This window comes from Sphingobacterium sp. UDSM-2020, assembly GCF_016132525.1.
Classification (GTDB): Bacteria; Bacteroidota; Bacteroidia; order Sphingobacteriales; family Sphingobacteriaceae; genus Sphingobacterium; species Sphingobacterium anhuiense.
Window position 1 is genome coordinate 3,329,313 of record NZ_CP066166.1, and the last position, 230,686, is coordinate 3,559,998.

Annotated in this window: 183 protein-coding genes, 1 tRNA gene and 1 riboswitch; of the genes, 111 read left to right on the plus strand and 73 right to left on the minus strand. The window is 35.7% G+C overall.

What is annotated here, in order from left to right:
• Positions 1-16 precede the first annotated feature (16 nt).
• Positions 17-280 (minus strand): hypothetical protein, encoded by a 264-nt coding sequence (locus JAZ75_RS14000; protein WP_021189623.1) that lies wholly within the window; start codon positions 278-280, stop codon positions 17-19.
• A gap of 35 nt (positions 281-315) precedes the next feature.
• A riboswitch (SAM-I-IV-variant riboswitch) is annotated at positions 316-409 on the minus strand.
• 521 nt (positions 410-930) lie between these two features.
• Between JAZ75_RS14000 and JAZ75_RS14005 the strand changes: the two genes are divergently transcribed.
• Positions 931-1,560, plus strand: coding sequence for a DUF6266 family protein (locus JAZ75_RS14005; RefSeq protein WP_208696180.1), 630 nt, complete (start codon positions 931-933; stop codon positions 1,558-1,560).
• A 90-nt stretch (positions 1,561-1,650) separates the two neighbouring features.
• Here JAZ75_RS14005 and creD read toward each other — a convergent pair whose 3' ends face one another.
• From creD to JAZ75_RS14025, 4 genes are read right to left on the minus strand one after another with little or no spacing between them, the layout of a single operon-like run.
• The gene (gene creD, locus JAZ75_RS14010) at positions 1,651-3,093 is read right to left on the minus strand and encodes a cell envelope integrity protein CreD (RefSeq protein ID WP_208696182.1); all 1,443 of its coding nucleotides are present in this window, start codon (positions 3,091-3,093) and stop codon (positions 1,651-1,653) included.
• Between the two features lie 10 nt (positions 3,094-3,103).
• Positions 3,104-3,607: a Coq4 family protein gene (locus JAZ75_RS14015; RefSeq protein ID WP_132772124.1), complete on the minus strand. Its 504-nt coding sequence runs from the start codon at positions 3,605-3,607 to the stop codon at positions 3,104-3,106.
• 50 nt (positions 3,608-3,657) lie between these two features.
• On the minus strand, positions 3,658-3,960 hold the full coding sequence (locus tag JAZ75_RS14020) for a winged helix-turn-helix domain-containing protein (protein ID WP_021189616.1): 303 nt from the start codon (positions 3,958-3,960) through the stop codon (positions 3,658-3,660).
• A complete protein-coding gene (locus JAZ75_RS14025; protein WP_208696184.1) occupies positions 3,960-4,577 on the minus strand; it encodes a hypothetical protein in 618 nt (205 codons plus the stop codon). The genes JAZ75_RS14020 and JAZ75_RS14025 overlap by 1 nt, the downstream gene beginning before the upstream one ends.
• 158 nt (positions 4,578-4,735) lie before the next feature.
• On the opposite strand from JAZ75_RS14025, the gene JAZ75_RS14030 reads away from it, so the two are divergent.
• Positions 4,736-4,817 (plus strand) — tRNA-Leu (locus JAZ75_RS14030).
• Between the two features lie 77 nt (positions 4,818-4,894).
• Positions 4,895-6,220 (plus strand): trigger factor, encoded by a 1,326-nt coding sequence (locus JAZ75_RS14035; protein ID WP_183915837.1) that lies wholly within the window; start codon positions 4,895-4,897, stop codon positions 6,218-6,220.
• Between the two features lie 220 nt (positions 6,221-6,440).
• Here the strand turns inward: JAZ75_RS14035 and JAZ75_RS14040 are convergent, their stop codons facing one another.
• Positions 6,441-10,823, minus strand: a complete 4,383-nt coding sequence (locus JAZ75_RS14040) for a translocation/assembly module TamB domain-containing protein (protein WP_208696187.1) — start codon at positions 10,821-10,823, stop codon at positions 6,441-6,443.
• 20 nt (positions 10,824-10,843) lie between these two features.
• Between JAZ75_RS14040 and tsaD the strand changes: the two genes are divergently transcribed.
• Positions 10,844-11,845 (plus strand): tRNA (adenosine(37)-N6)-threonylcarbamoyltransferase complex transferase subunit TsaD, encoded by a 1,002-nt coding sequence (tsaD, locus tag JAZ75_RS14045; RefSeq protein ID WP_183915832.1) that lies wholly within the window; start codon positions 10,844-10,846, stop codon positions 11,843-11,845.
• A gap of 56 nt (positions 11,846-11,901) precedes the next feature.
• On the opposite strand, the gene JAZ75_RS14050 is transcribed toward tsaD, so the two are convergent.
• Positions 11,902-12,687, minus strand: coding sequence for a hypothetical protein (locus JAZ75_RS14050; RefSeq protein WP_208696189.1), 786 nt, complete (start codon positions 12,685-12,687; stop codon positions 11,902-11,904).
• 195 nt (positions 12,688-12,882) lie between these two features.
• On the opposite strand from JAZ75_RS14050, the gene JAZ75_RS14055 reads away from it, so the two are divergent.
• Positions 12,883-13,779, plus strand: a complete 897-nt coding sequence (locus JAZ75_RS14055; RefSeq protein WP_132844615.1) for an energy transducer TonB — start codon at positions 12,883-12,885, stop codon at positions 13,777-13,779.
• A gap of 147 nt (positions 13,780-13,926) precedes the next feature.
• Positions 13,927-14,436 carry a hypothetical protein gene (locus JAZ75_RS14060; protein ID WP_208696191.1) on the plus strand — a complete coding sequence of 170 codons (510 nt, stop codon included), beginning with the start codon at positions 13,927-13,929 and terminating at the stop codon, positions 14,434-14,436.
• A 69-nt stretch (positions 14,437-14,505) separates the two neighbouring features.
• Here JAZ75_RS14060 and JAZ75_RS14065 read toward each other — a convergent pair whose 3' ends face one another.
• The 3 genes from JAZ75_RS14065 to aspS all read right to left on the minus strand — a co-directional run bounded on the left by JAZ75_RS14065 (position 14,506) and on the right by aspS (position 18,959).
• Positions 14,506-15,642 carry an acyltransferase gene (locus JAZ75_RS14065; RefSeq protein WP_208696193.1) on the minus strand — a complete coding sequence of 379 codons (1,137 nt, stop codon included), beginning with the start codon at positions 15,640-15,642 and terminating at the stop codon, positions 14,506-14,508.
• Between the two features lie 80 nt (positions 15,643-15,722).
• Positions 15,723-17,111, minus strand: coding sequence for a LutB/LldF family L-lactate oxidation iron-sulfur protein (locus tag JAZ75_RS14070; RefSeq protein WP_132844610.1), 1,389 nt, complete (start codon positions 17,109-17,111; stop codon positions 15,723-15,725).
• A gap of 93 nt (positions 17,112-17,204) precedes the next feature.
• Entirely contained in the window at positions 17,205-18,959 is a 1,755-nt protein-coding gene (aspS, locus tag JAZ75_RS14075) for an aspartate--tRNA ligase (protein ID WP_208696195.1), read from the minus strand.
• A gap of 519 nt (positions 18,960-19,478) precedes the next feature.
• On the opposite strand from aspS, the gene mraZ reads away from it, so the two are divergent.
• The 14 genes from mraZ to JAZ75_RS14145 all read left to right on the plus strand — a co-directional run bounded on the left by mraZ (position 19,479) and on the right by JAZ75_RS14145 (position 36,604).
• Positions 19,479-19,952: a division/cell wall cluster transcriptional repressor MraZ gene (mraZ, locus tag JAZ75_RS14080; RefSeq protein WP_031288067.1), complete on the plus strand. Its 474-nt coding sequence runs from the start codon at positions 19,479-19,481 to the stop codon at positions 19,950-19,952.
• Positions 19,945-20,859 carry a 16S rRNA (cytosine(1402)-N(4))-methyltransferase RsmH gene (rsmH, locus tag JAZ75_RS14085; protein ID WP_132844606.1) on the plus strand — a complete coding sequence of 305 codons (915 nt, stop codon included), beginning with the start codon at positions 19,945-19,947 and terminating at the stop codon, positions 20,857-20,859. Before mraZ ends, rsmH begins: the two co-directional genes overlap by 8 nt.
• A gap of 20 nt (positions 20,860-20,879) precedes the next feature.
• Positions 20,880-21,290 carry an FtsL-like putative cell division protein gene (locus tag JAZ75_RS14090; protein WP_021189603.1) on the plus strand — a complete coding sequence of 137 codons (411 nt, stop codon included), beginning with the start codon at positions 20,880-20,882 and terminating at the stop codon, positions 21,288-21,290.
• Between the two features lie 9 nt (positions 21,291-21,299).
• Positions 21,300-23,423, plus strand: coding sequence for a penicillin-binding protein (locus tag JAZ75_RS14095; RefSeq protein ID WP_021189602.1), 2,124 nt, complete (start codon positions 21,300-21,302; stop codon positions 23,421-23,423).
• A 1-nt stretch (position 23,424) separates the two neighbouring features.
• Positions 23,425-24,882, plus strand: a complete 1,458-nt coding sequence (locus tag JAZ75_RS14100; protein ID WP_183915812.1) for a UDP-N-acetylmuramoyl-L-alanyl-D-glutamate--2,6-diaminopimelate ligase — start codon at positions 23,425-23,427, stop codon at positions 24,880-24,882.
• A 4-nt stretch (positions 24,883-24,886) separates the two neighbouring features.
• The gene (gene mraY, locus JAZ75_RS14105) at positions 24,887-26,131 is read left to right on the plus strand and encodes a phospho-N-acetylmuramoyl-pentapeptide-transferase (protein ID WP_021190263.1); all 1,245 of its coding nucleotides are present in this window, start codon (positions 24,887-24,889) and stop codon (positions 26,129-26,131) included.
• 4 nt (positions 26,132-26,135) lie between these two features.
• Entirely contained in the window at positions 26,136-27,509 is a 1,374-nt protein-coding gene (gene murD / locus JAZ75_RS14110) for a UDP-N-acetylmuramoyl-L-alanine--D-glutamate ligase (protein WP_208696197.1), read from the plus strand.
• A 35-nt stretch (positions 27,510-27,544) separates the two neighbouring features.
• The gene (locus JAZ75_RS14115) at positions 27,545-28,753 is read left to right on the plus strand and encodes an FtsW/RodA/SpoVE family cell cycle protein (RefSeq protein WP_021190261.1); all 1,209 of its coding nucleotides are present in this window, start codon (positions 27,545-27,547) and stop codon (positions 28,751-28,753) included.
• A 12-nt stretch (positions 28,754-28,765) separates the two neighbouring features.
• On the plus strand, positions 28,766-29,869 hold the full coding sequence (gene murG / locus JAZ75_RS14120; protein WP_208696199.1) for an undecaprenyldiphospho-muramoylpentapeptide beta-N-acetylglucosaminyltransferase: 1,104 nt from the start codon (positions 28,766-28,768) through the stop codon (positions 29,867-29,869).
• A 5-nt stretch (positions 29,870-29,874) separates the two neighbouring features.
• Complete coding sequence (gene murC, locus JAZ75_RS14125) at positions 29,875-31,230, plus strand: UDP-N-acetylmuramate--L-alanine ligase (RefSeq protein ID WP_208696201.1); 1,356 nt, start codon at positions 29,875-29,877, stop codon at positions 31,228-31,230.
• A complete protein-coding gene (locus JAZ75_RS14130) occupies positions 31,223-32,065 on the plus strand; it encodes a cell division protein FtsQ/DivIB (RefSeq protein ID WP_021190259.1) in 843 nt (280 codons plus the stop codon). Before murC ends, JAZ75_RS14130 begins: the two co-directional genes overlap by 8 nt.
• A gap of 24 nt (positions 32,066-32,089) precedes the next feature.
• Positions 32,090-33,454, plus strand: a complete 1,365-nt coding sequence (ftsA, locus tag JAZ75_RS14135) for a cell division protein FtsA (protein ID WP_208696203.1) — start codon at positions 32,090-32,092, stop codon at positions 33,452-33,454.
• Positions 33,455-33,594: 140 nt separating this feature from the next.
• Entirely contained in the window at positions 33,595-35,280 is a 1,686-nt protein-coding gene (ftsZ, locus tag JAZ75_RS14140) for a cell division protein FtsZ (protein ID WP_132772143.1), read from the plus strand.
• Positions 35,281-35,461: 181 nt separating this feature from the next.
• Positions 35,462-36,604, plus strand: a complete 1,143-nt coding sequence (locus JAZ75_RS14145; RefSeq protein WP_132844595.1) for a sugar phosphate isomerase/epimerase family protein — start codon at positions 35,462-35,464, stop codon at positions 36,602-36,604.
• 25 nt (positions 36,605-36,629) lie between these two features.
• Here JAZ75_RS14145 and JAZ75_RS14150 read toward each other — a convergent pair whose 3' ends face one another.
• Positions 36,630-37,271 (minus strand): response regulator transcription factor, encoded by a 642-nt coding sequence (locus JAZ75_RS14150; RefSeq protein ID WP_132772144.1) that lies wholly within the window; start codon positions 37,269-37,271, stop codon positions 36,630-36,632.
• A gap of 258 nt (positions 37,272-37,529) precedes the next feature.
• Between JAZ75_RS14150 and mscL the strand changes: the two genes are divergently transcribed.
• The 5 genes from mscL (at position 37,530) to tsaB (ending at position 39,719) form a co-directional block, all read left to right on the plus strand.
• Positions 37,530-37,937, plus strand: a complete 408-nt coding sequence (gene mscL / locus JAZ75_RS14155) for a large-conductance mechanosensitive channel protein MscL (RefSeq protein WP_021190117.1) — start codon at positions 37,530-37,532, stop codon at positions 37,935-37,937.
• A gap of 189 nt (positions 37,938-38,126) precedes the next feature.
• Positions 38,127-38,285 carry a 50S ribosomal protein L34 gene (gene rpmH / locus JAZ75_RS14160; RefSeq protein WP_045753170.1) on the plus strand — a complete coding sequence of 53 codons (159 nt, stop codon included), beginning with the start codon at positions 38,127-38,129 and terminating at the stop codon, positions 38,283-38,285.
• Between the two features lie 66 nt (positions 38,286-38,351).
• Positions 38,352-38,789: a ribonuclease P protein component gene (locus tag JAZ75_RS14165; protein WP_031288357.1), complete on the plus strand. Its 438-nt coding sequence runs from the start codon at positions 38,352-38,354 to the stop codon at positions 38,787-38,789.
• Positions 38,740-38,994 (plus strand): membrane protein insertion efficiency factor YidD, encoded by a 255-nt coding sequence (gene yidD / locus JAZ75_RS14170; RefSeq protein ID WP_132772145.1) that lies wholly within the window; start codon positions 38,740-38,742, stop codon positions 38,992-38,994. Before JAZ75_RS14165 ends, yidD begins: the two co-directional genes overlap by 50 nt.
• A gap of 17 nt (positions 38,995-39,011) precedes the next feature.
• A complete protein-coding gene (tsaB, locus tag JAZ75_RS14175) occupies positions 39,012-39,719 on the plus strand; it encodes a tRNA (adenosine(37)-N6)-threonylcarbamoyltransferase complex dimerization subunit type 1 TsaB (protein WP_208696205.1) in 708 nt (235 codons plus the stop codon).
• On the opposite strand, the gene JAZ75_RS14180 is transcribed toward tsaB, so the two are convergent.
• A complete protein-coding gene (locus JAZ75_RS14180) occupies positions 39,714-40,616 on the minus strand; it encodes a CorA family divalent cation transporter (protein ID WP_132772147.1) in 903 nt (300 codons plus the stop codon). The two genes, tsaB and JAZ75_RS14180, sit on opposite strands and share 6 nt — an antisense overlap.
• 111 nt (positions 40,617-40,727) lie before the next feature.
• Complete coding sequence (locus JAZ75_RS14185; protein WP_021190122.1) at positions 40,728-41,339, minus strand: OmpH family outer membrane protein; 612 nt, start codon at positions 41,337-41,339, stop codon at positions 40,728-40,730.
• Between the two features lie 190 nt (positions 41,340-41,529).
• Here JAZ75_RS14185 and gyrB point away from each other — a divergent pair, with 190 nt between their 5' ends.
• From gyrB to JAZ75_RS14205, 4 genes are all read left to right on the plus strand, one after another.
• Entirely contained in the window at positions 41,530-43,488 is a 1,959-nt protein-coding gene (gene gyrB / locus JAZ75_RS14190; RefSeq protein WP_183915796.1) for a DNA topoisomerase (ATP-hydrolyzing) subunit B, read from the plus strand.
• Positions 43,489-44,024: 536 nt separating this feature from the next.
• Positions 44,025-46,100 carry a helix-hairpin-helix domain-containing protein gene (locus JAZ75_RS14195; protein WP_208696207.1) on the plus strand — a complete coding sequence of 692 codons (2,076 nt, stop codon included), beginning with the start codon at positions 44,025-44,027 and terminating at the stop codon, positions 46,098-46,100.
• On the plus strand, positions 46,100-48,187 hold the full coding sequence (locus JAZ75_RS14200; protein ID WP_208696209.1) for a ComEC/Rec2 family competence protein: 2,088 nt from the start codon (positions 46,100-46,102) through the stop codon (positions 48,185-48,187). Before JAZ75_RS14195 ends, JAZ75_RS14200 begins: the two co-directional genes overlap by 1 nt.
• Positions 48,184-50,085 (plus strand): ATP-dependent DNA helicase RecQ, encoded by a 1,902-nt coding sequence (locus JAZ75_RS14205; protein WP_132844585.1) that lies wholly within the window; start codon positions 48,184-48,186, stop codon positions 50,083-50,085. The genes JAZ75_RS14200 and JAZ75_RS14205 overlap by 4 nt, the downstream gene beginning before the upstream one ends.
• A 1-nt stretch (position 50,086) precedes the next feature.
• Here the strand turns inward: JAZ75_RS14205 and JAZ75_RS14210 are convergent, their stop codons facing one another.
• The 8 genes from JAZ75_RS14210 to JAZ75_RS14245 all read right to left on the minus strand — a co-directional run bounded on the left by JAZ75_RS14210 (position 50,087) and on the right by JAZ75_RS14245 (position 57,717).
• On the minus strand, positions 50,087-50,548 hold the full coding sequence (locus tag JAZ75_RS14210) for a YciI family protein (RefSeq protein WP_208696211.1): 462 nt from the start codon (positions 50,546-50,548) through the stop codon (positions 50,087-50,089).
• On the minus strand, positions 50,549-51,112 hold the full coding sequence (locus JAZ75_RS14215; RefSeq protein ID WP_208696213.1) for a YdeI/OmpD-associated family protein: 564 nt from the start codon (positions 51,110-51,112) through the stop codon (positions 50,549-50,551).
• A 13-nt stretch (positions 51,113-51,125) separates the two neighbouring features.
• Positions 51,126-51,959 (minus strand): sulfurtransferase, encoded by an 834-nt coding sequence (locus tag JAZ75_RS14220; RefSeq protein WP_208696215.1) that lies wholly within the window; start codon positions 51,957-51,959, stop codon positions 51,126-51,128.
• A 105-nt stretch (positions 51,960-52,064) separates the two neighbouring features.
• Positions 52,065-53,999, minus strand: a complete 1,935-nt coding sequence (rpsA, locus tag JAZ75_RS14225; RefSeq protein ID WP_132844577.1) for a 30S ribosomal protein S1 — start codon at positions 53,997-53,999, stop codon at positions 52,065-52,067.
• A gap of 470 nt (positions 54,000-54,469) precedes the next feature.
• Complete coding sequence (locus JAZ75_RS14230) at positions 54,470-55,444, minus strand: YihY/virulence factor BrkB family protein (protein ID WP_208696217.1); 975 nt, start codon at positions 55,442-55,444, stop codon at positions 54,470-54,472.
• Between the two features lie 2 nt (positions 55,445-55,446).
• A complete protein-coding gene (locus JAZ75_RS14235) occupies positions 55,447-55,854 on the minus strand; it encodes an acyl-CoA thioesterase (protein ID WP_132772154.1) in 408 nt (135 codons plus the stop codon).
• A gap of 1 nt (position 55,855) precedes the next feature.
• Positions 55,856-56,896, minus strand: coding sequence for an endolytic transglycosylase MltG (mltG, locus tag JAZ75_RS14240; protein WP_208696218.1), 1,041 nt, complete (start codon positions 56,894-56,896; stop codon positions 55,856-55,858).
• Positions 56,897-56,898: 2 nt separating this feature from the next.
• Positions 56,899-57,717, minus strand: a complete 819-nt coding sequence (locus tag JAZ75_RS14245) for a PASTA domain-containing protein (RefSeq protein ID WP_132844570.1) — start codon at positions 57,715-57,717, stop codon at positions 56,899-56,901.
• Positions 57,718-57,872: 155 nt separating this feature from the next.
• Here JAZ75_RS14245 and JAZ75_RS14250 point away from each other — a divergent pair, with 155 nt between their 5' ends.
• Positions 57,873-58,877 (plus strand): D-alanine--D-alanine ligase, encoded by a 1,005-nt coding sequence (locus JAZ75_RS14250; protein WP_132844568.1) that lies wholly within the window; start codon positions 57,873-57,875, stop codon positions 58,875-58,877.
• Positions 58,878-58,931: 54 nt separating this feature from the next.
• On the opposite strand, the gene JAZ75_RS14255 is transcribed toward JAZ75_RS14250, so the two are convergent.
• The 3 genes from JAZ75_RS14255 to JAZ75_RS14265 form a co-directional block, all read right to left on the minus strand.
• Entirely contained in the window at positions 58,932-60,116 is a 1,185-nt protein-coding gene (locus JAZ75_RS14255; RefSeq protein WP_208696220.1) for a serine hydrolase, read from the minus strand.
• Between the two features lie 136 nt (positions 60,117-60,252).
• Positions 60,253-60,747, minus strand: a complete 495-nt coding sequence (locus JAZ75_RS14260) for a dihydrofolate reductase (RefSeq protein WP_208696222.1) — start codon at positions 60,745-60,747, stop codon at positions 60,253-60,255.
• Positions 60,748-60,784: 37 nt separating this feature from the next.
• Positions 60,785-61,606: a thymidylate synthase gene (locus JAZ75_RS14265; protein WP_021190139.1), complete on the minus strand. Its 822-nt coding sequence runs from the start codon at positions 61,604-61,606 to the stop codon at positions 60,785-60,787.
• A 335-nt stretch (positions 61,607-61,941) separates the two neighbouring features.
• Here JAZ75_RS14265 and mtaB point away from each other — a divergent pair, with 335 nt between their 5' ends.
• Positions 61,942-63,261, plus strand: coding sequence for a tRNA (N(6)-L-threonylcarbamoyladenosine(37)-C(2))-methylthiotransferase MtaB (gene mtaB / locus JAZ75_RS14270; RefSeq protein ID WP_208696224.1), 1,320 nt, complete (start codon positions 61,942-61,944; stop codon positions 63,259-63,261).
• 55 nt (positions 63,262-63,316) lie between these two features.
• On the opposite strand, the gene JAZ75_RS14275 is transcribed toward mtaB, so the two are convergent.
• The gene (locus JAZ75_RS14275) at positions 63,317-64,213 is read right to left on the minus strand and encodes an EamA family transporter (RefSeq protein WP_208696226.1); all 897 of its coding nucleotides are present in this window, start codon (positions 64,211-64,213) and stop codon (positions 63,317-63,319) included.
• Between the two features lie 190 nt (positions 64,214-64,403).
• On the opposite strand from JAZ75_RS14275, the gene JAZ75_RS14280 reads away from it, so the two are divergent.
• From JAZ75_RS14280 to JAZ75_RS14290, 3 genes are all read left to right on the plus strand, one after another.
• A complete protein-coding gene (locus JAZ75_RS14280) occupies positions 64,404-64,895 on the plus strand; it encodes a C40 family peptidase (RefSeq protein ID WP_232789199.1) in 492 nt (163 codons plus the stop codon).
• 93 nt (positions 64,896-64,988) lie between these two features.
• The gene (locus tag JAZ75_RS14285; RefSeq protein ID WP_232789200.1) at positions 64,989-65,501 is read left to right on the plus strand and encodes a hypothetical protein; all 513 of its coding nucleotides are present in this window, start codon (positions 64,989-64,991) and stop codon (positions 65,499-65,501) included.
• Positions 65,502-65,631: 130 nt separating this feature from the next.
• Positions 65,632-67,218, plus strand: a complete 1,587-nt coding sequence (locus JAZ75_RS14290; RefSeq protein WP_232789201.1) for a calcineurin-like phosphoesterase C-terminal domain-containing protein — start codon at positions 65,632-65,634, stop codon at positions 67,216-67,218.
• A gap of 232 nt (positions 67,219-67,450) precedes the next feature.
• Here the strand turns inward: JAZ75_RS14290 and JAZ75_RS14295 are convergent, their stop codons facing one another.
• From JAZ75_RS14295 to JAZ75_RS14315, 5 genes are all read right to left on the minus strand, one after another.
• Positions 67,451-68,776 carry a mechanosensitive ion channel family protein gene (locus tag JAZ75_RS14295; protein ID WP_208696230.1) on the minus strand — a complete coding sequence of 442 codons (1,326 nt, stop codon included), beginning with the start codon at positions 68,774-68,776 and terminating at the stop codon, positions 67,451-67,453.
• A gap of 43 nt (positions 68,777-68,819) precedes the next feature.
• On the minus strand, positions 68,820-70,193 hold the full coding sequence (locus tag JAZ75_RS14300; RefSeq protein ID WP_132844556.1) for a nucleoside permease: 1,374 nt from the start codon (positions 70,191-70,193) through the stop codon (positions 68,820-68,822).
• Positions 70,194-70,238: 45 nt separating this feature from the next.
• Positions 70,239-70,856, minus strand: coding sequence for a bifunctional nuclease family protein (locus JAZ75_RS14305; protein WP_132844555.1), 618 nt, complete (start codon positions 70,854-70,856; stop codon positions 70,239-70,241).
• Between the two features lie 240 nt (positions 70,857-71,096).
• The gene (locus JAZ75_RS14310) at positions 71,097-72,071 is read right to left on the minus strand and encodes an electron transfer flavoprotein subunit alpha/FixB family protein (protein ID WP_208696232.1); all 975 of its coding nucleotides are present in this window, start codon (positions 72,069-72,071) and stop codon (positions 71,097-71,099) included.
• Positions 72,072-72,092: 21 nt separating this feature from the next.
• Positions 72,093-72,830 (minus strand): electron transfer flavoprotein subunit beta/FixA family protein, encoded by a 738-nt coding sequence (locus tag JAZ75_RS14315; RefSeq protein WP_208696234.1) that lies wholly within the window; start codon positions 72,828-72,830, stop codon positions 72,093-72,095.
• A gap of 336 nt (positions 72,831-73,166) precedes the next feature.
• Between JAZ75_RS14315 and JAZ75_RS14320 the strand changes: the two genes are divergently transcribed.
• Positions 73,167-73,499 (plus strand): tetratricopeptide repeat protein, encoded by a 333-nt coding sequence (locus JAZ75_RS14320; protein ID WP_183915772.1) that lies wholly within the window; start codon positions 73,167-73,169, stop codon positions 73,497-73,499.
• A gap of 84 nt (positions 73,500-73,583) precedes the next feature.
• A complete protein-coding gene (locus tag JAZ75_RS14325) occupies positions 73,584-74,003 on the plus strand; it encodes a copper resistance protein NlpE (RefSeq protein ID WP_132844550.1) in 420 nt (139 codons plus the stop codon).
• Between the two features lie 66 nt (positions 74,004-74,069).
• On the opposite strand, the gene JAZ75_RS14330 is transcribed toward JAZ75_RS14325, so the two are convergent.
• The 5 genes from JAZ75_RS14330 to JAZ75_RS14350 all read right to left on the minus strand — a co-directional run bounded on the left by JAZ75_RS14330 (position 74,070) and on the right by JAZ75_RS14350 (position 79,422).
• Entirely contained in the window at positions 74,070-75,197 is a 1,128-nt protein-coding gene (locus tag JAZ75_RS14330; RefSeq protein ID WP_132844549.1) for a cysteine desulfurase family protein, read from the minus strand.
• 50 nt (positions 75,198-75,247) lie between these two features.
• Positions 75,248-76,876, minus strand: coding sequence for an apolipoprotein N-acyltransferase (gene lnt / locus JAZ75_RS14335; protein ID WP_208696236.1), 1,629 nt, complete (start codon positions 76,874-76,876; stop codon positions 75,248-75,250).
• A gap of 2 nt (positions 76,877-76,878) precedes the next feature.
• Positions 76,879-77,592: a PH domain-containing protein gene (locus JAZ75_RS14340; RefSeq protein ID WP_208696238.1), complete on the minus strand. Its 714-nt coding sequence runs from the start codon at positions 77,590-77,592 to the stop codon at positions 76,879-76,881.
• A 33-nt stretch (positions 77,593-77,625) separates the two neighbouring features.
• A complete protein-coding gene (gene rsmI, locus JAZ75_RS14345; protein WP_132772171.1) occupies positions 77,626-78,291 on the minus strand; it encodes a 16S rRNA (cytidine(1402)-2'-O)-methyltransferase in 666 nt (221 codons plus the stop codon).
• 138 nt (positions 78,292-78,429) lie between these two features.
• Positions 78,430-79,422: an aldo/keto reductase gene (locus tag JAZ75_RS14350; RefSeq protein ID WP_232789202.1), complete on the minus strand. Its 993-nt coding sequence runs from the start codon at positions 79,420-79,422 to the stop codon at positions 78,430-78,432.
• A gap of 299 nt (positions 79,423-79,721) precedes the next feature.
• Between JAZ75_RS14350 and serS the strand changes: the two genes are divergently transcribed.
• The 3 genes from serS to JAZ75_RS14365 all read left to right on the plus strand — a co-directional run bounded on the left by serS (position 79,722) and on the right by JAZ75_RS14365 (position 86,325).
• On the plus strand, positions 79,722-80,993 hold the full coding sequence (serS, locus tag JAZ75_RS14355) for a serine--tRNA ligase (RefSeq protein ID WP_168128384.1): 1,272 nt from the start codon (positions 79,722-79,724) through the stop codon (positions 80,991-80,993).
• A gap of 542 nt (positions 80,994-81,535) precedes the next feature.
• On the plus strand, positions 81,536-84,715 hold the full coding sequence (locus tag JAZ75_RS14360; protein ID WP_208696240.1) for a SusC/RagA family TonB-linked outer membrane protein: 3,180 nt from the start codon (positions 81,536-81,538) through the stop codon (positions 84,713-84,715).
• An 11-nt stretch (positions 84,716-84,726) separates the two neighbouring features.
• Positions 84,727-86,325: a SusD/RagB family nutrient-binding outer membrane lipoprotein gene (locus tag JAZ75_RS14365; RefSeq protein WP_208696241.1), complete on the plus strand. Its 1,599-nt coding sequence runs from the start codon at positions 84,727-84,729 to the stop codon at positions 86,323-86,325.
• Positions 86,326-86,456: 131 nt separating this feature from the next.
• Here JAZ75_RS14365 and JAZ75_RS14370 read toward each other — a convergent pair whose 3' ends face one another.
• Positions 86,457-87,035, minus strand: a complete 579-nt coding sequence (locus JAZ75_RS14370) for an RNA polymerase sigma-70 factor (protein ID WP_208696243.1) — start codon at positions 87,033-87,035, stop codon at positions 86,457-86,459.
• A gap of 65 nt (positions 87,036-87,100) precedes the next feature.
• Between JAZ75_RS14370 and JAZ75_RS14375 the strand changes: the two genes are divergently transcribed.
• From JAZ75_RS14375 to JAZ75_RS14390, 4 genes are read left to right on the plus strand one after another with little or no spacing between them, the layout of a single operon-like run.
• Positions 87,101-88,117, plus strand: coding sequence for a FecR family protein (locus tag JAZ75_RS14375; RefSeq protein WP_208696245.1), 1,017 nt, complete (start codon positions 87,101-87,103; stop codon positions 88,115-88,117).
• 47 nt (positions 88,118-88,164) lie between these two features.
• Positions 88,165-91,455, plus strand: coding sequence for a SusC/RagA family TonB-linked outer membrane protein (locus JAZ75_RS14380; RefSeq protein ID WP_208696247.1), 3,291 nt, complete (start codon positions 88,165-88,167; stop codon positions 91,453-91,455).
• Positions 91,456-91,465: 10 nt separating this feature from the next.
• A complete protein-coding gene (locus JAZ75_RS14385; RefSeq protein WP_208696249.1) occupies positions 91,466-92,998 on the plus strand; it encodes a SusD/RagB family nutrient-binding outer membrane lipoprotein in 1,533 nt (510 codons plus the stop codon).
• Positions 92,999-93,000: 2 nt separating this feature from the next.
• Positions 93,001-94,071: an endonuclease/exonuclease/phosphatase family protein gene (locus JAZ75_RS14390; RefSeq protein ID WP_208696251.1), complete on the plus strand. Its 1,071-nt coding sequence runs from the start codon at positions 93,001-93,003 to the stop codon at positions 94,069-94,071.
• Positions 94,072-94,100: 29 nt separating this feature from the next.
• Here the strand turns inward: JAZ75_RS14390 and JAZ75_RS14395 are convergent, their stop codons facing one another.
• The gene (locus tag JAZ75_RS14395) at positions 94,101-94,916 is read right to left on the minus strand and encodes a hypothetical protein (protein WP_208696253.1); all 816 of its coding nucleotides are present in this window, start codon (positions 94,914-94,916) and stop codon (positions 94,101-94,103) included.
• Between the two features lie 367 nt (positions 94,917-95,283).
• Entirely contained in the window at positions 95,284-95,451 is a 168-nt protein-coding gene (locus tag JAZ75_RS14400) for a helix-turn-helix domain-containing protein (protein ID WP_208702472.1), read from the minus strand.
• A gap of 894 nt (positions 95,452-96,345) precedes the next feature.
• Here JAZ75_RS14400 and JAZ75_RS14405 point away from each other — a divergent pair.
• From JAZ75_RS14405 to JAZ75_RS14490, 18 genes are all read left to right on the plus strand, one after another.
• Positions 96,346-97,113, plus strand: coding sequence for a hypothetical protein (locus JAZ75_RS14405; RefSeq protein WP_208696255.1), 768 nt, complete (start codon positions 96,346-96,348; stop codon positions 97,111-97,113).
• 8 nt (positions 97,114-97,121) lie between these two features.
• Complete coding sequence (locus JAZ75_RS14410; protein ID WP_208696257.1) at positions 97,122-97,556, plus strand: hypothetical protein; 435 nt, start codon at positions 97,122-97,124, stop codon at positions 97,554-97,556.
• Between the two features lie 1,008 nt (positions 97,557-98,564).
• Positions 98,565-101,702 (plus strand): SusC/RagA family TonB-linked outer membrane protein, encoded by a 3,138-nt coding sequence (locus JAZ75_RS14415; RefSeq protein ID WP_208696259.1) that lies wholly within the window; start codon positions 98,565-98,567, stop codon positions 101,700-101,702.
• Positions 101,703-101,720: 18 nt separating this feature from the next.
• A complete protein-coding gene (locus JAZ75_RS14420) occupies positions 101,721-103,223 on the plus strand; it encodes a SusD/RagB family nutrient-binding outer membrane lipoprotein (RefSeq protein WP_208696261.1) in 1,503 nt (500 codons plus the stop codon).
• Positions 103,224-103,427: 204 nt separating this feature from the next.
• Positions 103,428-104,042 (plus strand): hypothetical protein, encoded by a 615-nt coding sequence (locus JAZ75_RS14425; RefSeq protein ID WP_208696263.1) that lies wholly within the window; start codon positions 103,428-103,430, stop codon positions 104,040-104,042.
• Positions 104,043-104,206: 164 nt separating this feature from the next.
• Positions 104,207-104,470: a hypothetical protein gene (locus JAZ75_RS14430; RefSeq protein WP_232789204.1), complete on the plus strand. Its 264-nt coding sequence runs from the start codon at positions 104,207-104,209 to the stop codon at positions 104,468-104,470.
• Between the two features lie 340 nt (positions 104,471-104,810).
• Positions 104,811-105,974 carry a PDZ domain-containing protein gene (locus tag JAZ75_RS14435; RefSeq protein ID WP_208696265.1) on the plus strand — a complete coding sequence of 388 codons (1,164 nt, stop codon included), beginning with the start codon at positions 104,811-104,813 and terminating at the stop codon, positions 105,972-105,974.
• Positions 105,975-106,405: 431 nt separating this feature from the next.
• Positions 106,406-107,293 carry an alkaline phosphatase gene (locus JAZ75_RS14440; RefSeq protein WP_208696267.1) on the plus strand — a complete coding sequence of 296 codons (888 nt, stop codon included), beginning with the start codon at positions 106,406-106,408 and terminating at the stop codon, positions 107,291-107,293.
• A gap of 82 nt (positions 107,294-107,375) precedes the next feature.
• Positions 107,376-108,203 (plus strand): glycoside hydrolase family 16 protein, encoded by an 828-nt coding sequence (locus JAZ75_RS14445; protein ID WP_208696269.1) that lies wholly within the window; start codon positions 107,376-107,378, stop codon positions 108,201-108,203.
• A gap of 127 nt (positions 108,204-108,330) precedes the next feature.
• Complete coding sequence (locus tag JAZ75_RS14450) at positions 108,331-110,703, plus strand: PQQ-binding-like beta-propeller repeat protein (RefSeq protein ID WP_208696270.1); 2,373 nt, start codon at positions 108,331-108,333, stop codon at positions 110,701-110,703.
• 378 nt (positions 110,704-111,081) lie between these two features.
• Entirely contained in the window at positions 111,082-111,663 is a 582-nt protein-coding gene (locus JAZ75_RS14455) for a helix-turn-helix domain-containing protein (protein WP_132844511.1), read from the plus strand.
• 180 nt (positions 111,664-111,843) lie between these two features.
• Positions 111,844-113,181, plus strand: a complete 1,338-nt coding sequence (locus JAZ75_RS14460) for a DUF5690 family protein (RefSeq protein ID WP_208696272.1) — start codon at positions 111,844-111,846, stop codon at positions 113,179-113,181.
• 14 nt (positions 113,182-113,195) lie between these two features.
• Complete coding sequence (locus JAZ75_RS14465; RefSeq protein WP_208696274.1) at positions 113,196-114,353, plus strand: TIGR03364 family FAD-dependent oxidoreductase; 1,158 nt, start codon at positions 113,196-113,198, stop codon at positions 114,351-114,353.
• Positions 114,354-114,564: 211 nt separating this feature from the next.
• On the plus strand, positions 114,565-115,122 hold the full coding sequence (locus tag JAZ75_RS14470; RefSeq protein ID WP_132844508.1) for an RNA polymerase sigma factor: 558 nt from the start codon (positions 114,565-114,567) through the stop codon (positions 115,120-115,122).
• A gap of 115 nt (positions 115,123-115,237) precedes the next feature.
• A complete protein-coding gene (locus JAZ75_RS14475) occupies positions 115,238-116,326 on the plus strand; it encodes a FecR family protein (protein WP_208696276.1) in 1,089 nt (362 codons plus the stop codon).
• A gap of 113 nt (positions 116,327-116,439) precedes the next feature.
• Positions 116,440-119,778 (plus strand): SusC/RagA family TonB-linked outer membrane protein, encoded by a 3,339-nt coding sequence (locus JAZ75_RS14480; RefSeq protein ID WP_232789205.1) that lies wholly within the window; start codon positions 116,440-116,442, stop codon positions 119,776-119,778.
• Positions 119,779-119,789: 11 nt separating this feature from the next.
• Positions 119,790-121,394 (plus strand): SusD/RagB family nutrient-binding outer membrane lipoprotein, encoded by a 1,605-nt coding sequence (locus JAZ75_RS14485; protein ID WP_208696278.1) that lies wholly within the window; start codon positions 119,790-119,792, stop codon positions 121,392-121,394.
• 67 nt (positions 121,395-121,461) lie between these two features.
• The gene (locus JAZ75_RS14490; protein WP_208696280.1) at positions 121,462-121,935 is read left to right on the plus strand and encodes a hypothetical protein; all 474 of its coding nucleotides are present in this window, start codon (positions 121,462-121,464) and stop codon (positions 121,933-121,935) included.
• A gap of 109 nt (positions 121,936-122,044) precedes the next feature.
• On the opposite strand, the gene JAZ75_RS14495 is transcribed toward JAZ75_RS14490, so the two are convergent.
• The 3 genes from JAZ75_RS14495 to JAZ75_RS14505 form a co-directional block, all read right to left on the minus strand.
• Positions 122,045-122,746: a class I SAM-dependent methyltransferase gene (locus JAZ75_RS14495; protein WP_132844501.1), complete on the minus strand. Its 702-nt coding sequence runs from the start codon at positions 122,744-122,746 to the stop codon at positions 122,045-122,047.
• Entirely contained in the window at positions 122,739-123,911 is a 1,173-nt protein-coding gene (gene pncB / locus JAZ75_RS14500) for a nicotinate phosphoribosyltransferase (RefSeq protein ID WP_031287103.1), read from the minus strand. Before pncB ends, JAZ75_RS14495 begins: the two co-directional genes overlap by 8 nt.
• 148 nt (positions 123,912-124,059) lie before the next feature.
• Positions 124,060-125,547, minus strand: coding sequence for a DUF6600 domain-containing protein (locus JAZ75_RS14505; RefSeq protein WP_208696282.1), 1,488 nt, complete (start codon positions 125,545-125,547; stop codon positions 124,060-124,062).
• A gap of 258 nt (positions 125,548-125,805) precedes the next feature.
• Between JAZ75_RS14505 and JAZ75_RS14510 the strand changes: the two genes are divergently transcribed.
• The 6 genes from JAZ75_RS14510 (at position 125,806) to JAZ75_RS14535 (ending at position 129,934) form a co-directional block, all read left to right on the plus strand.
• Positions 125,806-126,564, plus strand: coding sequence for an MlaE family ABC transporter permease (locus JAZ75_RS14510; RefSeq protein ID WP_132772204.1), 759 nt, complete (start codon positions 125,806-125,808; stop codon positions 126,562-126,564).
• Between the two features lie 2 nt (positions 126,565-126,566).
• Complete coding sequence (locus tag JAZ75_RS14515; RefSeq protein WP_021188170.1) at positions 126,567-127,340, plus strand: ABC transporter ATP-binding protein; 774 nt, start codon at positions 126,567-126,569, stop codon at positions 127,338-127,340.
• Positions 127,341-127,344: 4 nt separating this feature from the next.
• Positions 127,345-128,349 (plus strand): MlaD family protein, encoded by a 1,005-nt coding sequence (locus JAZ75_RS14520; protein ID WP_208696284.1) that lies wholly within the window; start codon positions 127,345-127,347, stop codon positions 128,347-128,349.
• A 153-nt stretch (positions 128,350-128,502) separates the two neighbouring features.
• Positions 128,503-129,198 carry an RluA family pseudouridine synthase gene (locus JAZ75_RS14525; protein WP_132772208.1) on the plus strand — a complete coding sequence of 232 codons (696 nt, stop codon included), beginning with the start codon at positions 128,503-128,505 and terminating at the stop codon, positions 129,196-129,198.
• Positions 129,199-129,241: 43 nt separating this feature from the next.
• Entirely contained in the window at positions 129,242-129,511 is a 270-nt protein-coding gene (locus tag JAZ75_RS14530) for a hypothetical protein (protein WP_021188167.1), read from the plus strand.
• 12 nt (positions 129,512-129,523) lie between these two features.
• Positions 129,524-129,934 carry a DUF983 domain-containing protein gene (locus JAZ75_RS14535; protein ID WP_132844492.1) on the plus strand — a complete coding sequence of 137 codons (411 nt, stop codon included), beginning with the start codon at positions 129,524-129,526 and terminating at the stop codon, positions 129,932-129,934.
• 14 nt (positions 129,935-129,948) lie between these two features.
• Here JAZ75_RS14535 and JAZ75_RS14540 read toward each other — a convergent pair whose 3' ends face one another.
• Complete coding sequence (locus tag JAZ75_RS14540; protein ID WP_132844490.1) at positions 129,949-130,233, minus strand: DUF4286 family protein; 285 nt, start codon at positions 130,231-130,233, stop codon at positions 129,949-129,951.
• Positions 130,234-130,393: 160 nt separating this feature from the next.
• Here JAZ75_RS14540 and JAZ75_RS14545 point away from each other — a divergent pair, with 160 nt between their 5' ends.
• The 9 genes from JAZ75_RS14545 to JAZ75_RS14585 all read left to right on the plus strand — a co-directional run bounded on the left by JAZ75_RS14545 (position 130,394) and on the right by JAZ75_RS14585 (position 139,231).
• Positions 130,394-132,283, plus strand: a complete 1,890-nt coding sequence (locus tag JAZ75_RS14545; protein ID WP_208696286.1) for a prolyl oligopeptidase family serine peptidase — start codon at positions 130,394-130,396, stop codon at positions 132,281-132,283.
• Positions 132,284-132,290: 7 nt separating this feature from the next.
• Complete coding sequence (locus tag JAZ75_RS14550; RefSeq protein ID WP_208696287.1) at positions 132,291-133,949, plus strand: sensor histidine kinase; 1,659 nt, start codon at positions 132,291-132,293, stop codon at positions 133,947-133,949.
• 13 nt (positions 133,950-133,962) lie between these two features.
• A complete protein-coding gene (locus JAZ75_RS14555) occupies positions 133,963-134,661 on the plus strand; it encodes a response regulator transcription factor (protein WP_132772215.1) in 699 nt (232 codons plus the stop codon).
• Between the two features lie 142 nt (positions 134,662-134,803).
• Positions 134,804-135,277 carry a transcription elongation factor GreA gene (gene greA / locus JAZ75_RS14560; RefSeq protein WP_132772217.1) on the plus strand — a complete coding sequence of 158 codons (474 nt, stop codon included), beginning with the start codon at positions 134,804-134,806 and terminating at the stop codon, positions 135,275-135,277.
• Between the two features lie 118 nt (positions 135,278-135,395).
• Entirely contained in the window at positions 135,396-135,809 is a 414-nt protein-coding gene (locus JAZ75_RS14565) for an HIT family protein (RefSeq protein ID WP_132844486.1), read from the plus strand.
• A 176-nt stretch (positions 135,810-135,985) separates the two neighbouring features.
• Positions 135,986-136,636: a DedA family protein gene (locus JAZ75_RS14570; RefSeq protein WP_132772219.1), complete on the plus strand. Its 651-nt coding sequence runs from the start codon at positions 135,986-135,988 to the stop codon at positions 136,634-136,636.
• Positions 136,637-136,641: 5 nt separating this feature from the next.
• Positions 136,642-137,184: an inorganic diphosphatase gene (locus JAZ75_RS14575; protein ID WP_021188159.1), complete on the plus strand. Its 543-nt coding sequence runs from the start codon at positions 136,642-136,644 to the stop codon at positions 137,182-137,184.
• 8 nt (positions 137,185-137,192) lie between these two features.
• Positions 137,193-138,506 carry a hemolysin family protein gene (locus tag JAZ75_RS14580; RefSeq protein ID WP_183915732.1) on the plus strand — a complete coding sequence of 438 codons (1,314 nt, stop codon included), beginning with the start codon at positions 137,193-137,195 and terminating at the stop codon, positions 138,504-138,506.
• Between the two features lie 5 nt (positions 138,507-138,511).
• Positions 138,512-139,231 carry a 16S rRNA (uracil(1498)-N(3))-methyltransferase gene (locus JAZ75_RS14585; protein ID WP_208696289.1) on the plus strand — a complete coding sequence of 240 codons (720 nt, stop codon included), beginning with the start codon at positions 138,512-138,514 and terminating at the stop codon, positions 139,229-139,231.
• 21 nt (positions 139,232-139,252) lie between these two features.
• Here the strand turns inward: JAZ75_RS14585 and JAZ75_RS14590 are convergent, their stop codons facing one another.
• The 3 genes from JAZ75_RS14590 to JAZ75_RS14600 form a co-directional block, all read right to left on the minus strand.
• Entirely contained in the window at positions 139,253-139,729 is a 477-nt protein-coding gene (locus JAZ75_RS14590; RefSeq protein ID WP_132844481.1) for a hypothetical protein, read from the minus strand.
• A 176-nt stretch (positions 139,730-139,905) separates the two neighbouring features.
• On the minus strand, positions 139,906-141,249 hold the full coding sequence (locus tag JAZ75_RS14595) for an ABC transporter permease (protein ID WP_208696291.1): 1,344 nt from the start codon (positions 141,247-141,249) through the stop codon (positions 139,906-139,908).
• A 1-nt stretch (position 141,250) separates the two neighbouring features.
• Positions 141,251-141,919 carry an ABC transporter ATP-binding protein gene (locus JAZ75_RS14600; protein ID WP_208696293.1) on the minus strand — a complete coding sequence of 223 codons (669 nt, stop codon included), beginning with the start codon at positions 141,917-141,919 and terminating at the stop codon, positions 141,251-141,253.
• A gap of 276 nt (positions 141,920-142,195) precedes the next feature.
• On the opposite strand from JAZ75_RS14600, the gene JAZ75_RS14605 reads away from it, so the two are divergent.
• A complete protein-coding gene (locus tag JAZ75_RS14605) occupies positions 142,196-145,069 on the plus strand; it encodes a TonB-dependent receptor (protein ID WP_208696295.1) in 2,874 nt (957 codons plus the stop codon).
• A gap of 67 nt (positions 145,070-145,136) precedes the next feature.
• Positions 145,137-146,507 carry a hypothetical protein gene (locus JAZ75_RS14610; protein ID WP_208696297.1) on the plus strand — a complete coding sequence of 457 codons (1,371 nt, stop codon included), beginning with the start codon at positions 145,137-145,139 and terminating at the stop codon, positions 146,505-146,507.
• Positions 146,508-146,588: 81 nt separating this feature from the next.
• Here the strand turns inward: JAZ75_RS14610 and JAZ75_RS14615 are convergent, their stop codons facing one another.
• Both JAZ75_RS14615 and JAZ75_RS14620 read right to left on the minus strand, forming a co-directional pair.
• Entirely contained in the window at positions 146,589-147,734 is a 1,146-nt protein-coding gene (locus JAZ75_RS14615; protein WP_208696299.1) for a hypothetical protein, read from the minus strand.
• Between the two features lie 207 nt (positions 147,735-147,941).
• Positions 147,942-148,571, minus strand: a complete 630-nt coding sequence (locus JAZ75_RS14620; RefSeq protein ID WP_208696301.1) for a hypothetical protein — start codon at positions 148,569-148,571, stop codon at positions 147,942-147,944.
• Between the two features lie 879 nt (positions 148,572-149,450).
• On the opposite strand from JAZ75_RS14620, the gene JAZ75_RS14625 reads away from it, so the two are divergent.
• The 3 genes from JAZ75_RS14625 (at position 149,451) to rlmB (ending at position 153,018) form a co-directional block, all read left to right on the plus strand.
• Positions 149,451-150,170 carry an MIP family channel protein gene (locus JAZ75_RS14625; protein ID WP_208696303.1) on the plus strand — a complete coding sequence of 240 codons (720 nt, stop codon included), beginning with the start codon at positions 149,451-149,453 and terminating at the stop codon, positions 150,168-150,170.
• Positions 150,171-150,324: 154 nt separating this feature from the next.
• Positions 150,325-152,136, plus strand: a complete 1,812-nt coding sequence (locus JAZ75_RS14630; protein WP_208696305.1) for a DNA polymerase III subunit gamma/tau — start codon at positions 150,325-150,327, stop codon at positions 152,134-152,136.
• A gap of 108 nt (positions 152,137-152,244) precedes the next feature.
• Positions 152,245-153,018, plus strand: coding sequence for a 23S rRNA (guanosine(2251)-2'-O)-methyltransferase RlmB (rlmB, locus tag JAZ75_RS14635; RefSeq protein WP_132844467.1), 774 nt, complete (start codon positions 152,245-152,247; stop codon positions 153,016-153,018).
• A 162-nt stretch (positions 153,019-153,180) separates the two neighbouring features.
• Here rlmB and JAZ75_RS14640 read toward each other — a convergent pair whose 3' ends face one another.
• Positions 153,181-155,061, minus strand: a complete 1,881-nt coding sequence (locus tag JAZ75_RS14640; RefSeq protein WP_132844466.1) for a DEAD/DEAH box helicase — start codon at positions 155,059-155,061, stop codon at positions 153,181-153,183.
• Positions 155,062-155,320: 259 nt separating this feature from the next.
• Here JAZ75_RS14640 and JAZ75_RS14645 point away from each other — a divergent pair, with 259 nt between their 5' ends.
• From JAZ75_RS14645 to JAZ75_RS14670, 6 genes are all read left to right on the plus strand, one after another.
• A complete protein-coding gene (locus JAZ75_RS14645) occupies positions 155,321-155,935 on the plus strand; it encodes an RNA polymerase sigma factor (RefSeq protein WP_208696307.1) in 615 nt (204 codons plus the stop codon).
• A gap of 128 nt (positions 155,936-156,063) precedes the next feature.
• A complete protein-coding gene (locus JAZ75_RS14650; RefSeq protein ID WP_208696309.1) occupies positions 156,064-157,026 on the plus strand; it encodes a FecR family protein in 963 nt (320 codons plus the stop codon).
• Positions 157,027-157,147: 121 nt separating this feature from the next.
• Positions 157,148-160,552 (plus strand): TonB-dependent receptor, encoded by a 3,405-nt coding sequence (locus JAZ75_RS14655; RefSeq protein ID WP_208696311.1) that lies wholly within the window; start codon positions 157,148-157,150, stop codon positions 160,550-160,552.
• 218 nt (positions 160,553-160,770) lie between these two features.
• Positions 160,771-162,126, plus strand: a complete 1,356-nt coding sequence (locus tag JAZ75_RS14660) for a hypothetical protein (RefSeq protein WP_208696313.1) — start codon at positions 160,771-160,773, stop codon at positions 162,124-162,126.
• Between the two features lie 54 nt (positions 162,127-162,180).
• A complete protein-coding gene (locus JAZ75_RS14665) occupies positions 162,181-162,984 on the plus strand; it encodes a hypothetical protein (RefSeq protein WP_208696315.1) in 804 nt (267 codons plus the stop codon).
• A 72-nt stretch (positions 162,985-163,056) separates the two neighbouring features.
• Positions 163,057-163,371 (plus strand): hypothetical protein, encoded by a 315-nt coding sequence (locus JAZ75_RS14670; RefSeq protein ID WP_132844456.1) that lies wholly within the window; start codon positions 163,057-163,059, stop codon positions 163,369-163,371.
• 29 nt (positions 163,372-163,400) lie between these two features.
• On the opposite strand, the gene JAZ75_RS14675 is transcribed toward JAZ75_RS14670, so the two are convergent.
• The 4 genes from JAZ75_RS14675 to JAZ75_RS14690 all read right to left on the minus strand — a co-directional run bounded on the left by JAZ75_RS14675 (position 163,401) and on the right by JAZ75_RS14690 (position 168,183).
• Entirely contained in the window at positions 163,401-164,744 is a 1,344-nt protein-coding gene (locus JAZ75_RS14675; protein WP_208696317.1) for a S41 family peptidase, read from the minus strand.
• Positions 164,745-164,928: 184 nt separating this feature from the next.
• Positions 164,929-166,266: an OmpA family protein gene (locus tag JAZ75_RS14680; RefSeq protein ID WP_183915693.1), complete on the minus strand. Its 1,338-nt coding sequence runs from the start codon at positions 166,264-166,266 to the stop codon at positions 164,929-164,931.
• Between the two features lie 193 nt (positions 166,267-166,459).
• Positions 166,460-167,335, minus strand: coding sequence for a universal stress protein (locus JAZ75_RS14685; protein ID WP_208696319.1), 876 nt, complete (start codon positions 167,333-167,335; stop codon positions 166,460-166,462).
• Positions 167,336-167,340: 5 nt separating this feature from the next.
• Positions 167,341-168,183, minus strand: a complete 843-nt coding sequence (locus JAZ75_RS14690; RefSeq protein WP_021191118.1) for a universal stress protein — start codon at positions 168,181-168,183, stop codon at positions 167,341-167,343.
• Positions 168,184-168,566: 383 nt separating this feature from the next.
• Here JAZ75_RS14690 and alaS point away from each other — a divergent pair, with 383 nt between their 5' ends.
• From alaS to JAZ75_RS14725, 7 genes are all read left to right on the plus strand, one after another.
• A complete protein-coding gene (alaS, locus tag JAZ75_RS14695; RefSeq protein ID WP_208696321.1) occupies positions 168,567-171,182 on the plus strand; it encodes an alanine--tRNA ligase in 2,616 nt (871 codons plus the stop codon).
• Positions 171,183-171,189: 7 nt separating this feature from the next.
• A complete protein-coding gene (locus JAZ75_RS14700) occupies positions 171,190-172,290 on the plus strand; it encodes a TlpA family protein disulfide reductase (RefSeq protein ID WP_232789206.1) in 1,101 nt (366 codons plus the stop codon).
• A gap of 100 nt (positions 172,291-172,390) precedes the next feature.
• Entirely contained in the window at positions 172,391-173,083 is a 693-nt protein-coding gene (locus tag JAZ75_RS14705) for a response regulator transcription factor (RefSeq protein WP_132844447.1), read from the plus strand.
• A gap of 263 nt (positions 173,084-173,346) precedes the next feature.
• Positions 173,347-174,684, plus strand: a complete 1,338-nt coding sequence (locus tag JAZ75_RS14710) for a dihydroorotase (protein ID WP_021189426.1) — start codon at positions 173,347-173,349, stop codon at positions 174,682-174,684.
• 18 nt (positions 174,685-174,702) lie between these two features.
• The gene (locus JAZ75_RS14715; protein ID WP_208696329.1) at positions 174,703-175,755 is read left to right on the plus strand and encodes an LD-carboxypeptidase; all 1,053 of its coding nucleotides are present in this window, start codon (positions 174,703-174,705) and stop codon (positions 175,753-175,755) included.
• Positions 175,756-175,759: 4 nt separating this feature from the next.
• Positions 175,760-177,238: a M14 family zinc carboxypeptidase gene (locus tag JAZ75_RS14720; protein ID WP_232789207.1), complete on the plus strand. Its 1,479-nt coding sequence runs from the start codon at positions 175,760-175,762 to the stop codon at positions 177,236-177,238.
• 208 nt (positions 177,239-177,446) lie between these two features.
• A complete protein-coding gene (locus JAZ75_RS14725) occupies positions 177,447-177,935 on the plus strand; it encodes a GNAT family N-acetyltransferase (protein ID WP_208696331.1) in 489 nt (162 codons plus the stop codon).
• Positions 177,936-178,006: 71 nt separating this feature from the next.
• On the opposite strand, the gene JAZ75_RS14730 is transcribed toward JAZ75_RS14725, so the two are convergent.
• The 4 genes from JAZ75_RS14730 to JAZ75_RS14745 form a co-directional block, all read right to left on the minus strand.
• The gene (locus JAZ75_RS14730) at positions 178,007-179,476 is read right to left on the minus strand and encodes a RagB/SusD family nutrient uptake outer membrane protein (protein WP_168128429.1); all 1,470 of its coding nucleotides are present in this window, start codon (positions 179,474-179,476) and stop codon (positions 178,007-178,009) included.
• Positions 179,477-179,609: 133 nt separating this feature from the next.
• Positions 179,610-182,807: a SusC/RagA family TonB-linked outer membrane protein gene (locus JAZ75_RS14735; RefSeq protein ID WP_168128430.1), complete on the minus strand. Its 3,198-nt coding sequence runs from the start codon at positions 182,805-182,807 to the stop codon at positions 179,610-179,612.
• Between the two features lie 122 nt (positions 182,808-182,929).
• The gene (locus tag JAZ75_RS14740; protein ID WP_208696333.1) at positions 182,930-183,985 is read right to left on the minus strand and encodes a dipeptide epimerase; all 1,056 of its coding nucleotides are present in this window, start codon (positions 183,983-183,985) and stop codon (positions 182,930-182,932) included.
• Between the two features lie 15 nt (positions 183,986-184,000).
• Positions 184,001-185,227: a C40 family peptidase gene (locus tag JAZ75_RS14745; RefSeq protein ID WP_208696335.1), complete on the minus strand. Its 1,227-nt coding sequence runs from the start codon at positions 185,225-185,227 to the stop codon at positions 184,001-184,003.
• 182 nt (positions 185,228-185,409) lie between these two features.
• Here JAZ75_RS14745 and JAZ75_RS14750 point away from each other — a divergent pair, with 182 nt between their 5' ends.
• Both JAZ75_RS14750 and msrA read left to right on the plus strand, forming a co-directional pair.
• Positions 185,410-186,435 (plus strand): isoaspartyl peptidase/L-asparaginase family protein, encoded by a 1,026-nt coding sequence (locus JAZ75_RS14750; RefSeq protein WP_168128433.1) that lies wholly within the window; start codon positions 185,410-185,412, stop codon positions 186,433-186,435.
• Positions 186,436-186,513: 78 nt separating this feature from the next.
• Complete coding sequence (msrA, locus tag JAZ75_RS14755) at positions 186,514-187,029, plus strand: peptide-methionine (S)-S-oxide reductase MsrA (protein ID WP_132772269.1); 516 nt, start codon at positions 186,514-186,516, stop codon at positions 187,027-187,029.
• Positions 187,030-187,113: 84 nt separating this feature from the next.
• Here msrA and JAZ75_RS14760 read toward each other — a convergent pair whose 3' ends face one another.
• On the minus strand, positions 187,114-189,813 hold the full coding sequence (locus tag JAZ75_RS14760; protein ID WP_132845940.1) for a DNA gyrase/topoisomerase IV subunit A: 2,700 nt from the start codon (positions 189,811-189,813) through the stop codon (positions 187,114-187,116).
• A 175-nt stretch (positions 189,814-189,988) separates the two neighbouring features.
• On the minus strand, positions 189,989-190,528 hold the full coding sequence (locus JAZ75_RS14765; RefSeq protein ID WP_168128435.1) for a GNAT family N-acetyltransferase: 540 nt from the start codon (positions 190,526-190,528) through the stop codon (positions 189,989-189,991).
• 78 nt (positions 190,529-190,606) lie between these two features.
• On the opposite strand from JAZ75_RS14765, the gene JAZ75_RS14770 reads away from it, so the two are divergent.
• Positions 190,607-191,308, plus strand: coding sequence for a sterol desaturase family protein (locus tag JAZ75_RS14770; protein ID WP_208696336.1), 702 nt, complete (start codon positions 190,607-190,609; stop codon positions 191,306-191,308).
• 136 nt (positions 191,309-191,444) lie between these two features.
• On the opposite strand, the gene JAZ75_RS14775 is transcribed toward JAZ75_RS14770, so the two are convergent.
• The 3 genes from JAZ75_RS14775 to JAZ75_RS14785 all read right to left on the minus strand — a co-directional run bounded on the left by JAZ75_RS14775 (position 191,445) and on the right by JAZ75_RS14785 (position 194,679).
• Positions 191,445-192,641, minus strand: a complete 1,197-nt coding sequence (locus tag JAZ75_RS14775) for an AI-2E family transporter (protein WP_183915675.1) — start codon at positions 192,639-192,641, stop codon at positions 191,445-191,447.
• Between the two features lie 46 nt (positions 192,642-192,687).
• The gene (locus JAZ75_RS14780) at positions 192,688-193,866 is read right to left on the minus strand and encodes an MFS transporter (protein WP_183915673.1); all 1,179 of its coding nucleotides are present in this window, start codon (positions 193,864-193,866) and stop codon (positions 192,688-192,690) included.
• 63 nt (positions 193,867-193,929) lie between these two features.
• A complete protein-coding gene (locus JAZ75_RS14785) occupies positions 193,930-194,679 on the minus strand; it encodes a TrmH family RNA methyltransferase (RefSeq protein ID WP_208696338.1) in 750 nt (249 codons plus the stop codon).
• Positions 194,680-194,685: 6 nt separating this feature from the next.
• On the opposite strand from JAZ75_RS14785, the gene JAZ75_RS14790 reads away from it, so the two are divergent.
• Positions 194,686-197,031: a BamA/TamA family outer membrane protein gene (locus tag JAZ75_RS14790; RefSeq protein ID WP_208696340.1), complete on the plus strand. Its 2,346-nt coding sequence runs from the start codon at positions 194,686-194,688 to the stop codon at positions 197,029-197,031.
• On the opposite strand, the gene JAZ75_RS14795 is transcribed toward JAZ75_RS14790, so the two are convergent.
• Entirely contained in the window at positions 197,028-197,555 is a 528-nt protein-coding gene (locus tag JAZ75_RS14795; RefSeq protein ID WP_132772284.1) for a hypothetical protein, read from the minus strand. The two genes, JAZ75_RS14790 and JAZ75_RS14795, sit on opposite strands and share 4 nt — an antisense overlap.
• Before the next feature lie 309 nt (positions 197,556-197,864).
• Between JAZ75_RS14795 and JAZ75_RS14800 the strand changes: the two genes are divergently transcribed.
• Complete coding sequence (locus JAZ75_RS14800; protein ID WP_021187767.1) at positions 197,865-198,122, plus strand: hypothetical protein; 258 nt, start codon at positions 197,865-197,867, stop codon at positions 198,120-198,122.
• A gap of 255 nt (positions 198,123-198,377) precedes the next feature.
• Here JAZ75_RS14800 and JAZ75_RS14805 read toward each other — a convergent pair whose 3' ends face one another.
• The 4 genes from JAZ75_RS14805 to JAZ75_RS14820 form a co-directional block, all read right to left on the minus strand.
• On the minus strand, positions 198,378-198,791 hold the full coding sequence (locus tag JAZ75_RS14805) for a hypothetical protein (protein ID WP_021187768.1): 414 nt from the start codon (positions 198,789-198,791) through the stop codon (positions 198,378-198,380).
• Between the two features lie 45 nt (positions 198,792-198,836).
• A complete protein-coding gene (locus JAZ75_RS14810; RefSeq protein WP_208696342.1) occupies positions 198,837-200,486 on the minus strand; it encodes a M28 family metallopeptidase in 1,650 nt (549 codons plus the stop codon).
• Positions 200,470-201,108, minus strand: a complete 639-nt coding sequence (locus JAZ75_RS14815) for a SprT-like domain-containing protein (RefSeq protein ID WP_021187770.1) — start codon at positions 201,106-201,108, stop codon at positions 200,470-200,472. Before JAZ75_RS14815 ends, JAZ75_RS14810 begins: the two co-directional genes overlap by 17 nt.
• 101 nt (positions 201,109-201,209) lie before the next feature.
• Positions 201,210-202,820, minus strand: coding sequence for a DUF4139 domain-containing protein (locus JAZ75_RS14820; RefSeq protein ID WP_208696344.1), 1,611 nt, complete (start codon positions 202,818-202,820; stop codon positions 201,210-201,212).
• A gap of 359 nt (positions 202,821-203,179) precedes the next feature.
• Between JAZ75_RS14820 and JAZ75_RS14825 the strand changes: the two genes are divergently transcribed.
• Positions 203,180-204,073, plus strand: coding sequence for an alkaline phosphatase family protein (locus JAZ75_RS14825; protein ID WP_208696346.1), 894 nt, complete (start codon positions 203,180-203,182; stop codon positions 204,071-204,073).
• Between the two features lie 496 nt (positions 204,074-204,569).
• Positions 204,570-206,237: a DNA repair protein RecN gene (gene recN / locus JAZ75_RS14830; RefSeq protein ID WP_132845923.1), complete on the plus strand. Its 1,668-nt coding sequence runs from the start codon at positions 204,570-204,572 to the stop codon at positions 206,235-206,237.
• A gap of 202 nt (positions 206,238-206,439) precedes the next feature.
• Here the strand turns inward: recN and JAZ75_RS14835 are convergent, their stop codons facing one another.
• Positions 206,440-206,916 carry a helix-turn-helix domain-containing protein gene (locus tag JAZ75_RS14835; protein ID WP_021187772.1) on the minus strand — a complete coding sequence of 159 codons (477 nt, stop codon included), beginning with the start codon at positions 206,914-206,916 and terminating at the stop codon, positions 206,440-206,442.
• 2,230 nt (positions 206,917-209,146) lie between these two features.
• Here JAZ75_RS14835 and JAZ75_RS14840 point away from each other — a divergent pair.
• The 3 genes from JAZ75_RS14840 (at position 209,147) to JAZ75_RS14850 (ending at position 211,787) form a co-directional block, all read left to right on the plus strand.
• Entirely contained in the window at positions 209,147-209,368 is a 222-nt protein-coding gene (locus JAZ75_RS14840; protein WP_183915658.1) for a hypothetical protein, read from the plus strand.
• A 497-nt stretch (positions 209,369-209,865) separates the two neighbouring features.
• Complete coding sequence (locus tag JAZ75_RS14845; protein WP_208696348.1) at positions 209,866-210,678, plus strand: RNA polymerase sigma factor; 813 nt, start codon at positions 209,866-209,868, stop codon at positions 210,676-210,678.
• 14 nt (positions 210,679-210,692) lie between these two features.
• The gene (locus JAZ75_RS14850; protein ID WP_208696350.1) at positions 210,693-211,787 is read left to right on the plus strand and encodes a hypothetical protein; all 1,095 of its coding nucleotides are present in this window, start codon (positions 210,693-210,695) and stop codon (positions 211,785-211,787) included.
• A gap of 845 nt (positions 211,788-212,632) precedes the next feature.
• On the opposite strand, the gene JAZ75_RS14855 is transcribed toward JAZ75_RS14850, so the two are convergent.
• Both JAZ75_RS14855 and JAZ75_RS14860 read right to left on the minus strand, forming a co-directional pair.
• Positions 212,633-213,046 (minus strand): hypothetical protein, encoded by a 414-nt coding sequence (locus JAZ75_RS14855; protein WP_208696352.1) that lies wholly within the window; start codon positions 213,044-213,046, stop codon positions 212,633-212,635.
• Between the two features lie 127 nt (positions 213,047-213,173).
• Positions 213,174-215,708 carry an ATP-dependent Clp protease ATP-binding subunit gene (locus tag JAZ75_RS14860; protein ID WP_208696354.1) on the minus strand — a complete coding sequence of 845 codons (2,535 nt, stop codon included), beginning with the start codon at positions 215,706-215,708 and terminating at the stop codon, positions 213,174-213,176.
• Between the two features lie 182 nt (positions 215,709-215,890).
• Between JAZ75_RS14860 and ettA the strand changes: the two genes are divergently transcribed.
• The 7 genes from ettA (at position 215,891) to ccoS (ending at position 224,424) form a co-directional block, all read left to right on the plus strand.
• The gene (gene ettA, locus JAZ75_RS14865) at positions 215,891-217,573 is read left to right on the plus strand and encodes an energy-dependent translational throttle protein EttA (protein ID WP_132772298.1); all 1,683 of its coding nucleotides are present in this window, start codon (positions 215,891-215,893) and stop codon (positions 217,571-217,573) included.
• 3 nt (positions 217,574-217,576) lie between these two features.
• Complete coding sequence (locus tag JAZ75_RS14870) at positions 217,577-218,767, plus strand: PAS domain-containing sensor histidine kinase (RefSeq protein WP_208696356.1); 1,191 nt, start codon at positions 217,577-217,579, stop codon at positions 218,765-218,767.
• Positions 218,768-218,772: 5 nt separating this feature from the next.
• Positions 218,773-219,834, plus strand: coding sequence for a response regulator (locus JAZ75_RS14875; protein WP_132772302.1), 1,062 nt, complete (start codon positions 218,773-218,775; stop codon positions 219,832-219,834).
• A 195-nt stretch (positions 219,835-220,029) separates the two neighbouring features.
• The gene (locus tag JAZ75_RS14880) at positions 220,030-220,443 is read left to right on the plus strand and encodes a hypothetical protein (protein ID WP_021190230.1); all 414 of its coding nucleotides are present in this window, start codon (positions 220,030-220,032) and stop codon (positions 220,441-220,443) included.
• A 4-nt stretch (positions 220,444-220,447) separates the two neighbouring features.
• A complete protein-coding gene (gene hemN, locus JAZ75_RS14885; protein WP_208696358.1) occupies positions 220,448-221,821 on the plus strand; it encodes an oxygen-independent coproporphyrinogen III oxidase in 1,374 nt (457 codons plus the stop codon).
• 10 nt (positions 221,822-221,831) lie between these two features.
• Positions 221,832-224,219: a heavy metal translocating P-type ATPase gene (locus JAZ75_RS14890; RefSeq protein ID WP_168128451.1), complete on the plus strand. Its 2,388-nt coding sequence runs from the start codon at positions 221,832-221,834 to the stop codon at positions 224,217-224,219.
• Positions 224,220-224,244: 25 nt separating this feature from the next.
• The gene (gene ccoS / locus JAZ75_RS14895; RefSeq protein ID WP_031288414.1) at positions 224,245-224,424 is read left to right on the plus strand and encodes a cbb3-type cytochrome oxidase assembly protein CcoS; all 180 of its coding nucleotides are present in this window, start codon (positions 224,245-224,247) and stop codon (positions 224,422-224,424) included.
• Positions 224,425-224,426: 2 nt separating this feature from the next.
• Here the strand turns inward: ccoS and JAZ75_RS14900 are convergent, their stop codons facing one another.
• The 4 genes from JAZ75_RS14900 to JAZ75_RS14915 form a co-directional block, all read right to left on the minus strand.
• Positions 224,427-225,389, minus strand: coding sequence for an FAD:protein FMN transferase (locus JAZ75_RS14900; RefSeq protein ID WP_046792063.1), 963 nt, complete (start codon positions 225,387-225,389; stop codon positions 224,427-224,429).
• Between the two features lie 23 nt (positions 225,390-225,412).
• Positions 225,413-227,596, minus strand: coding sequence for a PepSY domain-containing protein (locus tag JAZ75_RS14905; RefSeq protein ID WP_208696360.1), 2,184 nt, complete (start codon positions 227,594-227,596; stop codon positions 225,413-225,415).
• A gap of 5 nt (positions 227,597-227,601) precedes the next feature.
• Positions 227,602-227,997, minus strand: coding sequence for a DUF2271 domain-containing protein (locus tag JAZ75_RS14910; protein ID WP_021190236.1), 396 nt, complete (start codon positions 227,995-227,997; stop codon positions 227,602-227,604).
• 94 nt (positions 227,998-228,091) lie between these two features.
• Positions 228,092-229,597, minus strand: a complete 1,506-nt coding sequence (locus JAZ75_RS14915) for an ankyrin repeat domain-containing protein (RefSeq protein WP_208696362.1) — start codon at positions 229,595-229,597, stop codon at positions 228,092-228,094.
• Positions 229,598-230,686: the final 1,089 nt, after the last annotated feature.

The following is a 230,686-nucleotide window of genomic DNA, read 5'->3' on the forward strand; positions in this document are numbered from 1 at the left end:
AAAGCTGTCTTTGCTCTTATTGGAGAATCGGGATAAGCGTATTTTCCTCTAATCTTACTGCGACATACTTTACGGAAGTAAAACCATCTTCTCTAGAAATGATGTTGGAAAGATCTAGCCCTCTTTTAGAAAAAGTACTTATGAGCGCAGTGCGGAATGTAGATTTGGAAGAACCCCAACCTTTTTCCGATACCGTATCATTGTTGAGCTGTATCAGTTCGTTGATTGAATAATAACTGAATTTTTCCAGTAAATGTTGATAAAGATTTGGTGTTGACATACAATTTAAAAATTTAAAGGATTAAACCATAAACTGTATCCAGATATTTTTGGTCGAAACCCATATTAATTTACCACCGCGGTTATGTAACTCGGTTGGTATTGCAACGTGCAATTCTGAATACTCTACAAAGTTAGTAGATTTTATTTTGTTTCAAAATTTATTTTAAAATAATTAATTCATGATGAGAATTTTATGAAGGAGATTGACGTTTTTTTTCCATTATTTAAATAATTATACACGCTATGTTTCCACAAATAGCGTGTATAATTGATAATCAATAGTAGCATTAATTGCGTATTTCCCTCCTATCCCTTCAAAAGGAGGGATCTTGACCGATCATTATGTATGTGCTGTCTCGTTATACAAACTGATGTGATATGAGTGTTACACTCTTAGATATTGTAATACTCTTACTAGTAAAATACGGTTACATAACTATATATCTCATTACTATATTTAGAGATATATTAGAGTCATTATAGAGGGTTTCTAGAGGGTTTATAGAGGTAAAGCACTATAAAACCTCTATTTAACCTCTTTATAACTTCTATATTATCACTTTAATTATTATATTAGAACAGCATGATATATAGATGTAATCTTAGTAGGTCATGCATCTTAACCAATTTCCAATATAACCTAGTAATATGGCAATATTAAAAGCAGGAATAAATGGACCCTTTTCGGGTAAAGTCGGAAACGTAGTAGGGTATCAGTTAAATGGACAATCCGTTATCCGCTCTCTACCATTTGTTATAAAAAGAGCTCCAAGTAAGTTAACGATCATTAATCGCATGCGGATGAAGGTCGTATCCCAATTTTTGACATATGTTAAAAAACCGATTGCGTTTGGTTATAAAAATATAGCCCCTAAAGGTAGCCGTGTTGGGGCTTTTCAATCAGCTCAATCCTATTTATTCAATAATGCGATCGATTATGATGCAGACAACATGCCCTATATTAATCCTGAAAAAGTATTAGTTTTCCGAGGAGATATGACACCACCGCTGCTTATTAAGGTAGAGCGGAAGGATAATAAACTTCATGTCGAATGGAATAAGGATGCATGTAAAGGTTATTCAGCTGCGGTGGTTGTCCTGGCATATGTTATAGAAAAGTACGCTGCTTTGAACGAGGGTGCGGCGATCTCAAACGAAGGCAAAATGGTATGGGAACATCAGCTGTTCAATAGCGATGAACAAGTACATATCTATGTCGGTTTCTACGATATGCTTAATGATGAGTTTTCAGATTCTGTATATGGGGGGTGTGTATAAATTTAATAAGATATACCATATCTTATTATTTTCTTTTAAGGAGTATCAAGATATATGTTAAATATATCTTGATACCTTCTGTTGCCAATCTCATCGTTTATCGTATTGATACCAATTGATCTTTGTGGATATGCGCATTAAAATTGCCAATATGATAAATATACCTATTGTACCCACTATGAGTGAATAATCACGTAATTGCATTAAGATAAATATGAAACTATAGAAAATGGAAAGTATTCCAGAAAAGATAAGTGCAGACCTGCTATCATTGGTAATAGATTTAATGAATGAAGCGATAAGAATAATAGTAGCTAATGCGGCTAGTAGGTAAGCGAGGTTGAAACCCAGATGCTCACTAATGGAAAGAAGCAGTGAGTAAAAGAGTACCATAGCAAAACCAATCAGCATATACTGTATAAGATGTATGCGTTGTTTTTTTATAATTTCTGTGAAAAACAGTGCTGCAAATGTTAGAATAATAATCAAAATTCCATATTTGGCTACACGGGTAGTTTTTTGATAATTATTGACTTCCTCTAAGAAGTTGATTTGAATCATATCTTTTTCTGTCGCTATACTGCTCTCAGTGGTAGTGATAGGTTCGACAGTACTGCTATATCCTTCACTGACGGCATTACTGATTTCATAATTGTTTTTAATTTCATACAGTTTCTCTGCTTCACCAACCCATTGTTGCGAAAATTTACGGTTGAAACTTGGAATATTCCAGGTTGCCTCAAAATTGTTCCCTGTTATATTTCGGTCATCGGCTAAAACGGCACCGTTAAAACTTGGATTAGCCCAATTTCCCTGGGTATGGATCTTAGTCTGTTTTGCCAATGGAAGGAAGTTAATGGATTGCGAACCTCTTACATTAAATTTAATTTGAAAATTACCTAAGGTTGTTTTTGTTTGAGAAAGATCGATGGCTGCAATCATGTTATTCTCAAAAGGATTTAGAGCAGACATATTAGGTTCGAAGTCAATTTTCGTTTGATTGAAAACCAAACTTGGAGATGCTCCAAGCCCTTTAAGATCACTTAAACCAATCAGTATTTTGGCATTTTTCCATTCTAGTTCCTGACCGCTCAAGTCTATTTTGTTAAAATCGATCGCATCAAAGGAACCTTTTAAATCAAGTTGGGCATTGTAGACGACGCTTTTATAAATACCTCTTTTAAGCGATTCTGGTGAAATCACACTATTAATGTCCAATGATTTTGGCATTAGGTAAACGTATTGTGTTATGTAGGTATTCTTAGTGGAGATGATGTTCTTATCCGTAGTTACAATTTCTTTTACAACCTGATAGGGGATGGCAATAATAGGGCCTGATATCACCTGTTGACCAGCCCATTTAAATGCAATTTCACTGCTTACTTCTGACTGTCTATTTTTTCTTTCTTCAATAAGATCCTTCACCCAGAATAATGGGATTAGCAGTAATAGAACCAGTACAACAATGGTACTCAGTTTGGCGAAAATAGATGAACCAATACGTTCTAAGAGGGGTGTTTTATTTGTTTCCATGATTTTAAATTTATAATGCTGTTAAATTATGATGGTTAAGGTGTGTTTTTAAATTAAAAGATAAGCTGTTTTTGATTTCAGCTAAAGGAATTTTCAATAATGCCTTAAAATCCAGATCATAGAATTTTTGCATAGAATTTCCTTTTGCTAATGCTCTGAAGTACGTTTTTAGATATTCGGGATATATACAGGTCCCTATTCCAATCATGGCAAATTGGTATAAACTTATCTTTCCATTGCCAAGTAATAGATACTGCATAGCAACTTCGTCCTGTATTTCTGTGCCGCACTCTGTGATGACATGAAACACATCGTGATTCTCTAGTTTTGGGATAACATCAAAACCTTTCTCTTGATAGAATATACCTATATGATATCCCAAAGAGTCTTTCGGGAATTTTAGGAAATCTTCTTTACTGATTTTCCAAGCTGATTTATTTTGCTTAAATAACTCTGTGTAAATCTTTTGACTGGAGTTGTACAAAGCGAGCATTATGGTTAATCGTATTTTCATGTTTTTTATTTTAAAAGTACTTTGAAATTCAAAGTAAATGGATAAAAAAATTATTTGTATTGTTGTTTGATCAATTTTTCAAGAGCCTTTAAATGTTCTTCGAAAGCCCTTTCACCTTCGGTTGTTCTTCTATATCGTGTATTTGGTTTTCTGTCGACAAAGGTTTTAAAAACTTCGATGTATTTTTCCTTTTCCAATGTTTTCAAATTAGAAGCCAGATTTCCATCAGTGACATCCAGTATGGATTTTAATGAATTAAAATCATATTCGTCATTAGCCATCAATACGCTCATGATCTGTAAGCGGACTTTATTTTCAAATACTTTATTATACTGTGTTAAGTCTAAATTCACTATTCGTATTTTTTATGAACGATTACTCCATATATGATATGTAGAACTCCAAATCCCAATGCCCAAAAAATAATTCCATTGCCTGGAAAAAGCAAAGCTAATAGTCCTAAGACAATTTCTAAAATTCCAAGACCTTTTATTTCACTAAATGTATAATGACTACCGGCTGTAAGTGCCAGACCGTAAAAAATCAATAGGATAGAGGATACCACCGCATAGTTTTCTTTAAAGATAGCTATGATGGCAAATAGGCCTCCAGTACAAAGCGGAACTGCCATTGCAAACAATAAAGCCCGGCTTGTGGTATTCCATATATTTTGGCGGTTAGCTTTAGCTTTTTTTATGGCCATGTAGACTCCTGTAAAGATAGAGGCTATTAAAACGAGTATAGCTGTTGTTAGAAGTTTCATGATAATCAATGGTTCATTGACATAATGATCCCGATAACCCATTTGACTATCAAAGCCATAAACTTCATAGTAGGCATATGCTGCTCCTAGTAGTGCATATGTACCAATAAGAACACTTGAAATCCCGCTAATGGAAATAAATTTGCTAGATTTTTCCATTAAATTCCGAATACTTGCTATTTCTTTTACTAAATCTTCTTGTTTCATAAAAGTACTTTGTTTTTCAAAGTAAATGAATAAGAATGAATTATGCAAATTTATTTTTTACCATAAAATATAAATTAGAAAATAATGAAAATTTATTGAGAAAAGACTTGCATCATATACGTTTCGTTTCTATCTTTGTGCCAACAAGAAATCCTAATGCGGAAGTGGCGTAATTGGTAGCCGCACCAGACTTAGGATCTGGCGTCGCAAGACGTGGGGGTTCGAGTCCCTTCTTCCGCACTTGAATGTCCTCCCGAAATTAAATCATCGGGAGGATTTTTTTTTATCAAAATAATGCGTAACGGTTTAGAAAGAGTATGAACATTTCACACGAAAAAGTTGACGCGATCAACGCAGTAATTAAAGTTGATTTAGCGCCAGAAGATTATAACCCACAAGTAGACAAAGAAATCAAGGATCAAGCTAAAAAAGCTAAATTACCTGGATTCCGCCCTGGTTTAGTGCCTGCAGCACATATTAGACGTACTTATGGTAAATCAATTTTGTTGGATACAGTAAACAAAATTGTTAATGATAAAATTACAGCGTACATCGGCGAGAATAAATTAGAAGTTTTAGGTCAACCTCTTCCTATTGAAGAAACGGCTACATATAACTGGGACTATAAAGATAACTTCCAATTTAAGTATGAAATTGGTTTAGCTCCAGAATTTGTAAATCCTTTCACTAAAGAAGCTGAATTTACAGAATATGACATTAAGGCTGATGATGAAACTTTAGAATCACGTATTAAAAATTTACGTCGTAGCTATGGTAAAATGACTAACCCTGAAGTTTCTGAAGAAGGTGATGTCTTATACGCTACGTTGAAACAAGATAAAGAAGACGGTATTGAGAAAACAACTTCGGTACGTACTGATATTATCGAAGATGCAAAAATTAAAAAATCTTTAGTAGGTCTTAAACAAGATGATACGGTTAAGATTGATATTAAAAAAGCATTCAATGCTGAAGATATCTCCCGTATTTTAGGAATCACTCCTGAGGAGGTTGAAGCTTTGGACGTTACTAAATTTGAGTTAACGGTAAAAAATATCAACCGTTTAGAAGAGTCTGATTTAAATCAGGAGTTCTTCAATAAATTGTTTGCTGAAGGCGAAGTTACTGAAGAAGCTGAATTCAGAACAAAAGTAAAAGAAGAAGTTGAAAACTTATTCAAACAAAATTCTGACCAACGTTTACGTAATGATATGTATACTTTCGGTATGGAAAAAGTTGATGTAGCTTTTCCAGAAGAGTTTTTGAAAAGATGGTTAAAAGCAACGAACCCAAGTATCTCTGAAGAAGAGTTGAACGAAGGTTTTGCTGATTTCTTGAATAACTTGAAATGGACGATCATTGAGAACCGTGTTGTTACTGAAAATGGTCTTGAAGTTAAATATGATGAAGTAATCAATTTGGCAAAAGAGCGTATTTATGCGCAGATCAAAATGTACAACATCAATGAGGAGCCAAGTGATGAGCAATTATCGCAATATGCAATTCAAATGTTGCAAGATAGAGAGCAAGGAAACCGTTTGTTCGAAGAAGCAAAAGCACTTAAAGTGTTCGAATTCTTAAAAGAGCAAATTAAAATCAATAAAGAAGAGATCGAATATAGTGCATTCGAAAAATTAGCGTAAGCTATTTAACTTCTAATCATATAAAAGCCTTTCCATATTTTGGAAAGGCTTTTTTAGTTGCAATTAATGGTTTCTAAGCTTGATATATTATCAAGTGAGCCTTTGACAAGAAAGTTTTAGTATAACTACACGAGCTTTTATATAACCTTCATGTTGTTTGCACCAAAATGGTCTATTTGTTTTTAATTGAATAAATTATTAAGCTGTTGAAGGGCTATTGCTATTTCGCTTTTTTCTTTTTTCCAAATGGAAACATCCGCGATAGAAATTCTGAAAAGGAATTGAACTCCTGACGGTATACTAAACCCACGGCACTTACATACTCCTCACCATTAGGATTGATAAGGAAATTCCGTGTATTTAGACGGTTAGACCCTCTTAGAAGTAAACGACCATCTTTACGAAGATAAAACAGGGCTTCTGCATCCGTAGTTACACGGTCCGAGAATACATTTAAATCCGTGAGCTGGTTGCTCCTGTTATCTGTGATTCCACCCGTCAAGATTAAACGATCATTAAAAAGTCTCAGGGATGCTGAAGCATCATTTAAACTTTTAATATTGATGTCGAAAAAATTGATATTTAGAGATTCTGCAATGATATTATTTAATTGATTGAATGCAATTTCAGTTCCGGCAGATAATAAGGTATTGTTGACTTCTTTACCGAAGTCAGTCTGTGATCCTGGCGTAAAGCTTCTGCGAACGATTAAACTGAGGGCTTGCTGATTGATGTTGTTAACATCTGAAAGATAACCTTGAAGTTCATCTTTGACATATGGATCCTGAGGAAAGTTGAGATCAAAATTTATTTCGGGCTGACTCAATAAACCTTTTAGATTCATATCCGCCTGGGCAAGAATTCGTTGCGGATTGTCTGTTTGTCCTGCCGCATTATAAAGAGGGGACAGGGAAGTTCTTTGTTGGTAGATCGCAGTCAAATTAATGTTGGCTTCAGCGGGTTTACCAGCCCAGCGAATAGTTCCTCCTTCTTTAAGATCGAAGATCTTATTCAGATAATCCTGTGCTTTAAAATTGAATTTACCCGAACTGATGATGTAATCGCCGAACATTCCAAAGTCACCTAGAGAGCTGATATTCATTGTGATATTTCCTGTTCCACGTCCAGATACACCACCTAAAGTAGTATATAAATTCATTTCTGCATTTGGACTTAAAGAAAGATCCATATTCATCGTGATACCATTGAAACTTTTTCTTTTAATCTGTTCGGAGGTAATTGCGCTATCTGGAGAAACGAAATAGATAAAATCGTTATCACTGATTGTCATCGAACTATTGAAGGGAATGTTAATAACTGTATTGTCTTCCGACTTAGCTTTGATATCGATATTGATAGCTGAAGTTAGACCTTTGAAGTTGAAATCACCACTGGCATATGCTGTTCCATAATAAAGATTGTTGTCCTTAAGCGTAGTGTTGAGCGTTAAAAAATTATTCGCTCTTACCTTAATATCAATAGTCGGATCGGAAAGCTTATTTAGATCGACCATACCATTGACAAGGGCTTCACTGTTTTTAGTATCAAGAATTTTAAAATTATTAAGGAAAATACCATTTGATACTATAATGGCTTTATCAGTAAGATGGTAGGGAGTCCTTAAATAATTGATGATAAATGATGCATCGGTGAAATTAGCATTTCCACTTATTTTTGGCTTGTCGATATTTCCTTTGATATCAAGCTCACCATGGACTCTTCCTTGGAGATTTGAAACTAATGATTTCAAAAAAGGTTGGAAAAGGATAAGATCAGTATTCTTTAGGGAAGCCTTGAGATTTATTTTATCCTCCTCCTCTTTGATATTATAGGTGCCGGCAAGTGTAATGCTTTTGTTCCCATCATCGATTTTACTGTCTAAATGGACAATATTGGCATTTTGGTCGTAATTTGCCTTTAAGCTAAGCTGACCAATCGGAAGTTGGTTATAAAGGATCGGATTTGTCTGTAGGTTAGCAATAAAATATGGGGATTTAAAAAGGGAATTGATTTCAAGATTACCATTCATTGCTCCTGACATAGTAATGCCAAGTGGTTTTGTAATACCATTTAAAGAACTTAGATTAAAATCTTTGAATAAGATATTCAATTGGTCGCTTTCAGCATTAGACAATATCCCATTGAGCAGTACTTTTTGTTCGTCATGCTGTAACGTCAAATCTTGCAAGAACCATTTCCCTTTGGAAACTTTAAGTTCTGAACCCTGGGTAAGTGACCATTGGTTTTTATTAATAATAATAGTTGATGGATCAAAACTGATAAATGCAGGCTTCTGGTGAGCAAAACGAATAACACCATTAAGATCAAGGTTATTACTAGCATCTAGTTCGGATAATTTTATATTGAAACGTAAACTATCATTGGAAAGAATGTTAGCAATATTTACATTTTTAATATAGGTGCTATCCGTGAGATTTATACGGTCTGCTGAAGCTGATACAGACATGGATTCTGTATTGGAGATCTGATCTACAATAAGGTTAGAAATCTTTATGCCACTATATTTGAAAATGGGACTATATAAATTGAATTGTGCAGCGTTTTCCTCGCTTGAAAATTTAGCGTGCATAGTTGCTCCGCTATCGAGGCTGATTTCCTTTTTAAAGAAGGTCGCGATGGGTTCAAATGATTTGATTTGAAGGTCCAGTTCAAAGTTTTGATTATTGTACAGCTCTTTTTCAAAACCAATTGCAGGTGCATAGCGCATGGCAAGCATTTTAAAATAAGGAACAATTGTTTTTAGATCAATCTGTCCAATAAGCGACGCAACAACAACATCGGAAGATACCGTCAGTAATCGGTTGATTTCATCTCCGGACGCTTGGAATACAACTTCTTTGATATCAAATGTACCTTTTTTTGTACTGAAATTGATGTTGTTTGCTTTCAGATCGCCGACAAGATTATTGATGTTCGATCCTTTTAAATTAGTTTCTATCGTTGTGTTGTGAACAATTATACTATCTTGTTGTGAAAGATGAAGTGCATATAAATTGGTTTCATGAATACCTGCTACTAGATTGTATAGAACGGAGGTATCTGACCAGTCTACATCTGTTTGAAAGTCTATACTTGCATTTGGGTCTTTAATGGAACCAGATCCTTTAAATTTTTCTTCAGCTATAATTCCCGATATTGGAATCTGTTGATAGGTATAATTTCTGAAATTAAAATTTTCTAAATTACCATCTAGATCTATTGAAAGTGTTTTTGATGAACTTCCTTTACCTTTTAAATTGAAGTTAAACCCTGTTGTTTTTAAAAGACTATTGTTCAAAAATCTTCCTATATCAAAAGATTTCGATTCGTAAAGACCAGAAAATTGTGTTTCATTTTGAAAGTTTAAAGATGACTTGGTACTAAGCGCTCCTAACTCTGTTTTTAATTCTCCATCAATATGAAAATTATTATAAAGCCCATGTAAATCTCCCTGGTACGAAACTGTATTTAATATTTTTACGATTTCTGGAAGTTTAAAATTCTTGTTATTGCTCAGTTTTGGAAGAATAACCTGCAGGTCAGCGTAGGTTGATTGTAATGATAGGTCTGTTAGTTTAAAATCTGTCTGATCGATATCCGGTAGACCAATGATCTTAACGTTGCCCTTTAATTTAGTTGCTTTTTCTGTCTCAATTTGTATATTCTTTGCATCAATATGATTTACGCGACCTTGAGCTGTGGCCTGCTTTATTTTTAAATCAAACTTGACCCGGTGCATTGATGAAGAAAAGAAGGCTATATCTTCTGAATTTAAAATGGAATTTTTGATTCTTAGGCTTACATTAACCCGATTGTTAAAATCAGAAAAGTCATCAAAACTATTAAATTCTAATTTGACAAAGTCTTTTATCGTTGATTTATTCGTGATCAATAAAAGCTTATCCAATTGAATTCTCTTGTTGCTCACAAATGCTTTTGCAACTAATCCTTTAACCTCCAATCCTTTTTTTTCCCGAAGATTTAATTGCTTAATGTCAACTTGTATGGATTTGTCCGTAAGTTTTATATTTCGAAAGTCGGCATTTAATTGTTTAATGTCTAGGTCGCCAAAATCCACAACTTTCGCATAATGTTTCTTGGTATGATCAAGATAGCGAAACTGATTATTTATTAATTCCAGTTGTTTTAAATCAAAATTTAAATTTTTACTGACTTTCTTTTCCTTTTTCTTTGGTGGAGTAAAGTACTGCAATAAAAACTGAATGTTTGAGCTGTCTTTATAAGCCTGATAATAAGCTGTGGTATTTTCTAGTGTAAGTTTATTGATAACAATTTTTTTGTCATCCCAGTATTGATTTAAATCTACCGATGCATTTAGCTTTTCAGCAATCAAAATCGTATCACCATGTGGACTGTATAATTCAAACCCTTCTAGAACCAAAGAACGAAAGGGTTTAAAATATATTTTTTTAAGAGCGATTTTTGTATTTAATTCTTTGGAGAGATAAGAAACAGCTCGCTTGGCAATAAAATTCTGAACGGACTCTAATTGTAACGATAGTAGCAATACCCCTAACAAAACGAGTATGCTAGCCAGTGTAATCAGTGCTATTTTAATTATTTTTTTGATACTTTTGTACAATTATTAATTACCCCAAAGCTATGGCTGTTATTTTAGGTATTGAATCATCTTGCGATGAAACATCTGCTTCAATTTGTATCGACGGTGAAATATTTTCTAATGTTATTGCTACTCAGGCGATTCATGCTAAGTATGGGGGCGTTGTTCCCGAATTAGCATCGCGTGCGCATCAACAAAATATTATTCCTACAGTAGAAGAAGCCATTCGCACTGCAAAAATACATAAAAATCAAATAGATGCAGTAGCTTTTACACGTGGTCCTGGATTATTAGGCGCATTGTTGGTTGGAACTTCATTTGCAAAGTCTTTTGCTCTTGCTCGTAATATCCCCTTGATAGATGTCAATCACATGCAAGCTCATATATTAGCGCATTTTATTGAAGATCCTAAACCTACTTTCCCATTTTTATGCCTTACTGTATCGGGAGGACACACACAAATTGTGCTGGTGAAAGATTATTTCGAAATGGAGATTTTAGGGCAGACGTTAGATGATGCCGCCGGCGAGGCGTTTGACAAAACAGCAAAAATTCTAAATTTACCATACCCGGGTGGACCGCTAATCGATAAACATGCACAAAACGGTAACCCAGATGCCTATAAACTTCCTGAACCTCAAATACAGGGTTTAGATTTTAGTTTTTCGGGACTGAAGACAGCGATTCTTTATATGGTGCAAAAGGAGGAAAAAGCTGACCCCGATTTTCTGAAAAATCATATGGATGATGTGTGTGCTTCAGTTCAATCGCGTATTGTATCCATATTGCTTAATAAACTGAAAAAGGCAGCCAAAGAAACTGGAGTGAAAGATATTGCGATTGCTGGTGGCGTTTCGGCAAACTCTGGTTTAAGAAGAGAGTTGCTAGCAATGGGTGAACGGTATAAATGGAATGTGTTTATACCTAAGTTTGAGTACTGTACTGATAATGCAGCTATGATTGCAATAGCAGGATATCAAAAATATTTAATTAACGATTTTGTTGGACAAGATGTCGGCCCATTGGCGCGTATGCCTATGTAGCACACGGATCCCGATCATAAAAAAAGACTAGTTGTTTAACTAGTCTTTTTTTGTTTTTATAATGGGGCACTATAACCGTATGCTTCAGCAATGTTTTTAAAAACTCCATCTACTGATTCGTAAAAGTTGAGATTATAACCCTCTGCTCCCCAAAATACGGTTGCTATTTTGATGGATTTATCGGATTGAAAAATTGATAATAATTGTAGATTTTCAAAGTCAAATACGCCGCCATCATCTACGCGCCAAGTACTCATTTCATCATATTTTGCAGGAAAATCTAACGTGATTAACTGATCATTATGTAGATAAGTCAGTACAGCAAGTGCTGAATCATTTTTAACCTCAAATAATGTTATATTTATCTGAGCTTTATTATTGAGTTCTGCTAGGGTTGAACTTTGTGATATCTTTCGATTATAATGCTTCGCTATTTTTAACTTTATCTGTTCATTTGTCTCTTTGTTAATCTTCTTGAATGGTAGAATTTGATTTTGATCAATGAATTTTTGATTCACTATTAAAGCAAAATCACCCTCTTTTATTTGCTCCTTTAAACTGAAAAAAGTACCACCATTATTCGAGAAATTGTGGCTTGTTTGTCGACCATTAGAGGATTCACTTTCAGGTTTAGTAACTGAAAAATTAATGGGAGTGATTTTGTTTTCAATAATAGCATGTGTTGCCGCCTCAGGTTTAATTTTTTCGTCTTCAACAGCCAAACTAACTAAAGAATCTTTTTTTTCATTTAAAAAAGCAAAACCTACAATGGCTTCAACTTTGTCTGTTTTGAGATTGCTTTCTTTTTTTTCTTGTTTGATTTGTTTTGGTTCTTCATTCATGCAACTTGTTAATAATGAAGAAGCTATGATGATAGATGAGAATGTTATAAAGTTTTTAACCATTTTCTATTTTGAGGATTGATTTGTTCTCTATGGTTTAAAAATACGGTAAATTTTATAAATGAAAAATTTTCTTTTATGGAATTTTAATTACTGTGCATCATATGTTAAAATGTAAACTTAATTTTTAAAGCTATGCTAAACTCCAAATTGAATATTTACAAATCGGAATGGTTAGAGGTTGTTTTTGCAGGACGTAACCAATCTTATGGCGCTTTTGAATTGCGTAATTTATCGAATAAGGCAACGAACTGGTCGGTCGTAATTGTTTTAAGTGCAGTTGCTTTAATCGTGCTAAGTAGTAGCATATACAAAACATATTTCAAATCAGAAGCGCCAATTATAAAAGAACGAATAACAGTTGTCGATTTACCTCCCCAGGTTGAGCAGAAGGAAAAAAAGGAGGAAGACAAAATTGTAGAACCTATCCCTATTGAAAAAGAAGCACCACAACAAGTTGCTATAGATTTACCAAAGCAGGAAGTAATTCGTTTCGTTGAACCTAAAGTTGCTCCTCAAAGTATGGTAAAAGAAGATGTGGTGACGCAAGATGAACTAAACAAAACCAATAAATTGGCGGGACGCTTGAGTTTGAAGGCAAATCCTAATGGAACATCTATTGCAAGAGGTGAGTTTGGTACAGTAAAACGGGATGGTGGAATAACCGGCACTAACAAAGATGGTGCATTACATGGAGATCCAGATGCTATTGTTGGGTTTGAGCATATAGAAATTCAGCCAAGACCGCAGGGTGGGATGGAAGCTTTTATGAAATGGGTAGGCGAAAATTATCAGTATCCTGAAGCCGCTTTACAACAAGGTGTCAGTGGAATTGTTGAGGTTTCATTTGTAATTGAGAAAGACGGTACATTAACAGATATCCATGTAAAGCGTGATGTTTCCCATGGAACAGGGAAAGCTGCTGTTGAATTGCTTGTCAAAGCAAAAAAATGGAAACCAGGAGTTCAAAACGGTCGTCCGGTTCGGGTAGCCTATACATTGCCTATTCGGTTAAATACAGTCTCTCAATAAATATATTACTATTAGGGTTTAACTTTATTTAACAGTGGACGATTTAAACTTTAGGTAGTTTTCAACATCTTATTAACAAATGTCTGTAAACTCATCAATTAAAAATGGAGTAGACAAAGTTGTTAATAGTATTAAATAGAAAATATCATGAAAAAGTTAATGTTAAGTTTGTTGCTATCTGGAGCAATGTTTGCGGGTTTTGCACAAGAAAAAGCTAATATTAAAGAAAACGTAAACCATGATGGTCACCGTTCTGGAAAACGAGAATTTAAGTTAGATAAAAAATCAGCAGAAGAAATTGCGCAATTGCGTACGGATCGTATGGATCAGAAATTAAAATTTACGGATAAGCAGCGTAAGGAAATCTATTCATTGCAATTGGATCAAGCGAAAAAGGATAAAAAGAACTTTGCGGATCGTAAAGCTGCCATGGAACAGATGAAGAAGGATCGCATGGCTCAACGTGAAAAGTTGATGAAAAATCTAAATCCTGATCAACAAAAACTGTATAAAGAGTCATTTGCTGAAAATCATAAACAGCACCGCATGCGTAAATCTGGAGATCGTCCAATGCGTCGTGATCGTTTGGACAGAAATGATAAAGGTGAAAAAAATAGTATAGAGGTTAAAAAAGATATAACCGAAAAAAATAGTTAGTCTGTTTTAATGGTTTGGTTTTAATTGGTTTTTGGTAAAAAAGGTCCGTTCGTAAGAGCGGACCTTTTTTTATTTAACAAATCTTCTTGTTATGGAATTGGTGTCAAATAGCTTAGTCACTAGGTAACTTAAGACAAAACTAATAACGGCGATGAGAATTATTTTTAGACCAGCAGGTAGATATGGAATTTTGAAAAATAAGTCGGATATACCCTGTACAATTATAAAGTGCGAAAGGAATATCCCAAATGTTGCAAGAGACCAATCTTTTAATGCTTTTGATTCACGCACCTTCAATCTTTGAAATATAATAAATACTGAAAAAGTCATCATCGCGACGTTTATGGAGCAGAAATACCACACGATCTCTAAATTAGCATAGTTGGCAGGAAAATATTTTTGTGTAATTAGGAAACCTGAAAAAGTAATAACAAATCCGATCAAAAAGAGCGGAACAGCGATTGATAATGTTTTGTTCCAAGACCAATTTAAAGGGAATTTTACTAAATAATAGGCGAGAACGATGTAGCCGATAAAACCAGAAAAATAATAAAAAGTTCCAAACTCATTCCAGGTACAGACTCCCCAAATACCCGTATTGCCGTAGTTGCCGTTGTAACCTAATAGTGGAGCAGCCATTTTAATGTAGGGCAAAACTAAGGTTACAATCCAAAAGCCTAAAAAGATCTGTATGTCTTTTTTCGAAGCGCGATCTAACCATGAACCAAATATGGGTATGATTAAATAAATGCCAATGAGCATGTAAATGTACCAAAGGGGTGTTGTATCGTAATTGAAATTAAAAATTGAGGTAATTATTTTCGTCATAGTTCCTTCTACAGTGTATTTTTCAATTGAAATCAACCCATTTGGGCTTTTTTGAATAAAATAGGCGTATAATGCAAATGCTATTGGAAGTGCAATGGACCAAAATAATAATGGAATAATGATGCGCCCGATACGTTTTTTATAAAATGTAGCGAGGTCGGTCTTAATCGGAAATAATAAAATACCGGACATCATGGCAAATAAAGGAACGCATGGTCGCACAAGACTTCCTATGAACACTGCTGTATGAAAAGAAAAGCTATTATCAAAAGAAGCGACAAATGCATCGCAGCTATGGCAGAGTACGACTAAAAAGCAAGCGAAGATTCTTAAAAAATCAATCCAGGGAATGTAAGTTCTTTTTGTTTGTAAATCCATAAATAAATTAGGTTTTTATTGATGGAGCTAAGCTAGGAAAAAAAATAGCAATTGATTTCAAATCAATTGCTACAATCTTGTTAATCTTTATTTTTTTGTTGCTCTTTCCACTGTTTGGAAAATGATTTGTCTGCAATTTTTGGTAATTGTCGATTATTTCCCCATGTTTTTTTGAAAAATTTACTAATAAAGAAGTTCTTGATCTTTCCGCCGAATAAATCGATCAGCTTTCTCCTTTGTATTAGGTAAGTAAATCCTTTCCATGCTTTTTTCTCGATTGCTGGTGATAGATCCTCTGCTACGGAATCTCTACGGTTTAGCAACAGCATACGTTGAATATCGATACCAACCGGACATACTTCTGTACATTTACCGCAAAGCGATGAAGCATAGCTTAAGTGTTTAAACTCTTTCATGCCACTGAGGTGTGGAGATATGAGTGAACCGATTGGACCTTGATAAGTCGTTTCATAAGTGTGTCCACCAATATTTTGATAAATAGGGCATACATTCAGACATGCTCCGCATCGGATACAATAAAGGCCCTGACGTTGGTCTTTTTGCGCTAATAGATTGGTTCGTCCATTATCCAGTAAAACGACATACATCTCTTCTGGTCCATCAGATTCATAAGCTTGTCTTGGACCGCTCAGTAGTGTGTTATAAACTGTTAAATTTTGACCTGTTCCATGAGTGGCAAGCAAAGGCCAGAATAAATCAAGGTCATTGATCGATGGTAATATTTTTTCAATACCTACAATAGCAATGTGAATTTTTGGGAAAGCTGTTGTTAAGCGGGCATTTCCTTCATTTTCTGTAATGGCAATACTACCGGTGTCTGCTATTAAAAAGTTTGCTCCGGAAATACCGATATCAGCAGTTTTATATTTTTCACGTAAGAGTTCACGTGCTTTCATCGTCAATTCTTCAGCTGTTGCTTCGAGCGGAGTGCCAAATCTTTCGTTGAATAATTGCGCTATATCTGCAAGACTTAAATGCATCGCCGGTGTAACGATGTGGTAAGGTTTTTGATCCAATAATTGAATTATAAATTCACCGAGATCACTTTCTAATGCCTCTATTCCTTTATTTTCTAGAAAATGATTGAGTTCAATCTCTTCAGAAGCCATGGATTTGGATTTGATAACACTTTTTGCATTATTTCGTTCCATGATCTTCCAGATTTCCTGACGCGCTTCTTCTGCGTTATTGGCCCAGATTACTTTACCTCCTCGTGCTATAAATTTGCTTTCAAATTCGAGTAGATATTTATCTAAATTTTCAATAGCTCTCCATTTTGTTAGATTGGCTTCTAAACGGGAGTTCTCCAGATTTACAAATTTACTCTTCCCTTTTTCGAAAGCAATAGTATACTTGTCGATATTATAGTTAATAATATCGCGATGTTTACTGTCGAAAGATTTTGTCGCACTTTCTTTTAAAAATTTATCTGCAGAGCTTACTGACATCTAATTCTTTTAATTTTACAAAAAAAGTTGGTAATAAATTACCAACTTTTAAAGATAACGCTTATAAATTATTTATCGCATGATGCGATCAAATTATTTAACTTTTAAATTCAAATTTAAGCTCAATTCGTTCAATTGATCCTGATGGATAGTTGAAGGAGCATCGATCATCACATCTCTTCCTGAATTGTTTTTAGGGAAAGCAATGACGTCACGAATAGAGTCTATTCCAGCTAATAATGCAACTAAACGATCAAATCCAAATGCTAATCCACCATGCGGAGGAGCACCGTAAGTAAATGCTTCCATTAAGAAACCAAATTGTTTTTGTGCCTCTTCGGGTGTGAACCCTAAATGTTTGAACATCAAAGATTGCAATTCACGATCGTGTATACGAATCGAACCACCACCTACTTCAGTACCGTTGAGTACAAAATCGTACGCATTTGCTCTAACTTCACCAGGATTAGTATCCAATAATGCAATATCTTCCGGTTTTGGAGAAGTAAAAGGATGGTGCATCGCATGGTAACGTTCAGACTCTTCATCCCACTCTAATAGCGGAAAATCAAGTACCCAAAGTGGTGCAAATTTGTTTTTATCACGAAGACCCAATTGATTGGCCACTTCAAGACGAAGTTCATTTAATTGTTTACGTACTTTATCTTTTGGACCGGCCATGATTAGGAATAAGTCACCAGGTTTAGCATTAAATAATTTTGCAAATTCTAATAATTGCTCAGGTGTATAAAACTTATCAACGGAAGATTTTACCGTACCGTCTTCATTGTAGCGCGCATATACAAGACCTGTTGCACCGACTTGAGGACGTTTTACAAAATCGGTCAATGCATCGAGCTGTTTACGAGTATAGTATGCACAATTTTCTGCGTTAATACCAACTACTAATTCAGCTGCATCAAACACAGGGAAGCCTTTGTCTTTTGCAACTTCATTTAATTCTACGAATTGCATACCGAATCGGATATCTGGTTTATCAGAACCGTATAAACGCATCGCATCGGCGTACGTCATACGAGGTACTTCTCCCAAATCAATATTCTTGATTTTTTTGAAAATATGCTTTGCTAAACCTTCAAATATATTTAAAACATCTTCTTGCTCTACGAATGACATTTCGCAGTCAATCTGTGTAAATTCGGGTTGACGGTCTGCACGTAGATCCTCGTCACGGAAACATTTTACAATTTGAAAATACCGGTCGAAACCAGATACCATCAATAATTGCTTGAATGTTTGTGGCGATTGTGGTAAGGCATAGAATTCTCCTGCATTCATACGAGAGGGAACAACAAAATCACGAGCACCTTCCGGTGTTGATTTGATCAAGACAGGGGTTTCAACTTCTAAAAAGTTTTGCTCGTCAAGAAAACGACGAACTTCCTGAGCTGTTTTGTGACGTAAAATTAAGTTTTCACGAACTGGGTTACGACGTAAGTCTAAGTATCTGAATTTCATTCTGATGTCTTCCCCGCCGTCAGTTTCATCCTCGATGGTAAATGGTGGCGTTTTCGCCGAATTTAATATTTCTAAAGAAGAAACTTTGATTTCAATTTCTCCAGTTGGAATTTTTAGATTTTTACTCGAACGTTCGATAACTGTTCCAGTTACTTTAATCACATATTCACGGCCTAGTTTACGTGCGCTAGCGCGTAAAGAATCGTCGTCATCCGAATTAAAAGTTAATTGTGTAATGCCATAGCGATCTCTTACATCTATGAAAGTCATTCCGCCTAAATCGCGAGATTTTTGAACCCAACCGCTAAGTGTTACTGTTTTACCTAAGTCAGCTATTGTTAATTCTCCGCACGTGTTTGTTCTATGCATACGCTAAATTTTAATTTTACTACAAAATTATCTGTTTTTAGGGAGAATAACGAATGGCAATTTTGTTTTTTGAAAGAAACTCCATTACACTTTTGGAAGCTGCTATTATTTCCATGGTAAATTAAATTTTTCATTCTTAGAATTGGTTAATTTTGAAACTAGTTGGTGTATTTTAAGGATGAATTTTAATGTTTTTATTTATCTGTTTTTTTATCCCACATTCTCCCATTCTTGAGTCATTTTTTGTAAAAAATATGTTTTTTGACGTAGTTTCAGTCCAGTTTGACGAAAATAAAAGTGATTTTTGAGGTCTTTTTTTTCGTGTTATACCGTTTTTTAAAACGGTATAAAAACTGTATTTATGCACTGATATTTAGCTTTTTGCCTGCTTTTTCCTCAAGTAATTTTCAATTAAATGTAGCGGTCGGGCTATGTGGAAAACTTTTTTGTGGGTAAAAGTGGGTAAAAGTGGGTGAAAGTGTATACTTTTACATTGAATTTGAAACCAATGTGTACAAAATGAGTTTTTTAATTGGCGAATATGAATGCAAGTTGGACACCAAAGGAAGAATGGTGTTGCCCGCTGCGCTCAAAAGGCAATTGCCTGATGTTGAGCGTGAGGGACTTGTGATCAATCGTGGATTTGAAAAACATTTGGTGATCTATACGCGCGAGGAGTGGAATGCGATTACAGCTCGGTTAGCTCAGTTGAATCAGTACGTTGAAAAAAATAGGATGTTTATCCGAAATTTTACACGTGGTGCAACGGAGCTAAGTTTGGATGCTGCTGGTCGTGTTTTGTTGCCAAAGGGTTTGCTAGATTATTCAGGTATCACAGGTGAAGTTGTTTTGGCTTGCCAGGTTAATAAAATTGAAGTTTGGTCCAAAGACGGATATGAAGAGTTTATGAATGGAGATCTTGGAGAGGATTTTTCAGCTTTGGCCGAGCAGGTTATGGGAGGTTTTGATTTAGGAGGATTAGCGAATGGATAATGTTTATCACGTACCAGTAATGTTAAAAGAGTGCATGGATGCTTTGGCGATTAAGCCAAATGGTATTTATGTGGATGTTACTTTTGGTGGCGGAGGGCACTCAAGAGAAATTTTGAAACACTTGGGACCTGAGGGCAGGTTATTTGCTTTTGATCAGGATCCAGATGCATTAAATAATGTGATTGATGATGCTAGATTTACCTTGATCCATCAAAATTTCCGTTTCTTAAAAAACAATCTTCGTTTGAACGGGGTAAAGCAGGTGGATGGTATTTTAGCTGATTTGGGAGTTTCGTCTCATCAGTTTGATGCCGCTGACCGCGGCTTCTCTATTCGTTTTGATGCGGATCTGGATATGCGTATGGATCAGATTTCTGATGTTGACGCTCGTACAGTATTAGCGACTTACGCTGAGGAGGATCTTCATCGTATTTTCGGAATGTACGGGGAGATCGTTAATGCAAAAACATTGGCAAAGACAATTGTGACAGCTCGTTTGACTGCTCCTATTAATACGGTTGCGGAATTAAAGGAAGCGATCAAGAAGTTAGTGCCTAGAGGGAAAGAGCATAAATATCATGCCCAGGTTTTTCAGGCTTTGCGTATTGAAGTTAATAAAGAGTTAGAAGCTCTGCAGGAGTTTTTATTACAGACGGTCGATGTTTTAAAATCTGAAGGACGTCTTGTGGTCATGTCTTATCATTCTTTAGAAGATCGCTTGGTTAAGAATTTTATGGCTAAGGGCAAGTTTAGAGGTGATGTAGAGAAGGACTTTTTTGGGAATGAAATAAAACCATTTCATGTTATCAGTCGTAAAGCAATTACGGCTAATGATACAGAACTGGTTGAAAATAATAGATCGCGTAGTGCGAAACTGCGTATTGCTGAAAAGTTGGAGATAGCTTAATGCTTTAATAAAGTGTCGAGATGGGCAAGAATACAATAAAACAGCAGGGATTAAGCGAGGAGCTTCAAGAGGAACTACAGGAAGCAGTTGAGGAAAAAGCCGAGGAGACCCAGAAGTTTCTGCGGACGCTACTTACTGCTGGTAATTTGTCTATATATTCCATCGTCAATTATCTGCCATTTATTGGGTTTGTAACACTGCTCATGTTGCTTTATATTACAAATAGGCATTTTGCGGAGCGTACGATTCGTAATATCGATAAGCTTGGGAAGGAAGTTAAAGAGTTAAGCTGGGATCATAAATCACTTTCGGCAGAACTCATGAAAATGTCCACTCAAACTGAAATTGCGAAACGTGTGGATTCTTTAGGTTTGAAAGAGCGGGTAGAGCCACCGATCAAGATTGAAATTGTAAAAGAAAAAAAGAAGTAGGAGACGTTTATGAATATCAGAACTACCATTCTATTTCGTGTTTATATCGCATTCGGTTTAATCGTCCTTGTGGCGATTGCTGTGTTTACGAAGCTTTTTCATTTACAGTATATTGACGGTGATAAATGGCGGGAGTTGTCAGATAGTTTATCCATTCAGGAGCGTGAAGTAGAGGCAGCTCGTGGAAATATCTACTCTAATGATGGAAGCTTATTGGCGACATCTGTACCTGAATACGAATTGCGCTTTGATGCTATGGCTATTCCGGAAGAGGAAAACGATTATTTCAATCTGAAAGTTGATTCTTTGGCGATTAAACTGTCGGGATTTTTTAAAGATAAATCTTCTAGACAGTATTTGACATTATTAAAACAGGCAAGAAATAAAAAGCAACGTTATGTCTTGATTAAGCGAGCTGTTTCGCATCAGGACCTGAAAGTAATTAGGAATTTTCCGTTGCTTAAAGCTGTTCGTGTTGGTAAAGAACGATATCCTGGTGGTTTGATTACAGAGCGTCAGAATAAGCGTATTCTTCCGTTTGTTAATTTGGCTGCGCGGACAATAGGCTATAAAAATGTCAAAGAAAATATTCATGTTGGACTTGAAGGTGCCTATGGTGAATATATTGACGGAAAAAGTGGAAAGCGCCTGATGCAAAGAATTGCAGGGGGTGTATGGATTCCAGTTAACCGAGATATTGAAGTGGCTCCTGTAGATGGGGCGGATATTATCTCAACCATTGATATCAATATGCAGGATATGGCACAAAGGGCCTTGGAGAAGCAGATGATAGCAAGTAATGCTGATGAAGGTTGTGTTGTGATGATGGAGGTTAAAACGGGAGAAGTTCGTGCTGTTGCAAATTTTACGAAAGACAAAGATGGTGTCTACCGTGAAAAAATGAATATTGCGATTGCACAGAGTGCTGAACCAGGATCTACATTTAAACTAGCATCTTATCTGGCTGCTATTGATGATGGGTTGATCGATTCGAGTACTCATGTGAATGTTGGAAACGGAAACTGGCCAATCTACCGTCACACGATTAAAGATTCACATGCGCCTAAAAAATCAATAATGAGTGCGCAGGAAGCTTTTGAACAATCGTCAAACGTAGGTATTACGAAATTGATTTATGAGCATTATAAAGATAATCCAGGGAAATTTTCAGCTAAGCTGCATTCTTTTGGATTAGATCAGAAATTAAAATTACAAATAACGGGAGAAGGAGCTCCCTTGATAAAAACTCCAAAAAGTAAGAGTTGGAGTGGTCTGTCACTTGTACAAATGGCTTATGGCTACGAGCTAAAAGTGACACCATTACAGATGTTGACATTGTATAATGCCGTAGCGAATAATGGAAGAATGATTTCTCCGCTTTTTGTAAAAGAAATCAGACACCTAGGTAATACGGTTGAAAAATTTGAAGCAAGGGTTATTAATGAGAAGATTGCTTCTGATAAAGCCTTGGGACAAATTAGGGGAATGCTGGAAGGTACGATGAAAGATGGAACAGGGAAAACCTTGAGAAATCCATTGTATAGTTCCGGTGGTAAAACAGGAACGGCTCAAATGGCAGACGGTGCGATGGGATATCGTAATCGTAAATATCAATCTTCTTTTGCAGGATATTTTCCTGCTGAAGATCCAAAATATTCGATCATCGTGGTGATTCGAAATCCGAGAAACGGATATTATGGTGCGTCAACAGCGGGACCGGTTTTTAAAGAGCTAGCTGATATGGTGTATGCAAATGATTTGGATATGCACAGTGCTTTTAATAGAAAAAAACTAAATACGTCGGCCTTGAATACGAAGGCTTTAACATTAAAGGGATCGCGCGAAGCGACTCAGAAAGTGTACGAGCAGTTAGGTTTAAAAATTGTGAATTGGAATTCAATTGCACAGAATGATTCAACAAGTTCAACGCTTGGAGTTCCATTTGTGGAGTATCAAATAAAAGAGGGTGTAGTGCCAAATGTTATGGGAATGGGGTTGATTGATGCTTTGTTTGCTCTGGAGAATTCTGGATTTAAAACAAGCGTGATTGGAAAAGGAAAAGTGATTAAGCAATCTTTGATTGCAAGTCAGAAATTACCAATTGGTACAGGTGTAACAATAGAACTGAAGTAGAATGAAGAATTTAAAATCAATATTACATGCTATTCCTGTACAGGAGGTAGTCGGTCAACTAGATGTTGAGGTAGTATCGCTTTGCTTTGATTCGCGTCAGGTCGTGTTCGGAAGTTTGTTTATTGCCGTTAGAGGTGTACATACTGATGGGCATTTATTTATTGAAAAAGCAATTGCATTTGGAGCAAGAGCAGTAATTGTAGAAGAGTTGCCGACAGAGACGTTGGATTCTGTTGTTTATATTGTTGTAGCCGATTCAGCATTAGCTTTGGGTATTGTTGCATCTAACTTTTATGATAATCCGTCAAAGAAATTGAAATTGGTTGGCGTGACGGGAACGAATGGTAAAACAACTGTTGCAACGTTGTTGTTTCAGCTGTTTTCAGAATTGGGTTATCATGTTGGGCTTTTGTCAACTGTACAGAATCAGATCGGTGATCGTATTATACCTGCAACACATACAACTCCTGATCCTATTCAATTAAATCACCTATTGAGTGAAATGGTTGAAGAGGGATGTGATTACTGTTTTATGGAGGTAAGTTCGCATGCAGTAGTGCAACAACGGATTGCAGGTTTGAAATTTACAGGCGCTATTTTTACGAACATTACGCATGATCATCTGGATTTTCATAAAACTTTCAGTAGTTACATTAAGGCAAAGAAAAAGTTTTTTGATGATTTAGATACAGCAGCTTTTGCACTGACGAATGAAGATGATCGTAATGGACAGGTGATGTTGCAAAACACATTTGCTTATAAAAAGACATATGGCTTGCATTCTGGTGCTGATTTTAGTGCTAGAATTGTGGAAAGTCATTTCGATGGAATGTTGATGAACATCGATGGTCATGATGTTTGGGTGAAATTAGTTGGAGGCTTTAATGCTTATAATTTATTGGCAGTTTATGGAGCTGCTATTTTGCTGGAGCAAGAAACTGTTCGTGTATTGACTGCAATGAGTGTCTTGACTGGTGCAGAAGGACGTTTTGAAACCATGAAAGCACCGAATGGCGTTTTTGGAATAGTTGATTATGCACATACACCTGATGCTGTTGAGAATGTATTGCAGACCATTGAAAAATTACGTAATGAGAGTCAGCAGATTATTACGGTACTGGGATGTGGTGGTGATCGTGATAAAACAAAAAGACCCGAGATGTCACAGTCGGCATTACGTTATAGTGATCGTCTGATTATTACATCAGATAACCCGAGAACGGAAGATCCGCTTGTTATTATCAAAGAGATGGAAGCGGGTGTTGCTCCTGAGCAAAAGAGTAAAGTTTTGTCTATTGCCGATCGTAAAGAGGCTATCCGAGTAGCATATCAATTGGCTAAGCCAGGTGATATTATTGTGGTAGCTGGAAAAGGACATGAAAAGTATCAAGAAGTGAATGGTGTACGCCATCATTTTGATGATAAAGAAATTTTAGAATTAACATTTAACGAAGAATAAGAATATGTTGTACCATTTATTCACATGGTTAAACGAATACGTGCACATTCCAGGAGCTGGACTGTTTCAGTATATTTCTTTCAGAACATCGATGGCGGTGATTGCATCATTGATCATCACGACTGTCTTTGGAGGAAAACTGATTCAGGTACTTCAGAATAAGCAAGTGGGAGAGACCATCCGTGATTTAGGATTAGAGGGGGAGAAAAAGAAACAAGGTACACCAACTATGGGTGGTTTGATTATTATTGCAGGTATTCTAATTCCGACTTTATTGTTTGCGAAGCTGACGAATATTTATGTCATCATTATGATCGTTTCTACACTTTGGATGGGAGCTGTCGGATTTTTGGATGATTATATTAAAGTATTTCGTCATAATAAGGAAGGCCTGGCTGGCCGTTTTAAGGTAATCGGTCAAACTGGTTTAGGTATTTTCATTGCATGTACAATGTATTTTCATCCAGAAATTGTCGTACGTCAAAATGTTGCGTCACCTACTTCGACTAAACCTGTTGAGGTTGTGATCAATCAGAGTACCGGTGAGAAGACTTATGCAGAGAATGTGAAATCATCGAAAACAAATATTCCTTTTTATAAGAATAACGAATTTGACTATGCTAAAGTGTTTAAGGTATTTGGACTTAATAGTAATGTTTTAACGTTTATTGTATTCTTGGTCGTTGTTGTATTTATTGTGACAGCGGTATCTAATGGTGCAAATATAACAGATGGTATTGATGGTTTAGCAACGGGTACTTCTGCAATTATTGGTGTTACACTAGCCATTTTAGCTTATGTGTCCGGTAACGTTATTTTTTCAGACTACCTGAATATCATGTATATTCCTAATTCGGGAGAGCTTGTGATTTTTGCAGGTGCTTTTGTTGGGGCATGCGTTGGCTTTTTATGGTACAATACTTATCCTGCTCAGGTATTTATGGGAGATACGGGTAGTTTGGCTATTGGTGGTATTATTGCCGCTTTTGCGATTTTGATCCGTAAAGAACTGCTGATCCCGATATTGTGCGGTGTTTTCTTATTGGAACTGGTTTCTGTTATTTTGCAGGTTTCTTATTTTAAATACACAAAGAAAAAATATGGTGAGGGAAGACGTATTTTCTTAATGTCTCCTTTGCATCATCATTTTCAAAAGAAAGGTTATCATGAAGCTAAGATTGTAACCCGGTTTGTGATTGTTGGAATTATTTTGGCCATTTTGACCATCGTAACATTAAAAATTAGATAACAGTATGGCGAACATTTCATCAACATATTATCCACAGTCGGGAAAACTAATCGTTCTTGGAGCAGGTGAGAGTGGTGTAGGTACTGCTATACTGGCAAAACAGAAAGGTTTTGATGTTTTTGTTTCTGATATGGGAATGATTGCATCGCACTATAAAGTGCAGCTGGATGAAGAACAGATTGCTTATGAGGAGGGTACTCATACCGAGGAACGTATTTTATTGGCGGATCTTGTTGTGAAAAGTCCCGGTATTCCGGAACATGCTCCTTTAGTCATTGCGTTGAAAGCTAAACATATTCCTATTATTGCAGAAATAGAATTTGCTGCACAATATACCGACGCTAAATTGATCTGTATTACGGGATCAAATGGGAAATCGACCACTACCATGTTGACCTATGAGATGCTGAAGCATGCAGGTAAACATGTAGGATTAGCAGGAAATATCGGTAAAAGCTTTGCGTTGCAAGTAGCACGTGAGCAATTTGATGTTTATGTATTGGAAATTTCGAGCTTTATGCTGGATGATATGTACCAATTTAGAGCAGACATCGCTGTTATTTTGAATATTACCACTGATCATCTGGATCGTTATGATTATAAGGTGGAGAATTACGTGGATTCTAAGTTTCGAATGATTCAAAATCAGACAAAAGACGATTACTTCATTTATTGTTTGGATGATCCACAAACAGCAGCAGGTTTAAAAAGACATCATACTGCAGCAATGCATTTGCCTTTTACACAGGAACAAAAAGTAGAATTTGGAGCATATTTGACTTCAATTAAAGATATTATAATTAACATACCTAATAGCGATACATTTACTATGAGAACGGAAGAGTTGTCTTTGACAGGGAAACACAATGTGTACAACAATATGGCTTCTGGCCTTATTGCTAAGGTTCAAGAGTTGAGAAATCAAGCTATGAAGGAAAGTATGAGCTCATATGTTAATATTGCACATCGTTTGGAGCAAGTAGCTTGTATAGGTGGCGTTAATTATATTAATGATTCAAAAGCAACCAATGTTAACTCGGTTTGGTATGCTTTGGAAAGTGTATCCACACCTATCGTTTTGATGTTAGGTGGCGTGGATAAGGGCAATGATTATGAAATGTTGCGCGATTTAGTTAAAAATAAAGTACGTGCTATTGTTTGTATCGGCAAAGATAATACGGCTATTCACGCCGCATTTGAAGATGATACGGAATTGATCGTAAACAGTTCTTCTATGAAAGATGCGGTGCAATTAGCATCTCATTTGGCTCAAAAAGGAGATACGGTATTGTTGTCACCAGCGTGTGCAAGTTTTGACTGGTTTAAAAATTACGAAGATCGCGGTGATAAATTTAAAGCCGCAGTGATGGAGTTGTAGTGGATATAGGTTTTATAAATCTAAAGTAATTAAATATGGTAGAGCATCTACTTTCTAAATTAAAGGGCGACCGTTGGATATGGATTATTGTAATCCTGCTTTCGGGCTGGTCTTTGTTAGCGGTCTACAGTTCTGTAGGAACGTTGGCATATAAAGAAGGTAAGGGAACAGAATTATATCTGTTCAAGCACTTCTCTTTAATTGCTGTTGGTTTTGTGTTGATGTATTTATCGCATAAACTGGATTACCGTTATTATGCAGGTATTTCCAAATTGTTGATGGCGATAACGGTTCCATTGCTTTTATATACATTGATTTTTGGAAGTAAGGTGAATGATGCAAGTCGTTGGGTTACGATCCCTGTGATTAATCAGACGTTTCAAACTTCCGATTTGGCAAAGTTGGCATTGATTACGTTCTTAGCTCGTATGTTGTCTAGGAAGCAAGAGGAGATAAAAGATGTCAAGAAATCATTTATTCCGATCATGGGTGCTGTTTGTGGTGTCTTTGTTTTAATTGCTTGGGCGAATATGTCTACAGCAATTATGTTGTTTGGGGTATGTGTATTACTGCTCTTAATTGGGCGTATTAGTTTTAAGCAGATCGCTATTGTATCTGCCGGTGTGGTATTGCTCGGAATAATTGTTGTTTCGATCGGTCCAAGACGAGCAACTTATTACAGTCGTGTCAAGTCTTTTATCGGGGTTGAAAAAGATAAACAGGAAGGTATGCCTGTTTCATTTCAGGATGATAAAAACTATCAGGCTAATAATGCGAAGATTGCAATAGCGACGGGAGGTGTTTTTGGTAAAGGACCAGGTAATAGTATTCAGAGAAATGTATTGCCACACCCTTATTCGGATTTTATATTTGCCATCATCATTGAAGAATATGGAACAATAGGCGGTGTCGTCTTAATTTTTCTATATCTCGCTTTGATGTATAGATGTATTCGTATTGTGACATTAAGCCCTAAAGCATTTGGTGCTTTTTTGGCCGCAGGGCTAGGCTTTAGTTTGACTATTCAAGCATTTGCGAATATGGCAGTAGCAGTAGGTTTGGGTCCGGTGACCGGTGTTCCGCTTCCCTTAGTGAGTATGGGAGGAACATCGATTCTATTTACCAGTATTGCATTAGGAATTATCTTAAGTGTAAGTAGAAATATTGAAGAGTTAAAAGGTAAACAGGAATTGGATGAACGACCAAAGGAAAAAAGAGTGGTCGTTGGTACGATTCCGGTATAAAAGATATAAAGAATGGCTATACGTGTGATCATAAGTGGTGGTGGTACTGGCGGACATATTTTTCCGGCAGTAGCAATTGCTAATGCACTAAAAGCATTGGATCCGCAAAATGAAATTCTTTTTGTTGGAGCTAACGGCCGTATGGAAATGGAGAAAGTTCCAGCAGCAGGTTATAAAATTGTGGGATTAGATATTCAGGGGATCAATAGACAACAGTTTTGGAAAAATATATTTTTACCGTTCAAGCTGTTTAAAAGCATGAACAAAGCACGTAAAATTGTCCGTGAGTTTAAACCTGATGTAGCTGTTGGTGTTGGTGGTTTTGCTTCTGGCCCCTTATTGATGGTAGCAAATCGATTGCATATACCAACACTCGTACAAGAACAAAATTCTTATGCGGGAGTTACCAATAAGCGCTTAGGAAATAAGGCAGCTAAGATTTGTGTTGCTTATGAAGGTATGGAACAATTTTTTCCAGCAGAGAGATTATTGTTAACGGGTAATCCGATTCGCCGTGCTTCTATTGAGATTGAAGGTAAGCGTGAAGAAGCGTTGGCCTTTTTTGGATTAGATGCTGATAAAAAGACAATTTTAGTCACGGGTGGTAGTCTAGGAGCACGTACTTTGAATGAAAGTGTAATGGCTTCTCTCGGGAAGTTTGATGATGCAAATATACAAGTGATATGGCAGTGTGGAAGTTACTATTTCGATCAATTAAGTCAAGAATTGAAAGATAAACTTTCTGGTCGTGTTCATATGCTTGCTTTCTTGCAACGTATGGATTACGCTTATGCAGCGGCTGATATGATTATTGGCCGTGCAGGTGCTGGAACGATCTCAGAACTATGTGTGGTTGGTAAGCCAGTAATATTGGTTCCTTCGCCCAATGTCGCGGAAGATCATCAAACAAAAAATGCGATGGCTTTGGTGAATAAACATGCGGCGGTATTAGTTAAGGATAACGAGGCAAAAGCAACATTATTTGACACAGCTATTGCTTTGCTCGGTAATGAATCTGAATCGAAAGCTTTGGCTCAAAATATAAAGAAATTAGCGCTTCTTGATGCGGACGTAGTCATTGCAAAAGAAGTTTTAAAATTGGCAAATAAAAGGTAGAAATAATGAAAATTGACGCAATCAAACAAGTATATCTTATTGGGATAGGTGGAATTGGAATGAGTGGACTTGCTCGTTATTTTGCTCACTTAGGATGCGTAGTGAAGGGATATGATCGTACGGAAACGGAATTGACTAAAACATTAGTGTCCGAAGGAATTGAAATTTCGTATGTTGATGATGTTAATACGATAGATCCGATATTTAATATTTCTAATGAAGAAACATTAATCATTTTTACTCCTGCTATTCCTAAAGATTCTAAAATTAAACATCATCTGGAAGAAGTAGGGCATACGCTACATAAGAGATCTGAAGTTTTAGGCATCATTAGTGAAAGTCGTTTTACAATTGGTGTGGCAGGTACACATGGTAAAACGACAACTTCTACCATGGTGGCCCACATATTAAAGGATAGTGGCTTTGACTGCTCTGCTTTTCTAGGCGGTATCAGTTCCAATTACGATACAAATGTTTTGTATGGTAATAATGATGTGGTCGTCGTAGAAGCGGATGAATATGATCGCTCATTCTTAACCTTACATCCTAATATAGCTATTGTGACTTCAGCTGATGCTGATCATTTGGATATTTATGGTGATGCAAGCCAACTTTTGACGACTTTTCAAATGTATTTGGATCGAGTTGTTGAAGGTGGTACGCGTATTGTTAAGAAGGGTTTACCTTTTGAAAGTCAAATCTCGTATTCTGGACATGATGTTGCAGATGTTTATGCTTCTAATGTACATGTTAAAGATGGAGAATTTTATTTTGATTACATTTCAGGAGATGCAAAGATTGAAGATATTCATTTGGGAATACCGGGCACGCATAATGTTGAAAATGCTGTAGCGGCAATAACTGTTGCCCGTATTTTGGGTATTGCAGATGATAAAATAAAAGTTGCACTAACGAATTTTAGAGGTGTTAAAAGACGTTTTGAATATATCGTAAGAAGTCAGTCTGCTATTTATGTAGATGATTATGCACATCATCCGGAAGAGTTGCGTGCATTTTTGAGCTCGATGCGTAAGCTATATCCGAATAAGAAGTTGACAGTTGTATTTCAGCCACATCTCTTTACGAGAACCCGTGATTTTATAGAAGGATTTGCAGAAGTGCTTTCTATGGCAGATCGTGTATTACTTATGGAAGTCTATCCTGCTCGTGAATTACCTATCGAAGGTGTAAATTCATCTTGGTTGTTGAGTAAAATCACGGCACCGGAAAAAGCTGTTGTTACAGCCGAGGAAGTATTGGCAATTGCTCAGCGTGAAAAACTGGAATTGTTGGTGACAGTTGGAGCTGGTGATATTGATAAATTAGTAAAACCATTGAAGGAAATTTTAGCACATGCTTAAATATTTACACAACATACGATGGAATCGCGTATTATATTTATCACTCTTTTTTTTAGGTGTGATAGCTGTAATCATTGTGATGTCCTTGGTCAATCGCAAAGATGACCTTCAAGTATGTCGTGAGGTAAATATTTTTATTGAAGGAAAAGAAGCTTTTATTGATCAAGGAGATATCTCTGCGCTTATCAGTAAAAGTTATGGCAATATAATTGGTAAGCCATTACTTGATATTCCTTTAGAAAAGATCGAAAAAACGTTGAAAAAGTTGCCTTACGTATCTAAGGCAACGGTTCATTTGGATATGGATGGTATTCTAGCCATTAATATCGCGCAACGGGAAGTCGTTATGCGTGTCATTAATAAGAATGGTCGGGAATATTATATCGATTTAAATGGATTGAAGGTACCAACTACATTGAAATATGTACCTCATGTCATGATTGCAACAGGTAATATTGAAGAGGGGTATAAGAATCCTTTGGATTCGATTAACTCTACACTGGTAAAAGATTTATTACGAGTGACACAGTTTATCGAAAATGATGAGCTGTGGAGCAATCAAGTTGTACAGGTATTTGTTAACAATGATAAAGATATTGAATTGGTACCTCGGGTCGGAAATCAGCAGCTTGTTATCGGCACTGCCGATTCTTTAGACCAAAAGTTTAGTTTGTTGCAGACATTTTATAAAGAAATAATCCCTAAAGTCGGGGTTGACGCTTACAATAAAGTGAATGTAAAATATGCAGGTCAAATTATTTGTGAAAAACGTGGTGTTTGGACATTTGATGATCTGCATAACCCGGAGAAGAAAGTAAAGAATAACACATTATAGTATACAGCATCAATACAGAATATTATGAATCCAAAATCAGCAGAAGTCGAAAGAGAGAACCCAATTATTGTGGGACTCGATATTGGTACAACCAAGATTTGCGTTACAGTTGGAAGACGTAGTGGCGGAAATAAAATAGAACTTTTAGGCGTTGGTAAAGCAGATTCGGCAGGAGTAAGCCGAGGTGTGGTCGCGAACATTCAAAAAACGGTGAGCAGCATTCTTGAAGCGGTTGAGATAGCCGAAAATCAATCAAATGTTGATATCAAAGTGGTGAATGTTGGTATTGCTGGCCAACATATCAAAAGTATTCAACATCGTGGTATTTTTACCAAGACTGATAGCGATGATGAAGTTACAAGAAAAGATATTGAACGTCTTATTTCGGATATGTATAAATTAGTGTTGCCTCCTGGAGAAGAAATTATCCATGTGTTGCCGCAGGAATTTACGATCGATAATGAGCCGGGTATTCGAGAACCGATCGGTATGGCAGGACGTCGCATTGAAGCGAATTTCCATATTATTTCGGGACGTGTTACGGATATTCGAAATATTAAAAGATGTATTGATAATTCAAATTTAGAGGTTTCAGAATTAATTCTTGAACCTTTGGCATCATCTGAAGCTGTATTGGATGATGACGAAAAAAATGCTGGTGTTGTTTTAGTTGATATTGGAGGAGGTACTACAGACGTAGCGATTTTCCATGAAGGAATCATTCGTCACACTGCTGTAATTCCTTTAGGAGGGAATATCGTGACGGAAGATATTCGTCAAGGTTGTTCTGTATTGAGAAGTCAAGCTGAGTTGTTAAAAACACGATTCGGATCTGCATTAGCTGATGAAAATAAGGAAAACGAAGTAATTTGTGTTCCCGGATTAAAAGGTCGTGAACCTAAAGAGATTTCAGTAAAAAATCTTGCATACATTATTCAAGCACGTATGGAGGAGATTATTGAACATGTGTACTATGAGATCAAATCTTCTGGTTATGAAAATAAACTGATCGGAGGAATCGTTATTACTGGAGGTGGTGCCCAATTGAAACATTTGGTACAACTTGTTGAATATATTACTGGCATTGATTGTCGTATCGGTTTTCCTAATGAATACTTGGCAAAAAATGAAGTTTTGCCAAAGGCTTTGTATGAAGAATTGAAAAGTCCATTATATGCTACCAGTATAGGTTTGTTGATGAAGGGTATTCAGGCGCACGAGGATGAAGTAGAGACCAGAAGAGCGCCTAAAGTTGTGAAGAAGGATGTTGAGTCTGTGAAAGAGGTCGGCGAGCAACAACAGAAGGAGCATGGTTTGCTAACATGGTTCAAAAAATTAATGAAGGATGGCAATGAAATTGATGATGCCACTTTCTTGGATAAAAAATAGTTTTCAACACTTTATGTTTTTTTCCACATTTTAAACATTTGTGGAAAAAAATTGTTGAAAATATGTTATTATTACATTACGAATATTGAGTTTAGGTGAAGTTTGTACTGAAGTCATTATGAGTTAAATAGGGATAAGTTATGTCAATACAGTTTGAAATGTTAAAAGAACAATCATCAATAATTAAGGTTATTGGGGTTGGTGGTGGTGGCGGTAATGCCGTTAACCACATGTATAAACAAGGAATTAGTGGGGTAGATTTCATCGTGTGTAATACCGATGCTCAAGCTTTGGAGTTAAGTCCAATACCTAATAAAGTACAATTGGGTATGAGTTTGACAGAAGGTATGGGTGCTGGTGCAGATCCTGATGTAGGTGAAAATTCAGCTATCGAAAGTATTGACGATATCAAACGTATGTTAGGTACTAATACCAAAATGCTGTTTATTACTGCAGGAATGGGTGGTGGTACTGGTACTGGAGCTAGTCCTGTATTGGCAAAAGCAGCTAAGGAATTAGGTATTTTGACTGTTGCGATTATTACAACTCCCTTTACTTTCGAAGGTAAACGTCGCCGTTCGCAAGCCGAAGAAGGTTTATCTGAATTGCGTAAATATGTAGATTCGTATTTAGTGATCTCTAACGATCGTTTGAGAGAGATTTTTGGGAATCTTACCATGACAGCAGCTTTTGCAAAAGCTGATGATATTTTAACAACTGCCGCAAAAGGTATCGCTGAGATCATTACTATCCCTGGTTATGTAAACGTCGATTTTAAAGATGTGCGCACAGTGATGAATGATAGTGGTGTTGCCATTATGGGTAATGCTGTTGCTGAAGGTGAAGACCGAGCTATTAAAGCAGTTGAAGGAGCTCTTGCTTCTCCGCTATTAAAAGATAATGAAATTGAAGGTGCCCGTTATATCTTACTGAATATTACTTCTGGTTTAAAGGAAGTAACTATGGATGAGGTTGCTATTATTACTGATTATATTCAAGAGAAAGCTGGTCTTTCTGCAGATTTAATCTGGGGTAATTGTATTGATGAAAACTTTGGCGAGGAACTATCTGTAACAATTATTGCGACAGGATTCCAAACTTCTGAGGAAAGAGATATTGAACGCGAAAATACGAAAGTTACGATGCCTTTAACGGCTGCAGAACAAGTAGCATCTTTTGTTAAACCGGTTAATCAATTTGTACAGAAGGAAGTGACGAATACACCTCTTGTTAATCCTGTGCAAACAAATCCAGAAAACGTTTCAGCTCCTATCCCGACTAACGATTTGTTTTCTGCACCTAAAAATGCTGTTCAACAACAGGTGGCTGTTGAAGGGAATTCGATTATTCGTCATGAATTAAATTTTGAAGAAGTGGTCGAAGAAGAGGCTTCGTCAGCAAATCAAGGAAATGATTTCCAATTAAAAACTTCTCCTTCTGTATTTCAATTTCAGATGCCTACGGTATTTGACGATTATACTGCTGGATCTGTTTCTCCGCAAGAGGAGCAGGCAAATAATTTCTCTGCTTCTGTTAATAATAAAGCTGAGATAGAACAGGTGGAAGAGGAGCAAGTTTCTTTTGAAGATCAATTGGTACGTACAAAAGAACGTATTTTGAGATTGAAGGAGTTGAGTATGAAATTAAAATCTTCAAATGGTCTTCAGGAATTGGAAAATGAGCCAGCTTACAAAAGAAAGCAAATGTCATTAGATGATACGCCGCATTCTTCACAATCTCAGGTTTCCAGATTTACACTGTCTTTTGAAGATGGAAATACAGAAATTAGACCCAATAATTCTTTTTTACATGACAATGTAGATTAGTTTAATTTTGCATAAATAATATGAAAGCTATCTCGTGTGAGATAGCTTTTTTTTGTATCTTTAATTTTTACCATTTATATAGAAATACATTATATTTATGAAATAGCAATGTTGTAAAAACTCTAAAAAAGAGCATATGCATGGTTATTTCATAGAACCGATAAAAACAAGTAGTATAGATATGAATCGCAAATTGAATAATCCAATATGGGTGATGAGTTCAGCATTTGACAAGCTGGATTTACCTGAATTAATAGATAAAACAAAAGAAGTCGGAGCTTCGGGTATTGATTTATGTGTGTTTAGAAAAGATGGCACACGTCAGGATCATACGGCAACACATCTCAATTATGAAGGTTTTACAGCGGAGGATGCAAAACGCACAATAGAAGTTTTCAATCAGGCCGCTTTACATCTGTCTTTAGGGGCTTTTGAGAATATGATCGGTGGAGAAGAAGGTGAACGGGTTAAAAATCAGAATCATTTATTAAAGCTTATTCGGATTGCTCATTTACTCGGAGGAGATGCCAATAATGTAAAAGTGGGGACTTTTGTTGGTTATAATCACGATCTTGGTAATCAGATAGATGGCTTTCAGAAAAATCTAGATGAATACAAACGTGTTTTTGCACCAATTATTAAATATGCTGAAGATCTAGGGGTAACGGTATTGTATGAAAACTGTCCTATGGAAGGCTGGAGATCGTCGCGTTATAGCAGTACTTATAATAATTTGCCAGCAGTATTGGCCGCACGAAAATTGATGTATGAAATGATACCAAGTAAAGCACATGGTGAAATCTATGATCCATCACATGATGTTTGGCAAAATACAGATCCAGTATCTGTTATCAATGCTATGGATATTGAGCGGTTACACCGTATTCATATCAAGACTACACGCAATTTAAGTACGCAAGCGCGCACGGACTGGGGCGGCATGTATCCAATGCAGCATGTTGATGCTGACCTTGCTAAGGCAGCTAATATTGCAATTCCAGCACATGATTGGGATAGACATCATTACGAAGCCATGCTTCCTGGATTTGGAGGGTCAGATAGCATGGACTGGAGAGCATTTGTTGATACTTTGCAAAACCGCGCTTTTACCGGAGTTTTTGAAATAGAAAACGAAGCTAAAAATTCAAAAGATACAGGGGTTATGTCTGCTATTTTACAGGGCTTTAGTACCTGTGTTAATTTCTTTGCACCAATGTTATGGGAACTGGATGAAAAGAGTGGATATTCATATAAAAATGAACGTGACTTACAGATCGTACACGGAAAAGATATTCCTGTTGTAACAATTGATCAGTTGTCTTAAAAAAAAATAGAATTCACTCTGCAAACTAGTTTGCAGAGTGAATTCTAAATATTTCAATGAGCTCTGGAATATTAGAGACATTTAATTTTTCAAATATTCTACTTTTGTAAGTACTTACAGTTGACGGGCTAAGATCTAAGCTCGTAGAGACTTCAATGATCCCCAATCCCTGCATTAAATACTTTGCAACATCTACTTCTCTGTTTGAAAGTCGGGAAAGCGGATTCATCGTGTTTATCTTAGCTTTGGTTTGAGTTAGCTTCTTAACATAAAGGTCTTTTACTTCATCCGACATGTATTTTCCTCTTTCTTTTATTGTTAATATTGCATTACTAAGCTCTGCCATAGCCGTGCTTTTATTGACAAATCCGGCAGCGCCAGCTTCAATATATCTTAAAGCATAAAGAGATTCATCATAAGAAGAGAATACCAGTATTTTGATGGACGGTTGTATTTCTAGAATTTCTTTTACTACTCTAATATTATTTCCTCCAGGCATATTGATATCGAGTAAAAGTAGATCAAAATCTTCTTTTTCTAACAATGTTAGAACCTCACTATAATCCTGAGCCTGTGTAATGATACAGGATGGCATAGTTTCTTTTATAATGACAGATGCTCCTAATCGAACAATACTATGGTCGTCGGCAATTAATATTTTTTTCATGAGCGATATTTAGGAAATATTATTTTGCGAATTGTGTTGTTTAAAAATAAACAAAAATACTGAATTCGAAATAATAAATGCGTGTAAATATAGTCAAAGATTAGTTCTTTTCTGTTTATTTTATTTCTCGCTACTTTGTGTTGTAAATTGGCTAACGATATTTTACCGTAAATATTAATATTTTTGTGTCAGTTTTATTGAAATAAGTTTATATTTAGGTATAGAATTACAATAATTGCAATATTAAACATTTATTTTATGGGAATTTTGAAAGAGTTTAAAGAATTTGCTATGCGCGGTAGCGTAGTTGATTTAGCAGTCGGTGTTATTATCGGTGGTGCATTTGGAAAAATTGTAACGTCATTGGTAGATGATATCATCATGCCACCAATTGGTTATTTGACAGGAGGTGTTGATTTTTCAGAAATTAAATATGTACTTAAAGCTGCAGATGAGGTTGCAAAAAAGCCAGAAGTAGCGATTAATTTAGGAAACTTTATTAATGTCGTGATCCAATTTCTAATTGTTGCATTTTGTATTTTTATGGTGATTAAAGCCTTAAATTCGATGAAACGTAAGGAAGATAAAGCTCCTGAAGTGGCACCTGCTCCAACAAAAGAAGAAACACTTTTAACAGAAATCAGAGATTTACTTAAAAATAAGTAATCATATACTTTGGTAAAAAATTAGATGAAGAATAGGGTATTCTTCATCTGTTTTTTTTATGGAATATTTCGATATTTTGGAGAAGTTGCATTTATTGTTTGTTATTCTCTAAAATATATTTTACTTTTGCATTCCTCTTTAGGGAGTTTTATTAATAGAATCAAAACATAATTTAGCATATTAAGCGTCATGAAAAGAACATTTCAGCCATCGCAAAGAAAAAGAAGAAACAAGCACGGATTCAGAGATCGCATGAGTTCTGCAAATGGTAGAAGAATTTTAGCTTCTCGTAGAGCAAAAGGTAGAAAACGCCTTACAGTTTCTGACGAAGGTCGTCACAAAGGTTAATATTTTTGCGTAGCTGGTGGCCAGGAGGCTCGTGTAATGACATGGCCGACTTTTCAGTCATCGATTATGATTAAAAATACATTTAAGAAAGAAGAACGTTTATGTAGTGTCAAGTTGATTGATACGCTGTTTCATAAAGGTTCTTCTTTTGTTTGTTATCCCTACCGTGTTGTCTTCTACGCTCCAAGAGAAGACGATCATCTCATCATGGAAAATTCTTCATCACAGGTCATATTAGCGGTTTCTAAACGCCGGTTCAAACGTGCTGTTGATCGTAATCTGATGAAGCGCCGTATGAGAGAATGTTTTCGTTTACAAAAAAATGAAGGCTTAACACCATTTTTAGAAGAACATCAATTACCTTTGTTATTCACAATACAATACGTAGGTAAAGGTCTGTTAGCATATGATTTTCTGTATAGTCATATGGAAAAAGCTTTGGTAAAATTAAAGAATGAATGTTCTAAACTATATTTGGCAAAAGATTATCAAGCGGATATTTAGTCTGTTATTTTTAGCTATTATCCGGTTTTATCAGATTTTTATTTCTCCCTTTTTGGGAGCTAACTGTCGTTATACACCAACCTGTTCACAGTATGGTTATCAAGCCATTCAAAAATATGGTCCCTTTAAAGGAGGATGGCTTGCTATAAAACGTATTTTAAGTTGTAATCCCTGGGGTGGCCATGGTCACGATCCTGTTCCTTAATATTTTTTATTTTTTGTATGCATACTTATATTTTACAAATCGAGACTTCTACTTCTATGTGTTCAGTCGCTTTGGTTGAATCGGGAATTGTTCGTCAGCACGAAAGTGTCAATGAACCTAATGTTCACGCCTCACAGCTAACTTTGCTTATACAGGCTTTGTTGGATCAGGAGAATATCTGTTTTAAAGATTTGTCAGCAATTGCGGTGAGTATGGGGCCAGGTTCTTACACCGGCTTAAGGATTGGGGTTTCTACCGCTAAGGGTTTGTGCTATGCCCTGGATATACCTTTGATCGCTGTCAATACGCTAGATGCTATTTATTCGGGTTTTCGTGCGAATGAAGGGAAATCACTATCGTACAACCTTTATATCCCGATGTTAGACGCGAGAAGGATGGAGGTGTACTGTGCTTCATTTGATGATACAGGAAGATCGGTAGTAACTACTCAAGCTTTGATTATCGATGCCACAAGTTTTGATCAATTTATAGTACAATACCCTCGTATTTGTTTATTTGGTCCGGGAGCGGATAAATTAAAAGATGTATTTAGTACTGGACAAGGTGTAGATATTATTGAGGAAGTACAGACGAACGCGACTGATATGAGCAAAATTGCTTTCGATAAGTATCAAGCTAAAGATTTTGAAGATGTTGCTTACTTCGAACCCTATTATTTAAAAGATTTTGTTGCAACCACTGCAAAGAAAAGACCTGGTTTATAACCAGCCCTTTCTTTTGAACCAGTAATAGATTGCTAGCGATATTCCAAGCATAATAATAATTGCTACAGGATATCCATAGTACCATTCTAGTTCAGGCATGTTTTTGAAATTCATACCGTAAACGCCAGCGACAAAAGTAATCGGCATAAAAAACACGGAAAAGATGGTTAAAATACGCATGATTTCGTTCGTGTGATTGGAGGAAATATTAAAATAGATATTGAGGAGCTGACTTGTGTTCTCTGAAAGATTGTCGTACAGGGTATTGGCTCTCAAATATAGATCTTTTAAATCTCGGCTGTAGACATTGCGTTTTTGATTAGCATGAAAGTGCTCTACAATTTCTTTGTACAATATGATAACCTTCCTGACAACATCAATCTGTCTTTTAATAAAATAGACATGTTTGAGGACTAGCTTTTTTTGACGTGTCAGAAAAACGCTTTCTTCATATTCATCCAATTTAGTTGATATTTTGGGCAGTATTTTTTCAAAAGAGGCGAGCGCCGCCGTGCTCAGGTAATTAGCTAAATGTTTACTGTCTTTTAATTTTGGAGATCTAAAATCCAAAAGTTTCATTTTATGAATGAATTCTACATTTTTTTTATGAAGTGTAATGACGAAGTCTGCACCATAGAAAATAGTTAAACGATCTGTTATTTCACCAATATTGTCGGAGTTATCCTTAAATGTTGCAGATACCATCCTTAAGATAATAAAAGTATAGTTGTCAAACTCTTCTATTTTTGGAAGATGTTCAGGTTCTAAAGAATCTTTAATAGATGCCTGATTGAGGTTATATTTTTCTTTCAAAATTTCGAGATCCGTTACACTTGGCTCGAATACATCGACCCATTCATAACTAGCTTGCTCTTTACTTACTATAGTGGATATCATAAATTAATCGGATTTTAGGTTAATATACCGAAGAGATTTTCAAAAAGCAAATTGTTGTTAAATAAGAAAGCCGCTCATGAGCGGCTTTCTTATTTAACTATTTTAGAAATGTTATTTCTTTTCTTTTTTATATTCTTCATTTAATTGTTTCACCACTTCATTCGTGATTTCCAATTTTGAATCAGCATACAATACTGTCGGATTTGATTTCGAATATGTCAGTACAAGTGTATAACCGTTATCACTTGCATGTTTCTTCAAAAATTCGGTAATTTTATTGTAGACATTATTAAATTCAGCGGATTCGTCTTGTTGTATTGAAGCAGATGCATTTTGATCTAAACGGCTTAATTCGTCTTGTTTACGTGCTAATTTTTCTTCTGTTGCTTGTCTTTCTGCAGCACTTAAATTAGGTGCTTTTTGTTGGTATTCTGCAACTTCACGTTGAAAAGCCTGGCTTTTAGCCTGAAGATCTGTTTGTGCTTTTTTAACTTTTGCTTCTAATTTACTTCTAATGTCCTTAAAGTACTCATATTTTTGAGATAAAGAATCTGAATTGATGTATACAATTTTCTCAACTTTTGTTGAAGAAGTGTTTGCTGAAGTAGAATCTTTGGAAGTTGTAGCACCAGTACTTTTTCCCTCTTGGTTACAAGAAATAGCGGCTACTGATATTGCTACGCCTAAAGTTACCTTTGATAATGTTGAAAATATATTACTCATTGTTTATTTGATTACACGTTTTAATAAGAACAAACCTACTATAAAAAAATTACATTTAGGATTTTCGACTGCTAAAATATAAAATAATTATGGAATAATAGCGCATTAAATTGCTTGTTATCACTTCTCGTTGACTTGTTAAAGTGGTTAAAATTTCGTATTTTTGATTACAAGTATTTAATTAGTTTCAATGAGCGAAGAAAACAAAAATGCATCATCCTATTCAGCCGATAATATCCAAGTTTTAGAGGGATTAGAGGCTGTACGTAAACGTCCTTCCATGTATATTGGAGACACAGGGGTTAAAGGTTTGCACCATTTGGTATATGAGGTCGTCGATAACTCTATCGATGAAGCCGTTGCAGGTTATTGTACAGATATTTTTGTCACTATCCATAAAGACAATTCTATTTCCGTAAAGGATAACGGACGTGGTATTCCAACAGGTATCAATAAAAAGGAGAATAAATCGGCACTGGAAATTGTAATGACTGTATTACATGCTGGTGGTAAATTTGATAAGGATACGTATAAGGTATCAGGTGGTCTTCACGGTGTGGGGGTTTCCTGTGTAAATGCTTTATCTATTCATTTGTCCGCAGTTGTTCACCGTGATGGTAAAGTTTTCCAGCAAGAGTATGAAAAGGGAAAACCTTTATATACGGTGAAGGAAATTGGTGAATCTGATGCTACGGGTACTATTGTTACGTTTACTCCCGATAGTGAAATTTTCACAACGACTACGACTTATAACTATGATACATTAGCGAGTCGTCTTCGTGAATTATCTTTCTTGAATAAAGGGATCACTTTATCTTTAACAGATGAGCGAGAAACTTTGGAAGACGGTACTTTACGTCAAGATGTGTTTTTATCTGAAGGTGGTTTACAAGAATTTGTCCAGTTTTTAGATAGTAACCGTCACCCAATCATACCACATCCGATTTATGTTGAGGGTATCAAACAAGGTATTCCTGTTGAATTGGCTTTACAGTATAACGAGACTTACACTGAAAATGTGCATTCATACGTGAATAACATTAATACCATTGAAGGTGGTTCACATGTTGCCGGTTTTCGTCGTGGTTTGACGCGTACATTAAAAGCATATGCCGATAGATCTGGTTTATTGAAAAATTTGAAGGTAGAAATTACTGGAGATGATTTTCGTGAAGGTCTAACAGCTGTTATTTCGGTGAAAGTCGCTGAACCTCAGTTTGAGGGACAGACAAAAACCAAATTGGGTAACTCTGAAGTAATGGGGGCTGTTGATGTTGCCGTAGGAGAAATTTTAAATATCTATTTAGAAGAGAATCCTCGCGAAGCAAAAGCAATCGTACAAAAGGTTGTAATCGCAGCTCAAGCTCGTGCTGCGGCTCGTAAAGCTCGTGATCTTGTACAAAGGAAAACTGTAATGGGTGGCTCAGGTTTACCTGGTAAGCTCGCAGATTGTCAAGATAATGATCCTACAAAATGTGAGATTTACTTTGTCGAGGGAGATTCGGCTGGTGGAACTGCGAAATCAGGTCGTGATCGTAAGTATCAAGCGATTATGCCACTTCGTGGTAAAATTCTAAACGTAGAAAAGGCAATGGAACATAAGATCTATGAAAATGAAGAGATCAAAAATATGTTTACTGCCCTAGGTGTTAGTTTAGGTACTCCAGATGATCCTAAAGCATTAAACTTAGAGAAATTACGTTACCATCGTATTATTATCATGACCGATGCGGACGTCGATGGTTCTCACATCACAACTTTGATTCTAACGTTCTACTTTAGATACATGAAAGAATTGATTGAGAAGGGATACATTTACATCGCGACTCCACCATTATATTTGGTTAAAAAAGGTAAAGATCATCAATACGCTTGGACTGAAGATCAACGCTTAAATGCTATTCAGCAATTGAAAGGCGGAGGTAAAGAAGACAGCGTACATGTACAACGTTATAAAGGTCTTGGAGAAATGAACGCAGAACAACTATGGGATACAACAATGAATCCTGAGACGCGTACATTAAGACAAGTAAACATCGAAAATGCCGCTGAATGTGATCGCATATTCTCAATGTTAATGGGTGATGAGGTTGCACCTCGTCGTGAGTTTATTGAACGCAATTCACGTTACGCTAAAATAGATATTTAATTATTTTAAAATTTTAATCTCAGAAAGGTCTAACTACTCAGGTAGTTAGACCTTTTTTTTTGAAGCGGAGCAATCTATATTTTTTGCCTAATTAGGTTAATAACTGTAACTTATATATAGTCTTGGTATTTTCGTTGTACTTAAATTACGTTTTATCGTCGATTTTAGGTTAACGATTAACTCTCTGCTAAAGCGTGTTCTATGATCCGTTGATAATCTTCTTCAACCATATAATACGTATTAGTTTGCTGTAATTAAAGATTAATGATGCTGATTGATAAAAATTATGATTTACTGCGCCTATCTTATTTAGGTGATTATTTTTGCTTTTACCCTAAGTGAGAATGCGATAATGCTATAAAAAACCTCTCCTGGTTTTTAATTGTAGCAACGGTTATGGCATCTTTTAAAGAATTAATTGATGCATTCGTTACAATATTTCTTTAGGTAACATAATTATTACTTATTGTAATAGTCATGTTCCGATATGTGAAATAATATGAAATTAAACTTTTTATTATCTATATATCAAATTTATGATTCTTATTTTTTTAAGTGATAAGTCTTTGAGACTTAAACTTTACCTAATAATTTGGATCTTGTTAGGTAGCGCTATTGCAACATATAGTCAAGAGTATAATGAATTGACTTTTGATCAGTTATTTGAACAACTATTGGAAGAATTAGAGGAGGATGTAGATGCAAGCGAAATTTCAGAGAGATGGTCATATTACTTGAAAAATCCGATTGATTTAAATAAAACAGACGGACGTGAATTGCACGATTTATTATTTTTAAGTGTTGTTCAGATCGAAAGCCTGTTGGCACATAGAAAAGAATCCGGTGATTTTATTTCTAAACAGGAGTTACAAAGTATAATCGGGTTTGATTTGCGTACAGTTCAGTATTTACTTCCTTTTGTTACTGTTTCAGGTGATATGCATTACAGAGATTTTACAGTTAAGAATTTCTTAAAATCGAAGCAAGAAGTTATGTTACGATATGGACGTTTATTGCACCGTGCCAAAGGATATTCGATTACTGATACAGCCAGGTCGCGCTACCTTGGGGATCCGAATCGATATACTGTACGTTATCGGCTCAATTACAATGATAAGATCCGGCTCGCTATTAATATGGATAAAGATGCAGGGGAGTTGTTTTTCAAAGACAAGCAACGGTATGGTTTTGATTTTTATGCTGCAAGTTTAGCGATTCGCGATCTTGGTAAAGTAAAACAGTTAGTGATTGGAGATTTTGCCTTACAAATTGGCCAAGGCTTAACCATGTGGAATGGATTGAGTTTCGGTAAAGGAAGCATGATCGAAAGTTCTGCTAGGCAGGGGATAGGTTTAAGACAGTACACATCTTTGAATGAAGCAAATTTTTTAAGAGGTGTAGCAGGTTCTTTGTCTTTAGGTAAATTTGAATTTACACCTTATATTTCTTATCGAAAGATTGATGGCAATATGGAAAAGGTGAATGATGATTGGGTGATATCTACTTTGTCCACTTCAGGTCTTCATCGTACCCCAACAGAACAGCGATATCGTAATGCGATCGGACAACTGGTTTATGGAGGTAACTTACTTTACAGCAAAAATAGATTTAAGATAGGTGGAAATTTTGGTGCTACCCATCTAGAAGGTGTTAAACTTTTGGGCAAAGCTCTTGAAAATAAATATGATTTTGAGGGTAATTTACTTCGAAATGCTAGCCTCTATTATAATTACACTTATCGTAATTCTTATTTTTTTGGAGAGATTGCTACGAGTTTTGATGAAGGATATGCTTGGTTAACGGGAATTATGACCAGTATAACTCCAAAGTTTTCCACAGTTCTTTTATATCGTGATTATCAAAAGAACTATCATAGTTTCTTTGCCCAGTCAATGGGAGAAAATAGCAGTACTAAGAATGAAAAAGGACTCTATACAGGTCTTGTTTTTCATCCCTCTCGAAAAATTCAATGGACCGCTTATCTGGATGTTTTTAAGTTCCCTTGGTTGCGATACCGCGTACTAGCACCTTCTTCAGGCTATGATATTATGTCCCAATTCTCTTATATCTGGTATAAGAAGGGCCAGATATCAGTGCGCTTCCGATACCGTGTGAAAGAAGAAAATACTTCGGCTTCAAAAAATGAAAAGGTTTTCTTGGCAACAGTTAATAAATACCAATTGAGATTTGAATACAAATATAAATTAAGTAATATCTGGAGCATTCGTAGTAGGCTTGAAGGTGTTCAATATCTGAAAGAGTCCGAACAAAAAGAATATGGGTGGATGGCCTATCAGGATCTGTTTTTTAACCCCAAGAGTAGTAAAATAGCAACAAATATGCGTTTAGCTTATTTTCATACTGATAGTTATAATACCCGGATTTATGCTTTTGAAAATGATGTCTTATATGCTTCTTCCTTTCCACTGTATTATCAAAAAGGTTGGCGAATGTATAATAATATACGTTACAGAATACATCGAAATATTGATTTATGGACTAAAATATCAGCTTTCTATTATCCTGAACTTGAAAAAATAGGTTCGGGGTTAGATGAAATTCAGGGAAATATCAAATCAGAAGTTAAAGTACAGCTAAGACTCCAATTTTAATGAAGACGAATTTTGAAGAACAGCTGAAAAAGCTTCCATTTCTTAAAATTGTGCTATTTTATGGTATTGGAATAGGAATTGCCAATTTTTTTGAACCTAGCAAAAGCATGTTTAATTTGATACAATTACTGCTTGTTTTTAGCTTTTTATCGCATCTCGTATTTTTCTTTTATACTTCCCGTTTAGAAATTTTATCTATTGTAAATAGCTACATTATTTTGATTTTTTTCGGAATTTGGAATATCTGGAGAACGCATGATCAGGTGGATATTAACCATTTTCTCATTGGTACTAGTGATCAGTATATTGCGATGGTGGATGAAGAACCGGTTTTTTACAATAATTCAGTTCGATTTTCTGTAACTCTGTTAGCAAAACGTATCGATTCAACATTTCAAAAGGCGACAGGTCGGCTTATGGTGACGTTGCCTTTTGATCAAAAAGACTCTCGTATACAATATGGTGATGAGATGGTTTTAAAAAATAAGGTGAAACCCATCCCAAAGCCACTTAATCCATTGGAATTCAATTATAGAGATTATTTAAAAAATCAGGGTATCGATGGCCAGATTTATTTGAAGTCAAAGGAGTATAAAATCATTCGTCATCATCAAGGTTTTGGGATTAAAGCCCGAGCTTTAGAATTAAGGAGGGAGCTCGTCAGTAAATTTAGAAAATATCTGAAAGATGAAGATTCTTTTCAAATTGCAGTGGCATTGATCGTTGGTTATAGAGCAGTGATGTCACAAGATATTGTGCAGACTTTTAGTAATACAGGTACTATTCATGTGCTGAGTGTTTCAGGTATGCATGTTGGAATAGTCTTTATTGTTTTGATGTGGTTGCTAGCCAAAGTAAGTGGTAATTATACTCTAAATCTTTTAAGAATTGTTATGTTGCTTTGTGCGATCTGGAGTTATACCATCTTAACGGGAATGGCACCTTCCATATTACGCGCAGCGATCATGTTGAGTTTTTTTCTTATTGCTAGATCAATGCAGCGGGAAGGCAATATGCTCAATACAATGGCATCTTCTGCATTCCTACTTTTATTATTGCAGCCCAATATATTATTTGATATCGGGTTTCAGTTATCTTACTTTGCTGTTTTAGGAATTGTTTTATTTTTTCCACTGTTTAAACGTCTATCTATTTTTGAAAGTAATCGCTTCAGTCGCATTATATTGGATAGCGTCGCTATTTCTTTGAGTGCTCAAATTATGACAGCACCGTTTTCATTGTTTTATTTTGGACAGTTCCCAAATTATTTTTTAATTGCGAACTTACTTGTTGTTTTACCTGTTACGCTCATTATGTATATCGGGATGGCGATGATGTTCATTCCTGTTGATATTATCAATGTTTGGTTAGGGTATGCTATGGATTGGCTTATTAAGAAAATGTTTTTCACATTGGAGTTTTTGGATCAATTACCTTTTGCAACATGGACTGGAATTGTCCTTTCTCCAACTTTAGTTTTGATCAGTTTAGTTTTCTTGTTCAGTTGTAGTTACGCATTTTATTGGAAAAATAAGTTTGCTCTATACATGAGTGTATGTTTTCTATTGATTGGCCTTAGCACTTTCAGCTATTTACAGTATTTGCAGTTTAATTATACAGGATTTCGCATTTACAGTACCAGAAAAGAGATTGCACTTGCTTTTATACAAAAGAATAACATCACCATGGTTAGTTCTTTCAATTCTTTAGATGCCAGAAATTTGGTTTATAGTGTAAAAAGGGATTTGTCACGTTTCTCTAATTGGGAAGATATTAATTTTCTTCCATTGATATCATATGATTCTGTAAGGACAAATTACCTTATTCAGAAACCCAATTTAACAATCCAAATTATGGAGCATTCTTTACTAAGTCATCGCTCTACAGATATTTTACTTGTTAGAAAAAATAGTAAATGGAATTTTATGGAAAATGTAAGAATTATAAAACCTAAGCTTGTGCTGTTTGATGGAACGAATAGCGATTTCAATATTCAGATGTGGAGACAGCAACTTGATGATATGGGGGTGGCGCATTATACCATAAAAAATAATTTTGCGTATGTTTGGGACAAGGAGTTATTATGAGTGTAGATAGCATCAGCATATTAAAACAGTATTGGGGACATGATGAGTTTCGACCTCTTCAGGAGGAAATCATCCAATCTGTACTGGATAAGAAAGATACCCTAGCTTTATTGCCTACAGGTGGTGGTAAATCAATCTGTTTCCAGGTTCCGGCAATGATACTTCCTGGTATCTGTATTGTCGTGACGCCTTTAATCGCTTTGATGAAAGATCAGGTAAAACATCTCAAGGATATCGGTATCGAAGCTGTTGCTATTTATTCGGGTCTTAAACCACGAGAAGTTGATATTATATTGGACAATTGTATTTTTGGCCATATAAAATTTCTTTATTTATCTCCCGAACGTTTGTATAGTGAATTGGTACAGGAACGTATCAAACATATGCCTGTCAATCTCTATGCAATCGATGAGGCTCATTGTATTTCACAATGGGGGTATGATTTTCGACCTTCTTACCTTCAGTTGTCTAAACTGAGGGAGATACATCCTGATATTCCTTTTCTAGCTTTAACTGCAACAGCTACCACGTCTGTAATTGCAGATATTCAGGATAAATTAGCCTTTAAAAAGAAGAACGTATTTGTTAAAAGTTTCTTGCGTGATAATCTCGGATATATGGCGCTGGAAGAAGAAAATAAATCGGGACGGATGCTTCGTGTCATTCAAAAGCTGGGAGGCTCAGGTGTCGTCTATGTGCGAAATAGAAGAGAAACTCAAGAGATTGCACGTTTCTTAGTAAACAATGGGATCTCCGCGGATTTTTATCATGCTGGTTTGATAGGAAAAGACCGTGATGATAAGCAAGAAGCTTGGATGCAAAATAGAACACGCGTTATTGTTGCGACCAATGCCTTTGGGATGGGAATTGACAAATCGGATGTCCGGTTTGTTATTCACTTGGATATCCCTGAATCTTTAGAAGCTTATTATCAAGAAGCAGGAAGAGCGGGCAGGGATGGAAAAAAGGCTTATCCTGTTATGTTATATCAGCAGGAAGATAAGAATCGTCTTTTAAAAAATTTAGAACTGAGTTTTCCAACCGTAGCCTTCATTCAACAAGTCTATCATTACCTATGTAATCACTTTCAAATTCCTTATGGTGCAGGGGAGGGAGTTGTATTTGATTTTGATGTAGTCTCCTTTATAAAAAAATATAAACTTGAAACAATTCCTACTTTAAGTGCCCTCAAGTTTTTAGAAAAGGATGGCTGGTTGACGCTTTCTGAAGCTGTCTTTATTCCTTCTCGATTTAAATTTGAAGTGAACCATCAAGAGCTCTACAAAATTCAAGTTCAATATGAGCGTTATGATAAACTTATAAAGGCTATATTACGATCGTATGGAGGAGTATTTGATGATTATATTTCCATAAATGAATATGAGTTTGCAAAAAAGTTAGGTGTTTCTTATGAGCAAATTGTAAGTTTGATCAACGCCTTGGTTAAAATGGAAATTGCGAGTTATATTCCTCCAACAGATAGTCCACAGCTATCTTTTCTGCAGGACCGTGTTGATTATAAGAATCTGTATGTAGACCATGTTTTCATTAGAGAAAGACAACGTGTAAAGACTGTTCAGATCGAGGCGATGCTCAATTATATTGAGCATTCACAATGTCGTAGTCAGTCACTACTCCATTATTTTGGTGAACAGAATACACTATTTTGTCAGGTCTGTGATCTGTGCCTAATTCGTAATCATCGTGTGAAATTGCATCATAATATAAAATTGGAGATAGAACGCATTTTATTGAACGAAGCTCAAACGATACACGATCTTATTGAAAGGATCTCTCTTGGTGATGATGAAATAAAATTGGAAGTAGTGCGAAATTTAATAGATCATCATAAGATTATGGTCGTAGATGATCGGTATATCTGGAATACCAATATCTAGTTTAAAATTCAAATTTATTTACTTTTTCACTGGCTTCTAAATATAATGGTAGCGCCGCAGATCCGTACCATAACGTGATTTCGGAGATTAATAAACCAGCTTTAATGGCAGGATCAGTAGACAATAATGATTCTGCTTCTTTGATAGTTTTAACATTTAATATAAAGATACCGCGATAATCTCTTTCATTTTTCCCAAATGGACCAGCTACAATTAGTTTTTTCTCTTTTGCAAGGCGTTGAATATTTTTCATATGTCCATCAAAAAGTCGATTGACAGAATCTTTATCGGTTATTTTTGTCGCGCCCGTTTTTAGAAGCACGAAACTATAATACTTCATTCCATAATTGTCAGCTCCTAATGAATCTGCTAATACATGGTCATATTTAGCATTAGTCTTTTGTGCATAAGAACGAGATAGTGTACCTAATATCAATAATCCAAGGTAAAGTATATTTTTCATCTATTTTTTATATTTATCATATAAACCTTTTCCACTTAATATAATAGGTTTAATTTTTTCTAGACGGTTTACTTTTGTTTTATCTTGTTTAGCTTCATGAATATACTCATAATATTCATTCTTTTTTGCAGCACTGAGATTCTCAAAATTCCTTTTTAATTGCGGGTCGTTCTTTAATGCTTCTTCAAATAATGCGGGAATGGATAAATATTCTTTTTTCCCTGGAATGAGTTTTAATCCCTTTTCTTCAATATTAATGGCCTGCTGTATATATTGTCTGAGTAGAGATTTATCAATTTGACTTTGATCGGTAAATTTCCATTGACGCAGGTTTTTCGTTTTTTCTCCCTGTGTTGCTGTTAAAACTGCTGCCGGATCTACCAGGTGCGATCCGTTAAAAAACCAAAGTGCAAAATGATCTTTAAATCCAGCAAATGAAATAACATTTTTTTGTTGATACGTGAATACCGGACCACCCCATTTTGTTGTTTCTTCAAGTGGGAACTCTTCAATTATGCTGCGTAGGATTAATAATTCTTCCCCCCATTTGCTTTGCTTATCCATAAATCTGTAATAACTAGTTGGAAATAGGTAAATGGAGTTCTTCCTGTCCCCACTCGGACCAAGAACCGTCATATACTTTGATGTTTTTATTACCAAGCAAATGACTGGCAAAAGCTAGGATCGATGCTGTAATACCTGATCCACAGGTGAAGATCTGTTCATTGCTATTATTAAATGATTTAAACAATTTTTGCAATTCTTCTTTTGAATCGTAGCTGTTTCCTTCGAGAACAAGATCAAATGGAAGATTATGAGAATTGGGAATATGCCCTCCTCTTAATCCTGCTCTGGGTTCTGGAGCTGAGGCAATAAATCTTCCTTGACTACGAGCATCAATAATGCTTGTTTCACTATTATCATAATGAGCTAAAACGTAATCTTTATCCGCATACCATTTTGAATTAAAATGAGCTTTGGCTTTACCCCTTTGTTGTGATTTTATGTGATGGTTTACTAAGGGAAGATGTTGTTCTTTCCATGTTGGAATTCCACCTTCAAGTATATAAACTTGATCAAATCCCATAACCTTAAACATCCACCAAGCTCTAGGACTTGAATATATACCCCAACGGTCATATACTATAATGATGCTATCTTGATTGATACCAAGTTCCTGAATTCCATTTGTGAAGGTTTCCTGGGAAACAAGTGTGTGTGGTAGCGGGTTGTTTTTATCTGAAAAGGTATTTTCGATATCAAAAAAGAGCGAGCTGCCTATTACTTCTAAGTTCGTACCCTTTAGCGATTGACCTACTTTGTCAATTGTACAATCTAATAATACAATTTTGGAATTGTTTAATTCACTACTAAGCTGTGCAGGAGTGATTAGTGAAGAGGGAAAGTACATGGGTTATTTCATTTACGTTATGTAAATTTAATCATGTTTTTGTTATAAACAAAAAAAGCCCTAGCTAAATGCTAGGGCTTAATATTATCGAGTTGATGTTAAAAACTATTTAGCGTTTTTCTCATCACCTTCCATTTGCTCTTTCAATTGTGCAAGAACGTCTAAGTCACCTAATGTAGATTTCTCAACTGAATCTTTTACTTTTTTAACAGCATTGTTTGCTACTTTAGCTTCTTTTTTACGAGCATTGAATTCTTCAACACGTGCTTCAGCTCTTTCATCTTCCCAGATACGAGAGTGAGAAATTACTAGACGTTTGTTTTCTTTGTTGAATTCAATGATTTTGAATGAAGCAACTTCGTCAACTTTAAGTGCAGAGTTATCTTCTTTTACAGAGTGTTTAGATGGACAGAATCCTTCAACACCATATTGTAAAGCAACGATATCACCTTTGTCACCAACTTTCAATACAGTACCTTCATGAACTGAATCAATTGTGAAGATTGTCTCGAAAGTATCCCAAGGGTTTTCTTCTAATTGTTTGTGACCTAAAGATAATTTTCTGTTTTCTTCATCTAATTCTAAAACAACAACATCTAATTTTTCACCAACTTTAGTGAATTCGTTAGGGTGGTTGATTTTTTTAGACCAAGATAGATCAGAAATATGGATTAAACCGTCGATACCTTCTTCTAATTCTACGAACACACCGAAGTTAGTCATGTTTTTAACTACTGCAGTTTGTTTAGAACCAACTGGGTAACGCTCAACAATGTTTTTCCAAGGATCTGGAGTTAATTGTTTGATACCTAAGCTCATTTTACGCTCTTCGCGATCTAAAGTTAAGATCTCAGCTTCGATTTCATCGCTTACTTTTAAGAACTCTTGTGGAGAACGTAAGTTTTGAGACCAAGACATTTCAGAAACGTGAATTAAACCTTCAACACCCGGGATGATTTCTAAGAAAGCACCGTAATCAGCAACTGTTACGATTTTACCTTTTACTTTAGAACCAACAGCTAAGTCTTTATCTAAAGATTCCCAAGGATGCTCAGAAAGTTGTTTCAAGCCTAAAGCGATACGTTTTTTCTCATCATCAAAATCTAAAACAACTACGTTAATAGTTTGATCTAATGATAATACCTCTTTTGGATGCTCGATACGACCCCATGAAATATCAGTAATGTGAAGTAAACCATCAACACCACCTAAATCGATGAACACACCGAAGTCAGTGATATTTTTAACAGTACCTTCTAATACTTGACCTTTTTCTAATTTAGATACGATTTCAGATTTTTGGTTCTCTAAATCGTTTTCAATTAATACTTTGTGTGATACGACAACGTTTTTAAATTCGTGGTTGATTTTAACAACTTTGAATTCCATTGTTTTACCTACGTAGATATCGTAATCACGGATAGGTTTAATATCGATTTGAGATCCAGGTAAGAATGCTTCAACACCTTTGATATCAACGATAAGACCACCTTTAGTACGACTTTTAACAAAACCGTTAATGATAGCATCATTTTCCAATGCTTCATTGATAGCTTCCCAAGATTTTTGAGTTTTAGCACGTTTGCGAGATAATACTAATTGTCCATTAGCATCTTCTTGCGACTCTACGAAAACGTCAACTACGTCACCAACTGCCAATTCTGGTAAGTCACGGAATTCAGATAATGAAACCAAACCATCAGATTTGAAACCAACATTCAAGACAACGTCTTTATTGTTGATAGAAACAACAGTACCTTCGATAATTTCACCTTGATTGATTTGGTTGAAAGTACCTGCGTATTGTTCTTCTAATTTAGCGCGCTCAGCATCGCTGTAATTTCCGAAACCTTTATCACTAGCATCCCAGTCGAATTCGCCTTCTGGAGTGATCCATGTGTTAGATTTGATTTCTTCGATTAGTTTTGAATCAGCCTCTGATTCAATTTTTTCTGTGTCTTTCACCACTCTGGTGTCAGCGCCTTGTAGCTCCGCGTTTTTCGCTGCTAACTCTTTTTCTACTTCTTGTTTTTTTGCCATTAATTATTTTTTCTCCTTTTCCCCACATTGTAGGGACTGCAAAAATACGAAAAACTTTTATTAACAAGTATTTATATCTATTTTTTTTTAAATTGTTATCCACATTTATTCAATTACTAGCAGTTTTGAACAAAATTGACTGTTAAAACATAATTGGATTACGACTCTTCCACATGGAATTGGGGCATATGTTCCTAGCAATTGTTCTAATCTGGCAGTGGTTGTAGGGCGTAAATTACTTCGATTTGGTTGTACAGGTACATTTGAGAAATTATTGAGCAGTATGATCGAATTGTAACTTAAAAAATAGGGGCTATGAATTTTATTGATTTTGAGGGAGATAGGGGATTTTGCTTTTTTTTTCTGGTAGCCGATATTTAAAAGCAGAATTAATAAGAAGATTGGACAGCTGTTCCGATTTATAGTGTAATAAACTAATTTTAAAAAAATAGACGATTTCTCAAGCTGAACTATAAATTTTCGTTATTTGCTCTGAATGAATTGTAGGATTTTGGCCTTACGATTTTAATACTTTGTTTGGACAGAGCAATGGCCGCATTTAGTTCGTAACCTATTAGTAATATTAATGTATTGAGATACATCCAGATCATGATGACAATTAAAGTTCCAATAGATCCATATAGCTTATTGTACGTGCCAAAATGGTTGATATAGAATGCGAATCCGGAGAAAGTTAGAATAGCTAAAATAGTAGCTAAGGTTGCTCCAGGGCTAAATATTTTCCAGCGACGGGAAGATGTTGGTGCAAATTTATAAAGGCAGCTCACCGTAAAGAAATATATACCGAATATTACGAACCAACGAGCTGCCTTTATGACAAAGGCCCAGAAACTATTGGTTATAGCAATACTATCTTTTAGATAATTAACAACAATGCCAGCATAAGTAAATATAGTCATTCCTATGGTTAAGGCTGTTATGATCAAAAAAGCGAGTCCAAGCGCAATCATTCTACGTTTTATCCACGTACGTTTTTCAGCAATAAGAGAGGCTTTATTGAAAGCCCGCATCATGGAAGCCATTCCATTGGTAGCAAAGTAAGCTGCCAATATAAAACCGAAAGATAAAAGTCCTCCATTCTGATTTTTAATAATGTCTTCTAATGTAGTCTCCACTACTTCATAAGCATTATGTGGAATGACTACTTCCAAAAAATCTAAAAGTTGTTCTTGAAAATTGTCTATTGGTATATAAGGGATCAATGTAAATAGAAAGATGATCCCTGGAAAAATAGCCAGCATGAAACTATAAGAAAGTGATGATGCTTTGCTTAAAATAGAGTCACGAGATATTTCTTGAAAAAAGAATATGGCTACAGTATAGAGCGGCAAGGATCCAAATCCAGGTAAAATCACTCCTTTACTCCATTCAATAACTTGATTGTAAGGTTTTAATTTCAATAAGTATTGATGAATATTGGACATGTTTATTCAAAGTATTGCGCCATTTTTTCAAGAAAAATGGCGGGTGGCATTGTGGGTTTGTTCTTACTGATATCAACAAATACAAGTGTTGTTTCACCTGTATTTAGGAGCTCTTCTTTTTCATTGAACAGTTCATATTCAAAAACTATTCTTACTGCAGGTTTTTTTCTGATTGTGGTTTTAATCGTTATTAAATCATCGTACCGTGCAGGTTTAATGTATTTACATTTCATCTCCATAACCGGTAGCATAACACCCATCTCCTCCAGTTCACGGTATGATATTCCAGTGCTTCGTAGCATTTCGGTTCGCGCTATTTCGTAGAATGCAGCATAGTTTCCATAGTACACATAACCCATTTGATCGGTTTCTGCATACCGTACACGTGTTTGATATTCGAATTGAAACATACTATTTTTTGATATTTCGTTCGTCTAATGCTTTTTGAAATTTGCGGGCGTTTATTTGATGTTCAGCGACATTAGTAGCAAAAGCATGGTATCCAGAAAAGTCTTCTTTAGCACACATATAAATATAGTCGTGATGCTTATAATTTAAGACAGCATCTATGGCAACAATACTAGGCATCATAATAGGACCAGGAGGAAGACCTTTATAGATATAGGTGTTATATGGATTATCGGTTCTTAAATGTTTATTCAATACACGTCGGATAGTAAAATCTTGAGTGGCAAAAATCACTGTCGGATCAGCCTGTAAAAGCATTCCTTTTTTTAATCTGTTGAGATATAACCCAGCGATAGCGGGCATCTCATCTTTGTGAAGTGCTTCACCTTTAACGATGGCAGCAAGGGAACTAACTTCCTGTGGTGTCAGGTTGATTGCTTTTGCTTTTGCTAAGCGATCTTTTGTCCAGAATTTTTCCCATTCATCATGAAAACGTGCAAATAATTTTTCGGGCGCAGTATTCCAATAAAGTTCATATGTATTTGGAATAAACATTGCAATGAAATTATCTTTAGTAAAACCGTATGACTTTGCTAGATTCTCATCATTTAATAGTTTTAAGAACGTGATAGAGTCAGCCTCGAAATTTTCTGCAAGTTTACCTGCAAAGTTTTCCTTTAAGCGGATATTTTCGAATCTAAATTTAACAGCATCTTGATAGCCTCCTCTCAAATTACCGATAAATCTTCTGTTGTTCATACCTGGAGTCAAAGCATAACGACCAGGCTTAACACTCTCTGTATAATTCTGATATTTGGCAGCGCGATCAAAACTATTTGGATCTTCCACTATTTTTTGATCTTTTATTTTTTGTAATACTTGTGGATAAGTATCACCGGTATTGATATACAGGTATTTTTGATTATCTGTAACATTTGATGCCAGGAAAGTGGTATAAGCTGTCCAGCCGAAATATCCTCCAATAATAAAGATTAGAAGTGCAATGATTTTTAACCAATTTGGTATTCTCTTTTTATTTTCCATATTTATGGATTTGTTTTTTGTTTTTGCGTTGAAGAAGGAGCTGTTACTGGTGGAGTAGCAGGGACAGTATTGGACAACGTAAGATCCACTTTAGATCCTATGCTAGTGATCCCGGTTTCTAAACCGGGAAATTGAGTGATGACACGAGCTGTACTGGTATCTGAAACACCAATGTCGTAAGTCACCGTACCCAGAGCTAATCCTATACCCTGTAGTGCAAATTTTGCCTCCGTAACTGTTAATCCCGATAAATCCGGTATTTGAACTTCATTTGCGCCCTGACCATTACCCAATATTAAATCAATTTTAGATCCTTTTGGAATCATTCTTCCATCACGGATAGATTGCCCTGCAAATTGGGCATCTAAAACAATATCTCTTGCGATGTCTGCAATATAAGTTGTATCACCTATACGTAAATTATGATTTTTTAGTATAGAAGATGCTTCAATTAATGTTTTATCCTTGATTTTTGGAAACGCAATTTCTGGTGCTACCTGTGTAATAATAGTTAAGTAGATGGTACGTCCGCTTTTTACATGAAATTTAGCTTCGGGATCTTGTTCAATCACTAGACCTGGTTTAGCATCCATTTGATAAACGGAATCAATTTGATATTCCAAGTTCGCATTTTCTAATGCTGAGATAGCAGCATTAATATGTAAGCCTTTTACTTGTGGAACTTCTATCGATTCATCGTGTTTGGTATATACTTTTAAACCAAGATAGATGAATAGGAAAATTGCTAAAACAAATCCAATAGCGATTAGAATGTTGTTTCTAAACGTATTCGTTTTTAAATACTGTAATATTTTTGACATTTATATTTCTTTAAAAAATCATTTTATCGTATATTTTCTAAGCAAGATTAAAGCCACTATTTTTGTTCAATATCTGCCCTTTTAAATATTGAACAAAAATATTCGTTTTTCTGTGTATAGCAAATTATATTTGTTAGAAGAATCACGATAATTTTATGAAAACAAAAATAGCATTAATAACTGGAGGTTATACAGGTGAAGCGGAAGTTTCTTTTAAAAGTTCTGCATTTGTATACTCACAGCTTGATCACAATAAGTACGATATCTATCAAATTACGATTACCAAAGATGCATGGTTTTATGTTAGTGATTCAGGAATAAAGCATGCAATCAATAAAGAAGATTTTACTTTAGTGCTTGATGATAGTATTGTTCAGTTTGAATTGGCTTTTATAATGGTTCATGGTTCACCCGGTGAAGATGGGCGATTACAGAGCTATTTTGACTTAGTTGGCATACCTTATACATCATGTGATGCTTTGACTTCGGCGCTAACAATGAATAAAGGATATACAAAAGCGATTTTGGCAGATCTTAATGATTTATTTTTAGCAAAATCTGTATTATTGTTTGAAAATCAACGCGCTCAAGCTGTTGAGCTGGTAGAAGATAAATTATCCCTGCCTTATTTTGTAAAACCCAATGCTGGAGGTAGTAGTATAGGTATGACCAAAGTAAAAGTGGCAGATGAACTAAAAGTAGCCATTGATAAAGCTTTTGATGCTGAGAACACCGGTAGCCAGGTTATTGTTGAGGAGTTTGTAAACGGCCGTGAATTTTCGGAAGGTATTTATCGTAATGTCGACGGAGAATTGGTTGTTTTGCCGGCTACTGAAGTGAAAACAACACGTGAGTTTTTTGATTTTGAGGCAAAGTATATTCCCGGGCTTACAGAAGAAATTACACCAGCGGATCTGGATGTAAATCAGCAATTGCGTATAGGAAAAATTTTAAAAGAGATTTATGTGCGATTGAATTGTAAAGGAATGGTCCGTATTGATTTCTTTTTGGAAAACGATACGGATAAGTTTTATTTTATTGAAATCAATACCATTCCAGGGCAAACTCCCCAAAGTTTTATTCCTCAACAAGTTCGCGCCGCCGGATTGACGGAGCAAGAGTTTTACGGTAATTTAATCGAAGTGGCGCTAAAAAAATAACTTCAGTATGAGATTTTAAAAGTTACATTACAACTTCATGTAATGTAACTTTTTTTATTTTCTAAAGTCAAATTTCGTTAGATCAGGACTAAATTCTTTCGTTCTTTTGAGCTCTTCCTGATAGATAATTTGGCCTATGTTTTTTAGAAATGGGTAGGTGACAGTTTCATACTCGTAGATTCCATCATTATAAATTCCATTTTCATTAGATTGGATTACTACAGCCAATAGGAACTCTATCCCTTTTTCAAAATCAACAATGTATGCGTTATCAATATTATAACCATAGGAATCTCCATATTTATTGAAAATGCGAATATTTGGATTTATTGTTGCCTTTTTATCACGGCCATAAAAAAGCAATTTACTATATGTCGGCCAGAATTCAGTTGTGTCATATTTAGGGTAATCCGACTCAAACGGATAACGTGACATGTAGTCGTACAAAAATGAATAATCATCATTTGTTAATTTGAATCTTTTACGAGCATCGAATGCTTCGGGGAAAAGTAATTTTTTCATGATCAGTTGCTGATCATCTAATGGGTAAACATTTAACCCTTCAAAACTCCATTGTTCATGAATAAGCTCGTCTTTGTCATTCATGTAACCTTTTCCTTGACGGGTATTTTCTAGCTTAATAGGGTAGTCGTTTGGATCAAATTGGGCATCCTGTTTATAGAGGGTTTTATCTTCTAAGTAGAAAGTAATGGGATTGGTGTGTTTTGCCCAGACACCTTTGTCACCTATGGCCAGTCTATTGACAATGCGTGAGTTTTGTGCGCCATGCTTTTGTAATTTGCTATTCAATTCAGCGCGTCCGATAAATTCAAAAAGTCTGTTCTGTGCGTCATTGTCACTGGTCAAAAGGATTTTTTTAATATATTGAACAACTGACGGGAGACCATTTTTAGCAGACTCGTCTTGTACAACAGCTGTTTGTTTCTCATAAGAAGAGTCGATTCTTAACGGTGTATCTTTTGATAATCCAGCAATCTTCAGCTCATTTATTTTTTCTAATGCTAGGATTGCCGTTGGGAGCTTTACCGTGCTGGCAGGATAGAAATACCAGTTTTGATTTAATCTATAACTGAATGATTTAAAATGTGGCACATTATTTTTATCCCGATCAATTTGCGTGTAGAGAATTTGAACTTCATTTTTACTCGGATGATCTAAGATCTTTTGAAACAATTCGGGATGGCCTTGTAATAATTTTTCGAGGTAAATTGTATCCATTTTTTGAGCAAAGGAGCAAGGAATGATACTGATGAAAAAAAATGTTAGAAATTTATGCATAATTGGATTTAGTATACTGATTTTCGAAAGGATGGTTTACAATAAAGGCTTCTTAAAATTAGAGAAGCCTTTATCTTTATTTTCTGACGTACACCTGAAAGCTATAGTCAAAAGCATGTTTTTCATCTTTTTCATACTTGTCTTCGCTTTCTAATATCCATTCATGTGCTGGTAATTCTGGGAAGTAAGCATCTCCATCAATAGTTGTATGCAACCTGGTCAATAATATTTTATCTGCGAATGGTAATGTTTGTTTAAATATTTCACCACCACCAATAACAAAGATCTCTCTTTCATCCCTGCAATAATTTAATACTTCTTGAAAGCTATTGGCGATGTCCACATCATCAGATTTTGCGGTCATGTCTCTTGTCAAGATAATATTTCTGCGATCTGGTAATGGTTTACCAAGAGACTCAAAAGTTTTTCTCCCCATAACCACACTATGTTCAAGTGTATTTTTTTTGAAATATTTAAGATCATTTGGTAAATGCCAAGGCATTTTATTTCCTTTACCGATTACATTATTTTCAGTAGCGGCTACAATTAATGTTATTTTAAGTTTACTCATTTCTATATGTTACACATGTATATAAGGAAGATTCTTTTTAAACTGCTACAGGAGCTTTAATATGCGAATGGGATTCATAATTTAACAACTCGAAGTCCTCAAACTTAAAATCAAAGATATCTTTTACTTCTGGATTGATTTTTAATTGAGGTAAAGCCTTTGGTTCACGGCTCAATTGTAATTCTGTTTGTTCGAAGTGATTACTGTATATATGGGCATCTCCTAAGGTGTGAATAAATTCAGCGGCTTCCATATCACAAACCTGTGCCACCATCATGGTTAATAAAGCATAAGAGGCAATATTAAATGGTACACCTAGAAAGATATCTGCACTTCTTTGATATAGCTGACAAGACAACTGTGGTTTTAAGATTCCATTTTCAGGATCAGCAGGAGCAACATAGAATTGAAAAAATGCATGGCAAGGAGGTAAGGCCATATTTTCAATTTCTGCAACATTCCAGGCAGACACAATGATTCTTCTTGAATCTGGTGAAGTCTTCAATTGCTTGATTATTTTTTCAATCTGATCGATATGGCCTCCATCAGGAGTTGGCCATGAACGCCATTGTGATCCATAAACAGGACCTAAATTACCATTTTCATCTGCCCACTCATCCCAGATACTGACACCATTATCTTTTAAATATTTGATGTTTGTTTCACCTTTCAAAAACCAGATCAATTCATGGATAATTGATCTTAAATGTAATTTTTTTGTCGTAACAAGTGGAAAGCCTTCCTTTAAATTGAAACGCATCTGATATCCAAATACACTTTTAGTTCCAGTTCCAGTACGGTCAGTTTTAATAACCCCGTTTGTATATACGTGCTTTAGTAAGTCAAGATATTGTTTCATTGTAAATAGTTGCTTTTATTTATTTTTTGATTAACAAATAGCGTCTTTTTGGCTGTAATATACCAACAAAGATGCTCGCTGTATAACCATGTAATATTCTATACGAAGGTAAGATTTTTTGAAGTATTCTCACGAAAATTTATAAAAGTGTGCACACGATTTTCATATGTGGTACACTATACATAGCAATGTAAAGAAAGACGGTAAAATAAAGAAATTAAAACTGATATTGTTAAATTTTGGATCATTAAAATCTCATAATTAATTGAAAAGCGGTTAAATCAGAATTAAGAATTTTCATTTGGAGCTTTTTGTTGTATTTTTGCAAAATCATTATGAGTAAAAAAGTAGCTTTCTATACCTTAGGATGTAAATTGAATTTTTCAGAAACATCCTCCATAGGTCGTGTCTTTCAAGATGCGGGTTATGAAACCACGCCATTCAATAGTGCGGCAGATGTTTATGTTATTAATACATGTTCAGTCACTGATCATGCAGATAAGAAATGTCGCAAGGTAGTAAAGGAAGCACTTAAATATTCACCTAATGCTTATATCACCATTGTCGGTTGTTATGCGCAGTTGAAACCAGCTGAGATTGCTGAAATTCCGGGAGTGGATATGGTTTTAGGTGCCGCAGAAAAGTTCAATATTATCGAACATATCAATGATCTGACAAAAAACGAGAAGGCTGTTGTCCATAATGCACCAATTGATGAAACCAATCAATTTGTATCTGCATATTCAATCGGTGACCGTACGCGTACATTCCTAAAAGTACAAGATGGATGTGATTATTCTTGTACTTTTTGTACAATTCCTCTTGCTCGTGGAGCAAGCCGTTCAGGGAAAATTGAGGATATCGTACGTCAAGCCGAGGAAATTGCCGCATCTGGCGTAAAAGAAATTGTGTTAACGGGTGTAAATATTGGTGATTTTGGTATTCGAGACGGTAAACGACAAGATAAATTCTTAGATCTTGTAAAGGCTTTGGATGAAGTGTCAGGAATAGACCGTATCCGTATTTCTTCTATAGAGCCAAATCTTTTGGCCAATGAGATTATTGAATTTGTAGCACAATCAAAACGTTTTGTTCCACATTTTCATATGCCTTTACAGTCTGGAAATAATAAAGTATTAAGTATGATGCGTCGGCGTTACAAGCGAGAGCTGTATGCACAGCGTGTGGAGAAGATTAAGGAATTAATGCCGGATTGCTGTATTGGCGTTGATGTCATTGTAGGATTTCCTGGAGAGACTCGTGAAGACTTTATCGACACTTACAATTTTTTAAATGAGATGGACATTTCGTATTTGCATGTCTTTACTTATTCTGAACGTGAAAATACAATAGCTGCACAGATGGAAGGGGCTGTCCCTGGATCTCAGCGCAGTGACCGTAGTAAAATGCTGCACATTTTATCAGAGAAAAAACGTCGTGCTTTCTATGAGAAACAATTGGATAAAGTAGGCGAAGTACTTTTTGAGAGTGATGAGAAGGACGGATATATGCATGGTTTCTCCAAAAATTATGTGAAAGTTCGTACAGCCTACGATCCTTTGCTGGTCAACGAAGTTGCACATGTGAAATTCTTATCCATCACAGATGGTTGTGAAGTTGAAATAGAAGAGTTAAAAGAAATATTAGCACACTAGTGCTAGATGATATAAAAGATAAGGGCTCAATTCGATTAGAATTGAGCCCTTGTCGTTATGACACTTTTTCCTTTTTAGCATTTAACCAAATGACAGTTGCTAATATCATGAATACACCTATCCATTGAATAGGACTTACAGCTTCTTTAAGTATGAAGTATGACATAGCAGTTGCTACTGGTAGTTCTGCAGAACTTAAAATACCACTTAGAGAATAACCGATTTTAGGAATTCCATAAGCAAATAATAATGGTGGAATAACAGTTCCGAAGAAAGAAAGAATAAGTCCGAAATGCCATATGCTGTCACCTAAAGCTCCCGATATTAAAAATGTTGGCGGAAAGATAGAACAGATCATGATGCAGGATCCAGTGACCATTAATGCACTTTTTTGAACTGGCGGATAGTCATTTCCAACTCGTCCGTTAACAATTAGAAATACTGCATAAGCCGTTGCCGCTAATATTCCGTAGGTAATGCCGGTCCAATTGAGTTTATCGATCCCTTGTTCAATAAGACCTGTTGCAAATACAGTTCCTATAAGTACAATTGCAATACCAATCAATTGACGATTAGTAGGTCTATTTTTGAATATAATATATTCAATTAACGTTCCTATCCAGATGTATTGCATTAATAGAACAATCGCCAATGAAGCAGGCACTAATTGAACGCATTTGTAATAAACTAAACTTACTAGACCTGTAGAAATACCACTGATAACAATTTTCCATTTATTAGATTTTTTAGAGAAACCATGATTTGCTTTTGGGTTTAGCAACTGAATCAGTAGATAAACTGCCCATAAGATAATCATTCCAAAAATAGCTTGTACTCCTGTTACTTGCCCTAAAGTGTAATCTTGCGCATATGCTTTTTTGACAAATGTTGACAACAGTCCAAAACTACTTGCACCGACAAATACAGCAATAGCACCTTTTAATTTTTCCATATTATATTTTACAAATTCCGACAAAATTACAATTTGAAAAGAGATATGAAGAAAGAAGGGCTTGTTTGCCAGTTAAATTTGGTTTTATTACATTTACCTAACATTTGATATTGATATGTCCATAAAACGTAATACATTATTTTTTTTCAGCCTGATACTTTTACTCAGTAGTTGTTCTGTTAAGAAAAAGGTGAACAGTAACAGTGGCCACAGCAGTGCAGTTTTGACAGATGCCAGTGAAGCTAGAAGTAAGAATTATAGTACAAGCTCATTAGATAATTACGCAGATCTTTTACAAGTAAAGAAAAAGGAACTCAATCCTACGCTTTATTCTTTTATTGACGAATGGATGGGTATACCACATCGTATGGGAGGTGCAACAAAAAGAGGGGTGGATTGTTCAGGTTTTGTTAATATATTATATCTTAAAGTATATAAAGAGAATTTACCTCGTTCATCTAGAGATATGGATGGTGCAATTAAGAGCAAGCGAAATTCCCAACTTAAAGAAGGTGATTTGGTATTTTTTTCGTTCGGGGGACGTAATGTGGATCATGTTGGCGTATATCTGCATAATAATAAATTTGTACATGTATCGACAAAAAAAGGTGTTATTATTTCTGACTTAAAAGATTCGTGGTACGCCAAATATTTTACGAATGCTGGAACACCAAAATCCTGATAGGTAATACGAATTCCCTTTTTTATGTCAAATAATAGATAAAACTTTATAAAGCTATTTTAATCCTTATTTTTGTCAAAAACTAAAATAAAGATGAGTATCAAGGGTAAAAAGATTTTTTTGGGTTTATGTATTGTTGTACCATTTCTAATTTACTGTGTTTACTACTACAGTAATATGATTAGCAATGCGCCTTTCCGTTTCACAGATTTTCAGTCTGTGGTCTTTCGATACGGTGAGCCGAATCATATGGATAATCAGTATGATTCAAAAACTGGAATTTTTCAGTATGTGACCAAAACAAACGAGATAGAGCGTGATACGGTTCGCATGACTAAAGATGATTTGCTTTACTTACATCGAAAAGCTCAAGAATTAGGTTTTTGGAATTTGGATGATGACATGACGGGACCTGAAGCAAAAGTAAATCCTGAAACAGAAACGCCTCGTTTTTATTTAGAGATGAATTATAAAGACAAATCAAAAAAAGTCACGATGGACGCTGATTTTGCTGGTAATGAAAAAATGCGAAATGCAGGAAAGTCTATGATCGATGAAGTCAACCGAATATTAGCCGCGGCTCAATCTAGATCGAACGTTAAGTAGATAAAATAAAATATTATATACAGAAAAGGGATAATCATATGATTATCCCTTTTTTTGTATATAAATTAACAGTTTGTTAAACATCAGGTGACTATTGATTCATATTAGAGTATTAGCTTCGGCTTTAATTATGTTATATATTCAAATGAAAAATATTTTTGCTGTTGCAACAGCTTTATCTTTAAGTTACACGGTTAGCGCTCAGGAAATTGCAAAAGGTGTTGTTTTTGATGATATCAATAAAAATGGAATTCTTGATAAAAAAGAACGGGGTATACCAAATGTCTCTGTGAGTAATGGGGTAGAGGTTGTTCAAACTGATGCTCAGGGTCAATATAAATTGCCTGTTGATGAAGACAATATTATTTTTGTTATTAAACCTGCTGATTATGCACTACCGCTTAGTGCAGTAAATCAACCACAATTTTATTATATACATAAACCTCAGGGAAGTCCGGAATTGACCTATAAGGGAGTTTCACCTACTGGAAAATTACCTAAGGATATCAATTTTGGTTTGACAGCTCAATCTGAATCAAGAGATTTTTCTGCGTTTGTATTTGGAGATCCACAAGCTTACGATATGACCGAAATGGATTATTTTAAAAGAGGAATTATTGATCGTATATCCAATAAAAATGCTGCTGTGTTTGGGATCAGCTTAGGAGATCTAGTTGGTAATGATTTGTCATTGCATCCGGCATATAAAAGTACAATTTCATTAATGGGTTTACCCTGGTATAATGTAATTGGTAATCATGATTTAAATTTTGATACAAAAGATGATAGCTATTCGGATGAAGCTTTTGAAGCTTCTTTTGGTCCCGCAACTTATTCTTTTAATTATGGAAATGCTCACTTTTTAGTTCTTGATGATATTATTTATCCTAATCCTGATACAGGAAAAGGATATAAAGGAGGTTTGCGTAAAGATCAATTGGAGTTTATTGCCAATGATCTGAAGTTTGTACCAAAAGATAAGTTAATTGTATTGGCTTTTCACATCCCGCTTGAACATGAAAATTCTGAAGTTTTCCGTACTGAAGATCGTGATCGATTATTTGATATTTTGAGTGAATTTCCCCACACACTTTCTTTATCGGCTCATACACATTTCCAGCAACAAAATTTCTTTGGCGCTAAGGATGGCTGGAAGCAATCAAAACCGCACCATGAATATAATGTAGGAACAACTTCTGGCGATTGGTACTCTGGAGAACTGGATGAAAATGGAATACCTGTATCGACCATGCGAGATGGTACCCCAAAAGGTTACGCTATTTTAAATATTAAAAATAATCAATATACATTTGATTATAAGGTGGTAGGGAAAGATGAGGCTTATCAAATTGCACTATCTGGACCATCAATTGTAGATCAAAAATATGTACAACGATACCCAGTTTATGCAAATTTTTTTATTGGAAAAGAAGGTGATCAAGTATTATATCGTATAAATGATAGTCAATGGAAAGAAATGGATCAGGTCAAAGAAGTTGATCCATCCTTTGATGATGCGGTTAAGCAGTATGACCTAGCAACCGATTTTAAAGAGGGAAGAAGGCCTTCTGATGGTACTAATAGTTCTCACTTATGGAGATTGAAATTGCCAAAGTTAAAGGCAGGAAAATATAAAATTGAAGTGAAAGCCACTGATTTATTTAACCGGATACATACAGCTGTAAAGGAAATTGAGGTTGTAAATAAAACAAAATAGTAAATAACCATATAAAACCGTGAAGCAACCTTTTTAAGGTTGCTTTTTTTATAAATAATGATGAAAGATTAAACTTTAGTTAAGGATTGCTTAATATGACAACTTTATATTTGTATCAGAGTAATTTTTGATTCATATAGTAAAGGGTTAATGTGGGGTCTGTTGGGAAACACACCCAGAAATTTAGTTTGTTTTTAAAAAGAAAGGTAATCTTGGAGAAGATTACCTTTTCTTATTGTAAATGTGTATGATCAATTTTTATACTTAAGTTACGCAGATCATCAGATGCAGGACTTTCAAAAACTTCTAGTTTGAAGTATGTAATGACAGCAAATAAATGGTCAAATAAATCAGATCGGATACCTTCATAGATCTCAAAGCGGGTGTCATTTGAAAATACGTATATTTCTAATGGTACTCCATGTTCTGTCGGATCCATTTGACGTACCATACTGATCATATCCTTGTTTATGTTTGGATTCTGTCTAATATATGCTGTCGCATAAGCTCTAAACAGACCGATATTTGTCATTTTGCGTCCATTTACAGGCATGGATTGATCGGCTTGACTTCTATTGTTGTATTCGCTAATTTCTAACCTGCGTTGTTCAATAAAAGGTTTAAGAATTTGAATTCTCTCTAAATCTTTGATTTCTTCCTCAGTCATAAACCGAATAGTGGAAATTTTAATATTTATTGCTCTTTTTATTCTTCGTCCCCCAGAGGTCTGCATACCTCTATAATTTTTAAAAGAATCAATCAGTAAAGTATGCGTGGGTATTGTGGTGATGGTTTTGTCAAAATTTTGCACTTTCACATTATTTAGGTTGATTTCGATAACTGTCCCATCGGCATTATGTTTTGGCATTTCAATCCAGTCACCCACCCGTATGGAGTCATTGGCAGAGACAGATATACTTGCGACAAAGCCAAGGATGGTGTCTTTGAATACCAGCATTAAAATGGCAGAGGCAGCTCCTAGCGAGACTAGAAATGATAACGGAGAAATACCTGTTAAGATAGAGAAAGTAATGGTTCCTCCAATGCAGATTAAGACAATCTGAGAAACCTGCAAATAACTTTCCAATGGTTTGTCAGCAAAGCTTTTTCTAGTTTTAAGGATATCACGTAGTGTTTTTAATGCAGAATGCACAATGAGCATAATGTTTAAAACTAGCAAGATCTCTATTCCTTTATTGATTGCTTCTAACCAATTTGGAAATCCTAGAAATATGATTGGACTGATCTGCTGGGCAATGAAAAGCGGAATGAAGTGACTGATGTATTTCAGCGTTTTATTTTTTATCAAATAATCATCTATTGAGTTTTTCGATTTTATTATAAAACGGGTTACAACAGAAAGGATTACCTTTCTGGCTAGAAAGTCTATAATTAATAAAATTAGAATAACTAAAAATAATAGAACGATGGAATTGATTGTATGTGCCCATTCACTATTGAAACCTGCCTGTAAAAGTTTGTGATAGGACCAATCGTAAAATTTTGATTGAGATTGTTTATTTATTTCTTCTAAATAGTCTGTAGTAGATAGCTGCATCTACAAATATAAAAAAAAGCCATTCGACAGAATGGCTTTTTTATTATTTAGCGCCTAAAGGCATATTTTTATCGTGTTTATGTTTGAAAAGAATAGCAAAAAGAACTGCTAATACCAAAGTATAAAGCGAAAATGTTAACCAGATATGATGCCAGTCTTTAAGAATCAAATTTGTATTGAATAAACCATTTTCACTAATGGAGAGTCCTCGTTCTTTAACTAAATTGATTAACTTATTATTATTTACATCTGTATCTAAAAATGAAGCGAGCTGTTTCACATTAGTAAATGAAATGGAGAAATATTTGTCGATGATCCATCCTGAAACTAAACTGCCAAATACTGCACCAAAACCATTGGTCATCATCATAAATAGGCCCTGCGCAGAACTTCTTATTTGCGAACTAGTGGATGTTTCTACAAATAAGGAACCTGAAATATTAAAGAAATCAAAAGCCATACCATATACAATACATGATAATATGATCATCCATAAACCAGAAGATGGATCGCCATAAGCAAATAGACCAAAACGCAATACCCAAGCAAACATGGATATCAGCATAACCTTTTTAATTCCGAATCGTTTTAAGAAAAATGGTATGGCAAGAATAAATAGCGTCTCAGATATCTGTGAAATTGACATGATGATCGTTGAGTATTTGATTACAAACGAATTTGTATATTTAGGAAAGAATTTAAACTCATCTAAAAATACATCTCCATATGCATTTGTCAGCTGAAGAGCAGCACCTAAAAACATGGAAAAGATAAAAAACAATGCCATCTTATAATTTCCAAATAATTTGAAAGCTTCCAGACCTAGTGTACGTACCAGAGATGATTGCTCGCTTTTGATATTTCTAGGTGGACATTTGGGAATAGAAAAAGAAAACAATCCTAAACCTACTGCGGAGGCTCCGGCAATATAAAATTGCATACCTGTTGCTTTACTGCCTGTCAAGTTAACAATCCACATGGCTGCAATAAAACCAATAGTTCCCCAAACACGGATTGGGGGGAATGCCTTTACCAAGTCATATTTCCCTTGAGTGAGCACAGTATATGCGATGGAATTTGATAGGGCAAGGGTTGGCATGTAGAAACACATGGCAAGGAGCATCGCATAGAAAAAAGTAACAGGATCATTTATTTGTGGTAGATAAAAGAGTACCGCCGCATATAAAAGATGTAGTACCAAATACAGTTTTTCAGCGTTAACCCATCTGTCTGCGATAATTCCCATTAAAGTAGGCATAAACAAAGAGGCAAAACCCATTGTTGCAAATATAGCTCCAAACTGGGTACCGTCCCATTGCTTAGTACCAAACCAGTAATTTGCTATTGTAATTAACCAAGCTCCCCACACAAAAAATTGGAGGAAGTTCATAATGGTCAACCTTAATTTAATAGACATAAGTAATATAGAGTTGAGTTTGTTTTTTTGTCGATGATTGTGACCTTATTTTCTACGTGATATCTCATCACGGATTAATGCAGCCTGCTCATAGTTTTCATCATGAAGGGATTGTTCGAGAACCGTTTTTAATTGTTCATCTGTAAGGCTTGAGAAAGGATTTTGAATTTTTGATTTTTCTTCTTTGACATCATCTTCAACGATTTCAGCATTTACTGCATTTTCTAGATTTTCAAGAAAGGCAAACTCATTGCCTTCGATAACGATGCCGGCAGAAGATAAGATGAAGTCGTAAGCATAGATGGGTGTTCCAAAACGAACAGCTAGTGCAACAGCATCTGAAGTTCGGGCATCGATTTCTACAGTTTTTTCTCCATCTGAACAGATGATTTTGGAATAAAAAATGCCTTCAATTAAATTATATATAAGAACTTCCTGTATATTAATTTGAAAAGCTTTTGCAAAATTTTGAAATAAATCATGTGTTAGAGGACGACTGGGAACCATCTTTTCTATTCTAATCGCAATAGCTTGTGCTTCGTGACTTCCTATTATGATAGGAAGACGGCGATTACCTCCAGACTCGCCAAGCACTAATGCATATGCACCTGATTGCGTCTGACTGTAGGATAGTCCAATGATGTCTAACTTGATTTTCTTCATTATGATACCTTTACGGTTTACAAATTTAGATAAATTTGCTTAGATAAGCAATATAATCAAGGAGATATAAAGGTAATTTTATTCATTTATACCTATTTTAAGTGACTTACATAATTATACTCGGGTAATCATTATATGCTCTGTGATAGGGTGTTTAATAGTAGAAAATGAAAAAATAATTTGAAATAAAAAAACTCCATTAACAAATAAATTGCTAATGGAGTTTTTTATTCAGGAACTTTATATTCCTTTGTAAGCTTTTAAAGCTGTGATTAATTTAGGAATAACCTCAAATGCATCTCCAACAATTCCATAATCTGCTACTTTGAAAAAAGGAGCTTCAGGATCTTTGTTGATCACAACAATTGTTTTTGAAGCACTGACCCCTGCTAAATGTTGTATTGCTCCTGAGATACCAATTGCAATATATAAATTGGGAGTTACCGCTATTCCCGTTTGTCCAACGTGCTCAGAATGTGGTCTCCATGCCGCGTCAGAGACCGGTTTTGAACATGCTGTAGCCGCACCAAGTACATTAGCAAGTTCTTCGATCATACCCCAGTTTTCTGGACCTTTCAATCCTCTACCTGCGGAAACAACAATTTCTGCCTCAGGTAATGAAATTTTATCTGTTGCTCTAATGATATCCTTAACAATCGTACTAAAATCTGACGCATCCAAACTCGGAGAATAGGTTTCAATAGTTGCTGTTCCTTCGGAATCTTTTGCTTCAAATGAATTGGGATTAACAGCAATTACTTTGACAGCCGAAGTTAATGCGACATAAGCAAAGGCCTTGCCTGAAAAAGCTCCAGTTTTGACTTGTAACGTTTCTCCATTTATACTAGGTAATTCAATAGCTCCGTCGGCTAAACCAGCTTCTAATTTGGCAGCAACCCGCGGGGCTAACCCCTTTCCAGAAAAAGAATTTGACAATACAACTATTGATGCGCTTGATGATTTTGCTACATCAACGATGATAGCGGCGTAAGCCTGGTTTACAAATGACTTTAATTGTTCTGTATTGACATTTAATACCTTACTTGCTCCATATTTACCCAAAATACTTAATTGCGATTCTTCAACATTACCGATTGATAATGCAATAACTTGAGTTTCCGATTGTTCTGCAATAGCTTTAGCATAAGAAACAACCTCAAATGCTGATTTCTTGAACTTACCGTCTGTATTTTCTACATATACTAATATTGACATATTCTTTACGATTAGAGTTGATTAAATAACTTTTGCTTTTTCATGCAAAAGAGAAACTAATTTTTCGACATCTCCAGCATCAACCAAAGTGACAGCACCGCGTGGAGCCGGAGTTTCAAATTTGACAATATGCGACAGTTGAGCTACCTCAATAGGTTCAATCACATCTAATGGCTTCGTTCTAGCGGTCATAATACCTCTCATATTCGGTATTTTTGTTTCTGCGACCCCTTCAGCTGTACCAATGACAGCTGGTAGATTTAAAGTTAGAACTTCTTTTCCACCTTCGATTTCTCGTTCTACAGTTGCACTATTGCCGTCAATATCTAGTTTTTTACTGATAGAAACGGAAGGAATATTTAGGATCGTAGCTACGAGAGCTCCTACTTGAGTTCCATTATAATCAATCGATTCTCTACCGGTTAATATAAGATCAAAGCTGTTGTCTTTTGCATAATGAGCAATCTGATTGGCAACAAACCAAGCATCTCTTGGTAAGGCATTTATTCGTATTGCATTATCTGCACCAGTCGCTAGAGCTTTTCGGATAGTAGCCTCAGTACTTGCGTCCCCAACTGTTATAACAGTTACGGTGCCTTTACCGCCTTCAGCCAAATCTATTGCTTTTGATAAAGCAATTTCATCGTAAGGATTCACTATGTATTGCACACCAGCATTATTAAAAGCGGTGTTGTCATTGGTGAATGTAATCTTGGAAGTAGTGTCAGGGACATTACTTATACACACTAATATTTTCATAATTTATTACCGTTTTATACAAACCTAATATAATTTACTTTAAATGTAAAGATAATTTGGGAGAGTACCATACTGCCTGCAATGGAATGTTGAGTTGTGTTTTTGTTAAAATAAAGGCTTGTAAATTATTTTATCGATAATTTAAGGTCTTTAAATATGGTTTTATTTATTAAATGTGTATTTTTTATTGTGGGTTGACTAAATTTTATTCTGCTTATGATTCGTCAATGGTTTGTCATTTTTGTATGCTAGCATAGTAATTAGGTGTTGAATTGAACTTTTAAGCTTCTTTGATTATTTGTAGCTTTACCGGTGTAAAATTAAAAGCTATACATCATGTCAGACCGTTTAGAACAATTGAAGGAGTTTTTGAAAGATTCTCCACAAGATCCTTTTTTGAAATATGCTTTGGCTACCGAATATTTAAAATTGGGAAATCAAGATGAGGCGCTTAAGGGGTATACTGATCTGATAAGTAATCATGCCGATTATGTTGGAACTTATTACCACTTAGGGAAACTTTATGAGAAAATGAATCGTGTAGAAGATGCACGCGATATTTATAAGAAAGGTATGGTCATAACACAACAAAAACGCAATATGCATGCGTTAAGTGAATTGCGCGGAGCATTAAGTTTATTGGAAGGAGATGATGAAGATGAATATTAACATTTTTTTAACATTTTAGTCTTGCTTTTTGGTACTTAATTTGTCTATATCTATGTGGAGATTTGAGAAAGAGTTTTAAAGAAGATGAAAAGGCTATTTATTATATTATGCTGTATCTTATTTGTTTTTATTGCATGCGATAACCAACGTAAAGGTGCTGAGGCAGTTAAAGACAAACAAGATCACCAAAGCGCCACTCTACATGAATTGAGCGGAGCATACAGCGGAGTAATGCCTTGTGCAGATTGTGACGGGATCGAAACTGTTTTAAAGTTAAATCAAAATTTCTCCTATAGTTATACCTCAAAATATCTTAATAAAAGTGATGAAGTATTTGTCAAAGATGGAAAGTGGAAGTTTGAAAATAATGTGATCACGCTTGAAGGAGTGGATTATAAATTCAAATTGGGTGAAAAGGCAAAGCTTTGGCAATTGGATTTATCAGGTAATGAAATCGTCGGAGAATTGGCAGAGAATTATAAGTTAGAAAAACTAACACAATAATCATTTTAATAAAATCACATTAACAAAAAAAGACCTTCAAATTTTGAAGGTCTTTTTAGTTTCGTTCTATTTGCAGATCTCTTTGAGGTGATTAACAACAAAGTCTACTTCTTCTTTTGTATTGTTTCTACAGAAAGAAAAACGTACTGAAGGTCTTGTGCCGTCCGCCCTTATTGCTCCTAGTACATGCGATCCGATATCGGTTCCAGAACTACAGGCACTTCCACCCGAACAGGAAATACCAGCAATATCTAGATTGAATAATAACATATCTGCCATATCCGTACATGGAAATGATACATTTAAAACAGTGTATAGCGCTTTATTTGGCTCAGTGACACCATTAAATTTAATATCTGGAATTGCTGTCTGCAATTGTTCAATCATATAAGATTTTAACCCCTGTATGTAAGCACTATGTTCTTCCATATGTTCGTAGCTCAGTTCTAAGGCTTTTGCTAGTCCTGCGATACCATATACATTTTCAGTTCCACCACGCATATTACGTTCTTGTGCACCGCCATAAATCATGGGTTTGATTTTCGTATTGGCATTAATGTATAGAAAACCAACTCCTTTCGGTCCATGGAATTTATGTCCAGCTCCCGTTATAAAATCAATTTTTAGCTTGCTTAGATCATGTGGATAGTGACCCATAGTTTGGACAGTATCAGAATGAAAGATTGCTTTATACTTTTGACATATTTCTGATATTTTTTCAATATCATTTAAATTTCCAAGTTCATTGTTACCATGCATAATGGAAACGAAAGTTCTAGGATTTTTTGAGAGTAAGTCTTCTAATTGATTTAAATCAATATTACCATGAGAATCTACATGCAGTAAGTCGAGATGAACTTTTCCTGATTTTTCCAATTCTTCTAATGTATGAAGCACAGCATGGTGTTCTATTGGTGTAGTGATCGCATGTGTAATTCCAAAATCTACAATAGAACGTACAATTGCCATGTTATCAGCTTCTGTACCACCAGAGGTAAAGAAAATTTCAGATGGAGAAGTATGTAAGATTTGCGCAATGGATTTACGCGCCTTTTCAACAATTGTTTTTACTTGTCGTCCATGTGAATGAATAGAAGAAGGGTTTCCAAAATTATTTTCCATGGTGTCTATCATGACACGAATGACTTCTGGATCTAGCGCTGTAGTTGCAGCATTATCAAAATATACTTGCATAATGGACAAAATTAAGTAAAAGTAAGTTTACTTATTTAGTGGTATTGAGATTATTTAATAAAATTGCTTGTTTTTGATTTTTTAAAAAAGGTCAGTGTGGCAAGCAAAGCTCCCAAAAGACCTAGATAAGCGAGGATATCACCATTTTTTGTGTAAATAGTCAATTCCTCACTGAGGTTGATTTCTTGTGTTAAGGCTGCAGGTACCCACCAATCTGTTTTTTGAATGATGTCTCCGCGCTGGTTGATAAAGCCCGATATTCCCGTATTCGCAGAGCGGGCTACCCATCTTCGATTTTCAATGGCTCTTAGCTTTGCGTAATCTAAATGCTGATCTTTACCAGAAGTATTTCCCCACCAACCATCATTTGTAATGATGGCAATAAATTGGGCCCCTTGTTGGATATATTGTGCAACATAATTCCCCCAGATAGACTCATAACAGATGACGGGAGCTGCACCGATACCACTTTGGGAATAAAATACCGATGGTTTATCCTGTTTTCCATATCCTCCGGTCGTTCCACCAAATGCACTAAATAGAGGCTTTAAGAAATTAATTGCAGTGCCAAATGGCATTTGCTCAACACCGGGAACTAGTTTCGATTTATGATAAAATTGTAGTTTGGAAGACACGTCAACTAAAGTTGCCGCATTGAAATTGTCTTTATATAAGTTTGGTCCTACTTCTCTAGCAGTATTTGTTCTTTTATCGTTATATAATCTATAACTCTCTATCCCAGATAATACATTGCCATTTTTATAGTCATTTAGAAAATTAATAAGCGAATCAAATGTACTTGTACTTCTAAAATCTTCCTCATCGAAATCACCTCTTTGTGACAATGCTGTTTCTGGCCATATAAAAAACTCTGTGTTCGGCTTTGCAACAGATTTTGATAGTTGCATTAAAGTTTGCAATTGTTCTTCAGGGCTGATATGACCAAATTTTCCAAATGGGTCAATATTAGGTTGGACAGTTACAATCTGAGAAGGGTTAATATGCTCTTCGTACGTCATATAGCGAATGACAGAGTATGAAGAGGGGATAAGCAATAATAACGCTAAGATAATAGTTATGGTGCGGGGTTTTGCTAAAATATTCATTTCTTTCTTGTTTAAATAAAGTAAGAAAATTAAAATATTGCTTAACCATATCCACACTGTACCACCATATACTCCAGTAAACTCATACCATTGAATTAATTGATGAAAATTAGAGAACCCATTACCTAAGGTCATCCAGGGAAATGCCAGATCCCAGGATTGGTGTAAATATTCATAAGATATCCAGAAGGCCATTAATCCAAATAGGGAAAGAATAATGGATGTTTTTTTCCGCATTTGATAATATAGTCGAAATGCAAGTGTCATTAATAATGATCCTAATAAAAAAGGAATGAGTGAAATAAAAATGGCAATATACCAAGGCATTACTGCAGATATTGAATTGTATACCCAATAAATAGAGGCTGTATTCCATAGCACTGCCGTTAATCCTGCTGTAAAAAAAATCTTTTTACCTTTTTTAATATAGGTTTGATTACGGATGATATTTTCAACTGCGATTAAGAGCGGGAGAAAGGCAATTAATAAGATCGGACTACTATAGGGGACGGGTGGCCAGCCTAACCATAATAAAAAGGCACTTAAAAGTGCCAGTAAATATTGATTTCTCACGATTAAATTTGAGATAAAATTTCGTTTTTCTTGTTTTCGTATTCTGCCTGTGTAATCAACTGTTTGTCAAAGAGGTTTTTTAATTTTCTTAATTTGAGTGTTATCTCATCATCTTCTTCAACTATAGCAGCTGCTGTTACCTCAATAGTTGGCGGAATCATAGTTTCGGGTACAATAGTTTCATTGACCTCTTCCACTATAGGCAAGGATGGTGTGTTTTTAGAGACAGGCTCTTCTTCTATTATAGGTTGATGAATTTCAAATGAGGGAGCTGTCTGCTTAGGAGCGGTTACAATAAATTTTTCTCTCTCCTGCTCGATCTCTTTTAATTTAGATGTTTCTAAAGCCCCTTTGATTAGCTGGTATAATTTACGTGCCTGTACTTTAGGGATGTAATCAATACTTAAATTTTCCCCAGTACTAGGGATTACGGTAACCTTAGAACCAAAAATTTCTTCTTTAAACGCGATATCTTTGATATCTTTCCAACTGAAAATTTCAAAATCTGTTGCTAAGCCCAGCTTTGTAAATTCACACATGAAAATACGTTTGTTACTAATCGTTATACTGTCGGGAAGAATGGTAACGGCCGGTTTTTTCTGTACGGCGATATAATCAATTCGCTCTCCCTCTGTCATCATATCTTGCAATTTGACAACTAACTTTTCTACAATTTTTATGTCCTGGCCATCAATGGCAAAAAGTTCAAAGTTCATGTTAAATCTATTTTAAATAAATGAAGGCTAAACTTATTCTAAACCTCCCACACAAAATACAAATTCTCCTTTAATAGGATTGTTTTCAAAATGTAATTTTAAATCAGTTAAAGTACCTCTTACATTTTCTTCATACAGTTTACTTAATTCTCGTGATATCGAAGCTTGTCTTTCTGCTCCAAACACTTGAATAAACTCATCAATTGTTTTAAGGATACGATGTGGTGATTCGTAAAATATCATCGTTCGTTTTTCTTCAGCCAAGAATTTCATACGGGTTTGACGTCCTTTTTTCACAGGTAGAAATCCTTCGAAACAAAAACGGTCATTTGGAAGTCCAGAATTAACCAAGGCAGGAACAAAAGCGGTTGCACCAGGTAGACATTGTACTTCAAGCCCCTCTTTAATTGCCTCCCGTACTAATAAAAAACCGGGGTCAGAGATAGCTGGAGTACCGGCATCTGAAATTAGGGCAATAGTCTGGCCTTCTTTTAGAAATCTAATGATTTCTGAAATCGCTTTATGTTCATTGTGCTGATGATGCGCAAATACTTTTTTTTCGATTCCAAAATGTTTCAAAAGGGGGGCACTTGTGCGTGTATCTTCGGCAAGAATAACATCTGCTTCTTTTAACACACGTATAGCGCGAAAAGTCATGTCTTCTAAATTGCCAATTGGCGTAGGAACTAAATAAAGCATTTACAAAGGTAAGTTTTTTTTAATAATTGTAATCAAGGCTTTGACTTGCTTTTTTTAATAGCATGGGCTATTTTATTTATAGCAGTATTAAGCTCATTTCATTGGATAGAATCCTAATATGAAATGAGCTTTTTAAATTTATTGTGCTAAAATATTTTCAATTTGCTGTAATTCTTCTCTTGTAAATTGCTGGTTCTTTACCGCATTGACGGCATCTTGAATCTGTGATACTTTACTTGCTCCAATTAAAACTGATGTCACTTGAGGTTTCTGTAATAGCCACGATACCGTCATTTGTGCCAGTTTTTGATTTCGATGCAGCGCTATTTCATTTAAAGCTTTTATTTTTCCGATTTTATCTGAAGTGATATCACTTTCATGAAGTGAAATACTTCCAGAAGCCGCTCGTGAATCTTGCGGAATACCATGTAAATATTTATCAGTAAGTAAACCTTGGGCTAAGGGTGAGAAAGGAATACAGCCGACTTGCTCCTCTGTAAGCAAATCCAATAGGCTTTCTTCGACCCAGCGCTCAAACATAGAATACTTAGGTTGGTGGATGAGACAAGGCGTGCCCATTTGTTTTAAAAGATCTATCGCACGTTTTGCTTCAGGTGTTTTATAGTTCGATATCCCGACATATAAAGCCTTTCCTTGTTGGACTAATAAGTTTAAAGTGGCCATTGTTTCTTCCAATGGTGTTTCCGGGTCCGGTCTATGGTGATAAAAAATATCTACATAATCCAGATTCATTCTTTTTAAACTTTGATCTAAGCTTGAGACTAGGTACTTTTTCGAACCCCAATCGCCATACGGGCCATCCCACATTGTATAACCAGCTTTGGAAGAGATAATCATTTCATCGCGAAGTCCTTTAAAGTCTGTCTGTAATATTTTTCCGAAATTTTCTTCTGCCGAACCAGGAGGCGGCCCATAGTTGTTCGCAAGGTCAAAATGCGTGATACCCGAATCAAATGCTGTCTGTATTAACTTACGACTGTTCTCAAAATCATTAACATGACCAAAATTTTGCCATAAGCCCAATGAGATTGCTGACAATTTAATTCCGGAATTACCCGAACGGCGGTATTCCATTCCTTGATATCGATTATTCGCAGGTGTATAGTGCATCTGTTATTATGCTTTATGAGTTTATATAAAGGCAATTTACAAGTAATCTTACATAAATAAAGATCTTGATGTAAAATTGATTTTAAATTTCATTCGGACTTATTAATTGAACTTCACATATTATATTTCTTCTCTATAATATTTCGTGATGGAAGAGTGGGATATCGATTCGTGTATAACAATCATGAGTGCCAAATAGAAAGGGCGGGAACGAACAATTTTGTTTAATAAATGACAGAATAAAAATTGTAAATAAAACAAATTTATCTAAGTTTGTTTCTTTAAAAATACATACAATTATGTTGCAATTGAATTATATCCGTGAAAACAGGGATAAGGTAATCGAAAGATTAGGTGTCAAAAATTTCAAGGAAATTGGATTAGTAGATGAAATCATCACTTTGGATGAACAACGTCGTAAAATTCAATCCGAGTCAGATGCCCTTTCAGCTGAAGCAAATTCATCCGCAAAAAAAATCGGAGAATTAATGCGTCAAGGTAAAAAAGAAGAAGCTGAAGCCGTAAAATCCCAATCCTCCGGATATAAAGAACAGATCAAAAGTTTGACAGATCATTTAGATCGTGTTGAACAGGATTTAAATGCAAAGATTGTCCAACTTCCCAATCTTCCACATACTACCGTTCCTGTAGGTGTATCAGCAGATGATAATGAAGTTGTGTTAGAAAACGGAACTATCCCTACATTAGCAGATGATGCGGTTAGTCACTGGGATCTGTTAACTAAATACGGTATCGTAGATTTGGAGTTAGGTGTAAAGGTAACAGGTGCAGGTTTCCCTGTCTATAAAGGAAAAGGAGCTCGCTTGCAACGTGCATTGATCAACTTCTTTTTAGATGAAGCTGCAAAAGTGGGATATGAAGAAGTACAGGTGCCAATTATGGTTAATGAGGCATCTGCATTTGCTACTGGTCAGTTACCTGATAAGGAAGGCCAGATGTATCATGTAACACACGATGATCTATACTTGATACCAACAGCGGAAGTTCCCGTTACTAATATCTATCGCGATGTTATCGTAAAAGAAGAACAATTCCCTATTAGACATTGTGCTTATACACCTTGTTTCCGTCGCGAAGCGGGATCGTATGGTGCGCATGTTCGTGGTTTAAATCGTTTACATCAATTTGATAAAGTAGAGACCGTACAAATCGTTCATCCCGATCGTTCTTATGATGCATTGGAAGAAATGAATACATATGTTCAGGGATTGTTACAAAAACTTGAATTACCTTATCGTGTCTTGCGTCTCTGCGGTGGTGACATGAGCTTTACAGCCGCGTTGACTTATGATCTGGAAGTATACAGCGCCGCTCAAAAACGTTGGTTAGAAGTGTCATCAGTTTCAAATTTCGAAACGTATCAATCTAACCGTCTGAAAGTGAGGTTTAAAAACCAGGATGGTAAAATGCAATTGGCTCATACATTAAATGGATCGGCATTAGCTTTACCACGTATAGTCGCTTCTTTATTGGAGAATAATCAAACAGATAAGGGTATAAAAATACCGAAAGTACTAGTTCCCTATACAGGATTTGAATATATTGATTGATATTAATTTAATATAAATTGAAAGGGTTGTAATTTTTTACAACCCTTTTTTTATGTTAAAATTTTGTTAAATCTAATGATTGCCGTATTTAATTCTGTGTAATGGGTGATTGTGAAAATTTAATTTATATCAGCACTGCTTGCATTATTCGTAATATAGAAGCTTCATATTTACATTAGTTATGAAAAAAAAACTTTTTTGTTAAAATACTTGTAATAACAACTTTGTCTATATATATTTGCTTCCCGCTTTCAAGATGTAATGTCTGTGAAGGTTTACTACCACATTATTCATCGTAAATTTTAAAAAGAAAATTTACAGATTCTTATAAGATCACCATAGTGAACTGATTGTTGTCACTATTTGTTGGATCTACAATTTGTTAAATCTGTTTGCAAAGGAAAAGCTATCCGTCACGGTGAAGGAGGTTTTGATTTGTGTTTTTTGAATTGTTTAGACAATTAAAGTTTAAACGTTTTAAATGCACATCTTATTTTATGGACATAAACATATTACATAAATTAATTAACAAACTAAATAACATGAAACAAACATTACTTAGTTTTCTCGTTGGGGGGATGATTCTATCATCAGTAGCATTCGCTCAAGAGAAGAAGATTAGTGGACGTGTTACATCAACAACTGGCCAAGCGGTACCAGGAGTTACTGTTGTTGTGCAAGGAACTAATCAAGCTACCCAAACTGATGCAAATGGTAACTATTCTTTAAGTGTACCTGCAGGTAAAGTAGTAGTATTTCGCTCTATTGGTTTCGGTGAAAAAACAATTATTGTTAACAATAATACTTCTACTTTCAATATTTCATTGGAAGATAATACCAATGCAATAGAAGAAGTTGTCGTAACGGCAATGGGCCAATCTCGTCAAAAAAGATCTTTAAGTTATGCGACTCAAGAACTTAAAGGGAGTAAATTGACTGAGGCAGCGAATAGTAATTTAGCTACTGCATTACAAGGTAAAGTTTCAGGAGTACAGGTAACACCTTCATCAGGTATGCCAGGTGCATCTGCTAATATTACGATTCGCGGTGCGCGTTCATTTACAGGAAATAACTCTCCTTTGTATATTGTAGATGGTATGCCTATTTCTTCTGGAAATGATGTTTCTACAGGAAATGGTGTGACGGGGTCTGATTATTCTTCTAGAGGGTTGGATATTGATCCTAACGATATCGAAAGTATCAATATCTTAAAAGGACAAGCAGCATCAGCGTTATACGGTATGCGTGCTTCTAATGGTGTTATCTTGATTACAACGAAAAGTGGTAAAGGAAAACAAGGAAAACCGCAGATCTCATATAATTCAAACGTATCTTTTGATAAGGTATCGGTATTGCCCGATTTCCAAACAACCTATGCGCAAGGTTCTGGAGGTAAATATGCACCAACGGCATCTACATCATGGGGACAACGTATTGACGATTTGGCTAATGATTTAACATATGGTGGTAATACAGACAATGCTTATACCAAGCAATACGGTAAACAAGCAGGTAAATATTACGTGCAACAACGTGCTAATGCAGGCTTAGATCCTTGGGCTACACCCCAAGCATACAATAATGCTAAAGATTTCTTTAATGTAGGAAATACCTTTAATAACTCATTCAATATTGTACAAGGGTTTGACAAAGGAAGCTATGCTTTATCTTTAGGATCAACGAATGCTGATGGTATCGTACCTTCTACAGGTATGGACCGTTATACAGCAAAATTAGCGGGTGAAGCTAAGTTGTCTGAGAAATGGACAACTGGTTTTACAGGTAATTATGTGAATTCAAGAATTACTAAGCAGACCGGTGCCAATAATGGTATCATGGCAACGCTATTTGGAGCGCCATCTTCCTATGATTTAAAAGGTATTCCATCTTATTATCTAAACAATCCTACGCAGCAAAACACGTACCGTTCAACTGCCGGTTTTGATGGTGCTTATTGGGCCACTGAAAACAATAAATTCTCTGAGGATACACAGCGCTTTTTTGGTAATGGATATGGTCAATATGCGACTGATTTAGGTGAAAACCAAAAATTAACATTGAAATATCAAGCAGGTGTAGATTCTTATACTTCTAATTATACAGATTTATGGGGATATGGACATGCAAATGGTAAAGGTGAGGTTGAAAACTATCATATTTCAGTAACAGAGTGGAATTCATTAGGAACTGCTGCATACAACTGGAAAATCAATGATGATTTAGTATTTGACGCGATGGTCGGTAATGAAATTGTTAACCGTGTCCGTAGAAGAGATTATGCTTACGGAATGAATTTTAACTTTCCGGGATGGGATAACATCAACAATGCATCTACAGTCACTACGGAGCAGAACTTACGTCACACTCGTACATTTGGTACCTTCGGAAGTTTGGCATTAGCATATAAAAATATGTTGTTCTTAAATGCAACAGGTCGTAACGATATCGTTTCTTCAATGCCACGTAACAACCGTTCATTCTTCTATCCATCTGTGTCAGCAGGATTTGTTTTCACAGAATTGGAAAGTGTTAAGAACTCAATCTTAACAATGGGTAAAATTAGAGCTTCATTTGCTGAGGTTGGTCAAGCGGGAGATTACTATGAGAGTTATTACGACAAACCAGTGTATGGAGGCGGATTTTCTTCAGGTACACCGATCTTGTATCCAATTAACAGTGATGGTATAACTTCTTATACACCATATTCAAAAGTTTACGATCCGAACTTAAAGCCTCAGAATACACAAGCGATAGAGGTGGGTACAGATTTGACTTTTTGGAATGGATTGATCAACCTGAACTATACTTTCTCGCGTCAAAATGTAAAAGATCAAATCTTTGATGTGCCTTTGGCTGCATCTACAGGTTATGCAAGTTTAGTAACGAATGGTGGTAAAATTCATACAAACGCACACGAATTAACATTGGCTGTTGCACCATACCGTTCTGGTGATTTCAAATGGGATTTTGCATTTAACTTTACCAAAATCGATAATTACGTAGATGAGCTAAAAGAAGGTGTTAACAGTATCTTCATGGGTGGATTCGTTGAACCACAGGTTCGTGCAGGTATTGGTTATAAATTCCCAGTGATCTATGGTGTTTCTTACTTAAGAAATGATGCTGGACAGATTGTAGTTGATGAAGATGGTTTACCACAAGCTGGAGAAGAAACTGTAATTGGAAAGGTTTCACCGGATTTTAATTTAGGTTTTAATACAAACTTTGAATATAAAAAAGTTCGTCTATCAGCGGTTTTAGACTGGAAACAAGGTGGGCAGATGTTCCATGGTACGGCAGGGGTGCTAGATTATTACGGAGTAACGCAAAAATCTGCTGATTTCCGTAGTGGAAATGGTTTTCTTTTTGAGTTGCCTGCTGTTAAAGAAGTTTCAGAAGGTATTTATGAAAAGAATGACATCATGATTGATCCATCTAATGCTTTTAATTATTTCACTGCTATGAACGATGTTTCAGAATCTTCGATTCGCGGTACATCATTTGTAAAATTACGTGAAGTTGCGATAGGTTATCCAGTATATCAAACTTCAAAAATTAAAGTAGATGTGAATGCATTCGCACGTAACATCATCCTTTGGTCTGAACTGAAAGGTTATGATCCAGAAGTTTCACAAGGAAATACGAACATGTCAGGTGCATTTGAGCGTTTCTCTCTTCCGGGAACTTCGAGTTATGGTTTAGGTGTTAACATTAAATTCTAAAAATTAGGACAATGAAATTTAAATTAAATATAGTAGGATTATTAGCTATGGGAGTATTAGCAACTCCAGTAGTTTTTACTTCTTGTTCAGAGGATGCGATGGACAATGTCAACGAAAATGTTGATAAACCAAAAGATGTTCAAGCAAAGTTTATTTTAACAGACGTAATTACAAGAACTGCTTTTTCAAATGTTGGTGGCGATTTTAATACGTACTTATCAACTTACGTCGAGCATGAAATTGGTACGCACAATCAATTGTGGAATGCTGAGCAAAGAGGTAATTCTGTAGCAGCAGCTTCAACGTTCAACAATACTTGGGGTAATGTATATACTTCATTGCGTGATGCACGTTTAGTGATTGAAAAATGTTCTGAGGGTGGAGCGCAAACAGGGAACTATGCTACTTTGGGTATGGGGCAAGTGATGGCAGCGTATAATTTAGCATTGTTAACGGATCTGTTTGGGGATGCTCCTTATTCAGAAGGATTCAAACCTTTGGAAATTCGTAATCCAAAATTGGACAAACAAGAAGAATTGTACAAACAAGTGAATGCTTATTTGGATGCAGCAATATTGAATTTACCAAAAGGTGATAGCCATGGTTCAGGTTCTGTTGGAGGTCAAGATTTATTATTCAGTGGCAACGCTGCGAGTTGGTTAAAATTCGCACATGGTTTGAAAGCCCGTTATGCGATGCGTTTATTGAAAGTAACGACGGATAAGACGGCAGCTTTAAATGCAGTTATAGATCATGTAGATAAGTCTTTTGCTAATGCTAGTGAAGAAGCTAAATTTGCGCAATACAGTACATCTAACTTAAATCCATTGTTTGATTTTCAATGGTCACGTGATGGATTGGCGGCGAGTAAAAGCATTGCTGATAAATTGATAGAACGTAAAGATCCTCGTTTGAACCGTAATTTTATTTCTCCTCCAAAAGCGATTAATAGAGTAACTAATTGGATTCAGGTGGCAGATCTTGCTACTAATAAGGCCGCTTATGATTCTTTGGCTGTAAATGGTAAAAATGAACAGGTTCAAAATAAGTACTTAACTTCTACTTTTGTTTATTCTCAAACTGCACCCACTCAATTGTTGAGTTATCATGAGTTATTGTTTTTGAAAGCAGAAGCGATGCAACGTTTAGGTCAGGCTACAGTAGCTATTGAGCCGATCTTGAAGAATGCAGTTACTGCTGCAATTAAAAATTCAGAAAACTCTGTAAATGCCGCATTTGCCGCACCTACAGTTAATGCTAATGGAAAAATTGTTGAAACTTCTGCAGATTTAACAGATGCTAATATTTCAGATTATTTCGCAACTAATGTTAAGCCATTATTTGCTGCTAATCCATTAAAAGAAATTGCTAATCAAAAATATTTAGCATTCTTTGGAGCATCAGGTGAGTCTACTGAAATGTACAATGATATCCGTCGTTGGAAAGCAAATGGTGAGAATTTTATTGAGTTGAAAAACCCAGGTAAATTCCCATTACGTTTACCTTACGGAAATGATGATACAACTACTAATCCTTATGTTCAGGCTGCATATGGTAATGGACAATATGTCTATACTGAAAATGTATGGTGGGCTGGTGGTACTAGATAGTATCAAAATACTTATTATTAAAAAGAGCGACCTGTTTCAGGTCGCTCTTTTTAATTTGTCATATGTTTGTATGGATCTGAATTAAAATAAATGAGACTATATTTTAAGATATCGTATTTATTAATATGTCATTATAATCTAAGAGTAGGGTACAGGTAGATTAATAATGGTAAATAATGTTTGAGATCTTTTCTTAATATCTTTAAAGCTTGCTGTATGCGGTAATCTACTGTTTTAGATGATACATTTAGTCTTTCGGCAATCTCTTTATAAGTTAAATTTTCAAAACGATTTAATTCAAATGCTTCTCTATAGCTACTTGGTAAGTTTTTTATTGCAACATCAATTTTTTCTTTAAGTTCCTTTTCAAAGTAAATATTATAACTGGTTTGTTCATATCCCGACAGCTGGCTTAATTCATTGAAATAATTTGCTTTGGTTTTTTCTTTTTTTATAGCCGTTAGGCAACGGTTTCGAACAGCGGTAAATAAGTAGCTTTTTAAAGAAGTGGAGAAATATAGATTTTCTCGGTTGTTCCACAACCACAGCATAATATCTTGTGTATGCTCTTGGGCATCATCTAGTGCTACAAACTGTTTGCAGTATGCAATCAAGGGCGCATAATATCTCTTAAATATTAATTCAAAAGCGTTCCTGTCTCCTACGGTCAAATTTTCCACCAGGATTTCATCGCTTAAAATACTAGACATAAATAAATATTTTTTTTTTAGGATATCCCCCTCCTAAATAGTCATTAATTAAAATCGGTATAAAAATGCATAAAAATGATGATAATATAGAGCAACTTATGTTAAGCTTTCTTAATGATAAATTAACATTGGAAGATGAGCTATATTTAAAAAAATGGATTTCAGAATCAGATGCGAATCGTGATCAGGCAAAACGGTTTTGTGAATTTTATCATAATATAGAAGCTTTTTCACTTCTGGAAAATATTGATACTGAGCAAGCTTTTCAGCAAATAACGGCTAAAATAGATCATCCAAAATCAAATATACGATATATCCACATACTGCAAAGAGTGGCAGCGATTTTATTTATCCCTTTATTTGGAATTCAAGTTTATTCATTATTCGTTAAGAATAGTTCTTCCCCAGAGTGGGTCACATTGCGAACCAATCCTGGTATGGTTGCGACAGTAAGATTACCCGATAATTCTACAGTTTGGCTGAATTCCAGCACTACTATTAAATATCCACAAAGTTTCGAAAATGAACGGATAGTCGAATTGGATGGAGAAGCCTTCTTTGATGTTACTAAAAACAGCAAAAGTAGATTTAAGGTCAGTACACCGTATCAAGCATCTATTGAAGTATTCGGTACGCGATTTAATGTAGATGCATATCATGGTAATCGCGCTATACGTACCACGTTACAGGAAGGACAAGTTGTGTTCCATTATCAAGGGAAAAGTAATATTGAACACCTTATTCTGAAGCCTTCCCAAACAGTTGTATACGATATTGAAAATCATGAACTAAAACCCAATGATCTGAATGAAGAGACCCTGACTTCTTGGAAAGACAACCAGATCGTATTAAAAAATACCTCACTAATTGACTTACTGGATATTGTAGAAAAGCGTTTTGATGTACAATTTGTGCTGAAAACAGCGGGACTAGAAGCGGAAAGGTTTACGGGTATATTTCATTCGCAGCAATTAATAACAGTCCTGGAACACATCAAAATATCTTCCAATATCCAATATAAAATCATCAATGAAAGCGATCAAGCAGATCATCCGCTTATTGTAGAACTATATAAAATGTAAATAAAAAAAGAAAATTATAAAATTCACTAACTATAATTATGAAAAACATGAAGTTAAAACTCTTGATGTTAAGTCTTGGAGTTTCGGTATTCCATTTTGTACATGGGCAGCAGAAAAATTTGACACTTTCCGTACATAACAAAAGTATGCAATCTGTACTGGACGAGATTGAGAAAAAATCAGGTTACCGATTTTTTTACAATAATAATCAAATTGATACAAAGCGGAATTTTTCGGTGGATGCTAAGGGACAGGATATCGGGGATATCTTAGACCGTTTATTTAGTGGTACTGATATATCTTATAAAATTATGGAGGGAAACATTATTCTTTCCAGAATTAAAAAAGAAGCAGTCACAAAAAATAGGGATCAAAAACTGACGATAGTTAATGGGGTAGTGCTGGATGAACAAGAAAAACCTATTGCTGGAGTTACTGTTAGTCAGGCAGAAAAGGGAGTGACTTCGGATCAAACTGGTCGTTTTAGTATTCGTATTCATTTAAATGAACCTTTGATATTTAAATCTTTGGGCTATGAATCTAAAGAGGTAATGCCTGCAGATGATAAGTTATTGCGCATTACATTAAGAAAAGGAAATACATCTTTGGATGAAGTTGTGGTAACCGCTTTAGGCGTCAAAAGAGATCAAAAAGCATTAGGTTATGCTGTACAGAAAGTTGGCGGAGATGCGCTTTCTTCTGCAAAAGGAGTTGACGTAGCGACCTCATTGACAGGAAGAGTCGCAGGATTAAATATTAAAAACAGTACCGAGTTTAATACGACTCCGACCATCGAGTTGAGGGGCCAGACACCATTGGTTGTAGTAGATGGAGTCGCAACACAATTCCTAAGCTTACGAGATATTCCTGCTGATGATATTGAAGATATCAGTGTATTAAAAGGAGCTACAGCATCTGCCCTTTACGGTGCAAAAGGGGGAGCTGGAGCGATTATGGTTACCACTAAAAAGAGTAAAGGAAATGGTTTAAATGTACAATTAAATAGCAGCACGATGTTTAATGCAGGTTATTTGGTAAAACCTGAGGTGCAAAGCTCTTATAGTTCAGGGCAAGGTGGTGTTTACCAGCCCGGAAGTTATGTCTGGGGAGATAAATTGGATATTGGCCGTACTGCTAATATATACAATCCTTATACCTTTCAGAAGGAAGAGGCGGAATTGAAATCTGTTGGTAAAGATAATCTGAAAAATTTCCAACAGCAAAGTCTGATCACCAATAATAATATTAGTATTTCACAACGTGGAGAGTCGGGAGGAGTTCGTGCATCACTGACGCATGTTTTCAACAAAGGTCAGTATGAAAATAATAAATTGAACAAAGTTACATACGCAGTTTCGGGTGATATGACTGCCGGGAGGTTTAAGTTTGAGGGGGGCTTAAATTACAATAAAAGATTTTATCCGAATATGGGTGGATCCGGTTATGCTGGTGGTGGTATTTTGTACAATCTAAATGTGTGGTCGGGTACAGAATATGATATTCGCGATTATAAAAATTATTGGGTAACGCCAAATGAGAAACAAAATTGGATGGATGCCTCTTGGTATGATAATCCTTATTTTATTGTTAATGAGATTGTACATTCAAATGATTACAGCATTTTGAATGGTTATTTAAATACCGAGTTTAAAGCAAATGATTGGTTAACGGTTAATGCACGCTTAGGGTCAGATTCTTATTCTCAACTTGACAAATATCGAAACCCCATCGGAGCAGTAGGTGGTTGGGATAAATTAGGTTATTTCTCAACAACTCGGCAGGGAGGATATAGTGTGAATGGAGATCTAATGGTTACAGCAAAAAAGCAGGTAAAGGACTTTTTTTTAGAAGCTTTTGTTGGTACTGGTTTGAATTATCGTAACAGCGATAGTCAATCTGGAACAACATCAGGAGGGTTAAGTGTACCGGGTTTCTATTCATTAAAAGCTTCTGTAAGTCCAGCGGTAACGGGCTCAAGTCTGACAAGAAGGCAGGATAATAGTGTTTATGGTCGCTTTAGTTCGTCATGGAAAAATATTGCTTTTGTTGAAGTAACAGGCAGGAATGACTGGAGTTCAACATTGAATCCGAATAGCAATTCATTTTTTTACCCTTCCGTTTCTTCAAGTCTTGTTTTATCAGATTTGTTGAATTTGCCTACGGCTGTAAGTTTTTGGAAAGTAAGAGGTTCTTGGGCAAGGACTAAGTACGCTCCAGGTATTTATGACATCAATCAGCAATATACAATCAATAGTGATGTTTGGCAGGGATTAGGTTCAGCTGTATATCCTACTGTTATGAGAAATTCAGCCATCAAGCCGGTTACCATTGATTCGTGGGAAATAGGTACGGGTGTGAATTTCTTCAAAAATCGTGTGCAATTAGATTTTACTTATTATGATGCCTTAACATTTAATCAGCAGCGGAATGCAAGCATTAGTTCGGCTTCAGGTTTTGCTCAGACACAAGTCAACATTCAGGAGGATTTACGACGGAGAGGAATGGAGATTATGTTGAGCGCAGATATTATGAAGGGTGGTGATTTTCAATGGAGTTCTAAGATCAACTGGTCTAGAGAACGCTATACTTATGATAAGATAGATGCTGATTATTCAACAGATAAACCATGGGTAAAAGAAGGAGCACGTTGGAATTGGGTATCAGTTTATGATTGGGAGCGAGATCCAAATGGAAATCTGATTCATTATGGAGGATTGCCGAGAGCTCGAGCTTACGAAAGTGTTGTTGGTTTTAATGAAGCTGATTTTGTTTGGGGGTGGTCCAATACTTTTTCTTTCAAAAAGCTGACCTTAAATTTATCTTTTGATGGTCGCGTAGGTGGTATCGCACATAGTGTAACAGATCAAGCGATGTGGAATTCGGGAAGCCATCCTGATAGCGATAATGCCGACCGCTATGATATGGTGGTGAATGGAAATAGTAATTATGTAGGTAAAGGTGTGCAGATCGTCTCCGGCTCTGTAGATTATGATTCTTATGGTAACATAACCCGAGATGATCGTGTTTTTGCTCCAAATGAAACAGGTGTTTCTTATGAAACTTATCAGGTGAAAATGGCTCCTTATATTGGAAGTCCCAGATCTCAGTTTATGCTTTCACAAACTTTTATCAAATTGCGGGATCTAAACTTGAGCTATCAATTGCCACTTGCATGGTCACAAAAGATAAAAGCAAAAAATACTTCTGTAGGATTTATTGGCCAAAATCTTTGGATGTGGGCGAAAGACTTTAAATACTCAGATCCGGACGTTGGAAAAGATAATTTAAATTCAGCATCGATCAGATACATAGGAGCCAATATTAAACTTCAATTTTAATTTTTCAGTTATGAACACGAAACGAAATACAAATAATTTAGGCATATTATTTATATTATTAAATATTTTATTGTCCTCTTGCAGCAAGTTTGAAGATATAAATACAAATCCAGATGGAGCATCAAAGGCTTCTCGGTCATTACTTGCTACAGGAATTATTCTTGATCTTACTTCCAGTAGTTTAGGAAAACCTTTTTATTCCAATCAATTGGTGTCAAAAAGTTTAGCCTGGGCAGAAAGTGCAGATGCGAATCAGTATAATTTATTCGGTAGAACAGGTTTCAATGGGTATAGTACGGTGATTAATGGCAATAAAATGTTAGAAATGACCACGGAAACCAATAGACCGCCTTATGAGGGCTTATATTATTTTTCTAAAGCCTATCAAATGTTTTACCTCACGATGGCTGTTGGTGATATACCCTATTCTGAAGCTTTTATGGGTGAAAGTGGAGGACTTAAACCTAAATATGATACTCAAAAGCAGGTTATGTCGGGCATTTTGAACGATTTAGATAAAGCCTATGCCGCTTTTGATAAAGGTGTAAAAATGGATGGAGATCCTATCTTTAAAGGTGATCCTCTTAAATGGAAAAAAACAACGCGAGCATTTCAGTTGAAAATACTGATGTATCTTTCTTTGAAAGTATCAGATACCGATTTGAAAGTCAAAGAAAGATTTCAACAGTATGTAAAATCAGATCTGATGACGTCGAATGCAGATAATTTTCAACGGACTTATGGGAATAATGCAAAGGAATATTATCCGATTTATTTTACCAGATTGAATCATAATCCTTATGCGATGTTAAGTAATCTCATCGTTGATAAACTCAAAGAAACAGGAGATTACAGATTGTTTTATTTTGCAAAACCTGCAGAGAGTGAATTAAAGAAAAAGATTGCAGCAAGCAGTTTTAATGCTTATTTAGGTGTAAATCCAGCAGATCCTTTTGATGGAATTAAAGCGAAATGGGGTGCAGGTCAGTTTTCAGGTATTAATCAGCGTTATACGCAACTTCCAAGTGGTGAGCCTGTTATTAAATTGGGTTATGCAGAGCAACAATTTATACTTGCAGAAGGAGCATTAAGAGGATGGATTTCCGGAACGGCAGATACCTATTATAAACAGGCTATTCGGGCCAGCATGGAGTTTACAGCTAGCAATACTCCGGATAATATTAATTACCATCAAGGTAGAAAGATTACGGATGCTCATATTCAGGAAGTTCAAAATCATCCTTTAAATAAGCTTAATGGAAATTTTGACGCTGATTTAGAGCAGATTTTATATCAAAAATACCTAACTTCATTTATGCAACGTGAGTATGAGTCGTATTATGATTACAGAAGGACAGGTTATCCAAAGTTTCCTATAAATCCAAAGACCAATCAAAATTATGATAATACAAAAATGCCTATGCGTTGGATGTATCCTACAGAAGAATACAATAATAATAGAGAAAATATTGATGCCGCTATTAAAAGCCAATGGAACGGTGTTGATGATGTAGACAAATTGATTTGGATATTACAAAAATAATTATGGTAAAAACACGTATTGGAGAACCTCTTTTGCAGATCAAGAAGTTCGCATTCATAGTGGTCATTCTTTTTGTTGGGCAAGTAGTTCTTGCTCAACAAAAATCACAATTGAAAATACTGCAGATTAATATCTGGCAAGAAGGTACAATAGTTCCAGATGGCTTTCCAGCTATCGCAGATGAAATTATTGCTAAGAAAGCAGATGTAGTGTTGTTTAGTGAGGTCAGGAATTACAATAACACTGATTTTGTGAAAAGAATCTTGGCCGAATTAAAAAATAAAGATGCGTTTTATTATGGTATATCCAATGAACCATCTTTAGATGTTGCTTTTATTTCTAAATTCCCCATTAAGGATCAAAGACCCTTATATAATGAATCCAATAAAGTGGGTAATGTGTTAAAAAGTAAAATTCAAGTAGCAGGTAGAAATTTTACATTTTATGCTGTTCATTTGGATTACACTAACTATGCCTGTTATCTGCCTAGGGGATATGATGGTGTTACCTGGAAAAAACTTGATCAGCCCATTGTAGATGTAGCAAGCATTATAGAAGCAAATAGAAAAGGAAAGCGGGACGAAGCGATACGTGATATCATTCTAGATGCAGATAAAGAAAGTAAGAGTGAGACGATTGTAGTTGCCGGTGACTTCAATGAACCGTCTCATTTAGATTGGACTAGTGAAACAAAAGATTTGTTTGATCATAGAGGTGCTGTAGTTCCATGGGATTGCTCTGTGCTATTGACCAAATCTGGCTTTGTGGATAGTTTTAGAGAAAAATATCCCAACCCAGTTAGTCATCCCGGTTTTACTTATCCAGCCTATAACAAAGATGTCTCCATTGATAAATTAGCTTGGGCGCCACAGGCAGATGACAGGGATCGTATTGATTATGTTTATTATAGAACAAATAAGCCTTTAAAAGTTTCTGAAGTCAAAATTGTTGGTCCTTCTGCAACAGTCAAGTATGGTAAAAAACAAGATCAGGATAGTCAGGATGAATTTCTGCTACCTTTGGGAGTATGGCCAACTGATCATAAGGCTTTATTTGTCGAGTTGGAGTTTTAAAGTGTTTCAGGAGGTAATTTGATTTTTTGTTAATTGTAAAATTCCCTAATTATAATATTTGTATTATTTTCAGTTTGCTTTTGAAGTTCTCTAACTATAAAATATCTATGCATAAAGCCAGTCAATACAACTATTCTTTTTCCAGGATTCTCTTCCGCAATATGCAAAATATTTTTTGCCATAGTTTGATTTCTTAAGTCCCAAAATTCAGAAGCCAATTGAAATCCTTTTAAATAAGAAATTTTTTCACCGTTTGCTTTTGTGTAGTAAGTATTTGAGAATTCAGATCTTTCCTGCATAATGGACAATAATTTATGATATTGATAGTATTGTCTCTCTTCACATATTTTATCGTTACTTGAATTATTAAAACTCTTTGCATCTTTTGATGCGGCAATTTTTAAAGGTTCCAATAAATCATTATATTTTTTATAAATCGCAGCTTCGCTCTTTGTTAACTTATTTTTCTTATATAGGCTATCAAGCAGTTTAATAGCGAGTCCCTCGGTCGGGTTAAATCCATTTATTTTTCTATATTCATTTCTTCCTTCAAAGTCAAATGGTCTCATCTTAGTTTTTGGGTTGTTATGAATATATTGCACAGACGCCAATCCTTCATTTTCTTTAGGTGGATTTTTAAATGTAAAATCATCATTGAAAAATGAACTATCAATTTCCTGAAGTAAAAAATCCGGTTTAATACTTTTAAGAATTGTAAGTATAGTATCTGAATTGTAATTGGGCACTGGTTGGTGAATATTGCCAATAACAATGATTTCTGTTTTTTGGGCAAATGAAGGTATTGATAATAGAACACAAAATAAGATAGTTATGGATTTTTTCATTTTATCAGTTATTGAAATATTTATATTTTTCAATTCAACTAAATTATGAAAAATAAATTATCGAAATATACATGTGATTGGTGAGTTTTTTTACAGAATACAATGTTTTCTATTCTGTAAAAAACGTAGCTAGTGAGATAATTAGAATGCTTCCTATTGTTTGCCAAGGAGAATGTTTTTTTTTCAACAATTGAGCTAGAACGTTTTTTCTACTCCGACCAGTATCAAGAAAAAGTTGTGAAATATAACTTTAATTTTCCCACAATAAAATCGAACTTTTAAAAGTATAAAATTAATAATAAATGCGAGCGTTTAAGATTTATTTGATCTTTCGCTTATATATTTTAAGAATTCAAAATATTTAATTTCAAAAATCCAATAGCTTACTCATTGTAATATTGGATTTGTCTGCAATTTTTTTTAAAATGGAAATTGTTGAGTTTGTTTCTGCTCTTTCTATTCTTCCCAATTGCCTAACGTCAATTTCACAAAGCTCCGCCAAAAATTCTTGAGACCAACTATTATCCTCTCTGATTTTTTATCCTGCTTCGGACCTTGTTTTAGCTCCGCCCATCGTTGCACCTTATGTTCAACGTACCTCTCCCGTCCCTGCACCAGGAAAAGGAAGTTGCAGCTGCTTTGCAAGTACAGGGAAATTTACTACAAGGGTAAAAGAAGATTAAAAGAAAGTCCGAACAAGATCAGAACCAATGGCTTTGCTTTTCTTATGATTTTCATGAAGATTGTACTTGCTAAAATCGTTTTGAAAGTACGGTTAGTGTACAGGTTATTCACTAACGCCCTACTGAAGTGGTACCGGAAAGTTACTCAAAAACTGATATACTGCTGATCATCAAGTAGATAAAAAAAATAAAGAAAAGCTGCATCACGACCTGATGACTGCGAATCTCCAAACAAGGAATCAGCAAAACAAAGATGCCAATACTGTAAACCTGTAAATAGAATGTTGATGCTAAAAAAAGTCCATACAATGTGACTAAGACTGCTAGTATGATAAGTATATAATTGCGACTGGACAAGCTGAATTTTTTGTTGATTATTTTCATACGCAACGATTTATATCATTTGTTTATTGTTAATTAAAATTATCCATAACCACAGCTATTCTCTCTAAATTTTATTTGAATTTCAATAAGAGCATATTTTTTACATTAAGAGCCTTCTTTTCCCAATAAGAACCGGAATTGCAACAGCGAAGAGAGTTATTTTTTTGATTTAAGATACTTATTGCCACTTTCTGATGAATAGGTCTGCTACGTTTTCCTAATTAAGTATACTGCTTATAGAAATATTTGCTAAATTTAGAAAACTAAAAATTCTTACTAACAGGAAATTTTATAATATACTGATATCATAGCTGTTTAAATTTAGCCGCTATGGGGACAGTGTGCAATTAAAACTATAAATTATGAAAAGTAGCCATTTGATCATGTATCCCAAGGGTACGGAAGTAGACGTGCATTATCCAGATTTTATTTGGTTATGTATTGCTTCTTTTGCCTTTGGCAGTGTATGCTGGTATCTGGGTTACCTTGGGGCTGCTGCTGCCTGGCTTGAAAACACCTCAGTCGTTGTCGGCTATCTGTTTTATGTATTGATCGTATTCCTAGCTTTCTTTTATATCCGGGCATTGATCATTATACTTGATAAAAAGCAGAACTGGTTACTGAATCCACAAAAGCGTTTTGCTACCCAACTTTTCACTTGCTGTTTATTGCCTACACTATTTTTATTTGGGGTGATTAGACCTGTGGCTATACCGAAGGATGAGTGGCTCTGGCTTCCGCTATTGGTGATTTTTGGCGGGGTCCTGTTCTTGAATATCTTGTATACAACCTGTTTTTTTGTTGCTCTCGATCATAAAAGAAGATGCTTTATTCTTGAATTAGAGCGGATGGTACTGCATCGGGATCTAAAGATTTCAATTCTAAATGAACAGTTACAAAGCATGTCATCGATTGAAAATGAGACTGAAGAAATTACTGTGGTAGAAAGGGCTGAAAAGGAAATGGATCTAACGGAAGAAATAGATCTTTCTCGTGTAAAATCAATCGATCCAGAGCATGAGGAATTTCTACTCAACAACAGATTTTTGACTCAAAAAATTATGAATTCCGAACTAGTCTATTTTCATTTGAAAACAATAATAATACGACGATCGTACAGCTTTACCTAAAGACGGGTATGGGTGAGCGTATTGCCTATGAGCAACGGAGCTTAAATGAAGTGGTACGTGACACAAATGGATTTGTACAGAAGATAGACTGCTATCATGCAGTGGCTGCTGATATGATACACGCTTGCAATCTCTTGAAAGGGGGAAGGCTTCGGATTGTACTGAAAGTTCCTTTCGAAGGGAAGGTCGATTTTGAGGTCTCAGCAAAAATAGTTAGACGTATCAAGGGCAGGGTCATGCTTCAGGTACTATTGAAAAGGAATAATTTACTGAAATATAAACGTTTTATAATAACGGATTATGGAAACATTAAAGGGGAGAAGATGGAAGTACCGTGCAACTGGAAAAGTTGGATTTCCATCAATGATCGAAGCACAGGGGGGCAATTCTCCAATTTAAATTCAAATCACGGATTAGAAACAAGACGGACGGTAAGCGTATAAAACATCGGATGGGAAAAATATGCTTGCAAGAGAGCTTACTATTGTAAGCTCTGCAGGGGATATCACATCAACAAATGGGATACAACTCATTTTAATAATTACAAAACTAAAGTTGAATCTTGGGAGATAGAAGATATTCATGGAAGTTGGAATTATTTAATGGAATAGTCTTGTGAGCGGAACTACTTCGGACTGCAAATTGAATGCCTGTTCTTAAGTGCATATTATTTCATTAAATTGTTATTCATTGTCTAGACAATGAATAACGATCGTTCTTTTTATTAGATTAACTGACAGGTAAAGTTTTTTTTGTTACATATTGATTGAAAAATAATTAACTATATATCAGTTAGTTATATTGTTTGTGATTGATTTTATATGCTAGCATATCAATTTACTATCTCAAATTTAAAAAATGGTATATATTTGTTTTAACATTTTTTTAACAAAGTATACTAACTGATCTTAGAAAAAAGTAAATTGAAATTAACGCTTCTGCTTAATGATACAAATAATGGCAGATCTGAAGGATAATGATCCTAATCTTAGATTTTTGTTATAAAAACCTATTCAGATAGCTTTGAATATATTTAATCTTTTTAAAGATTTTACATGTTAATGAAGTCAAATTTTATCTTTTTATTTGGAGTGTTGGTTAATTAAATTATTGTTTTAACTTTGCTTTTAACATATTTTAACAATATTTTTGTTTTGAATTTAAAGTGTGTTGGGCAAAATAGATTTTAGATAAGAGCTGATACCAAAATTAATCAGAGAAATATTTGCAAAGTTTAATGTAGTTTTTCTAATGGTACGTTAAACAAAAAATAGACAATCGATTGCATTTTTGTCGTCTTACATAAAGACGGATGAGGGTGAAGTTAGATGAAATATGAATTTTAAAGATCGAAAATAGTATCAAGAGATTCGGTTTTTAAGGTTTTATGAAAAGAAATTTACTTAACCAAAGTCTTTAGAGACTTTAAATACTTAAATAAACATAAACATATGAAACAAACATTACTCAGCTTTTTTGTGGGTAGTATGATTCTGACCTCTGTTGCATTTGCACAGGACAAAAAGGTCAGTGGTCGTGTAACTGGTGCTGATGGTAAACCATTGGCTGGCGTAACGATTGCTGTTCAAGGATCTAACGTAGCTACCCAAACAGATGCGAATGGAAATTATTCGTTTTCTGTACCGACAGGAAAAATTATCGTTTTCCGCTCAATTGGTTATTCCGATAAAACATTAATTGTTAAAGAAGGGCAATCTGCTTTTAATGTTACTTTGTCAAATTCAGATAATGAATTGGAAGAAGTGATTGTTACTGCTTTAGGTGTTAAAAGGGAAAAGAGAGAATTAGGATATTCTGCTGAACAAGTATCTTCAAAAACTGTAAATCAAGCTAGCGCTGTTAATTTAGCTAATGGTCTTCAGGGTAAGGTAGCTGGATTAAATGTGACAACTACGAGTTCAAGTGTCAACGAGGATGTAAAAATTAATTTACGTGGTATTCGTTCATTAACTGGTAAAAATGATCCATTATTAGTACTAGATGGAGTTCAGATGGATATTAAATACCTTTCTTCAATAAATCCAAATGACGTAGAGAATGTATCGGTATTAAAAGGTGGAGCAGCTGCCGCAATTTATGGTCCTGATGCTAGAAATGGTGTTATAATGGTAACTACTAAGAAAAGTACGGATACGCCAACTGTAAATGTAAGTCATTCGACCCAATGGCAAAATGTTTCATTTTTTCCAAAACTGCAAAAACAATTTGGGCAGGGATATGATGGCATTATTGATCCTGTGGAAAACTGGAACTGGGGACCTGCTTTTGATGGGTCAACGATCGATATAGGACCTAAATTGCCTGATGGAAGTCAACAAACAACGACTTATAGTGGAACTGACGAGCGTCAAAATTTTTACAATACCGGAGTTACAAATCAAACTGGTGTTTCATTAACAGCAAAAGATTTCTTTTTAAGTTTAGAGGATGCTGTTGTTAAAGGTATAGTACCTGATGATAAAAATAGGAGAACTGGTGTTAGATTAAATTCACAGCGAGAATTTGGAATTTTTAGGGCTGGAATGAATGTTAATTATACACAACAAAATTATGATTTGTATAATCAGACAGCACAAGCTGATTATTTTACAGCTCAGAATACAGGCGGTAATAGTGGTTTATTTAGTCAATTGATTAATACACCGGCAGATATTATTTTATCTAAGTATAAGGATTATCAAAATGATAAATTTTCTACTTATGAGAATTGGTTTACAAATTACGGATTAAACCCCTATTTTTCAATTGGTAATTGGCGTAAGGAAGGCAAAAAACAAGATTTAATATCTAATCTTGAATTAGGATTAAAAGCTACCGACTGGCTGAATTTCACCTATCGCGCTGGATTAACATCACGAAATATTGCTGAACGTAATAAAACTGTAGGTGTTAACCCTTCTGCTTGGGCTGTAAATAGAGGAAAGGGGCCAATTCCTGGGGCAATTGAGGAATATAATTATAATCAGACAATCTTAACATCAGAATTTTTTGCTGATATAAATACTAAAATTGATGATGATTTTACTTTCAAAGGTATTGTAGGTACTTACGTTAAGCAAAATGATTGGAGAACAACAAGAGTTGGTGCTGATAATTTGGTAGTTTCGGAATTATACAATTTAAGCAATAGGATTGGAATTTTATCAGGATCTTCAAATGGATTTAGAAGTCGTCTTTTTTCAGTTTATGGTAGTGCAGGCCTAAATTATAAAAATTGGGCAAATGTTGAAGTGACAGGCCGTTGGGATAAGTCTTCAACTTTGGCGATGGGAAATAACTCATATTTCTATCCAGGAGTAAATGCTGCGTTCATTCTAACTGATGCAATTCCAGAAATTAAATCTGATGTATTTAATTATTTAAAAGTTAGAGGAGGCTGGACTAAAACTGCAAACTCCGATATTGAACCTTATTTTTTAGCAGCGACATTTTCACAACCTGCTACAAGCGGATTTCCTTTTGGTTCTGTGTCAGGATTGACGGCAGGAAATACAACATATGATCCTAACTTAAAACCTGAACGCATTACTTCAACAGAAGCGGGATTCGAGGCTGGACTTTGGAATAACCGATTGACTTTGGAAGCCACCTATTTTTATAATAAAAATACAGATCAAATTATCAGTGTAAATATTTCAGAAGCGTCTGGATATTCTCGAAGCTATCGTAATGCTGCTTCTTTCAATAGTTATGGTGTGGATTTTGGTTTTAATATTACGCCAATCATAAAATTCAATAATGGTGGAGTTAATTTAAAAGGAAGTTTTCTGTGGAATGATTCTAAAGTAACTAGTATTGATGAGAGCCTTGGATTAAATGAGCTATCAATTGGTGGATATGTAGCGGCTGGAAATTATGCAATAAAGGGATTACCTGCCTTTGAAATGCGGGGAACTGACTATAAACGTGATGATCTGGGACGTGTTATAGTAGATTCGAAAACGGGAAGACCTTCTGTATCATCAGATAACGTAAACTTTGGTCGTACTCTACCAAAATGGATTGTTAACTTAACGCCTTCTGTAAACTGGAAGAACTTTAATTTATCAGCAATGTTTGAACATAAAGGTGGTCATGTTGTTTCCTTTTTTGGTTTAGGATCTGATATGGCTTGGACAGGAGTTTCAGAGGCGACAGTATATAACAATCGTGAGCCGTTTATCTTACCTAATTCTGTTATTGCCGATCCAGCAAATCCAGGTAAATATATTGAAAATACTGCTGTGAAAATTGGTGAAAATGAAGAAATATATAACTATTATACTGGCGAGTTTAGGAATGCAGCTTCCAATTTTATTGTAAGTGCGAGTCAATGGAGATTACGTGAACTTTCGCTTGCTTATGATGTTCCTTCAGAATGGTTGCAATCACGTCAGAAAGTAGTAAAGTCATTATCTATTGCATTGGTTGGACGTAATTTAGCATTATGGTTACCTAAAGAAAATAAATTTATGGATCCTGACTTTAATAGTATGACCGCGGATTATCCTAATGCTTATGGTAACGTTAATGCAAATGCAAATCCACCTGTTAGAAACTATGGGTTTACAATTAATGCTAAGTTTTAACGATTAAAGAATTTTAAAATGAAAAATAAATTTATAATAGCATTCTTTTCAACAGCCTTGGCAGTAACAGGTTGTAAAGATAGCTTCTTTGATATTAATGAGAATCCTAATAATCCAACAGAGTCCAAAGTTAAAGCAAGTTATTTGCTACCTATGGTTCTGAAACAAACTGCTACAAGAATGGGAACACAGTATAGCTGGGCTGCTTCTTGGTCTGGTTATTGGGGTAGGGGTAGTGATTTTGGTCCTAGTTTACCTTTGGAAAATTATGATATTACACCTTCTTATCAACAGGCTCAGTGGGCGAATAGTACGACATCTTGGTATGATGTATTAACAGATGCTGATTTTATGGAAAAGAAAGGAAGAACAACAAATGAGTTGTTTTATGTAGGTGCTGCTAAAGTCATGAAATCTATTGGATTTATGTATTTAGTTGATATGTATAATAATGTACCTTATTCAGATGCTTTAAAAGGAGATGCATCTGTTATTCCAAAATATGATAAAGGTGAAGATATATATAAAGATCTTTTGGTTCAACTTGATTCAGCTCGACTAATCTTTAAGCAAGGATTAACAATAACTGATGAAATTAAAAAAGCAGATGTCTTATTTGGTGGCGATTTAACAAAATGGCGTAAACTAGCTAATAGTCAAGCATTAAAATTATTGATTCACCAATCAGAATTTAATAAAACACCAACAGCTGATATTGCAAAAATAACAACAGATGGTAGTGGCTTTATAGATGCTGGTAATTCTGCTGATCTTTCAATTGCATTTGCAATGTCAGCGAATCAAGTTAATCCTATTTATTCTACTTACGTAATGAATCAAAGTGGAACATTAACAGATGGTTTTAATCGGGTAAGTAACTACTTATTAAATAGATATAAGAATACAAATGATATTCGGTATCAATATTTATTTTTGAAGGCTAATAATCCAGTTGATGCTAATAATCCATGGGTCGGTAAAGATCTTGGAGCAACAAATATAAAAGGTGCTTCATCTTCGCAGGAATCTATTGTTATTGGTACTGGGATTTTAAAAGATGGAACTCAACCAATATGGTTAATGACTTCTGTAGAAAGTCTATTCTTACAAGCTGAGGCTATTCAACGTGGATGGATTTCTGGAGATGCAAAGTCTGCATACGAAAATGCAGTAAAGGAATCTTTTAATTGGCTAGATGTTGCTAATGCGAGCACAGTAGCAACATCATTTTTAGCTTCACCATCTGCTAATTGGGCATCTTCTTCAAATAAATTAGAATTGCTTATTAATCAAAAATATTTAGCCCTTCCCGGAATCAATAATTTTGAGGCATATGTAGATTACAGAAGACTTGGATTTCCAAAGGATGTACCTCTATCTAAAAATTCAAGTGTGGGTAGTAGAAAAATTCCTTTGCGTTTAATGTATCCTCAAAATGAATACAGTTTTAATAATGCAAATGTTAAGGCTCAAGGTGATATTAATCCACAAACTAGTAAAATTTTCTGGGATGTAAATTAATATAGTAAATTTTGATAATAAGATAAATAGGGCTGTCTAAATAGGTTGGACAGCCCTATTTTTATTAATTTGCACACATTCCTTTACAGTCTCATTTCAAATATTTAATTCTCAAATGGTTTACTCTTACTTTTGAAAACTCTCTTTTTTTTGTAGCATAATGCAGTCAGATATCGTTATTCCTTAACTAATTAATACTTATATATGAAAAAGATCATTTACATCTTATTGTTGAGTCTGTCTGTATTTTCGTGCAAAAACAGCGATCTTGAATCTTCAAATCAATTTGAAGACAGCTTTAATAAATTTAAAGAATTTAAAAAAGAAAGCAACAACTCCTATCAATATCAAACAAACACCTCATTCATGACAGAAATGTCTAGAACAACTACTATAACAGTCATTAATGGAAGAGTTGTGAAGCGTGAATATCTTGTAAAGATATTTAATGGATTTGTACCTAAATCGGAAGAAGGATGGACAGACCAGGAAATAGAGGCAATCTATGCAAAACAAGATGATTTTTTTAAAAATTATCTGATTAGCAAGAATATCACACTAAAAGAATATCTCGCTTGGTCAGAATCCGAAAAAGAATTAGGAAAATATAATAATCTTGGGGCTACTCCAATTATGACACTAGATGAAGTTTATTCTAAAGCAAAAGGTGAATGGCTTGTAACACACGAAAAGAAAAAAATATTTTTTGAAACAAATAATAATGGTATGATCTCATCGTGTGGTTATATTATGGGAAATTGCCAAGATGGTTGCTTTACAGGAATAAATATATCATATATTAAAGCATTAAAGAATTAAAAATAGAAGGAAGCCTTAATTTGCGTTTGTTTCATTAAGTGAAAGGTTAGGACCAAATAAACTCATATGCACAAACATTATCCTCTTCTATTATCTTTATAAAGATACTTTCTTCATCCGGTAATTACAAATCAGCACTTTTAACAACAGCTCAGATTTTCAAAATGGGGCATGTATCATTTAAACAATGTTACGTCTCAACTATTGAGCAAATCGGAAAAGATAGTTTTTTTATTTCGTGGTTTTGGGGTGAAGGATTTGACTGGTTTGATATGAAAAGATGGGGTGATCCGATCATTCGAAACGCGCATGCAAATGGAGGAAATTTCTTGACATCATTAGCCGTTACGATCAATCCTCAAGATAAAAATAAATGGACTTGGTCTATTCCATTAAGAGAGTCAGACTATAATAAAGGCTTAGAATAAATATTAATATTAAAGCCTTGATTCAATTCAACGCCTCCAAGAAGATTTAAGCTTTTTGGAGGCTTTTTTTATGAATATAATTTAATATTATAATATAACTGTTTATCACGTTGTCATTGAGAATTATTTAATTCAAAATCGAGTACCTTATTCCTTTTTTCGTATATTGTCTATACCAATATAGACTTTCATGAAAATAGGCCTCCTATTGTTGATATGTTTGCTTTTCCAAGTTGCTTTTGGGCAATCAGGGTTTGTTTTGCATAAAAACAAGAAGCTAAGTTTTCCCTTTATATTTGTACATAATCTCGTTATAATACCTGTAGAGGTAAATGGTTTTATGATGAATTTTCTGCTCGACACCGGAGTAAAAGAAACAATGGTCTTTGGCAAGTCTTTAGGTGAAGTCGACAGTACAATCTTTAAAAATAAGTTTCAGGGTCTTGGAAGGAATGCCGGTATTGACGGTATTTTAGCGATCAATAATCATGTGGTGGTTGGGAAAAAAATGGAAGACATAGATCATCCTATTTTTATTTTAGATAATGAGCATATTGATATTTCATCACGAATTGGGGTAGAGGTAAACGGTATATTGGGAAGTCGTTTTTTTACCGATCATAAGATTGCATTTGATTTCATAAAAAAGCGAATAACGGTGTATCCCAATGATAGCAATCCAAAATTATGGTCTAAAATGACCTCCTTACCCTTGGAGATAATTTCAAGTCGCCCGTATGTTGCGATCGTTATACAGCAGAATGAAGATGAGATCGATGGCAAAGCACTTATTGATATGGGAAATAGTGATGCTGTTTTATTACTCAAAGATAAAATACAAAATTATCAAGTTCGTGCTCCTTTTATAGAAGATTATATCGGTCAGGGGTTCAGTGGAGAAATTTATGGATTACGTAATCGGATCAAGAAATTGTCTTTAGGGCCATTTGCTATGTCATATCCTTTAGTCGCTTATCCGGAATTGGAATCAGTACAAAATGCAAAGATGATCAACGATAGGATAGGTTCAGTTGGCAATGAACTGTTGAGACGTTTTAAAATTATTTTTGATTACCCCAATCATCAACTGTACTTAAGTAAAAATAAAAATTTCGACAAATTCTATTATCTCAATATGAGTGGGCTGGAGATTATTCATGATGGTGTCAAATGGGAAAAGGAAGAAGTTCCGGTTGCCTTGAAGAAGGATGGTAGTAAAGAAATTAATTTCGATAATAAGGTACAGTTTAAGTTTGTTTTGAAAACACTTTTTAAAATTGATATGGTTAGACCAAATTCACCAGGTCAGTTGGTTGGGATCATGAAAGATGATAAAATTCTAACTATCAATGGTAAAAAGGCAACCTCATACTCGCTGGAGGATTTAACAAATTTAATGAAATCAGAAGATGGAAAAGAGATCGTAATGAAAATAGAACGAAATGGTGAAAAAATGGATTTTCGATTTATTTTGAAAGATCCTCTGCCTTTTGATCATGATTAATCTACTTTTAGCCAGTGAATAAATAAATTTCTATTTCTAACTCCAATTAAGCTGATCTCGTAATTGAGCAAAACTAACGACTCGTTATTTTTTTTCTATGTAAACATTTTGTTAGGTAATTGTAAGCTCTACTTTAAATCAGACTAATACTTGAATCTCTGTGTAAATATCTTGTTATACAAACATTCGTTATGAATTGGTATTGTTTAATATTGATTAACTTTATCGAGTAATTTTTAATATTAATCAACTTAAATCAAACCTTTTACCCATTGTCATTCATTATAAACTGAAATTTGCATGATTTACGAATAACAGCAATCAAAAATGAACACTGTATTTCTAAAAGCTTTATTACTTTTAAAACCTAAAGGAGGAGCTAAATGATACAGATAGCAACTAGTAATGATTACTAAAACAATTGTATTCTAATGAAAAAGAACCTTATTTTTTTAATTGCCCTATTTTTTGCACAAACCATTAGTCAAGCGCAGACTGGAAAAATCAAACACGTTGTGCTCGTTGGTTTTGATGGATTAGGTGCTTATGCAATCCCAAAAGCTGAAATGCCCACTTTGAAACAAATGATGGAAGATGGAAGCTATAGCCTTCATGTCAGAACAGTACTACCTTCATCAAGTGCGGTGAATTGGGCATCTATGTTGATGGGAGCTGGTCCAACTATGCATGGTTTTACAGAGTGGGGAAGTAAGACGCCCGAAATTCCAGCGATAAAAACAACCAAGAATGGTCTATTTCCTTCAATTTTTAATGCAGTAGCATCTAAAAACCCTAAGGCTACTTTTGCAGTGATACACAGTTGGCCAGGTATCGGTTACCTCATTGATAAAAATGTTGTGCAACAAGTCTATAATATGGAAGATAACGAGGATAAGACATTAGAAAAGGCAATTGAAGTTATTAAAAGAGATAAACCGACACTTACTTTTGTGCATTTTGATCAACCTGATGGTGTAGGGCATAACATTGGACATAATACTCCAGAATATTATGCAGAACTGAAAAATGTAGACCGTAGAATTGCGCAATTACAGCAAGCTGTTAAAGATGCAGGAATGGAGAAAGAAACTATTTTTGTTATCTCAGCTGATCACGGCGGTATTGACAAAGGACATGGAGGTAAATCGTTAGCTGAAGTTGAAATTCCCTTCGTCATGACGGGTCCAGGTGTACCAAAGGGAAAACAGGTAAATCAACCAATGTTAATTTATGATATTGCACCTACATTGACCTGGTTATTGGGAGCAGAGCAAGATGAGGCTTGGAGAGGTAAGCCCATTAAAGCTTTTCAAAAATAATGATTAAGATCACGTTAAGATTTGATAACAAATTTGAACTCTTTTAAGTTTAATTACAAATAGTAAAAAACCATTTATTGCAATGTTTAAATATTTTCTAACAGCTATTTCTTTTCTAGTACTTATCACTTCCTGTAGGGTAAGCAATCATCCAAAGTCACATCCCTATGTGTACATTCAAAGCGATGCTCGTGAAGCTAAAAAATGGAAATTGGTTTGGGAAGATCAATTTAATGAAACCTCCATTGATACGACAAAATGGACAAGAATTTCTGCAGGTAGCGCCGATTGGAATCGCCATATGAGTACAGACGATGCCTGTTTTGCAATGGAAGATGGTAAACTGATTTTGAAGGGAATTAATAATACTGATCTGAAAAAAGATCCCCGTCCATTTCTGACAGGAGGAATTTGGAGTAAAGGAAAATTCGCTTTTCAATATGGGCGAGTGGAGATCCGTGCGAAACTTGGGAGTGCTCAAGGTGCATGGCCAGCTATGTGGATGTTAGCGGAATTAGATAAATATGGAAAATATCCAAAAAATGGAGAAATCGATATTATGGAACATTTAAATTCTGATTCCATTATCTACCAAACAACACACTCCTATTATACCTTAGATTTAGGACAAAAAACAAATCCCCAACACGGCGGAACAGCTAAGATCAATGCAGGTGAATATAATGTATATGGCATAAGCTGGTATCCTGATCGAATTGTATTCCAGTTAAATGGTAAAGATACGTTTACATATCCTCGCAAAGAAGGGGTTGATAAATCACAATGGCCATATGATCAGCCTTTCTTTCTATTAATTGATCAACAATTAGGCGGTAGTTGGGTTGGAAAAGTCGATCAGAAACAACTGCCAGTTGAAATGATCATTGACTGGGTTAAGGTTTATCAATAACCTATCTCACAGATCAGATTTAAAAACACGAGCGAACGCCTTTAAATTCAGCATGACAAAAAGTTAAAATAATTAGGTTCATTACAAACAAAACAACTTTAAAAGTTAATATACGATAAACTCTAAAATGAAAAAAAAGTATTATCTATTGACATCCCTATTGGCACTAGGGGTGGGTGTTGCAAATGCACAGTATAAAGGTCATATCTTTATCGATTCGAATGGAAATGGTCAGTTCGACAGTGGCGAACGTACTGTTGAGCATGCTGTTGTTTCCGATGGTTATCAGGTTTTGAAAACAGATGCAAATGGACAGTTCGAAATACCAGCAAATCCTGCAGCACGATTTGTATTTGTAACTGCTCCGGCTGGTTTCAAGCCTGCAAAAAGTCATTTTTTAAAAATAAGTCCTGACCGTAAAGAGTATTCAATTGGACTTATTGAGGATACTTCTCAAGATCCGAATGTTTTAAATTTTATTCAAATAACAGATACCGAAACATATTTGTATGGTCCATGGATTGAGAATGTCCGTAAATATGCTGCAAATCAAAAAAGTTCTTTGATTATGCATACCGGTGATATCTGTTATGAACCAGGCATGCGTTTTCATGCGCAACAAGTAAATAGCCAACTGATGGGCTTACCTGTTTATTATGCTGTTGGCAATCATGATCTCGTAAAAGGAGAATATGGTGAAAAGTTGTTTGAAGATTTGTTTGGTCCGACCTATTATTCTTTTGATGCCGGTCCTGCACACTTTGTTGTTACGCCGATGTGGGGAGGCGATTATAAACCAAGTTATACAAGAGATCAAGTTATCGCATGGTTGAAGAAGGATCTAGAATTGAAGGATAAGAATAAACCGGTTATTTTTATTAATCACGATTTTGATATCGGACCTGACTTTATTCTAAAGGGAAAGACTGAGGAAATCGATTTAAAGAAATATAAATTAAAAGCGTGGTTATTCGGTCACTGGCATAATAACTATTCTTTTGTTAATGCAAGCAGCGGTGTTCGTGTTATTAGTACAAATGCACCTAATAAGGGTGGTATCGATCATGCTGTTGGCCAGTTTCTGCATATTAAAGTTACTAAAGATGGTGTTGAAGATGTTTCTCCAAAATACAGTAATTTGTTTGATCATATTCAATTGATAGATCCGGCATTACAAAGCACTGAAAAAGGGAAAATTCCTTTCCGTGCGCAAGTATACGATAGTAATCGAGATGTAGCATCTGTCCACGTGAGAGTACTTGATAGTAAAGGCAATCAAGTAGCCTATGCACCGTTTAAACCATTATCAGATTGGTCATGGGAGACAGAACCTCTTATGAATGTAAGTAATAAAACATGTACTGCTTTTATTGAAGTCAATTACAATGATGGTACCCAGGCAACCAAAAAAGAAACTTTTGGAGTGAATGATAAAGCAAATCAGCTTCAACTTAAATGGACTGGAAACTTAGGTGGAAACACTTGGAAAGTGAGTCCATTACTTGTAGAAGGTCTCGTTTTGGGAGCAACTTTTGATGATGGTGGAAATGGTAAGTCCCAAATTGTAGCTTTAGACGAAAAGTCAGGAAAGACTAAATGGACTTTTTCAACAGCTAATTCCATCAAACAGAAACTCCGTTATCAAAATGGCATTGTTGCGGCAACTGATGTGGCAGGAAATGCCTACGCTTTGGATGCTAAAACTGGGAAGCTGATTTGGAAGAATGAATTAAGCCAGGGACGATTACCAAGTTATGTTACAGCCGGAGCAATTTATGAAGGAGTATACTATACTGGTTACGGTTCTTATCTGACCGCTTTAGATTTAAAGACTGGTCAAGAGCTATGGAGAAATCAGGATTGGAATGGGGGAGAGGCAATGCCAGGAGAGATCATAGTAACCAAAGATCAGTTGTTTACAGGAGCTAATTGGAACAGTTTATTTGCTCATGACCGCAAGACAGGTAAATTGATGTGGAAGAAAAATGAGGATGGTCTACGTTTTAGAAGTGGTGGAGTTGCGGTAGTAGGTAATGAAGTATATGCAACTGGATTAAATACGGTATTTGTGCTAGATAGATTATCAGGAAACGTTTTACGAAAAAAGACACTTGATTATGATTTCAAAGTAATGGCAACGCCTGTAATAAGTGGCGAACAATTATTACTATCGACTTCGGATAAAGGAATTGTTGCTTTGGATAAGAATACGCTGAATGAAAAATGGAATTTCACAACTGGAGAGGCTTTAATCTATACCTCATCGTATAGTTCACCAGATCAAAATAAGTTAGTTGCAACTGTAGAGGCAGCTCCGCAGCAAGTTGGAACTGACTTTGTATTTGGTGCGTCGGATGGATTTCTTTACCGTCTAGATCCACAGGGCAAATTAAAATATAAAATTAATTTAGGTGCTCCAATTTTAGCAGAGGTGCTTGTAAAAGATGATTTACTTTATGTGACAGATTTTGCTGGAAACGTATATAGTTTTCAACAATAACTAACACATTTTTGATTTTTGAAAAGGCGAACCATCAGTTCGTCTTTTCTTGTTTTAAATCTTTATTAAAATTTGCCAAATAAAAACTCTTATACAACATTTAGAGTTTAGCAAATAATAAAATAGCACATCACAGGTATTTGTAAATATGATACAAACACTATTTATGCTTTACGACTTTTGCAACATAAGAAATTGTTAACATATGCTATGCAACTTTCTTGTGCAAAATTTTCATTCAAGTTTGAAAGCAGATAAAACTTGGAAATGATTATACTTTTTACTAATTTATGGTTGTGCTATAATATTAATTGTTTTTGTGATAATAAAAACTTAATATGCATCAGGGTAATTATTTGTGTACTTTTGAGGTTAATTATGGAAGATAATACAATATTCAAGATCAGTAATAAAATTAAGGAAATCCGAAAGATTAACGGGGTTACCATTCAAGAAATAGCCCTTAAAGCTGGTGTCAGTAAAGGGTTGATTTCTCAAATTGAAAATAACCGAACGGTTCCTTCATTATTTGTCTTGATCAATATCATCAATGCACTTGATGTGGATTTAAATGAATTTTTTAAAGACTTTAATTCCGATAGTACGTTGGGGCCTATTATCGTCAAAAGGAAAGAAAATTACGAAGAGTTTGAAAAGGAACAAGCAATTGGATTTCATTATAAGCGAATATTAACCTCTTCTATTGATAGCTCTACTTTAGACATAGTCTTATTGGAACTTCTTCCAGATGCTAAACGGCCTATGGTAGAGACTGAAGCCTTTGAATATAAGTATATTTTGAGTGGTCAGGTTGAGTATGTATTTAGGGATCAGGTTATTGTGCTTAATGAAGGTGATTCTATTTTCTTTAATGGACGTCTATCGCATACACCGCGAAACATCGGAAAAGATAAAGCAATCATGTTAATTGTTTACTTTTTTGAGCAGAACAAAAAATAGCGAACTCATTTAAGATGATATTATAGACTTTCTCCCTAGAAAGTCTTTTTTTGTTTTAAGCTTAATTCAATTTATTTCTATATTTGTTTACAAATACTTAACAGAAGTTTAGTAATGTGTTAATCTTTGAAGTTTACTTTTGGTTGTGGAAAAAAATCACATTTACCAAATGTCTAAATAATGGAATTAACGCAAAGATTTAAACAACGTATTAGTCAACTGGATGAACGCTCTGTTGCCATGATATTGGCACTTACAGCATTTCTTTGCTATACCTGTATGTATTCATTTAGAAAATCTTTTACTGCCGCATCTTATGATGATGCTTCAGTATGGGGAATCAATTATAAAGTCTGTTTAGTTATTACTCAGATGGTCGGATATATGTTTTCTAAATTTTATGGAATAAAATTTATTGCAGAAAGTAAGCAAAAGAATCGTGGACGCTATCTGATTATATTGATCTGGATTTCCTGGTTAAGTTTGTTAGCATTTGCTTGGTGTCCGCGTCCTTGGAATATTATTTTTCTTTTATTGAATGGATTTCCCTTAGGCATGGTGTGGGGTTTGGTTTTTAGTTATCTGGAAGGTAGACGTTATACAGAAATAATGGGAGCAGTTATGGCTGTCAGTTTGATTTTTGCTTCAGGTTTGATTAAAACAGTAGGACGTTGGTTAATGGCTACTTTTCCAATAGATGAATATTGGATGCCCTTTTGTACAGGTTTTTTATTCTTACTACCTTTTATCGGATGTGTCTGGTTGTTAGAGCATGCACCGGGACCCACAGAACAGGATAAAGCCTTGAGAACAGAACGAGTAGCGATGGATAGTACAAGTCGAAAAGCGTTTTTTAAAATGTTTAAACCTGGAATTTTGCTTACTGTTGTTATTTATACCATGCTGACAATTATCAGGGATGTTCGAGATAATTTTGAAATTGAAATCTGGGAAATGCTCCATGTAAAAGGCAATGGCATTTTTGCAAAAGTTGATGGTATAATTGCTTTGATTGTATTGGTACTGGTGGCATTGTTGATTGTGGTGAAAGATAATTTAAAAGCATTTAAATTGATTCACATGTTGATTATAGTAGGTTTTCTTATAGCAGGTGGTTCTACTTATCTTTTTAGCCATCAACTTATCGATGGATTAAGTTGGATGTTGCTGGTAGGGCTTGGTCTTTATTTAGCATATATACCGTACAACGCCATCTTTTTTGAAAGGATGATTGCTACATACAAAATGAAAAGCAATATAGGTTTTGTCATGTACTTGGCAGATTCGATCGGATATTTAGGCAGCTTTATAGTTTTACTGAATAAGGAGTTATTACCTAATTCCGTGACGTGGGGAAGTTATTTCATACAATTGGTTTTTTTCGCATCTATCATCGGTGGAGGATTATCCTTACTATCTTTATATTATTTTGCGCGTAAAAAAGAAGCGATGGATAAACAGGAACAGGAGGCAGAGAAACCTTGGTGTGTGAATAGTAGTGATGTTCAAATAAGTTAATAAAAATACATAAAATGAATTTGAGTAAATATGATCTAATCGTAGTGGGAGGAGGAATCTTAGGAACTTTCCATGCCTACCATGCTTTGGTAAAAGGATTACGCGTTCTACAATTGGAGAAAGATAACTATCCGGTAAGCTCAACAGTACGCAATTTTGGACAGGTTGTGCCATCAGGGATGTCTGGAAAATGGTTTGATTATGGTGTTAGAGGTTTAGAAATCTATAAGTCCATTCAAAATGAAATGGATATTTCTGTTCGCAATAATGGCAGTATCTATATTGCATCCGACGCAGATGAAGTACAGATGTTGCATGAATTAAGTGCACATTATAAGCAGGTTGGATATGCGCATGAGCTATGGTCAAAAGAACAGATCTTAAAGACCTATCCTATGATGAAGGACACGTATGTAAAAGAGGCTATTGTTTTTAAACAAGAGGTAAGTGTTGAACCAGATTTAATGATCCATCGCTTACATGCTTATATGCAGACTAAGTTTGAGCAGTATACATTAAAATATGATGCAACTGTAATGGCTTGTGAGGATAATGCTGACCTTGTTAAAGTGACAACGAGTGATATGCAATTATTCGAGGGGGATAAGGTTATCATATGCAATGGATATGAATTCAAAATTCTTTATAGATCACTATTTGACGATAGTGGTTTGAAGATCAGTAAACTTCAGATGATGCGTACAAAGCCGATGAAAGATCTGCATTTACCAGGAAATATTTTAACAGGGCTTACGACAAGACGTTATGAAAGTTTCGAAGAATATTGTCCATCTTTCCATCAAATAAAAGTGCCTGAACACTATAAAGAATTGCGTGAACAGGGAATACATATCTTATTTAAGCAAGCCATAGATGGTAGTATCATTGTTGGAGATTCACATGAATATGCACAAGGTAATCAACTGGATGAATTAGGATTTGCTATTAATTCAAAGATTAATGATCTCATGTTGAATGAAGCGAATCGTATTATCACTATGGATCAGTCTATGATTGCAAGCTCATGGGCTGGATTTTATGCTCAGCATGACAATGATATTTTAGAAGTGGATGTAAGTGATCGTATTCATGTACGTACCGGAATCGGCGGAAAAGGTATGACAGCCAGTGCTGGTTATGCCGAGCAAAGCATTGAAGCGATCTGTGGATAAAAGCAAAATATAAAGAGTAGTTTTAGAGGCCTAGCATTTAGTTGCTAGGCTTTTTTTATATATCCAGTTGAATATTGGCTTGATATCAGATATGGATTTCGATGAGGTAAATAATAATATTAACTCTTTTTAAAGATATAGTTGATAATTTTTTCTTTTATAGCTATAAAATGATACATTTAGGGAATTAAAAAGAAGTTAACCAATTATAATGAAAAATAAGTTAGGCTATAGATTGCTTTGGGAACGTGTGCGGAATGGTGATGAACAAGCGTTTTTTGATTTATATGCCGCATTATTTAACGAATTGGTGAATTTTGGTATTCGTACATGTGGAGATGCTGATCTGGCGAGTGAAGCAACAGATGAAATTTTCGTTACCATTTGGGAAAAACGAGATCGCCTTGATCGCGTAGAAAATGTGCAGGCATACCTCATTACATTTTTAAAAAGAAAAATCCTTCGGCTCTTAGAAAAACAACATAAAATACAAACTGCTTTGCGACATGTTAAAGCAGAAGATGATTGGATAGAAATGCCTTATGAAGAATTTATTATTAAGGTACAAACAAATGAATGGATTCAGATCCGATTAAGAGAAGCACTCGAAAAATTAAGTTTTCGTCAAAAACAACTCATTCATCTTAAATTTTTTGAAGGATATTCCTACGAAAAAATAGCAGAAACCACTCAAATGACTGTCAAAACTGCGTACAATACTTTGTATGATGCTTTAAAAGTGCTGCGGCAAGAATTAAAAGATCTTTAAATCTACAATAAATTGATGATTTTATTTGTTTGATTTAAAGCTTGTTATATTTTATTTTAAAATTTCTTTAGGAAAAAAGTGCAATCGTATGCACTCTATAGTAAAGACCTAAAGAATGAGCCAAAAAGATTATAACAATATTGAAGACTTTTTAATAGATGATACTTTCCAAAAGTATTGTTCTGGAGAAAATACATCTTGCAAACAATATTGGGAACAGTATATTGTCAATCATCCTGAGCAGTTAGAAACGATTCAGCATGCCAAGAGATTATATCAAGTTCTTGTAGGCAACAAACCTGTTGTTAATGAAAGGTTGGAGCATATGAAAGCTCGCCTTAAAGAGGAGACAAATGAACTTTCTATTTTTTCCTGGCATCTATCTCACTTATTTCGTATTGCCGCGGCTCTTGTACTTTTCGGCTTGGCTTACTTCTGGTATACACAGTTTTATTCGAAAAGAATTGAACCTTTGGATCAATTTGTGGCCGCCCAGATATTCCAAACTAAAAAAGGAGAGAAGAAAACATTTGATTTGCCAGATGGTACCACAATCACATTAAATTCAGACAGTAAACTGGAACTTGATAAGGATTTTAATGATCATGCACGACATGTCTATCTAACTGGAGAAGGCTTTTTTGAAGTTAAAAAAGATAAAGAGAAGCCCTTTGTAGTTTATGCTAATGATTTTGATATTTCTGTCCTCGGAACAACTTTTAATGTGAAATCCTATCCTAATGATGGAACATCTGAAGCTTTTTTAGTGGAAGGATTAATTGAGATGCGCAGCAAGGGAATTAATGAGAACTCCATGATTATCAAACCTAATCAGAAAATTATCTTATATAAAAATCAATTTATTGAGGCTAAAAAAGACCCCGCTGTTAAAAAGGAAGCGTTAAAAAGTAGTGTTAAGGAAATCAAAATTCAAGATTTTTCAGTAGATGAACCTGCCGTTAGTTCAAAGGAGATTGCCTGGAAAGATAATCGATTAGAAATCATGGACCAAGATTTTGAATCATTGCGACATACCTTAGAACGGTGGTATGATGTGGATATTGAGATTAAAAATAGAAATCTTGAAGATTATCGATTTACAGCGACTTTTTCAAAAGAAAATATAAACCAAGTATTAAATGCATTACAAAAAGTAGAACCTTTTAATTATGAGATATATGGAAGAAAAATAACCATTTACTAGAAAAAAATAGGATGGCGGACCAACGCCATCCTTGAAAAAAAAGATTAATTCTTAAGCAGCAATTCTGGAAAAACGTGCTGCTCTTTATTGAATTTTAAACCTAATACTAAAGTATGATAAAAAATTGCTTATTGCAAATGCGTAATGGCTACATTGTGCATTTTAGATTCATTATACGGATGAAACTAACCTTGATTATGAGTGCATTTGTCGTAATGAATGTTTCGGCTAATGTTTATTCCCAACAAAAAGTATCGCTTGATGTCCAAAAAACAAAATTGAGCAGAGTACTTAAAATGATTGAAGAAAAAAGTGACTATTACTTCGTCTATGGCTCAAGTAACGACAATCTGAATAAGGAGGTTTCCATGCAGGTTGAGAATGGACGAGTTACGGATATTTTAGCCAAATTATTTAATAAGACTGGTCTTACATATAGTATCTCAAACGAGGGCTTGGTGGTTGTCAGTCAGCAACAGAATAAAGTTTATGATGGTGTTGTAACAGATGAAAAAGGAAACCCACTCGTAGGAGCTACAGTTCGTGTTAAAGGTTCCGCAGTTGCAAGAGCTACTGATTTAAACGGTAAGTTTTCCATTAATGCACTGACGGGAAATACACTTGTTATATCGTTTGCGGGATATAACTCAGAGGAGCTTGTCCTAACAAATGATAATGCGATCAAGATCGTGTTGACTGAAGATAATCGCATGCTGAATGAAGTTGTTGTAACTGCCTTAGGAATGAAAAAAGAAAAACGTTCTTTAGGATATTCAGTGACACAAGTTCAGGGGGATGCTTTAACACAAGCTCGAGAAAATAATGTTATGAATGCCTTGGTTGGTAAAGTTGCTGGTTTGGATATTAGCAGTACTGCTGGGGGAGCAGGTGCGGCTACGAATGTCACTATCCGTGGTGTTTCCAGTATAAATCAGACAAGCCAGCCTTTGTATGTCATTAATGGTATACCTATGGAAAGCAAGCCAGTCGGTTTAAATAATAGCAATTCTAGAGGTAATTCAGGTAGCCAATGGGATAATGCACCTGATCTTGGAGATGCCATTAGTAATATAAATCCAGACGATATTGAAAGTGTATCAGTATTAAAAGGAGCAGCGGCTTCAGCGTTGTATGGATCTAGGGCTAAGGCTGGAGTAATTTTAATTACGACAAAGTCTGGAAAAGGAAATTCAATAGATTTTAGTAGTAATTATGTTACCGAAAGAATCATTGATCAAACAGATTGGCAGACCCAATATGGACATGGGGGTGGTGGAATTAAACCCACGACCATTAATAATGCTCTGTCAACAGGGGCAAATAGCTGGGGTGCAAAATTAGACGGTACACCTGTATTGCAATTCGATGGTAAAGAAAGACCATATTCCCTTCAAAAAGGAAATCTTGATCGTTTTTACAGAAATGGAAATACCTGGACTAATACGATTGCTTTAAATAAATCTTTTGAAGGCGGATCGATCAGGTTATCAGCAACTGACGTTAAAAACAAATCCGTAGTTCCTAATTCAGGACTAGATAGACAATCATTTAATCTGGCAGGTATGTTTGAACCGATCAAAAGATTAACGATTGACGCTCGTGTTAATTTAATCTATGAGCAGGTGAAAAATAGACCAATGCTTTCAGATGGAGCTGGAAATGCCAATTTCAACGTGATGTTTTTACCAACGAGTATTAATGTTGATGATCTAAAACCTTGGAAAGATGAAAATGGTAAAGAAATAGGTTACTCCGGTAACGTATACGCAACCAATCCTTGGTTTGCCGCTTACGAATTTCAAAATAATACCAGTAGAAAGAGAACGATCAGTTCATTAACAGCTAAATACACTTTGGATAATGGATTATTTGTACAAGGACGTGCAGGTCGTGATTCATACTCAGATCGTTATAAAAATGTTGTTGCCTCAGGAACAGCCTATTATCCTAATGGGAAAATTTCAGAGCAAAATACCAATTTTGATGATATTAACGCCGATATCTTAATCGGTAAACAATTTGTTGTTGGAGATTATACGATCACACCAAACATTGGAGCCAGTTATAGAAACACGAAGTCTAAACAAATCACCAATAATGGAGTGGATCTTGCAGTATTTGGTAATTATAATATTGCAAATGCAGAAAACAAATCGCTGGATTATTTCGAATCTGAGCAAGAGACACAATCGACTTACGGAACGTTGGAGTTTGCATACAAGGATATATTGTATTTAACTGGTAGTCTTCGGTCAGATTGGTTTTCCACGTTAGCCGCTCCAGGTTATGACAATAAATTGAATTCTGTATATCCATCGATATCAGCATCTTTTGTTTACTCCGAGTATCTCAAAGCTCCATGGTTGAATTTCGGAAAGTTGAGAGCTGGTTATGCAACAGTTGGTCAAGCTACCGATCCATACCAAACTGCCTTAAGTTATAAATTGAGAAGTGAAAGCCTCAATGGAACTTCTTTAGGAATAATTGATAATGGTAGTATTCCCAATTCTGGTTTAATTGCCTCATCGGCTTCTGAATTAGAAATTGGTACAGAATTACGTCTTTTTAATGATCGTGTAAATTTTGATTTTACTTGGTATAGTAAAAGATCTAAAAATGAGATTACCTATATCACAACACCTTCATCGAGCGGTTATAGTGCGGCAGTTTTGAATGCTGGTGAAATGCAAAATAAAGGCTTTGAGGTCTTGTTAGGTGCAACTATTGTCAAGACTGAAAAATTCAAATGGACTTCTACGATCAATGGTTCATATAATGATAATAAAATCTTATCCTTAGCAGACGGATTCAACTTTCAATCAGTAGCTACTTCTCGCACAGGTGCCGGTTCTGTAGCTAACATGAAAGGAGAGGCAGCTTTTCAAGTAATGGCATTCGATAATAAGTATGATGCCAATGGTAATGTTGTTCTGTTATCTGATAACCGCTCACCGGCGAAAGGAGATCTAACTGCTTACGGATCGGCTTTTAATAAATGGTTTGCAGGATGGAACAATGAGTTTTCTTATAATAAATTCAATTTATCGTTTTTAATAGATGGTAAATGGGGAGGGAAGCTATTTTCAGCGACAGATTATTATGGATATATCTTTGGTTTACATAAAGGAACGTTAGATAAGCGGGAAGAATATGGCGCAAACGCACCAACTTATTATTCAAATGTCGCGAATAATACCTCTAAAATATTTGTTCATAATGCTGATTTTATAAAGCTGAGACAAGTCGTTTTAGGATACACCTTTCCTGGATTATTTAATAATAAAATTAAATCGCTTAATGTAAGTGCTGTGGGTCGTAATCTATTGGTGTTAATGAAAAAGACAGATAATGTTGATCCTGAATCCAGCTACAATGCAACATTCCCAGGGCTAGAGTTAGGTGGCGTACCTGCTGTACGTACTTTCGGAATTAATTTAAGTGCTAAATTTTAGAAATTGACATTATGAAAAGAAATTTAAACCCAATTATATCAGCTGTTGCTGTATCATGTCTTCTTTCATTTACAGGCTGTACAAAAGATTTTGATAAAATTAATACCAATCCTGTAACAAATAGTTCAGAAAAATTTAACCCTAACTTCGTGCTTTCATCTGCTCAGCTAAATTATACGGGTAGTTTTGATATGGCATATGATGCTTTCCGAAGTAATTTCTCTTTGGCAGGACCAATAGTACAAGCTTTAGCTAATTGTACTCAAGAATGGCGAGGTGATAAATATTTAATTTTTGAGGAACATACTGCTGCTTATTGGGGTACCGGGGCCGTGGGGAGTTATATTGAACAGGTAAGAAATATCGTCGATGTTGTCGAAAATACTCGAGGTAAAGAGCAGTATAAAAATCTACATCAGATAGCACGTATTTGGCGTGTCGTAGTATTGTCTAGAATTACGGATTTGTATGGTGATGTCCCTGCTTCGGAAGCAGGTTTAGGTTATTATCAAAAGTTGTATCTGCCAAAGTATGATAAACAGCAAGATATTTATAATACAATGCTGAGTGAGCTTGACGAAGCTGTCAATGCATTACAAGCGTCAGGTGATATTGTAACTGGTGATATCATTTATAAAGGTGATATAGAAAAGTGGAAACGGTTCACGAATTCATTCATGTTAAGATTGGCTATGCGTCTTGTAAAAGTTGATGAAGCGAAAGCAAAAACATATGCTCAGAAAGCCATCGCTAATACTTTTACATCTAATGCAGATAACGCGTTTGTAAAACATGATGTCAACGGTGCTCGTATTACACAAAATCGTAATAGTCAGGTTTTATTAGGCGATGTTGGTTCACAAGACTATTACTACGGTAAATGGTCCAATACTTTTATTGATTATTTGAAAAAGACAAATGATCCACGATTAGGAAAAATTGCCGTTACAAAATTGCATATTAGTCTATCAAACAAAGATCAAAATCCAAATTTTGTAACAGACCCTCTCGTTCAAAAAGGTATGCCAAATGGAAAGCAGGTAGATGCCGCAAATGGTGATGCTTTTGATATTCGTAAGGATCCAAGTTTTACAGACTATCCAGATTATTCCTCACCTAACCCTAATATGTCTAAACGGGATGGTATAACTTTTATTTTAACATATGCACAAACGGAATTATTAAGAGCAGAGGCTGCAAAACGTTGGGCAATTGGAGGTACTGCAGGTGAACATTACAATAAAGGAGTGGGAGCAGCAATAAGTTGTTTAAGTCAATATGATTCGAAGTTAACGATCTCAGATGCTGAAATCAATGATTACTTGACAAAAATGCCATACAATGATGCAAATGGTTTGAAAATGATCAATGAGCAATATTGGGCACATACCAATACGCTATTTGATTTTTATGAATCCTGGAATAATTGGAAGCGCTCTGGTTTTCCAGTTTTAATACCGGTCAAACATCCAGATAATAGTACTGGCGGAGTGATACCTAGAAGATATCCTTATCCAATAACAGAGGCTTCTAATAACCCTGATCATTACAAAGCAGCTTCGGCTGCGGTTACAGGAGGAGACTCTTATATCGGCCGTGTTTGGTGGGATAAGTAATTTCTTGCATCTTTAACAGAGATCAGATGCAACAACTTTGATCTCTGTTAAAATAAAAAACCATTTTATGAAAAACCTAATAAATCAAAAGTTAATCATTTTGTCATTTGTTGCTGCATGTTCATCATGTGCGCCAAAGTCTGATAAACCTGCAGAAAATATACAAAATATTGCAGGAACCTATCGTTTACTTGAAAGTAAAACCATAAAAGGAACAGACACGATTCTTGCTTTTACAGATACATCAAAAACAGAGATGTTTAAGATGTTTAATGGAGATCACTTTTCTTTTTTTAATCACGATAAAGAGAAAGGGAAAGGAAAAGAACCATTATTTGTCTCGGGAGGAGGTACATATACACTAATTGGTAATAAATATAAAGAACATTTACAGTATTGCAGCATGCGCGACTGGGAAAATAATACTTTTGATTTTGAGCTAACTCAAAAAGGAGATACGCTTATTCAAAAAGGCGAAGAAAATCTTCCCGAATTAGGTGTTAAACAAATAATAATTGAAACCTATATCAAGCTTAAATAGCCCATTTTAATTATCAGGTTGGTAATCGTATTTAAAATTGCTACTTATTAAAAAACAAAGCCTTTCGCAATATTTCCGAAAGGCTTTGTTGTATCTAATTCAGTGGGCACTATTTTCTCTTTTCCATACGAACTAAATATTGGTCGTGTTCATCTTCAAATAGAATTTGTACTACCCAGTTTAATTCATGTGCAATTTTAATGAGCATCTTTTGATCCAGATATAGCCACTTGAATTTGTCCCCAAAATTTCCCTGATATTGATATTGATAATTTATCTCTCCAAAATAGTGATCAGGTCGTTTTATTTTATATTCCTCATAAAGATACTCGATGTTTGACGTATCAAAGATAAGCTGTCCACGATCTGTCAATATAGATTCAGCATGAATCAAAAGGTTTTTAAAGCCTTCTATATCGCCTGCTAATCCAATTCCATTCATCAAGAACAAGAGAGTATCATATTTATGATCTTTGAATTGATAAAAATCGTTATGATGTATTTTTTGAACCCCTCTCTGTTGCATGATCTGGCAGGCGATGTTCGATACTTCAAGTGCTTCAACATCGAAATTTTTGTCTTGCAAATACAATGTGTGACAACCTACGCCAGCGCCCACATCTAAAACACGTCCATCACATAGGGAAAGCGCAATAAATTCCAGTTCAGGAATCTCGTCTTCGTCGCGAAAAAATATATCAACGGGCATTTCTTCAATATCACCATAACTACTGTGTAACAGCAGAGGCGCTACCTCTTTTTGATGAATGTAATAATCGTTTAAGGCTTCGCCGTAAATATCTCTAGTCATGTATCATTAATATTTGTTTTGCTAATTTGATGGTCGCTGGATCTCCAGTGTTCTTTTTAGGTTCATCCGATAATTTAATTACCTGCGTCCATTCATCATCTTCTGGTTGTGTTTCAGTCATTTTAATCACTATATTCATTTGTGTCAGGCCAACATCATTAGTGAAGTTAGTACCCACTCCAAATGAATGTCCAATTTTGCCTTTACAATACTGCGTTATATGAGCCACTTTATCATAATCTAAACCGTCCGAAAATATGATGGTTTTCGATAAAGGATCGATTCCTTTATTAACATAATGTGAAATGATTTTTTCAGCGAATTCTATAGGATCTCCGCTGTCATGTCGTACACCATCAAATAATTTGGTGAGTTTTTTGTCAAATTGTCTAAAGAATACTTCTGTTGTATACGTGTCAGATAGCGCGATACCCAAGTCACCTCTGTATACATCGGCCCAATGCTCGAGACCAAGCAAATTTGCCATTTTATAACCATACTTGGCTGCATGAAACATAAACCATTCATGAGCATGTGTGCCAATAGGTTTAATTTGATATTGCATAGCAAGAAGAACATTACTCGTTCCGATAAAAGTACCAGCCCCATATTCTTTTAATGTTTCTACGACAAGTTTGTGAACCTGAAAAGAATGTCTTCTCCTTGTACCAAAATCTGCGATTGTAATATTTAATTTCTTATATTTTTCAATTTTAGTTTTAGCATCATCAATAACCTGTTCATTCGTTAAGCGCTTCTGTTCAGTTATTTCGTAATAAAGTTCACATATTAAAGCCATGATCGGAACTTCCCATAGAATGGTACGGTACCAATATCCTTCAATTTTAACTTCTAAATCTTCGCCATTTTGAATAATACTGATCTCATCAGGATCATAGCGATAGCCCTGTAAGAAGTCAAAGTAAGTAGGGTCAATATATGGGCAATTTTGAGCAAAAAATGTTTTTTCAGCTTTGCTCAATTTTAGATTTGCCATCGCATCGATTGCCTCTCTTAGTTTTTTATCAAATCCTAGTGGAAATTTATGTTGACCGCGATTAATGAATTGGTATCGAGCCTTTGCTTTTGGAAATAACTTGACAACAGCATATTGCATCGTGAACTTATAAAAGTCGTTGTCTAGTATGGATGTTAGTTGAGCCATTGGCTTCTTAATATAAAGTGAATAAGAATGTAAATTTAATAATTAACATCAATTTAAAGTAATTGTTCGGAAAATCCAATTTGTGTCTTATTCATAAAAAAGAGGCTTAGTATCATTACTAAGCCTCTCCATAAAATTATTTCAATTCTTATCTTGTACGTGTACTGCCGCTTCTGGTAGCTCCCGACTGTATTGAGCTTCTTTCATTGGTACTATTATTACTTCTTTCCACACTATTTGACTGTGCTCTCGCAGGTCGTTCCGTATTGGTTGAAGGGGCAGTTCTACTACTTCTACTTTCGTTGTTCGAAGTTGACTGAACCCTTGCAGGTCGTTCTGTATTCGTAGGGGCAGTTCTGCTACTTCTAGTTTCGTTGTTTGAAGTTTCCTGTACTCTAGCTGGTCGCTCTGTGTTCGTAGGGGCAGTTCTGCTACTTCTAGTTTCATTGTTTGTACTCGTTTGAACCCTAGCTGGTCGCTCAGTTCTAGCTTGTTCTACTGTATTTGTATTTCTTGTAGGCCTTTCTGTACGAACTGAAGTATTGTTATTATTATTATCGATAGATTGTACTCTCTCTCGGGTGTTTCTGGTATTGGAAGAACCATTATCTATATTAGATGAGTTACTTCTTGTGCTACCACCATTATTGTTTATACGTCCATCCGTTCTATCAATATTACTATTATTGCCTCTTGATCTATCTGTTGATCCATTTTCTCTCGATCTAACAGTAGCATTTCCACTATTGTCAATATACAATTCGCGACTACCTCTCGTACTGGTCATATTATCTCTTGTAGATATCACCCGATCATTTCTATTTTGTAGAGATGTATTATTGCTGCGTGTACGTGATGAAACTTCAGCAACTCGGCTTGGTCTTGCATCAGTTCTTGAATTACGATCCACATTTGGGCGATAGATATCAACACTGCTACGCGTTACACGTGATGCACCAGGTCTATCAGAATTATTAATACTTCTTACGCTTACACGTCTTCCTGTACTTCTCTCAATATCTGATCTTCTTGGACCACCATAATAGTTTTTATTATTGATGATAATCGTATTATTGATAATTGTAGTTCTATTATAAAAATTATTATAATTACGAGGGTGAACATAGTAACGATCTAGTCTATTGCTATAGATGTTAGATGATCCAACAAATACCCATAAATTCATAGGAAGGTTGATCGAAATATTAATCCCTAAAGGTGCCCAGCCATAATAACCAGATCCTTCTCTCCAATTTACCCAAGCAGGTCCCCACTCATAATCTGGAATCCACGCCCAACCATAGTTGTTGTTGTATTCCCATCTACCATAATGGAATGGTGCCCAGCCCCAAGAATAATTTGATACCCACGTATTTCCATATTCAGTCATGGTCCAGTATCCATTGGTTGAATATGGCTGGAAATTAGGGCCTACATCAGGTATCCACATATAACCATAATTGCGGTCATTTACCCAGTCACCATAAGGCGCTAGTTCATCATAAAATGTTTGAAAAGAAACACCACTGTTATAATTAGAATATCCACGTTGTGCTAACGAAGATTTAGGCGTCGCAAAAAACAGGATACTAAAAACTGCTAATGCGATTAATTTTATATATTTAATTTTTTTCATGATATTTCTTTTTTATCGATCGTGAAAAATAGTTCTTTATTTTGTAGGTATGACACCTATAATATACATATGGTTTAATCTGTGATTTGTTTTTTATGTAGACAAAACTTATTCCAGATTATTTTGTTGTTTTCTAGGGCTGTAAGAAAACTTAAGCGGAAACTAAGTGATTATGGTTTGATAATAATTACCTATTTTTTGTACCTTTATCCCTTCAATCGTGTCATAAAATATTGTACACAGGAAATATTTATTTGAATGTTAAATAAACTTCGATCATTTTTTACTGAATTCGCAAATATCCATCGATTCTTAATTCGATTCTGGAAAGAACTTGTCACACCTCCTTATGAATTTAAGGAAATAATACGTCAATGTTTTGAAATTGGATGGAAATCATTACCCTTAATCAGTTTAACGGGTTTTATTGTGGGATTTGTTTTTTCTAAACAATCACGACCTTCATTGGAAGAGTTTGGAGCAACCTCTATGTTACCTTCATTGATTTCCATTGCTATTGTTCGGGCGTTAGCCCCGCTGGTAACGGCACTGATTGCATCTGGAAAAATTGGTTCGCAGGTTGGAGCTGAATTGAGTTCGATGAATGTTACCGAACAAATCGATGCGATGGAAGTTTCGGGAACAAACCCATTTAAATTTTTAATTGTAAGTCGCATTATAGCGACAACAATAGGTATTCCTATTTTATGTTTTTATGTTGCGGGAATCGGACTTCTTGGTGGCTACCTAAGTATGGCATCCAAAGATGATCTAAGCTTTTTAAGTTTCTTTACACAAGTCTTCGAAACAATTGGTTATCAGGATTTATGGGCAATGGTTTTTAGAGCTATTGTATTTGGTTTTACTATCGGTGCAGTAAGTTGTTATTGTGGATATTATTCTTCAAAAGGAACTGAGGGGGTTGGTAAAGCGGCTAATGCCGCTGTTGTAGCTTCCATGTTTTTGGTTTTTATTGAAGAAATTATCATCGTACAAATTTTATCAATAATAAATTAGTGATGGAAAAAGTAAAAACACATATCGATTATCAAGATTCTGTCATTACAATACGCGGTGTTAGTAAATCATTCGGAGAGAACCATGTATTAAGAAATGTTGATTTAGACTTGTACCGGGGGGAAAACCTAGTTGTTTTAGGACGTTCTGGTACTGGTAAATCCGTATTAATAAAACTTATTGCTGGACTTTTACAGCCTGATGTGGGTAGTATTGAAGTTCTTGGAAATTCTGTTAATGATTTGGATAACCATGAGTTGATGAAGTTGCGGTTGCGTATAGGATTTTCATTTCAAAATAGCGCTTTGTACGATAGTATGACGGTACGTGAAAATCTTGAATTTCCATTGATTCGTAATAAAAGAAATCTTACACGTGCTGAAATCAATAAAGAGGTGGAAGATGTGCTAGAAGGTGTGGGACTATCACAGGCAATCAATCAAATGCCATCTGAATTATCTGGTGGACAGCGTAAAAGAATCGGTATTGCGCGTACATTAATTTTACGCCCGGATATCATGATGTATGATGAGCCAACAGCAGGATTGGATCCAATAACCTGTTTAGATATTAATAGTCTTATTAACGAAGTCCAAGAAAGGTATAAAACATCATCCATTATCATCACACATGATTTAGCTTGTGCTCGATCGGTAGGAGATCGTATTGTGATGTTACTAGATGGTAAATTTGAAAGACAAGGATCTTTTAAGGAAATATTTGAAACAGATGATGCGCGAGTTAAAGCGTTTTATGATTATAATTTTATTGTTTAAATAAATGAGCAAAGTAGAAAATAAGAGAGCAGTAATAGTTGGATTATTCGTATTTATAGGATTAGCTATTCTGATTGCAGGTATATTTATACTGGGGAGTCAACAGAAAAAATTTACTAAAACTTTCGAAATTGCTACGTCTTTCCCTGATGTTGCAGGCTTAAAAGTAGGTAGTAATGTTTGGTTTTCAGGTGTTAAAGTGGGGATTATAAAGAATATTCATTTTAAAAATTTACAGGATGTTGAGGTTGTTATGACCATTGAAGAAAAATCAGCTGAATATATCCGTAAAGATGCAATTACAAAATTAGGATCAGATGGTCTTATTGGTAATAAAATCATTGTGATTTCAGGTGGTTCTCAAAATGCGCCATCAATTGAAGCTAATGATTTTCTTCGTTCTGCGAAAGCCGCAGACATGGAAGCAATGATGGAAACCCTACAGCTTAATAACCAAAACTTGGCAAAAATTACAACAGATTTTGTTGAAATTTCACGTGGTTTAGTTGAAGGGCGTGGTGTAGTTGGGTCTTTATTGACAGATACAGCCATGTTATCTTCCCTTCATATGTCTTTGCAGTCGATCAGTCAGGTTATGGCCAGTACAAATAAAGCAACATCTAACCTTGTTCTATTGACAGAAAAATTAAATTCGAATAAAGGCTTAGTTCACGATCTGACTACAGATACAGCAGTTTTTGCTAGCTTAAGAGCTTCTGCAACGCAACTGCAGGGCGTTTCACAGACAGCTAATGCACTGATGACAAATTTAAATACTGCTTCAAGTAAATTAAGTAGTAAAGATAATGCGATTGGTACATTGATCAATGATCCAGCGGTTGGTAATGAGCTTAGAGAGGCCGTTCGTAATTTAAATAACAGTACCGCTAAATTGGATCAAAACATGGAAGCTTTGCAAAGTAATTTCTTATTGAGAGGTTTCTTTAAGAAGAAGGATAAAGAAGCAAAAAAGGCAGCTGAATTAGAATTGAAAGATTCAGTGAAATAGAAATTTTAATATATTTAAAAAAGTAAAGGGCAATTTTCTTCGAAAATCGCCCTTTACTTTTTTAAGCTATTCTGATTAGGTGTATCTTTGCCTTTATACATAGGCAAGATCTCTTGCATATGGATTATTATTGTAAGATTTTATTTTAACTAAATGCATAATATTACAGATAGAGATGTTATCTATGAAGATAACCACCTCATCGCAATCAATAAAAGGGCAGGAGATATTGTTCAGGTAGACGACACCGGTGATAAGTCTTTAGAAGATATGGTTAAAGAGTATTTAAAATATAAATACAATAAACCTAATGAAGCCTTTTTAGGAGTTATTCATCGTCTTGATAGGCCTGTTAGCGGATTAATCGTTTTTGCAAAAACAAGCAAAGCATTAGAACGTATGAATAAACTGTTTAAAGATAGACAGGTAAAAAAAACTTACCTTGCAGTTGTGAGACAACGTCCACAAGAACCTGCCGGTAAATTGATCAATTGGCTTGTGCGAAATCGTGAAAAAATGGTAACAAAAGCTTTTAATAAGGAAGTGAAAGAAAGCAGCTATGCTGAATTGGATTATACTTTGATCGGTGAACTGAATGGTTTTCATTTATTAAAAGTTGAGCCATTAACAGGACGTACTCATCAGATTCGGGTGCAATTATCCACGATGGGGTGCCCTATAGTCGGTGACAATAAATACGGGTATCCTCGGGGCAGCTCAAAGGGTAGTATCTGTCTTCATTCCAGATCACTTACTTTTGTTCACCCAATCAAAAAAGAGACGATTACATTAAAGGCTCCATTACAGCATGACGGTTTCTGGGAGAAGTTTTCTAAGTTTAATGACTAGAGTCGCTGTAAAATAATCTTAATTTTTTAAGTATCTTTGTATTATGAAAACGCTTAAGTATTTGCTAGTTACAATTGTTCTGTTTTGCACGATTACGGTAACACCAATCAGTTCAGTATATGCCCAGTGTGCTATGTGTTCCTTAAATGCTGAAAATTCTACTCAGAACGGCAATACACAAGGTAAAGGCTTAAATGATGGAATCTTATTTTTGCTTGTCATTCCTTATTTGGCAGCCGCAGGTTTGGGCTTTCTATGGTATAAAAAATATCGTACTGTAAAGTCGAATAAATCTCAGGAAAAAATTCTTTAAAATTAATAAGATATGCCAACATCTAAAATTCATGCGCTTGTACATTCAAAATGTCCAAGATGTCATGTCGGAAATATGTTTGTCGGACCTGCCTATGGTTTACGTAAACAAAAAACAAATGATGTATGTCCCGTTTGTAATTTGACTTTCGAAATAGAGCCAGGTTATTTTTATGCGGCCATGTATGTCAGTTACGCGATGTCGGTGGCTGAAGTTGTAACATTTGCTTTGGCAACAGCAGTATTAACAGGAAGTGAGTCCCCGTGGACGTATATGGTAGTCCTTTTTGCAACAATCATTATCTTTTCTCCATTTAACTTTCGTTATTCAAGATTGATATTATTGCATTACATGACTCCAAAAATTGTTTATGATCCCAAGTGGGAACTTTTAGAAGAAAATAAAAATAAGAGCGATATTTAGTATCGCTCTTATTTTTACAAGTATTTCATTGTACTGTCAAAGATGAAAGCTTTATCCTTATAATTGGATGAAATTTCATGCTGTAAATGGCTGAGATGATCTTGTTGAAATTGTGCAATGTCCTCTTCGCTGGAAACCTGTATCTGAATACAGTATGTTACTCCTTCATGAGGAGAATTAAGCATTTCCAAAAAACGAGGATTGAAATTAGTGCTGCTTAGAAGATTTTCTTTTATCCAGGAAACTATTTCCTGATGTACAGATTCTTCTGATATGATGGATATGTTATATAAATACATAAGTGCAAAAATATAAACTTTAATTGCCTTATTGAAATATATATCTGTATATTATCGTGGTACAATAAATGTCGGCTGTTCTTGTAAAAATAAAGTTGCACATGATTTGTTATTGCTAATTAATTTTAATCTTTGAGTAGGTTGACGAATGAGTTTGTTTATGCGCGCATATATTACATTTTCTATATTAATTACCTTGCTGTTTCTAGGCATTAGCTGTTCGAATAATAAAACGGAACGTATACCTATTGAAAGTTTTTTTTCAACTCCTGAAAAAACATCTTTTAAAATTTCTCCCGATGGTAATTATATCGCTTATATCGGTTTGGATAATCATTGCAAGAATATTTTTTTATTAAACTTAAATAATCAGGACAGTTCCAAGCAATTGACGTATCAAAATGATATGAATGTTAATAGTTTTGTTTGGGGTGATGATGAAGAGATTATATTTTCTATAGAACAAACCTCTAATGACAGCCTAAGACTATATGCTGTAAATATTTTTACGGACGCTCTTCAGCCATTGATTAAACCCATGAAAGCAAAATTTCGTTGGGTACAGCCTGCGCGATTATATGATAATGGAATTATAGTTGCTATTAATGATCGAGATTCTTCAACGTTCGATCTTCATAAGTTATTTATTGATGGGCGGAAATCCGAGATGATTCTTCAAAATCCAGGAAACATTAACTCCTGGTATCTTTCTCAGGATGGCCAAGTGCGCCTTGTCATGGCTAATGATAGTGTGGAAGAATCAATGATGTATAGGGCAGACAATGAGCAACCCTTTCATCAGGTCTTAAAAAATGATTTTGCTTCTACTATTATACCGATGGGTTTCGTTAAAAACTCCACAACAAATATTTACGCACTTTCAAATATCGGCAGAGATAAGCTGTCGTTAGTTGAGTATGATTTAGAGCAGAAGAAAGAAGTATACGAGGTTTTTAATAATAAGGAAGTCGATCTCGATTGGGGTGGTTATTCTTCTTATACAAATGAAATGATGTATGCCTCTTATACACTTTCAAAAAAGAAAAGATTTTTTTTTAATGATAAAATCGCAGAAATATTTAAAAAAATATCTGAAAAGGCAAAGGGATCAGAATTTGATATTATTGACTCGGATTCTTCCTTTAATAAAATCATCATAAGAACATATACAGACACAAATCCTGGTGCGATTTATTATTTTGATTGCCAGGATAACGAACTACATAAACTTACCGATAACAATCCTAACTTGAAGGATCGTGAGTTATCGCAAACAGAATCTGTCAAATATCAAGCCCGCGATGGTAAGATCATTACAGGGTTTATTACTTACCCTTTACATGAAGATAGGAGTAACCTTCCTGTTGTTGTGTTGCCACATGATGGACCTAATCAGCGAGAAATTTGGGGTTTTGATCACGAAGCACAATTTTTAGCTAACCGTGGTTATGTCGTGTTTCAGATGAACTATCGTGGCTCAGTAGGCTTCGGTAAAGAATTTTGGTCGGCAGGTTTTAAAGAGTGGGGAGGTAAGATTCAAGATGATATTACGGACGGTGTAAAATGGTTAATTAGAGAAGGAATTGCAGATAAAGATAGAATAGCTATTGTTGGAAAGGGCTTTGGCGGATATTCAGCATTGCATGCAGCGTGTTTTAATTCTGATATGTATGCCTGTGCAGTATCATATTCGGGCTATACAAACTTGTTTACATATTTTAGAGATATACCACCGTATGTAAAACCCTATTTGCAAAAATACTATCAGATAATTGGAAATCCAATTCGCGAATCGAGCATGTTTAAGCAGATTTCTCCAGTATTTCATTCCAATCGTGTCAAAATTCCAGTTTTAATAGCGCAGGGCGGGAAGGATCGATTAAGTTCGGTAACAGATGCCAATCAATTTGTGCAGAAACTCAAGAATAATAATATTCCTGTACAGTATATATTGAAAGAAGAAGAGGGTAGAACTTTTAAAAAGGATGAAAATGTCATTCAATATTACCAGGAGCTAGAGAAATTTTTAGATAAATATATCGGTAAATAGTGGGGCGATGAGAGGAACAGGTTATAATTATCGTAAGAATTTTGGTTTGCTTTTTGTCTTCTTTGCTTTCGTTACGTTATTGTATTTTGTTGTCATATTTGCAGCAAGAAATTATACAGTAAATCTCGTTAATAATGAGTTTACGAATCGCAAATCGGAGGTATTTGATTTAACATTGGTACCCTTCAATGATTTTTTTCAAAATCGTGTCCCTGAAGTTTCTTTTTATCAGGGATATCTGGATTCTTTGGAAGCAGGAAAATATGCTTACAGTGTCCTAAGCTCTTATCCATTTGTGAAAGAAATTGCATTTTACGATATGCTTTTTAGTAATGATAATAGAATACTTGCCGGCTTTTCGATCAACGGATTAAATATCAGACCTAAAACATTATCCATATTTACAATTAATAACCGCGGTTTAGATAAAAGGTATATCACTAAACGTGAAGAAATGGGACCTTTTAATGAGGAATTGAACAGTATGGGGATCAAGGTGGCAAGTTATATTGATAAATTGCAGTCCAGCTCAAAATTAACAGATCGCGACATTCTTCGTGTTTTCTATTCCACGCAACCAGGTCGTATTACTTATCTCAATATTCCGCGCATCAATGATCTACTGGTATATAAAGATATCATGGATACAAAATTAGATCATATTGTAAATTATGAACAGGATATGTTTGTCTTTAGCGTCGATCCGACCCTATTAGATGTTAAAAATATATATCCCAATCTTTATGAAAAAATTGAAGTCGTACCTATCGTACGCGCTCCTGTAACCTCCGATGTCAAAGAATATGTGACCGAAATGCTTTTACCGGGAGCTCTTGCAGATTATAAATTGTTATTTCATTCCAGCGAATCATTTATCTCAAAAGAAGTGAATCGTAGTTTTCTACCTATAGTGCTGGGCATTTCATTAGTTTATTTGATTTTATTAGTCATTTTATATTTGATTTACCGTAATTTAGAAATTAATGGTAGACTGTTTAAATTGCAATACGATTTCATTAATAATTTGACACATGAGTTTAAAACCCCTGTTAGTGTAATAAAAATAGCAGGTAACAATATTAAAAGTGCACAATATTTATCTGATGAAGAGCGTATAATGTATGGAAACATATTGGATCAGGAATCAGATCGGCTGAACAATTTGATGAACAAATTATTGTCATTTAGTCAAATTGAAAATAAAACAATCAAGCTTAAAAGAGAAGAAATTGATTTAAATACATTTGTCGATAATATTGTGGCATCCACACAATTAAAACATGCAGATTTTAAAATAACAAAAGAAATTAACGTCAAATCCAGTCTACTTGCAGATCCTGTATTATTAACAAGTGTGTTTCAAAATTTAATTGATAATGCCTATAAATATTCGGATCAAAAGAGGAAAGTATTAGATATTAAAATACAACAAAATAAAAAGAATTTTGTTATTATCTTTAGAGACGAAGGAATAGGTATAAATAAAAATGAGTTTTCAAATATATTTAAGAAGTTCTATCGGATCAAAAGTCAATACAATCAACAAGGAAGTATTGGTTTGGGTTTAGCCTTTTGTAAAGAGATAACAGAATTTATGGGGGGAGAAATTTCTGTTAAAAGTGAAATCGGTAAAGGAACTACCTTTACTCTCATTTTTTCAGTTTAAAATATAATTAATTATGAGCAAAGAAATAACTGTAGCTGTTATTGAAGATGATGAAAATCTACGCTTTTTAGTTCGTCACAGATTAGAAACGGAAGGGTACAATGTTGTTCAAACGGGGGATGGAAATGAGGCTGAAAAGTTGATTTTAGAGAAAAAACCAGATGTTGTATTGCTAGATTGGATGTTGCCAGGTAAGGAAGGTAACGAGATTTGTGAAAATATACGTAAAGCAGGATTTGAAAATATTGTTATCATGATGACTGCTAAATCTCAAGATATTGATAAGATCGAAGCTTATAGCTTTGGTGTGACGGATTACATTAGTAAGCCATTCAATATGGACGTATTAATCGCCATGATTGAAAATAAGGTTCGTTTCTTTTTACCTAAAAACACGCCTGAGATCTACCATTTTGGTAAAACTGAACATCAGCCAAACATTCACTCACTTGTGAGAGACGGTAAGAAAATAGAACTTACAATTTTAGAGAATCGTATCTTATTGCATTTTCTACAAAATGTCGGCAAAGAAATAACACGCGAGGAGCTGATGGAAGTCGTTTGGGGGTACAGTTCAAATGTCAATACACGCACCTTAGACATGCATGTGGTTAGATTAAGGAAGAAGATCGAAAAGAATCCTGATAAACCCTATTACTTGCAGACTGTTAGGGGGTTAGGGTATAGATTTGTTGATGAAGAAGAGAATTAAAATGAATTAATGGGTTTGAATTTGTTTTGTTAAAAACAATTCTTACCTTCGTATTATAGACAGCGAGACCATGTTATCCGACAAGGATAACATGGTCTTGTTTCATTTTTGAATAATTAAGATAAAACAAATAACAATAATTATGGCAGAAGTAACTTATTACACCGCAGAGGGATTACAAAAGCTCAAGGAAGAGTTGCACTATCTTAAAACTGAAGGAAGAACTAGTATCTCGAATGCAATAGCTGAAGCAAGAGATAAAGGTGATTTGTCTGAGAATGCAGAATATGATGCTGCAAAAGAGGCGCAAGGTATGCATGAAGCAAAGATTGCAAACTTGGAAAATACGCTAGCTGGAGCTCGTTTGATTGACGAATCCAAATTAGATACATCAAAAGTATTGGCCTTATCTATCGTAAAGATCAAGAATAAGAAAAATGGCGCTGAAATGACGTATCAATTGGTGTCCGAAACAGAAGCTGATATGAAGCAAGGTAAGATTTCTGTTAAGTCTCCTATTGCCAAAGGTTTACTAGGTAAATCTAAAGGTGATGTAGCTGTAATCGATGTTCCTGCAGGTCAGATTGAATTCGAAATTATAGAAATTACAAGATAAATTATATGCGGTTATGTGCGGTTTTGCCATAACCGCATATTAATAAAACGTTATATCATCATTTAAGGTTGCATTACATGCAGCCTTTTTTTATATTTGGGTTATAAACAATTGAAATATGTCTACGATTTTTTCAAAAATAGTGTCAGGAGAGATTGCTGCTTATAAGGTAGCTGAGAGTAATGATTTTCTAGCATTTTTAGATGTTAGTCCATTAGCCGAGGGGCATGTTTTGGTCATTCCAAAGCGTGAGACCGATTATATTTTCGATATCAATGACGACGAATATATGGCACTTTGGGTTTTCTCAAAGATTGTAGCTCAAGGTATCAAACGCGTTTTCCCTTGTAAGAAAGTCGGTGTTGCTGTTATCGGATTAGAAGTAGCCCATGCTCATATCCATTTAGTCCCGTTAAATAATGTTTCAGATTTAAATTTTTCTCGACCTAGATTGTCGCTTACTCATGAAGAATTTACCCAAATTGCGGAAACAATTAAAGAGTCAATTATCAATGTTACAACTGATAATTAATCGAAAACAACCTCATCTAAAAGTAGTATTTTAAATATAAATATAAAAAAAGACTATAATATATCATATCTTTGCAGTCTTATATAGAAATTATATGTCTATATGAAATGTCATAGATAGGGATTATATTATAATGACATTTTTCACAAAGTAAGTGAAAACGTAAAAAAGAAATTATGCAAGATCTTTTGTTGTCTTTTCAACAATTACTGAACCCAGAGGAATTATTAAGCTCTGGCGGTTTTTATTTAGTTTTACTCATTGTATTTGCTGAAACGGGTTTGTTTTTTGGTTTCTTTTTACCGGGAGATTATTTGTTATTTTTAGCTGGACTATTTTGTGCATTAAATAAAATTGAAGTGGATATCGTGACGCTTTGTGCAGGTTTAATTGCAGCTGGCGTACTCGGAAACTTTGCAGGATATTGGTTTGGTTATCGAGCCGGTCCTATGCTTTTCAAACGTAAGGATAGCCTTATCTTTAAGCGTAAATACGTTATTATGGCTGAAGAATTCTACCATAAATATGGTGGTACAGCTTTGATCATCGGTCGCTTTGTACCTATAGTGCGTACATTTGCACCAATTTTTGCAGGCGTTGTTAAACTCGATTTTAAGAAATTTGTAATTTTTAATATATCTGGAGCATTGCTTTGGGTACTATTATTAACTTTATCAGGGTATTTCTTAGGAATAGAATTTCCTTGGATTATTAATTATGTCGAATATATTATTGTTGGATTGATTGCGATTGCCTTCCTGCCGATCGTTATTGCTTTGATCAAACGTAAAATGAATGAAAATAAAAACAAACAAAATATACAGTAAATCAAATGAGTACACAAAATCCTTGGCATAAAGTATCTCCTGGTACAAATGTGCCAAATTCAGTAAATGCTATTATTGAAATTTCAAATGGTTCAAAAGGAAAATACGAATTAGACAAAGAAACTGGTCTTTTATTATTAGATCGCGTTTTGAGTTCTTCTGTAGTGTATCCTGCTAACTATGGTTTTATTCCACAAACATATTGTGATGATAAAGATCCATTGGATATTTTGGTAATCTGTTCTGTTGATATTCTTCCTTTGACATTGGTTGAAGCACAAATCATTGGTGTGATGAACATGGTTGATGGTGGTGAGCAAGATGATAAAATCATTGCTGTTGCTAAGAATGATCCTGTGTACAATTACATTACAGATATTGAACAACTATCTCCACATAGTATGAAAGAAATTGTTCAGTTTTTTGAAAGTTACAAAGCATTAGAAAAGAAAAATGTTGTGGTTGAAGGCGTTCAAGGCCGTGAAGTTGCACAACAAATTCTATTGGATAGTATAGAATTGTACAATAAAGAATTTGGTAATAAATAAACCCCATAATGGCCCTCGATATTTTTTGGACAATATTTTTAGTAGTTGCAAATGGTTTTTTTGTTGCGGCAGAATTTGCTATAGTCAAAGTAAGAGCTTCACAAATTGAGCTCCAAGCAAAATCAGGAAGCAATGTTGCTAAAATTGCAAAAAATATTACAGAGCATTTGGATAAATACCTAGCTGCAACACAGCTAGGTATTACTTTAGCATCGCTAGGCTTAGGCTGGAAAGGCGAAGCAGTAATGACTGAAATCGTATCTAATCTGTTTTCTTTTTTTCAGGTAGATACTTCGCAAAGCTGGGCTAAATGGACCGGTTTTGCACTTGCATTTGGAACTATTACGTTCTTGCATGTTGTATTAGGTGAGCTTGCTCCTAAATCTATTGCTATTCAAAAACCTGTCGCGACAACAATGAAAGTAGCCGTACCATTGCGTATATTTTATTGGTTATTGATGCCATTAATATATGTATTCAATGGCTTTGCTAATTTTTTATTGAGATTAATAGGTATTCAACCACATCCTAGTGAATCTTCACACTCTTCAGAAGAACTTCAATATTTATTGGATAAAGGTAAAGAAAGCGGAGCATTAGAATCATCTGAACATGAATTGATTAAAAACGTTTTCGACTTTAATGAACGGATTGTGAAAAACATCATGGTTCCGAGAACAAAAATCGTAGCGGTTGAAGAGGATTGTGCAGCCATTGATTTTATCAATACGGTAACAGAAGAGGGATATTCACGTATTCCTATTTATGCCGATAGTATCGATCAGATTGTCGGTATCGTACACACAAAAGATATTTTACCGATCGTTATGAAAGGTAAAGAGGTGGTATTAAAGGATATCATGCGTAAGCCCTACTTTATTCCGGAAACCAAAAAGATCAATGATTTAATGGCCGAATTTCAATTGAAAAGAATTCAGTTGGCTATTGTATTGGATGAATTTGGAGGTACAGCCGGTATGGTTACTTTAGAAGATATTGTCGAAGAACTTGTCGGTGAAATCCAAGATGAATATGATGAAGAAACTCCAGTTGTTGAACGTATTTCTGAAACAGAATATATGGTGGACGCTGGTGCGAGCATTCATGATGTGAATGAATTTTTACCATTAGAATTACCAGCAAGTCAAGATTATGATACTGTTTCAGGTCTAGTAAGCGATTTGTTTGATAAAATTCCTGAAGTAGGAGAGTATAAAGAAGTATTTGGTTATACCTTTACGATTATTCGTAAAACGCAACAGAATATAGAATTTGTAAAATTGGAACTTGTTGAGTCGATGGATGATGATCAAGATAATTAGCGATTATGCAACTATTTTTTACAGAAGAGATTAAACCTGATTTTAAAAACTTTATTCTAAGTGAAGAAGAGAGTAAGCATGCCATTCGTGTGCTTCGACTTCAAGTAGGTGATAAAGTTCACTTGATTGATGGAAGAGGCGGATTGTATGAAGCTGAAATTTTGGATCCACATCCGAAAAGAACAGTTTTGACTATTTTAAATGTTAAAGAAAACTATCAGCAATCCTCCTATCACTTACATATTGCAATTGCTCCAACTAAAAATATCGATCGTTTCGAATGGTTTTTAGAAAAAGCGACAGAGATTGGCATTCATGAAATTACACCTTTAATCTGTGAGCATTCTGAGAGAAAAGAGGTGAAATTAGATCGTCTTAATAAAGTGATTGTAGCAGCAATGAAGCAATCGTTGAAGGCCTATATTCCAAAATTGAATCCTGCGATTACTTTTTCTCAATTCTGTAAGCAACACGAATCGAATACAGCAACAAAAGTCATCGCGCATTGTATAGATAGTGAGAAACAGTATCTAAACGAAGTTTTACAATCAGAACAGCATTATATTTTATTGATCGGTCCTGAAGGAGATTTTTCGACACAGGAGATAGAACAAGCATTAAACATGGGCTATCGACCGATTTCGTTAGGAGAAGCACGTTTACGAACCGAAACAGCAGGAATCACATCTTGTGTTGAGGTTTCTCTCGTAAACAGATCAAAATAAAAGCCGCTATCGCGGCTTCTTTTATTTTATAATTACTGCATCAACTATCGTAATTTCCGAATTACCTTTTAAAGGATCCTTGTTAAAGACCATTTTGCCTTTTAACTTGATAGGCTCTTCTGTAAATTTTATGGCGTCACCTTTTAGAAATACCTCTACCATCGGCGGGATTCCATTAGAACCGCAAAACATACATTGCGCTACAGGTAGAACCGATATCATAAAGTTTTTATGTGTCCTACCACTGGTCAACGGAACCATGTAGCCGGGCATCTCAACGATTTTATTTTCTAAGGCTTTCAACTCTGCAGGATAGAAAGGAGTATAGATCTTTTTACTGCCGCTATAAGAAACTTTATAAGCCATTTTATCAACAGCTTCCCAGGTTTTATTCATCATTGGCGTATGATCGGGTGTATTGGGATCACGACCGATCTGTGCATTTGCTGTAATACAAAAGGTAATCAGTAAACTAAAGAAAGCGAGTATCTTTTTCATTATAATTGTTTGTTTGTACATTTAAAATTTGCTTTTTGCTGGGCTCTTCAACTTTTCACCTTGAAAATTCCCGTTTTATAATTCCATATTTATATGCAGAAATATTTCGAAATAGTGCGTAAAAATCTTAGTTCAGTTTGTAAAAATACAAAACCTTATGATAATATCATTTTACATTAATTGTTTGATAAAATATGCGAAATCGTTGTTTTATATGCTTTGACCGCAGGGATTAGTGCTGAAATAATACCAATTACGCAGGCTAATAACACAAAAATCAATTCTATGGGATTAAGCTTAAATGCATCTATAAAGTCAGCACTTTGGCTTGTTTGTGTATTGATATAATAAAGCGCTATATGGGCGAAAATCAATCCTAAAAAACCACCAATTACAGTAATGACCATTCCCTCGCAGATTACCAGAGAGAAAAGTTTGAGCTTGGAAGCACCTAATGTACGCATGATCGCTAAATCATATTTCCGTTGTTTTAAGGCATTGTATAAGCTGATAAAGACACTCAATCCAGCAATTGCCATGATGATATAAGCTAATATCTTTAAAGAGTCAATTCCCACCCCTAAAAGAGAAAATAAGCGTGTGCTCTCTATAGCAGGTGAAGCGGCCTGCATTTGCGTATTTTGTGCTATGTACTTAGGTAATACCGCAATTGCAGCTGGTGACCGGTACTGTACTAACAATGCCGTAATTTCAAGACCAGAAGAATGAATCATATCTGCACCAATTGATTTTACCATCATATCGGGTTCATGTTGATCCTCATCACGATGTTCCTCCTCTTCTGCTTCACCATGGTGATGGAGATGTGCATTTTTTGTCTCTTCAAGATCCTCTTTAGCCTGTGCTTCAGCAGGAGTTAATTCATGGTCATGATCGTGGTGTTCAATTCCATGTACATCCCAGACACTACTTAAACTAGTCAGAATGAGATTGTCCGTAATATTATTGTTGTATGCTAATATACCTACAACAGTGAACGGTTGATCATCATGACTATGTCCGCCTTTACTTAATCCATGTGAACTATGAATCTGATCTCCAATCTTAAGATTTTGCTTACGGGCAACATCAGTTCCGACAACAACTTCATAGTCTTTATCAAATAGCTTTCCTTGTTGTACTTTGGTTTCATACAAAGTAAGAAAGCTAGAATCCGTGCCTACTATACGATGCCCCCTATAGTTATCCCCCAATGAGACAGGAACAGCCAATTTTATTAAAGGGTTATGTTGCAATTTTTCAGCTTCAGCCAAAGGGATATTACCAGTAGGATTGTCGATGTGATAAACACTGGATAGAATCAATTGTAAGGGACTTCCTTTAGCTCCGATTACTAAATCAATATTCTTACTATTATTTTCAAGTTGCTTTTCAAAGCTATCGCTGGTTATAGAAAGTACACATAGTATGGCAACACCAAATGCAGTCAGTAATATGCTGAGTGCTGTTGATCCTATTTGTTTACTAATATTTTTCCAAACTAATTGAATAGTATTCATGCTATTTGCTATTAGGATTGAGTGTATTTAAATCGTAAGTATTCGAAAAGTTATTTTTAATTCTTTTATCATGCGTAGCGATAAGGAGGGTAGCGCCCTGTTGATCGGCAATTTCCATTAATAGTGTTAATACCCTAGTTGTATTCTGATCATCCAATGATGCAGTAGGTTCGTCAGCAATTAAAAGCAAAGGCTTATTAATAACAGCACGTGCAATAGCGGCACGCTGTAATTGGCCTCGACTTAATTCCTGTGGATATGCATGGGCTTTATCAGACAATTGTAGTTTGTCTAGCACGCTTAAAACTTCATTTTTATGGACTGTTTTCTTTGCTAAAGACTGCGCAAGCTGAATATTTTCAAGAATAGTTAAGTTTTTCAATAAGTGGGCTTCCTGAAAAATAAAGCCGATATGTTGCGATCTAAATTTATCCATTTCAGATGTGCTCATGGCATAGATATCTTTTTCATTAATCCAGACTTTTCCTGCTGTCGGTTTTGAAAGTCCCCCCAAAAGATGAAGCAATGTTGTTTTACCAGTTCCCGAATTTCCAAGAAGCAGTGTATGTTGACCTTTTTGAATTTGAACTGCGGGAAATTTGATTGGTATACCTCCTTTGTATTGGAAGGAAAGTTCCTGTGTTGCTATGATTGGATTATTTGTCTGCATAGTATGATCATTCTTTCAGATGCTAAATTTAACCTAATTCCTGTATATATGTCGAATTGTTATGACATTATTACATCATATGTTTATTAATTATTAAGGCGCACTGCACTTAACATTTTAGCTGTTAATCAATTGTTAACATGTAAAAATGCGTATAGTACATGTAAACGATGACGTTAACAATTCTTTAACACAGCACTAATGTAATAGTAATGTTAAGGTAATGTGCACGTAATATCGCGGTAATAGATTTGCAGAAACAAAAAAACAAATAAATTGAAATCACAATTAACACTTAAGAAATTTGTCGCTACTCTAATTTTATTGGTAATAGCGACAGCTGTTTTTGCACAAGGTAGTGGAAAAGTCGTTGGAAAAGTGAGTAACAGCAAAACCGGTGAGACTATTGCTGGAGTTACAGTGAAAATTTTGAATACCTCAAGAGCAGGAAGTACCGATGTTACTGGTAATTATAATATTCCAGGTCTTTCTGTTGGAAAGTATATATTGGAATTTAGTTATGTTGGGTATGGAACAAAGCAGATCTCAGACGTTGAAATAAAAAATAACGAGATTACAAGTCTTGATATTATTTTGGACAATTCAGAAGGTAATGTTTTAGAACAGGTCGTGATTAGAGGCACTTATAAGAAAGAATCTATAGGAGCCTTGTATGCTCAGCAGAAGAATAGCATTTCGATATCAGATGGTATTTCTGCGGAAGTAATTAAAAGAACACCAGATAAGAATACTGGTGAAGTTTTAAAACGTGTGAGTGGTGCAAGTGTTCAGGATAATAAATTCATTGTTATCAGAGGCTTAAGTGATCGCTACAATGCTGCTTTACTTAATAATAGCCCTTTACCAAGCACTGAACCTGATCGAAAAGCTTTTTCATTCGATATTATTCCTTCCTCTTTAATTGACAATATTGTTATTAGTAAAACAGCTACTGCGGATTTACCAGGTGATTTAACGGGTGGAGCTGTAAATGTTAAGACTAAAGATTTTCCCGATAGGAAAACAGTGGAAATTAGTGTTGGACTAGGTGGTAATACTCAGACCACTTTTAAGGATTTCTATGGTAGTAAAAGAACAGCAGGTAATTATTTTGGAATCAAAAATCCAGATAATAATTTACCATCCACTTTTCCAAAAGATAGAGCAAGCTATACCGATTTAAATTTTGAACAAAAAGCTGATTACACTAAAGCATTTAAAAATACTTTTGGTTATGAAAAACTAGGGAAATCACTTCCTTATCAAAATATGCAGTTTATCTATGGTAATTCCTACCGATTGAGTAATGATGGTAAGTTGGGATTTATTGGCTCATTTACTTATCGTAACTCAGAAAGTAAGACCAATGAAATTCGAAATGATTTTAATGGTTTAGATCAGGGCTTAAATAGTTATTATTCTCAGTACGAGGACAATTATTATCGTTTTAATTCTTCAATTGGGGCTTTGGCTAATGTCTCCTATATAAAAGATAATTTTAAGATTTCTTTGAAAAATATTTACAATCAGAGTCTTGATCAAAATTTTATCAATAGAACAGGTGTTTTAGAAAATGAGTCTTTGCGTAAAAGTACATTATTGGAAGTGCATCAAAAACGTATGTTAAACTCTGTACTTGATGGGGAGTATTTAATGAATGCTGATAAACAAACAAAATTGTCATGGAATCTATCATATAGTAATATTAATGATGATACCCCCGATTTAAGACAGTTGTCATATGTTAAAAATATCGCATATAAAGATGATCCATCTGTTCCCTTTGAAGCAGCTATTCCAAAAGGATCAGCTTCTTCCGAACAAGCGGGTAAGTTTTATAGTAATTTAAATGAAAATATTTACAGTGGAGCACTTAACTGGTCTCAAGGTCTTAATCTATTGGGTTTAGCACAAACATTAAAAGTTGGAGTCTTCAAGCAGTACAAAAAACGGGATATGAATGCACGTGTTCTAGGGTTTGTTAATAAAATTGAAGATTACGAAGAAAATAAAAGATTATTACAGTTGCCACAAGACCAGCTGTTTGCACAGGAGAATATAGCAAAGAATAAGTTTTTTATTGATGATATAACCAATCCAACGAATAGTTTCGAAGGTATAGGTGATCTTAATGGTGGCTTTGGTATGCTATCAGGAAATGTGTCTGAAAAATTAAAAGCAACTGTTGGATTAAGAGTAGAAAACTATATTGAAAAGCTAAAAACTGGATCCATTTCCGCTGATGTTAATAATAATGTAAATAATACGTATACAGATTTCTTACCATCGTTGAATTTGACTTATGAATTGAATACCAAAACTAATTTAAGATTCAGTTTTTCAAATACAGTTGCTCGAGCTCAATTTCGTGAACTTGCAGCATTCAGTTTTTACGATTTCGTAACAGGTAACGTGAAAATTGGTAATCCTGATTTGAAAAGAACCAGAATATCTAATTTAGATCTTCGCTATGAATTTTATCCAAGTCTTGGAAAATTGTTTTCGGTTTCAGCATTTTATAAAAATTTAACGGATCCAATTGAATCTAATATTATAGCGGGTTCGACATCAGCAAGTAAATCCATGTCTTTTACTAACGCGCCGAAAGCATATATAATGGGGGGAGAAGTTGAAATTAGACATGATTTAGGGATTTTTAATGAGGATTCTGAGCTTTTAAAGAATTTGACATTTAGTGCTAATGCTTCTTTAATTAAATCGGAGGTCAATTTTGAAGGTAAAGAACCCTTATTAGAAAATAAGAGATCACTATACGGTCAATCTCCTTATTTATTAAATACTGGTCTTCAGTACTCTAGTAAGGGTGGATGGGAATCGAGTATCTTTTTTAATAGAATTGGTCGTAGAATCGATATCGTCGGATTTGGTAACTATGTGAATGGCGAGTTTCAAGACGAATATGCTACAATCTATGAAGCGCCTAGAAGTATGTTGGATTTCCAGTTAGCAAAAAAGATCATAGCGAATAAAGCTGAACTGAAGTTTAATGCGGGTAATATATTAGATAGCAAAGTTGTTTTTTATCAAGACATTGATAAAAGTGGTAAATATAATATCGATAGCGACCAACTTATTAATTCGGTGAAATATGGCAGAAATTTCTCACTATCATTTAGTTATAAATTTTAAAGATTAAATCATTATTTCTTAACATTAAGGTTACAACAAACAAATAGTTTTACAAAAAAATTAGATTATGAAATTGAATCAATCAACAAAGTGGTTTGCATTAGCAGCAGTAGCAACTTCAGTAACTTTTGCAAGTTGTAGTAAATCTGATAATGATCCGGTAACTCCTCCGACTCCAGGAACAAAGAAAGAAGCAGTTATTGAAGGAAAGATTTCAAAAAGCAGGGTGTTAAGTGCAGATACGACATACTTATTAAGAGCATATGTACAAGTAGTGGATGGAGGAACTTTAGAAATTCCAGCGGGTACTATCATAAAAGGTGAAAAATCAACAAAAGCAGCCTTAATAGTAGAAAGAGGTGGTAAAATCAAAGCAAACGGTACTGCTGATAAACCAATTGTTTTTACATCAGATCAAACAGATGGAAATAGAGGGACAGGTGATTGGTCAGGTATTATTATCTGTGGTAAATCTTTAGTAAACACTTCTACTGGAACAGCTCAATATGAAGGTGGTGCTTTAGGTGCAACTATTGCAAACTACGGTGGTGGTACTACTCCAGTATTAGATGATAATTCAGGCGAATTAACATATGCACGTATTGAATTTGCAGGTATAGCTATTGAAAAAGATAAGGAAATAAATGGCTTGACTCTTTGTGCTGTTGGTTCTGGAACCAAGATTAATCATATTCAGGTTTCTTATGGTGGTGATGATTCATTTGAATTTTTTGGTGGTACGGTCAATGCTACACATTTAATTGCTTATCGTGGCGTTGATGATGATTTTGATTTTGACCAAGGATACAATGGCAAGATTCAATATGGTATTTCTATAAAGGATCCAATGATTGCGGATGTAGCTGGCACTTCAAGAGGAATTGAATTAGAGAATAAAGGTACAGTTGCGAATAATCAATATTCTAGACCTATATTATCGAACTTTACTTTTATTGGACCAGGAACTGCTTCAGAAGCTACTCATGGTGCAGGTATTCACTTCGGGTTAAATAGCCGTATGGTATTAGCAAATTCAATTATTGTAGGAGCTAAAACAAGTGCAGTTGAGTTTAATTCTGATTTCCCTGCAACTGAATTGAAAGCTGGTCGCTCTGTTTTATCAAATAATATGGTATTTGGTAATGTTGCGAATTATGGATTAAAAGATGTTACGACGTTTGCTTCTGTTGCTGATTTAACAGGTTATTTAAATGGATTTGGAGACTTTGCCGTTACATCTGTTGACGCAGCTGGTTTAACGGGGACAAGTCTTTCTGCTCCAAACTTGTTGTTAAAATCCGATTCACCTGCGTTAGGAAAAGCAAAATATGAAGGTGATTTAGCAAGTTTGACGAAAGAAACATTTATTGGTGCAATGGGCACAACAGACTGGACTAAAGGCTGGGCTAGTTGGGATCCTAAAAATAATAAATACTAATAGTAGTTCACTTAATTAAGAAAAGCTCGATCAAATGATCGAGCTTTTTTATGTATAAATTTTTGTAATTAACAGGTTTGCTTATTTCGGTTCGTAATGATAAACCACCTGATACGACTCGTTCTTTAATTTATCTGCCATTTGTCCAATATCTAAATTCTGTTCTTGTGGTGTCGGCTCGCACAGCGAATAATATTTACCATTGTACAAAATAGCATCGCCAATAGGTTTATCAAATTGAACCGCCATCGTGATGTGAGTTGGGAACAACAATGTAATCATTGGCAGATTGTAAATCTCTTTGACCAAATAGAAAAATAAAGCAGCCCGATCATCACAATCACTATAAGAGCTGGTTAATGTTTCCTCTGGGGATAGCCTTTTCTCTTTACCGAAATTAACATCATCATTTTCATAGAGAAATGCATAACGTGTAAAGCGCATAAGATAATCAACACCTTTTGTCGTATCCATTTTTTTAATATTCTCCTTCAATACCGGAATGAGTGTCCGATAAGTTTCATGACTAAGTGGAATATTAAAATAAGTTTCAAAATTTACCCCAGGATAATTCGCAAAGATTTTATTGACATCATTATTGATTTTTACCTTAAAATGGTATAATCGCTCATTATATTTGAAATTGATTTTTTTATCCACGTAATTTTGGGGATTAAAATCAGGCATCTGCGTGACCTTATAACTGAAGTCGTTCACCGCTTCAGTAATTTTCAAAGAGACTGGTTTGTAAATGCCATTACGTTGAAATAACTTTCCATAATCATGATAATTCAGACAAGTATATTGATTGCCATCAACAGAAAAAAATGGAATATCAGCAATATCTTCGTTATTCTTTATATAAAATATAATTTGATTATTTCCCACGGCAAGACGCGCATCATAACCAGATTTACACATCAAGTACCATTTATATAAAGTGTACCGACTATAATTTTCCTGTTTGGGGCTTATTGCTTGCGCTGTCTGACGTACGAGCTGATAGTAGATCCAATCATTTAGATGGTGTTTCTGCTTGTAAGTAAGTAATGAATTTACGACCATAGAGTCGGTCGACGATTCTATCTTTTTATAAAAATCAAGAATATGATTTTCGTTTACTTCAGTCGGAAAATCTATTACAAATGATGAATCTGCAGAAAACAAAAATGGGGTATTATAGAAATCAACTTTGTATTCTTGCGCATAGCTTTCTCGCTTCTGCATAAAGATAAACAGCAGTGAAAGAGCGCTTGCGACCAAATATGAAGATAGAGATTTCAATTCCTTAACAATTTATTAATAATGAAGTTACATAAAAATAACATCAAAAAAAAGACCTAAATTCATTGCTTACAGCTAAATGACGTTAGAGATCCACAATAAGGAACTGTGATGCAGTTTTCGAACTATAATATTTGGAAGCGTTTATTTTTATCCGACCATAAATAATAAAGGAGCCGTCCAGTGACTTTGACCATGTTTATTACGTGCTCTAACTTGAAAATAGATATAGTGGCCAGGAGTAAATCCTGAATAATACGCCCTGAAGGAGTTCGTTTTATAGAATATTTCTCTCCATTGTGGGAGTCCATACGAGTCTACCTCTGTTGCAAACCTATAATCATAAAACATATCCCGTCCTACGGGTTTAAATCCAAAGGCGACTTCACCACTTGTTCGTCCCTCACAAAGAAATGGGGCGGATGGAGTATCAGGAACTTGACCTTTACGTTTTCTGGTGAGTACAGGGAAACCCGAACTGTGTAATAAAGATAACTTTCCATCACTGACTAAATTGACATAAGTAACAAGCTGTTGCAACAGTTCACAGAGTTTCCGCTTGCTTTCTCTCTTATAAGACTTCTTTTCTCGGCTTCCGCTTTCAGCCTCGATCACTTTCTTCTGGTAATCTTGGTAAGCATCTTCAATAGTTGGCAGTGGCAAAGTCGGATTAATAAAGACAGTAGAATTCTTCATGCACGATAAAATATAGCTTGCTTTTACAAGTAGTTTTTCGTCAGTATATCGAATAAAATTGGCTTTTGCACGAATATATTTCATTAGAATATCATCTAGGTTTAATCACTAAAATAACTCTTTTTTGTTATAACCTCACAATTGAAACGATAGATACTAGAGATTATACGCGATGCCACGGCTCTTCACGCGATGGCATTCCTAACAGACTGAATGGCCGTATTCTTCCGCACTATTTCCGATAACCTTAGCATAGTGGGGAGATCATTTTGCGCCATTGCAATTCAGTAATACCGTACTTTTGAAAGATATCTTCTAGTTTCTTTGTAATGATGAAGAGGAACAGGAAGGTTTCTTCTTATAACAAGCTTATATCTCCCAACGGCTTGATTATATTGCGCGATCTCGCGTAGATAGTTCTACGTAACATGCTTTTAAGGAAATAGTTATTTACTCACAGGAGGAATAAGTTTATTGAAAGGAAAGTGTTTGGAGCTATTCACCAGTCTGTCAAGATAAAAGTAAACTCCTGTATTGTCTCGGTGCAGGCAGGGAGATACTTTTCTTTTGACTTATTGATGTTCAACCATCTTGGCGGACTTATATTTCAAGGAAATGTAGCGCATCATCTTAAGAGCATCATCGATTTGCGACACAACAATATAGCTGCGCCATAGCATGTGATGGTACCGTCATCTCTCGGCAGCATTAATCAATTGCTCTTTGAATCCATGTTACGTAGAAAAGTAAAATAGATCACAATAAAAAACTAAAAATTTTTCTCATCTAAAGCGTTATTATCTCATGATTTTAGTATTAAGTTTTACCTGTTACTATTGTATATTATCTGTAGGAAATAATATACATGTAGCTGTATCCTTACTTTAATTTAACTCATTGAAACACAGGTGTAAAAGAGGCAAGATATTTGACGCAAGTTTGACCATATTATAACTTAAAGAAATGGAAACAAATATTTCTACAAAATTTGTTGCTGAACTAATTGGAACTTTTGGTTTGGTACTATTTGGTTGTGGTGCAGCGGCTGTTGCCGGCGCTACGACTTTAGGCGGATTGTCGGGATTGGGATTACTGGGGATTGCGCTAGCATTCGGTTTATCCGTTGTTGTTTTTGCCTATGCGATAGGCGGCATTAGTGGGTGTCACATCAACCCCGCGGTAACAATCGGTGTACTTGTTGCAGGAAAGATTGCTGCGAAAGATGCAATTATTTATATTGTAGCACAATTAATAGGAGCATTATTAGGTGCTTTTGTTCTACAGCAGATTCTAGGAGGACAGCTAGCTGGTTTCTCTCCAGGTGAATGGGCATATGGGTCGAATGGATGGGGGAAAGGCTATCAGAATGAATACGGCACAACCGCTGCATTTTTAACAGAGGCTGTTTTAACCTTCATCTTTTTATTTGTCATCTTAGCGACTACCTCCAAAGTTGGAAATTCCACTATGGCTGGTTTGGCTATAGGGCTGACCTTAGTTTTGATTCATTTAGTTGCTATTCCCATCACAGGTACTTCAGTCAATCCGGCGCGTAGTTTTGGTCCAGCTGTATTAGCTGGCGGGCAAGCCATTTCACAACTTTGGTTATTTATTGTAGCTCCAATAGTAGGAGCTATAATTGCCGCTGTCGTTTGGCGTGCTCTTGAACCCAAAGAGAATTAAAACTTTTATATCATGATATTGGATAGCTTCATCGAAAAATGAAGCTATTTTTTTATCTTCTTGTTTCTGTTATCTAACAGCTTTAAGACCACACTTTTTTGAAGTATCGCTTTTTAATTTTGTGACGGAGGTACAAAATTTGTATCTTCGTACAATGGAAAATTTTATTGTTTCTGCTCGTAAATATCGCCCGGTCACCTTCGACTCGGTTGTCGGTCAGCAACACATCACCGGTACACTTAAGAATGCTATACATAACAATCAGTTAGCACAAGCATTTTTGTTCTGTGGACCAAGAGGTGTGGGTAAAACAACTTGCGCGCGTATTTTAGCAAAAACAATAAATTGTGAAAACATTTCAGATATTAGCGAAGCCTGCGGTGTATGTGATAGCTGTAAATCTTTTCAGAATGGTAATTCATTTAGCATTCATGAATTAGATGCCGCATCAAACAACTCAGTAGACGATATCCGAAATTTGATTGATCAAGTACGTATTCCACCACAAGTGGGTAAGTTTAAGATCTATATCATCGATGAGGTTCACATGCTGTCGCAGCAGGCATTCAATGCTTTCCTAAAAACATTGGAAGAACCACCTGCCTATGCAATATTTATCTTAGCAACTACAGAAAAACATAAAATCTTACCTACGATTTTATCGCGTTGTCAGATTTTTGATTTTAACCGTATCCGTGTTGAAGATATGGCCAATCACTTGGCCAGCATTGCAACACGTGAAAGTATTCAGTACGATCAAGATGGCCTTCATATCATCGCTCAAAAAGCAGATGGAGGACTTCGTGATGCATTATCGATGTTTGATCAAATCGTTAGTTTTTCAAATAAGCAGGTCACTTATCAAGCAGTTATTGATAATCTGAATATTTTAGATTACGATTACTTCTTTAAATTGACAGATGCTATATTGATTGAAAATCCAGCAGATACCTTATTAATATTAAATGATATTTTAAATAATGGTTTTGATGGCAGTCATTTCATTTCAGGTTTAGCATCGCATTTTAGAAGTCTATTGGTAGCAAAAGAACCGTCTACACTAAAGTTGTTAGAAGTAAGTGAAAGTATAAGAGCTAAGTATTTGGATCAAGCACGTAAATCTTCAACGGGATTATTATTATCAGCATTGAATATTGCTAATCAATGTGAGATTAATTATAAAACAAGTAAGAATCAGAGGCTTCAGGTAGAATTAGCGCTATTAAAAATTTGTCACTTATCAAGTGCGATTAAGTTAAGCCAGATTGGAACCCTTCAAGCTCCCAATACGGTTGAAGGATTAAAAAAAAAACTCCCTAATGTAGCTTCAGCCACAGAAACACCTGTCGTTGATGCAAAACCTTCATTACCAGTAGTAGATAAAAATATTGCTATAACTCCGATTGCAGTACCTCCTGCAACACCTATACTAGAACAAACGAAAAGCCCAGAAGTCTCTAACTTACCGCCTAAAGTAAAAAAGGGTGGATGGGGAGCTTCCAAAAGTTCTATGCCATCATTACCTGATCTAAATTCAATTTTTGAATCTAAAACTGAAGAAGAAGATAGTAACGAACCTAGTTTAGTTAAAGGGACGGAAGAGGAAGTAGTGACTTATGAAAAATTTATCCAATTCTGGAAAACGTTGGCAACAGATATAAAAAAGCAAAATAAGATTAATCTGTATACCCTGATGACAGCTGTGCCACCAAAGTTAGTTGGAAATCAAATTGAAGTAGATGTGGAGAACATGGTCCAGATGGATGTTCTCAATATGGCAAAGGTAGATTTATTAAATTACCTTCGCCCTGCCTTGCATAATTTTTCGCTAGATCTACGTGGTATTGTTATGGAGCATGATGTTGTACGTAAACCTTATACCTCGCAAGAGAAATATCAAGCTATGGTACAGAAGAATCCACTTTTAGAAACGTTAAGAAAAGAGCTTAATTTGGGACTAAGTTAAAACTTAGACCAACTTTTTCTTGCACTAACCCATATTTCTTTTTGTATCTTTGCCTTTCAAATTGGTTAGCTAATTGCTAGAAACCAATTCTTATTTAGAATATTAAGCATGCAAAATTTTCAAAGACACGATAGATCATCAGATCGTGAAGCCAATCAGATGGTTTTCGGTATTCGTGCCGTTATAGAAGCGATAGATAGTGGTAAAGAAATCGAATCATTATTTATACAAAGAGGTTTAGCCGGAAGTTTAGTTTTAGAATTGAAAGCTCTTTTGAAAGAGCACGACTTAGGGTTTCAACAAGTTCCAATTGAAAAACTAAATCGTATCACACGCAAAAACCATCAAGGTGTTATAGCCGTTATTTCCCCGATTATCTATCAAAAAGTTGAAGACATCGTTCCTGCAATTTATGAAAAAGGTGAAGTACCTTTATTTTTAATGCTAGATGGTGTTACAGATGTGCGCAACTTTGGTGCTATTGCACGTACAGCAGAATGTTCAGGTGTACATGCGATCATTGTACCAAAAAAAGGATCTGCAGAGGTGAATCCTGATGCAATCAAAACATCTGCAGGTGCATTATATAAAATACCGGTATGTCGTCATGAAGGTTTGGCTAAAGTGGGTAAATTTCTTATTGAGTCCGGCATACAGTTAGTTGTAAGTACTGAAAAGACAAAAGATAGCATCTATGATGTAGATTATACTGTGCCAACCTGTATCATCATGGGAGCTGAAGATACAGGTGTATCAGACGACTTAATTCGTATCGCAGATCACCTTGCTAAAATACCTATGTTCGGAGAAATAGGATCATTAAACGTATCTGTTTCAGCTGGGGTTGTATTGTACGAGGCTATTCGTCAACGCGTGAAATAATATTTGTATAAATACCATATAAAAACAAGAGTGGCTATCTTCAGGGTAGCCACTCTTGTTTTTATATGGTAATCACATTATAGGAAATCGCATAACTGCTGTATAAATAATAAGAGCGGCTATCTTTTGGGATAGCCGCTCTTATTTTATAAGATGAATCGATTAGTATTTGTTACTAGATTCTTTTCTTTTTCCAGAAAAGTCTCTAAAACCACCACCATTTCCTTCTCTACGATCTCCACCACGGTATCCACCTTCACGTCTTTCACCGCCACCGTTTCTGCGATCACCACCACCGCGGTAACCACCTCCACCTTCACGTCTTTCACCACCGCCAAAGCTTCTACGTTCGCCACTTCCACCACGGCTTCTGTTTCCACCACCACGGTTTTCAGTTTTTCCGTCTCCAGAAACTTCGATACGTACGTTACGACCGTTGAAATCAACGTCTTTAAATCCTTCGAATACTTTTGTTACCTCAGCATCTTCAACTTCAAAGAAAGTGAATACTCCTTTTAAATCAATTTTACCAATTGATTTTCCAGAAATTTTAGCGTTGTTACAGATAAATCCTAACATGTCTCCACGGCTGAATTCATCTACAGAACCAAGGTTCATGAATAAACGAGTAAATCCTTTAGAGCTACCACGTTCTCCTCTTTCACCACGCTCGCCTCTTTCGCCACGTTCGCGGCCATTGCTGCTGATATCACGTGCTTCGATATTTAAATCATGAGCACCTTTGTAATAATCTAAGAATCTATTGAATTCTAATGAAGCAAATCTTTTTACGATATCTTCTTTCGATAACGATTCAAAACCTTCCATAATAGCTGGTAAGAATTGATTGATTTGATCCTCATTAACTTCAACATTCTGAACTTTATTGATGATCGTTAATAATTGTTTTTCAACAACATCAGCTCCTTGAGGAACTTGTTTACGCTCAAATTGTTTTCCGATAACTTTTTCAAGTTGACGGATTTTGCTTTGCTCTTTAATGTTGATCAATGAGATTGAAATACCAGTTTTACCTGCACGAGCTGTACGGCCAGAACGGTGAGTATAGTTTTCAATTTCATCAGGTAAAGAGAAGTTAATCACGTGAGTTACGTCGTTTACATCAATACCACGGGCTGCAACGTCTGTAGCAATTAATAATTGTAAACTACGGTCACGGTAACGTTTCATCACTTTATCACGTTGTTGTTGAGATAAATCTCCGTGCAATGAATCAGCGTTGTAACCATCTTTAATTAAAGATTCAGCAATTTCTTGCGTTTCAATTTTTGTACGACAAAATACGATACCGAAAATATCAGGATTTGAATCTACAATACGTTTGAAAGCAGCGTATTTGTCTTTAGCTCTAATTAAATAATATTGATGCTCAATATTAGCATTACCAGTGTTTTTCGTACCTACAGTCATTTCAACTGGATCAGTCATATAGTTTTTAGCTATACGGCGTACCTCAGATGGCATTGTTGCAGAGAATAACCATGTTTTTTTAGTGTCAGGAGTTTCTGACAGGATGTTGTTGATGTCTTCTTTGAAGCCCATGTTAAGCATTTCATCTGCTTCATCTAACACAACATATTTCACTTGAGAGAAATCAATAGCATTACGGCCAATGATATCTAACATACGACCTGGGGTCGCTACTACAATTTGCACTCCACGTCTGATTTGACGCAGTTGGTCACTAATATTTGCACCTCCATAAACAGCAACAACATGTACGTTGTCGAGGTTTTTAGCATATCTTTCTATATCTTTCGAGATTTGCAAACAAAGCTCACGTGTTGGACACAATACCAACGCTTGAGGATGTTTCTGAGAAAAGTCTAATTGCTGTAATAATGGAAGACCAAATGCTGCTGTCTTACCTGTGCCGGTTTGGGCTAATCCGACAAAATCGTCGTTACCAGTCAATAAAACAGGAATGGCTTTTTCCTGAATTTCAGAAGGTTTTTCAAAACCTAATTCTGAGATGGCATTAACAATTTCCTCACGGATTCCCAGTTCTAAAAATGGGTTCATGAATTAATTTATACAATAGGCTCTATTGCCTAAGGCGATGCAAAGATAAGAAAATAATATTTACAAAACTAATTTATAACCTAAGTATTTGATATAATGTGTTTTTTGAATGACAAATAAATATTTTTATACGTGTTAAACATAAATAAACCACATTGAAAAGAATTATTTGGATTGTGAAACTATTTTATAACTATTCTGCTTTTTTGATCATTTGTTAATGTAGACTTAATATTTCAACCTTACTTTTGATAGTAGTATGGATCAAATACCAATTATATATCAGCATTGGCTTCAAGCTATTAAAGAGCGGAATGATACGAACGCTTTTGGAGAGATTTATCGCTATTGTTGGAAAGATCTTTATCAGCATGCTGCCCGGCGGATTTTGGACGCTCAGGATGTAGAAGATATTCTTCAAGAATTATTTGTGCAGTTTTGGGAAAAACGACATGCTATCGACATCCAAATGAATCTTCCAGCCTACCTCAAAGGAATGCTCAAATATAAAATTATAGATTTTTTTAATGCCAATAAAGTTAAAAATAGTCTCTTGGATCATTGGAGCAACCATATTTTTGACTATGTACACCAGCATCCTGAAGAATTGGAAACTTACCTTGCATTAGAAAAATTACTCGAAGAGGAATTGGAAATTATGCCGCATAATATGCGTCAGGCACTCTTACTTAAATGGGAGCATCTGCCAATTCGAGAGATCGCCCGGCGTATGGGGCTTTCCGAGCAGACCGTGAAAAATAACCTGACAGAGGCTTCCAAAAGAATGAGGAAAGCAATAAGTGCAAGACAAAATGTGCAAAATAGTACGCTTAGCGTATTTCTTGTTCTCGCTCTGGAGCAACTATCTAAGTAAATATTATATACTTCAGACAATCTCTGCCATCAAAAATATACTTAACAATTCTTTTATAAAACATTAACTATTTCTTGAAGTACTTTATAGCTTTTTTGCGGACTTATATATAAACAGCAGGCAAAAAAGTGAAAAGAAGAATATTTGAATCCCTGATCTACAGATATCAGCAGAACAAAGCTACGAAAGCAGAGCGTATGCTGGTCGATCGCTGGTATGAAACACTAGATCGGGAAGAGATTCCTGAACGTGTAATTGATGAGGTCCAATTATGGACTAAGATACAACAGCAGATTGAAATCACAACTCCTCAAAAATCATCAATTCGGAAAATGGTCTATTGGAGTGGAGCTGTGGCGGCTACACTTTTGTTTTGCCTTGGCATATTGTTTTGGGAGAATCAAACCGCTCTGGATACCGTAAAACAGGAAGTGAATGTAAAACCAGGGTACCGGATTTTTGAAACAGGAGTTGCACAACGGAAGAAGGTATTATTGGCAGACGGATCAACGATCATTTTAAATGCACGTTCCAAAATTAAATTGGATACCGTTTCATACGACAGAAAGGACCGTGTAGTAGAGCTTCTTGCCGGCGAGGCATTTTTTGAGGTTAAAAAAGATTCCACAAAAGCTTTTATTGTTAATACCCAACAATTACAGACAAAGGTATTGGGTACATCATTTACGGTAAAAAACTACCGCGAATCGGATGAAATATCTGTATCTGTATTTACAGGTAAAGTACAAGTAGCGGCCGACAACAAGTCATTAGGCACATTGGGGCGCGGCGGACAGATTCGTTATACTAAAAACAACCACAGCATTAAGCAAGAGACTTTTGACCTCACTATTCGTAATAGTTGGATTGAAGGAAAGATTTACCTAAAGCAAAGCAGTTTTGCAGAATTGGCGCTAGCGGTTAAAAATATGTACAATGTAGATCTTAAAGCTGGCGATGATCAGATTGCCCGACAGCGCTACAGCATGCCGATATCGAAACAGCTCTCTTGGTCAGCAACCTTGGAAAGTATAAAAGCTGTCCACCACAACAAGTCTAGGAAGGAGGGGAGTACGGTGCATATCTATTAATTCAGGCATAAAAAAAGAGTTGACGACTGCCATCGTCAACTCTGGACCCTATAGCATCCATAAGGTGCTATAAATAACATATACAAAAACTTACAGAGCTATTATATACGCATACAAATTTATGAAATACGTTACGAAAAACAATATTAAGTTTATGATCAAGTCATCATTGGTGGGACTACTTCTTTTAATCGTATCGGCAGAAATGCTTTTAGCATCAGGTGCATACGGCCAGTTGCTCAATAGAAAGATTTCAGTTTCTTTTAATGAATCTAATATTCCAGCAGCTTTCGAGCATTTGGAATCGCAAAATATACATATTGCCTTTGACGCCAATAAATATAATCTGTCAAAAGAAAAAGTGAATGCCAAAATTTTTAACAATAGCAGTATAGGAGAAGTAGTCAACTACCTGCTTAAGGGCACAGATCTGATACCTCAAGACAACGGGGTCTATATTACATTGGTCAAAAAACCAATACAGCAGGTAGGAAGCATTTCCGGTAAAGTAATTGATGATCGCGGTCAGTTTTTGGCCAACGCAAGTATTAAATTAATTGGAGCCAATAAATCGACACAGAGCAGTATTGATGGTAGTTATATATTAACCGGTGCGTCGGGCACCTATGTCTTGGAGGTCAGTTATCTATCTTATCAGACACAACGCATTGAAGGCGTGAAAATAGAGGGCGGACAACGTACAGCACTCAATATTGCTATGAAAACGCAGACCAATAAGTTGGAAACGGCAGTCGTTAGTGTGTCATTTAAAAAAGAATCAGTAGCAGGACTTTATGCTGCACAAAAAAATGCGGCTACGGTAACCGATGGTATTTCGGCTGAACAGATCGCCCGCACACCGGACAATGATATGGGGCAGGTCTTAAAGCGCGTAACTGGAGTGACCACCGTCAATAATAGAAATGTGATTGTGCGGGGTATGTCGGATCGCTATAATCAGGCCATGCTGGATGGAGTCGTTATTCCAAGTACTTCACAGAATAGACGCGATTTTTCTTTTGATATTATTCCAACAGAAATGGTGAGCTCGGTGGTGGTCAATAAAACAGCAACACCGGATGTATCGGCTGAATTTTCGGGCGGACAGGTCTCGATCAATACGTTAGATATCCCAGATAAAGATTTTACCACAATACAATATGGTGTTGGAGGAAATTCCCGCACAACAGGTAAAGACTTCTATCGTCTGGGGGAACGGAGAACATCAGAGTTTTTTGGTTTTAATCACACTTCCTCGAAGCAGCCCGAAGGCATACAGCCTTGGTTTTGGAATGGTGAAGCAAGACGTCTAGATGCTCCTCCAGGATATATATTGAACGACCCAAGGTTGAATGAAGAATTTTTAATGCCAGGCTCAAATCTCAAATATAATGATATTGATGCAATAGCCCAGTCCAAACAGGTTAACGCCGATGCGATGAAATTATATCGTTACAAGGCCAATCCTAATCAAAATTTAAGGTTTGCATTGGGAAGGCGGTTTAATTTTTCAAATGGATTATTGTTCGGTTTCTCTGCTTCTGCTAATATTCGAAATGAGCAAAATATTGTCGCCTTCAATAATGTGCGAGGATCTAGTATCATTAATGGGTATGGAGAGAAGCAACATATGATAGAAAGTGACACGATCGGTCAGAATGGTGCAGGGACATCTTATCGCTTTAATAGTAGTAGCGGCTTGGTGGCAAATTTTGGACTAAAAGGACAGGATTTTAAGCTCGCATTTAAAAATATGTACGCCCGTACTTTTAACAATAATTATAGTGAAAATATCCGGTCAACCTTTACTAATTTAAATACCCCCCCGACCAAAAATCAATATCAATTACCTGAAACAATGTCTTTGCAGCAGCATCAGTTAAGTGGTGAATATCAGCTGCCGTGGAAAATCAAGGCTGAGGGTATGTTTGCCTATAATAGAATCGAGCAGCAGATATTGGATGAACGTAAATTGCGATATGGATTAACGACAATATTAGACGGGAATTATATGTTTCAAAGTCCTAATTTATTAAGTCTTTCTAACTGGTCTAACCATTCCGAAACGGGTTTTGATTCCCGGATGTGGACTGAGATCAATGAAAATGATTTTAATTGGGCAATGGCATTTTCTCGAGTCTTTGGGGAAAGTAAATCCGTTAGCACTTTGGTTAAGGCTGGATATCAAGGTTGGAAAAAGAATCGTAATCTTTCGGTTTTTCGTTTGTTGCCATTTACACGCTCTTACATGCCCGATGATCCTTCTAAACAGGCGCCTGCTATTGAAAAATCATATGATATATTGTTCTCTCCAGAAAATATTGGAAACGGAGTTGGTCAAGCTTATTATTATCCTGAGCCTATTGGAGGCAATGTTTATGATGGTGATATGAGTTCGCATGCAGGATATTTGATGTTGGATCAGAAATTTTGGAATAAGCTGAGATTAGTCTACGGATTCCGTGCTGAATATTACAACTTGTTAAATCGTCAGGATGAAATGTTTAGAAAACAGAATGGCGATCCAGAAGCAGATAACAATAAATTATTGCTTTATAAACTGATGATCCGTGAAAATAATTGGAAATTTTTACCATCCATAAATGCAACCTATAGTGTGACCAACACCTTTAATGTGAGAGGAAGTTATTCAAAGACAGCCATTCGTCCAGACTTTAGGGAATCAGGTTTTTTTGGATTTTATGACTTTGAATTGGATGCTATTGTTTCAGGGGATAATGTCGAATCAACTTTTATCGATAATGTTGATCTGCGATTGGAATGGTATCCAAGTCCTGGTGAAATTATATCTTTAACCGGATTTTATAAATATTTAGATAAGCCAATAGAACTGATTGAAAATGAAGATGTAAGTCCCGGAACTGCATATGTTTTCAATAATATGGAGTCCGCAAAAAACATGGGATTGGAATTTGAAATTCGTAAAAATTTGAATTTTATTGGTGAGGCCGATTGGCTATCTAAAGCTTTTCTAAATGCCAATGGAACATTGTTGAAATCTGAAGTTAATGTATTAAGTCAGTGGAGACATAAGTTGGTAGATGATCGTACAATTGCAGAACGCGAAAAAGAAAGAGCGCCCAGTCAAGACCGTCCACTAATGGGACAATCACCTTGGTTGTTAAATCTTGGTGTAGGTTATTGGGGTGATAGTTTTGGTATAACAGCAAGCTATAACCATAGAGGCTATCGTACAAATACGGCCTCTTTCAATCCAAATAGGGTAGAGTATGAACTTGCGCCAAAGCAGGTTGATTTTCAGGTGTATAAACGTTTTTTGAAACAGAAATTGGAAGTGAAATTTAATGCTGCCAATCTTTTGGATGAATGGACAAGGTATTATCAAAATCAATCGGCGTATAGTAATTCTCAAGGAGAAAAAGGAGAAATAGTTTATGAGCTTGTTAAAGGAGATAATAAGTACAATAGGGCGGACGATGATATCATTACTTACAGAAGAAAAGATGGTCGAAGATTTAGTCTTTCAGTGACCTATAATTTTTAAAATTATAAAAAATAACTGCGCGAGGCAGCTTCATTCCTCCCTAAAAAAATTGCACATGAGTTCCGAGTTTGTCCATATAGCACAACAGGAAAATAAAATAGAAGCAAAGTAGGGGGGAATGAAAACAACTATGCAAACTTATGAAATGCTATCCCATAGGGATGCATAGTCTAAAAAATGATCTTGTGATGGCAAAACTAGTAATTATTTAACATAAAATGAAAAAAATCTTAACAGTAGCAAGTGTATGCGCAATCGCATTGGCTTCTTGTAACAAAGACAACGTAGGACCTAATTCAGATTTGAATGCTGGTTTGCCAAACAAACCTCAAGCAACTATTCCAACAGATGCCTCAGGTATTATTACCAAGACAACTCTTTCTGCGGATACCGTATGGAAAATTGATGGTGTAGCTTTTGTAAAACCAGGGGCAACATTAACTATTCAACCAGGTACGTACATTACTTCTGGTGTAACTAAAGCATATAATGATCAGATTACCGGATTGACACAAAATATCAAAGGAGTTTTGGTTGTTCCTAAAACGGCCAAATTGATTGCCAATGGTACTGCCGCCGCACCTATTGTATTTACTTCTCCGAATGCTTCAGGCCTACGTAATCCTGGTGATTTTGGTGGTGTTGTATTATTGGGTAACGCGACGACAAATCAAGCTGCAACAAAAAGAATCGAAGGAATTCCTCAACCTGTGGGCGTAGATGTGACTTATGGTGGTACAAATGCGGCTGATAATTCAGGCTCATTAAAATATGTGCGTATTGAGTTTGCAGGTTACAATTTAACTGCCGACAATGAAATCAATGGATTGACTTTAGGTGGTGTTGGTACGGGTACAACGCTAGAAAATATCCAAGTATCTTGGGGTAAAGATGATGGATTTGAGTTCTTCGGTGGTACTGTCAATGCAAAATACTTAGTTGCATTATCGAATGACGATGATGACTTTGATTTCGATCATGGATACACCGGAACAATTCAATATGCCTTATCATTGAAAGATCCTAATTCGACAAACAGTCTATCAGGCGGTAACTCTGATTCGAATGGTTTGGAGTCTGATAATGAAGGTACAGCTCCATATGCACAAACACCAAAAACACGTCCAGTTTTGAAAAATTTCACATTCTTGGGTATTAAAGATGTTACTGTAGCCGGTACTAAACTAAAATTTGGTAACCGTTGGAGAAGAGCTTCTGAGTATGATATTCAAAACTCGATTATCGCAGGTTATGCAACAGGTGCCGCATTCCAAGACGGTGCAACAGGTACTTTTAGTGCAAATGTCGTACATGCATATACGGCAGCCTTCAGTGGTGCTACTCCGACAGGAAACCAAACAAATGTATCAACCGATGCAGCAACTTATTTGAAATTGGCAGGTGGAGCTAATATTTTTTACCCAACAACAGCTACTTTTAATCCTGTTGTATTAAGACCACTATCCACTTCACCGGCATATGGTAATGGAACTACAACTTACAGTGGTGCTTTCCATCCAACAACTGCTCCATGGACTGCAACTTGGACACAATTTGCGCCAAAAACTTATTAACATAATATCTCTTAGTGAGCCATTTTTATGGCTCACTTCTTTAATTATTCTCAAATGATAAAAAATCTATTAACATATTTTGCTGTCTTTTGGACAGGATGTATGCTATGCTCATGTCAGAAAGGTGAGCTTGTTCTGGAATCGGAAGAATTAGCTAGGATTGCTTTTAAAACATATACTGCTGTATCAGCAGATGTAAAAAAAGTAATGGTTGACGGGAAAATTGCGAACAGTGATAAGAGCAACTTCATATTTATGAGAAATAAAGATGCCGATTCTTCATTGATTGTAGCCTATGATGGGAAAGATCATGTAGTTCTAGAACAACGCCTACCTATCAAACCCGGGTTAAATACCTTTGGTGTACATAGTAAAAGTCCCATTGATCCTTCACTAGTTGTAGGGGAAAATCCTTTAGGTGATGATGTGCCGTCGATTCCAGGTGTAATGCAGGTGAAAATATTAAATTATAACAAAACGATTTCACCAAAAGGGGAGCCAATTCGATTGGCGGTTTATCAAGGTAAGCCTGTTTTTGATGAAAGTTGGGGAATGGACTTGGTCAAATACGACGAAACTCCGATCCTTATTACTGACTTAATATCGGATAAAATCCCTGAAAAATTTCTCAAATTAGCAGCGGACCCCATTTTTCCAGCAAAGGCGCAGGTATTGGATAAGGATTCAAAGCCAATATTTGTAGATGGACAAAAAGTCTATTTGTTCTTTTATTTTACGGTAGACATAGGTATTGTATATCTTCCTCAAAAAGAATCTGACACTCCTTTAGATGTTGATGGAGTTTCAGAAATTGGCGGAATAGGTTATAGTCTGGATAATATCTGGCTTAAAAAATAAATGGTAGTTTTTTTAAAAAAAAAACCCATATAATACAAAAATCTCAATCTATATTACCATAAAAGAATCATTATGAAAGGAATCAATGATTTAAAACATCGAAAACTACTGGCGCTCTCCCTGAATTTTCAGGGAGAAATTAAGCATGATATCGATGCAACTGTGCTTTTTGCCTTGGGTAAAGAGCTTAACGACCTGAATCAACTTTATAGTCAATATCAAGAAGTATTACAACAGTTGGAAATATTGGTCAGGGAATATGAAGTAAAAGAGCGCAATATTCGTTCTGGCATATTATCGCGTTCCCTTCGTAAGCTTGTTAGAGAAGGACAAACCGGAGTTGATCTCCGTACCGTGATCAATTCTTTCAATTCCTGCGCACGCTGATGGACGAATAGGTATTTATTCCAGTTTTTCTAATGGGGATTTATTTCTACAGGAATCGTTTCATAACTGCTACCCAGGTATTGATGAGCATTTGAATTGGCTTTGTTGTTTTTATCCAGCGCGATTTTAGCTTGAGGTTTATGTGCATTGATCGTATTCAACACTTCCTCAATAAGTGGATCTTGTATATTGCCTATAGGCACCAGTGGTAAAAAATCAAATTCATTTATAGGCTTTTGTGGTAGAATTCCCGCATTGTAGTTCCCTTGGTCCAATTTGTTATAAATTTTATAAACCATTGGGATTAAATGCCAGCTGCGCTCTACGCCATGTATTTCTTCTGGTGTAGATATGGTGGTAGAAGCCATGTCTTTTCCATAGGTTTTATCGCCAACCTGAATAACCTGTACGTAAGGGTGCAATCCATTAATGAGCATTTCGGAGGCGGAAGCTGTGTTTGGACCCGTTAGGATATATATTCTATTTAGTCCCAGACCCTCTTTTAAAACTTCTTTGGCAATAAAAGAATAACCGTCTGGCTGTCTTTGTAGCGCAGCTGAAAAAGAGTCCTCCAGCTTTTTGATGTTTTTGTTTCCCTGATATTTCGCAAAGATGTCATTTTCCTTAATATTAGCGAACAATAGCGCACAAAATGAAGCAAAAGCAACTTGTCCGCCAGGGTTATAGCGTAAATCAACAATAAGATCCTTTACCTGTTTGGATTTAAAATTTTGTACAGCTTCCAATAATGAATAAGCACCGCTGAAGTCAAATTGACTTAAAAAAATGTAACCTACTGTGGAAGACGACGAGATAATCTTAGATCTATAAACAACAGGTTGTGAAATATAGGAGGAGGGTAGAATAAATATTTTTCCATCTATCCGCTTCAGATTGATTGCAGGCAAATGAAAGGATTTATTTATCAGAGCTTTCATATTACTCTTATCCAAAAGCTCGTTGTTCATATAGGATAAACTATCACCACGTTTTAGACCCAGTAAATCTGCTTCACTAAATGGAACCACCTGAGTTACGATTTGGATAGTACCTGTTGCAACCTGTAGCTGCACCATGTCAAAGCCAAAAGTATTTGTCAAGGTATTACCGTAGGTGTCGCTGTTCAGGGTTTGCATAATCATGGAATAATGGTCATCTTGAAACAAGATACTTTTGAAGAATAGATCCGGACGTTGCTGATAATCGTTTGTTGTTCTGATTTTAGTATTCCAGTAATAATACTGCCGCATTTGATCCAGAGTCCAGTGATTGATGGCCTCATTTGAGCCGGGCTCTTTCAACGAGTCTTCTTTTTCACAGGAGAAAAGAATCACTGAAAAAAGGGTTAAAACAATACGATTTGATTTCCACATTTTTTAAAATCTTAACGACATAAAAATACGTATTATGGAAATGATATGGGCGTTATCTTTATGTTGTTCAAATGTTTATTTGGTTTAAACAACTTATCAAAGCATTCATATTGCGATGTTTTTATTTCATAAAAAAAGGCTACTCTATATAGAGTAGCCTTTATATGCCTGATGTTAAAATCTACTAATATATTGTAAACTCAACACGACGGTTTTGTTGGCGACCTTCTGCAGTTTTGTTAGATGCAATAGGTTGGTTTGGACCGTAACCAGTAGCTTCAATACGAGAAGGGTTAGCGCCTTTAGATACTAAATAAGCTTTTACTGACTCAGCACGCTCTTTAGATAATCTTAAGTTCAATTGTAATGAACCTGTATTATCCGTGTGACCAGCTAATTTTAAACTGAAATCTTTTTCAATTAATAAAGCAGCAACTCGATCTAAAGAATTGTATGAAGTAGAACGGATAACTGATTTACCAGTTTCGAATTCTAAGTTTTTAATTGCTTCATCAACAGTTCTTCTATCCGTCTCCGTGATAACTTTCTCTACAATTTTAGTTTCATTTTTAACAAGAATTGGACAACCAGCTCCATCTACTTGAACACCTGAAGGCGTACCTGGACATTTGTCAAATTTGTTAGCAACACCATCGCCATCATCATCTTGTAAGTCAGCGTTCAATGACTCAACTTTAGATTGTAATGCTTTATTAGCCGCATCTAGTGCATCACGTTGTGCTTTTAACTCATCATATTTTGCAGAGTAATCATTTACTAACGTTGCAACAGGGTTTGAATTATTCAAAGTAGGTTTCGAACCATCTCCTAAAGCAATCTCTAAACCAGCATGTGCATACGAGAATAAATCATTTTTGAAGGTAGGAGCAGGAGCTGCAGCAGGATTAGATCCGTCAAACTTCTGATTCGCCCAGTTTAACTGGTACCCTAAATCTAAATTAATACCTTTTGCAATGGCGAATTTCAATCCGAAATCAGCAGGAACAAATAACTTCGATTGAGAATCATATGTAGTGCTTGTTGACCCCATCGTTACTGTAGCCTCAGAATTTAATACCCCAATACCTAATGATACATAAGGTTTGATAAAACTGTTGAAAAATCTCCAGTTGGTATTAGCCATTGTCCACTCTCCAGATAAAGCTGCCGACCAAGGTGTTTTAGTTTCGAAAGATTGTGAACCATCATCATATGCTCCACCAACTTTACCGCCTAAATAAGAAGCTTTAAATCCAAAAGAAGGAGATATTTGTTTCTTAATGTATGCCGAATAACCAACATTGTGATCTAAATCATTGTAATCCTTACGGTTGAAACCAAAAATATTAGTTTGATTTAAAACCCCAGCACCAATACCGATAGACCAAGTTCTGTATTGGGTAGATGGTCCTAGCGGTGTAGTGCCCTCTATAGAACCAACTTTTGCATTTTGTGCAAATGAAGCAGATGCCAATAATCCAGCTGCTACTAATAATCCACTTTTCTTAAGGTTAATCTTCATATTATTTAAATTTGATTTTAAATTTCTTCATAGTGCTCTAGACAATAATGTTGCCAAATATTGGACGTCTGTTAGAATCTGAGTTACATTTATCCCTTCTTGTAGACAATTCTCTACTTTGCCATTTTATTAATTTTTTAAAAAAAATGCCATAATGTATACTATAATTAACATTACAGCGTTGGATTGTACTTTATTTAGGAATATTGCTATTCGGATTCGTTTTGCCAAAAAAGTTAGGAATAACAATCCCCATAGCCATTTCTTTGATTATATTTTCATTAAACAAGTTCTGAAAAAATGTTTTACGGCTCTTTGTTATTAAAATAATATCAATATTTTCATCACGAATCATCGTTTGTATTCCATTAGCAATTTTCTCAGCAGAATTTGCAAAATGACTTCTGTTTTTTACGGTATATGAAACGTCGTCAATACCCGTTTCTGTAATGATATTGTCTATCCATTCCGTAAGTTTTTTATCCAGTATTTTAATATCAACCTCTTGTTTATTAATATGAATCAATAATAGATGAAATTTACTACCAAAGACAGGAATCGCCTGTTTTAACACCTCTAATTCACCTGGTTTAAAATTCGTTAACAAAGCAATCGTATCCTTTTTATATGCGGTTGCATTAGCAGGTATCGCTAAAATTGGAGTTTGTGAATCACGGATTACATCATAAGTATTACTCCCTATTAATACAGACTCTAATCCAGAGGCACCCTTTGTACCCATAATAACAACTTTATACTGATTTCTTGCCGTTTCTTTACTAATAACTTCAGCAAGAATCCCTTCATCGAAAAGTTGGCTTATGACCAAAGTAGGCCATTTTTCTTTTACTACGCCGACAAGTTGATTGAGTTGTTCCTCAGATTCCTTTATAGTTGGATCAACAATGTGTTCCCCATGGACCATAAAATTGGCGTATTTGTTTACATGTCGGGTGTAAACATGTAAGAAAACAAGTTCATCTTGATTTTCAAGAGCAATTTCTCTTGCGTATCGTGCAGCAATAATCGAGTTTTCAGAAAAGTCGATCGGAACTAATATTTTGCCCATAATAATTAAGCTTTAGAAAAAAATGTTGGAATAATAGGATGATGAATGATTTGTTTGGCGACAGATTTTTTGAACAATCTTTCAAAAAATGACTTACGTGTTTTCGTGATCAATACAACATCGATTTCTTCATCTTTGATGATATCATTGATTACCTCAGGAATAGTGTCCAATTCTTCTACATCAGTTTGTATAGAATCTACTTCTATATCCACATCGGTTATTTCAGTGTGCTTTTTGATTTGATATTTCCAAATTTCTAGTTTATCCTCAATGTCAGATTCAGACTCCGAATGGTAGTGTACGTGAATGATCTGTACTTTGACATCAGATCCGAATATTTTGATGTATTCATTTAACGTATCCAATTCAGCATATTTAAAATTGGACAATAAACCTATTTTCTTAATATCTTTTGTTTGGTAATTAAAGGGGATCGCAATAACGGGAATATTACTTTTCTGACTAACAGCATATGTTGTACTGCCCACTATCACACTGGTATCATCTGTTTTACCCTTAGTACCCATGATAATAGCCGAATAAGTAGTATTTTTCGTTTCTTTCAACAGGGACTCCGTAATAATGCCGCGCTCACATTTTGACGTGAAAACGATAGTAGGATTATTGGCCTTTAGTTTCTCGATTAAATCAGCCATTAACACATCTGCTTTGAAATTATCATCAGAACTATCACTGTTTACATCATCAAAAGTACTGGACGAAACGGTATAGTTATGATATAAATGAATATCAAACCCTCTCTTTTTTGCCAAATCAATTGCAAATTGAACAGCCGTGTTGGCGTTCTCTGAAAAATCAATCGGGACTAAAATTTTATTGCTCATGTTGTTTGGTAATTAGTTTTATTACGTACACTTTCTTTAATTAATAATGATATAATTTCATCATTGTAGCTTAACACATTTTGTATCGGTTAAGTTTGTTTTTGACTGTTGTAAAGATATTTTTTCCAATGATCTAAACATGTGCTTAATTTAATGAAATAAAGTGATTTTAAGCACAAATTTAAATAAGACGTATCACGACCATTAATTTTCCTTATTCCTATTGTAGAGTGAAATTGAATTATTCCTAAAAATAGTCAAAATTTATTTTATTTCATGACACTTTTAGTACATTATTATGAACTAAAAGACATCCGTCTAATTGCATAACGAGGCAATTTTAAGTAAGTTTGCAACATCATAATTAGACAATTAGATTTTCAATGACAAGTAGAGAAATTCGTCAGGCTTTTTTGGATTTTTTCAAAAGTAAAGGACACCAAATCGTACCATCTGCACCAGTTGTGGTGAAAAATGACCCCACATTGATGTTTACAAACGCGGGAATGAATCAGTTTAAAGATTTATTTTTAGGCGAAGCCGCCATTAAATTTCCACGTGTCGCCGATACACAGCGTTGTTTACGTGTTTCTGGTAAGCATAATGATTTGGAAGAAGTAGGTATTGATACCTACCACCATACCTTATTTGAAATGTTGGGCAATTGGAGCTTTGGCGATTATTTCAAAAAAGAGGCTATTCAGTGGGCTTGGGAGTTATTTACTGATGTATACAAATTAGATAAAGACCGTCTTTACGTAACGATTTTCGAAGGTGACGATTCAGAAGGACTAGCAAAGGATACTGAAGCCTATGATTTTTGGAAAGCTTTAATCGCTGAAGATCGTATTCTATTAGGAAATAAAAAAGATAATTTCTGGGAAATGGGAGAGACAGGACCATGTGGTCCATGTTCCGAAATCCATTACGATATGCGTACGCAAGAAGAACGTCAAGAAGTAGCTGGACAGTCACTTGTTAATGCCGATCATCCGCAGGTTATTGAAGTATGGAATTTGGTTTTTATGCAGTTCAACCGTCTAAAAGATGGTTCATTGCAACCTTTACCAGCAAAACATGTGGATACAGGAATGGGTTTTGAGCGTTTGGTACGTTCTATTCAAGGGAAAACATCTAACTACGATACCGATGTTTTTCAGCCTACTATTCAGTTCATCTCTCAAAAAGCCGGGATAGCTTATGGTGCGGATGAGAAAACAGATATTGCGATGCGTGTAGTTGCAGACCATATCCGGGCGATTAGTTTTGCCATTGCCGATGGTCAGCTACCTTCTAATAATAAAGCAGGTTATGTAATCCGTCGTATTTTACGTCGTGCAGTGCGTTATGCGTATACCTTCCTAAATTTCAAAACACCATTCATCAATGAGCTAGTCCCTTTGTTGGCGGCACAGTTTGATGGTGTATTTAACGAATTGAAAGCACAGGAAAGTTTTGTTCAAAAAGTAATCTTAGAAGAGGAAGTATCTTTCTTAAGAACTTTAGTCACAGGAGTACAGCGTTTCGAAAATTATGCTGAATCAAATACAACTGTTGATGGTGATTTTGCATTTGAATTATATGATACTTATGGCTTTCCAATAGACTTGACCGAGTTACTAGCGAGAGAGAAAAATCTTTCCGTTGATATGGTCGGTTTTAATCAAGCATTGCAGATCCAAAAAAACCGTTCACGTGCAGCAACTGCCATTGATACAGGAGACTGGATTTTAGTCAATGAAGATGAAGGCTTTGAATTTGTTGGATACGATACACTAAGTGCAAAAACAGAAATTGTAAAATACCGTAAAGTTTCAGCAAAAGGAAAAGACCAATTTCAATTGGTTTTATCGGTCACACCTTTTTATGCAGAAGGTGGTGGTCAGGTCGGTGACACTGGAGTTTTGATTTCTGAAGCTACAGGTGAGAAGATATTTGTAACGGATACAAAAAAGGAAAATGGGTTGTTCGTACATTTTATAGATACCCTCCCACAAAGTTTTGAAGGCCTTTTTGTAGCTCAAGTCGATCAGGCAAAAAGACAAGATACAGAGAATAACCACTCTGCGACGCATTTATTGCACGCTGCATTAAAGCAGGTATTAGGCGATCATGTGAATCAAAAAGGTTCCTTAGTAAATGATGATATTTTACGTTTTGATGTTTCTCACTTCTCTAAAGTAACAGAAGAGGAGATCAAACAAGTCGAAGATATTGTCAATGCTAAGATTCGTGAAAATATTGCATTGAAAGAAGAACGCAATATTCCTTACCAACAAGCATTAGATTCAGGAGTAACTGCGTTGTTTGGTGAAAAATATGGCGATTATGTGCGTGTCATTACTTTTGATGATCAATTTTCAAAAGAACTATGTGGTGGTACACATGTTAAAGCTACCGGTCAGATCGGTTTCTTTAAGATTACATCAGAGTCTGCCGTTGCAGCAGGTGTACGTCGTATCGAAGCGATTACAGGAACGAAATCTGCAGCAGTGATCCGTGAACATTTTGAATTAGTTGACCAAATCAAAGGGTTATTAAATAATCCAAAAGACTTTGTTGCTGCAATGGGTAAAATTGTGGACGAAAACAGTGCTTTGAAAAAGGAAATTGAAAAAACGATTATTGAAAAATCATTAGCGTTAAAATCAGACCTAGAAAGCAAATTACAACAAGTAGGTGATGTTAATTTCTTAGCCACAGTTGTTGATTTGCCAAACGCAGAGGCTGTAAAGACCTTAGCTTACGCATTAAAAGGAGCCGTTAATAACTTATTCTTAGTAATAGGAGCTGACTTTGACGGTAAACCAAGTTTGACCGTTGTCATCTCAGATGAATTAGCAAAATCAAAAGGCTTGAATGCTGGAAATATTATCCGTGATTTAGCAAAAGACATCCAAGGTGGTGGTGGAGGACAGCCGTTCTTTGCGACAGCCGGAGGAAAAAATAGTGCCGGATTACAAACAGCGATAGATAGAGCAATAGAATTTATAAAATAAAACGAATATGATGAAGCAGACGTTGCTAGTGGTGGGTTGTTTATTTTTATTTCTAATCGGATGTAAAAATAAAGATGAGTTTACAATTTCTGGCCAAATTGAAAATCCAGGAAATATTAAAGTAATATCGTTGTACGAAGGCGAAAGAAAATTGGACTCCATGTTTTTTGGAGACAAAAATGCCTTTCAATTTAAAAGACCTACAAGTCAGGCGCGTCTATTATCACTTCGTGTAGGTAAAAATCGTTATGATTTAATTGCTTCACCAGGAGAGGAGATTGTTTTCAAGGCAGATCTTCAGAAAGATGTTAACGATTATCAATTAGAGGGCTCTGAGTTGTCATCATCGATTCAGAGTTTCTCAAAAATGAGAAATCGACGTGATGCAGTTCGCGATTCCTTACAGGCAGATTTTGCGAAGAAATCCATCACAGCTGATGTGGATGATATTGAAAATTTGCGTAGTGAGTACAAACAAAAGTTTACAGAGCAATTGCAGTACTATACAAAAGCAGCAGTAGATTTTGCTGAACAGCACGATGATATCGCTGGATTTTATGCCATCAGTACACTAGATCCGGAAATTGCAGAAGCTGAAATTATAACCTATGCCGATAAGATAAAAGATAAGTTCTTAGATAATGGCTATGTTACCCAATTTAAAGAAGAAACAAATAAACTGAGAAAGTTGGCTGTAGGTCAACCAGCTCCAGACTTTGAATCGTTCACACCTAACAATAAATCGATAAAGTTATCAGATTTCAAAGGTAAATATGTGCTGTTGGATTTTTGGGCGTCATGGTGTATGCCCTGTCGTCAAGAAAATCCGAATATTGTCAAATTATATAATCAGTACAAAGGAAAAGGGTTTGACGTTTTTGGAGTATCTCTTGATGATAATCCCGGACCATGGATGCGTGCCATAGCAGACGATCAGTTACAATGGACGCAGGCATCTGATTTAAAAGCATGGGGATCCGTTGTTGTTGGTCTGTATCGAATAACAGGAATACCGGCCTCTTATGTCTTAAATCCAGAAGGCTTGATCATTGCTAAAAACCTACGCGGTAAAGAATTGGAAGATTTTTTAAAGAAAACTTTAAAATAGCGCAAATTAAATATTAACTTTCGGAATGTTACTTAACAATTTAATAACACTTCGTTAATGTTTTGTTGTCATTTTGTTCATAATTTAGCAAAAAAAAAAGATGAGCATTGCAAAGCAAAAAATATTAGTAGTTGATGACGAGCAGGATATTCTAGAATTAATTGCTTTTAATTTAAAGCGCGAAGGATATCAAGTATCAACTGCCTCGAATGGTCACGAAGCTATCAATGTAGCAAAGGATATTAATCCAGATCTTATTATTTTGGATGTTATGATGCCTAAAATGGATGGTATCGAAGCTTGCCGACTAATGCGTGCCATGCCAGAGTTTAAAAATACATTTATGGTGTTTTTAACGGCTAGAAGTGAGGAGTATTCTGAAATTGCAGGTTTCCATGTTGGAGCCGATGATTATATTGCAAAGCCTATCAAGCCTCGTGCTTTGATGAGCCGTATTAATGCCATTCTAAGAAGAAATGTCTCGGAAGAAGCAGCACGATCACAAGATAAATTAGAGATTATGGATCTGGTGATTGATCGTGATTCTTTTTTAGTGTACCGTGGAGAACAAAAAATTGTACTTGCAAAAAAAGAATTTGAATTGATGTACTTATTGGCATCAAAACCAAATAAAGTTTTTACAAGAGAACAAATTTTGAAAAGCATTTGGGAAGATTCAGTTGTTGTTACCAACAGAACAATAGATGTACACATCAGAAAGCTTAGAGAAAAAATTGGTGAAGATTATGTAACCACCGTTAAAGGTGTTGGATACAAATTTGATGTAGCCTAATTGATAAGATATAATTATAATTAAAAGCAGTAATGGATTCCATTACTGCTTTTTTGTTTGTTAGGTATAATCGATAACATCTTTATCAACTTCAGTTTAAGTCATCCAATTAAATATAAAACAAGCTGGCTTGATGCTGCAGATTTAAAAGACCAAATTTTCAAATCCATAAAATACGTAAACAAGCATCCAATTGTGTATTTTTAGGCTGTAAATATTCAAATGCTTATATTTGTATATCATATTAAACATTACCATCATCCATGTCAACAATACTTATAAAATCTGCTCAAATCGTTAATGAAGGGAAAATTACCACTTCAGATGTCTATATCAGTAATGGCCGTATCGAGATGATCGCCGCAGAGATTAACCACCCTGCCGATAGAGAGATTAATGCCGAAGGATTACACCTTTTACCCGGATTAATTGACGATCAAGTACACTTTCGTGAACCAGGATTGACGCACAAAGCTGATATCTGGCATGAAAGCCGTGCCGCAGTGGCGGGAGGTACAACATCATTTATGGAGATGCCCAATACGGTACCCAATACTTTAACACAATCTTTGTTACAAGATAAGTACGATATCGCCTCTCAAAATGCTTTAGCCAACTACTCATTTTTTATGGGTGCAGCCAATGATAATCTGGAAGAAGTACTCAAAACAAACCCTCGTGATGTCTGTGGTGTCAAAGTATTCATGGGATCATCAACTGGTAATATGTTGGTAGACAATGAGCGTGCATTGGAACAGATATTTGCTAACTCGCCCACATTAGTAGCCACACACTGCGAAGATGAAGCCACTATCCAGGAAAACCTTGCTATATATAAAGAGAAATATGGCGAAGCAGGATTGACAATAGATATGCATCCCCTTATTCGTTCGGCAGAAGCTTGCTACATCTCATCCTCCAAAGCTGTAGAATTAGCGAAAAAGAACAATACCCGCTTACATATTCTGCACATCTCTACTGCTAAAGAAATCGGGCTATTCAGAAATGACATTCCATTGGCAGAAAAATTAATTACAGCTGAAGCATGTATTCACCATATGTGGTTCTCCGACGTCGATTACAAGACAAAAGGTAATTTTATCAAATGGAATCCAGCTGTTAAAACAGCAGATGATAGAGATGCCATTGTAAAAGCGGTATTGGATGGACATATCGATGTAATTGCTACCGATCATGCCCCACATACCATTGCTGAAAAGACACAAGCTTATAGCGCCGCACCATCAGGAGGGCCATTGGTACAGCATGCATTACAAGCTTTATTGGACATGTACCATGAGGGCAAGATTACTTTAGAGCAGATCGTTCAAAAGTCAGCACACAATACAGCAATTTGCTTCCAGATTGAGGAACGTGGATTTATTCGTGAAGGCTATTGGGCAGATTTAGTACTGGTAGATTTAAATAAACCTTATACGGTTACAAAATCAAATATACTGTCAAAATGTGGCTGGTCTCCATTTGAAGATCATACCTTTAAATCTTCTATCGAGCACACCATTGTATCAGGACAATTAGCCTATTCCAAAGGGAGCTTGATCGAGTACGGCTCTGGTAGACGTTTATTATTTAACAGATAATCATGATCATCCAGGACTATGGATAAAAGAACATTTTTAAAATCCTTAGGCTTAGTCGCAACAGGAATACCTGCCCTGTCATTTGCAAAGGAAGATTTCTTTGAAACAAAAGCAGATCAAAAGAAATTACTAGCTCAAGTATTGCGCAAAGGAGATACCATCGGATTAATAGCTCCTGCGGGAGTTATTGATACCGAAGAAGCCATTGTTATGACCCGCGAAATTTTTGAAAACTTTGGTTTCAAAATCAAAGAAGGAAAACATATCCGAAGCAGATATGGTAATTTTGCAGGAAAAGATGAAGAGCGCCTAGCCGATATCCACAGCATGTTTGCAGACAAAGAAGTGAAAGCGATTGTCTGTATACGCGGAGGAGCAGGAGCATCCCGTTTATTACCACATATTGATTATCAACTCATCGCCAATAACCCTAAAGTATTATTAGGTTATAGCGATATTACTGCACTGATCATGGCTTTCTATAAAAAAACCGGTTTAATATCCTTTCACGGCGCAGTCGGTATCAGTACATGGAGTAATACCGTTGCTAAAAATTTTGAAAATCAATTTTTCCTTAATCAGCCGACACAATTTGCAAACCCAACAGAAAAAGGCGATAACTTTATCCAGTACAAAGAGCGGATCACGACCTTAAAGTCAGGACAAGCAACAGGTACACTACTAGGAGGAAACCTGACATTGCTCAGTGGGTTATGCGGGTCAGCCTATTTGCCAGATTTTAAAAATGCCATACTCTTCCTAGAAGAAGTAGATGAAAATATAGAGCGCGTGGACCGGATGTTCTGTCAATTAAAATTAGCAGGAATTTTGGATCAGATCAAAGGTTTCGTCTTTGGTAAGTGTACGGACTGTGGGCCAGCAGGAGGTTATGGTTCTCTTACGCTCGAACAGGTATTGAACGATTATATCAAACCGCTCGGGATTCCTGCTTATTCAGGAGCCATGATCGGACATATTGCCAATCAATTTATATTACCGGTAGGAGCACAGGTCAAAATAGATGCCGACAAAGGAACCATTACACTTTTAGAGAAAGTACTAAAAGATTAAATCGATGAAAATTATCTCCCTGATGAAAATTATCTTCTTTTTGATCTTCGTTACTTCGGGAATTAAAATTTCTGCCCAAACCATGAATTTAAATAAAAATGATTTTGATGAAGCCTATTCATCCTATAAAGAAACCACGTTAACAAAACGTAGATTTAAACATTCGACTGTAGTCGATCTCATCAATAAGCATCAGGAGGCATCAACCCTAAAGATTGATCAGATCGGACTGTCAGTTCAAAAAAGATCGATCTATAAATTAACCTACGGTCAGGGAAAAAAGAAAGTAATGCTGTGGTCGCAGATGCATGGCGATGAACCGACCGCAACCATGGCCCTTTTTGACCTGTTTAATTTCCTTGAAGGAAAAGATAGCAGATTTCAAAGCTTAAGGGAAATATTAAAATCAAACTTAGAAGTGCATTTTATCCCTATGCTCAACCCAGATGGAGCTGAAATCTATACAAGAAGAAATGCGCAGCACATTGATCTGAATCGGGATGCCAGAGATACCTCAACACCAGAAGGTAAGCTATTAAGAAATCAGGCAGAAATGATCAAACCACAATTTGGTTTTAATCTACACGATCAGAATATCTATTATAACGTTCCGGGAACTAAAACTCCGGTTACCATTTCCCTTTTAGCACCAGCATATAATTGGGAGCGCGAAGTCAATGAAGTGCGTGGTAATGCAATGAAGATCATAGCTGGCATGAATCAGTTGCTTCAAGACTATATCCCAGGAGCCATTGCCAAATATGATGATGAACACTCACCAAGAGCTTTTGGAGATAGCTTTCAGAAATGGGGTGCAAGCACCATACTGATCGAATCAGGAGCTTTTGCTGGAGATCCGGAAAAACAGGAAATTAGAAAATTGAATTTTATTCTGATTCTTAATTCCTTACTGCAAATCGCCCAGGATAGTTATCAGCAATTTTCAATCTCAGAATACCAGCACATACCATTCAACGCCTCGCAGCTGCACGATGTGATCCTTCGTAGGGTGACCACAATATCACATGGTCTTCCTCTGAAAGTAGATATTGCTATCCGAAGAGATGAGATTACCGAGGGGGAAGATTACTATACAAAAGGATATATTGAAGACATTGGAGATCTTCATGACTTTTATGGGTACGATGATCTGGATCTGACAGATTTCGAATTTGTAGAAGCAAAAGTTTACGAAAAGGAATTTTATCACCTGAGTGATCTTGAAAACGTTGATATAAAAGCATTACTGAAGCAAGGGTATGCCGGTGTAAAGATAAATGCATCCGAGCCCAAAGTACTACATCATTTTCCCATCAATGTGCTATCTAAAAGCAAGTTGAATACGATCAGAACATTAAGTCTTGGTAAAGAAGCAAATTTTTTCTTAAAGAAGAATGAAGAAATTCAATACGCTGTTATCAATGGTTATCTCATTGATTTGAATCAAGAGTTGCCACGAAATATGAAACAGATTGTTCGGTAGTTTGGTTAGATAGTTAGAAGGTAATAAAGTGAGATGGTTAGTAAGTTATACCTTTCGTTACTTTGTCACTAGTCACTTTGTAACTGATAAGTCGGTAATAAAGTGAGATGGTTAGTAAGTTATACCATTCGTTACTATGTCACTGGTCACTTCGTTACTTCGTTACTTGGTCACTGCGTTACTGATAAAATAAAAGTTTATTGTAAATATGGATATTAGAAAAACAAAATTAGAAGATTTAGATCAGGTGGTGGCTATTATTGACATTGCACGAGGTTTAATGCGTGCTAGTGGCAATACCATTCAGTGGACAAATGGCTATCCCTCTCGGGAATATATTCAGTCAACAATAGCGATCGGAGAGAATTATGTCTGTATAGAAGATGATTCAATAGTAGCCACCTTCTGTTTTTCACTAGAACCTGATCCAAATTATACCATAATTGAAGATGGGCAGTGGTTGAATGAAGAGCCATATGGTGTAGTACATCGTCTGGCTTCCAATGGTCAAGTAAAAGGGGTAGCGGCACAATGCTTTCAATGGTGCTTTGAACAATGTCACAACATCCGGGTCGATACCCATGAAACAAATATCCCGATGCAAAAAGTACTCACAAGACTAGGATACATACGTTGTGGCATTATCTACGTCGGCGATGGGACACCTCGGGTAGCCTTTCAAAAGATAGATTCATAAAAAAGATAACTCACAAAAAATGGCTTCCGATCAACATCAGAAGCCATTTTTTATTGCGTCAATCATGGAGACTAATATCCCGGATTTTGTTGTGCTTTTATCGGAGGATTAGCATTAATCTCTTCTTGAGATATAGGCAAAATCGTTTTGAAGAATGATCTATTGATCGCATGTTCTCGAGTAGGTACGCTGATACCGGCAAATGCATCATCAAAATTGATTGTCTTATTTAGTCTGATCATATCAAAATAGCGAATGCCTTCACCAAAAAACTCCTTACTTTTCTCTGCTAAGATCAGTGCTTCCGAAACAGACGCGGCATCAATAGCCGGTAATCCTGCAGCACGTTTATGGATCGCCTGCAAATAAGTTGCCGCCTTGGCTGGATTAGGTGTACTGGCCTTCAATGCTGCTTCCGCCGCAATCAGATAAAGTTCAGAAAGACGGATCACTTTAATATTGACAGCAGTATAATTAGAAGTTCCTTTATCCCCAGAAAATGTCGTAGAACCAAGGTACTTATAGCAAGAGCCAAGACGATCAGCAGATGATTCATCTCTAGCCATCACACCTCTTCTTACATCAGAGGGATCAGCATTAAGTGCATTTAAGAAAGGTGTACTTGCTAGGAAATTTCCTAAAGCACCAGTTTGGTGATTTCTTCTCATAAAATAGAAACCTAATGAATTTCGAGCGAGATCCGCTTGATTAGGTTCGATTACAAGTTCATATATAGATTCCGATCCAAACTGGGACTGCCACGAAGTGACCCAAGCTGCATTGGTATAAAGAGAATAAATAGGATTATTATTGATCACTTCCTCAGCTGCCAATAAAGCATTATTATAGTCAGCCATCGTGAGGTACACACGTGCCTGTATGGCTTTGTTGGCATAGTAATTTAAGTAGCCATCTCTTTTGGTCTTTGGAAGACCAGTTTCCGCAGTTTTTAAATCCGAAAGAATCTGTTTATAGTTTTCATCAACCGTAGCACGTAAACTTTGCTCATTGAAAGCCAGTGTTTTGGTCACGTTAGGAATTCCAAAGGCATTTTTATCATCGGTGTAAGATTTACCGTAAAGTCTAACCAGGTCAAAATTGGCCAATGCACGGATGGTTAATGCTTCCGATTTTGCAAGATCAAAGTTCTCAATACTTCCTGATGCTTTTAACTTTTCAATATTTTCGAGTAGATTATTGGTCTGGTAGATGATATTATAGATCGAAGTCCAAAAGCTCGAAAAACTGTTCGTTTGCGCATTATGATTAAAAGTATAAAATGCATCCAACCCACGACCTTGGGAGTAAAGCGTTACATCGCCACCTTTAGCATCACCATAAGCGATGAAATTACGTCCATAATAGTTCGAAGAAGTCATTTGACGCTGTATACCGTTGATCGCAATCTGAGCATCGTTGGCGGTTACAATGGCCTTATCAGCATCAACCGCATTAGTAGGTTCCACATCTAAAAAGTTCTTACACGAGTAAGTTGTACTCAGAACAGATGCGAAAAGTAAATAGTTTATATATTTTTTCATCAGAATTAGCTGTTTATTCAATAATCAATTTGTTTATTAATGGCATTAGCAATGCCTATGTCGGTTAATAGCTATTATGATCATCAGGTTTGTTGCAATAAGTTATCGTTTACCCCTATGATCAATAGAAAAACTAGAAGCCGATTTCAATACCAAATGTGTATGTTTTGCCATATGGTGTTTCCCATCCACGCGTTCCATATTGGTTAACCTCAGGATCCGCTAGTTTAAATTTAGATGCCGTGAATAGGTTTGTACCATTGAAAAATAAACGCGCATTACTGATTTTAACTTTTTCCAACCATTGTGAAGGCAATTTATAAGCGACATTGATGTTTTTTAGACGGATAAACGAAGCATTATATAAATGACGGCTACTGAACTGGATAGCATCAGTTAAATCGTTACCATCGATTTTTGGTTGTGTACCATTTACATTGCTAGGTGACCACATGTTATCATAGTAATACTGTGAACGTATTCTTTCCCAATAGTAGCCATCATCCATGACATCCTTTTCCGCACCATCATACAGCTTTCCACCGATCTTGTAACTAAAGTTTAGACCAAGTGAGATACCTTTATATTCCACATCTGTATTGATTCCTCCGAAAATTTTAGGCGTAGCCGAACCCAAGATGATCTGATCTGCTTTCGTATAGCTATAAGAAGCATTTCGGCCATTGTATTCGAAATCCGATTGATTATTGTTTGTATACCAAACGTTTTTACCATTGGTTTTATCTACACCGCCCCACTCATAACCATAGAAAGATAATACCGATTCATTTTCACGGTAGATAAACTGTGCACGGGCATCACCACCTGTTGGATCAGTCCAGATAATATCTTTACCAGCATCTAAAGTTTTGACTTTGGAAGTTAAAAATGAACCATTGACCCGAGCCGACCATCTGAAGTTTTCTTTACTGATGATATCGCCACCTAAATCAATTTCGACTCCACTATTATTAATGACACCCACGTTTTGGAGCACCTTGGTAAAACCAGTCGTACCAGAAGTAGGCACATCTTGAAGCAAGTCTTTCGAATCTCTATTAAAGTATTCGATGGAACCCGTTAGTCTATTGTTAAATAAACCATATTCCAAAGCTAGATCGTAGGTATTACTTTTTTCCCAGGTTAGTTTTGTATTTCCTAATCCTCTATCTATAGCCCCTAATGAACCATCGCCAACGACACCCCCAGGGTTACCTTTGTAATTGTATTTATAATACATTAAAGTTCTCCAAGCATAATTATCTGTCGGTAGCGTACCATTAACACCATACGAAGCTCTTAATCGTAAGGTATTGACGATATCATTTTTAAAGAACTCTTCTTTATGGATACTCCATGCGCCAGATACAGACCAGAAGGTACCCCAACGATTATCTTCACTGAAACGTGACGAACCGTCCCGGCGGATAGAAGCTCCTAAAAAGTATTTCTCATTATAGTTGTAATCGACACGTGAAAGATAAGACATCAGATTATTACCGAACTGATAGCTGTCCGCTTTATAATTTGCACCCGTACCGATAGATGTCAAAGAACTTGATCCGAGATTAATCGAATTGCTGTACTGAAAATCAGTGACATTCTTTTCAACTTCATAACCCGCTAAAATATTGAAGTTATGCTGCTCAATACTTTTGGCATACGTTAATGTATTGGACGAAACATATTTCCGCATATTTGTATTCCATTTGCTCGATGAACCCTTATCAGTCAAACCAATGAAGTGCAAGGCTGAAAAATTCAAGGCATCTTTTACTTCTGTGTTATCAAATGAGAAAATTGTTTTTGCCGTTAGATTAGGAACAATTTCCCACGATAGAGATTGTACAGCACCCAATTTGAGAGTTTTTGTACTGTTACCCCATTGTTTATTATAATAGTCAGAATTATAGGCTAAGCTACCATATTGTGCTGTCCATGGATTGCCGGTTTTGTAGTCAGTAGGCCAGTAGAAAGGAAACAATAGATTTCTAGATTGAAAGAAAGGATTAGATCCGGTACTTCGGGTATCATTGAACCCAGTTTTATCCGTATTAGCAACATTTAAATTTACATTATATTCAATATTGCTTCTTACTTTTTGATTCAGGTTGATTCTTCCTGAGATTCTTTCATATTCATTGATCGTGGCGCGTCCTTTATCTTTTGTATAGTTTAGAGAAGAGAAGTACTTTGTTGTTTCAGAACCTCCGCTCAAAGAGATGTCGTTCGTATTAAAAACACCGGTTCTAAATAAGTAATCCTCCCAATCAAAGAATTTACCTTCCCGGTTTTCGACACCGTCAGTTATTCCAAGAATTTTAACATTATTCATACGGGCAGGACCATCTACTTCAAAGCGATATCCATGTTTATTAAATCGGTTGTTGATTTGTCCCAGAGCATAAGTACTTGCCTCCTGATCGGTGTAATTGACTCCAGTAGCACTGTTTTTATTTGACGTTCTATAGTCATGGAAAATCTGATATTCCATATTGATCTGTGCCTGCGGATCCGCTACTTCATAATTATCTGTCGCCCACGATGGGGTAAAACCAAGAGAAGACCGAAAGTTTATGCGTGCCTTTCCTTCTTTACCACGTTTTGTTGTAATTACGATAACGCCATTGGCAGCTCTAGATCCATATAATGAAGATGCGGCAGCATCTTTTAATATGGTGATCGATTCTATATCCGATGGATTAAGCGTACTCATGACATTGGAAGAAGAATTGATCTGGCCACTCATTTGTCCCACATTGCCCGAAACAACAGGAACACCATCGATTACATATAAAGGATCATTAGAAGCGTTCATAGAACCGATACCACGTATCCTGATGCTAGATGTTGCGCCCGCCTGGCCGGAGCTGGAACTGATCTGAACACCAGCTACACGTCCGTTCAATGCATTTTCAAACGACGTCGTAGGGACATCTTTAATATCACTTTCTTTTACCACCGCAGCAGAACCCGTGTAGGTGCTCTTTTTAGCCGTACCATAAGCGACTACCATAACCTCATCCAGTGCATTCTCTTCTTTTTGTAAGGTTATTGTTAATGTTTTTCGGCCATTTAGTTTGATTTCTTGTTTCTGATAACCGACAGCACTGATGATGACTGTTGCATCCTGATTCGCATTTATCGTAAACAATCCACTGGAATTTGTGGATGTTGCGGTATTTGTTCCTTTGACCGAGATCGTCACATCTGGAATGGCAGCGCCATTTCCATCTGAAACTTTCCCCGCAACCTGGATTTGTTGCGCATGTACAACCTGCAGAGTCCCGCAAGCCATCGTACATAACGAGGTAAGTAAAATTTTATTCATAAGAGTATTGGTTAGTTGTTGCTTTTAATAGATGATCTATTTATACCCGTAAGGTACAAGATAAGAATAAGATCATGATATTTTTTCTGAAAATTCATGATCTTATGAAAATTTAATGAGTTTTATTCTGCTAGGATACCTATCCCTGGACGATCTGGTAAGATACATTGTCCGTCAATGACTTTCATGCCATCGTAAATATCATTTCCGATAAGAAGTGCACCATCCAGATCTGCCCAATCTACCAAAGGAGCCAACTGAGCCGCGGCAGATATGGCACAAGAAGTTTCAGTCATACATCCGATCATTACTTTCATTTTTAATGACTGCGCTAACTCTGCCATCCTTTTTGCTTCACGCATTCCAGTGCATTTCATCAGTTTGATATTAATGCCCGAATAAACACCCTGCAATGCAGGAACATCACTCAATCTCTGGCATGCTTCATCGGCAATAGTCGGTATGGAGCTATGGGCTGTTAACCAGGCGTTATCATCGATCTGTTCTTTTGGCATCGGCTGTTCCAAAAAAACTACGCCTCTTTCAGCGAGCCAATGTGACATTTCAAGTGCTTGCTCCTTTGTTTTCCATCCTTGATTCACATCCGCGCACAAAGGACGATCCGTACATTGGCGAATAGTGTCGATAATCATTTTATCCGTTTCAAGGCCCAACTTTACTTTGAGGATTTTAAACTGATCTGCCTCCATGACCTTTTTACGGATCACCTCCTCCGTATCGATACCAATGGTATAGGAAGTAGCGGGAATTAATGCAGGATTTAATCCCCATATTTTATAAAATGGCTGTCCCAGTATTTTTCCTATTAAATCATGAAGAGCAATATCAACTGATGCTTTTGCTGCCGTGTTTTTAGCACTTATTTGATCCACGTAGGCCAATAACTCCTCCGTTTGAAAAGGAGAGTTGAATCCGGATAGGTCGATTTTGTTTAGAAAATTGATAACGCTTTCCTGCGATTCTCCTAGATATGGAGGCATACTTGCCTCACCGTAACCAATAATGCCGTCATATTCCAATTGTGTCAATACAACCGGAGTAGTCGTTCTGCTGAAAGATGCAACAGTAAAGACATAACGCATTTCTAAAGTGTAAGGCTTATATCTCAGTTTGAAAGCCCCAAAATCTTTAGTAATCCAGTCTGAATGTGTACTCATGATCGTTGTTATCTTTTATTTGATGCTATAATAAGGGTTATTTTGTACTTTCTGTATTTGTGGATCGTTTGATCCCAAATATCTTTTTGCAGCAACGACAGTGCGTGTCTGAAAATCATCGTAATTTGCAGCATCTTTCAACATACTATTGATCCGTACAGATCCCGCTGCATGAATAAACGTTCCGTTACCGATGTAAAGTGCTACATGCGTAACACGGGCATTGGGATTCGTATTTTTACCTGCAGCAAAAAACAAAAGATCAGCAGGTTTTAAATTTTTAAGCGCCTTTTCTGGATCAAAGTGACCTTCAGCATCCAGGATATCCACCGATTCACCTGCTAATACCTGTTGAGAAGCATCACGCGGAATAACATAACCGTTCATGAAGTAAGCTGTCTTTGTAAAGCCGCTGCAATCTACTCCCTTTACAGAAGTACCCCCCCAAAGGTAAGGAAGTCCGAGCATAGATTTGGCACTCGAGATCAAGTTGTCAGCTGTAGGATTGCGTGAATCAACCCATTTTTTTAGCGATAAAGCTTCTTCTTTTTTGATGTATGCTTTCCTTTTATCTGGATAGGAAACTTCGAAATAGTTATTTTTCTCACCCGTCAGCACCAGAATATCGCCATATACAAGATCCGATACACGTTGGCTTTGCGCATGCGGTTCGGAAAGTGATTTTCCAAATTCAGCGGTATAAATTATTTTAGGCTGACTGTTCCATTGTGCCGCCTCTTCCTTTGTCATCGCTGTAACCGAAGAAGTCGGTAACCAGGCAATGTAGCCTTCCGGAGTACGGATGCGGTATTCACCATGATCCTTTTGTAAGAGGTCAACCTGTGTTCCCATTAATACCTGACTCGCCATTTCAGCCGCATTATCAGGCTTAGTTCTCATATTTCCGACAGATAAATGTACGATACCGATCAGTTTATTGCCCAAGTTTTGTTCGGGCAATAAGTTAATGGCTACCGTTGCCGGAATATTTTTAAATTGCTGTTCGAAAGCTGTTTTAGCGGCGGGTTCTGTCGTTTCTATCAGATAGTCATTTTTGGCAACATCTGTTTTTGTGAAGGCAAATAGCTTTGTACGCTTATCAGGAGCATATGCTTTTCTTACGGTTTCTTGCAGTTCTTTAACCTGAAGATAAACAGTGGAATCTAGCGCTTGTGAAAAGGCATGGTTAATCGTAAAAAAGCCTGCACAGGTAAGAATAGCATATTTTAGTTTATTTGTCATGCTGATTAGTTTGGTTTTTAAAGATAGTCTAAATTGTATGTTTTCGCAAGAAATGTTGACGATTTGTGAATTAATGATCGATTCTTTTGCATAAATACGAATGCGGGGCGTTGGCAGAATTAAAAAATTCTTAAAAAGAAAAATGCAATTGTGTATACTTGTATTGCTAAATCGATTAAAATATGAGTTCAAGACGCCAATTTATTAGACAAGGTATTATTGGAGCAACAGCTATAGGTACTGTAGAGACGTTATCAAGTTTTTCAATTCCGCAGAAGCGGTCGGGAATGAAACCGATCGTTATTTCAACTTGGGACTTTGGTATCGCGGCAAATCAGGCGGCATGGGAAGTGCTAAAAAAAGGCGGAAAAGCAATTGATGCCGTAGAGCAGGGAGTGCGTGTACCGGAAGCTGATTTAAAAAATATGACAGTAGGAAAAGGTGGATATCCAGATCGCGATGGTATCGTTACCTTAGATGCCTGTATCATGGATTCAGAAGGAAACTGTGGTTCCGTAGCGGCCTTAGAGCATATCGCACATCCAATTTCTGTAGCTCGTCTGGTAATGGATAAAACACCACATGTGATGCTTGCAGGAGATGGTGCATTGCAGTTTGCGCTGGAGAATGGTTTTGAAAAAGAAGACCTGCTTACCCCAGAAGGAGAAAAAGCATGGAAAGAATGGTTAAAAGAAAAGAAATATAAACCGGTTATGAATATTGAGAACAAGTCATTCGCGGTCGAGCGTTTGCCAGGTAATCAGTATAATCATGATACAATAGGTATGCTTGCATTGGATGCTCAAGGAAATCTATCTGGTGCATGTACAACAAGCGGTATGGCTTTTAAGATGCATGGCCGGGTAGGAGATAGCCCGATTATCGGAGCTGGACTTTATGTAGACAATGAAGTAGGCGGGGCCACTTCTACAGGAGTAGGAGAGGAAGTCATTCGTACAGTAGGTAGTTTTTTAGTGGTCGAATTGATGCGTCAGGGATATTCACCGGAAGATGCCTGCAAAGAAGCTGTAAAACGTATTGTTAAGAAGAAACCTAATATTGCAAAAGATATTCAGGTAGGATTTTTAGCATTGAATAAAAAAGGTGAATATGGATCTTATGCTTTGCAAAAAGGATTCTCATACGCTGTATGTCATAACGAAAAGCAGGATCTGCTGATTCCAGGTTCCTATTACTACAAATCATAATTTTTCAAAATCAGTAAACTATTATGACGCATTTTCTGTCATTTAATTTCTAAGTTTGAATATAAAATATATTAAGATATGAAAGCAACATTTGGAGGCGGCTGTTTTTGGTGTACGGAAGTTATTTTTCAAAATACTGAAGGTGTAAAATCCGTTTTACCAGGATATATGGGCGGGCTAAATGATAATCCTACCTATGAGCAGGTATGTACAGGTACCACAGAACATGTTGAAGTGGTACAGATTGAATACGATGAAGATCTTGTTAATTACGAAGAATTATTGAAGATCTTCTTTAAAACGCATAACCCAACGACGTTAAACCGTCAAGGTAATGATGTCGGTACGCAATATAGATCGGTCGTATTTTTCCACGATGAGGAACAGGAAATACTCGCTAAGAATTTTATTGATGAGTTAGATAGTGAGGATGTTTTTGAAGATCCTATTGTGACTACTGTAGAGCCAGCGGTTACTTTTTGGGTAGCAGAAAACTATCATCACAATTATTTCAATACGCATCCTGAAAATCCTTTCTGTTCTGTTGTTATTGCACCAAAACTTCAAAAATTCATCAAAGAGTTTAAAGATTAAAAGATACTAGAACATAAAAAAACCGCTATTAAGCGGTTTTTTTTTATGTTCTAAAATAGCTGTAAAGCTATTTGCATCTATGTTTTAGAATAACTCAATCTGACCGCCATTATCCGTTTGGATATCGTCAGGATTTGTTATTTCCAGTTTAATATCACTTTGGCTATTCGTTGCTTCAGCTGTCTTTTCCGTTTCTTCATCAGATTCCGAAGTTTCAGTAGGAGCTGTCACCTCTTCCTTAGCATTCACGGCCAGATCAATTTCATCAGTAGTCAGTTTAACACTCTTCACCGTATGAAAGGATAGGCGGTTACCTTGCGCTTTCAAACCTTTGACATCAATGATCTCATTCAAAGGTTGATCTAAACTCTCCTCTGTCTGCGATTTTCCTTTCAGCACTTCCAAGTGTACCACAGGGTCTGTACTGTTTGTCAGCACGATAAGTTTTGAACCCGGTTCATCATTAATAAATGACACACTTTTACCGACAGGAATATCATCAAATTTAAATCGTTTCACATAGTAGGTGCCCGATTTACCATCTTGATGGATTGCAGTATAGACATGATCAGGGAAGTATTTCTCGATGCGAATCATCTTATCATCGAAATAATTGCTCAGATCAAAATTAGACAGCTCGTAAGTACCGTCCGACATGACGATCAAAATTTTGTCGTCACCATCAAACTCCCCTAAATATTGACCTCTTTCATCAGCATTTAGACGTTTCGTTATTTTATCAAACCAGATCTTACGGCCAGCTAAGGTAGAAACCCCGGCGCTTTTGAATGTGATCTTTTTAACCGGATATTTCGAAACAATATTTCCTTGAGATGCACGGCCTTTAATAGCAATCTCAGCAAAATTCATATCAAAATTAAGCTTTCTCAATTTCGTATGCGGTTTCAGCTGAATATTGACAATCTCCGCCTCTCCATTCGGATTTGCAGTGAAGTAAGTTACTTTAGAACCCTTTGATCCTTTGCTGATGTCATATTCTTTATCACGTGTTACACCGACAACAGCAAAACGTTTGATAAAACTTGTACCCGTGTCTCCTTCTTTATAGATGGCATTGTAAATTGTTCGCTCATCACCTTTTTTAAAGACAGCGACATGGATGATATCTTTTCCGACAAATACTTTGTCCTGAATTTTGGTAACGACATACTTACCATCCGCACGGAAAACAATGATGTCATCGATGTCCGAACAGTCGCACACAAACTCGTCTTTCTTCATGCCCGAACCGATGAAACCCTCTTCGCGGTTGACATACAGTTTTGCATTGGCCAAAGCTACCTGTGTAGCCTCCACACGATCAAAAGCTCTTAATTCAGTTTTACGTTCACGACCTTTACCATATTTATCACGCAATCTTTCATACCATGCAATGGCATAATCAGTCAAGTGTTTAAGATGGCGTTTAACATTCTTGATTTCATCCTCTAGTGAAGCCATATGATCATCCGCTTTCTTAACATCAAAGCGCGTGATGCTACTCATCGGTTTATCGATCAATCGCTTATAATCTTCAGGAACGATAGGACGGTAGAACTGGGAGAAGAACGGTTCGAAAAGACCATTTAATACTTCAACAACCGTATCAAAATCTCCAGCATTTTCGTATTGAGGATGCTTATACATACCCTCTTGAATGAAGATTTTCAGTAAACTGCTGAAGAATATCTTCTCTAAGAGATCATGTAATTTGATTTCAAGTTCTTGTTTTAATAAGTTCTTTGTATTGATGGTGTTTTCAATCAAGATATCATTAACACTCAAAAAGTGTGGTTTATCTTCTTTGATCACACAGGTATTTGGTGAAATAGAAACCTCACAGGCTGTAAAAGCAAATAAAGCGTCAATCGTAACATCAGGAGATATTCCCGGGGCCAGATGCACAATAATCTCTACAAACTCTGCCGTATTATCTTCGATTTTCTTGATTTTGATTTTCCCCTTATCATTCGCTGCAACAACGCTGTCTATTAATCCACCGGTAGTTGTTCCAAAAGGAATTTCAGTAATCGCTAACGTTTTCTTATCACGCTCCTCAATTTTTGCACGGACACGGATCTTGCCACCGCGTTGGCCTTCATTGTAAGCTGAGCAATCTGCCATTCCTCCCGTTGGAAAATCAGGAAGGATATGTGGTCTTTCGCCATTCAAAACCTGGATGGAACCATCAATTAACTCCAGGAAATTATGAGGCATAATTTTAGTAGCCAAACCTACAGCAATACCTTCGGCACCCTGCGCCAGCAATAGCGGGAATTTGACAGGTAACGTAACCGGTTCTTTATTACGGCCGTCATAACTCAATTGCCAGTTTGTTGTTTCTGGATTGAAGACAACATCCAGAGCAAACTTCGATAGACGTCCTTCGATATAACGAGGAGCAGCAGAAGCATCTCCGGTAATAGGATCACCCCAGTTCCCCTGACAGTCAATCAGTAGATTTTTTTGACCGATCTGAACCATAGCATCGCCGATTGAAGCATCACCATGAGGATGATATTTCATCGTGTTACCGATCACATTTGCGGCTTTGTTATATCTTCCGTCATCCATCTCTTTCAATGAATGCAGGATACGTCGTTGTACAGGTTTAAAACCATCATTGATATGAGGTACAGCGCGATCTAAAATAACATAAGATGCATAGTCCAAAAACCAGTTTTCATACAAACCCGAAAGTGGAATTGTTTTACTGTTATTTGTCTGTCCGTTATTTAATTCTTCTTGATTATCGTCTGCAGGATAGTTTGTTTCTTCACTCATGTAATCAATAATATGGTGTTTTTATTCTAATTTGCTGCAAGAAAGCATCGTTTTTTGCAAGCGTAAAAATACGAAAAGCATTTCGTTTTATCCAAAGGATATACAAATAGATTTACATTGAAAATTTCAACATTCAAAAGTGGCATTTTAAATTCAGAAAAGATGCATTCAGGTCTTATTTAGCATCTTCAACCCGATCATACCAATAACAGTCCATGTCCCAGATGGTAAACTTAAAAGTATCCGTAATCTTAAATCCAGCCTTCTCCAATACATTTCGCGAGCCTTGATTATCGACATGCGTAATGGCATGGAGAGGTATATGCGTCATGTTTTCATAGTAAAAGGCAATACAGGCCAATGCCGCTTCTGTGGCATAACCTTTACCCCAGGACTCTTTACGGTAGCGATAGCCAAAGTCTAGAAAATTGACCCGATCATTCATCGGTTCGTCGATAAATTTAAATCCGGTCCAGCCTATAAATTGATTTGTTGCTTTTTCAATAACAGCAACACGTCCTGTACCATATGCTTCATATTGCTGCAGCAAACTAAGAATATAATCTTTTGCCTCTTCACTTGATTTTAAAGGAGATCTGTTTAAATAAAGATGAACTTCCGGTTGTGAATCCATCGCATAGAATTCTTCAACATCATCTAAAGTTATCGGACGAATAAGTAGTCTCTCCGTTTCGAGTGTAGGTACGTATTTCATGAAAATATTATTTAAAGTAAAGTTAATAGAAATTAATTATCTTCAACTATTTAAAGCATAGTGAAGAAAATGGATACAATGGGGAGAGAAATTGTTGATTACTTACATCAGGCAGATTTTTCGGTAGTCGTACAACTAGCATTTATAGGGAATTTTCTGCTATTTTTCTTATCCATTACATTTTATGCTGTGGCGCACTATCTGTATAACAGCAAGCAGGAGTTGGTTGAGCGTCATCCCATATTGAAAGCAGATATTGGAAATGCAATTTTAAATATCTCCCTTAATGCGGTTGTTGCCATTGCGGGCATTTATATGTTAAGAATTGGATGGATTAAAATAGTTGATCTTGATTGGAAGGTATTTCCAATCAAATTTTTAGGCGTTTTGTTTCTTGTGGATTTTTTGATGTTTATACTGCACTGGCTTGTTCACAAATCCATTTTATATCGTTATTTTCATTATAGGCACCATACCTTCGAACGTACAAATGCATTGAGTCTCTTTGTGATGCATCCACTAGAAAATGTGATGTTCGGAGCTATTCTGATCATCAGCTTTATGTTAATTCCCTGTGATATTTTTACAGTTGGTTTTTATCTAGGATTCAATCTCTTGTGGGGAATATTAGGACATATTGGGTTTAATCTGTTTGAGTTTAAAAATCGATGGATCACCAATGGTCTTTTTCATATGAATCATCATCATGATATTCATGTCAATTTTGGTTTTTATACATCAATCTGGGATAGACTCTTCCAAACTCATCGGGAATCCTGAAACCAGGAATACACTTAATTCAGCAATGTCAACCATCAAAAATCCGGTTGCAATAAAAGATCATATAAAATAATTCGTCCAAGAATCATCTTTCAGATCCTTGGACGAATTGTTTTATCACTTAGTAAAAGAGTATTTACAGTTTTTTATCTGTACTGTTTGTATCATCCGGCGAAGCCGATTCCACAACAGTTGGTGTAAGAAACTTTTTAGGTTTCCGTACAATTCCCCATTTTTGAAGCAGTTCCTGTGTTGCATTTCGTTTGAGATGCTCTTTTTCAGGCTCACCGATTAAATATCCGAAAGGCTCCATGCTAGGGATCGCATCAAAAATCACCTTTAAGGTTGCGAACATCGGTAGCGCTAGAATTAATCCTGCTAAACCAAAAATCATTCCGCCCAGTAGAATAGCAATAATGGCCATCAGGGGATTGATACTTACTTTGCTGCCGACGATATTAGGAGTAATGATATTACCTTCTAAAAATTGAACCACCTGGAACCAGGCAATCACACCGACCGCATATAAAGCACTATCTTTTGTCGCCAACGCAAACAAAGCCGGTAAGATTGAGCCAATAGCGATACCGATATAAGGCAATAACATGAGCAAAGAAGCCATAGAGCCGAAAAACCAGGCGTATTGAATACCCATCAACATGAGACCTACTGTATTCAGCACAGCGACAATTCCCATCACCATTACAAGCCCCAGACAATAACTTTGTACTACCTCATAGATTTTGCTCAGTACAGCATGAATTTTCTTGTTATCGGTGTTTTTAAATGCTTTAAAGAAAAACTCTTTAAAAAAATCACGGTAGTAAAGGAGAAAGAAAATAAAGATAGGAACTAAGATAACACCTGCTAATGTACTTCCGATTGAACCAAAAGCTGTTGACATATAACCACCCACATTTTCTAAAGCATTATTTCCTTGCTCTTTCATCTTTTGAATCACCTCACTTCGCTCTAATCCGAATTGAGATTGAATCCAGTTCTGTATCGATTCTACAGCAGCCAATACTTTTTCCTGAATCGCTACAGCATCTTTTCCAATGATAATACTTTGATGTACAATAAACCATATCAAAGTGCTGATAATTAAGATGGCAATAATAACAGCCATGATAGAAGCGGCCGCCTTCCCAAATCTCAATTTATTTTCAAAAAAAGATGCAATCGGGTAGAGCGTCATTGAAAGAATGATCGCAAAAAGTAACGGTACGATAACACTTTGAGTAACATATAAAAATCCGATGATTAATGCTAGGGCAAACAAACTTGAGGCAAGCTCAACTGAATACGGTTTTTTTCCTGATTTACTTTCCATATATGACTGCTAACAAATAAAGGGTTAATCTTAATTGAGAATACAATTAAGCTTTTTTCTTTCTATAGCTAAATCCTTGCCAAAAAAACATATACAGTAAAGCGATACCTAAAAACAAAGCGTTAAAATACATCACTTGCGGTATCCGGGTGATAATATCCTGATAGTACATCCCTGCAAATAAGGCACCTAAACCAATACCTGCCTCCATCGATATGTACATCGTCGCTACCGCACGTCCACGTTGATTATGCTTACCAAGGTCTATAGTCCAGGCATTGATCGCAGGAGATAAGATTCCTGTACCGATACCGTATATACTTGCACCTAACATCAGCTTGTTAAAGGAATCTCCCTGTCCGATGAGGAACAAAGAAATACCAACAATGAGTAAACCGATCATAATTACTTTGGTACGTCCATATTTATCCGATGCTTTTCCAGATATGAAGCGGATCAAAATTGATGCAATCGTATATGCAGCAAAGAATATCCCTTTGTTGCTCAGGTTGAGGTGATCACTCCAATCGGGGATTAATGTCAATATGGCTCCGAATGCGGAGTAAGATAGAAACGTTACAATTCCCGCTGGTAATACACCGATATCAATGATGTCGGTACGCGAGATTTTGAACATGGATAAATTGAGCTTTTCTTTTTTTGCAAGTGTTTCCTTCATATTCATGACAATAACAATAGAAAGAAGTGCAAAAAGAGATGAGCTATAGAACATGATATTGATACCAAAGTATTGGAAAATTGCACTACCGATAGCGGGACCTACTGCACCACCAATTGCAAAACAGAGACCATGCATCCCCAAAGCCTCACCCCAGCGTTCGCGCGGAATAATATCAGCAACATAAGCTGAAGTAGCAGTAGGTTTGAAACCTGTCGAAAAACCATGAATCAATCTCAAAAGAAGAAAACCGGAGACTGTGGTGAGTATCGGATACAGAAAACCACATAAAAAACAAACAATAGATCCGATGGCCATAACCGGTACGCGTCCCCATCGATCGGTCAATTTACCACTGAAAGGACGTGAGATACCAGCTGTTAAAGTAAATAGAGCTATGATGAGACCTTTATGTTCAGCACCTCCCATTTGACTCAGGTAGTTCGGAAGTTCTGGAATAATCATATTGAAACTTGCAGAGAAAAGTAACGAACTCAGACAGAGAAGGGCAAATTGTAATGTATATATGGATTTATTTTCAGTCATGGTAAACGGACTCTTGTTTGTGTAAAAAATGAATCGCCTTCTTTTTGAAGAGAAGGCGATGTCTTATAATTTTTTTGTTCGCGCTATTTCCGAACAAAAGATCGTGGTTGCTACAGCGACATTTAAAGATTCTGCCTTACCGATCCTCGGAATCGTGACAGGTTTGTCGACCAATTCGATGAGCTCATCCGAAATTCCATTTCCCTCATTTCCAAGAACAAGGAGACCTTCATCTCTCCAGTCGGTTTCGTAAATACTATCGCCGTTGAGTAAAGCACCAAAAACAGGTAATTTAGCGTCTTGAATAAAAGCCTTTAAATCGAGGTAATGGATCTCGATACGTGAAAGAGAACCCATTGTAGCCTGGACGACTTTAGGGTTATAAGCATCGACAGTACCGATCGAACAAAGGATCCGTTGAAAACCAAACCATTCAGCTGTGCGGATAATGGTGCCGAGATTTCCAGGATCCTGGATGTCATCCAATAGTAAGGTGTGCTGTCCTTTGAAATCTTTTATGGCTAAAGCCTCCTGTTTCGGTATATGTACCAGAGCTAGTATACCCTGCGGAGATTTTAAGCTGCTGATTTTTTGAAATTCGTTTTCAGTCAGCACATAAGATTTTATTTTTCCCGATATTTTACCCACTTTTGCGAGTACATCTTCTGTATAAAATAAGCTGTCAACTTGATAAGAGGAAGATAGAAATTCGATAACAGATTTTATTCCTTCGACAATAAAAAGACCATGTTGTTTGCGAAACTTTTTATTTTGAAGTGATGATATTAGAGTAATTTGTGCTTTTGACAACATTTTTTAATGATAAATAATCAACGCCTTTTAGCTTTTACAAGTATAACGCTTTTGTTGCTAATTTTCACATCTTGCCGTACAGCACGTTTCTTAAATGAGGACCAAGCTTTGGTAGATCATGTGGATATCCATGGTGTGAAACCTGAGCTCAAAGAAACAACCTCACTCTACATCTCGAATGAGATTAAGGTCAATTCGCGGGTTAACTTATTTATCTATAATCTTTTTAATACAAAAGATGGAAAATATAAGAAACGTAATATCAGAAATGTCGGTGAAGCCCCCCATTTATTAGATTCTGGTTTAGTTGATTTATCTGCGACACAGATAAAAAGATTTTTATTTACAAAAGGTTATTTTGGTGCCAGCGTAACACCTGAAATAGCAGTTAAGAAGAAAAGAGCGACCATTCATTTTAATGTTACTCAGGGCGATCCCTACTACATGAGCAAAATTACGTACAACTTTGCAGATCCTATAGTTGCCGACCTTTATAAAAAAGAAGTAAAACCAGCTACAGTTATCAAAGAAGGAGATCAATATGATGCGGTAAACCTGATCACAGAAAGAGAAAAATTGTATATGGCTATGCGTGATCATGGCTATTTTGATTATATCCGTCAATACATGCGTGTTGCTGTAGATTCGATGTCAAAGAAAAATCAGTTAAATTTAGAAGTGCAGGTTGAAAATCCAAGCGATTCAACAAAACATCAGGCATATACCATCGATAATATCTTTGTTACTATTCGAAATTTTGGAACAGCAAAGAAAGAAATTAAACAGACATTTGACAGCATCAATAAGATCCATTTCACAGACGAAACAAATAATTTTCGTCTGAAACCATTGACCAGATATATGTATATCAAATCTGGGAATCCTTACAATCTGACGAAAGAAAATCTTTCTTACGATCGTTTGTACGAAATGAATGGATTTCGGAGTGTTAAAATTCATTATCAAAAGACAGATTCAAATAAATTGGATGCTTTCTATGAGATGGTACCTCGCCCGTTGATGGGAAATCAGATTGAAGGTGAATTTACACTGAGTTCAGGGATGAGCGGTTTTAATATCGGAAATACATTTTCACATCGTAATATCTTTGGCGGAGCCGAACTATTGGAAGTAAAATTACGTTATGGTATTTTGTTTGACCCTAGACTTAGTGGTAGCATTTCTAACAAAATCTTTAATAATGATATTCAGATCGGTGTAAATCTGATTGTCCCACGTATGATGACACCTTTTCCTGTTAGCAATACCGCACAGTATGGTTTAGCCAAAACAACTTTTTCGACGAGCTTACAAATCTTCAATCAGGATGCCACCTATTCAAACCGTTATTTTATCAATACATTAAATTACTCCTGGCACGAATCTGCAAACAAATTCCACAGCTTTACGCCAATTGTATTAGAATATAGACAAGGACGTTTAAACGATAATTTTGCTCAGAACCTGATAGATCAGGGGTACTTATTATATGTACGAAGTAATAACCGCGAGTATTTTGGTCTGGGATCCCAGTACGCATTCACTTATAACGCCAAGAAGCTGACCAAGAAGGAAAATTTTAATTATTTCAAAGGCTCAGTAGATTTAAGTGGTAATATTTTAGATCTTGTAAGCCGGGTAGTTAAGTTTGACCGGACGGCGGATGGCGAAAAAAAGGTTCTTGGAGTACCTTATTTGCAGTATGCCAAAACGGAATTAGACTATCGTCTTTATCGTAATCTAGGGGGCAATAGACAATTTGTTTTTAGGATCAATCCAGGTATTGCTATTCCTTATGGAAACAATTCGACGCTCATGATTTTCGAAAAAAGCTTTTACGGTGGCGGAATGAATGGCATGCGTGCCTGGCAAGCTCGGACATTGGGTCCCGGAAATTATAATCGCGAAAGTGTAAATGAAGATTTACGGTTGAACCTTCGGAACTTAGATCAATTGGGGGAAATCAAAATTGAAGGAAATGCTGAATATCGTTTCCGTATATTAAATAGTGTTTTAGGAGCTAAGATGAATGGTGCTACCTTTGTAGACTTTGGAAATGTTTGGCGATTAAAAGAGAACGAATTAAATCCAGGCGGAGAGTTTAAGTTTAATAAATTTTTAAATCAGATTGCAATAGGAACGGGTTTTGGACTTCGTTTTGATTCCGACTATTTTATTATCCGATTGGATGCAGGACTTAAAGTTAAAGATCCGCAATTCTCAGGAAGCGATCAATGGGTTTTAAAACATTTTTTCGATTCCAAAGAATTTAAGGATCAGTATTACCAGACACATAGGCCTGACCGTTATAATTTTATTCAGTATAACTTTGGTATTGGATTACCTTTTTAGAAAATTAAGTTTTTTAAACTTGCAAAAATAGACTCTATAATAGACGAGATATTTAGGCCCTGCGAGTGATTGAAGAAAAAGAAACATACAGCCAGTACAATTGCCGTTAATAATAGTTTCTTAAATGCATAAGCAATAAGTAAGATCACTGCCGGGATAATGAGAAACATAAGTCCGCTGATCGCAAAAGCTGACAATCCTTTGTCAGATTTATAGATATAAAATAGTCGACCTTTTGATCTGTCTTGATTCTTATGTTTGAAGAATACAAATGTTGAGGATTCAATTTTATCATTTGGAACCCCAATTCCATCGTGGAACTGTAAGTCCTGGGTAAACCCATTAATGCTAAACTTATACGTACCGTTGATACGTTCATTTGTCTTCTCTGCCGAATCTACAGCTATAATGGCAAGTTTCCCATTGCCTGATAAATTTTCTTTTACTATAAAATTCTCTATTTTTTGCATTTGTGCATGCCCTAAAAATGGAATTAACAGCAGGAGAAACAATAATTTTTTCATTATATAATTTGTTTTTTAACGGATATGAAGCGATCATGATCTGCACTTAGCTATCTGTAAGATCATGATGGTTTCATTATTAAATTTGTTTTTTATCAATAATGAAGCAATCATAAATCCAGTATTCTTCAAGATTTGAACTGATTTAGTTCATGATGTTTCATTAAAAATTGTTTGCGTTGCAATTTTAGACATTTTCTATCTCTTTATAAAATAGATAGCCTTAATAATTCAATAAATGTTTTTGTTATTTTATTTCCGAAACAATGAATAATTTGTACCTTTGTCTTGTAAAAAAATTAAATCGAAATGGCAGAAACAGTACAACATAGAGAACCAAAAAAGACTGATAATAACGCAAATCAAACTCATTATTACAAGACTTTAACAATAGCTATCGTTTTGGGTCTTATAGGAGTATTCATTAGATTTGTACCAGATGTTTGCACAAACTTTGATCAACATGTATCGATGTTTTCAGCAATAGCTAACATTAGCCTTGTAGTAGCATCTCTTATCGCTTTTAGAACAGTTTTTGGAATTTTAGGATTCGGAAAAAATAAATAAGTCTTTATAAAAATATAGTAAACGTCAATTCTTTCGAATTGACGTTTTTTTTTACGCTGTTTTTCTTCGAATTGCCTTGGTACGGTTCCATCTAGATGACAGGTAACCCCCTTTTGGAGGTTAAGATATAACAAAGCATAGGGTTAAAAGTTTTAAATATTTACTTACCCGCGCCAAGATAAAATGTCGAAAAAAAAATACGCTGTTTCCCGTAAGAGAAACAGCGTATTTTTTTATCGTACGAATAGCAATTAATTATGCAAATAATGACCAAGTTCCCCAAGGAATACGTGCTAAGATTAAGATTAATCCAAGAATGTAAAAAATCAAAACAGTTTTGTTAGCTTGTTTGGCATCAGTCAATTTTTTAGCTTTTATATAACCAATAGAAATTAACACAATCGCGATAATCATCGTAAGCGGATGCTCGATAATTTTAAAACGCATCGTAGGGTCTTTCATAATAGAACCTGAGATCATGGATGGGTATTTTAATACGAAGAATAAAATCAATCCAATTAATAATTGCAAGTGAGAGGCGATAAAACCTAACAGCGCAATTTTTCTATTATACGGTTTGTTACCTGAGAAGTTTACAAAGGTAATGATGATTGAAACAATCAGAGCTAACAATAAGATAATTGCTAATGTCGAGTGTAAGTGTAACATAATTTCTTCTTTAATTAATTCTTTGAATACAAAAGTATAAAATAACTAACGCTTTTCGCCTATTTCTTTAAATTCAGATTTTTCTTTCCATTTCGGGAAAGTCGCTTCTTGACTTAAGGTGTAACCAATATCAAAAAATAGTCGAATATCGGCTAACATACCGTCAAAATTCCACTCCGGAATCACTTCATCGTTGACAGCATGATAACGGCCTTCTAATGCTTTTTTTCGTTTTTCAGTAATGGACTGATCCTTTTCCAGATAATCGTTTCCACTACCAGCATAAAATGCAGGAACACCAACCTTCGCAAAATTGAAATGATCAGAACGATAGAAGCCTCCGGATCCAGGATTGCCTTCTGATTTCGTATAGCGGTCAAATTTGAGAGCAGAACGTTCGGCATAGTCATCCATATCCGATTGCCCTTTTCCAACAATAGATACATCTTTGGTAGCACCCGCAGCACTGAAGGCATCCATATTGATATTAGCAACTGTTTTATTTAAAGGGTAAATCGGATTTCTAACATAATAATCCGATCCCAGTAATCCGTCTTCTTCCGAAGTCACTGCAAGAAATACAATGGAACGTTCGGGAGCTTTTTTAGCGGCTTTAAAAGCTTTCGCAATCTCAAATAGTGCCGCTACCCCAGCAGCATTATCAATGGCACCATTATAGATTGAGTCTCCATTGACTGCTTCGCCAATGCCGAGATGATCCCAATGTGCGGTGTAGATAATATTTTCATCTTTACGGCTTTTACCTTCGAGTCTGGCGATGACATTATTTGACTTTGATCTTTTTATTTTATTGCTGACCTCAAAATTTGTTGTTATTCCCAAAGGAACTGCTTTGAAGCCTTTTTTCTTCGCTTTTTCCATTAGTGAGTCATCATAACCTGCTAGTTTAAAAAGCTTGGATGTACTTTCTGTCGATAACCATCCTTCCACTTGTGCATATTTATGAGGGTCGCTCACATTATCTAAGTCCATCTGTGGCGCATTTCCCCAGCCTGTACGGATCACATTCCAACCGTAACTAGCTGCCTTTGTCTGATGGATTATCATAACGCCTGCGGCACCTTGACGTGCTGCTTCTTCATATTTGTATGTCCATCTTCCATAATACGTCATTGTATCGCCTTTAAATAAAGACTTATCATAATGTCCGGGATCATTGACCATGACAACGACAGTCTTTCCCTTTACATCAAGATCTTGATAATCATTCCACTGATATTCCGGAGCAACGATACCAAACCCTACAAAAACGAGCTCTGTATTTTTCAGTTCCACATGATCCTGTAGACGACGGCTTGTTACCACATAATCTGTAAGATTATTTAGTGTGAGCTCGTCTCGCGAAGATTTTAAAGATAGGCTTACATTGGGAGTGGAGGTAATCTCTACCATCGGAACTTCCTGAAAGTAACTGTTGCCATTACCTGGTTTTAGTCCTAGTGCTTTAAATTGAGCCGCGATATAGTTGGTCGCCAAAGTATCCCCCTTTGTAAAGGGTTTCCTACCCATAAATTCATCCGATGAAAGTTTGAGGATGGTGCTCTTATAGCTTTTTTCAGTGATGCTGCTGAGAGCTTTTTGATCGAGGGTATTTTGCTTCGTTTGCGCTAATACAAGATGCGGCATACCCATGCATGCTATACCTAACGCTATGTATTTAAATTGTTTTTTCATGTTGATGTGTTGTTTCAATAGGATAAATCTCCGCAATAGGATGGAAAAGATAAATTTTGTTACTGCTCAATTCTACGCATTTGTAGCGCTTTCTCACTTTTTCCTGCTTTTGAAATACCCGGCCATTCTGTAATTTGAAATGACTTTTTTCAGGTAACATTTCAACAGTTAATACCTGATCGGCATGTTTGTCAAATTTTTTAAGGGTACGAAAAAGATGAAGATCAGTACAACTGGATGCTGCCGGATTTGCTAAATATTGCGCTACAGCCGTGGCAATTTCAGCAGGAAAAATCTGAAGCCCTAAAAATGGATTCATTAAATTTTGAAAATTAGACTTCCATTCACTACCATGCGGCTTCACAGCATGTTTATGCTGTTGCCAAGTCTGCAGATGTGCAAACTCATGAATGGTGGTGATCAAGAAGGAATAGGGGTTGAGATCATGATTCACCGAAATGCGATGGCCAGCCGTACGAAAAGGTGCACGATAATCACCAAGTTTTGTACTTCGGGTTTTAGATATTTTGAATAAACAGCCCGTATCATTGATCCATCTGGAGATAATGGGAGCAGCCTCTTCGGGCATAAATCTTTTCAATGTAGCACTATAATCCTGCATAACACAAACATAACTTTTTTTATTATTATAGCACTTATGCAAAAAGAAATTAAAAAATAAAAGCCGCACTATCACTAGTGCGGCTTTAAAAAAAGAATACTTTAATAAATGTTTACCTGTTTATCTTTTGGATATTTTAAACTATAGCCAAATCGGATCTTTTTACTAGCGCCAGCAGGTACTGTGACATTCCATTTCAGTATACCGGTCTCTTTTGTTAATTCGGCACCGTCATGGTCATCGACTGTGATTTCCATCGATTTGTCTGTCGAAATTGGTATCTGGTCCTGCAGGTTGATGGTTACACTGCTCTTCTTATTATTTTTTATGGTGATCTCATACACCAAGCTTTGTTTTTTGCTTCCGCCCAATATTTTGGTTTGAGATAGATCATTCACCTTGTCACGCTTAATGCTGATCATCTTGTCTCTCCCCATGCTCATTTTGAGCGTATCGGTAGACATATTTGGATCAATAAAGGTCTTGCCAACCAGCATATTTTCAAACATGACATTTGCAATTCCGGGCATCAGATTTAGTTTTTCGTAATCTGTTAATTCCGCCATGAGATAAACGCTAGGATCTAAGCGAGGTATCGCTACATAATTGTAATTTGCCGGATGCTTGTATTCTTTTAACGATACACTATGTGGCTTGCCGTTGGATGCAATATCGTATGGGATAGTAATATCAAATGTCGTATTCAGCTGATTTTCGTTTTGCTGCGTATAAGCATTGATACCATTTGTTCCCCGAATGCGGATATTTTTTTTGTCACTTATGGTAACGACCTCATCAAGCACAAGGCCTGAAGCCTTATTTTGCAAAGCTTGAGGAAGCGTGGGCTGATTATAATACAGTTGCCAAGGAACTAGCGTTGGCGCTATTCCGTATTGAGACGGAGCACCTGTTGACAAGGTCAGATGAACCTGTTTCCAGTCGATCCCGGTTTCTTGCGTGACATTCGCTTTGTAAATAATTTCCAACGGTGCAGTAGTACTAGCGGATCGTAGATCATATGATGCATTCCAGGATGCCTGTGAAGATGTGTACGTAATGTCGAAAGGTTGATTTCCAGCTTGGTTATTGATAACCTGAACAATCAGTTGTCCCCCTGAACCTGTTGTTTGTCCCTGTACCTCTTCTAGCTGGACTTTTGCTCTGTTAACGACATCTTGCTGGCTAACGATTTTATCTTCTAATATGGTAATATTACTTTTTACCTCCAGGTATTTAGTCTTATAATAATCGGCCATTTTAGCAAGTTCAGCAACAGTGGTACTACCATTTGTTCCAGCTATTTTTTGATTGTTTTCCAGTAGTTTTAAGATACTTTCTTCCGTAGCCTTTTGATTTTCAAAAGCTTTTAAAGCGTTAGCCTCCTTTTTGTATAAATTCTCTGCTTGTACAAATGCATCACTTTTGACATCAGCACCAATATAATTGACAGCTGACCGTACGGACATCACCGTTACGTTAGGAGAGCTTCCGATCTGAATACTGTTTTCATCGATGCCATTTGCAACATGTGTAAATACAAGTTCACTAGTTCCTGTGGGCAGGTTTACGGTAGCATGATGATTCAGTTCAGCCGCATTGGTATACAGCATAACCTCTTTTAAATCCGTCTTAATAATTTTGGGGCTCTGTGCAAATAAACTGCCACTGATGATGATGCTACCAATTGTTAATGAAATCTTTGTTATCTCCATCTTGTTCATTTAGTAATTTATATAAAGATGCGGTAATTAGTTTTATTTCATAAAAATAATTTGGCGCAGGAATAATGTTGCCCGCTGTATCTGGAATAATAGATTGGGAACTGCTAGTATGGATACAATATGCTATAGATGAATTTTGTTTTAAAAGAAAGAGTAGGTATTTAATAAAAGGCTGCTTATCAGTAGGTAAACGGTGGTTTAGAAAATTGTAATTTTAGTTTTAATAAACAAAGTTTATGTTTGCTAAACAAAAGATATTTTCTAACTTTAGTTTTACCAATGTAATGGGACCGAATTGTTCTGGTGATGCAGTGAGTGAAATTCTGTAAAAAAATATAATATATAATACCATGAAAATAAGAGTATTAATAGTAGCATTGTTTATACTGGTTTACGTTAATGTAAACGCACAAAGGGTAGTTATAATTGGCCTTGATGGTTTTAGTACTGAAGGGTTCAACGGTTCTAAACACCCTAATATTGATCGGTTATTTGAAAAAGGACTGATTACGTTGACAAATAGGCCCGTAATGCCATCGATCACATTGCCCAATTGGACAAGTCATTTAACGGGACAGGGACCGGAAGAACACGGTATAACAGCCAACAACTGGACAATGGAAAACCATACATTAAAAGCCATAGAAACAGATGAGCAGGGATATAGTCCGTCTATCTTCAAGGTATTGAAAGATAAAAAAAACAATGCAAAAACATCATTTTACTACAACTGGGCCGAATTAATCAATCCAATTAACAAAAAATATTTGGATGAAGTCTCCTTTGAGGAAGGCGACAGGTATAAAGATAATTATGCAAAAGCATTGAAATTTATAGAGAAAAATAAAAATGATCCTACTTTAGTCTTTTTGTATAGTGTGCATACAGACCATGCAGGACATGAATATGGATGGATGTCGCCGCAGTATATTACAGCAATTGAAGAGGTGGATGTAGAAATCGGTAATTTCATTAATAAGCTTAAAGAACAAAAGCTTTACGATGATACCTACTTTTTGTTTATTACAGATCATGGCGGTATAAAAAAAGGTCATGGTGGCGTGACTATGAATGAAATGCAGATTCCATGGGCGATTACCGGTCCAAAAATTAAAAATCTAGGGCTTACTGATCAGTTTTTTAATAGTAATAAAAATACCTCTTTGGTACTCGCTAAGCTATTTGGCTTGAAGAATATTCCAAAATCCTGGACAGGAATTGCGCCAACTGTGATTTTTAAATAACGATATGTTTCTGCTCCCGCTAGGCAGAGATCTGAAAGACAGGTATACGAAAATTTATCGTGCCTGTCTTTTTTTATTCAAATGCTTTTACTTATGATACTTGCCGAAGTGTTCTTTTCCCTTTTGTGCTAATACAAATTAACGCGCGCACTTCGTATACATTCGCTTATTTATCTTGTCTCCCTTACATATATTTTTGTACAGCTAGATGGTTATATAGGTTTGTTTTTCTTCCACATACCGCTTATTTATACTAATATAAATAGATTTTTAGCTATTTATATTAGTAAATTATCATTTATTGTTTTATCTTAGTGCTGGAAATTTTTATAGTTAGCTCGTTTTCAGTTAGCTTATAAAAAGATAATATTTATTATCTTTCCGATATTAAATAATTCTTGATGGTAACGGAGAGAGCGATATATTCGTTTAAATTTGATAGCGTTCAAGATTAATCTCATATAAATTAAGTCAAAAAATAGACACATAAAAAAATATGCTAGCGAGATTAGATATTAAGAATTACGCATTGATTGACGAATTATCAATTCAATTTGATAAAGGATTGAATATCATCACAGGTGAAACTGGTGCGGGTAAGTCAATTATCATGGGTGCGCTATCCCTTATTTTAGGAAGTAGGGTAGAAGGAAAATATTTTTTTAATCAAAATAAGAAATGCAGCATTGAAGGTTTTTTTCAAATTGAAGCATACGATCTGAAAGGTTTTTTTCAGGAACATGATCTGGATTATGAAAATGAAACCATTATTCGTCGTGAAATTAGTGTAGATGGTAAGTCGCGTGCTTTTGTGAACGATTCACCAGTTACCTTAGCTATCCTTAAAAGTTTAGGTGAAAAGTTGATTGATATTCATTCACAGCATGCCACCTTGCAGATCAATACGGAAGAATTTCAGTTTTTGGTCGTGGATAATGTAGCAAAGTCCACTGCTTTAAAAGCGGGTTACCTAACCTCATTTTTAAGGTATAAAAAAGTTAAAAACGAATTAAGAAAGATAAAGGAACAAGCCAAGCAAGCTCATATTGAAGCAGATTTTAATCAATTTCAGTTTGATGAGCTTCATCAAGCATCGCTAACTGCAGATGAGCAGGTAAATTTGGAGGCCGAGCAGCAACAACTTGAGAATGCAGAAGAGATAAAAAGAGGTTTACTTGGTGCCGTACATATCTTAGAGGAGCAGGAGCAGAACGTAATCTTACAGGTGAAAGAATCTTTAGGTCAGTTAGAGTCTGTAGCTTCTTATCTTACAGCTTTGCCCGATCTGGTCAATCGACTTCGGAGTGTCTGGATAGAGGCCAAGGATATTGCTACAGAAATTGGTTATCTGGAGCAGGGAACAAATTTGGATCAGGACAAATTATTGTTGATCAATGAACGTTTGAGTTTGATTTATAACCTTCAAAAGAAGCATCATGTCGATACAGTTGAAGACTTAATAGCAATCAAAGATGCTTTAGAACAAAAACTACTGGATGTTAATAGTCAGGATGAGCGAATTATTGCCTTAGAGAAAGAGCTGACCGAGACTTATCAGCAGGCTTTAGAAAAAGGAAAAGCATTAACTGAATTGCGGAAAAAAGCTTTACCTCAAATTGAAAAGCATGTCGTTTCAATCTTAGCGGAAGTAGGCATGCCAAATGCCAAACTGGAAGTCAGGCTGGAGGATTTAGCGGAAAATGAACTGAAAGAAAATGGAATGAACAGTATCCAATTTTTATTTTCGGCAAATAAAGGACAGGAATTACAGACAATTCATAAGGTTGCTTCAGGTGGAGAGTTATCGCGTGTTATGCTTGCGATTAAATCTTTGATTGCAAAGAGTTCAGCATTACCGACGATTATTTTTGATGAAATTGATACCGGTATTTCTGGTGAAGTAGCATTGAAAGTTGGGGAGATTATGGAACGCTTAGCCGGAGATATGCAAGTTATTGCGATTTCTCATTTACCTCAGATCGCATCAAAAGGTAGATCTCATTTTAAAGTCTATAAAATTGATGAAGGTGATAAAACAAAATCTAATATTGTGCTTTTAAATCAAGAAGAGCGTATCAAAGAAATCGCTCAGATGTTGAGTGGAATAAAACCTACCTCTGCAGCACTAGCGCATGCTAAGGCCTTGTTAAATATTGTTGATTAGTACGTGTCAGTACTAAAAATCATCTGGTCAATTTTGGTGTGCAGGTATGTTTAAGATAGATAAAGAGTTAACAACATTATCCTTGATAGAGTGCTTGAATTTTGTACTTCTATAAGTTTTCGGCGTCTCAGCTTATTCAAAGGTCTTGCATAAGCTGAGATTGCTCATAAAATATATGATGAGATGTTGAATATTTGATCAATTAACTATTTCTATCCTCTTTCAATTTTTTCACTTCACTGGCCAGATCTAAAACCGCTTTACTTAATGCTGCAATAGATTGTGTTTTGATACGGTCTTCCTCAATGAATTTTTCCAGTAGTGCCAATAATTTGTCGGAACCATCAGAATTGAATGTTGGTTGGGTATGCTGACTATGACTTTGATCTATTGCATGATCATTAAATGTATTCGTGTTATTCTGGATATTATATATTACATTTTCGTCTTTAAACGATTTGACGAAATCTGGTGTTACCCCAAGTGCATCTGCCAATTCTTTTAAAAGAGGTTCGTCAAAAGCAACCATATTTTCAAAATCAGAAATACGTTGTTGAGAGTATTTGCTTCTGCATAATTGCCCAAGGGCCTCTTGTTTAATTCCTTGAATTTCTCTTATCCGTTTTATATTGTGACCGATGTGCATGGTTTCTTTTTTTTCTTCAAAAATAGTGTTCATATGCTATGATTTTGTGGATCGGTACTATACCGGTAAATCGGTAGGATACCATGGAATGATTATGGTTGACAAAGTATAAATTTGATTTAAAATTACGAAAGTTTGTTGGTAAAGACAAAATGTAATGTGTTCCTCTGCAAGAGGAATTATAAACCAAGAATAAACTTCTTAGTTCTTTGACATATTGCTATTGATTGGAATAGTTAGTGGGATAGGACTCACTACGTGATGAATTTGAAGGTGAGGAAGTTAGGGAGTTGGAAGGAAAGTTTCTAGCTCACCATATAAAATAATTGAGGCTTCTTGTGACGCCGTAAAGTGAGGGTTTTTACCACTCACTGAATACCGAAAATAACAGTTTTGTTATTGACCATAATTTGAAAGGTATATATAACACTAAGGCTGTTCGCATGTTATGTGAAAAGGTTGTTACTGTCTACAATTTGAAAGATATATACAACAAGATCTAATAACTGTTGTAAAGTGCAGTTGTTTTTACTGACTACAAATTGAAAGGTATTTATAACCGTGATGCCGATATATAACACTCTGATTTTGTTGTTACTAACCGAAATTTAAAAAAAGCGTTTGAAAATAGTTAGAATTTAAAGGGTTAGAAGGTTAATTTCTAGTTCACCACATAAAATAATTGAGGCTTCTTGTGACGCCGTAGGGTGAGGGTTTTGCCACTCACTGAATACTGAAGATAGTATGTTTTGTTTCTGATTACAAGTTGGAAAAGGTATATACAACCCCAGTAGATTTCATACTTTAGATTTTCTTTTTATTACTGACTACAATTTAAAAGAGCGTTTGAAAATAGTTATAAAGTTAAGGGGTTAGAAGGTTAGTTTCTAGTTCACCATATAATATATTGAGGCTACTTGTAGCGCCGTAGGGTGAGGGTTTTTACCGCTCACTGAATAGTATTTATACACAATGGGAAGGTTTTCCTATTGATATAAATTTACACAACTTAGTCTCTGTGGAAAAATAAAGCATATGCAAAACAAAAGTGATTAGGATTTATGTAATTAAATATGTTTTAGGATTGGCTTGTTTACGAACTTGAAGTATACTCAATCCTAGGAGTAACTCGAGGCATTAAAATAGGTTGTTCTATCTTAGGTAGTGGAATATATAAGCAACTTTACTGTAGTTGTCAACCTGATTTTAGAAAATCTATATACAACTAAGGCGTCAGAACTATGTTTGTTAATGATGCGATTTACAAACTAACTGTAGCATAAAATGATTGAGGTTTACATCCGTAGAGTGAGGGTATTTGCCACTCACTGAATATTGATAATAGGATTGGTGTTACCAACCACAGGTTGGAAAGGTCTGTACGACTCAGTACTTGCAAGGTAATCTTTTGTCACTGTTGTTGCTGACCATAATTTGAAAGGTATATACAACGCCGTCTTTATATGCAATGTTTTCAAGTGCGTTGTTGCTGACCATAATTTGAAAGGTATATACAACAGGCTCATCATTTGTAATCTTAAAAGATGAGTTGCTACTGACTACAATTTAAAAGAGCGTTTGAAAATAGTTAGAATTTAAAGGGTTAGAAGGTTAATTTCTAGCTCACCATAAAAATAAATGAGGCTGCTTGTGACGCCGTTGGGTGAGGACAAATGTCACTCATTAAATACTTTTGATATGCAATGGGAAGGCTTCCCTATTGATAATGAGTAGTCTAACTTATTTTTTGTGTGTAATCATGAAAGACATTTAAAAAAGGTAGAAAGTAGGATTTAATAAATTCAAAATGTAATATTTTGTGTGCTACTAGCATAAATTTTGAGGCTACTTGTAGCGCCGTAGAGTGAGGATAAATTTCACTCACTGAATACTTGTTATATGCAATGGGCGAGCTTCCCTATTGGTAATGGTTTATATACCAATTGTTTTGGGAAGGATAAAAGAAATTGGAAACAGCAAATATCGAATTTAAGTGAATTGAAAATGTAAATTTATTTCCTAATACTAACATACATTTTGAGGCTTCTTGTGACGCCGTAGGGTGAGGGCCGTTGCCACTCACTGAATACAGAAAATAGCATTGGTAGCTACTGACTATGAATTGAAGGGTATTTACAATTTATGAACAAAAAACATTTTTTAATTCTAAGTTTACTGACCATAGTAAATCTAACACAATATAACCTGATATAAGCTCTTCAAACTATTGCCAATTAGGTACTTATAATATTTATTGCTAAATTTGAGTATGACTACATTTAAAGTATCTGTTCCAGAAGACAAGACTTCTTTTTTCCTCGAAGTACTCGAACTTATCGGGGCTACATACGAGTCGAAAGAGACCAATTTCAAACTAACTGATGAACAAGAGCAGTTCCTTTTGTCTCAGAATGACGTGTCGCTCGATGATTGCCAGCCTGCTAATCTAGTTTTCGAAGAGTTAAAGGTCAAATATAGCGTATAGAATACTTCTCATTCTGATATATCCTGATAAATAAATAATTCTTGAGGCTTCTTGTGGCGCCGTAGGGTGAGGACTATAGGTCACTCTCTAAATACTTATTTATTACAACTAGCCAGCGTAGAATGCATTAGTTATGCATGGATGGGTCTTGCTGTTGACATAATTTCATTACACAATGGGCTGCTGTAATCCCGAAATTTAGATACACAATGCTAGTCACCCTCAGGTCACTTTATTTGCACTGAAAATAAACGAGCTTACACAATTAGTTTCTCACGCTTTAAGCTTAAATAGAAGCATACACAATAGATGGGCATTCTCTCGTTAAAACTTGCATATTCCGATCAATTCCAATATGATATGAACGTTCTAAGTCGTTTTAATATACCTCAAACATGATCTCAGTTTCCAATAAAATCCGCCAGACCAGCTGAGATCTGTTGAGGTGAAGAACCAATTAATTGGCATTCTCGTATGCCTTCACTAAAACGTTGATTATGAATAAAACTTTACAAATACAGCAAGCTGAGAAATACATCTCCTTTCTCCAAAATGGAGATGAAAGAGGCTTAAATTTTTTCTACAATCGCTTTTACGGATATCTTTTTGCAAGTACATTTCGGGCAACAAAAGATGATTGTGCGGCAGAAAGTATAGCACAGGAAGCTTTATTGCGACTATGGCTGTACCGAAAACAGGTTAAGGATATAGACGATACTTTAACCTTTTTAAAGGCTCAGGTTAAATCGGCTATTCATGCATTCTACAACACTACGCGAGATAGATTTCACAGAAACCTGTTACGACTCGATGGCATTGAAAACTATCAAGAGTTTCTAATGGGTTATGAAATGGAAGAAGAGGAAGAAATGGATTTGATCTATATGGAGAAACTTGAGGAAGAAAAGCAAGAGCGATTGGATAAGCTCAACAAACTACTGCCAAGCCTTAACAATCAACAGCAGCTATTCATCAAACTTTGTTTAAAATATAGCTTTAACTATGAACGCATTGCCTATTATTTGGGAGGCATATCTGACTATGAAGTCAGCTTGCAGGTTGAAAAAACGATTGATACACTACGTTCTGTATTCAATAGTTCGCAGCAAATGGAACTCCTAAATAAACCATCTAAAATTGTGTTGCAAGGTGAATTCAATGATCAACAGCCCGAAATCTTTCATATGCGCTATGAACTTCAATTTTCTTTTGAGCAAATTTCGGAAGCCCTAAAATTGAACCCATCCCTGGTCAAACAACTGTTCGTGCAGGCTCATGCTAAGATAAAAACTGCAAAGAAAACAGCTTAATAAAATATATCGCTATGGAAAAAGATACTCTAATTTTAACCCGAAAAGTTCAGATTTATTTGGACTGTGATGATAAAGAGCAACGGGCTGAATATTATAAAAAATTATTCGAATGGCAAGACATTGTATACCGTGGATCAAATATGGTGATGACGCACCAATACATCCAAGAGCAGATAAAAGATTTTATTTATTTACGCGATGAGGTCAAGGTGAAGCTTGCGGATTTTGATAAAGACCCAGAAGGTATATTCACATCGTCTAAGATGAATACTACCTATCGAATATTGGCTCTATATTTTAAAGGTAAATTACCATCGAATATTCTCTCGGCAATGAATATGACGTTGAACAGAGCTTTTAGTACTGATCGGGTGGCTTATTGGAAAGGTGAAAAATCATTGCGGAACTATAAAAAAGATATGCCAATTCCCTTCGGTGGAAATCAGGTGAAACTTAGTAATGATGAGAAAGGGTGGGATTTTAAATTGCAGCTTTTCAAAATCCCTTTCCGCACGTATTTAGGTAAAGATCGATCAGACAAAAGGGTGTTACTACAGAGAGCATTGGTCGGACAGATCAAAATTTGTACTAGTTCTATCCAGATTGTGAAAGGGAAGATATTTCTGTTGTTAGCTCTAGAATTACCGAAAAAGCAACACGAACTGAAAGATCATATCATTGCTGAAGCATCCTTGTCCGTAGAGCATCCAATTACAGTATCTATTGACAAGGACAGTTATCAAATAGGAAACAAAGAAGAGTTTTTATATCGTCGGATGGCTATTCAGGCTGCTAGGCAACGATTGCAAAAAGCTTCAGCATTCAATAGGGGTGGTCATGGTCGTAAGAAAAAGATGAAAAGTTTGGAGCAGTATAACGAAAAGGAGAAGCAGTATGTAGATAGTCGTCTCCATCTTTATAGTCGAAGGCTGATTGATATATGTGTGAAATCTGAAGCAGGAACATTATTATTAGTCAATCAGACGACCAAAGAAGAGTTTGCTAAAGAGGATGAATTTCTATTACGAAACTGGAGCTATTATGGTTTGATTGAAAAGATTAAATACAAAGCCAATATGGCTGGGATTAATGTTATTGTAGAATAATTTTTAGGATTGTAAATCGAAGTAAATTAAATTTGGCGCAGATAACTTAAATAGAGAAGTTATAATTCTTATCAAGGCAACAGAAGCTCGTTATTAGTTATATAGGAATAAAGTATGGATAAATTATTTTTTGTAATCTTCAACAGTTATTATAAGGATAATGAATTTAAAAATGATAACCTACCGCTCACAGTAGGGGGGCTATTTTTTGGTATGTTCTTTGGAATTTATATGTTTTTTTGCTATTCCTATATTATATATCAGGATGTGAATGCTCGTCAAGGCCCGACAGATACTTTAGAATACTTGATGGTAATCCTTAGTTTTTCCACCACTTATTTTATTTTTTTCTGGAATAAACGATACATGAATATTTATGAAAAATATAAGGATAATGTAACATTAAGAAAGAAGTCAATAAAATATTTTTATTTTTTTTTAATATTCTTTCTTATACTTTCTTCTTTATTTCTAGGTCTCATTCGGAATAAGCTTGTGTTTGGTAACTGGATATAATCAGAAAGTATTAGGTCTGGGAGCATGATTAGCGAATAGCATGCAAGTTATTTCGATTTCTCATTCACCTCAGATCGCATCAAAAAGTAGATGTCATTTTAAAGTATGCAAAAATGATGAGGGAGATAAGACGAAGTCTAATATTGTTCTTTTGAATCAAGAAAACAATTCAAAGAAATTGCTCAGATGTTGAACGGTATAAAATAACTACCTAAGCAACATTGGGTTCATGTTAAGGCTATGCCTTGTAGGACGACTTATTTAAGTAAAACCTTAATAAAAAAACAAGTAGATTTAATCATTTAAATTTACTCGTTTTTTAAGAAAAATTAATTACCAGCAGTAGCATCTGTTAAAACAATTTTGATGTCCATATCGTTAGGAGCTTTTGGAGTTAAACCACTTACATCCCTTGCTAAAATACGTACTTTACCAATTGAATAGTTAGAAGAGTAGTCATGACCAAATATTATAGCAGGAATTAGTTGGTATGTTTTAGAATCTACAAAGTTTACAGCTACACTTACATGCCCATCTTCGTAATATTGTGCATCTAAGTCCTTCACAGGAATCTCAATACTATAAATATTTCCATTTTTTGTCCATTGATTGGAGTTAACGGGGTAAACATAACTAACTCCATCTAATACATTAACTTCTTGAGTTATATACTCTTTCGTGCAAGAACTAAGTGAAGTTAAGGTTGCACCACCTATTAATAAGGCTAATAAAATTCTTTTCATATCTGTAGTTTTTTTGTTCCTTAATTTGTAAGACTGTTCGTATCTAAAATAGTTTAACATTCTATTAACACTTTCTAACAAAAAATGCACCACGAATGGTGCATTTTCTTAAATAAATCAAATTCTATTAATCTTCTTTTTTATCTGCCGGCTCAATCGGTCTTTCAGAACGATCAGCAGTGACTTCTATTTCTTTCGTTTCAGCGTTTAAATCAACTTTTAAACGATCGCCAGATTTGATATCACCTTTTAAGATTTCTTCAGCGATTGGATCTTCTAAATATTTCTGAATTGCTCGTTTTAATGGACGGGCTCCGAAATTAGTGTCATATCCTTTTTCTGCGATAAACTCTTTTGCAGTTTCAGTCAAATCTATTGTGTAACCTAAATCTGTGATTCTACCGAATAGAGATTTCAACTCAATATCAATGATTTTGAAGATATTCTCTTTCGATAACGAATTGAAAACAATCACATCGTCGATACGGTTTAAGAATTCAGGAGCAAAAGCACGTTTCAACGCTGTTTCGATAACAGTTCTTGAATGTGAATCTGCTTGCGTTGTTTTTGCCGCAGTGGTAAAACCAACACCTTGACCGAACTCTTTCAATTGACGTGCTCCGATATTAGAAGTCATGATGATGATGGTATTTCTAAAATCAACTTTACGACCTAAACTATCTGTCAATTGTCCTTCGTCTAAAACTTGTAATAATAAGTTGAAAACATCTGGATGTGCTTTTTCAATCTCATCCAATAAGACTACAGCATATGGTTTACGACGAACTTTCTCTGTTAACTGTCCACCTTCTTCATAACCAACATATCCCGGAGGCGCTCCCACTAAACGTGATATCGCAAATTTCTCCATGTACTCACTCATGTCTATCTGAATCAATGCATCTTCAGAATCAAACATAAAGCGTGCTAACTCTTTTGCCAACTCAGTTTTACCAACACCAGTAGGACCTAAGAATATAAAAGAACCAATTGGTTTTTTCGGATCTTTAAGACCAGCACGTGTCCGTTGGATAGCTTTCACTAATTTTTGAACAGCATCATCTTGTCCGATGATTCTGTTTTTCATTAGGTCACCCATGTTCAACAGTTTTTGACTGTCTGTCTGGTTAACGCGTTGTACAGGAATTCCTGTCATCATCGAAACAACTTCTGCAACATTATCTTCAGTTACGACATAACGTTTTGCTTTCGTTTCCTCTTCCCACGCTAATTTTTCACGGTCAAGTTCCTCTAACAGTTTTTTCTCCGTATCACGTAGTTTTGCAGCTTCTTCATATTTTTGACTGCGAACAACACGATTTTTCTCTAATTTGATCTCTTCGATTTTCTCTTCGATATCAATAATAGATTGTGGAACATGTATGTTTGTTAAATGCACACGTGAACCAGCTTCATCCAGCGCATCGATAGCTTTATCCGGTAAGAAACGATCTGTAATGTAACGAGTCGTTAAACTTACACAAGCTTCAATAGCTTCAGAAGTGTAGTTGACATTATGGTGTTCTTCGTATTTATCTTTAATACGATTTAAAATCTCAATAGTCTCATCACGAGTTGCAGGTTCAATGGTTACGCGTTGAAAACGACGATCCAAAGCCCCATCTTTCTCGATGTACTGACGGTACTCATCTAATGTAGTTGCACCGATACATTGAATCTCACCTCTTGCCAAAGCAGGTTTGAACATGTTGGATGCATCTAATGAACCCGAAGCTCCACCGGCACCTACAATGGTATGAATCTCATCAATGAATAAAATCACATCTGGAGATTTCTCCAATTCATTCATCACAGCTTTCATACGCTCTTCAAATTGGCCACGGTATTTTGTACCAGCCACTAAAGATGCGAGATCAAGCGTAACGACACGTTTGTTAAACAGTACACGTGATACTTTACGTTGTACAATACGTAGTGCAAGTCCTTCTGCAATGGCAGATTTACCAACACCCGGTTCTCCGATTAACAACGGGTTGTTTTTCTTACGACGTGATAAAATCTGAGAAACACGTTCGATTTCTTTTTCACGACCTACAATAGGATCAAGACGACCTTCCTCAGCAGCTTTTGTTAAATCGCGGCCGAAGTTATCCAAAACCGGAGTTTTAGATTTAATGTCAGAAACCTTCTTCGGTTGGATGAATTGCTCTTCTTCAGGATAATCGTCATCACCAGTGGACGAGCCTGGAGCTTCATCTCGGATAGTTGTTTTATTTTGTTCTACTTCCGCTTTGAAGATATCATAACTCACCTGATATTGTTGCAATATTTGAGAAGCGATATTATCTTCATCTCTCAAAATTGCCAATAGCAAATGCTCTGTTCCTATGATTTCACTTTTAAAAATTTTAGCTTCTAAATATGTGATTTTAAGTACTTTTTCTGCTTGTTTAGTAAGCGGCATATTGCCAATTGGAGCGCGAGATACAGCTGAGCTTTTCACGGCCTCCTCTACAGACTGACGTAAAGCCGCAGTGTCAATTCCGATATTTTTCAAAATCTTAATTGCCATGCCATCACCTTCACGAATCAAACCTAACAACAAGTGTTCTGTGCCAATATAATCGTGACGCAACCTCAAAGCCTCTTCTCTACTGTACGATATGACATCTTTTACGCGCGGTGAAAATTTTGCTTCCATGTAATTTACCTTTCTTTTAATGACCAAGAATGATATAAATGTAATAAATTTACTTTATCAATCCTTAATATTTTAGTAATATTTATCAACAATTAAGCCATGCTATTAAATCGATCAAAATGTCAGTATAAAAGTTTACATTTGTGTGTATTTATTGTCCAAACAAAGAATAATTGATTAGTATGTCAGACGAAAAAATAATCTTTTCAATGGCGGGTGTCAACAAAATCTACCCTCCTCAAAAACAAGTTTTAAAAAATATTTACCTTTCTTTTTTCTACGGTGCAAAGATTGGTGTAATCGGTCTTAACGGTTCCGGAAAATCTTCACTGTTAAAGATAATTGCTGGTTTAGATAAATCTTTTCAAGGTGAAGTTGTTTTCTCACCAGGTTATTCTGTGGGTTATTTAGCGCAGGAACCTATTTTAGATCCGGAAAAAACAGTACTTGAAATTGTTCAAGAAGGTGTTGCCGAGATCACGGGTATTCTGAAAGAGTACGAAGAAATTAATGAAAAATTTGGCTTACCTGAAGTGTATGAAAATGCAGATGAAATGGATAAGCTTTTGGCTAGACAAGGTGAACTTCAGGATATTATTGATGCAACCAATGCTTGGGAAATTGACTCAAAATTAGAACGTGCCATGGATGCTTTACGTTGTCCAGAGCCTGATGCTAAGATTGCCAATTTGTCAGGAGGGGAGCGCCGTCGCGTGGCAATGTGTCGTCTTTTGCTACAAGAACCGGATGTTTTATTATTAGATGAGCCAACCAACCACTTGGATGCTGAGTCTATCGATTGGTTAGAACAACATTTAAAACAATATAAAGGTACAGTTATCGCTGTAACCCACGATCGTTACTTCTTGGATAATGTCGCTGGATGGATTCTGGAATTGGATCGCGGTGAAGGTCTTCCTTGGAAAGGAAACTATTCTTCTTGGTTAGATCAAAAATCTAAACGCTTAGCGCAAGAGGAAAAAACAGAGTCAAAACGTCAAAAAACATTAGAACGTGAATTGGAATGGGTGCGTATGGCTCCTAAAGCTAGACATGCCAAATCTAAAGCACGTCTTCATAATTATGAGAAATTAGCTTCAGAGGAAACGAAAGACCGTGAAGAGAAATTAGAATTATTCATTCCACCGGGACCACGTTTAGGTAATGTCGTGATTGAAGCAGATAATATTTCAAAATCTTACGGTGACCGTATCTTATTTGAAAACTTAAGTTTCTCACTTCCTCCTGCCGGTATTGTGGGTATTATTGGTCCCAATGGTGCCGGTAAGACAACTTTGTTCCGCTTGATTACAGGACAGGAACAGCCTGATACGGGTACATTTAAAGTCGGCGAAACGGTAGCTCTTGGTTATGTGGATCAAAACCATGATGACTTGGATCCGGAGAAATCAGTATGGGAAAATATTACCGATGGAAACGAGAATATTATGTTGGGCAACCGCTCATCAAACTCGAGAGCGTATGTTTCAAAATTTAACTTTAATGGAGCAGATCAACAGAAAAAAGTTGGTGTGTTATCTGGTGGTGAGCGTAACCGTGTACACTTGGCCATTACATTGAAGAAAAGTTCGAACGTACTTCTTCTGGATGAGCCTACCAATGATATTGACGTGAATACTTTACGTGCTTTGGAAGAAGGTTTGGAGAATTTCGGTGGTTGTGCAGTTGTTATTTCCCACGATAGATGGTTCTTAGATCGTATCTGTACGCATATTTTAGCATTTGAAGGTGATTCTCAGGTATATTTCTTCGAAGGGAACTATTCAGAATATGAAGAAAATAGAAAGAAAAGAATTGGCGATGTCACTCCACACCGTCTTAAGTATAAAAAACTAGTGAAATAGTAAATGGATAGTGCGAAGCTTTTAGAAGCAATTGTTGATCATGCTATTGATGGAATTATTACGATCGACAATCGGGGATTGATCGAATCTATTAATCCGGCAGCGTCAAGTTTATTTGGTTATTCAGATCATGAAGTTATCGGTAATAATGTTTCGATGTTAATGCCCGAACCGGATCATAGTCGCCATGATAGCTATATCGATAATTATAAAAGAACAGGGCACAAAAAGATAATTGGAATAGGAAGGGAGGTTCTTGGAAGAAAGAAAGATGGAACCACCTTTCCTTTTCGTTTGGCAGTGAGTGAGGTGTGGTATAAAAATAGAAATATTTTTACAGGCTTTATTCATGATCTTACAAGAGAAAAAGCCGCGGAAAACCGATTGAAAAAACATGCTGTCGAGCTTGAACAGAAAGTGAGCGAAAGAACGAAAGATTTGATTATGCTTGTTTCGGAACTGGAGAAAACAAAGGCTGAAGTTTCGAAATCGCTTGAGAAGGAGAAAGAACTTGGTCAGCTAAAATCGCGATTTGTTTCCATGGCTTCGCATGAATTTAGAACTCCCTTGAGCTCTGTACAGTTATCAGCTTCATTGATCGATAAGTATATTGAAAAACCAGATTTTGCAAGTGTATTGAAACACACCGGTAAAATTAAGAGCTCTGTTCAATTGCTAACAAGCATCTTAAATGATTTTCTATCACTGGAAAAGTTGGAAGCAGGTGTTGTTACGGTCAATAAGCAAATGATCAATGTGGTTGGATTAGCAGAAGAAATTACCGAAGAGATGCAATTGATCTGTAAAAAGAATCAACATATTGTTTATCAGCACACAGGTGAGGTTGGACTGTTTATGATGGATTCTAATTTACTTAAAAATACGGTTGTTAATTTGATTTCAAACGCGATAAAATATTCTGGTGAAGATACCTTCATTGAGTTTAATACTATAATCGAGGATAATATTTGCATCATCACAGTCCGTGATAATGGAATAGGAATTCCGCAGGAAGATCAGATCAATTTATTTGAACCGTTTTTTAGAGCTCATAATACAGGCAATATACCAGGTACAGGATTAGGATTGAACATTGTAAGACGTTATGTTCATCTTATGGAAGGATTATTGGAATACAAATCTGCCATCAACGAAGGAGCTTTTTTTAAGATGATATTTACCCAAAATAAATAATTGAGGTGGAAAAGAAGACAATATTAATTATAGAGGATAATACAGATATACGGGAAGGAACGACAGAGATTTTGGAGTTAACAGGACGTTATCATGTACTTGCAGCGGAAAATGGCCGTGATGGTGTTGATTTAGCAACAACTCATTTGCCCGATTTGATTCTCTGTGATATTATGATGCCTGAGTTAGATGGCTATGGCGTTTTATATATTCTAAGTAAGAACGAAGAAACGGCACACATACCTTTTATTTTCCTTACGGCTAAAGTTGAACGGTCTGATATGCGAAAAGCAATGGAGCTAGGAGCAGATGATTATTTAACAAAACCTTTTGATGATGTTGAGTTGTTAAATGCCATTGATGTGCGCTTTAAAAAGCGGGGACAGATAGGCGAGGCCATAACAGTTAAAAACTCCTTGTATTTAAGTCCTGAAGAACAAGATTTTTTGTTGAAAGAACTCATTGAAAAATCTCGTGTTAAAGTATTCAAAAAGAAACAAAGTATTTACGAAGAGGGTGATGTACCCGTATTCGTCTATTTTGTGTTGAGTGGACAGGTCCGCAGTTTTCTATGTTATAATGATGGACGGGAGCTTTCGACAGATATTCAGATTGCAGGTACATATATAGGCTATGAAGCGATGCTGTTGAATGAAAATTATTCTGATAATGTTGAAGCTATTGAAAAATCCGAAATAGCACTGATCAGTAAAGAAGACTTTTTTGAATTAATTTATCGCAAACCTTTGATTGCAGGTAAATTTATCCAGTTGCTATCGGGAAATATTAGAGAGAAAGAAGAGCAATTGTTGGGATTTGCTTATGACACGGTACGTAAACGTATTGCCAATGCATTAATTAGTGTTGCTGAGAAAACGGTGAATACAGCAATTGAAGATGAATGTGTTATTCAAATATCAAGAGAGGGAATCGCAACAATTGCAGGTACTGCAAATGAAACGATCTCGCGTGTTTTAGCCGATTTTAGAGAGGAAAATTTAATTGCAAAAGAGAAAAGTGCCATTCGTATTTTCTCAGTTAAAAAACTTCGTAAGGTAAAGCAGTAAGGTCTTTTATTACCAAGATATTTTGATCAGAAGGGTCGCATCCAGTAAGGATGCGACCCTTTTTCGTTTTCAGAGCATTTTTAAGCTTAAAAATGTGACGTAGATCACTTTTTAAGCTGATGAACTTCATGTGTAAGTATTTGAAGACTATTTACTTTTGTTCTAGTTCGGATTTAGAATATCAAAAAAGATAGCATGAAAGTAGTTGTTTACAGTATTCAGACCTATGAAAAGGAGTTATTAGCATTAGCTAATGGTAAAATGCATGATTTGACATTAATTTCTAATGGGCTAAATGAAGAAACAAAAGTTTATGCTACAGGGAAAGATGTTGTTGTCATTTCGGCACAGGATATTCTAGAAGCTTCCATGCTCCGGGTGTTAAAAGATATGGGTGTAGGCCGTATTCTGACACGTACTTTAGGGACAGAACACATCGACTTAGTTGAAGCCGGAAAGTTGGATATACAAGTTGCTAATACACCTTATGAGGACCAAAGTCCAAAAGGTATTGCCGAACAGACAATTCGCAATTTGAATTTGTGGGGTGCTGGCAAATGTGTGGGCACTGCTTGTTGTTGTTTAAAAGTATGTCCTGTAAAATTATAATCTCATGAATTCGAACAATGGAATAGATTTGCAGTCTTTAGTACGGAAGTACAATGTTGCAGCCCCTAGATATACGAGTTACCCAACTGTTCCATTTTGGAATAGCGACCAATTCTCTGAGAAGGAATGGTCTAGTCGCGTATATCATACCTATCAAAAATCAAAAAAAGCAGGGATAAGCCTCTATATTCATTTGCCATTCTGTGAAAGTCTGTGCACATATTGTGGTTGCAATACCCGAATTACGAAAAATCATAAAGTTGAAATACCTTATATCGACAGTTTGCTAAAAGAGTGGGGGATGTACACAGCAATATTAAAGGAAGGTGCGCCTTTGATTTCTGAAATTCACCTTGGTGGTGGAACCCCTACCTTTTTTGCTCCAGAGAATTTAGCAAAATTACTGGCGGGTATTTTATCGAAAGCTCAGGTCGCAGACGATGCATCATTTTCTTTCGAAGCACATCCTGGCAATACGACTTATGAACACTTAGCCGATTTATATCAGTTGGGATTTCGAAGATTAAGCTTGGGAATTCAGGATTTCGATCCGCTTGTGCAGTTTACCATTAATAGAAAGCAGGATGTGGAAGATGTACGCCGCGTTATGCAAGAGGCACGTACTATCGGTTATACTTCTATTAATTTTGATCTAATTTACGGACTGCCCAAACAAAGTTTGAAAACAATAACAGAAACGATCAAAGAATCGCTGTTGCTTGATCCGGATCGAATTTCTTTCTATAGCTATGCGCACGTGCCATGGTTAAAGCCTGGACAGCGTCATTACACTGAATTAGACCTACCTCAAGGAGAAGAAAAGCTTGCGCTTTATACCTTGGGAAAGCAATTTATTCAAGATGCCGGATATAGAGATGTTGGAATGGATCACTTTGCTAAACCTGGCGATGAATTGTTTATTGCATTTCAACAGCAAAGGCTTCATCGCAATTTTATGGGATATGCAGATCGTTATCGTCCCTTATTGATTGGTCTCGGAGTATCTTCTATCAGTGATTCGTGGGATGCTTTTGCACAAAATGTTAAAAGTGTGGAGGAATATCAAAAGATGATTGAAAACAATCGGTTGCCGGTTGTGAAAGGGCATTTACTTGATGACGAAGATCTGATTATTAGACGCAACATTTTAGATCTGATGTGTAAAGGAGAAACAAACTTAGCGGTTGGTTTGTTTGAAAATGAGTCTATTATAAAGCGTTTAGAAAAAATGGTAGAAGAGGGTTTGGTTCTTATTCATGAGGATCGTGTTCTTATAACCCAATTAGGAAGATCTTTTCTACGCAATATCTGTATGGCTTTTGATCTGAAATTACAAAACTCCAAAAACGAAAAAGAATTATTTAGTCAAGCTATTTAAATAATCTGTAATGGTGGATATCAAACAAACTCAAATAGACCAGCATTGTTTTCATTGTGGTGATGCAGTTGTCTCCAGTGGCTATCAATTTGATAACCATGATTTCTGCTGTTTAGGCTGCCAAACAGTATACCAGATTTTACATGATAATAATATGCAAAGTTATTATCGCTATAACCAGCATCCAGGAAAATCAAACCTTGATAAAACTGCTGATTTGTCTTATTTGGATGAAGCTATTATTACCGATAAACTGATTGACTATAAAGATGAGCAGATCACGATCATAACATTTTACATTCCTGTAATTCACTGTAGCTCTTGTATCTGGTTATTAGAGAACCTGTATAGATTAAACCCAAATGTACTTGTCTCGAAAGTTGATTTCATGAAAAGACAAGCAAGTATCACATTTAAGCATACGGAATTATCACTCCGTGATCTTGTACAGTTACTGCGAAGTATCGGTTATGAACCAAAGATTACCTTGCAGGATGTGGTTAAGGCGGGCAAAAAAATTAATGCTAATCCATTGATAGCAAAAATAGCGGTAGCAGGTTTTTGTTTTGGAAATTCGATGATGTTGAGCTTCCCTGAATACTTTGGACTGGCAGGTTTTGAAAAAAACTATTCGGTGTTTTTTGGGTATGCAAATCTTTTATTTACACTGCCTGTTTTACTGTATAGTGCTTCAGATTATTTTAAATCGGCATTTTTAAGTATCCGTCAAAAAAGACTGAACTTAGATGTACCATTGGCATTGGGAATATTTATCTTATTTGTACGTACCGCATATGAAGTGATCTCGCAGACCGGGGCTGGCTTTGGGGATACACTTTGTAGTTTGGTCTTTTTTATATTGATTGGGAAATGGGTTCAGGAAAGAACATATTATCACATTTCTTTTGAACGTGATTATAGAAGTTATTTTCCTGTAGCTGTAACAACGATACACGATGAAAAGGAAAAACCGATTCAGCTGGCCGATTTAAAAGTTGGGGATCGGATTTTAGTCCGAAATAATGAAATCATACCAGCAGATGCGGTGTTGCTCCGCGGGGATGCCTGTATAGATTTTAGCTTTGTGACTGGAGAGTCAAAACCTGTGACTAAAACACTAGGCGAAGTGATTTATGCTGGAGGACGTCAAATGGCTGAAGCGATTGAGCTTGAAGTGGTCAAATCGGTTTCGCAGTCTTATTTAACCAAGCTTTGGAATAATGAAAATTTTAAACAATATGATAAACAGTTTCAGACATTTATAAGTTATATCAGTAAATATTTTACGGTTGCTTTATTGGTTATTGCCCTATCTGCAACAGTTTTTTGGATGATGGACGCGGATACCGATAAAGCTTGGGGTGCATTTACAGCAGTATTGATCATCGCCTGCCCTTGTGCTTTAGCATTGAGTTCTCCATTTACATTGTCTGCAGCTTTAAGTGTATTTGACCGAAACAAATTCTACGTTAAAAACACAGATGCCATTGAGCAGATGGCATCAATTGACACGATAATATTTGATAAAACAGGGACAATCTCGTCACCTACTGTTAATGGAATTGTTTTTGACGGATATTTAACAGAAGAAGAAAAAATATTGGTGTATTCTTCTTGTCGAAATTCAAGTCATCCATTGAGCCGGGAGATTGTAAAATGGTTAGAAGGAGTAGATGCTGTACCGGTTAATCGGTATGAAGAAAAAATTGGAGAAGGGTCAGTAACTCATATTGGCCAATATACAATCAAGATCGGTAGTGCCCGTTTTGTAGATGTGCCTACTAGAGCAGCAGAAGCTTCTTATGTATTTGTTTCTATTAATGGTGAAGTAAAGGGTAGTTTTGCAATGGAACAGTCCTGGCGTGCCGGGCTTTCCGGTATTATTCATGATTTAAAACATTATGATCTTCACTTGATATCGGGCGATAATGATCGAAAAAAAGATTTATTAAAGGAGATTTTTCCTTCAACAACACGATTGCTGTTTAATCAATCTCCACAGAATAAATTGGATATTATCAATTTATTCAAAGAGAATGGACATCGTGTCTGTATGGTAGGAGATGGGCTTAATGATGCTGGAGCCCTAAAGACTGCCGATCTAGGGATCGCGGTCAGTGATGATATCAATAATTTTTCTCCAGGTTGTGATGCAATCTTGGATGGCGAATCTTTTGATAAATTACCTAAGTTTTTTGCTTTTAGTAAAGATGCAGTCCGTGTTATTCACTTAAGTTTCTGTATCTCTATTTTTTATAATGTGATTGGACTGAGTTTTGCTGTTCAAGGAGAAATGTCTCCCTTGTTTGCAGCAATACTGATGCCTATAAGTACGGTAACGATTATATCATTCACCAGTATTTTGACAAGATGGTTTGCAAAAAGAAGGGGATTATAGAAGATTTTTATATTAAAATAGTGTTATGAGTATCATCTTTATGTTGATTGGCTGTAGTGTATTTGTTGCGTTATTGTTTTTAGGTGCTTTTTTTTGGGCTAATAAAACGGGACAAAATGATGATACCTATACGCCTTCTGTTCGAATCCTGTTTGATGATGATGTGGAAGAAATTGAACCGGAACCAGAAAAGAAGAAGCGCTAGGTTTATCTTTGGCTTTTTATAACAGTTCCGTTGTCAGTTATCAGAAGATAATGATAGAGGGGAAATCTTTTTGCTAATAAAATACCTTCTTCTTGACCTAGAACCATAATCGAGGTGCTTAGAGCATTCGCAAACTCAGCAGAAGGGCCGTAGATCGTAACACTGGTCAGTCCAGTAGAAGGATAGCCAGTTTTAGGGTTGATGATATGTGCATATCGTCTGTTGTCAATTTCAGCATACTTCTCATAATTGCCCGATGTCGCAACAGAATTTTCCTGCATTTTTAATATTTTAATCGTTTTATAAGCTTTGAAAGGGTTTTTTATGCCTATTAACCAAGGCTTATTATTTGGTTGAAGCCCCCAGGTCGATAGATCTCCAGATGCATTAACGATGCCAGCTAAAACATATTTTTCTTGCATCAAAGCTCTTCCACGATCTGCCGCATAACCTTTTCCAATTGATCCAAAACCTATTTTCATACCCGGGAGTGCTAAGTAAATACTGCAATTGACACTATCTAAGATAATATGCTGATAACCCACTTTTTCAACTGACTTACGAATAGCTTCTTCCGTAGGTAATTCGGTCATACTGCCATCAAATTTCCAGATTTTGTCTAAAGCAACAATACTGATATCAAAAGCTCCATTTGAATTGCGGGAATACGCGATTGCTCTTTTGGTCAGATCAAAAACTTCACGATCTACTTTTACAGGTTTAATACCTGCATTGCGGTTTACTTCCGAAATCTGGGTTTCCGGTCTCCATTCTGAAATCAGATTCTCAATACGTGTAACCTCTGCTATTACAAGATCAATATGATTTCGGGCAGATGCGGTATCCCGGTCTACAATAGTGATTTCAAAGACAGAGCCCATTAAAGTCACTTGCTTTTTTTGTAATACCTGTGCCTGACTAAGCGTTATAATAAATAGGAAGGTGACCGTACAAAGAAGTCTCATGAGCAGTAGTATTGATTTGTCTTTTAATAACAATCGGTTAGAATCTGTTTCTTCTCCTTATAATAAAGCAGTGCTTTACCTTTTTGCGATAGGGTCATTTCTTCAAGGACCTTTTCGACGTCACGTTGCATTTGAAGCGATCCACAGATCATAATGACACCGTCATTCTCTAAATGTTCTACAAATAGTTGTACGTCATGTTTGATTAGATCCATCACATATTGTGCTGTTGATTCTCTTGAATATGCAAACTGATAGGCTGTTAAATGTTTTTTTATAATTTCCTCTTGTGCAAATTGTTGATAGCGCTGTGTGAGTGTATTGTTGTATCTAAAACCAGCATATAAACGAAGAGGTGTTTTTACATTGTTTTGAATCATACCTAAAAAAGGTGCAATTCCTGTTCCGTTTGCAATCATAATAACAGCAGGAGCTTTAGGAAAGTGGAAGTCAGGATTCGTCATCACCCGGGCATCAATATGGTCATTTTCCTTTAATTCATATAGAAAATTTGATCCCAATCCATTAGGATGCAGCTTAACTTCCAGTTGAATCGTTCCATTATTTTCACCAATGGAATAAAAGCGTTCCCTATTATCATGTGCAGGATATATTGCTAAAAGATCGCCCGATTGAAATTTTAACTTTCTGAGAGGTTTAAATACAACAGTGAATGTCGCGTGATCTTGGCTTGTTTTTTTAACAACCTGAAGTTGCTGCAGATTGGCAACTTTTGACTGGTATAAAGATGGAGCAGTAGCTAGAGCAATGCACGATTTTTCACTCCAGTGATGTACCCAATTTGTAAATTCATGAGCAGATCGATCATTAATTTTATGAAGATCTAAGAAGCGGGTAGCCCATTCTTTGGTCGCAAGAAGTTTATCTATATGTTCTGCGTAGGCACAATAATCTGGGTAAGCTTTCGATCCGAATCCAATTACACTGTATTGGACTGTCTGTTCTTGAGGAAATTTCTCAAGTAGCTCTTCAAAATTTGATGCTCCAGTCGGTGCTGTCCCGATCCCATATGTCGAAGTGAATATTAAAATATGTGTCGCATTTGGATAGTTTTGGTATTGGTTCATCGCTGTAACAAACGAACATTTACCATCTGCCAGTAGTTGCTTATGAATCTGATTTGCAAAAAATAAAGTACTGCCATTTTCTGAGCCAACTAAAATAATAAATTCAGCTTCGTTGGCTTTATATTTATTTTTAATCTTAGTTTTTGTTCTTCGGAATGTGATGACAAAGCCAGTATAAATAAAGAATACAATGTTTAAAGAAGCAAGACCTAGAATAATAGCCCAAATCACATTTGTTCGGCCTGTATGGATATCGAGACTTAATTTCTCTAGTGCTGCAGTATAAGGATATTTTGTTTCTTTAACGATTTCGCCATTAAACTGATTAACTGTAACAGCACGATCCTTAAATTTGATCGTGTAAAATTCTTCAGGATCATCATCCATGAAAGGAAATTCAATCTTTTCAATTGTACCTAAAGTGTGCTGTTGAAAAATCGCAAATTCCTTGAAATCCTTTTGATTCTCAGTTTGCGTATCCTGATGTTCAAGCTCTTCGTTCGATTTCTTGATCAGTTCCATTCGTGCCATAAATAAATATGTGCCTGATAAAGCAATGATCAAAATAGGAATGAGGAACAATCGTCCACTGACAACATGAAAATATTGAGCAAAAAAATCACGGTTTATTTTAGAAAAGAAATTGCGAAGACCCTGCTGACGTTTAAGGATCAAGATGAGTCCACTAATGGTAATCAATAGCAATATGAAGGAAACCAGGCCGACTAATATACGTCCTGTTTCGTGTAGAAATAAGGAACGGTGTAAGGCGGTTGTCCACTGGATGAACTGGCTTTTGGGTTTGATTTCACCTAATACTTTCCCTGTGGTCGGATTGATATAAGCTTTAATGGTATTACCCTCTTCATCTAAAGCATCTATACTGACAAATTGATTGTGATCGACTGCTATTTCAATGATTTCAGGGTAAACCTTGCGCAAGGCCGTTATGGATTGCGCAAGGGTTATGGTATTGGAATCTTCTACTCGGTATGCTTGTGTTTTTTCGTTAACTGCATCTATCGCCAATATAATTCCTGTTACGGAAAGTATGAGTAAAAATAGGGATGATACTATCGCAAGAGCTAAATGTGCATACCTCCATATGGATAAGGTCATTTTAATTATTGAACTTTACTTAATTTTACAAATTTAATATATCCTTTGCCGCTAGCACGCTCCGCTAATGCTTCTGTTGTCAAGGGAATTTCTACGTCAGTGACATGATACTTTTGTTCTTCAACAGCCGATTCGAAACGTAATTTATAACCTTTGTTCAATTTTGTATCGTCAATTTCTATTGTTCTCATTGCACGGTCACCACCACCAACAGAGGCGCCTGTAATTGCACTAAGTTTGTTGTTGGATTTTGTTTGAAACTTATGCCATTCTTTAAGCGTATTATACCATTGTTTATCCGGGCCTAATACAGAAAGCGTTTTTTCGTAAGCGCCTTTTGGATTGATTAATGATATAATGATATATGCTCCCTCACCCTCATAGCTATTCATTTGAATCATGCACTTGAATTTACTTGATTGTGCAAATGAATTTGAGCTAAATAGTGTAATAAGAAATATAAGTACAGTAAATTTTAAAGAGGTTTTCATGCCGTTATTTTAAGAAATCGATAGATACATTATTTTTTGCTAAAAAGTCATTTTCCTTTGCAATGTCGTAAGCAGTTTCATCAAGTGATGTTAGCAGGTCTTTTTTAGCACCGATTGAAATCAATTCTTTAAGAATAGTATCATCTTTTGCTATTAAAGCCGCTTTATGTAAAGCGCTCATGCCATCATTGTCCTGAGCATTAATATCAGTTCCTAAGGCAGCGACTCTTTTAATAAGGTTTATGTTCTCTTTTGCAACAGCTAAGTGTAATAAAGAGCTTTTATTTTTTTGAAGATCAGTGACTGTTAAGCCATTATTCTTTAATAAGGTTAATTTTTCTTCAAAACTATCTCCTTGTGGATTGCGTTGCTGGCCACCTTGTGTTTGAGGATTGGGTTCTGTGTATGAATTTAACCAATAATAAGCAAGATTGTTTCCGTCTTTATTCAGCACTTTGATGTCAGCACCATTTTTAAGTAATAAAGCTGCTACTTCTGAAGAGCCATTTGCAATTGCTTTTGTCAATGCAGATTCTCCTTTATCATTTACAGCGTTAATATTTGTTGTTTTTGATAATAGAAGCTCGACCAACTTCGCATCTTTACCGGCAGCTGCGACCATAAGTACGGTATTTCCTTCATTGTCAGCTTTGTTGATCGCAACGTCCTTTGCCAGGAAATAGTTGATTACTTCCATATTGGGTCTACGTACTAATGCATGTAAAATTGTAGCACCATCTTTATTTGTTGCTTTTGGATCTAACTTTAGAGTTTCTACCAAGTATTTATATGTTTCAATACCATTAGTAACCTGTCTAGATCCTTGAGTAGCGAAGAAAAGAGCATTATTTGTTGGTTTAACGCCTCTTTTTATCAGTTTTTCGATAAGTTCAATATGACCAAGTTTAGCAGCATAGTCGACTGCAGTACGTCCAAAGTTATCCTTATCTGTTAGCGATAACCCTTTCGATACAAAATAATCAGTAATGCTTAAATCATTATCTGATGCGACTGACAATAAAAGTAAGGTCGCCCCATCTTCATATTTTTGCTTTGGATCTACACCTGCTTTGAATAAAGCATCGTAAACAGTTGTGTTTTTGTTTCCTGTTGATGCCGCATAGGCTGCAATAGGAAAGCCATGACTATCTTGATAATTGACGTCCGAACCTTTAGCTATTAAATATTTGACAAGTTCAAGATTTCCTGTAGAAGCAGCCCAATGTAAATAACTGCGGCTATGGTGTGTTTTTTTAGTAACACTATTTCCTTCTTGTTCAATTAGATATTGGATAATATCATTAGGAGCTTTATTTAAAATAGCGGTAGTAACAGGATCGAATGAAGCCGCATTTGGTTTTGAAGGGCTATTTCCTTTTGCGATTTCAGTTTTAACAGTAGCTAAATTTGGCGAACCTTTCCAAAAATCAGCATTCATCAAGGTGTTGTTATTTTGGGCTTTTCCGTATAAAGCCGATAGTAATAAAGCTGCTAGAAAAATCTTTTTCATATTATGATTGGAATATCTTGAGTTTGGAATTTATTTATACTAAATCTAAATAGTAGGCAAATCTATAAAATTTAATTATAGAAAAAAAATATTATTTATTGAAAATTACACTATTTAAAGGCATTGCAGTGATTATGGTAACAGGAAGCTATTAATAATATCTTATACAATCTCACTTTGTACGTTTAGCTTTTACTTTAGTTTTAAAGTAACTTTTTTATATCAAGGGGAATTGGATCATTAAATGAATTTAATTACTGCTGTTATGCTATTTGTAAGTGAACTAATATCCTCTTATTACTTTTTCACCTGCTAGAAGTTATTTGTATAAACTTCTATGGTGTGTATTTGTATGAATAATTTGTATACTGGGCTATTGGGATAGCGATATTATAAAAGAAGGAAGTATAAGGATACTGACTGTTACGAAAGTGATCATAAAGCACCTCTTTAAACCAATTGAATTTGGAGAAACCTACTATTGTTAGCAGGGTGATACCATGTTATAAGCAAGTAGGGATCTTGTTCGAATATAATAGAGGTATAATAGGGGGATAAGAGGGGGTTTATAGGGGGTTAGTAGAGGTAAAGCTCTATTAACCCCTTATAAAATCCCAGTAATCTCTCTGTAAATCCCAGTTTAAGTATTAATCAGGCCCCTATCAGTTCCTGATCAGGTTATAATATGCCTTATTCTGGAGTATCTGTACGGGGGATAGCTGGCTATTGCAAAACAGCAGCACTTCTCAGGATCCCTTTTGTAGTATATACTTTATAGTATAAAGTAAAGATGTCGGCCTTGCGGAAAGCATGAGGAGACATGGATCACCTTATCAGTAATAGTAATAGTAATAGTAATAGTAATAGTAATAGTAATAGTAATAGTAATAGTAATAGTAATGTAGTATATATAGTGTCGATGATGCCGCTGTACCAATACTCCGATAAGATATAATTTCCACCTGGCCATTTCCTGAAAGCATACTGCATCCATAAAAGACGGCGGAGGACGAACAGTCTCCCTGCATACCCTTTTTTATAGTTCAAAGCCAGGATTGTCCGTTTCTCAGCGCCGAGAACAGATCATAG

Bases quoted from the DNA above. Each gene is read 5' to 3' on its own strand.
- JAZ75_RS14000 (WP_021189623.1), bottom strand. From the start codon at position 280: ATGTCAACACCAAATCTTTATCAACATTTACTGGAAAAATTCAGTTAT.
- JAZ75_RS14005 (WP_208696180.1), top strand. From the start codon at position 931: ATGGCAATATTAAAAGCAGGAATAAATGGACCCTTTTCGGGTAAAGTC.
- creD (WP_208696182.1), bottom strand. From the start codon at position 3,093: ATGGAAACAAATAAAACACCCCTCTTAGAACGTATTGGTTCATCTATT.
- JAZ75_RS14015 (WP_132772124.1), bottom strand. From the start codon at position 3,607: ATGAAAATACGATTAACCATAATGCTCGCTTTGTACAACTCCAGTCAA.
- JAZ75_RS14025 (WP_208696184.1), bottom strand. From the start codon at position 4,577: ATGAAACAAGAAGATTTAGTAAAAGAAATAGCAAGTATTCGGAATTTA.
- JAZ75_RS14035 (WP_183915837.1), top strand. From the start codon at position 4,895: ATGAACATTTCACACGAAAAAGTTGACGCGATCAACGCAGTAATTAAA.
- tsaD (WP_183915832.1), top strand. From the start codon at position 10,844: ATGGCTGTTATTTTAGGTATTGAATCATCTTGCGATGAAACATCTGCT.
- JAZ75_RS14050 (WP_208696189.1), bottom strand. From the start codon at position 12,687: ATGAATGAAGAACCAAAACAAATCAAACAAGAAAAAAAAGAAAGCAAT.
- JAZ75_RS14055 (WP_132844615.1), top strand. From the start codon at position 12,883: ATGCTAAACTCCAAATTGAATATTTACAAATCGGAATGGTTAGAGGTT.
- JAZ75_RS14060 (WP_208696191.1), top strand. From the start codon at position 13,927: ATGAAAAAGTTAATGTTAAGTTTGTTGCTATCTGGAGCAATGTTTGCG.
- JAZ75_RS14065 (WP_208696193.1), bottom strand. From the start codon at position 15,642: ATGGATTTACAAACAAAAAGAACTTACATTCCCTGGATTGATTTTTTA.
- JAZ75_RS14070 (WP_132844610.1), bottom strand. From the start codon at position 17,111: ATGTCAGTAAGCTCTGCAGATAAATTTTTAAAAGAAAGTGCGACAAAA.
- aspS (WP_208696195.1), bottom strand. From the start codon at position 18,959: ATGCATAGAACAAACACGTGCGGAGAATTAACAATAGCTGACTTAGGT.
- mraZ (WP_031288067.1), top strand. From the start codon at position 19,479: ATGAGTTTTTTAATTGGCGAATATGAATGCAAGTTGGACACCAAAGGA.
- rsmH (WP_132844606.1), top strand. From the start codon at position 19,945: ATGGATAATGTTTATCACGTACCAGTAATGTTAAAAGAGTGCATGGAT.
- JAZ75_RS14090 (WP_021189603.1), top strand. From the start codon at position 20,880: ATGGGCAAGAATACAATAAAACAGCAGGGATTAAGCGAGGAGCTTCAA.
- JAZ75_RS14095 (WP_021189602.1), top strand. From the start codon at position 21,300: ATGAATATCAGAACTACCATTCTATTTCGTGTTTATATCGCATTCGGT.
- JAZ75_RS14100 (WP_183915812.1), top strand. From the start codon at position 23,425: ATGAAGAATTTAAAATCAATATTACATGCTATTCCTGTACAGGAGGTA.
- mraY (WP_021190263.1), top strand. From the start codon at position 24,887: ATGTTGTACCATTTATTCACATGGTTAAACGAATACGTGCACATTCCA.
- murD (WP_208696197.1), top strand. From the start codon at position 26,136: ATGGCGAACATTTCATCAACATATTATCCACAGTCGGGAAAACTAATC.
- JAZ75_RS14115 (WP_021190261.1), top strand. From the start codon at position 27,545: ATGGTAGAGCATCTACTTTCTAAATTAAAGGGCGACCGTTGGATATGG.
- murG (WP_208696199.1), top strand. From the start codon at position 28,766: ATGGCTATACGTGTGATCATAAGTGGTGGTGGTACTGGCGGACATATT.
- murC (WP_208696201.1), top strand. From the start codon at position 29,875: ATGAAAATTGACGCAATCAAACAAGTATATCTTATTGGGATAGGTGGA.
- JAZ75_RS14130 (WP_021190259.1), top strand. From the start codon at position 31,223: ATGCTTAAATATTTACACAACATACGATGGAATCGCGTATTATATTTA.
- ftsA (WP_208696203.1), top strand. From the start codon at position 32,090: ATGAATCCAAAATCAGCAGAAGTCGAAAGAGAGAACCCAATTATTGTG.
- ftsZ (WP_132772143.1), top strand. From the start codon at position 33,595: ATGTCAATACAGTTTGAAATGTTAAAAGAACAATCATCAATAATTAAG.
- JAZ75_RS14145 (WP_132844595.1), top strand. From the start codon at position 35,462: ATGAATCGCAAATTGAATAATCCAATATGGGTGATGAGTTCAGCATTT.
- JAZ75_RS14150 (WP_132772144.1), bottom strand. From the start codon at position 37,271: ATGAAAAAAATATTAATTGCCGACGACCATAGTATTGTTCGATTAGGA.
- mscL (WP_021190117.1), top strand. From the start codon at position 37,530: ATGGGAATTTTGAAAGAGTTTAAAGAATTTGCTATGCGCGGTAGCGTA.
- rpmH (WP_045753170.1), top strand. From the start codon at position 38,127: ATGAAAAGAACATTTCAGCCATCGCAAAGAAAAAGAAGAAACAAGCAC.
- JAZ75_RS14165 (WP_031288357.1), top strand. From the start codon at position 38,352: ATGATTAAAAATACATTTAAGAAAGAAGAACGTTTATGTAGTGTCAAG.
- yidD (WP_132772145.1), top strand. From the start codon at position 38,740: ATGAATGTTCTAAACTATATTTGGCAAAAGATTATCAAGCGGATATTT.
- tsaB (WP_208696205.1), top strand. From the start codon at position 39,012: ATGCATACTTATATTTTACAAATCGAGACTTCTACTTCTATGTGTTCA.
- JAZ75_RS14180 (WP_132772147.1), bottom strand. From the start codon at position 40,616: ATGATATCCACTATAGTAAGTAAAGAGCAAGCTAGTTATGAATGGGTC.
- JAZ75_RS14185 (WP_021190122.1), bottom strand. From the start codon at position 41,339: ATGAGTAATATATTTTCAACATTATCAAAGGTAACTTTAGGCGTAGCA.
- gyrB (WP_183915796.1), top strand. From the start codon at position 41,530: ATGAGCGAAGAAAACAAAAATGCATCATCCTATTCAGCCGATAATATC.
- JAZ75_RS14195 (WP_208696207.1), top strand. From the start codon at position 44,025: ATGATTCTTATTTTTTTAAGTGATAAGTCTTTGAGACTTAAACTTTAC.
- JAZ75_RS14200 (WP_208696209.1), top strand. From the start codon at position 46,100: ATGAAGACGAATTTTGAAGAACAGCTGAAAAAGCTTCCATTTCTTAAA.
- JAZ75_RS14205 (WP_132844585.1), top strand. From the start codon at position 48,184: ATGAGTGTAGATAGCATCAGCATATTAAAACAGTATTGGGGACATGAT.
- JAZ75_RS14210 (WP_208696211.1), bottom strand. From the start codon at position 50,548: ATGAAAAATATACTTTACCTTGGATTATTGATATTAGGTACACTATCT.
- JAZ75_RS14215 (WP_208696213.1), bottom strand. From the start codon at position 51,112: ATGGATAAGCAAAGCAAATGGGGGGAAGAATTATTAATCCTACGCAGC.
- JAZ75_RS14220 (WP_208696215.1), bottom strand. From the start codon at position 51,959: ATGTACTTTCCCTCTTCACTAATCACTCCTGCACAGCTTAGTAGTGAA.
- rpsA (WP_132844577.1), bottom strand. From the start codon at position 53,999: ATGGCAAAAAAACAAGAAGTAGAAAAAGAGTTAGCAGCGAAAAACGCG.
- JAZ75_RS14230 (WP_208696217.1), bottom strand. From the start codon at position 55,444: ATGTCCAATATTCATCAATACTTATTGAAATTAAAACCTTACAATCAA.
- JAZ75_RS14235 (WP_132772154.1), bottom strand. From the start codon at position 55,854: ATGTTTCAATTCGAATATCAAACACGTGTACGGTATGCAGAAACCGAT.
- mltG (WP_208696218.1), bottom strand. From the start codon at position 56,896: ATGGAAAATAAAAAGAGAATACCAAATTGGTTAAAAATCATTGCACTT.
- JAZ75_RS14245 (WP_132844570.1), bottom strand. From the start codon at position 57,717: ATGTCAAAAATATTACAGTATTTAAAAACGAATACGTTTAGAAACAAC.
- JAZ75_RS14250 (WP_132844568.1), top strand. From the start codon at position 57,873: ATGAAAACAAAAATAGCATTAATAACTGGAGGTTATACAGGTGAAGCG.
- JAZ75_RS14255 (WP_208696220.1), bottom strand. From the start codon at position 60,116: ATGGATACAATTTACCTCGAAAAATTATTACAAGGCCATCCCGAATTG.
- JAZ75_RS14260 (WP_208696222.1), bottom strand. From the start codon at position 60,747: ATGAGTAAACTTAAAATAACATTAATTGTAGCCGCTACTGAAAATAAT.
- JAZ75_RS14265 (WP_021190139.1), bottom strand. From the start codon at position 61,606: ATGAAACAATATCTTGACTTACTAAAGCACGTATATACAAACGGGGTT.
- mtaB (WP_208696224.1), top strand. From the start codon at position 61,942: ATGAGTAAAAAAGTAGCTTTCTATACCTTAGGATGTAAATTGAATTTT.
- JAZ75_RS14275 (WP_208696226.1), bottom strand. From the start codon at position 64,213: ATGGAAAAATTAAAAGGTGCTATTGCTGTATTTGTCGGTGCAAGTAGT.
- JAZ75_RS14285 (WP_232789200.1), top strand. From the start codon at position 64,989: ATGAGTATCAAGGGTAAAAAGATTTTTTTGGGTTTATGTATTGTTGTA.
- JAZ75_RS14290 (WP_232789201.1), top strand. From the start codon at position 65,632: ATGTTATATATTCAAATGAAAAATATTTTTGCTGTTGCAACAGCTTTA.
- JAZ75_RS14295 (WP_208696230.1), bottom strand. From the start codon at position 68,776: ATGCAGCTATCTACTACAGACTATTTAGAAGAAATAAATAAACAATCT.
- JAZ75_RS14300 (WP_132844556.1), bottom strand. From the start codon at position 70,193: ATGTCTATTAAATTAAGGTTGACCATTATGAACTTCCTCCAATTTTTT.
- JAZ75_RS14305 (WP_132844555.1), bottom strand. From the start codon at position 70,856: ATGAAGAAAATCAAGTTAGACATCATTGGACTATCCTACAGTCAGACG.
- JAZ75_RS14310 (WP_208696232.1), bottom strand. From the start codon at position 72,071: ATGTCAATATTAGTATATGTAGAAAATACAGACGGTAAGTTCAAGAAA.
- JAZ75_RS14315 (WP_208696234.1), bottom strand. From the start codon at position 72,830: ATGAAAATATTAGTGTGTATAAGTAATGTCCCTGACACTACTTCCAAG.
- JAZ75_RS14320 (WP_183915772.1), top strand. From the start codon at position 73,167: ATGTCAGACCGTTTAGAACAATTGAAGGAGTTTTTGAAAGATTCTCCA.
- JAZ75_RS14325 (WP_132844550.1), top strand. From the start codon at position 73,584: ATGAAAAGGCTATTTATTATATTATGCTGTATCTTATTTGTTTTTATT.
- JAZ75_RS14330 (WP_132844549.1), bottom strand. From the start codon at position 75,197: ATGCAAGTATATTTTGATAATGCTGCAACTACAGCGCTAGATCCAGAA.
- JAZ75_RS14340 (WP_208696238.1), bottom strand. From the start codon at position 77,592: ATGAACTTTGAACTTTTTGCCATTGATGGCCAGGACATAAAAATTGTA.
- rsmI (WP_132772171.1), bottom strand. From the start codon at position 78,291: ATGCTTTATTTAGTTCCTACGCCAATTGGCAATTTAGAAGACATGACT.
- JAZ75_RS14350 (WP_232789202.1), bottom strand. From the start codon at position 79,422: ATGCACTATACACCTGCGAATAATCGATATCAAGGAATGGAATACCGC.
- serS (WP_168128384.1), top strand. From the start codon at position 79,722: ATGTTGCAATTGAATTATATCCGTGAAAACAGGGATAAGGTAATCGAA.
- JAZ75_RS14360 (WP_208696240.1), top strand. From the start codon at position 81,536: ATGAAACAAACATTACTTAGTTTTCTCGTTGGGGGGATGATTCTATCA.
- JAZ75_RS14365 (WP_208696241.1), top strand. From the start codon at position 84,727: ATGAAATTTAAATTAAATATAGTAGGATTATTAGCTATGGGAGTATTA.
- JAZ75_RS14370 (WP_208696243.1), bottom strand. From the start codon at position 87,035: ATGTCTAGTATTTTAAGCGATGAAATCCTGGTGGAAAATTTGACCGTA.
- JAZ75_RS14375 (WP_208696245.1), top strand. From the start codon at position 87,101: ATGCATAAAAATGATGATAATATAGAGCAACTTATGTTAAGCTTTCTT.
- JAZ75_RS14380 (WP_208696247.1), top strand. From the start codon at position 88,165: ATGAAGTTAAAACTCTTGATGTTAAGTCTTGGAGTTTCGGTATTCCAT.
- JAZ75_RS14385 (WP_208696249.1), top strand. From the start codon at position 91,466: ATGAACACGAAACGAAATACAAATAATTTAGGCATATTATTTATATTA.
- JAZ75_RS14390 (WP_208696251.1), top strand. From the start codon at position 93,001: ATGGTAAAAACACGTATTGGAGAACCTCTTTTGCAGATCAAGAAGTTC.
- JAZ75_RS14395 (WP_208696253.1), bottom strand. From the start codon at position 94,916: ATGAAAAAATCCATAACTATCTTATTTTGTGTTCTATTATCAATACCT.
- JAZ75_RS14405 (WP_208696255.1), top strand. From the start codon at position 96,346: ATGAAAAGTAGCCATTTGATCATGTATCCCAAGGGTACGGAAGTAGAC.
- JAZ75_RS14410 (WP_208696257.1), top strand. From the start codon at position 97,122: ATGGGTGAGCGTATTGCCTATGAGCAACGGAGCTTAAATGAAGTGGTA.
- JAZ75_RS14415 (WP_208696259.1), top strand. From the start codon at position 98,565: ATGAAACAAACATTACTCAGCTTTTTTGTGGGTAGTATGATTCTGACC.
- JAZ75_RS14420 (WP_208696261.1), top strand. From the start codon at position 101,721: ATGAAAAATAAATTTATAATAGCATTCTTTTCAACAGCCTTGGCAGTA.
- JAZ75_RS14425 (WP_208696263.1), top strand. From the start codon at position 103,428: ATGAAAAAGATCATTTACATCTTATTGTTGAGTCTGTCTGTATTTTCG.
- JAZ75_RS14430 (WP_232789204.1), top strand. From the start codon at position 104,207: ATGGGGCATGTATCATTTAAACAATGTTACGTCTCAACTATTGAGCAA.
- JAZ75_RS14435 (WP_208696265.1), top strand. From the start codon at position 104,811: ATGATGAATTTTCTGCTCGACACCGGAGTAAAAGAAACAATGGTCTTT.
- JAZ75_RS14440 (WP_208696267.1), top strand. From the start codon at position 106,406: ATGAAAAAGAACCTTATTTTTTTAATTGCCCTATTTTTTGCACAAACC.
- JAZ75_RS14445 (WP_208696269.1), top strand. From the start codon at position 107,376: ATGTTTAAATATTTTCTAACAGCTATTTCTTTTCTAGTACTTATCACT.
- JAZ75_RS14450 (WP_208696270.1), top strand. From the start codon at position 108,331: ATGAAAAAAAAGTATTATCTATTGACATCCCTATTGGCACTAGGGGTG.
- JAZ75_RS14455 (WP_132844511.1), top strand. From the start codon at position 111,082: ATGGAAGATAATACAATATTCAAGATCAGTAATAAAATTAAGGAAATC.
- JAZ75_RS14460 (WP_208696272.1), top strand. From the start codon at position 111,844: ATGGAATTAACGCAAAGATTTAAACAACGTATTAGTCAACTGGATGAA.
- JAZ75_RS14465 (WP_208696274.1), top strand. From the start codon at position 113,196: ATGAATTTGAGTAAATATGATCTAATCGTAGTGGGAGGAGGAATCTTA.
- JAZ75_RS14470 (WP_132844508.1), top strand. From the start codon at position 114,565: ATGAAAAATAAGTTAGGCTATAGATTGCTTTGGGAACGTGTGCGGAAT.
- JAZ75_RS14475 (WP_208696276.1), top strand. From the start codon at position 115,238: ATGAGCCAAAAAGATTATAACAATATTGAAGACTTTTTAATAGATGAT.
- JAZ75_RS14480 (WP_232789205.1), top strand. From the start codon at position 116,440: ATGATAAAAAATTGCTTATTGCAAATGCGTAATGGCTACATTGTGCAT.
- JAZ75_RS14485 (WP_208696278.1), top strand. From the start codon at position 119,790: ATGAAAAGAAATTTAAACCCAATTATATCAGCTGTTGCTGTATCATGT.
- JAZ75_RS14490 (WP_208696280.1), top strand. From the start codon at position 121,462: ATGAAAAACCTAATAAATCAAAAGTTAATCATTTTGTCATTTGTTGCT.
- JAZ75_RS14495 (WP_132844501.1), bottom strand. From the start codon at position 122,746: ATGACTAGAGATATTTACGGCGAAGCCTTAAACGATTATTACATTCAT.
- pncB (WP_031287103.1), bottom strand. From the start codon at position 123,911: ATGGCTCAACTAACATCCATACTAGACAACGACTTTTATAAGTTCACG.
- JAZ75_RS14505 (WP_208696282.1), bottom strand. From the start codon at position 125,547: ATGAAAAAAATTAAATATATAAAATTAATCGCATTAGCAGTTTTTAGT.
- JAZ75_RS14510 (WP_132772204.1), top strand. From the start codon at position 125,806: ATGTTAAATAAACTTCGATCATTTTTTACTGAATTCGCAAATATCCAT.
- JAZ75_RS14515 (WP_021188170.1), top strand. From the start codon at position 126,567: ATGGAAAAAGTAAAAACACATATCGATTATCAAGATTCTGTCATTACA.
- JAZ75_RS14520 (WP_208696284.1), top strand. From the start codon at position 127,345: ATGAGCAAAGTAGAAAATAAGAGAGCAGTAATAGTTGGATTATTCGTA.
- JAZ75_RS14525 (WP_132772208.1), top strand. From the start codon at position 128,503: ATGCATAATATTACAGATAGAGATGTTATCTATGAAGATAACCACCTC.
- JAZ75_RS14530 (WP_021188167.1), top strand. From the start codon at position 129,242: ATGAAAACGCTTAAGTATTTGCTAGTTACAATTGTTCTGTTTTGCACG.
- JAZ75_RS14535 (WP_132844492.1), top strand. From the start codon at position 129,524: ATGCCAACATCTAAAATTCATGCGCTTGTACATTCAAAATGTCCAAGA.
- JAZ75_RS14540 (WP_132844490.1), bottom strand. From the start codon at position 130,233: ATGTATTTATATAACATATCCATCATATCAGAAGAATCTGTACATCAG.
- JAZ75_RS14545 (WP_208696286.1), top strand. From the start codon at position 130,394: ATGCGCGCATATATTACATTTTCTATATTAATTACCTTGCTGTTTCTA.
- JAZ75_RS14550 (WP_208696287.1), top strand. From the start codon at position 132,291: ATGAGAGGAACAGGTTATAATTATCGTAAGAATTTTGGTTTGCTTTTT.
- JAZ75_RS14555 (WP_132772215.1), top strand. From the start codon at position 133,963: ATGAGCAAAGAAATAACTGTAGCTGTTATTGAAGATGATGAAAATCTA.
- greA (WP_132772217.1), top strand. From the start codon at position 134,804: ATGGCAGAAGTAACTTATTACACCGCAGAGGGATTACAAAAGCTCAAG.
- JAZ75_RS14565 (WP_132844486.1), top strand. From the start codon at position 135,396: ATGTCTACGATTTTTTCAAAAATAGTGTCAGGAGAGATTGCTGCTTAT.
- JAZ75_RS14570 (WP_132772219.1), top strand. From the start codon at position 135,986: ATGCAAGATCTTTTGTTGTCTTTTCAACAATTACTGAACCCAGAGGAA.
- JAZ75_RS14575 (WP_021188159.1), top strand. From the start codon at position 136,642: ATGAGTACACAAAATCCTTGGCATAAAGTATCTCCTGGTACAAATGTG.
- JAZ75_RS14580 (WP_183915732.1), top strand. From the start codon at position 137,193: ATGGCCCTCGATATTTTTTGGACAATATTTTTAGTAGTTGCAAATGGT.
- JAZ75_RS14585 (WP_208696289.1), top strand. From the start codon at position 138,512: ATGCAACTATTTTTTACAGAAGAGATTAAACCTGATTTTAAAAACTTT.
- JAZ75_RS14590 (WP_132844481.1), bottom strand. From the start codon at position 139,729: ATGAAAAAGATACTCGCTTTCTTTAGTTTACTGATTACCTTTTGTATT.
- JAZ75_RS14595 (WP_208696291.1), bottom strand. From the start codon at position 141,249: ATGAATACTATTCAATTAGTTTGGAAAAATATTAGTAAACAAATAGGA.
- JAZ75_RS14600 (WP_208696293.1), bottom strand. From the start codon at position 141,919: ATGCAGACAAATAATCCAATCATAGCAACACAGGAACTTTCCTTCCAA.
- JAZ75_RS14610 (WP_208696297.1), top strand. From the start codon at position 145,137: ATGAAATTGAATCAATCAACAAAGTGGTTTGCATTAGCAGCAGTAGCA.
- JAZ75_RS14615 (WP_208696299.1), bottom strand. From the start codon at position 147,734: ATGCAGAAGCGAGAAAGCTATGCGCAAGAATACAAAGTTGATTTCTAT.
- JAZ75_RS14620 (WP_208696301.1), bottom strand. From the start codon at position 148,571: ATGAAATATATTCGTGCAAAAGCCAATTTTATTCGATATACTGACGAA.
- JAZ75_RS14625 (WP_208696303.1), top strand. From the start codon at position 149,451: ATGGAAACAAATATTTCTACAAAATTTGTTGCTGAACTAATTGGAACT.
- JAZ75_RS14630 (WP_208696305.1), top strand. From the start codon at position 150,325: ATGGAAAATTTTATTGTTTCTGCTCGTAAATATCGCCCGGTCACCTTC.
- rlmB (WP_132844467.1), top strand. From the start codon at position 152,245: ATGCAAAATTTTCAAAGACACGATAGATCATCAGATCGTGAAGCCAAT.
- JAZ75_RS14640 (WP_132844466.1), bottom strand. From the start codon at position 155,061: ATGAACCCATTTTTAGAACTGGGAATCCGTGAGGAAATTGTTAATGCC.
- JAZ75_RS14645 (WP_208696307.1), top strand. From the start codon at position 155,321: ATGGATCAAATACCAATTATATATCAGCATTGGCTTCAAGCTATTAAA.
- JAZ75_RS14655 (WP_208696311.1), top strand. From the start codon at position 157,148: ATGAAATACGTTACGAAAAACAATATTAAGTTTATGATCAAGTCATCA.
- JAZ75_RS14660 (WP_208696313.1), top strand. From the start codon at position 160,771: ATGAAAAAAATCTTAACAGTAGCAAGTGTATGCGCAATCGCATTGGCT.
- JAZ75_RS14665 (WP_208696315.1), top strand. From the start codon at position 162,181: ATGATAAAAAATCTATTAACATATTTTGCTGTCTTTTGGACAGGATGT.
- JAZ75_RS14670 (WP_132844456.1), top strand. From the start codon at position 163,057: ATGAAAGGAATCAATGATTTAAAACATCGAAAACTACTGGCGCTCTCC.
- JAZ75_RS14675 (WP_208696317.1), bottom strand. From the start codon at position 164,744: ATGTGGAAATCAAATCGTATTGTTTTAACCCTTTTTTCAGTGATTCTT.
- JAZ75_RS14680 (WP_183915693.1), bottom strand. From the start codon at position 166,266: ATGAAGATTAACCTTAAGAAAAGTGGATTATTAGTAGCAGCTGGATTA.
- JAZ75_RS14685 (WP_208696319.1), bottom strand. From the start codon at position 167,335: ATGGGCAAAATATTAGTTCCGATCGACTTTTCTGAAAACTCGATTATT.
- JAZ75_RS14690 (WP_021191118.1), bottom strand. From the start codon at position 168,183: ATGAGCAATAAAATTTTAGTCCCGATTGATTTTTCAGAGAACGCCAAC.
- alaS (WP_208696321.1), top strand. From the start codon at position 168,567: ATGACAAGTAGAGAAATTCGTCAGGCTTTTTTGGATTTTTTCAAAAGT.
- JAZ75_RS14700 (WP_232789206.1), top strand. From the start codon at position 171,190: ATGATGAAGCAGACGTTGCTAGTGGTGGGTTGTTTATTTTTATTTCTA.
- JAZ75_RS14705 (WP_132844447.1), top strand. From the start codon at position 172,391: ATGAGCATTGCAAAGCAAAAAATATTAGTAGTTGATGACGAGCAGGAT.
- JAZ75_RS14710 (WP_021189426.1), top strand. From the start codon at position 173,347: ATGTCAACAATACTTATAAAATCTGCTCAAATCGTTAATGAAGGGAAA.
- JAZ75_RS14715 (WP_208696329.1), top strand. From the start codon at position 174,703: ATGGATAAAAGAACATTTTTAAAATCCTTAGGCTTAGTCGCAACAGGA.
- JAZ75_RS14720 (WP_232789207.1), top strand. From the start codon at position 175,760: ATGAAAATTATCTCCCTGATGAAAATTATCTTCTTTTTGATCTTCGTT.
- JAZ75_RS14725 (WP_208696331.1), top strand. From the start codon at position 177,447: ATGGATATTAGAAAAACAAAATTAGAAGATTTAGATCAGGTGGTGGCT.
- JAZ75_RS14730 (WP_168128429.1), bottom strand. From the start codon at position 179,476: ATGAAAAAATATATAAACTATTTACTTTTCGCATCTGTTCTGAGTACA.
- JAZ75_RS14735 (WP_168128430.1), bottom strand. From the start codon at position 182,807: ATGAATAAAATTTTACTTACCTCGTTATGTACGATGGCTTGCGGGACT.
- JAZ75_RS14740 (WP_208696333.1), bottom strand. From the start codon at position 183,985: ATGAGTACACATTCAGACTGGATTACTAAAGATTTTGGGGCTTTCAAA.
- JAZ75_RS14745 (WP_208696335.1), bottom strand. From the start codon at position 185,227: ATGACAAATAAACTAAAATATGCTATTCTTACCTGTGCAGGCTTTTTT.
- JAZ75_RS14750 (WP_168128433.1), top strand. From the start codon at position 185,410: ATGAGTTCAAGACGCCAATTTATTAGACAAGGTATTATTGGAGCAACA.
- msrA (WP_132772269.1), top strand. From the start codon at position 186,514: ATGAAAGCAACATTTGGAGGCGGCTGTTTTTGGTGTACGGAAGTTATT.
- JAZ75_RS14760 (WP_132845940.1), bottom strand. From the start codon at position 189,813: ATGAGTGAAGAAACAAACTATCCTGCAGACGATAATCAAGAAGAATTA.
- JAZ75_RS14765 (WP_168128435.1), bottom strand. From the start codon at position 190,528: ATGAAATACGTACCTACACTCGAAACGGAGAGACTACTTATTCGTCCG.
- JAZ75_RS14770 (WP_208696336.1), top strand. From the start codon at position 190,607: ATGGGGAGAGAAATTGTTGATTACTTACATCAGGCAGATTTTTCGGTA.
- JAZ75_RS14775 (WP_183915675.1), bottom strand. From the start codon at position 192,641: ATGGAAAGTAAATCAGGAAAAAAACCGTATTCAGTTGAGCTTGCCTCA.
- JAZ75_RS14780 (WP_183915673.1), bottom strand. From the start codon at position 193,866: ATGACTGAAAATAAATCCATATATACATTACAATTTGCCCTTCTCTGT.
- JAZ75_RS14785 (WP_208696338.1), bottom strand. From the start codon at position 194,679: ATGTTGTCAAAAGCACAAATTACTCTAATATCATCACTTCAAAATAAA.
- JAZ75_RS14790 (WP_208696340.1), top strand. From the start codon at position 194,686: ATGATAAATAATCAACGCCTTTTAGCTTTTACAAGTATAACGCTTTTG.
- JAZ75_RS14795 (WP_132772284.1), bottom strand. From the start codon at position 197,555: ATGAAAAAATTATTGTTTCTCCTGCTGTTAATTCCATTTTTAGGGCAT.
- JAZ75_RS14800 (WP_021187767.1), top strand. From the start codon at position 197,865: ATGGCAGAAACAGTACAACATAGAGAACCAAAAAAGACTGATAATAAC.
- JAZ75_RS14805 (WP_021187768.1), bottom strand. From the start codon at position 198,791: ATGTTACACTTACACTCGACATTAGCAATTATCTTATTGTTAGCTCTG.
- JAZ75_RS14810 (WP_208696342.1), bottom strand. From the start codon at position 200,486: ATGAAAAAACAATTTAAATACATAGCGTTAGGTATAGCATGCATGGGT.
- JAZ75_RS14815 (WP_021187770.1), bottom strand. From the start codon at position 201,108: ATGCAGGATTATAGTGCTACATTGAAAAGATTTATGCCCGAAGAGGCT.
- JAZ75_RS14820 (WP_208696344.1), bottom strand. From the start codon at position 202,820: ATGGAGATAACAAAGATTTCATTAACAATTGGTAGCATCATCATCAGT.
- JAZ75_RS14825 (WP_208696346.1), top strand. From the start codon at position 203,180: ATGAAAATAAGAGTATTAATAGTAGCATTGTTTATACTGGTTTACGTT.
- recN (WP_132845923.1), top strand. From the start codon at position 204,570: ATGCTAGCGAGATTAGATATTAAGAATTACGCATTGATTGACGAATTA.
- JAZ75_RS14835 (WP_021187772.1), bottom strand. From the start codon at position 206,916: ATGAACACTATTTTTGAAGAAAAAAAAGAAACCATGCACATCGGTCAC.
- JAZ75_RS14845 (WP_208696348.1), top strand. From the start codon at position 209,866: ATGAATAAAACTTTACAAATACAGCAAGCTGAGAAATACATCTCCTTT.
- JAZ75_RS14850 (WP_208696350.1), top strand. From the start codon at position 210,693: ATGGAAAAAGATACTCTAATTTTAACCCGAAAAGTTCAGATTTATTTG.
- JAZ75_RS14855 (WP_208696352.1), bottom strand. From the start codon at position 213,046: ATGAAAAGAATTTTATTAGCCTTATTAATAGGTGGTGCAACCTTAACT.
- JAZ75_RS14860 (WP_208696354.1), bottom strand. From the start codon at position 215,708: ATGGAAGCAAAATTTTCACCGCGCGTAAAAGATGTCATATCGTACAGT.
- ettA (WP_132772298.1), top strand. From the start codon at position 215,891: ATGTCAGACGAAAAAATAATCTTTTCAATGGCGGGTGTCAACAAAATC.
- JAZ75_RS14870 (WP_208696356.1), top strand. From the start codon at position 217,577: ATGGATAGTGCGAAGCTTTTAGAAGCAATTGTTGATCATGCTATTGAT.
- JAZ75_RS14880 (WP_021190230.1), top strand. From the start codon at position 220,030: ATGAAAGTAGTTGTTTACAGTATTCAGACCTATGAAAAGGAGTTATTA.
- hemN (WP_208696358.1), top strand. From the start codon at position 220,448: ATGAATTCGAACAATGGAATAGATTTGCAGTCTTTAGTACGGAAGTAC.
- JAZ75_RS14890 (WP_168128451.1), top strand. From the start codon at position 221,832: ATGGTGGATATCAAACAAACTCAAATAGACCAGCATTGTTTTCATTGT.
- ccoS (WP_031288414.1), top strand. From the start codon at position 224,245: ATGAGTATCATCTTTATGTTGATTGGCTGTAGTGTATTTGTTGCGTTA.
- JAZ75_RS14900 (WP_046792063.1), bottom strand. From the start codon at position 225,389: ATGAGACTTCTTTGTACGGTCACCTTCCTATTTATTATAACGCTTAGT.
- JAZ75_RS14905 (WP_208696360.1), bottom strand. From the start codon at position 227,596: ATGACCTTATCCATATGGAGGTATGCACATTTAGCTCTTGCGATAGTA.
- JAZ75_RS14910 (WP_021190236.1), bottom strand. From the start codon at position 227,997: ATGATTCAAATGAATAGCTATGAGGGTGAGGGAGCATATATCATTATA.
- JAZ75_RS14915 (WP_208696362.1), bottom strand. From the start codon at position 229,597: ATGAAAAAGATTTTTCTAGCAGCTTTATTACTATCGGCTTTATACGGA.